This is a genomic window from Akkermansia sp. NBRC 115031, assembly GCF_030268505.1.
Classification (GTDB): Bacteria; Verrucomicrobiota; Verrucomicrobiia; order Verrucomicrobiales; family Akkermansiaceae; genus Akkermansia; species Akkermansia massiliensis.
On sequence record NZ_BSQU01000004.1, the window covers coordinates 1 to 230,686 of the forward strand.

General features: G+C 58.6%; 185 protein-coding genes and 1 pseudogene (1 of these 186 cut by a window edge). 96 read left to right on the plus strand and 90 right to left on the minus strand.

The window, feature by feature from the left end:
• From QSJ36_RS06315 to QSJ36_RS06330, 4 genes and pseudogenes are all read left to right on the plus strand, one after another.
• A pseudogene (locus QSJ36_RS06315) lies at positions 1 to 1,171 on the plus strand (sugar-binding protein); the annotation flags it as partial.
• A 99-nt stretch (positions 1,172 to 1,270) separates the two neighbouring features.
• Entirely contained in the window at positions 1,271 to 2,494 is a 1,224-nt protein-coding gene (locus QSJ36_RS06320) for a hypothetical protein (protein WP_285467735.1), read from the plus strand.
• Complete coding sequence (locus QSJ36_RS06325; RefSeq protein ID WP_285467736.1) at positions 2,491 to 4,275, plus strand: RHS repeat-associated core domain-containing protein; 1,785 nt, start codon at positions 2,491 to 2,493, stop codon at positions 4,273 to 4,275. The genes QSJ36_RS06320 and QSJ36_RS06325 overlap by 4 nt, the downstream gene beginning before the upstream one ends.
• On the plus strand, positions 4,256 to 4,774 hold the full coding sequence (locus tag QSJ36_RS06330; RefSeq protein ID WP_146018222.1) for a hypothetical protein: 519 nt from the start codon (positions 4,256 to 4,258) through the stop codon (positions 4,772 to 4,774). The genes QSJ36_RS06325 and QSJ36_RS06330 overlap by 20 nt, the downstream gene beginning before the upstream one ends.
• Positions 4,775 to 5,320: 546 nt before the next feature.
• Here QSJ36_RS06330 and QSJ36_RS06335 read toward each other — a convergent pair.
• A complete protein-coding gene (locus QSJ36_RS06335; RefSeq protein WP_285467738.1) occupies positions 5,321 to 5,893 on the minus strand; it encodes a SprT-like domain-containing protein in 573 nt (190 codons plus the stop codon).
• Between the two features lie 121 nt (positions 5,894 to 6,014).
• Here QSJ36_RS06335 and QSJ36_RS06340 point away from each other — a divergent pair, with 121 nt between their 5' ends.
• The 7 genes from QSJ36_RS06340 (at position 6,015) to QSJ36_RS06370 (ending at position 12,446) form a co-directional block, all read left to right on the plus strand.
• Complete coding sequence (locus QSJ36_RS06340; RefSeq protein WP_285467739.1) at positions 6,015 to 7,136, plus strand: DUF5009 domain-containing protein; 1,122 nt, start codon at positions 6,015 to 6,017, stop codon at positions 7,134 to 7,136.
• Between the two features lie 129 nt (positions 7,137 to 7,265).
• A complete protein-coding gene (gene rffA, locus QSJ36_RS06345) occupies positions 7,266 to 8,405 on the plus strand; it encodes a dTDP-4-amino-4,6-dideoxygalactose transaminase (protein ID WP_102722629.1) in 1,140 nt (379 codons plus the stop codon).
• Positions 8,402 to 8,902 carry a GNAT family N-acetyltransferase gene (locus QSJ36_RS06350; protein ID WP_285467741.1) on the plus strand — a complete coding sequence of 167 codons (501 nt, stop codon included), beginning with the start codon at positions 8,402 to 8,404 and terminating at the stop codon, positions 8,900 to 8,902. The genes rffA and QSJ36_RS06350 overlap by 4 nt, the downstream gene beginning before the upstream one ends.
• The gene (locus QSJ36_RS06355; protein WP_022396446.1) at positions 8,899 to 9,837 is read left to right on the plus strand and encodes a glycosyltransferase family 2 protein; all 939 of its coding nucleotides are present in this window, start codon (positions 8,899 to 8,901) and stop codon (positions 9,835 to 9,837) included. The genes QSJ36_RS06350 and QSJ36_RS06355 overlap by 4 nt, the downstream gene beginning before the upstream one ends.
• Before the next feature lie 23 nt (positions 9,838 to 9,860).
• Positions 9,861 to 10,202 (plus strand): EamA family transporter, encoded by a 342-nt coding sequence (locus QSJ36_RS06360; RefSeq protein ID WP_022396447.1) that lies wholly within the window; start codon positions 9,861 to 9,863, stop codon positions 10,200 to 10,202.
• Positions 10,195 to 10,539 (plus strand): hypothetical protein, encoded by a 345-nt coding sequence (locus QSJ36_RS06365; protein WP_022396448.1) that lies wholly within the window; start codon positions 10,195 to 10,197, stop codon positions 10,537 to 10,539. Before QSJ36_RS06360 ends, QSJ36_RS06365 begins: the two co-directional genes overlap by 8 nt.
• A gap of 128 nt (positions 10,540 to 10,667) precedes the next feature.
• Positions 10,668 to 12,446, plus strand: a complete 1,779-nt coding sequence (locus tag QSJ36_RS06370; RefSeq protein WP_253231965.1) for a hypothetical protein — start codon at positions 10,668 to 10,670, stop codon at positions 12,444 to 12,446.
• An 81-nt stretch (positions 12,447 to 12,527) separates the two neighbouring features.
• Here the strand turns inward: QSJ36_RS06370 and QSJ36_RS06375 are convergent, their stop codons facing one another.
• The 12 genes from QSJ36_RS06375 to rplU all read right to left on the minus strand — a co-directional run bounded on the left by QSJ36_RS06375 (position 12,528) and on the right by rplU (position 24,817).
• Positions 12,528 to 13,613, minus strand: a complete 1,086-nt coding sequence (locus QSJ36_RS06375) for a hypothetical protein (protein WP_022396450.1) — start codon at positions 13,611 to 13,613, stop codon at positions 12,528 to 12,530.
• A gap of 105 nt (positions 13,614 to 13,718) precedes the next feature.
• A complete protein-coding gene (bioA, locus tag QSJ36_RS06380; protein ID WP_102722633.1) occupies positions 13,719 to 15,068 on the minus strand; it encodes an adenosylmethionine--8-amino-7-oxononanoate transaminase in 1,350 nt (449 codons plus the stop codon).
• A gap of 30 nt (positions 15,069 to 15,098) precedes the next feature.
• Positions 15,099 to 16,064: a biotin synthase BioB gene (bioB, locus tag QSJ36_RS06385; RefSeq protein WP_285467744.1), complete on the minus strand. Its 966-nt coding sequence runs from the start codon at positions 16,062 to 16,064 to the stop codon at positions 15,099 to 15,101.
• Positions 16,065 to 16,148: 84 nt separating this feature from the next.
• Entirely contained in the window at positions 16,149 to 16,415 is a 267-nt protein-coding gene (locus QSJ36_RS06390) for a hypothetical protein (protein ID WP_285467745.1), read from the minus strand.
• Between the two features lie 58 nt (positions 16,416 to 16,473).
• Positions 16,474 to 18,729 carry a hypothetical protein gene (locus tag QSJ36_RS06395; protein ID WP_285467746.1) on the minus strand — a complete coding sequence of 752 codons (2,256 nt, stop codon included), beginning with the start codon at positions 18,727 to 18,729 and terminating at the stop codon, positions 16,474 to 16,476.
• Complete coding sequence (locus QSJ36_RS06400) at positions 18,716 to 19,678, minus strand: glycosyltransferase family 2 protein (RefSeq protein ID WP_022396455.1); 963 nt, start codon at positions 19,676 to 19,678, stop codon at positions 18,716 to 18,718. The genes QSJ36_RS06395 and QSJ36_RS06400 overlap by 14 nt, the downstream gene beginning before the upstream one ends.
• A gap of 435 nt (positions 19,679 to 20,113) precedes the next feature.
• On the minus strand, positions 20,114 to 21,370 hold the full coding sequence (locus tag QSJ36_RS06405) for a SufD family Fe-S cluster assembly protein (protein ID WP_102728731.1): 1,257 nt from the start codon (positions 21,368 to 21,370) through the stop codon (positions 20,114 to 20,116).
• 8 nt (positions 21,371 to 21,378) lie between these two features.
• Positions 21,379 to 22,815, minus strand: coding sequence for a Fe-S cluster assembly protein SufB (gene sufB / locus QSJ36_RS06410; RefSeq protein ID WP_022396457.1), 1,437 nt, complete (start codon positions 22,813 to 22,815; stop codon positions 21,379 to 21,381).
• Between the two features lie 23 nt (positions 22,816 to 22,838).
• On the minus strand, positions 22,839 to 23,597 hold the full coding sequence (sufC, locus tag QSJ36_RS06415; protein ID WP_022396458.1) for a Fe-S cluster assembly ATPase SufC: 759 nt from the start codon (positions 23,595 to 23,597) through the stop codon (positions 22,839 to 22,841).
• A gap of 15 nt (positions 23,598 to 23,612) precedes the next feature.
• Complete coding sequence (locus QSJ36_RS06420; RefSeq protein ID WP_022396459.1) at positions 23,613 to 24,053, minus strand: transcriptional repressor; 441 nt, start codon at positions 24,051 to 24,053, stop codon at positions 23,613 to 23,615.
• Positions 24,054 to 24,207: 154 nt separating this feature from the next.
• Complete coding sequence (rpmA, locus tag QSJ36_RS06425; protein WP_022396460.1) at positions 24,208 to 24,471, minus strand: 50S ribosomal protein L27; 264 nt, start codon at positions 24,469 to 24,471, stop codon at positions 24,208 to 24,210.
• A gap of 28 nt (positions 24,472 to 24,499) precedes the next feature.
• Complete coding sequence (gene rplU, locus QSJ36_RS06430; RefSeq protein WP_022396461.1) at positions 24,500 to 24,817, minus strand: 50S ribosomal protein L21; 318 nt, start codon at positions 24,815 to 24,817, stop codon at positions 24,500 to 24,502.
• 88 nt (positions 24,818 to 24,905) lie between these two features.
• Between rplU and tsaE the strand changes: the two genes are divergently transcribed.
• The gene (gene tsaE, locus QSJ36_RS06435; RefSeq protein ID WP_022396462.1) at positions 24,906 to 25,355 is read left to right on the plus strand and encodes a tRNA (adenosine(37)-N6)-threonylcarbamoyltransferase complex ATPase subunit type 1 TsaE; all 450 of its coding nucleotides are present in this window, start codon (positions 24,906 to 24,908) and stop codon (positions 25,353 to 25,355) included.
• Positions 25,356 to 25,361: 6 nt separating this feature from the next.
• Here the strand turns inward: tsaE and QSJ36_RS06440 are convergent, their stop codons facing one another.
• Positions 25,362 to 26,177, minus strand: a complete 816-nt coding sequence (locus tag QSJ36_RS06440; RefSeq protein WP_022396463.1) for an alpha/beta fold hydrolase — start codon at positions 26,175 to 26,177, stop codon at positions 25,362 to 25,364.
• Entirely contained in the window at positions 26,174 to 26,641 is a 468-nt protein-coding gene (locus QSJ36_RS06445) for a hypothetical protein (protein ID WP_285467754.1), read from the minus strand. The genes QSJ36_RS06440 and QSJ36_RS06445 overlap by 4 nt, the downstream gene beginning before the upstream one ends.
• Before the next feature lie 232 nt (positions 26,642 to 26,873).
• Here QSJ36_RS06445 and QSJ36_RS06450 point away from each other — a divergent pair, with 232 nt between their 5' ends.
• Both QSJ36_RS06450 and QSJ36_RS06455 read left to right on the plus strand, forming a co-directional pair.
• Positions 26,874 to 29,060, plus strand: a complete 2,187-nt coding sequence (locus QSJ36_RS06450; protein WP_180973678.1) for an NPCBM/NEW2 domain-containing protein — start codon at positions 26,874 to 26,876, stop codon at positions 29,058 to 29,060.
• 147 nt (positions 29,061 to 29,207) lie between these two features.
• Entirely contained in the window at positions 29,208 to 30,134 is a 927-nt protein-coding gene (locus QSJ36_RS06455; protein ID WP_102722674.1) for a polyphosphate kinase 2 family protein, read from the plus strand.
• A gap of 139 nt (positions 30,135 to 30,273) precedes the next feature.
• Here the strand turns inward: QSJ36_RS06455 and QSJ36_RS06460 are convergent, their stop codons facing one another.
• A complete protein-coding gene (locus tag QSJ36_RS06460) occupies positions 30,274 to 30,717 on the minus strand; it encodes a hypothetical protein (RefSeq protein WP_146017859.1) in 444 nt (147 codons plus the stop codon).
• A gap of 73 nt (positions 30,718 to 30,790) precedes the next feature.
• Here QSJ36_RS06460 and QSJ36_RS06465 point away from each other — a divergent pair, with 73 nt between their 5' ends.
• Genes QSJ36_RS06465 through QSJ36_RS06475 form a run of 3 tightly spaced genes read left to right on the plus strand, consistent with a single transcriptional unit; the run spans position 30,791 to position 33,451 of the window.
• Complete coding sequence (locus QSJ36_RS06465) at positions 30,791 to 31,552, plus strand: hypothetical protein (protein ID WP_146017860.1); 762 nt, start codon at positions 30,791 to 30,793, stop codon at positions 31,550 to 31,552.
• A 35-nt stretch (positions 31,553 to 31,587) separates the two neighbouring features.
• A complete protein-coding gene (locus QSJ36_RS06470) occupies positions 31,588 to 32,163 on the plus strand; it encodes an RsmD family RNA methyltransferase (RefSeq protein WP_102722644.1) in 576 nt (191 codons plus the stop codon).
• A 1-nt stretch (position 32,164) separates the two neighbouring features.
• Positions 32,165 to 33,451, plus strand: coding sequence for a glycosyltransferase N-terminal domain-containing protein (locus tag QSJ36_RS06475; RefSeq protein WP_102722645.1), 1,287 nt, complete (start codon positions 32,165 to 32,167; stop codon positions 33,449 to 33,451).
• Here QSJ36_RS06475 and QSJ36_RS06480 read toward each other — a convergent pair.
• The 3 genes from QSJ36_RS06480 to QSJ36_RS06490 all read right to left on the minus strand — a co-directional run bounded on the left by QSJ36_RS06480 (position 33,435) and on the right by QSJ36_RS06490 (position 36,336).
• Positions 33,435 to 34,406: a retropepsin-like aspartic protease gene (locus tag QSJ36_RS06480; protein WP_022396471.1), complete on the minus strand. Its 972-nt coding sequence runs from the start codon at positions 34,404 to 34,406 to the stop codon at positions 33,435 to 33,437. The two genes, QSJ36_RS06475 and QSJ36_RS06480, sit on opposite strands and share 17 nt — an antisense overlap.
• Before the next feature lie 52 nt (positions 34,407 to 34,458).
• A complete protein-coding gene (gene rsgA, locus QSJ36_RS06485) occupies positions 34,459 to 35,580 on the minus strand; it encodes a ribosome small subunit-dependent GTPase A (RefSeq protein WP_022396472.1) in 1,122 nt (373 codons plus the stop codon).
• Positions 35,581 to 35,661: 81 nt separating this feature from the next.
• Positions 35,662 to 36,336, minus strand: a complete 675-nt coding sequence (locus QSJ36_RS06490) for a phosphopantothenoylcysteine decarboxylase (protein ID WP_022396473.1) — start codon at positions 36,334 to 36,336, stop codon at positions 35,662 to 35,664.
• Positions 36,337 to 36,406: 70 nt separating this feature from the next.
• On the opposite strand from QSJ36_RS06490, the gene QSJ36_RS06495 reads away from it, so the two are divergent.
• Positions 36,407 to 37,609, plus strand: coding sequence for a cysteine desulfurase family protein (locus QSJ36_RS06495; RefSeq protein WP_180972886.1), 1,203 nt, complete (start codon positions 36,407 to 36,409; stop codon positions 37,607 to 37,609).
• Positions 37,610 to 37,766: 157 nt separating this feature from the next.
• Here QSJ36_RS06495 and QSJ36_RS06500 read toward each other — a convergent pair whose 3' ends face one another.
• Positions 37,767 to 41,258 carry an autotransporter outer membrane beta-barrel domain-containing protein gene (locus QSJ36_RS06500; protein ID WP_102726651.1) on the minus strand — a complete coding sequence of 1,164 codons (3,492 nt, stop codon included), beginning with the start codon at positions 41,256 to 41,258 and terminating at the stop codon, positions 37,767 to 37,769.
• 212 nt (positions 41,259 to 41,470) lie between these two features.
• Between QSJ36_RS06500 and QSJ36_RS06505 the strand changes: the two genes are divergently transcribed.
• Positions 41,471 to 41,758 (plus strand): GNAT family N-acetyltransferase, encoded by a 288-nt coding sequence (locus QSJ36_RS06505; RefSeq protein WP_285467764.1) that lies wholly within the window; start codon positions 41,471 to 41,473, stop codon positions 41,756 to 41,758.
• Between the two features lie 59 nt (positions 41,759 to 41,817).
• Here QSJ36_RS06505 and QSJ36_RS06510 read toward each other — a convergent pair whose 3' ends face one another.
• From QSJ36_RS06510 to QSJ36_RS06585, 16 genes are all read right to left on the minus strand, one after another.
• On the minus strand, positions 41,818 to 42,567 hold the full coding sequence (locus QSJ36_RS06510) for a DeoR/GlpR family DNA-binding transcription regulator (protein WP_022396477.1): 750 nt from the start codon (positions 42,565 to 42,567) through the stop codon (positions 41,818 to 41,820).
• 215 nt (positions 42,568 to 42,782) lie between these two features.
• Positions 42,783 to 44,126, minus strand: a complete 1,344-nt coding sequence (locus QSJ36_RS06515; RefSeq protein ID WP_180971043.1) for a PPK2 family polyphosphate kinase — start codon at positions 44,124 to 44,126, stop codon at positions 42,783 to 42,785.
• Between the two features lie 16 nt (positions 44,127 to 44,142).
• Positions 44,143 to 46,806: a tetratricopeptide repeat protein gene (locus QSJ36_RS06520; protein ID WP_285467767.1), complete on the minus strand. Its 2,664-nt coding sequence runs from the start codon at positions 46,804 to 46,806 to the stop codon at positions 44,143 to 44,145.
• Between the two features lie 7 nt (positions 46,807 to 46,813).
• Positions 46,814 to 47,857: a M23 family metallopeptidase gene (locus QSJ36_RS06525; RefSeq protein WP_180971602.1), complete on the minus strand. Its 1,044-nt coding sequence runs from the start codon at positions 47,855 to 47,857 to the stop codon at positions 46,814 to 46,816.
• A gap of 21 nt (positions 47,858 to 47,878) precedes the next feature.
• A complete protein-coding gene (locus QSJ36_RS06530) occupies positions 47,879 to 48,463 on the minus strand; it encodes a hypothetical protein (protein ID WP_022396481.1) in 585 nt (194 codons plus the stop codon).
• 64 nt (positions 48,464 to 48,527) lie between these two features.
• On the minus strand, positions 48,528 to 49,067 hold the full coding sequence (locus tag QSJ36_RS06535; protein ID WP_022396482.1) for a flavoprotein: 540 nt from the start codon (positions 49,065 to 49,067) through the stop codon (positions 48,528 to 48,530).
• Positions 49,068 to 49,080: 13 nt separating this feature from the next.
• Positions 49,081 to 49,449, minus strand: coding sequence for a hypothetical protein (locus QSJ36_RS06540; protein WP_022396483.1), 369 nt, complete (start codon positions 49,447 to 49,449; stop codon positions 49,081 to 49,083).
• Between the two features lie 112 nt (positions 49,450 to 49,561).
• Positions 49,562 to 50,371 carry a PDZ domain-containing protein gene (locus tag QSJ36_RS06545; protein WP_146019197.1) on the minus strand — a complete coding sequence of 270 codons (810 nt, stop codon included), beginning with the start codon at positions 50,369 to 50,371 and terminating at the stop codon, positions 49,562 to 49,564.
• A gap of 72 nt (positions 50,372 to 50,443) precedes the next feature.
• Positions 50,444 to 50,965: a hypothetical protein gene (locus QSJ36_RS06550; protein ID WP_102722652.1), complete on the minus strand. Its 522-nt coding sequence runs from the start codon at positions 50,963 to 50,965 to the stop codon at positions 50,444 to 50,446.
• 106 nt (positions 50,966 to 51,071) lie between these two features.
• Complete coding sequence (locus tag QSJ36_RS06555; protein ID WP_179218865.1) at positions 51,072 to 51,644, minus strand: sigma-70 family RNA polymerase sigma factor; 573 nt, start codon at positions 51,642 to 51,644, stop codon at positions 51,072 to 51,074.
• 60 nt (positions 51,645 to 51,704) lie between these two features.
• Positions 51,705 to 53,624 (minus strand): glutamine amidotransferase, encoded by a 1,920-nt coding sequence (locus QSJ36_RS06560; RefSeq protein ID WP_022396487.1) that lies wholly within the window; start codon positions 53,622 to 53,624, stop codon positions 51,705 to 51,707.
• 65 nt (positions 53,625 to 53,689) lie between these two features.
• Positions 53,690 to 54,691 carry a phosphoribosylformylglycinamidine cyclo-ligase gene (gene purM, locus QSJ36_RS06565; protein WP_022396488.1) on the minus strand — a complete coding sequence of 334 codons (1,002 nt, stop codon included), beginning with the start codon at positions 54,689 to 54,691 and terminating at the stop codon, positions 53,690 to 53,692.
• Between the two features lie 103 nt (positions 54,692 to 54,794).
• Positions 54,795 to 55,256, minus strand: coding sequence for a DoxX family protein (locus tag QSJ36_RS06570; protein ID WP_022396489.1), 462 nt, complete (start codon positions 55,254 to 55,256; stop codon positions 54,795 to 54,797).
• A 235-nt stretch (positions 55,257 to 55,491) separates the two neighbouring features.
• Complete coding sequence (locus QSJ36_RS06575) at positions 55,492 to 56,469, minus strand: GDSL-type esterase/lipase family protein (protein WP_285467773.1); 978 nt, start codon at positions 56,467 to 56,469, stop codon at positions 55,492 to 55,494.
• Between the two features lie 21 nt (positions 56,470 to 56,490).
• Positions 56,491 to 58,029, minus strand: coding sequence for a sialate O-acetylesterase (locus QSJ36_RS06580; RefSeq protein WP_022396491.1), 1,539 nt, complete (start codon positions 58,027 to 58,029; stop codon positions 56,491 to 56,493).
• Between the two features lie 11 nt (positions 58,030 to 58,040).
• On the minus strand, positions 58,041 to 58,817 hold the full coding sequence (locus QSJ36_RS06585; RefSeq protein WP_022396492.1) for a VC0807 family protein: 777 nt from the start codon (positions 58,815 to 58,817) through the stop codon (positions 58,041 to 58,043).
• A gap of 221 nt (positions 58,818 to 59,038) precedes the next feature.
• Here QSJ36_RS06585 and QSJ36_RS06590 point away from each other — a divergent pair, with 221 nt between their 5' ends.
• On the plus strand, positions 59,039 to 60,853 hold the full coding sequence (locus tag QSJ36_RS06590; RefSeq protein WP_102722656.1) for a DEAD/DEAH box helicase: 1,815 nt from the start codon (positions 59,039 to 59,041) through the stop codon (positions 60,851 to 60,853).
• A gap of 69 nt (positions 60,854 to 60,922) precedes the next feature.
• Here QSJ36_RS06590 and QSJ36_RS06595 read toward each other — a convergent pair whose 3' ends face one another.
• Positions 60,923 to 61,129 carry a hypothetical protein gene (locus QSJ36_RS06595; RefSeq protein WP_102722657.1) on the minus strand — a complete coding sequence of 69 codons (207 nt, stop codon included), beginning with the start codon at positions 61,127 to 61,129 and terminating at the stop codon, positions 60,923 to 60,925.
• A gap of 385 nt (positions 61,130 to 61,514) precedes the next feature.
• Here QSJ36_RS06595 and QSJ36_RS06600 point away from each other — a divergent pair, with 385 nt between their 5' ends.
• The 3 genes from QSJ36_RS06600 to QSJ36_RS06610 all read left to right on the plus strand — a co-directional run bounded on the left by QSJ36_RS06600 (position 61,515) and on the right by QSJ36_RS06610 (position 65,137).
• Entirely contained in the window at positions 61,515 to 63,674 is a 2,160-nt protein-coding gene (locus tag QSJ36_RS06600; RefSeq protein WP_102722659.1) for a sulfatase-like hydrolase/transferase, read from the plus strand.
• Positions 63,675 to 63,683: 9 nt separating this feature from the next.
• Positions 63,684 to 64,313: a DUF805 domain-containing protein gene (locus QSJ36_RS06605; RefSeq protein WP_215442435.1), complete on the plus strand. Its 630-nt coding sequence runs from the start codon at positions 63,684 to 63,686 to the stop codon at positions 64,311 to 64,313.
• Positions 64,314 to 64,405: 92 nt separating this feature from the next.
• The gene (locus tag QSJ36_RS06610) at positions 64,406 to 65,137 is read left to right on the plus strand and encodes an alpha/beta hydrolase (RefSeq protein ID WP_345783930.1); all 732 of its coding nucleotides are present in this window, start codon (positions 64,406 to 64,408) and stop codon (positions 65,135 to 65,137) included.
• A 137-nt stretch (positions 65,138 to 65,274) separates the two neighbouring features.
• On the opposite strand, the gene gcvP is transcribed toward QSJ36_RS06610, so the two are convergent.
• The 5 genes from gcvP to QSJ36_RS06635 form a co-directional block, all read right to left on the minus strand.
• Entirely contained in the window at positions 65,275 to 68,121 is a 2,847-nt protein-coding gene (gene gcvP / locus QSJ36_RS06615) for an aminomethyl-transferring glycine dehydrogenase (RefSeq protein ID WP_285467777.1), read from the minus strand.
• Positions 68,122 to 68,218: 97 nt separating this feature from the next.
• Positions 68,219 to 68,599, minus strand: a complete 381-nt coding sequence (gene gcvH / locus QSJ36_RS06620; RefSeq protein ID WP_012419500.1) for a glycine cleavage system protein GcvH — start codon at positions 68,597 to 68,599, stop codon at positions 68,219 to 68,221.
• A 70-nt stretch (positions 68,600 to 68,669) separates the two neighbouring features.
• A complete protein-coding gene (gene gcvT / locus QSJ36_RS06625; RefSeq protein WP_285467794.1) occupies positions 68,670 to 69,755 on the minus strand; it encodes a glycine cleavage system aminomethyltransferase GcvT in 1,086 nt (361 codons plus the stop codon).
• Positions 69,756 to 69,830: 75 nt separating this feature from the next.
• Complete coding sequence (ychF, locus tag QSJ36_RS06630; protein ID WP_022396500.1) at positions 69,831 to 70,952, minus strand: redox-regulated ATPase YchF; 1,122 nt, start codon at positions 70,950 to 70,952, stop codon at positions 69,831 to 69,833.
• Between the two features lie 58 nt (positions 70,953 to 71,010).
• Positions 71,011 to 71,934, minus strand: a complete 924-nt coding sequence (locus QSJ36_RS06635; RefSeq protein WP_022396501.1) for a D-alanyl-D-alanine carboxypeptidase family protein — start codon at positions 71,932 to 71,934, stop codon at positions 71,011 to 71,013.
• 568 nt (positions 71,935 to 72,502) lie between these two features.
• Between QSJ36_RS06635 and QSJ36_RS06640 the strand changes: the two genes are divergently transcribed.
• Entirely contained in the window at positions 72,503 to 73,117 is a 615-nt protein-coding gene (locus tag QSJ36_RS06640; protein WP_022396502.1) for a hypothetical protein, read from the plus strand.
• 100 nt (positions 73,118 to 73,217) lie between these two features.
• Here QSJ36_RS06640 and dprA read toward each other — a convergent pair whose 3' ends face one another.
• The 3 genes from dprA to QSJ36_RS06655 are packed head-to-tail and all read right to left on the minus strand — an operon-like array spanning position 73,218 to position 76,374.
• Positions 73,218 to 74,345, minus strand: coding sequence for a DNA-processing protein DprA (gene dprA, locus QSJ36_RS06645; protein WP_285467796.1), 1,128 nt, complete (start codon positions 74,343 to 74,345; stop codon positions 73,218 to 73,220).
• Positions 74,342 to 75,454, minus strand: coding sequence for a glycosyltransferase family 4 protein (locus QSJ36_RS06650; RefSeq protein WP_285467798.1), 1,113 nt, complete (start codon positions 75,452 to 75,454; stop codon positions 74,342 to 74,344). Before QSJ36_RS06650 ends, dprA begins: the two co-directional genes overlap by 4 nt.
• Positions 75,451 to 76,374 carry an ELM1/GtrOC1 family putative glycosyltransferase gene (locus QSJ36_RS06655; protein WP_253232413.1) on the minus strand — a complete coding sequence of 308 codons (924 nt, stop codon included), beginning with the start codon at positions 76,372 to 76,374 and terminating at the stop codon, positions 75,451 to 75,453. The genes QSJ36_RS06650 and QSJ36_RS06655 overlap by 4 nt, the downstream gene beginning before the upstream one ends.
• A 53-nt stretch (positions 76,375 to 76,427) precedes the next feature.
• On the opposite strand from QSJ36_RS06655, the gene queG reads away from it, so the two are divergent.
• The 6 genes from queG (at position 76,428) to QSJ36_RS06685 (ending at position 81,210) form a co-directional block, all read left to right on the plus strand.
• Positions 76,428 to 77,537, plus strand: a complete 1,110-nt coding sequence (queG, locus tag QSJ36_RS06660; protein ID WP_285467802.1) for a tRNA epoxyqueuosine(34) reductase QueG — start codon at positions 76,428 to 76,430, stop codon at positions 77,535 to 77,537.
• 118 nt (positions 77,538 to 77,655) lie between these two features.
• Positions 77,656 to 78,033 (plus strand): 30S ribosomal protein S13, encoded by a 378-nt coding sequence (gene rpsM / locus QSJ36_RS06665; protein WP_022396508.1) that lies wholly within the window; start codon positions 77,656 to 77,658, stop codon positions 78,031 to 78,033.
• 34 nt (positions 78,034 to 78,067) lie between these two features.
• Entirely contained in the window at positions 78,068 to 78,619 is a 552-nt protein-coding gene (rpsK, locus tag QSJ36_RS06670; protein ID WP_022396509.1) for a 30S ribosomal protein S11, read from the plus strand.
• A 32-nt stretch (positions 78,620 to 78,651) separates the two neighbouring features.
• A complete protein-coding gene (gene rpsD, locus QSJ36_RS06675) occupies positions 78,652 to 79,263 on the plus strand; it encodes a 30S ribosomal protein S4 (RefSeq protein ID WP_022396510.1) in 612 nt (203 codons plus the stop codon).
• 128 nt (positions 79,264 to 79,391) lie between these two features.
• On the plus strand, positions 79,392 to 80,159 hold the full coding sequence (locus QSJ36_RS06680; RefSeq protein ID WP_285467823.1) for an HAD family hydrolase: 768 nt from the start codon (positions 79,392 to 79,394) through the stop codon (positions 80,157 to 80,159).
• A 124-nt stretch (positions 80,160 to 80,283) separates the two neighbouring features.
• Complete coding sequence (locus tag QSJ36_RS06685; RefSeq protein WP_285467824.1) at positions 80,284 to 81,210, plus strand: hypothetical protein; 927 nt, start codon at positions 80,284 to 80,286, stop codon at positions 81,208 to 81,210.
• A gap of 150 nt (positions 81,211 to 81,360) precedes the next feature.
• Here QSJ36_RS06685 and QSJ36_RS06690 read toward each other — a convergent pair whose 3' ends face one another.
• A complete protein-coding gene (locus tag QSJ36_RS06690; protein ID WP_285467826.1) occupies positions 81,361 to 81,621 on the minus strand; it encodes a hypothetical protein in 261 nt (86 codons plus the stop codon).
• A 61-nt stretch (positions 81,622 to 81,682) separates the two neighbouring features.
• On the opposite strand from QSJ36_RS06690, the gene QSJ36_RS06695 reads away from it, so the two are divergent.
• The gene (locus QSJ36_RS06695; protein WP_146020103.1) at positions 81,683 to 82,393 is read left to right on the plus strand and encodes a hypothetical protein; all 711 of its coding nucleotides are present in this window, start codon (positions 81,683 to 81,685) and stop codon (positions 82,391 to 82,393) included.
• On the opposite strand, the gene QSJ36_RS06700 is transcribed toward QSJ36_RS06695, so the two are convergent.
• Positions 82,381 to 82,899 carry a GNAT family N-acetyltransferase gene (locus QSJ36_RS06700; RefSeq protein ID WP_285467828.1) on the minus strand — a complete coding sequence of 173 codons (519 nt, stop codon included), beginning with the start codon at positions 82,897 to 82,899 and terminating at the stop codon, positions 82,381 to 82,383. The two genes, QSJ36_RS06695 and QSJ36_RS06700, sit on opposite strands and share 13 nt — an antisense overlap.
• Positions 82,896 to 84,317 (minus strand): pyruvate kinase, encoded by a 1,422-nt coding sequence (pyk, locus tag QSJ36_RS06705; RefSeq protein WP_285467830.1) that lies wholly within the window; start codon positions 84,315 to 84,317, stop codon positions 82,896 to 82,898. The genes QSJ36_RS06700 and pyk overlap by 4 nt, the downstream gene beginning before the upstream one ends.
• 112 nt (positions 84,318 to 84,429) lie before the next feature.
• On the opposite strand from pyk, the gene QSJ36_RS06710 reads away from it, so the two are divergent.
• Entirely contained in the window at positions 84,430 to 85,674 is a 1,245-nt protein-coding gene (locus QSJ36_RS06710; RefSeq protein ID WP_180971838.1) for a competence/damage-inducible protein A, read from the plus strand.
• Here QSJ36_RS06710 and QSJ36_RS06715 read toward each other — a convergent pair.
• The 9 genes from QSJ36_RS06715 to QSJ36_RS06755 all read right to left on the minus strand — a co-directional run bounded on the left by QSJ36_RS06715 (position 85,664) and on the right by QSJ36_RS06755 (position 95,517).
• A complete protein-coding gene (locus QSJ36_RS06715) occupies positions 85,664 to 86,284 on the minus strand; it encodes an isoprenylcysteine carboxylmethyltransferase family protein (RefSeq protein ID WP_205597352.1) in 621 nt (206 codons plus the stop codon). The two genes, QSJ36_RS06710 and QSJ36_RS06715, sit on opposite strands and share 11 nt — an antisense overlap.
• Positions 86,285 to 86,437: 153 nt before the next feature.
• A complete protein-coding gene (locus tag QSJ36_RS06720) occupies positions 86,438 to 87,265 on the minus strand; it encodes a PEP-CTERM sorting domain-containing protein (RefSeq protein WP_285467834.1) in 828 nt (275 codons plus the stop codon).
• Between the two features lie 391 nt (positions 87,266 to 87,656).
• The gene (gene dnaB / locus QSJ36_RS06725) at positions 87,657 to 89,111 is read right to left on the minus strand and encodes a replicative DNA helicase (protein WP_285467836.1); all 1,455 of its coding nucleotides are present in this window, start codon (positions 89,109 to 89,111) and stop codon (positions 87,657 to 87,659) included.
• Positions 89,112 to 89,212: 101 nt separating this feature from the next.
• Positions 89,213 to 90,292, minus strand: coding sequence for a 23S rRNA (adenine(2503)-C(2))-methyltransferase RlmN (gene rlmN / locus QSJ36_RS06730; protein ID WP_285467838.1), 1,080 nt, complete (start codon positions 90,290 to 90,292; stop codon positions 89,213 to 89,215).
• 17 nt (positions 90,293 to 90,309) lie between these two features.
• Positions 90,310 to 91,158 (minus strand): signal recognition particle-docking protein FtsY, encoded by an 849-nt coding sequence (gene ftsY, locus QSJ36_RS06735; protein ID WP_285467839.1) that lies wholly within the window; start codon positions 91,156 to 91,158, stop codon positions 90,310 to 90,312.
• A gap of 15 nt (positions 91,159 to 91,173) precedes the next feature.
• On the minus strand, positions 91,174 to 92,067 hold the full coding sequence (gene nusB, locus QSJ36_RS06740; protein ID WP_102721948.1) for a transcription antitermination factor NusB: 894 nt from the start codon (positions 92,065 to 92,067) through the stop codon (positions 91,174 to 91,176).
• A gap of 31 nt (positions 92,068 to 92,098) precedes the next feature.
• Complete coding sequence (gene ribH / locus QSJ36_RS06745) at positions 92,099 to 92,587, minus strand: 6,7-dimethyl-8-ribityllumazine synthase (RefSeq protein ID WP_022396524.1); 489 nt, start codon at positions 92,585 to 92,587, stop codon at positions 92,099 to 92,101.
• 24 nt (positions 92,588 to 92,611) lie between these two features.
• Entirely contained in the window at positions 92,612 to 93,814 is a 1,203-nt protein-coding gene (locus QSJ36_RS06750) for a bifunctional 3,4-dihydroxy-2-butanone-4-phosphate synthase/GTP cyclohydrolase II (protein ID WP_285467842.1), read from the minus strand.
• A gap of 23 nt (positions 93,815 to 93,837) precedes the next feature.
• Positions 93,838 to 95,517 (minus strand): glutamine--tRNA ligase/YqeY domain fusion protein, encoded by a 1,680-nt coding sequence (locus QSJ36_RS06755; RefSeq protein ID WP_285467843.1) that lies wholly within the window; start codon positions 95,515 to 95,517, stop codon positions 93,838 to 93,840.
• A 523-nt stretch (positions 95,518 to 96,040) separates the two neighbouring features.
• Here QSJ36_RS06755 and QSJ36_RS06760 point away from each other — a divergent pair.
• From QSJ36_RS06760 to QSJ36_RS06770, 3 genes are all read left to right on the plus strand, one after another.
• The gene (locus QSJ36_RS06760; protein ID WP_285467845.1) at positions 96,041 to 97,564 is read left to right on the plus strand and encodes a hypothetical protein; all 1,524 of its coding nucleotides are present in this window, start codon (positions 96,041 to 96,043) and stop codon (positions 97,562 to 97,564) included.
• Positions 97,565 to 97,603: 39 nt separating this feature from the next.
• Positions 97,604 to 97,828 carry a hypothetical protein gene (locus QSJ36_RS06765; RefSeq protein WP_146021128.1) on the plus strand — a complete coding sequence of 75 codons (225 nt, stop codon included), beginning with the start codon at positions 97,604 to 97,606 and terminating at the stop codon, positions 97,826 to 97,828.
• A gap of 80 nt (positions 97,829 to 97,908) precedes the next feature.
• Positions 97,909 to 99,870, plus strand: a complete 1,962-nt coding sequence (locus QSJ36_RS06770; RefSeq protein ID WP_022396528.1) for an MFS transporter — start codon at positions 97,909 to 97,911, stop codon at positions 99,868 to 99,870.
• A gap of 317 nt (positions 99,871 to 100,187) precedes the next feature.
• On the opposite strand, the gene QSJ36_RS06775 is transcribed toward QSJ36_RS06770, so the two are convergent.
• The 3 genes from QSJ36_RS06775 to rpsU form a co-directional block, all read right to left on the minus strand.
• Positions 100,188 to 101,249, minus strand: a complete 1,062-nt coding sequence (locus QSJ36_RS06775) for a hypothetical protein (RefSeq protein ID WP_285467848.1) — start codon at positions 101,247 to 101,249, stop codon at positions 100,188 to 100,190.
• A 50-nt stretch (positions 101,250 to 101,299) separates the two neighbouring features.
• Positions 101,300 to 102,580, minus strand: a complete 1,281-nt coding sequence (gene hemL / locus QSJ36_RS06780) for a glutamate-1-semialdehyde 2,1-aminomutase (RefSeq protein ID WP_102728448.1) — start codon at positions 102,578 to 102,580, stop codon at positions 101,300 to 101,302.
• A gap of 82 nt (positions 102,581 to 102,662) precedes the next feature.
• Positions 102,663 to 102,914: a 30S ribosomal protein S21 gene (gene rpsU / locus QSJ36_RS06785; protein ID WP_022396531.1), complete on the minus strand. Its 252-nt coding sequence runs from the start codon at positions 102,912 to 102,914 to the stop codon at positions 102,663 to 102,665.
• A 229-nt stretch (positions 102,915 to 103,143) separates the two neighbouring features.
• Here rpsU and QSJ36_RS06790 point away from each other — a divergent pair, with 229 nt between their 5' ends.
• The 5 genes from QSJ36_RS06790 to QSJ36_RS06810 all read left to right on the plus strand — a co-directional run bounded on the left by QSJ36_RS06790 (position 103,144) and on the right by QSJ36_RS06810 (position 109,538).
• Positions 103,144 to 104,634, plus strand: coding sequence for a bifunctional heptose 7-phosphate kinase/heptose 1-phosphate adenyltransferase (locus QSJ36_RS06790; RefSeq protein ID WP_285467851.1), 1,491 nt, complete (start codon positions 103,144 to 103,146; stop codon positions 104,632 to 104,634).
• Positions 104,631 to 105,200 carry a D-sedoheptulose 7-phosphate isomerase gene (gmhA, locus tag QSJ36_RS06795; RefSeq protein WP_022396533.1) on the plus strand — a complete coding sequence of 190 codons (570 nt, stop codon included), beginning with the start codon at positions 104,631 to 104,633 and terminating at the stop codon, positions 105,198 to 105,200. Before QSJ36_RS06790 ends, gmhA begins: the two co-directional genes overlap by 4 nt.
• Positions 105,190 to 105,696: an HAD family hydrolase gene (locus QSJ36_RS06800; protein WP_285467855.1), complete on the plus strand. Its 507-nt coding sequence runs from the start codon at positions 105,190 to 105,192 to the stop codon at positions 105,694 to 105,696. Before gmhA ends, QSJ36_RS06800 begins: the two co-directional genes overlap by 11 nt.
• 133 nt (positions 105,697 to 105,829) lie before the next feature.
• A complete protein-coding gene (locus QSJ36_RS06805) occupies positions 105,830 to 106,198 on the plus strand; it encodes a hypothetical protein (RefSeq protein ID WP_022396535.1) in 369 nt (122 codons plus the stop codon).
• Between the two features lie 370 nt (positions 106,199 to 106,568).
• Positions 106,569 to 109,538 (plus strand): beta-N-acetylglucosaminidase domain-containing protein, encoded by a 2,970-nt coding sequence (locus tag QSJ36_RS06810; protein WP_285467857.1) that lies wholly within the window; start codon positions 106,569 to 106,571, stop codon positions 109,536 to 109,538.
• 103 nt (positions 109,539 to 109,641) lie between these two features.
• Here the strand turns inward: QSJ36_RS06810 and QSJ36_RS06815 are convergent, their stop codons facing one another.
• The gene (locus QSJ36_RS06815; RefSeq protein WP_285467859.1) at positions 109,642 to 110,301 is read right to left on the minus strand and encodes a hypothetical protein; all 660 of its coding nucleotides are present in this window, start codon (positions 110,299 to 110,301) and stop codon (positions 109,642 to 109,644) included.
• Between the two features lie 229 nt (positions 110,302 to 110,530).
• Here QSJ36_RS06815 and QSJ36_RS06820 point away from each other — a divergent pair, with 229 nt between their 5' ends.
• The 3 genes from QSJ36_RS06820 to QSJ36_RS06830 are packed head-to-tail and all read left to right on the plus strand — an operon-like array spanning position 110,531 to position 113,150.
• Complete coding sequence (locus QSJ36_RS06820) at positions 110,531 to 111,577, plus strand: ABC transporter substrate-binding protein (protein ID WP_285467861.1); 1,047 nt, start codon at positions 110,531 to 110,533, stop codon at positions 111,575 to 111,577.
• The gene (locus tag QSJ36_RS06825; RefSeq protein ID WP_022396539.1) at positions 111,574 to 112,362 is read left to right on the plus strand and encodes an ABC transporter ATP-binding protein; all 789 of its coding nucleotides are present in this window, start codon (positions 111,574 to 111,576) and stop codon (positions 112,360 to 112,362) included. Before QSJ36_RS06820 ends, QSJ36_RS06825 begins: the two co-directional genes overlap by 4 nt.
• Positions 112,359 to 113,150, plus strand: a complete 792-nt coding sequence (locus QSJ36_RS06830; protein WP_022396540.1) for an ABC transporter permease — start codon at positions 112,359 to 112,361, stop codon at positions 113,148 to 113,150. Before QSJ36_RS06825 ends, QSJ36_RS06830 begins: the two co-directional genes overlap by 4 nt.
• 56 nt (positions 113,151 to 113,206) lie before the next feature.
• Here the strand turns inward: QSJ36_RS06830 and lpxD are convergent, their stop codons facing one another.
• Entirely contained in the window at positions 113,207 to 114,244 is a 1,038-nt protein-coding gene (lpxD, locus tag QSJ36_RS06835; protein WP_102721935.1) for a UDP-3-O-(3-hydroxymyristoyl)glucosamine N-acyltransferase, read from the minus strand.
• A 39-nt stretch (positions 114,245 to 114,283) separates the two neighbouring features.
• The gene (locus QSJ36_RS06840) at positions 114,284 to 114,880 is read right to left on the minus strand and encodes an OmpH family outer membrane protein (protein WP_022396542.1); all 597 of its coding nucleotides are present in this window, start codon (positions 114,878 to 114,880) and stop codon (positions 114,284 to 114,286) included.
• Positions 114,881 to 115,029: 149 nt separating this feature from the next.
• Here QSJ36_RS06840 and panC point away from each other — a divergent pair, with 149 nt between their 5' ends.
• Complete coding sequence (gene panC, locus QSJ36_RS06845; RefSeq protein WP_102721933.1) at positions 115,030 to 115,875, plus strand: pantoate--beta-alanine ligase; 846 nt, start codon at positions 115,030 to 115,032, stop codon at positions 115,873 to 115,875.
• 29 nt (positions 115,876 to 115,904) lie between these two features.
• Positions 115,905 to 116,558, plus strand: a complete 654-nt coding sequence (locus QSJ36_RS06850; protein ID WP_022396544.1) for an ABC transporter ATP-binding protein — start codon at positions 115,905 to 115,907, stop codon at positions 116,556 to 116,558.
• A gap of 35 nt (positions 116,559 to 116,593) precedes the next feature.
• Here QSJ36_RS06850 and QSJ36_RS06855 read toward each other — a convergent pair whose 3' ends face one another.
• Both QSJ36_RS06855 and QSJ36_RS06860 read right to left on the minus strand, forming a co-directional pair.
• Positions 116,594 to 117,580, minus strand: a complete 987-nt coding sequence (locus QSJ36_RS06855; protein WP_285467866.1) for a M28 family peptidase — start codon at positions 117,578 to 117,580, stop codon at positions 116,594 to 116,596.
• A gap of 196 nt (positions 117,581 to 117,776) precedes the next feature.
• Positions 117,777 to 118,382, minus strand: a complete 606-nt coding sequence (locus tag QSJ36_RS06860) for a hypothetical protein (RefSeq protein ID WP_146018206.1) — start codon at positions 118,380 to 118,382, stop codon at positions 117,777 to 117,779.
• Between the two features lie 328 nt (positions 118,383 to 118,710).
• Here QSJ36_RS06860 and cdaA point away from each other — a divergent pair, with 328 nt between their 5' ends.
• The 4 genes from cdaA (at position 118,711) to QSJ36_RS06880 (ending at position 122,645) form a co-directional block, all read left to right on the plus strand.
• The gene (gene cdaA, locus QSJ36_RS06865; RefSeq protein WP_022396547.1) at positions 118,711 to 119,502 is read left to right on the plus strand and encodes a diadenylate cyclase CdaA; all 792 of its coding nucleotides are present in this window, start codon (positions 118,711 to 118,713) and stop codon (positions 119,500 to 119,502) included.
• Entirely contained in the window at positions 119,480 to 119,632 is a 153-nt protein-coding gene (locus QSJ36_RS06870; RefSeq protein WP_012419453.1) for a hypothetical protein, read from the plus strand. The genes cdaA and QSJ36_RS06870 overlap by 23 nt, the downstream gene beginning before the upstream one ends.
• Before the next feature lie 12 nt (positions 119,633 to 119,644).
• Positions 119,645 to 120,286: a dethiobiotin synthase gene (gene bioD, locus QSJ36_RS06875; protein ID WP_102721928.1), complete on the plus strand. Its 642-nt coding sequence runs from the start codon at positions 119,645 to 119,647 to the stop codon at positions 120,284 to 120,286.
• A gap of 190 nt (positions 120,287 to 120,476) precedes the next feature.
• Positions 120,477 to 122,645, plus strand: coding sequence for a family 20 glycosylhydrolase (locus QSJ36_RS06880; RefSeq protein ID WP_285467876.1), 2,169 nt, complete (start codon positions 120,477 to 120,479; stop codon positions 122,643 to 122,645).
• Positions 122,646 to 122,663: 18 nt separating this feature from the next.
• On the opposite strand, the gene QSJ36_RS06885 is transcribed toward QSJ36_RS06880, so the two are convergent.
• Positions 122,664 to 124,043: a nucleotide pyrophosphatase/phosphodiesterase family protein gene (locus tag QSJ36_RS06885; RefSeq protein ID WP_022396550.1), complete on the minus strand. Its 1,380-nt coding sequence runs from the start codon at positions 124,041 to 124,043 to the stop codon at positions 122,664 to 122,666.
• A 68-nt stretch (positions 124,044 to 124,111) separates the two neighbouring features.
• Here QSJ36_RS06885 and rph point away from each other — a divergent pair, with 68 nt between their 5' ends.
• The 3 genes from rph to QSJ36_RS06900 all read left to right on the plus strand — a co-directional run bounded on the left by rph (position 124,112) and on the right by QSJ36_RS06900 (position 127,063).
• Positions 124,112 to 124,915 carry a ribonuclease PH gene (gene rph / locus QSJ36_RS06890; RefSeq protein ID WP_022396551.1) on the plus strand — a complete coding sequence of 268 codons (804 nt, stop codon included), beginning with the start codon at positions 124,112 to 124,114 and terminating at the stop codon, positions 124,913 to 124,915.
• Between the two features lie 191 nt (positions 124,916 to 125,106).
• On the plus strand, positions 125,107 to 125,865 hold the full coding sequence (locus QSJ36_RS06895) for a type II secretion system protein (RefSeq protein ID WP_022396552.1): 759 nt from the start codon (positions 125,107 to 125,109) through the stop codon (positions 125,863 to 125,865).
• 349 nt (positions 125,866 to 126,214) lie between these two features.
• Positions 126,215 to 127,063 carry a PEP-CTERM sorting domain-containing protein gene (locus QSJ36_RS06900; RefSeq protein ID WP_102726618.1) on the plus strand — a complete coding sequence of 283 codons (849 nt, stop codon included), beginning with the start codon at positions 126,215 to 126,217 and terminating at the stop codon, positions 127,061 to 127,063.
• Positions 127,064 to 127,217: 154 nt separating this feature from the next.
• On the opposite strand, the gene QSJ36_RS06905 is transcribed toward QSJ36_RS06900, so the two are convergent.
• A complete protein-coding gene (locus QSJ36_RS06905) occupies positions 127,218 to 129,296 on the minus strand; it encodes an alpha-L-fucosidase (protein ID WP_102728454.1) in 2,079 nt (692 codons plus the stop codon).
• 190 nt (positions 129,297 to 129,486) lie between these two features.
• On the opposite strand from QSJ36_RS06905, the gene QSJ36_RS06910 reads away from it, so the two are divergent.
• Positions 129,487 to 130,164, plus strand: coding sequence for a M23 family metallopeptidase (locus tag QSJ36_RS06910; protein WP_022396555.1), 678 nt, complete (start codon positions 129,487 to 129,489; stop codon positions 130,162 to 130,164).
• A 21-nt stretch (positions 130,165 to 130,185) separates the two neighbouring features.
• Positions 130,186 to 130,761 carry a nicotinate (nicotinamide) nucleotide adenylyltransferase gene (gene nadD / locus QSJ36_RS06915; protein ID WP_102728455.1) on the plus strand — a complete coding sequence of 192 codons (576 nt, stop codon included), beginning with the start codon at positions 130,186 to 130,188 and terminating at the stop codon, positions 130,759 to 130,761.
• 24 nt (positions 130,762 to 130,785) lie between these two features.
• Here nadD and truA read toward each other — a convergent pair whose 3' ends face one another.
• On the minus strand, positions 130,786 to 131,577 hold the full coding sequence (truA, locus tag QSJ36_RS06920) for a tRNA pseudouridine(38-40) synthase TruA (RefSeq protein ID WP_102728456.1): 792 nt from the start codon (positions 131,575 to 131,577) through the stop codon (positions 130,786 to 130,788).
• Positions 131,578 to 131,692: 115 nt separating this feature from the next.
• On the opposite strand from truA, the gene QSJ36_RS06925 reads away from it, so the two are divergent.
• From QSJ36_RS06925 to QSJ36_RS06975, 11 genes are all read left to right on the plus strand, one after another.
• Entirely contained in the window at positions 131,693 to 132,997 is a 1,305-nt protein-coding gene (locus QSJ36_RS06925; protein WP_146018205.1) for a hypothetical protein, read from the plus strand.
• Complete coding sequence (locus QSJ36_RS06930; protein ID WP_285467883.1) at positions 132,997 to 138,180, plus strand: hypothetical protein; 5,184 nt, start codon at positions 132,997 to 132,999, stop codon at positions 138,178 to 138,180. Before QSJ36_RS06925 ends, QSJ36_RS06930 begins: the two co-directional genes overlap by 1 nt.
• A complete protein-coding gene (locus QSJ36_RS06935; RefSeq protein ID WP_102721919.1) occupies positions 138,167 to 139,798 on the plus strand; it encodes a hypothetical protein in 1,632 nt (543 codons plus the stop codon). The genes QSJ36_RS06930 and QSJ36_RS06935 overlap by 14 nt, the downstream gene beginning before the upstream one ends.
• 116 nt (positions 139,799 to 139,914) lie before the next feature.
• Positions 139,915 to 140,778: a L,D-transpeptidase family protein gene (locus tag QSJ36_RS06940; protein ID WP_180975187.1), complete on the plus strand. Its 864-nt coding sequence runs from the start codon at positions 139,915 to 139,917 to the stop codon at positions 140,776 to 140,778.
• Complete coding sequence (locus QSJ36_RS06945) at positions 140,756 to 141,397, plus strand: sugar O-acetyltransferase (protein WP_102721917.1); 642 nt, start codon at positions 140,756 to 140,758, stop codon at positions 141,395 to 141,397. Before QSJ36_RS06940 ends, QSJ36_RS06945 begins: the two co-directional genes overlap by 23 nt.
• 101 nt (positions 141,398 to 141,498) lie before the next feature.
• Positions 141,499 to 141,753 (plus strand): 30S ribosomal protein S15, encoded by a 255-nt coding sequence (gene rpsO, locus QSJ36_RS06950; RefSeq protein WP_022396563.1) that lies wholly within the window; start codon positions 141,499 to 141,501, stop codon positions 141,751 to 141,753.
• Positions 141,754 to 141,901: 148 nt separating this feature from the next.
• A complete protein-coding gene (locus QSJ36_RS06955) occupies positions 141,902 to 142,519 on the plus strand; it encodes a TetR/AcrR family transcriptional regulator (RefSeq protein ID WP_102728460.1) in 618 nt (205 codons plus the stop codon).
• Entirely contained in the window at positions 142,516 to 143,526 is a 1,011-nt protein-coding gene (locus QSJ36_RS06960) for an HlyD family secretion protein (RefSeq protein ID WP_180975188.1), read from the plus strand. Before QSJ36_RS06955 ends, QSJ36_RS06960 begins: the two co-directional genes overlap by 4 nt.
• 24 nt (positions 143,527 to 143,550) lie before the next feature.
• Complete coding sequence (locus QSJ36_RS06965) at positions 143,551 to 145,095, plus strand: MFS transporter (RefSeq protein ID WP_285467886.1); 1,545 nt, start codon at positions 143,551 to 143,553, stop codon at positions 145,093 to 145,095.
• Entirely contained in the window at positions 145,092 to 146,492 is a 1,401-nt protein-coding gene (locus tag QSJ36_RS06970) for an efflux transporter outer membrane subunit (protein ID WP_102728463.1), read from the plus strand. The genes QSJ36_RS06965 and QSJ36_RS06970 overlap by 4 nt, the downstream gene beginning before the upstream one ends.
• A gap of 453 nt (positions 146,493 to 146,945) precedes the next feature.
• Entirely contained in the window at positions 146,946 to 149,090 is a 2,145-nt protein-coding gene (locus QSJ36_RS06975; RefSeq protein ID WP_022396568.1) for a polyribonucleotide nucleotidyltransferase, read from the plus strand.
• Between the two features lie 320 nt (positions 149,091 to 149,410).
• Here QSJ36_RS06975 and QSJ36_RS06980 read toward each other — a convergent pair whose 3' ends face one another.
• Complete coding sequence (locus QSJ36_RS06980; protein WP_285467888.1) at positions 149,411 to 150,595, minus strand: hypothetical protein; 1,185 nt, start codon at positions 150,593 to 150,595, stop codon at positions 149,411 to 149,413.
• Positions 150,596 to 150,751: 156 nt separating this feature from the next.
• Here QSJ36_RS06980 and QSJ36_RS06985 point away from each other — a divergent pair, with 156 nt between their 5' ends.
• The 5 genes from QSJ36_RS06985 to QSJ36_RS07005 all read left to right on the plus strand — a co-directional run bounded on the left by QSJ36_RS06985 (position 150,752) and on the right by QSJ36_RS07005 (position 157,247).
• A complete protein-coding gene (locus QSJ36_RS06985; RefSeq protein WP_022396570.1) occupies positions 150,752 to 152,086 on the plus strand; it encodes a hemolysin family protein in 1,335 nt (444 codons plus the stop codon).
• Complete coding sequence (locus QSJ36_RS06990; protein ID WP_102728465.1) at positions 152,083 to 153,408, plus strand: hemolysin family protein; 1,326 nt, start codon at positions 152,083 to 152,085, stop codon at positions 153,406 to 153,408. The genes QSJ36_RS06985 and QSJ36_RS06990 overlap by 4 nt, the downstream gene beginning before the upstream one ends.
• A gap of 95 nt (positions 153,409 to 153,503) precedes the next feature.
• On the plus strand, positions 153,504 to 155,783 hold the full coding sequence (locus QSJ36_RS06995) for a tetratricopeptide repeat protein (RefSeq protein ID WP_285467891.1): 2,280 nt from the start codon (positions 153,504 to 153,506) through the stop codon (positions 155,781 to 155,783).
• Positions 155,784 to 155,802: 19 nt separating this feature from the next.
• Entirely contained in the window at positions 155,803 to 156,543 is a 741-nt protein-coding gene (locus QSJ36_RS07000) for a thioredoxin-like domain-containing protein (protein ID WP_022396573.1), read from the plus strand.
• A 29-nt stretch (positions 156,544 to 156,572) separates the two neighbouring features.
• Positions 156,573 to 157,247: a TetR/AcrR family transcriptional regulator gene (locus tag QSJ36_RS07005; protein ID WP_022396574.1), complete on the plus strand. Its 675-nt coding sequence runs from the start codon at positions 156,573 to 156,575 to the stop codon at positions 157,245 to 157,247.
• A 42-nt stretch (positions 157,248 to 157,289) separates the two neighbouring features.
• Here QSJ36_RS07005 and thiE read toward each other — a convergent pair whose 3' ends face one another.
• Complete coding sequence (thiE, locus tag QSJ36_RS07010; RefSeq protein WP_102728467.1) at positions 157,290 to 157,934, minus strand: thiamine phosphate synthase; 645 nt, start codon at positions 157,932 to 157,934, stop codon at positions 157,290 to 157,292.
• A gap of 87 nt (positions 157,935 to 158,021) precedes the next feature.
• Here thiE and QSJ36_RS07015 point away from each other — a divergent pair, with 87 nt between their 5' ends.
• The 3 genes from QSJ36_RS07015 to QSJ36_RS07025 are packed head-to-tail and all read left to right on the plus strand — an operon-like array spanning position 158,022 to position 163,181.
• Positions 158,022 to 159,068 carry a quinone-dependent dihydroorotate dehydrogenase gene (locus tag QSJ36_RS07015; protein WP_102721907.1) on the plus strand — a complete coding sequence of 349 codons (1,047 nt, stop codon included), beginning with the start codon at positions 158,022 to 158,024 and terminating at the stop codon, positions 159,066 to 159,068.
• Positions 159,069 to 159,100: 32 nt separating this feature from the next.
• A complete protein-coding gene (gene dnaE / locus QSJ36_RS07020) occupies positions 159,101 to 162,625 on the plus strand; it encodes a DNA polymerase III subunit alpha (RefSeq protein WP_022396577.1) in 3,525 nt (1,174 codons plus the stop codon).
• Positions 162,626 to 162,629: 4 nt separating this feature from the next.
• Complete coding sequence (locus QSJ36_RS07025; protein ID WP_022396578.1) at positions 162,630 to 163,181, plus strand: GNAT family N-acetyltransferase; 552 nt, start codon at positions 162,630 to 162,632, stop codon at positions 163,179 to 163,181.
• 242 nt (positions 163,182 to 163,423) lie between these two features.
• Here QSJ36_RS07025 and QSJ36_RS07030 read toward each other — a convergent pair whose 3' ends face one another.
• On the minus strand, positions 163,424 to 167,077 hold the full coding sequence (locus tag QSJ36_RS07030) for an autotransporter domain-containing protein (RefSeq protein WP_285467898.1): 3,654 nt from the start codon (positions 167,075 to 167,077) through the stop codon (positions 163,424 to 163,426).
• A gap of 472 nt (positions 167,078 to 167,549) precedes the next feature.
• On the opposite strand from QSJ36_RS07030, the gene QSJ36_RS07035 reads away from it, so the two are divergent.
• Positions 167,550 to 168,950, plus strand: coding sequence for a glutamate decarboxylase (locus QSJ36_RS07035; RefSeq protein ID WP_102721963.1), 1,401 nt, complete (start codon positions 167,550 to 167,552; stop codon positions 168,948 to 168,950).
• Positions 168,951 to 169,731: 781 nt separating this feature from the next.
• On the opposite strand, the gene QSJ36_RS07040 is transcribed toward QSJ36_RS07035, so the two are convergent.
• The 9 genes from QSJ36_RS07040 to QSJ36_RS07080 form a co-directional block, all read right to left on the minus strand.
• Positions 169,732 to 170,463, minus strand: a complete 732-nt coding sequence (locus QSJ36_RS07040) for an N-acetylmuramoyl-L-alanine amidase (protein WP_022396581.1) — start codon at positions 170,461 to 170,463, stop codon at positions 169,732 to 169,734.
• 147 nt (positions 170,464 to 170,610) lie between these two features.
• On the minus strand, positions 170,611 to 171,555 hold the full coding sequence (locus QSJ36_RS07045) for a type I phosphomannose isomerase catalytic subunit (protein WP_285467901.1): 945 nt from the start codon (positions 171,553 to 171,555) through the stop codon (positions 170,611 to 170,613).
• Between the two features lie 75 nt (positions 171,556 to 171,630).
• Positions 171,631 to 172,878: a hypothetical protein gene (locus tag QSJ36_RS07050; RefSeq protein ID WP_022396583.1), complete on the minus strand. Its 1,248-nt coding sequence runs from the start codon at positions 172,876 to 172,878 to the stop codon at positions 171,631 to 171,633.
• A 110-nt stretch (positions 172,879 to 172,988) separates the two neighbouring features.
• Entirely contained in the window at positions 172,989 to 174,314 is a 1,326-nt protein-coding gene (locus QSJ36_RS07055) for a Na+/H+ antiporter NhaC family protein (RefSeq protein ID WP_022396584.1), read from the minus strand.
• A 33-nt stretch (positions 174,315 to 174,347) separates the two neighbouring features.
• Positions 174,348 to 175,436, minus strand: coding sequence for a GDP-L-fucose synthase (locus QSJ36_RS07060; protein WP_102736911.1), 1,089 nt, complete (start codon positions 175,434 to 175,436; stop codon positions 174,348 to 174,350).
• A 1-nt stretch (position 175,437) separates the two neighbouring features.
• The gene (gene gmd / locus QSJ36_RS07065; protein ID WP_102721901.1) at positions 175,438 to 176,505 is read right to left on the minus strand and encodes a GDP-mannose 4,6-dehydratase; all 1,068 of its coding nucleotides are present in this window, start codon (positions 176,503 to 176,505) and stop codon (positions 175,438 to 175,440) included.
• A 154-nt stretch (positions 176,506 to 176,659) separates the two neighbouring features.
• Complete coding sequence (gene carA, locus QSJ36_RS07070) at positions 176,660 to 177,778, minus strand: glutamine-hydrolyzing carbamoyl-phosphate synthase small subunit (RefSeq protein ID WP_102726599.1); 1,119 nt, start codon at positions 177,776 to 177,778, stop codon at positions 176,660 to 176,662.
• Between the two features lie 30 nt (positions 177,779 to 177,808).
• On the minus strand, positions 177,809 to 181,012 hold the full coding sequence (gene carB / locus QSJ36_RS07075; RefSeq protein ID WP_285467905.1) for a carbamoyl-phosphate synthase large subunit: 3,204 nt from the start codon (positions 181,010 to 181,012) through the stop codon (positions 177,809 to 177,811).
• A gap of 257 nt (positions 181,013 to 181,269) precedes the next feature.
• A complete protein-coding gene (locus QSJ36_RS07080; RefSeq protein WP_022396589.1) occupies positions 181,270 to 183,405 on the minus strand; it encodes a glutamine synthetase III in 2,136 nt (711 codons plus the stop codon).
• A gap of 398 nt (positions 183,406 to 183,803) precedes the next feature.
• On the opposite strand from QSJ36_RS07080, the gene gltB reads away from it, so the two are divergent.
• The 3 genes from gltB to QSJ36_RS07095 all read left to right on the plus strand — a co-directional run bounded on the left by gltB (position 183,804) and on the right by QSJ36_RS07095 (position 191,563).
• Positions 183,804 to 188,243, plus strand: coding sequence for a glutamate synthase large subunit (gene gltB, locus QSJ36_RS07085; protein WP_285467908.1), 4,440 nt, complete (start codon positions 183,804 to 183,806; stop codon positions 188,241 to 188,243).
• A 303-nt stretch (positions 188,244 to 188,546) separates the two neighbouring features.
• Entirely contained in the window at positions 188,547 to 191,060 is a 2,514-nt protein-coding gene (locus QSJ36_RS07090; RefSeq protein WP_285467910.1) for a two-component regulator propeller domain-containing protein, read from the plus strand.
• Positions 191,057 to 191,563 carry a hypothetical protein gene (locus QSJ36_RS07095; protein WP_022397198.1) on the plus strand — a complete coding sequence of 169 codons (507 nt, stop codon included), beginning with the start codon at positions 191,057 to 191,059 and terminating at the stop codon, positions 191,561 to 191,563. Before QSJ36_RS07090 ends, QSJ36_RS07095 begins: the two co-directional genes overlap by 4 nt.
• A gap of 186 nt (positions 191,564 to 191,749) precedes the next feature.
• On the opposite strand, the gene QSJ36_RS07100 is transcribed toward QSJ36_RS07095, so the two are convergent.
• On the minus strand, positions 191,750 to 194,212 hold the full coding sequence (locus QSJ36_RS07100) for an autotransporter-associated beta strand repeat-containing protein (RefSeq protein ID WP_180973637.1): 2,463 nt from the start codon (positions 194,210 to 194,212) through the stop codon (positions 191,750 to 191,752).
• Between the two features lie 622 nt (positions 194,213 to 194,834).
• Between QSJ36_RS07100 and QSJ36_RS07105 the strand changes: the two genes are divergently transcribed.
• The gene (locus QSJ36_RS07105) at positions 194,835 to 197,378 is read left to right on the plus strand and encodes a two-component regulator propeller domain-containing protein (protein ID WP_285467913.1); all 2,544 of its coding nucleotides are present in this window, start codon (positions 194,835 to 194,837) and stop codon (positions 197,376 to 197,378) included.
• Positions 197,375 to 197,902 carry a hypothetical protein gene (locus QSJ36_RS07110; protein ID WP_102726592.1) on the plus strand — a complete coding sequence of 176 codons (528 nt, stop codon included), beginning with the start codon at positions 197,375 to 197,377 and terminating at the stop codon, positions 197,900 to 197,902. Before QSJ36_RS07105 ends, QSJ36_RS07110 begins: the two co-directional genes overlap by 4 nt.
• 335 nt (positions 197,903 to 198,237) lie before the next feature.
• Here the strand turns inward: QSJ36_RS07110 and QSJ36_RS07115 are convergent, their stop codons facing one another.
• On the minus strand, positions 198,238 to 200,235 hold the full coding sequence (locus QSJ36_RS07115; RefSeq protein ID WP_285467915.1) for a beta-N-acetylhexosaminidase: 1,998 nt from the start codon (positions 200,233 to 200,235) through the stop codon (positions 198,238 to 198,240).
• A gap of 237 nt (positions 200,236 to 200,472) precedes the next feature.
• Between QSJ36_RS07115 and QSJ36_RS07120 the strand changes: the two genes are divergently transcribed.
• A complete protein-coding gene (locus QSJ36_RS07120) occupies positions 200,473 to 201,261 on the plus strand; it encodes a hypothetical protein (protein ID WP_146018241.1) in 789 nt (262 codons plus the stop codon).
• Positions 201,262 to 201,304: 43 nt separating this feature from the next.
• Here the strand turns inward: QSJ36_RS07120 and QSJ36_RS07125 are convergent, their stop codons facing one another.
• On the minus strand, positions 201,305 to 201,904 hold the full coding sequence (locus QSJ36_RS07125; protein ID WP_285467918.1) for a M15 family metallopeptidase: 600 nt from the start codon (positions 201,902 to 201,904) through the stop codon (positions 201,305 to 201,307).
• 201 nt (positions 201,905 to 202,105) lie between these two features.
• Between QSJ36_RS07125 and QSJ36_RS07130 the strand changes: the two genes are divergently transcribed.
• The 3 genes from QSJ36_RS07130 (at position 202,106) to QSJ36_RS07140 (ending at position 206,510) form a co-directional block, all read left to right on the plus strand.
• Positions 202,106 to 203,896, plus strand: coding sequence for a chloride channel protein (locus QSJ36_RS07130; protein ID WP_180971086.1), 1,791 nt, complete (start codon positions 202,106 to 202,108; stop codon positions 203,894 to 203,896).
• 197 nt (positions 203,897 to 204,093) lie between these two features.
• On the plus strand, positions 204,094 to 205,620 hold the full coding sequence (locus QSJ36_RS07135) for a sigma 54-interacting transcriptional regulator (RefSeq protein ID WP_102721960.1): 1,527 nt from the start codon (positions 204,094 to 204,096) through the stop codon (positions 205,618 to 205,620).
• Complete coding sequence (locus QSJ36_RS07140; RefSeq protein WP_285467921.1) at positions 205,617 to 206,510, plus strand: squalene/phytoene synthase family protein; 894 nt, start codon at positions 205,617 to 205,619, stop codon at positions 206,508 to 206,510. The genes QSJ36_RS07135 and QSJ36_RS07140 overlap by 4 nt, the downstream gene beginning before the upstream one ends.
• Position 206,511: 1 nt before the next feature.
• On the opposite strand, the gene QSJ36_RS07145 is transcribed toward QSJ36_RS07140, so the two are convergent.
• The 3 genes from QSJ36_RS07145 to QSJ36_RS07155 form a co-directional block, all read right to left on the minus strand.
• Positions 206,512 to 208,101 carry a glycoside hydrolase family 75 protein gene (locus QSJ36_RS07145; protein ID WP_285467923.1) on the minus strand — a complete coding sequence of 530 codons (1,590 nt, stop codon included), beginning with the start codon at positions 208,099 to 208,101 and terminating at the stop codon, positions 206,512 to 206,514.
• The gene (locus tag QSJ36_RS07150; protein WP_285467924.1) at positions 208,098 to 208,943 is read right to left on the minus strand and encodes an SDR family oxidoreductase; all 846 of its coding nucleotides are present in this window, start codon (positions 208,941 to 208,943) and stop codon (positions 208,098 to 208,100) included. The genes QSJ36_RS07145 and QSJ36_RS07150 overlap by 4 nt, the downstream gene beginning before the upstream one ends.
• Positions 208,944 to 209,382: 439 nt before the next feature.
• The gene (locus QSJ36_RS07155; RefSeq protein WP_022397736.1) at positions 209,383 to 209,805 is read right to left on the minus strand and encodes a hypothetical protein; all 423 of its coding nucleotides are present in this window, start codon (positions 209,803 to 209,805) and stop codon (positions 209,383 to 209,385) included.
• A 192-nt stretch (positions 209,806 to 209,997) separates the two neighbouring features.
• On the opposite strand from QSJ36_RS07155, the gene QSJ36_RS07160 reads away from it, so the two are divergent.
• The 5 genes from QSJ36_RS07160 to QSJ36_RS07180 all read left to right on the plus strand — a co-directional run bounded on the left by QSJ36_RS07160 (position 209,998) and on the right by QSJ36_RS07180 (position 217,207).
• Positions 209,998 to 213,534, plus strand: a complete 3,537-nt coding sequence (locus QSJ36_RS07160) for an ATP-binding cassette domain-containing protein (RefSeq protein WP_022397737.1) — start codon at positions 209,998 to 210,000, stop codon at positions 213,532 to 213,534.
• A 226-nt stretch (positions 213,535 to 213,760) separates the two neighbouring features.
• Complete coding sequence (locus tag QSJ36_RS07165; RefSeq protein ID WP_253232237.1) at positions 213,761 to 214,327, plus strand: hypothetical protein; 567 nt, start codon at positions 213,761 to 213,763, stop codon at positions 214,325 to 214,327.
• 264 nt (positions 214,328 to 214,591) lie between these two features.
• On the plus strand, positions 214,592 to 215,470 hold the full coding sequence (locus QSJ36_RS07170; protein WP_146019189.1) for a hypothetical protein: 879 nt from the start codon (positions 214,592 to 214,594) through the stop codon (positions 215,468 to 215,470).
• On the plus strand, positions 215,467 to 216,099 hold the full coding sequence (locus QSJ36_RS07175; RefSeq protein ID WP_022397740.1) for an ABC transporter ATP-binding protein: 633 nt from the start codon (positions 215,467 to 215,469) through the stop codon (positions 216,097 to 216,099). The genes QSJ36_RS07170 and QSJ36_RS07175 overlap by 4 nt, the downstream gene beginning before the upstream one ends.
• A complete protein-coding gene (locus QSJ36_RS07180; protein ID WP_022397741.1) occupies positions 216,062 to 217,207 on the plus strand; it encodes an FtsX-like permease family protein in 1,146 nt (381 codons plus the stop codon). Before QSJ36_RS07175 ends, QSJ36_RS07180 begins: the two co-directional genes overlap by 38 nt.
• Before the next feature lie 128 nt (positions 217,208 to 217,335).
• Here QSJ36_RS07180 and QSJ36_RS07185 read toward each other — a convergent pair whose 3' ends face one another.
• Both QSJ36_RS07185 and QSJ36_RS07190 read right to left on the minus strand, forming a co-directional pair.
• Positions 217,336 to 217,782 carry a hypothetical protein gene (locus tag QSJ36_RS07185; protein ID WP_022397742.1) on the minus strand — a complete coding sequence of 149 codons (447 nt, stop codon included), beginning with the start codon at positions 217,780 to 217,782 and terminating at the stop codon, positions 217,336 to 217,338.
• A gap of 68 nt (positions 217,783 to 217,850) precedes the next feature.
• Complete coding sequence (locus tag QSJ36_RS07190) at positions 217,851 to 218,333, minus strand: hypothetical protein (RefSeq protein WP_285467929.1); 483 nt, start codon at positions 218,331 to 218,333, stop codon at positions 217,851 to 217,853.
• A gap of 337 nt (positions 218,334 to 218,670) precedes the next feature.
• Between QSJ36_RS07190 and QSJ36_RS07195 the strand changes: the two genes are divergently transcribed.
• Positions 218,671 to 219,834, plus strand: coding sequence for a hypothetical protein (locus QSJ36_RS07195; RefSeq protein ID WP_102730104.1), 1,164 nt, complete (start codon positions 218,671 to 218,673; stop codon positions 219,832 to 219,834).
• A 79-nt stretch (positions 219,835 to 219,913) separates the two neighbouring features.
• Positions 219,914 to 220,870 carry a hypothetical protein gene (locus tag QSJ36_RS07200; protein WP_285467932.1) on the plus strand — a complete coding sequence of 319 codons (957 nt, stop codon included), beginning with the start codon at positions 219,914 to 219,916 and terminating at the stop codon, positions 220,868 to 220,870.
• Positions 220,871 to 220,945: 75 nt separating this feature from the next.
• Here the strand turns inward: QSJ36_RS07200 and QSJ36_RS07205 are convergent, their stop codons facing one another.
• Both QSJ36_RS07205 and menB read right to left on the minus strand, forming a co-directional pair.
• Positions 220,946 to 221,776 carry a hypothetical protein gene (locus tag QSJ36_RS07205; RefSeq protein WP_022397746.1) on the minus strand — a complete coding sequence of 277 codons (831 nt, stop codon included), beginning with the start codon at positions 221,774 to 221,776 and terminating at the stop codon, positions 220,946 to 220,948.
• A 12-nt stretch (positions 221,777 to 221,788) separates the two neighbouring features.
• Positions 221,789 to 222,613, minus strand: coding sequence for a 1,4-dihydroxy-2-naphthoyl-CoA synthase (gene menB / locus QSJ36_RS07210; protein ID WP_022397747.1), 825 nt, complete (start codon positions 222,611 to 222,613; stop codon positions 221,789 to 221,791).
• 281 nt (positions 222,614 to 222,894) lie between these two features.
• On the opposite strand from menB, the gene QSJ36_RS07215 reads away from it, so the two are divergent.
• From QSJ36_RS07215 to QSJ36_RS07240, 6 genes are all read left to right on the plus strand, one after another.
• On the plus strand, positions 222,895 to 223,971 hold the full coding sequence (locus QSJ36_RS07215; RefSeq protein WP_146019188.1) for an AAA family ATPase: 1,077 nt from the start codon (positions 222,895 to 222,897) through the stop codon (positions 223,969 to 223,971).
• Complete coding sequence (locus QSJ36_RS07220) at positions 223,961 to 224,758, plus strand: hypothetical protein (protein ID WP_022397749.1); 798 nt, start codon at positions 223,961 to 223,963, stop codon at positions 224,756 to 224,758. The genes QSJ36_RS07215 and QSJ36_RS07220 overlap by 11 nt, the downstream gene beginning before the upstream one ends.
• Before the next feature lie 178 nt (positions 224,759 to 224,936).
• The gene (gene ftsH / locus QSJ36_RS07225; RefSeq protein ID WP_257228324.1) at positions 224,937 to 227,369 is read left to right on the plus strand and encodes an ATP-dependent zinc metalloprotease FtsH; all 2,433 of its coding nucleotides are present in this window, start codon (positions 224,937 to 224,939) and stop codon (positions 227,367 to 227,369) included.
• A gap of 21 nt (positions 227,370 to 227,390) precedes the next feature.
• Positions 227,391 to 227,741: a ribosome silencing factor gene (rsfS, locus tag QSJ36_RS07230; protein ID WP_022397751.1), complete on the plus strand. Its 351-nt coding sequence runs from the start codon at positions 227,391 to 227,393 to the stop codon at positions 227,739 to 227,741.
• 325 nt (positions 227,742 to 228,066) lie between these two features.
• Complete coding sequence (gene mutS, locus QSJ36_RS07235) at positions 228,067 to 230,568, plus strand: DNA mismatch repair protein MutS (protein ID WP_285467936.1); 2,502 nt, start codon at positions 228,067 to 228,069, stop codon at positions 230,566 to 230,568.
• A 1-nt stretch (position 230,569) separates the two neighbouring features.
• On the plus strand, positions 230,570 to 230,686 hold the start of the coding sequence (locus QSJ36_RS07240; RefSeq protein ID WP_102726579.1) for a 3'-5' exonuclease. It continues 477 nt past the right edge of the window; only the first 117 of its 594 coding nucleotides appear in the window; it begins with the start codon at positions 230,570 to 230,572; the stop codon falls past the right edge of the window.

A 230,686-nucleotide genomic window follows, 5' to 3' on the forward strand; every position in this document is an offset into this window, starting at 1 on the left:
GGCCCAGACTACGCTTTACACCTACAACGACCAGTTCCGGGTGTCCCTGGAGATCAAGCCCGATGGAGGGTACACGCGCTACGAGTACGATGACCAGGGCAGAACCGTGCTTTCCGCTGCTCCCTGGACCGGAGGCGGGGAGAGAGGGACCCGAACCACTTACGCCGACCTGCGCTTTAACGACTTCAGGCCGGCCACGGAAACCGAGGTGGTCATTGCCGAGGATGGAACGGAAACGGAACTTCTCAAGCGCACTTACACGTATGAAGACAGTCCGCAGGTCAGCCGCACCACGGTGAAGGAAACGGCGTTGGGGTCGGAAAACACACATATCAGTATCTCTGAAACCTACGGCGAGGCGGCGGAGTATGCCTACGCCCGGGGCAGGCGGAAGATGAGCCAGGGCGTCAATGGCGTCCAGACGGTCTATTCCTATGAAGCAGCCGCGGAATACGGGGCCGTCCACAAGGTGACGGAGACCGTACAGGCCAACGGAAGCATCGTTCCCGGACAAAGTACCCGGAACATAGAGTACATCGCTGAAAACAGCGCCACCACCAGGAAAGAACAATACGTTCACACCGGGAAAGACTGGTCGCTGATTGCCTCGGAGGACTACGAGTACGACGACGAGCAAAGGCTCATCAAGACGACCAAGGGCAACGGGCGCACCAGCACGACGGAATGGATGTGCTGCGGCCCGTTGAGGGAAACCGACGAAGACGGCATTACCACCAGCTACGGCTACAACTCGGCCAAACAGCTGGTGGAAACCATCCGCTCGGTGACAGAAACCACGCCAGAAACGATTACCTCCTACACAAGGGATGCGGCGGGAAGAAAGGTTTCGACACGCCGCGACATAGGAGCCATGACCACGGTAGAAGGTACGCAGTACGACGATCTGGGACGAGTAGTTTCCTCTACGGATATACTTGGCAGAGTGACACGAACGGAATACAGAGAGGACTACCTTACAACAACCATCACTACTCCTTCGGGAGCCACACTACCTACCAAGAGGTACTATGACGGGACTGCCATCTTACAAGGCGGAACCGGCCAGCGAGAGATGGAGACCCGGCTGGAGCTGACAGAAGAAGGCATCCTGACCACCACTTTGTCCAAAGGAGCCATTCTCTCACGCAATCTGGAAAACGGTTTTGGCTAAACCGTCCGGCAGGAACAACCCAATACGAAGGGGGGATTCGTAACAACCAGGAATGCCTACAATGAGAAAGGACTGCTCGTACACACCCAAAAGGAAGATTTGGCACCCACGGTCACCACTTACAGTGAAATGGGGCAAGCCATAAGACGAACTGTTCTATTGGACACTCTCCATCCGGAGGATACTTCAAAAAACAGGATATCGGAAACCTCATCCTGCTTCCGGGTTCGGGAAGACGGCATCTACCAAGTGCACACTTCCACTACCTACAATGCCGACGGTTGCCCCCTCACTCAAACCACGGAGAATATGATTTCCAGGCTCAGTGCAATTCTGGAAAACAAATCCATCACCACAGACGTCTACGGGCAGCAGAGCGTACAATGGACGGAGTACACTGTTCCAACCAGGCGCACCCGGTTCAGCCAGATTCCGACTTCGGATATTATAGCCGAATCTGTCATCGTAGACGGCTTTATGGTAAGTCAAACGAATCACACCGGCATCCATGCCTCACAGCAGCGCTTCTATATCTCCACAGGCATGATTCTGGAAAAAACCGACGGCAGCGGCAACACTACTATTGAGGAAACGGATCTTGCAGGACGTACTGTCAAGATCACGGACGCATCCGGCACCATGACCACCACCAGCTACCTTCCCTGCTGCAATGCCGTGGCTTCCATCACCGACGGCCTGGGAGGCACTACCTGCTATTCCTACGACATCCGCGGCAGAAAGACGGCCGAGTACGGCACCTCTATCCAGCCGGCCTGTTTCGCCTACGACGAAGCCGATCACATGGTGGCGTTGACTACCTTCCGGGCGGATGAGAGAGACATCACTTCCGATCCTTCCGGCCGTACCGACGGGGACACCACCGCGTGGCTCCATGACGAGGCTACGGGGCTTGAACTCAAGAAGACCTATGCAGACGGGTCCTGTGTCTCCAAGACCTACGACGATCTCAACCGTCTGGAGACATTGACCAAGGCCAGAGGGATCGTCGCTAGCTATAGCTACGTGCCATTGACCGGAGAACTTGTCTCCATTTCTCACAGCGATCAAACCATACCCTGGCTCTATTCTTATAACCATTTAGGTCAAGTGGTCTCTATCTCCGATGCCTCCGGCATCAGGGAATTTTCCTACGATTCATACGGCCGCATGATCCAGGACACTTCCTTTGGAGGTGTGGAAAGCTGCATCCAGGAACAATACGATGCCTTGGGACGTTCTGAAGGCTACCGCCTGATGCTTGGAACCCGTACCGTGCAGCACTCCCATCTTGACTATGACCATCAGGGTGGATTATTAGGATGAATCTGGAAGGACTGGAGTCTCCTTTTACCTGGCAGTATGATCAAACCACCGGCTTCCTCCACCATCTCACCTACCCCAACGACATGGTCCGCAGCAATAGTTACCATCCCAGGCTCAACCTTGTAACCGCCATCGGTTACAGGAATGGCGCGGATGGCGAATTGGCAGCCGGCCACGAATACGACTACGACGCGCTGATGCGTCCCACTCAACGCCGGGACTCATGGGATGCTGCCACTCCTGCGACGATAAGAGATTTTACCTATAACAAACGCAGTGAACTGGTCAAAGATCAAATCCGGCAGGGTGGGAGCTTCAATTATCGGTACGATAACATCGGCAACCGCAAGACTGTTCGGGAACTGGAAGAGGAAGTCTCGTATGCGGCCAATAGCCTCAATCAGTACATGAACATGACCGTGAATGAAGTTTCATTCACTCCCACTTACGATGCAGATGGCAACCAGACCCGCATCAGGACCTCGACAGGTATCTGGGAAATCAGTTACGACGCCAACGACCGCCCCGTTGTCTTCACCAGCCAGGATGGCCGAACGGCCATCACTTGCGGCTACGACTACCAGGGAAGGCGCTTCGAGAAGAAAGTCACCGTCAATGGAACAATATCCAGCCATTGCTGGTACTTGTACCGAGGCTATTTGCAGGTAGCCGAGCTGGATTTGATGCATCCTGAACCTTTGCTGGTAAAAAGCTATTTGTGGGATCCGACGGAACCGACCGCTACACGCGTTCTGATGTTGACTAATTGGAAAAACGGTGGAACAACCATTGATCAGCATCTTTGCTTCATGCACGATGCATTGAAAAATGTCACTTCTATCTTTGATGATTACCAAACGCGAAGAGCTCGCTATGAGTATGCACCCTTTGGCAGACTTATTGTGGCAGAGAGAAACATGGCTCAGGAAAGTAGGTTCCGCTTTTCTTGCGAGTACATGGATGACGAACTGGGACTCGTTTACTACAATTACCGCCACCTCAATCCCACAGACGGAAGATGGATCAACAGGGATCCCATTCAGGAACAAGGAGGTTGGAATTTGTATGCATTTATTAGGAATAGAATTAACATAGAAGTGGATTTATTAGGTAAAATACCCCCCTACAATGGAGGTGCTTCTGGAATCGTTGAAGTTCCTATTTTTCCTCCTGCACCAACACCTCCTGCACCAACACCTCCTGCACCAACACCTCCGCAAGAAGGATGTTCAATCCAAATTTGTTGCAGGCCTGTAGCGGTCTTTAGCAGAGCCCATTGCGTGATCAGGTTTGTCTCTTCGTCAGGCCCCTCCAGAGGATGTAGAGGAGGTCCTACAGGAAGAGGAAAAAGTAGCGGTGCTGGTGGTAGTAGCGGTAGTAGCGGTAGTAGCGGTAGTGGCAACGGAAATGGACAAAGCTCTCATTGTAAGGGATGTTGTGGCTCATGGGGGAACGTCATTGGAGGATGTGGTTCGATTTCAAATGGAACGGATCCTCTCAGCGTAGGTATCACTGAAGATCTTAATGATGCCGAAAGCAATCCTGATCGTTGTGAGACTGTAGCTATCGTGAGTGAAAGAATGTGTTCAATAGCCTATAGTTGTATCCAAAAAGAAATGGAAAAAATAAATCAAGAATGTTATATCTATAAGCCTTTAGGCAATAACAGCAATACAACATGGAAAACTGCTTATAGGAATTGTATTGGCGGTGATTATGATCCTCCAGAATCTCAACCAGGAAATGATGAATTCGACGAAAATGAAAAATGTAAGAAATAAGATTCTAATTATTTTATTAATTTTAATTCCTTTTTCTTTAATGAATTTATTTGGAAAAGAGCAATTGGAAGTAACCATAAAAAATCAAGACGAGATACCTGTAAAGGCTTTCATCTCTCTTGAGAGAGATAATTCGTTTTTTCAAAAAATTATTAATCCTGTTGGTTCTTTTTATCATAATAAAAGCACTATCTATACGGAAGATATCAAGGGAAAGGGAAAATTGAAAAATATTCGAAATGGTGACCGATTGGTATTATTTACGAATAGGAGTATATTGCCGATTCAGTTGCAATTAAAAGGGAAGGATATTTATCAATTTACGTTGAATTCCACCGACTTGCCTCCGTTGCCAGAAGAAAATGGAATGAAACGTGATCCGGATTGTGTTCTTTTCACTTTTGAAATTCAAGATATGTCAATTAAATTGCTCCATATTGAATACGCTTGGTCAGCAGAAGGGAATCAACGATGTAAAGCTATGGAATTGACAAAATGATAGGTATGGTTCGTCCTGAAAAAGCGTTACAGGGTTAGACGTAAGATTTTAATATTTCCAAACCCTCCGGAAAGTTGCATTTTCCGGAGGGTTTGCTTTTGCTGATTTATAGCAGATAGCTTTGCTGGGTTGTATAGCCGTTTCGGTGTTTTTGAGGAATCTATATACTTGACTAATGAGACTATTTTACATCTTTTTATTATTTGAAGGTGAACAATTTTTGAATGATATACTTTGAAATTTATATCATTAAATTTTAATAATAATTCACAGTTTCTTTCCATTTTTTATTTATTGGATTTAATGAAAAGAGAGATGCCCGGTTTGGACGAATCAGATGACTATTTAAGGATGATTAGTCAAGTATGTAGGTTTCAAATATTCCTGTCGTTGTTTTGGATATTCTTCAAATGCCGCACCAGTTTAAAAGCCAGGCTTGGCGATTGTTACAATAGCTGTGGTGGACCGATCGAAAGTCAAACCAGGCAGAGAGGAAACTTTTGATATTAATGCGACAATATCAGAAATTTTGTATGCCACCCTTGGTCATTCTTTTTCATAAGGCGCCAGCTCCAACTGGCCCAGGGTGTCGGGGCGCCCTTTCAGAGCCATGCGTTTGAGGTGTTTGGCGAAGGCGGGGCGGCGGTGGTACTTTCCCACAACCTCTCCCGTCGTTTTCAGGCGCAGAAGGTACTTGTATGTGGTGACGCGGATGGCGTCCGGTTTGGCGGCGGCGCAGGGAACGGCCCCTATTTCCCGGCAGATTTGTTTCCACCGCGGGCCGTGGGTGCGCTCTCCGTGGCGTGTCCAGGCCAGGGCGTGGGCGATTTCATGCAGGATGGTGTCACGGATTTCATGGGGGGCTTCCAGATTGGCGCGGACAAAGTGGACGGAGATGGAGATGCTTTTTTCCAGAAGGCGGCACACGCCCAGCCGCCTGCGGGCGCGGTCCCAGCCGAATTTCCAGTCCGGGAGGCCCAGTTCATCCATTTTCAGGCGGGCGTAGATTTCAATGTCCCGGAAGCTGTCGCGGTTGCCGGATTGGAGGTCCCCGATGGTCATACTGCGGGAAGAGCATAGCACGGAACGCGGGGAAGGAAATACGGAGAAGATCATCATGACGGAGTTGCCGCGGGGGGCGTCTTTTTTATGGAAACAGCAGTTTTTCTTTGCAGGATCGCGGAAAAAGAAAGCATGCGGAAAGGTTGAAGGGAAGGTCTCCGTAATAGGGAATATCACTATGAGTTCAGCTTCCGGTACCAAGCCGCAGAGGATTGCGGCCATTGACGCCCTGCGAGGGTTTGACATGTTTTTTCTGACCGGAGGCTTGGCGCTGGCCGTGGCCGGCATCAATCTTTTTTATGACCAGAGCCCCGCATGGCTGGTGAAGCACAGCGCGCACGTGAACTGGGAGGGGTTTGCGGCCTGGGACCTGGTGATGCCCCTTTTTCTGTTCATTGTGGGGACAGCCATGCCGTTTTCCTTTTCCAGGCGCATCGGCACGGTACCCATGTGGAAGATTTACCTGAAGGTGGCCAAGCGGGTGGTGGTGCTTTTTTTGCTGGGGATGGTGGTGCAGGGGAACCTGCTGAGTTTTGAACCGTCCAAGATGTCCCTGTACTGCAATACGCTCCAGGCCATCGCCTCCGGCTACTTGATTGCGGCCATTTGCCTTCTTCATCTGTCCATCCGGTGGCAGGTAGTGGTAACAGGGCTGTTGCTGGTTGTGTACTGGCTGGTCATGAAGTTCATTCCTTTTTCCGACCCCGTAGTGGGTTCATGCCCGGCCGGCATGCTGGAGCCGGGAAGGAACCTGGCCCTGCTGCTGGACAAGTACCTGATGGGAGACTGGCAGGATGGAACGAATTACGCCTGGATTCTGGCCCAGTTCGGTTTTGGGGCCATGACCATGCTCGGGCTGCTGGGCGGCCAGGTTCTGAAACGGGTGCAGGGACACGGGAAGAAGCTGGCGTGGCTGCTTGGCGCAGGTGCGGGCTGCCTGATTTTGGGATATGTCTGGAGCCTGGATTTTCCGATCATCAAGCATTTGTTCACCAGCTCCATGGTATTGTGGGCGGCGGGATGGTGCTATTTCCTGCTGGCCCTGTTCTACCTGCTGACGGATGTGCTGAAACTGAACTGGCTGACGTTCTTTTTCTCCGTGATCGGGAGCAATGCCATTTTCGTGTACATGTGGGCGGAGCTGTGCCCCCCCACGCGCAATTTCTCCCGGGTGCTGTTCACCGGGTTCAGCGAGTGTTTCGGGGATGTGGATCGGTTTGTCTTTTATTTGTGCAATTACGCCCTGATTTGGGGCGTGCTGTATTACATGTACAAAAACCGGACCTTCATCAAGGTCTAGGCTTGTTTTCAGCCCTCCGTTCATAGTAGGGTCTTCCGCGTGCGGGCGGCGCTGCCGCGTGGAGCGTTTTCCGCGGGGACCGGCATGCCCGTGCCGGGCGTTCGTCATGAGCCGGTCCTTTCTGGAGCCATGGAGATTCCTTTCAACCAACCTCACAAACACGGTCCCGAACTGGATTACATCCGGGACGCCATCCAGCGTGCCCATTTATGCGGGGACGGCTATTATACGAAGAAATGCCATGAGCTGCTCATGGAGCGCACCGGGGCCGGGAAGGCCCTGCTGGTCCATTCCGGAACCGCGGCTTTGGAAATGGCGGCCCTGCTGATCGATTGCCGCCCGGGGGACGAGATTATCATGCCTTCCTATACGTTCGTCTCCACGGCGAACGCGTTTGTTCTGCGCGGCGGCGTTCCGGTGTTCGTAGACATCAGGCCGGATACGCAGAATATTGACGAGACGCTGATTGAAGCGGCCATCACGGACCGCACCCGCGCCATCTGCGTAGTTCATTATGCGGGCGTGGCGTGCGAGATGGATGCGATTATGGAGATTGCCCGGCGGCACCATTTGTACGTGATTGAAGACGCCGCCCAGGGCGTAGGCTCCTGTTACAGGGGGCGCAGACTCGGTTCCATCGGCCATTTGGGGTGCTACAGCTTCCATGAGACCAAGAACGTCATTTCCGGAGAGGGCGGCGCCCTGCTGGTGAATGATCCGGAGCTGATGGAGCGCGCGGAGATTATCCGGGAAAAAGGAACCAACCGGGCCAAGTTTTTCCGCGGCCAGGTAGACAAGTATACCTGGGTGGACGTAGGCTCATCCTACCTGCCCGGAGAGATGACAGCCGCCTATTTGTACGCCCAGCTTGAACACGGGCAGGAGATCAACGGGGAAAGACTGAAGTGGTGGAATATGTACCACCGCGCGCTGGAACCCTTGGAAAAACAGGGCGTCCTGCGGCGTCCGTGCGTTCCGGAACACTGCGCGCACAACGCGCACATGTATTACATCCTGCTCAATTCTCTGGAGGAGCGCACCAGCCTGATTGGCAAACTGGCGGAATGCGGAATCAAGGCCGTGTTCCATTACATCCCCCTGCATTCCTCCCCCGCCGGGGTGAGGTTTGGGCGTTGTGCCGGCCCCATGCCGCATACGGACCGCACCAGTGAAACGCTGCTGAGGCTTCCCCTGTATTATGACCTGGGGGAAGAGGGCTGCCGGGAAGTGCTGCGGGCCGGGTTCGGCCTGGAAGAGTTTGAAGAATGATGAAGATTCACCTGGTCAACGTGTCCGATGTGGACGAGTCCATGCGCATGCAGCTCCGCATATGGCGCAATTCCGACGCGGTCAGCCCTTTTTTTCTGCTGGACCAGGTGACGGAGGACCAGCACCGGGCATGGCTGGAAAGGAATATCCGCGGGGAGGACGCTATTGCCTGCGTGATTTACGCGGACCAGGTTCCGCTGGGGCTGGTTTATCTGCCCTGGTTTGACCGGAAGACGCGCCGCGGCGAGATAGGCATTTATCTTTACGACAGGGGATTCAGGGAACTGCGTCCGGCCTCTGCCGCGTATGCCGGGATGATGGAACTGGCTGTAACAGAGCTGGAGCTGGAACGGCTGTACGCCCGGATTCTGGAGAATAACGCTGCTTCCATCCGTTTTCATGAACGCATGGGATTTTCCCATGCCCCGGAAGAGGACGGGGAGTGCGAGAAGAACGGGGAAAGAAAGCGCGTTCTGATGTATGTAAAAACGTTATGACTGATCCACAGGTTCAACTGTCCATTGTGGCTACCGTGTACTGCACGGGTGGCTATCTGGCGGAGTTCTGTTCCCGCAGTTTTGCCGCCGCGCTTGAGGCGGGTTATGACCCCTCCCGCACGGAGGTGGTGCTGGTGAATGACGGCTGCCCCAGGGGAGGGCTGGAACAGGCCCTGAAGGAACGGGAAAAGGACAGCCGGGTGCGCGTGGTGGATTTGTCCCGCAATTTCGGCCACCATCTGGCCATGTACGTGGCCTGCGAGGAAGCCCGCGGAGAGCGCGTGTTCCTGATTGACAGTGATCTGGAGGAAGCCCCCGAATGGCTGGCGGATTTTTCCCGGGAGATGGCCTCCACCGGGGCGGACGTGGTGTACGGCGTGCAGGAGAAGAGAAAGGGCGGCCTGTTTGAAGCCGTTTCCGGAGAGTTGTTTTACACGCTGTTCAACCTGCTTTCCGACCAGCAGATTACCAGGAACATGGTCACGGCGCGGCTGATGAGCGCGCGTTTCCTGCGGGAGATGTTGAAATTCCAGGACCGGGAACCCTTTTTCTTCGGCCTGTGCGTTTCCGCCGGCTTCCGGCAGGTGCCGTGCACGGTGAAGAAGGCGTCCTCTTCCCCCACCACCTACACCTTCCGCAAGAAGATGGCGCTGGCGATGAATTCCGTGGTTTCCTACAGCGCCAGGCCGCTGGTGTACATTTCCTACTTCGGACTGGGGGTCACCCTGATTGCCATGCTGTACGTCATCTGGGTGGTTGTGCGCCAGCTTTTGTACAATGTGGCGCCTCCCGGCTGGGCCTCCTCCGTGGCCTCCATCTGGCTGGTCGGCGGTCTGATTCTGATGAGCCTGGGGGTCATCGGCATTTACATTTCCAAGATTTACAAGGAGACCAAGCACAGGCCCGCCGTAGTGGTGGCGCGCCGGTATGAGTGAGTTCCTCCGCTCTTTTTTCTCTCATGATCAACTACCTTATTCTGCACCTGCTGTTCATCGTTTACGCCCTGAATACCGTTCTGGGGCGGATGGCGGCTCCCTATAGCTGGACGGACTGGCACCGGTTCGCCCTGCTGGCCGGCGTGCTGTTCCTGCTGGGCATTTATGCGGCAGGGTGGCAGGTGATGCTGAAAAAGTTCAATCTGGGCGTGGCTTATGCCAACCGTTCCGCCGTGGTCATCTGGGGAATCCTGCTGGCGTGGCTCTGCCTGGGGGAGACCCTTTCCTGGACGCTGGCGGCAGGGGCGGTGTTGATTATCAGCGGCATTATTCTTGTTTCCACGGAGGAGGACGCGCATGAATGAGGAATTCTACATCGGCCTGAACCTGTTTTCCGTTTTCCTGGCCTCCTGCACGCAGGTGATTCTGAAAAAGTCCGCCATGAACGAACGGCTGTCCGGCCTTTCCTATTTCGTGAATCCGGCCACCGTGACGGCGTATTCCATTTTCCTGGGCTGCTGCCTGCTCACGTTTTACTGCCTGTCCCATTTGCCGATGATTACAGTGAATGTGCTGGAATGCTCCGCATACGTGTACATCCTTTTCTTCGACCGGATTTTTTTCGGCAAGCCCATTACCATGCGCAAGGTGGGCGGCAACCTGATGATTATTGCGGGCATTATCATCTGCCTGAACCGCTGAGGCGGCGGCCATGGCCTTTTGGTCCTTCCGGGCTTTGCGCCGGGATAGGCTCTTGACTTTCATTTTATCCGTTTCTAGTATGCGGGCCCGGGCAGGGAGAACAGCCCGCAAAGTCAGGGAATTTGCTTATGTTGAAACAGGTTTGGAGATGGGTATCGCTTTTTCCGCTGCTCCATCCCGTATGGTTCAACCTGCTGTTGCTGGTTTTGGCCTGGAGCATTGTGGGCGTGGCGTACCAATCCAATGACGATCTGGTGATTGCGTCCGTGCTTGACGGCTGGGGCGACCCCTCCTACGCGGACGCTCACGTCATTTTCGTCAATCCCCTGCTGACCGGGCTGCTGCTGAAAGCGGCTCCCGTTCTGGGCGGCCTGTCCGTCTGGCCCGTGTTCCTGGCGCTTGCCACGCTGTCCAGCGGAGCGGCCATTTTCACGATGCTGACGGCGCACGCCCGCAAGGCGCGCAGATATGATTTCAATACGCTGGTCCTGCTGCTGGTGTGGCTTTTAATCATGCCGGGCTTTTATGCCGCCCTGCAATTCAGCCATGCCGCCTTCCTGACGGGGTTCACCGGAGTGCTGGTATGCCTGAAGTACGGTTCCTCCTCCTGGAAGGGACTGTGCACGGGGGGATTCCTGTGCGTGCTGGGCAGCATGATCCGGCTGGACGCCGCCCTGGTGTGCGATGCTTTCTGGGGGGCCATCCTGCTGGCTGGCAGTTTGGACGGGTTTAAACCGTCCCGGGAAAAGATGCGTGCCCGCGGCCGTCTCTGGCTGGCCCTGGCCGGCGTACTGGCAGTCTCCTTCGGTCTGAATGAGTATAACAAGCACGCCCACCGGAATGTGCTGGAGGGCTGTGACGTGGCGGCGTGGAACCAGGCCCGCGCCCTCCTTTCGGACACATGCCCCATCAGGCCGGAGGGCGCCTACCAGTGCGAGGAGTACGGCGTGTTCGCCAACGATATCAAGATGGTCCGGATGTTCACCAATTGCGATATGGACGCTTTCAACACGGATTATCTGGAAAGGCTTCTGCTAGCGCGGGACGGGGGCGAGTTCTGGCCCAGGGCCTGGGTCCGCGGGGAGAAGGCCCTTCATCTGTTTTCCTGGGATTCCGTCATGGACCTTCTGCCGTGCTGGATTTTATTCGGCCTGGCCTGCCGCGTGTCTTTCCGGCGGGGGGATTCCCCGGCTCTGGTATTCTGCGTGGGCGCCCTGCTGGTGCTGATTCTGCTGTACATGTCCAGCATAGACCGCCTGTATTTCCGCGTGGTGTATCCCACGTTCCTGATTGCCGGGCTGTGCCTGCTGTGGTCGGATAAATACCGCCCCATTCGTTTCAAATGGACCGGAAAGGGCGCCCTGACAGGCGGCGTGCCCATGTTCTGCGCGTTCGCCGTTTCTTTGTCACAGGCGTGCGCCGCCGTGTGGGAGGCCAATCTGGAGTCTTTTTCCCCGGATGCCGGCCGCCTGCTGTGCGAACGGGTGGACCGTGAACCGGATTCCCTGTTCTGCGTCCAGATGTCCGGCGGCACCATTGACGACCTGGCTCCGGGACAGTCCGTTTTCCGCAAGGCATGGAGCTGTTCCCGGAAGAATGTCGTGACGCTGGGCGGCTGGAATTTTCCGTTGAAGCCCGTGCAGCGGAAGCTGAAGGAGATGGGTTGGGAGGGGCAGTCCTCCCTGAACCTGTGCAGGGATAACGTATATATTGTCTGCCTGACTCCGCAGGGGGACGTTTCCGACATGGACAGCAAGTTCATGGGGATGCTCAGCCGCCATATATGGGAGCGGCACGGCGTACGCACGGCCTGGCATCTGGATGAGAATATTGAGGGCGTGCGCATTTACCGCCTGCGCAAGACATGGTTCCAGCCCGGGAAGCAGGAACTGCCTCCGTCCCGGTGATGCGCCGCGCCGGAAAGTAAAATCCCCCGATGCACGCTGCGCACCGGGGGATGAAAGGGGAATTGGAGCTGTCGACGGTTGTTAAAAGCGCGGGCCGCCGCCGGGCATGCGCCTGTTTGTGCGCTCTTCACGGAGTTTTGCCTGTTCCGCCGGGGTAAGAAGCAGGAATTCCAGGTCGCGGATGGCGCGCTGTTTTTCAGCGGGATCCTTGATGCCGGAAATCAGGCTTTTCATTTTTTCAAGGGCGGCCACCTGGTCGCCGAGCTCAAAGCATGCCTTTTCTCGTTCCCACTGTCTTTTGACCAGGAAGCTGGCTTTTTCCACTTCCGCCGTTTTTTTGTCGCTGGCGGAATTATTTTGCAGCAGGGTCGCTTCCAGTCCGATGCGTTTATTCCAGAGTTTCCGGAAGTTTTCCACATCCTTTTTTTCCTTGTAGGGAGCCAGCAGCACGCGGTCGAAGATGGTGTTGAGGTCCATCAGGTTGTCCGGCAGGGTATCCGAACGGTAGTCGCTGATGTTCAGGTAGGAGCGGATTACTTCACTGGCTCCGCCCACCATGGGGAGCTGTTCGCCCACATCCTTGGCGTTGGCGGCCACTTCATCCAGCATGGACAAGACGCTGGAGGAAACGTTGAGTTCGCGCTCGTTCTTCTCGGCATCCGCCTTTCTCAGGCACAGCAGCATCCATTTGCACTGGATTTGAAGGGCTTTTTTGAAGCCTGGGGCCACGTTGTTCCCCGTATTCTGCTTGCGCCAGTTGGAAAAGGCGGTGCTGGGGCTGTCCGGCTTGCTGCTGTTGCCGTTGCTGCCTCCTCTTCCTCCGGAGCCCGGCATGCGCATCATCCGGAATCCTCCCCCTCCGCCCCGGTTCAGCATGCGGGACATCATGCTGGTCGGGTTCAGAAAGCGGTCTTTCATGGCGTCTACATAAAGTTTCATGGCGGCGTTTTCCGTGCTGGTGGCCGCGGTGAGGGCGGTCACAGCCTTCTGGATACGGGCGGAGCTGGTGTTCAGGTAGCCGGATTTGACTTCCTTAAGCCACTCGGTGGCTTCCTTCCTTGCGGAATCGGTAAGCATTTCCTGAGCCTGGCAGAAACCGGAGCCCAGGATGAGAAGCATCAGCGCGGAAAGCGCCGGACGTTTGCGGAGCGGGGTGAAGTGTATCATGACGGTATGAGGTTACAGGGTATTTTTACAAACCCCTCCCCTGAAGAAAAGTTGCAGCTTTTCTTCAAAAAAAGAACAGCACATATTGTTACGGAGGAAAAATGTTTACCCCAGCACCTTGCGGACGCAGGCGGAGCAGACGGCTACGGCCTCCTCCATTTCCTCCGGGGAAATGATGAGGGGCGGGTTGAAGTACAGGACGTCTCCCAGCGGCCGAAGCAGCAGACCCTGTTTAAGCGCTTCCTTGTAAATCTGGTATCCCAGCCGCCGTTCGGACGGGAAGCTCTTCTTGGTTTCCCTGTCCTCCACCAGTTCAATGGCGTTCACCAGGCCCAGGCTGCGGATTTCCCCCACGTGCGGATGGTTCCCCAGCGCATCGGCGATCATCCGGTGGAAGAGGGGGGCCTTTTCCTGCGCCCGGGAAATAATTTGTTCCTCGTCCAGAATCTTCAGCACCGCCAGGGCGGCGGAACAGCCCAGGGGGTTGCCGGAGTAGGTATGGCTGTGCATGAAGGCCTTTCCTTCCCGGTAGTCCGCATAAAAGGCATCGTAAATCTTCTGCGTGGTGATGGTGATGGACATGGGCATGTAGCCGCCCGTGAGCCCCTTGGAGACGCACATGATATCCGGGGAGATGCCGGCCTGGTCGCAGGCGAACATGCTGCCCGTGCGGCCGAAGCCGGTGGCGATTTCATCCGCAATGAGGTGCACGTTATAGGCGTCGCACAGGGCGCGCAGCTTCGCCAGGTAGGCGGGGGGATACATCCGCATGCCTGCGGAACCCTGGAGCAGGGGTTCCACCAGCAGGGCGGCGCATTCATCCCCATGGCGTGCAAAGGCCTCCTGCGCCGCGTCAATGCATTCCGCCTGGCAGCAACCGCGTTTTTTTCCCCTGGGGCAGCGGTAGCAGTCCGGAGCGGGTATACGCACGATGTCCAGCAGCAGGGGCTTGTAGAGTTCCGAGTAAAGGTCCAGGCCGCCTGCGGAGAGGGCTCCCAGGGTTTCTCCGTGATAGCCGTCACTCAGGGACATGAAGCGCACTTTCTGGCGGTTTCCGGTCTGGTAGTGGTACTGGAAACTCATTTTCATGGCGGATTCGATGGACGCCGAACCGTTGTCGGAAAAATTGAACTTGCAGAGTCCCTGCGGGATTTTTTTCATCAGCTCCTCGCACAGGGTGATGGCCGGCTTGTGCGAGAAGTTGGCGAAGATGACGTGCTCCAGGGAATCAAGCTGGTTCTTGATGGCCTGGTTGATTTTAGGGTGGGAGTGCCCGAGCAGGTTGCACCACCAGGAGCTGACCACGTCCAGATAGCGCTTCCCGTCCACGTCGTACAGGTGGATTCCCTGCCCGCGTTCGATCACGATGGGGGGCAGCGTTTCATAGTCTTTCATCTGGGAACAGGGATGCCAGATGTATTCCAGATCTTTTTTTGACCAGTCGGAGTGATTCATGGGGAAAGGAGCGGGAAAACGGGACAGTCCTTATTTCATGCGGACTTCATAGCCCAGCTCCGCCAGCATGGCCAGGTCTTCCCGGATGGTGACGCCGGAGGTGGTGAGCATGTCCCCGGAGATGGCGGCATTCGCCCCGGACATGAAGATTTTCCTGCCGTGGTCCTTCATGGTGTTCCTTCCGGCGGCGATGCGGACGAAGCCATCCGGCATGATGAAGCGCACCAGCGCCACGATGCGGAGCTGGTCTTCCTCCCCAAGCGGGGTCATGTTCGCGTACGGCGTACCGGGGATGGGCGTCAGGAAGTTGATGGGCGCGGACTTGATGCCCAGTGCGGCGATGTCCATGTACATATCTATCCGGTCCTCCAGGGTTTCCCCCAGCCCCATGATGCCGCCGCTGCACACTTCCAGCCCGGCTTCCATAGCCCACTTGATGGTTTGCAGCTTGTCGTCGTACGTGTGCGTGGTGCAGACATTCGGGAAGTTGCGGCGGGAGGTTTCCAGGTTGTTGTGGTAACGGGAGACGCCCGCGGCCTTCAATTGTTCGCAGTGCTTTTTGGAGATGAGGCCGTGGGAGGCGCAGAGGGAGATGCCGCAGCGTTCGGCGATGTGCCTGTAGCTGGCGCAGAGCCGGTCCACGTCCGCATCCGTCAGCCTCTTGCCGGAGGTGACGATGGAATAGCGCAGGATGCCCCGTTCGTCATTGTACCTGGCGCCCGCCAGCAGGGCTTCATCACTTAAGAGGGGGTATTCCTCCACCGCGGTGGAGTAATGGGCGGACTGGGCGCAGTACTTGCAGTTTTCCGAACATTTGCCGCTGCGCCCGTTGATGATGGTGCAGAGGTCGAAGACGTTTCCGCAGAAGTGCTCCCGGATGGCGTTGGCCGCCTGGCACAGCTCCTCCAGCGGTTCCCGGCTGAGGGCTATCAGTTCTTCTCTGGTGCAGGAACCGTCCTGGAGCACCCTGGAGAGGAGGGAAGAGGTCAGACTCATGCGTCAAAGACTACCCCCGGCGCGGTTCACGTCAAGGGCAGAATGCCGGGGGTTACGTATCGTGGGGAATCCTTCCCTTTTTCCTTATTTGGCCGGCTGTTCCGGGGCCTTGTAGCGCAGGGCCTGGAATCCGGGCGCGGGCTTGTATTCCTTGTCCAGGATGGCGATGGCCCTGTCAATAAGGTCACGGTTTTCCGCGGCGATGTCGTTTTTCTCCGCGGGGTCTTTTACGATGTCGTACACTTCCCGGTTGCCGGGTTTTTTGCCAGGGAACAGGTTGAGGCGGATGACTTTCTTTGCGTCAAAGCGCACGGCCACCTGGCCGCCGTAGCCGCCTCCCGCCCAAACCACGGGTTTCCTGTCTTTCAGGGCGGATTTTTTACCCAGCAGGACGGGAGAGAGGTCTATCTTAATGGGGAGAGGAAGGCCGTTTTTTTACATGCCGCCAGAGACAGGCGGCACAAATCAGGAGAAGGGTGGCGAGGATGATGCAGTAATAGGTGTTCTGGCGGTGGTCCCTGTATTGGAGGAGGACATGCGCGGGCGTGTCGGAAACGGGAAGGGGAACGATGATGCCGTAGTTTTCCGAGCATTCCACGGGAACGGGCACCCCTCCGTTGATGCGTGCCGTCCAGCCTTCGGAATAGCTTTCCAGAATATCCAGTGAGGAGGCCCCCGGCGGGACGGTGAAGTCCATTTTATTGTACGTGAGCCAGTTGGGGTGCACGACGGCGCTTTCTTCCGTAGCAGGGCCGTTTGCAAAGTATCTGCCCCTGTAATGCGGGTTGGCAAAGAGGACGTACCGGGAAGTGTTTTCCACCAGGTTCCAGCCTTTGGTTTCCGGGAGCTGCTGGCGCGGGTTAACGAGAAGGTGGGAAATGCCTGCCTTGGCGGCGGCTTCCGGATGGGTCAGGATGTCCTGAAGGGCATGGAGACGTTTGGGCCTGACGGTTTCATAGCCTTCCGCCTGTTTGATGCCGAAGCTGGAAAGGTGGTTGTCGTGGAAATAGTCCTTGTCCCTGTGTGAAGTGTAGCACAGGACGGAACCGTCCCCCACCTGCTGTTTCAGGTGCGGCAGCCATTCGGGTTCCCTGTACAGGCCTGCGGATTCGGGCTTGTCCGCATAGTGGACCCAGGTGGCCTGAACGAGAAGCTGTTCCCCCAGGGAGCACAGAATGACCGCGGAGGCCAGCAGCAGCTTGTGCCGTGCGCGGACATGGATGCGGGAGGCGGCCCACAGGCCTCCCCACAGCAGTGCAAGCAGGGCCAGCGTGCGGGGATACCAGATGCACGTTTGTTCCAGCAGGCGTTCCGTCCTCAGCATGTACCAGGCTTCCCTGCCCGTTTCAGCGGGTGAGAGGCGGGAAACAAGGTTTCTCTGGAGGGTGGAGAGAATGTCCTGGTGGAAGATTTGAATCAGGATGGAGCACAGAAGCCATCCCAGCGTCAGGATGCCCAGCGCGATGAAGATTTTCTTCCAGACCGTTCTTGCGGGTTCCTGAGTAAAGGCATGGAGCTGCCACGCGGCCAGCCAGGAGGCACCCAGGGCATAGACCGTGGTGGAACGGGAATAAAAATAGGTGATGAGGGGGGTGAAGGCCAGAATCAGGCTGATGACCATCAGGAATTTTGCCGTCAGGGGGGCTTTTCTGTTAAAGAGGCCCAGCACGGCAAGGACGAAGATGACGCCTCCGGTGAATTTCAGGTCAAACAGGTCCTGGCCCATGAGTTTGAACAGGTCAATCGTTTCCGGAACGCCCAGGAGCGTGGGGAACAGGACGGTGACCAGGGAGGGAAGATGAGTGATTCCGGTCAGGAAGGGAATGGGCCTGCAACCTTCCATCAGGGGTGGAATGGTCTGGGCCAGCACGTCTATGGAGAGAAGGCCCCCGGCGATGCCGGACACCAGGTAGGGCAGGGAGACGCGCCAGAGGGTTTTAAACTTCCAGCGTGAGGGGGACGTCCACCAGTCCGCCAGCCAAACGCACCCCGTGAGCAGTACGATGAACAGGCACGCCTGAAGGTGGCCGCCCCGGAACCCGAGGGCGATGAAGAGGATGGAAGGAAGGTCGATGATTCTTTTTTCCCTGTTGCGCATCAGCGCCCATAATATCCACGGGGCCCAGCACATGGTTCCCAGCACCCACCGGTGGTAAATCCACAGGACGAATTGGGAGTAGAAGCCGTAGCCTATCGCCCCCAGCAGGCAGTAGGGAGCCGGAACCTGGCGGCTCCGCAGGAAGACGATCATGCCCAGACCCGCAAGGAAGAATTGCAGGATGATGCCCGTGTCCCAGGCCGTCCAGAAGGGCAGGAAGAAGTAGAGGACGTGGTGCCAGTCACCGGGGCACAGCATCGTGTTTTCCGCAATGGCCGTTCCGTTGTGGGTGTACGGATTCCAGCCCATGTAACCGTCCTGCCGGAAGCTTTGCGCTACGGAGTAGTTGTAGGGCAGGTATTGGGAGATGGCGTCCACGGTAAAGTGGTTGTGGACGTTTTCCATGGGCTGCGTGGCATACGGGGAGATGAGGCAGTCCATGATGTCCATGGGCGCCAGCACTTTGCCCCCGAAGATGGCCGGGGCAAAGCAGGCCCCAACGAGGACGGCCCAGAGGAGGCAGCAGAGCCAGAAAGAGCGCCGGGAGAGGGAGTCAGTGTTTTTCATGCTTAAGATTGCGTTCCTCCCAATGCATGAGGGAGAGGACATGGTCGTACCGCTGGGCGGACCGGAGGCCGTGAAGTATGAAGGCGATGGTCAGCGCGAGGGCCGATACGGTGAAAAGGCCCATGGACAGGACGGCCAGCGGAAGGTGGAAGACATAGTCGTACCGGAAGTAGTCCAGAACGGCAGGGATGCCGGCCAGAATGGCGAGGATGAGCAGAACCGCGCTGATGATGGAGAAGAAGAACAGGGGGCGGTGGTTCATCAGGACGGCGAAGATGGTTTTGATGACCTTCACCCCGTCAGATACGGTAGAGAGCTTGGATACGGAGCCTTCCGGGCGGTCCATGTAATTAGTGGGGATTTCCACGACGGAATAGCCGTTGTCCAGGGCGTGGATGCTGATTTCCGTTTCCAGTTCAAAGCCCGTGGAGAGAATGGGGAAGTTTTTGACGAACCGCTTGGAAAAGACGCGGTAGCCCGTCAGGATGTCATGCAGGTTGCCCTGGAACAGTTTGTTGATGAGCATGCGGACGGCCTTGTTTCCCGTATTATGCATGGGGCGCTTGTTTTCCCGGCTGTAAATGCCGGCGTCATGGCGGTCTCCGCATACCATGTCCGCATCTCCCTGGAGAACCGGTTCCAGCAGGCGGGGGAGGTCGGCGGCGGGATAGGTCAGGTCTGCATCCACCATTACGTAAACGTCCGCATCTATTTCCCGGAACGCCTTTTTAATGGCCATGGCCTTACCCTTCCGTTTTTCTTGAAGCAGCGTGCCGGAACAGCCTAATTCTTCATAAGTTTTCCTGGCTATTTCCGCAGTTTTATCGGAAGAATTATTATCAACTACATAAATGGCCGCTTCCGGGCAGTGGGAATGAAAATCCTGCATCACTTCCCGAATGGTCAATTCTTCATTGTAGGCGGGGATAATGATGGCGATGGAAATCATGTGATGACCTTTTGAAAATTGAGTATCTTGCCAGAGATTACGGATTGCGAATTCGAAGTCAACATGTTTTTCTGAAACCGAATTAGTTAATAGAAAAGACCGGTTGTTGGAAAAGAAATTTTTCTTTAATTTGAAGGTGTGGATTCCTGATAAAATTCTGCCTTGCAAAAGATTTCAGGTTTGCATCAACCGCCGTTCTTTTGGCCGGATTCGCAATCCGCTGGTTTTTCCATTATGAATGAAGATGGTCCCTGTCAATCGCGGGACCGTTTCTCCGGGAGAATGCCTCCCGGCAATTAAAACCGTGCTTCATTCCGGAGGCTTTTATCAAGGAAGCGAAAGGAGGAGGAAAGGGCAAGCCGCATTTTTCTCCGTTTTCCCTCCGCAGGCGAAGGAAAAGGAAAGGGACACGGTTTCCCCCGGATGAAGAACGGTTCAGGAGAGGACGATTTCCTCTACAGCGGCGCGGAGGGTTTCATCACTGAATTGGTCCAGCGCATGTTTCAGAAAGCCCTGGGCGATCATCCTGCGCGCCGTGTGCTCCGGAATGCCGCGTGAAAGCAGGTAGAAGATTTCTTCCGGAGAGATGGAGGAGGTGGCGGAACCGTGCGAGCACTGCACCCTGTCCGCCAGGATTTCCAGGCCGGGAATGGAGTTTGCTTCCGCCCGGGGGCTGAGGATGAGGTTGCGGTTGCTCTGGTAGGCGCTGGTATCGTGAGCACCTTCCGCCACCAGGATCATGCCGCTGAAAATGCTGCTGGCCTCGTCATCCAGCACATTGACGTAAAGCAGGTTGCTGGAGGCTCCGCGATAGAGGTGCTTTTGGTAGGTTCTCTGGTCCAGCTCCTTGTTTTCCTTCAGGTGGCTGGCGGAAAGCAGGCGTACGTTGGCGCTGTCTCCGTTCAGGAGGCAGACCGTCTCCTGCCTGGCCCATGCCGCGCCGGGATGGCTGACGAGGTGCTCCATTTCCGCGGAATCGTCCGCCATAATGTGGCAGAGCTCCACGGCCCGGGAACGGCTGTTGAGCTCCTGGACCAAAGCGTATTTGACGGAGGAAGCGGAGGAAAGATGGTGCTGCTGGAGCGCTCCGCAGAATTGGCTGCCGTGGTCCGCGCTGACGTGGCGTTCCAGGATGTGCAGGCGGCTTCCGGTCTCCGCAATGACCAGCGTGGCGGGGAAGACGGCCACGTTGTCCCCGGAGATGAAGTGGAAGATTTCCAGGGGGCAGGAGATTTCCCGGTCCGCCATGATGACCAGACCGTTGTGCTGGAGAGCCGTGTTCAGGGCGGCCAGTTTTTCGGAACCGAGCGTTTCCGGCGCTGTTTCCAGGTGTTTCCGGGCCGCGTCCGGGTATTGGAGCACAAAGTCTTCCAGATCCATCACGGCGAGGCCTTCCGGCAGTTCTTCCGGGATGGAGACGGGGAGGCCGTTGGCGTAAACGATGCGGATGGCGTCTGGCATGGAGGCATGCTCCCTGATGATGGAGGCCAGGGCTTCCGGTGCCACGGGAGGGGCGGCTTCAAAGTTTTCCAGGGATTCGTTGCCGGGAGTTCCGAAACGCCAGGATTCCATGCGGCGGGAGGGTTCCGGAAGCTGGCCCGCCTGTTCCAGGGCCTGGCGGTGCCTGGCTTCAAACCATGCGGGAAGGAAGCCTGCGGGGAATTGTTCTTCGTTGAGCAAGTGGTTCATCATTTCCCTCCTTATCCGATGCTGTCTTCCATTTCCAGGTCAATGAGCCTGCGCAGTTCCACGGAATATTCCATGGGGAATTCCTGAACGAGGTCGTTAATGAATCCGTTGACGGCCAGGGACATGGCCGCCGCCTTCGGGATGCCCCGCTGCTGCATGTAAAAGAGCATTTCTTCAGAGACCTGGGAGACGGAAGCTTCATGCTGCACCGTGTTCCTGTCCCCCTTCACCGTGATGGCGGGGTAGGTGTCCGTGCGGCTGTTGGCCGCCAGCAGGAGGGCGTCGCATTCCGTGTTGTTCTTGCAGCCCTTGAGGCCTTTGCCCATGACCACCTGGCCCCGGTAGCTGGCGCGCCCTTCACCGATGCTGATGGATTTGGAAACGATGTTGGACGTGGTGTCGTCTGCCGCGTGGATCATTTTGGCACCCGTGTCCTGGTGCTGGCCCGTATTCGCCAGGGCGATGGAGATGACTTCCCCGCGTGCACGCCTGCCCTTGAGCACCACAGCCGGGTATTTCATGGTGAGTCCGGAGCCTATGTTGCAGTCTATCCAGCGGATTTCCGCGTCTTCCATGGCCAGTCCGCGCTTGGTGACCATGTTGAAGACGTTGGAGGACCAGTTCTGCACAGTGACGTACTGGATTTTCGCTCCTTTGAGGGCCACCAGCTCCACGACGGCGGAGTGGAGGGTGGTGGTTTCAAACTGGGGGGCCGTGCACCCTTCCATGTACATGAGCTCCGCCCCTTCATCTGCAATGATGAGGGTGCGTTCAAACTGCCCGAAGTTTTCCGAATTGATGCGGAAGTACGCCTGGAGCGGGTGCTTGAGCTTCACGCCCTTGGGCACGTAAATGAAGGAACCGCCGGAAAATACCGCGCTGTTCAGGGCGGAGAATTTGTTGTCTCCCGTGGGGATGACTTTGCCGAACCAGGGGCGGAAGACGTCTTCATGGTATTTCAGGCCTTCCGTGGAGTTGACGAAGATGACGCCCTGGCTGCGGAGTTCCTCCTTCATGTTGGAGTAGGCGGACTCGGAGTCATACTGGGCTTCCACGCCCGCCAGGAACTGGCGTTCCTGTTCAGGGACGCCCAGGCGTTCAAAGGTGCGCTTTACGTCTTCCGGCACGTCGTCCCAGCTTCGCTTGGGCCGTTCGCCGTCGGAAAGATAGTAGCGGATCTGGGAGAAGTCTATTTTTTCAATGTCCGGGGACGCCCAGTGGGTGGGCATGGGCTTGCTTTCAAAGACGGCAAGCGCATTTTTGCGGAACTGGCGCACCCATTCCGGATCGTCCTTGACGTCGCAGATGTAGTCGATGGTGGCCTCCGTCAGGCCGTAGCCGGCGTTGAATTTATGGCGTTCCGGGAAGGAGAAGTTCCCCTTGCTCCGGTCGAAGTCAAACAGGTTCTGTTTGTTCCCGTCCTCTGACATGTCAGGTGTGTCGCTCATGATTGACTGCCGGATTGGCGGCGTTACGCCTTTTCCGCTCCTTCCGCCTCTTTCAGGAATTCATATCCCCTGCTTTCCAGTTCGTCCACCAGCTCTCCGCCGCCGGTACGGACAATCCGTCCGTCGGCCAGCACGTGAACCACGTCCGGCTTGATGTAATCCAGCAGGCGCTTGTAGTGGGTGATGACGAGGAAGCTGCGGAAGGGGGAGCGCATGGAGTTGACTCCTTCCGAAACGATGCGGAGGGCGTCTATGTCCAGGCCGGAGTCCGTTTCGTCCAGAATGGCGTAAAGGGGATCCAGAAGAAGCATCTGCAGCACTTCATTGCGCTTCTTTTCACCGCCGGAAAAGCCTTCGTTGACGGCGCGGGCGGTGAATTTGCGGGACATGCCGAGCTGGTCCATTTTTGCATACAGCGTCTTGTAGAAGGTAACCGCATCCAGTTCCTCCCCCTGGGGCATGCGGGCCTGCATGGCGGCGCGCAGGAAGTTGGCGTTGGACACGCCGGGAACTTCCATGGGATACTGGAACGCCAGGAAGAGGCCCGCGCGGCTGCGCTCGTCAATGCTCATGTCCAGCAGGTTCTGTCCGTCCAGCCAGACTTCCCCTTCCGTCACCTCATAGTCCGGGTGGCCGCAGAGGACTTTGGAGAGGGTGCTTTTTCCGGAACCGTTGGGTCCCATGATCGCGTGCACTTCTCCCTTGGGAATTTCAAGATTGATGCCTTTAAGTATTTCCGTGCCTTGCACTTTGGCGTGCAAATTTTTAATGACCAGACTCATGATGATGAAAGGGATTTAGCCCTGCGGCGTGATGATGGAGCCCCTGAGGGTGATCTGGGCTTCTTCTATGCACACGTCGTCGGGCAGGTTGATGAATTCCTTCAGATCCACGCCCTCCTTGATGGTGATGTCGTAAATGCAGCCGGTCCGGGTGTCCTGGAAGTGCCCATGATCAACGAGATTGGGACAGAAGCGGGAAGAGCTGCGTTCAAAGTTGACCTGATTGACCAGGCCGTGATTCACCAGGGCTTCCAGGCAGTTGTAAACGGTGGCCAGGGAGATGCTGGGGAGCTTTTTGCGCACCCGCTGGTAAACTTCATTCGCGGTGGGATGGTCTCTCTGTTCCAGGAGAACCTGGTAGACTTCCTGTCGCTGCTTGGTGAGTCTCAAACCGGAAATAACCGGGAGGGTAGAGGCGGTGCGGGCGGCTTGTTTGGAATCTGTTTTGGGATTCATATCTTATTTTTCATGCTCTGCGTGGATAGTGGGGGAGGGTCAATTGTTTTGCAAGAACAATTCCTGTTATTTATTCGGGCGCGGGGAGGGGTAAAAAAGGGGCGGTCATCCCTGTGGATGGCCGCCCCTGCAGGGAGATAGAGTTATCTGTAATTTAGTTGGCAGCCTCGGAGCTTTCCGGGGCCACATTGACGCGGCGGCCTTCGCGGTCAAAGAACACGCGGCCGTCCACGAGGGAGAAAATGGTGTAGTCACGGCCCATGCCCACGCCCTTGCCGGGGTGCCACTTGGTGCCGCGCTGGCGGATGATGATGTTGCCCGCGATCACTTCCTGCCCGCCGAATTTTTTAACGCCGAGGCGCTTGCTGCGGGAGTCGCGACCGTTCTTGACAGAACCTTGACCTTTCTTGTGAGCCATAAGATTAGGATAAAATTAAGGGTTGAAATTAGGCGTTGATACCGGTGATTTCCAGCTTCGTCATGGCGCGGCGGGAACCTTTTTTCTTGTGGAAGCCCTTGCGGCGCTTGAATTTGAAGGCGATGATCTTCTTGTCGCGGAACTGGCTGACGACCTTGGCGGAGACCGTAGCTCCTGCCACCGTCGGGGTGCCGAGGGTCACGTTTCCGTCATTTTCCACCATAAGCACCTGATCGAAGCTTGCTTCAGCACCCTCTTCAAGGGTATTGATGCACTCAACGTCGATCACGTCGCCCGCCTGAACGCGGTACTGCTTGCCACCTGTTTTGAAAATTGCGTATGCCATTGCTATCACTGTTAAGGTTCACCCGCGGATGCGGGAGCCGCAATAAACCATATCACCTTCTTTTAGACAAGCAAAATTTCATGAAAAAATGAACGAATGGTATAAAATTTTTAAAAACGGCCCCGTTTTAACTCATTCTCCGGAGGAAATGAGGGAGCTGGGATGGCAAATAGGTAAAATTTTAATGCCCGGTGAAGTGTTGGGCGTGGTGGGGGAGCTGGGCGCCGGAAAGACGCACCTGACTCAAGGGATTATGGAAGGGCTGGGGAGTTCCGATGCGGCGGCCAGCCCGACGTTTTCCCTGGTGCACGAGCATGCGGACGGGCGCCTGCGGGCGTGCCATTTTGATTTTTACCGGCTGAAGGATGAGTCCGAATTGCTCGGCATAGGCTGGGACGAGTATCTGGACGGGGACGCGGTGCTCATTGTGGAATGGGCCAACCTGTTTCCGGACGCGCTGCCGGAGGGAACTTCCTGGCTGCTGCTGGAGCACGAGGGGGAATGCCTGCGCCGGGTGTCTCTGGCCCCTGTGGAATGAAGCGGTTCAGTAGCTGATGCTCCTGGAGAACGCCTTGTCAAAGCCGGGGCTGAGCCAGATGGTGTTATGCATGGCGCCGGGGAATTCCTGGTAGTTGACCGGCGTGGAGAAGCAGTCCCGGAGCCGTTTGGCGTGGTCAGGCGGGATGACTTCGTCCGATCCCGCCGCCAGGATGCTGACGGGGCAGGCTACTTTGGGCGCTGCCAGGTCCGACCGGAAGTGGTCCGGCAGGAGAAGCTTGACGGGAAGGTAGGGGAAGAGGCCGCGGGCGGTTTCCAGAAGACTGTCAAAGGGAACCAGCAGGACCAGCTTTTTCACGTTCCTGACGGAGGCTATCTGCGTGGCGACTCCGGAGCCGAGGCTTTGCCCGACCAGGATGACGTCGTCCGGCGTTCTTCCGGTTTCCTTCAGCACGGAGTCGAGAATCGCCAGGGAATCCCCCATGATGTTCTGCTCCGTGGGCGTGCCGGTGCTGAGACCGTATCCCCGGTAGTTGACCAGGAGCTTGGCATGGGGGAACCGATCCAGGTAGGGAAGCATCATGGAGATGTCCATGGCATTCCCTCCATAATACACCAGCAGGGGCTGTCCCTTCTTTTCAATAAGCCAGCCGCTGAGCTGGGCCCCGTTATGGTGGAAAGTGCGCCGGTGGGGCTCCCAGGCGGCGCGTTTTTCCAGATACACGGTTTTGTCCTTGGGCTGGGGCGGCAGGTACACCAGGGAACGGACGGAACACTGGACGCACGCCAGGGCCAGCGCTCCGGCCAGCAGGGCGCTCAGGATTTTCCATTTTCCCGGTTTCAGCATCCGCATGAGGTTCATTGTCCAGAATTTTCCGTGGTCATGGTCCCGGCCGTGCCGGTGCGGGGTAGGGCTGTCCCCCGTTCCTGGCAGCTCCAGCCGGTCAGGGAGGACGTTTTGCCTTCCGCGTCCAGGCGGCACACCCCGCTGAGGAGTATTTCCCGGGAGGAGGTCTTAAAGTGCAGGACGGCGGGTGATGTTCCCTGCCGGTACGTAACCGTTGCCGTTTCCGGAAGCGCTCCGTTGACTCCCAGGGTGCCTCTGCCGTCACCCAGGGAGTTGTATAAGAGAGTCATGCCGGAGTTTGCGCGCTGGATTTCCCGTGCTGGGGCAGGTTCCGTTTCACCATCCAGGACAATGGCCGTGCGGCTCCCGTTGGGGAACCATTCCGCCTGGACGTTATCCGTTTCAAGCGTGGCGCCGCCGCGCCCGCAGGCGCAAAGCGTCAGCAGCATGCCGGGCAGGAGGAGGAAAGCTGGTCGCATGGAAAGAGTGTCCCCGAATTTGAGGAGGAAGGCAATCTCTCTTTTCTCTCCATGGGCGGCTTTTGCAGGAATTGGAATTTTTCTGATAGAAGAAAACCGGGGAAAAGGTATAATAAAGGATATGTTTAACCGGATGTTTTCATGGAGTTTTGTGGCCGCAGCGTGCGTTGCGGGATCATTCCCGGCACTATCCCGGGGGCAGGAAGGCGCGGCGCAATCCGGGTCCGCAGCCGTGAAAGTGCCTGCCGCCAGTCTGCTGATGGCCCGCCAGGAGGTGGGGGAAACGCGGTTGGACCGGTCTTTCAAGAATGGTGAATTGAGCATCGGGGGTAAAAAATACGCTGCGGGCATCGGCACTCACGCTACATCCATGATTCCGCTCCCTGTGCCGGAGGGCAGCGGCTCAAGAGTGTGGAAGCTGGAAGGGGCCTGCGGCATTGACGACGGTACGGACGGAGACGGCAGCGTGGAATTCCGTGTAATGAGCGGTTCCGAAGTTTTATGGAGTTCCGGCGTGATGAAGAGGGGAATGCCTGCGAAAAAGTTTTCCGTTCCGGTAGCGGAAAACGGCATACGGCATCTTTACCTGGTGGCTGACCGGGTGGAAAATAATTCCTATGACCACGCAGACTGGGTGGACCTAGTCTGGAAAACGGGCGGTGAGCCGCAGAGCATGAAGGGAGCCGTGGTGAATGCCGCCAAATTCGGCATGGTTCCCGGCGTCAGGAAAGATCAGGGTCCGGCCCTGCGGGCCGCGATTTCCGCCCTGCGGAAGCAGGGAGGGGGCGTGCTGAACATCCCCAGGGGAGTCTATCATTTTTATCCGGAGGGAGCCTTGAACATGAGCTTCAATATCTCCAACCATGACCAGCCCCTGGTTCATCCGGTGTGCGTGACCCTGACTGATTTGCGGAATGTCCGCGTAGAGGGCAACGGCTCCCTGTTCCTGTTTCACGGCAAGGTGGTTCCCCTGCTGGTCATGGACAGCGAAAACATCAGCATCAACCGTCTGTCCGTGGATTATGAACGGTCCTATTGTACGGAAGCGCGTGTCTTGAATGCGGACGACAGGTCCACGGAGGTGGAAATAGACAAAAAAGCCTACCCCTATGAAATCAGGAACAACAGGTTCGTTTTCCTGGGCGAAGGCTGGGAGGAAGGAATGGGGAGCTGCATGGCCTTTGAGAAGGGGACCGGGCACATCATTGCCAATACGTCGGACATGGGCTGGAACGGCCGGGTGGAACCCCTCGGAGGGAACCGCCTCCGGCTGGACTGGAACCTCAAGCAGAAGGGAATCAAGCCGGGGGATACGCTGGTGCTGCGGAATTATAACCGCCCCCATCCGGGATGCGTGGTTTACCGGGCGCGGAAGACGGTCCTGAATGATGTGGCTCTGCACCAGAGCACGGGCATGGCTTTGCTGGTCCAGCGGTCGGAGGATTTCCACATGAAGGGTGGCGGCGTCATGGTCAGGAAAGGGACGGGGCGCGTGCACACCGCCGGGGCGGACGCCACCCATTTTTCCAACACCCGGGGCGAGATCGTGGTGGAGAAAGCCTTGTTCGAGGGAATGATGGATGACGCCATCAACGTTCATTCCACCTGCCTGGGCGTGACGGAGGTAGTGGACGGCCATACGCTGAAATGCAAGTACATGCACCGCCAGGCGGTGGGGTTTGAAGTGTTCCTGCCCGGTGAAAAAATCCGTTTTATCAACGGGCCTACGCTTGAACCGGGAAGCACCGCTACCGTAAAAACCGCCGTGAAGAAGAGTTCTACGGAACTGGTGATCACGCTGGAAGAACCGCTGCCTCCGTCCGTCAAGGCCGGGGACGCCGTGGAAAATGCGGATTTTTACCCTTCCGTAGTATTCCGCAACAACATCGTCCGCAACAACCGCGCCCGCGGTTCTCTTTTCACGACGCCTGAGAAGGTTCTGGTGGAGGGCAATTTGTTTGACCATTCCTCCGGCGCGGCCATTCTGCTGGCCGGGGACGCCCAGGGCTGGTATGAAAGCGGCGCCTGCCATGAAGTGGTGATCCGCAGGAATACCTTCATCAACAACCTGACCTCCCGCTACCAGTTCACGAACGCCATCATTTCCATTTACCCGGAAGTCAAGCAGTTGAACAAGCAGAAGGATTATTATCACCGCAATGTCCTGATAGAAAACAATGTGTTCAAGACGTTCGACGTGCCGCTACTGTTTGCCATTTCCACGGATAACCTTAAATTCGTCAACAACAAAATCATTTACAACAATGATTTCAGGGGCTGGGGGCAGAAGCCCTTCCAGTTCAGGAGGTGCGCCAACATCCTGATTAAAAATAACAAGGTTCAGCCTCCCCGCACATGGTCCATTGAGGACTGCAAGCTGGAAAATACTCCCGCGGACCAGGTGCGCATAGAGAATTGACGTTTCCCTGCGCCATTCCGCCTTTGCTGCGGAAAGCCGGCTTTTGCGGATTTTTCATGCTGCAGGGGCCGGACGGCCGTCCGGGAGGAAGGCGGAGTTTTTTACGGTTATTTCAACGTCTTGACGCAGAACGGTGTCATTACCGGAATGATAGATATTCCTTCCCGTCTGGTCAAACGCTGCAAAAAGTTCATTGAGCCGTACCGGGTGACGGACGGCAAGGGGTTCAAGTTATCCCACTATGATCCGGGCGATCTGGGCAAGCTGGACAAGGACAGCAAGAAGGAAGCCGTGGACAAGCTGGAGAAGGGCATTGAGCTGCTGGAACAGCTTCAGGAAGTGCTTTATGCCAGCGAATCCTATGCGCTGCTGGTGGTGCTGCAGGCGATGGACAGTGCGGGCAAGGACGGCATTGTGAAGCATGTGATGGGCGGAGTCAATCCGCAGGGGTGCGTGGTCAGCAGCTTCAAGCCGCCCTCCACGCTGGAACGGAGCCATGATTTCCTGTGGCGGTGCGTGGCCCGTCTTCCCCGGCGGGGAATGATCGGCATTTTCAACCGTTCCTACTATGAAGAAGTGCTGAGCGTGCGCGTGCATCCGGAATTTCTGGCGGGGGAGGGGTTTGATCCCGCCCATGCCAAGGGAGCCTTCTGGAAGGAGAGGTACAGATCCATCAATAATCTGGAACGCCATCTGCTCGCCAACAAGACGCGCATCGTGAAGATATTCCTTAACCTTTCCAGTGAGGAACAGAGAAAGCGCCTTCTGGCGCGGCTGGACACCCCGCACAAGAACTGGAAGTTTTCAGAGGGGGACATCCACGAACGCGAGTTCTGGGACCAGTACCAGAAGGCGTATGAGGAAATGATACGTCATACTTCTTCCCGGGACGCGCCGTGGTATGTGGTGCCGGCGGACAACAAGTGGTATTCCAGGCTTGTCTGCATGTGCGCCATTGTGGAGGCACTGGCGGAAATGAAACTGGAATACCCTAAGGTGTCCGGGGAATTGAAGGCGTTCTTCCCTGAATTCCGGGAGGAACTGGAACGCCCCCTGTCCGGGGACAGGGATTGAACGAAGAGTCCGGGAACGGAAGGGAAAGAAAAAAGGCCGCGAAAGAATGGCAAAAAGAAAAACGGCGCATCATGCGGAAGCTTCCCTCCGTCTGCTGCGCCGCCGCATTCCATCCCGTGCGGGCCTGCCGGTTCTTTAATCAGCGCCTGCGTTCCCAGGATTTCACCTTGCCGTTGATGAACAGCACGTAGCCGGTATCCACCGGGACGTAGGTGACGTCATTGTAATACGGGTAATAGGGACGGTAGAACCCCGGTCCCCAATAGGGGCCTCCCCAGTAGGGCCCGGCCCAGAAGGAGGGCGGCGGGGTGTAAACCGGCTGGAGGGAAGAGTAAATCCAGCGGGTGGCGGATTTTCCGTTAAGGTTGCCTTCCGCGACGGCGGAGGGGTCTCCCCAGGCCAGGAAGACGGCGGGCGGCGACATGCCTTCCGCAATCTGTCCGGCTTCCACCAGCGTTTTCTGGCTGGGCGGAAGGGAATTGAAAAGGGCTGGGTTTTTCTGGATGCGGGATGCCGGGGTGGACACGCAGGAAGCAAGGCTCAGAGCGGCGGCCAGGGTAGTGAAAAGTAACTTCCAGTTCATGATGTACATACGGATAACACTCACTTTGACTCTTGCCAAGGGTGTTTTGTTGAGTAAAATGTACGAACACGTTATGAAAGCGCTCCGCAATCTGGCTTTAACACTGATGGTCCCCGTTCTGGTTTCTTCCCTGTCCGCAGCAGAAAAGCCGGAAATAATCGATGAATATCTCCCGGTCGGCAAAATGGCGGAAGCTTCCGCCGTCAGCGTTGTGCTTGATGAAAGCCTTCAGCCATTCATGGAAAAGATTGACGGCGTTTTTGCCTCCCTGCCCGACAAGGACAAGAAGGAACTCGTCAGCCAGATCGTTCCCGGTCAGCCCGTTCCGTATGACGAACGTCTGGGCTGGACCAAGGATGAGTATGCCAAGTATCTGGAATGCTGGAAGCTGAAGCAGGTGCAGGAAGTGGCCCCCGTAGCTGTGGGCATTTTCGCCTCCGGGGAACGCGGCATCTGGACTCTGGCCGCGGTGGCCCAGCAGGGACCGCTGCCGATGAGCACCCTGAAGTATGACTCCAATACCAAATCCTGGATTTCCCCCAACGGCGCCCTGGCCCTGAAAGGGGACGTTTCCTATGACGATCTGAACGTGTACGGCGCATGGAGCGGCAAGGAATGGACCATGGAAAAGAAGACCATTCTTTCCACCCTGACGGAGACCATTATCGCGGGCAAGACCAAGGACGGCAAATATACCTATTTCGTTTACAACATGTCCGAGAAGAATCCGGATAATATTGCCATTGCCAACCAGTCCATCGTGCTGCGCATCCCCATCACCCGCATTACGGGAGATCCCCTGCTGGAAAAGGCCAAGGCCAAGGCGCGCCAGTAGGGACAACAAGACGTTCCTTTCATTCCGGTAAAAACATGCGTATCATCAGCGGAAAGGCCGGCGGCATAGCACTGTCTGTTCCCAAAGGGGAAGTGCGGCCCACGACCGACCGGGTCAGGGAGGCCCTTTTTTCCATCCTGAACCCGCTGATTGGCCATGCCGACGTGCTGGATTTGTTCACCGGCTCCGGAGCCTTCGGCCTGGAAGCCCTCAGCCGCGGGGCAGGGAGCTCCCGCATGGTGGATTTTTCCCGGCTTTCCTGCGCGACGGCCAAGGCCAATCTTGCCAAAACCGGCCTGGAGGGCGGCGCCGTCATCCAGGGAGACGCCGTGCAGTTTGTGAAAAGGGAGCTGCTGGCCGGCAGGAAGTACGACATTGTTTTTGCAGATCCCCCCTACTGCAAGGGCCCGGCGGACCGGGATTTTATTGTGGAGCTGGCGGAGGCCGGAATTGCCGGACTGCTGAAGGACGGCGGCGTGTTTATTGCGGAAGTGCAGGAAGGCTGGGGAACCGGCATGGAAGGCGCCGCGGAGTTTGACGGCCTGGACCTGGTGGATACCCGCCGGTACGGGAAAAATATGCTGTTGTTCTATCGATTGCCTGAGAAGTAAGATGAAAGCCTTCCTGTTCTCTTTCTGTTACAATGTCCTGTACACCCTCGGGTGGCTGGTGACGCTGCCTTCCTACCTGCTCAAGCAGAAGAGGCGCGGCGGCTTCGGCACGGGGTTGATGGAGCGCTTCGGCCTGTACCGGGTTTCCTACAACCGGGAGCCGAAGGGGGTGCTGTACGTGCATGCCGTGAGTGTGGGTGAAGTGGTGCTGGCCCTCAAATTTCTCCGGGCGTGGCTCCGGGAGCGCGGCGGTTCCGCGGTGCTGGCCACCAGCACGGCTACGGGGCATGATACGGCGGTGAATGCCCAGGTGCCCGGCGTGCGCGTAATTTATGCCCCCTTTGACCTGCTGGGCCTGCCGGGGAGGTGCTTTGACCGTTTTGAACCGGAAGCCATTGTGCTGGTAGAGGCGGAATTATGGCCGAACTTTGCCCGCGCCGCCAAGGTGCGGGGCATTCCCATGGCGATGATCAATGCCCGCATGTCCGCCAGGTCCGAGAGCCGCTACCGCGCTTTTAAATGGGTGTCACGGTATTATTTTTCCACGCTGGACGCCATGGGCGTGCAGGACAAGGGAGACGTCCGGAGGTTTGAATCCGTGGGGGTGCGCCCCTCCATCATTCATGTGACGGGCAGCATCAAGTTTGACCAGCAGATGGCGGAGCGCAAGGAAACCAATGCGGAGTTTGCCGCCATTCTGGACAAGCTGAAGCGCGGCAAGCCCGTGGTGCTGGCCGCCAGCACGCATGACGGGGAGGAAGTGCTGATTGCGGAGGCCGTGCGCAAGGCGGGAGGCTTCCCCTTGATAGTTCCCCGGCATGCGGAACGCCGCCATACGGTGGTGCGTGAGTTGGAGGCCCGCGGCTGGCAGTGCGTGCTGCGGACGGATGGCGAGCTTCCGGAAACCCTGAAGGACAATGTCTGCTACATTGCGGATACGACCGGAGAATTGAGGGATTGGACCGCGCTGGCGGATGTGGCCGTGATCGGCAAGAGCTTTCTGGCGGACGGCGGCCAGAATCCGGCGGAGGCCGTTGCCTGCGGCGTGCCCGTGCTGACGGGGCCGCACATGGAGAATTTCGATGCGCTGGTCCAGCTGCTTGAGGGCGTGGACGGCATTACCCGGTGCGATGAGGAGCGTCTGGCGGACGTGCTCAAGGAGATGCTGGACAATCCGCTGCTGGCCCATGCCCAGTCCTCCCGCGCGCAGGTGGCGTTGAAAGCCCATTTCGGCGCTACGGCCCGCACCATCCGCATGATCTGCATCATGCTCAAGATTCCCGTTTAACGGCGGGAGCCTTTTGTCCGCGGGCCTCCGGCTTGGAATGGAGCGGCAGGGCGAAGACTTCCCCCTGCGGCGCGTCAATGATGATGTCAAAGTGCTGGAGGGTGTCCACGCCTATCTGGCATCTGCCGCCTGTTCCCGTCACGGCGAAGGAAAGGCCGTCCATCTGGAAGTCCGGCCCCATGCGGAGGGTGGAGGGTATGCCCAGCTTCATGACGTTGCGGTCCCCGCTGTGTCCGTTGATGTCGGAGGCCTTGGCCGTGAGCTGGTTTCCATTTGGGTCCGCGGGCCACTGTTCCAGCGGGGCCAGGGAAAGGGAAGAACCGGAATCAAGGGCCAGCAGGAAGGCGTCTCCTCCCCGGGAGCAGCGGACATAGAAAATTCCGGATGGGTGGCGTTCCACTTCCAGCGGCTTCATGTTCTGGGAGGGAAAGCGGGAGCGTTCCAGAAATTGGAGGGAAGCATCCCTGACGGACAGCAGGAACGGGGAGAAGCCCAGGTAGTTGATTCCCAGAATGCCGTCCACCCTGACCTGCATATCTTTTTGAAGGGGGGTGAGGTCCATGGCGAGGCCGAAGAAGTTTTTAATGTGAAGCCCTCCGATGGAGAAGGTCTTCATGGCGAAAAGCTGGGGAACGGTGTTGACGTTGGAGCCGGGGGCGATCTGCGCGTTTTCAAGCGGCAGGCCGGGGAAATTCTTCTTGATGAATTTGATGTCAAACGTGGTGTGGGAGGCCGCCGTGTCCACAATGAGATTGCATGGAACGCCGTTAATGGTGCATTGCGCCACAAGAAGTTTGCTGTGGGCGTCTCTCGTCAGCCGGACGGGGTTCAGGTCCGTGATGGAAACGACGGGCCTGGCCTGGGCGGGGTCCGGCTGTTCCGCTGCGGAGAGAGGAAGCGCGCCCAATGCCAGAAGGGCCGCGGAAGCGCGGAAAAGGCTGCATGGGAAGAGCATCCCTTACTGGTAAGCGCGCCTCTGCGGTTTGACAAGCCAATTTGACGGAGAATCAGTCATGGCTGCGGTGGTTGGGCTTGTGGCGGCGTTCCAGTTCCACGCGGTCCTCATAATTCCGGGCCTGTACCTTCCGGTCTCTCTTCCCGGCCCGTTCCACGTTCATTTGCCTTTTTTTCTGACGTTTGGCAAGCCGGGCGATTTCATTTTCCAAATTCAGGAAATTCAAGTACCGCTCCCTGTCCAACGTTCCTTCCTCCACGGCTTTCCTGATGGCGCAGCCGGAATCCGTGCCGTGGCTGCAATCCGCAAATTTGCATTCCTGGGCCAGCTCCGTCAAATCCGCAAAGCTTTCCCGCAGGGTATGTTCATCCGTCCACATCTGGATTTCACGGATTCCGGGATTGTCAATCAGCAGGCCGCCGTGTTTGAGGAGCACCAGTTCGCGCGCCACGGTCGTATGGCGTCCCTTGCCGGTCACCTCATTCACTTCCCCCGTCCAGAGCCATTCGTCCCCCAGCAGGGTATTGACCAGCGTGGATTTTCCCACTCCGGAGGAACCGACGATGCAGATGGTTTTTCCCCTGGAAAGGCATTTGCGGAATTCCTTGATTCCCTTGTTGTGCAGGGCACTGATGCCGATGATGGAGCATTCCGGGGAGAGTTCCCGCAGGGCCTGCACGGCTTCGTCCACTTCCTCCCTGGAGAAAAGGTCCGTTTTATTGAGCAGGATGAGAGGTGCGGCGCCGCTGCGGCGGATGAGCGTAAAGTAGCGCTCCATGCGCCTGGGGTTGAAGTCCGTTCCCGGCTCCGTCACCACGGCTACGGTGTCCACATTGGTTCCCAGAACCTGTTCCGCGCTGCTTTTTCCCGGAGCTTTGCGGGAAAAACAGGTCTGGCGGGGGAGAATGGCGCGTATGACGGCTTCGTCTCCCGCTTCCCCCGGGTCAATCGCCACCCAGTCTCCTACGGCGGGCAGTTCCGCATCCGTGGCGGCGTCATGCCAGAGCTTGCCGCTGACGACCGCGTCCACGTCTTCCCCGCCGTCCAGCAGGGCGGTGAAGTTGATTTTCGTTTCCCGGATGAGGCGTCCCGGAACCCAGCCGGGTTTGGCGACGGCGTTGAAAGCGCGTTGAAAGTGGTCGTTCCAGCCTAAATCCTGAAGAGTGACGGGCATGAAAATGGAAAATGTAGTTTTGGGAAAGGCCGCCGGCATTTACATGCCGACATCGGATCGTGGGGCAAACCTTCTTCCGGTTCAAGCGTGGAACGGGTCTGCCGTGCGCCATGACGGAGCTTTTCCCTGTGCGAGACGGCATGCGCGCTCAATGATTTGAAAGGCAATTTGCGTTTTAGGCGCTTTTTCCAAAAGCTCCGTCCGGTCCGGGTAAACGAGCAGCACTTCATTTTCAGAGGAGTTAAAACCAATGTCACTGCGGGAAACGTCGTTGGCCACAATCATGTCGCACCGCTTGCGTTCCAGTTTGCCGCGCGCGTAATTTTCCACGTCATGGGTTTCCGCCGCGAAGCCTACCAGAATGCCTCTGAAGCCGAATTCCGCGCGCATGGAGCCAAGAATATCCGCAGTACGTTCCAGTTCCAAAATCATGCGCTCCCCCGTTTTCTTGATTTTGCGGTCCGGAACGGAAACGGGGCGATAATCCGCTACGGCGGCGCTGAGGATGGCGGCGTCGGCGTAGGGAGCCTGGTTTTTGACAGCATCATACATTTCCCGTGCACATTCAACCGGCAGGAAGTCCACGCCGTGCGGGATGTCCAGGGAAGTGGGGCCGGAGATGAGAAGGACGCTGTGGCCTTCGTGAACAGCCGCTTCCGCCAGGCAATACCCCATTTTTCCGGAGGAGTGGTTGGTGAGGTATCTGACGGGGTCAATAGCTTCTCTGGTGGGGCCTGCCGTGATAAGAAAACGCATGAGAGGCATTATGCGGAATCACGGGTAAAAGTGAAGAGTGATCTTGTGCAGCTGCGCATTATGTTCCGGCTTGACTCCTTCCCGCGATTGGGGGAGTTATGAAGGCGTGATTTATTGGGATAATAACGCTACCACACCGCTGGCCCCGGAGGTTTACGAGGCCATGGAGCCGTTTTTAAAAGAACGGTTTTTCAACCCGTCCGCCGGTTACGGCTGCGCCAGGAGCGTGCGCGAGGCGGTGGAGGAAGCCCGTGCGGCCGTTGCCGCCCTGTTGGGCGCATTTCCTTCGGAAATTGTATTTACTTCCGGCGGAACGGAGGCGTCTAATATGGCTTTCCGCCAGATGGCCGGGGAGCGGGAGGGAGGGATAGGCGTTTTGTCCACGGACCATGACGCCTCCTTGAAGACGGCCCTGGCCCTGGGCAGCGGCTGTGTCTGCCCCGTGGACAGGGAAGGGCGAGCGGTTCCGGAAAAATGGGAGTCCATGTGCGCAGGGGGCGTGTCCGGCGTTTCTTTTGCCTGGGCCAATAATGAGACAGGCGCATTGCAGGATGCGGCGGTTTTGTGTTCCTCCGCCGGGAAACATGGAGTTCCCGTGCATTTGGATATAGTGCAGTGCGCCGGAAAAATTCCCGTGGATTTGCATGGAATGGAAGTGGATTATGCTTCCGTATCCGCACACAAATTCCATGGCCCCAAAGGGATTGGATGTCTGTACAGGAGAGCGGGGGCTCCTTTTTCCCCTTTGCTGTTCGGGGGGGGGCAGGAGTACGGTTTGAGGTCCGGCACGGAGAATGTTCCGGGAATCATTGGTTTTGGTGCGGCGGCGCGGGCGGCATTGAGGCACTTGGAGGAGGACGCCGGACGGCTGTCCCGGATGCGGGATTCTTTTGAGTCTCTCCTGCGGGCACAGGTGGGCGGCGTGACGGTGCATTCCGGCGGAACGGAACGTATTCCCAATACTTCCAATCTGGCGTTTGACGGATGTACGGCGGAAGCGCTGATGCTGTTGCTGGAACCTGCCGGCCTGCTGTGTTCGGCTGGGTCTGCCTGCCATACGCTGCAGCCGATGCCTTCCCACGTGCTGACGGCCATGGGATTGTCTGATGAGGCGGTACGTTCCTCCCTGCGTTTTTCCCTGTCTTTCATGACGACGCAGGAGGAGGTGGAACAGGCTGCCGCCCTGGTGGGCTCCGCCGTTCGGAAGGTGCGCGGCGTTCAGTCTTCGCGTACCGGCCCGGTGCTCGTGTACAGGCCAGAATGGAAGGGCTGAGAGGCTGGGGCGCTTTTACAGAAAGCCGTTTGTGTTCCATGACACCGGAGCTCAGTAACAGCGGCTCCCTCCCTATCAATGCTTTTACAGATGTTTATGAGGCGATTCTATTGCGGCAGAAATATATTGCAGATTTTTTGCTCATTCGCGAATCGACTTAAAATTTAAACGTGACGCCCATATTGACGTTGTGGCGCACTTTGTCCGAAACGTCCGCGGCATAGTCGGCATAGACGCTCCACTGTTCCGTGATGCTGTATCCGATGCCTGCGCCGAATACGCCAGCGTCCCTGTCCATTTTCCAGCCCCTTACCCTTATGAAGGAAGAGCCGAGCATGGCATTTACTCCGTAGCGGTCGTCGCAAAATTCGTGCGTGTAGAACATTCTGCCCGTAAAGTAGAAGCCGTTTGAAAACGCGTAAGTGCCCTCAATTCCCACAAGCGACTTCACGCTTGTATAGTTTTCTGATTCCGCGCTCATGCGTTCTTCCCCGCTTTTTTCCGTGAACGACGGGTTCATCAGGAAGTCCGCGTTTACGCCGATTGTGGGTTTCAGGTAAAATCCGGTGTCGGCAAAAGGCTTCCACGCGTATCGAACGCCCGTGAAGACACCGATGAGGTTTGAATTCCAATCGGCTTTGCTTTTGTTCAGGATGTTCATCCTTTCGGCTTTGTTCATGCCGAAAGCATAGGTTGCACCGAAGTACCAGTCAAAGTTGCCGAAGAACCGCCAGTCGGTGTAGGCGTTGACCGCAAGGCTTTGGGTTTCCGCCTTGCCGCAGTTGCCCTTGCCTGACGATTTTGCCTGAAAACCGCCGAAGCCGAAGCCCGCAAGAAACGTGTTACCCGCCGTGTATTCAAAATTCACCAAGCCGCCCGAAATATAGTCGCTCGACCCATCCATGTTTTCATCGCCGCCGTAGGTGGCAAACCTGTTTATGTTGCGGACGGTAATGCCTGAAAAACGCCCCCCCGAAACTTCCGTGCCGCTGCTTTTTGCGCCGAGGCCGTCGATTGCCGCGCTCGTGCGGTTGAGCGTGTCGAGGTGGATTATGTCGGCAAGATCCATGTTCATGCGCACGCTGTGCACTACCGACTGCGGAAGTATCGCACCCAGTGTGCCGCTTTTTACCATTGCGGCGAAATTACGTTTTTTGGTAACTGCCGCCTCGTTCGCCGCGTCGTCGCCGTCGATGTATTCAAGATCGTCGTAGGTTTTTGCCAACGCCTTTTCGAATTCGTTTGTCGCAACTGCTTCGGCAAGATAGGTGTTCTTCTTGATTTCGTAGCCGACATTGCTGCCGACGTTGACGTACTTCACGGTGATGTAGGTGTTTTCAAAAGGATCCAAGTCGCCGTCGATCATGCCCGAAATGTTGTTCGAGACGACGTCGTGCGTGCCTTTCAAGGCGGTTGCGGCGGTGAGGCTTCCCGAAGAGTCGTCGGTTGCGGAGAAACCGAAGATGTTGTCGTAGTGGTTGTTGATGGTGCCGCGCAAGCCCGCGCCCCCGAGTGTCCCCGCGCTGATTACGGTCGCGGCTGAAGAGTTTATGCCGAAGACACTGTTTATCGTAAGTCTGTTCCCGCCCGCCGAAACTGAACCCGTGAGTGTTGCCGAACCTTCGTTTGACAGTATGAGGTCTGTCGTCGAAACGATGTCGCCGCTCACAGTTTTGCCGTCAAGCACATTGACATTCGTACCGCTTACGCGGATGTTGCCGACATCGCCGACGTTCAGTCCGTTAGTGACATTTGTTGCTGAGATGTCGCCAACGGCGTTGTTTACCGTCGCCGAATTAACCGAGTTGAACGAGACGTTGCCGTTTGCGTTTTCGATTGTCACCAAAACGGCGTTTGAAATGTTTGCTGATGTCTCGACTGTGTTGACTTTAATATACCCCGAATCCTCGCCCGACGTACCGATTTCGAGCGAACCCACTGATGCGGTAATGTTCAGGCCGGCAACCGAGTCGAATTTCATTTTGCCTGAAACCGTGCCGATTGTTGATTCTGCGGCAAGATGTTTACCCTCGATATTGCCGTTGACGACTACATTGCCTCCGTTGTTTAGCTCCATGCCGGCGTCCGCCATGAGGTCGCCATTTATCGTCGCGCTGCCGTCGAATGTCAGATAGAGGTTTTTCGAGCGGATTGCCTGGGCGCTGGAGTTTTCGTTTGCAGCGATTGCCGAGATTTCCGAACCATCGAGCATTTTTAAGAAAAGGTCGTTTTCCGTCCAAATTCCGTAGGCGTTGGAGTTTTCGCTTGAGGATAGGATTTTGCCGCCGAGGGTGATGTCAGCGTTGTCGGCGAAAATACCGTTTGCCAATCCGTTTTCAGACGAAACCGTAATGTTGCCTATGATGTTTTCATTTTGGCCCGATTTTGTAATGGAGTTTGCAAAGATACCCGTGGCATCTGCGCCGCCTGAAACCTCCAAATTATCTATCCTGATGTTTTCGAGGTTTCCGGCTGTGGAAACAGGGTTATCTCTGCCTGGCGCGGCGATTATGCCTGCTGCGTTGCCGCTGATTCCCGCGCTTACTTGCATATCGGATATGGTGAGGTTGCGGCCGCCTTCCGTCAGATGGATACCGGTTGCATTGGTGTACCCCTTTACTGTGATTGCATTTGCTGTCAAATCGCGCTTGACGCTTTTTGCGTATATACCCGTTGCTTCACCCTGCGTGCTGCCCGAAGTGATTGTGCTTTCGATGTCGAGTTCGCCCACGGAAAGCGAGTAGATGTCGCCCGCAGCAGAGGGGTCCTTGGCCGCGTTTTTACCAACTTTTACACCGAAGGCGTCTTTTGCTGTCACGTAAATTTGGCCCGAATAGTTATTTTTGAGCGAAACGTCGTCGCTGCCGAGCTGGTTGGCCAGTATACCTATCCCCGTGCCTTGTTTTGCATTGATTGTAAGTGAACCCGAAATCGTCATCGCCTGCCCGTCAGAACTGCTCGACGTGTTCACACCCACGATGTAGGAGTCGTCGTCGATTGTTTTTGCGGAATTCCCGTCCACAGTGTAAATTCCCGAAATTTCGAGGTCTGTAATTTGACCGCTGGTCTTGATGAGTCCGAAATCTTTATTAGTCTCGATAGAGGAAACGTTCCCGAAGCTATAATATCCACTTCCGCCCAGAACGCCTGAAGAACCTGTGGTTGTCTTGTTGTCCCACAAATACGAGCTTGCACTTACAGTGCCGTTTGTGCATCTTATGTTGCCTTGGTTTTCGATTCTGATTGTGTTGGTGAGCCGGTTCCCGTATAGTTCAAGACTGGATTGGGAATCCAAAATAAGGATTAACCCCGTGCCGCCTTTATCAAAGTCCCCCGATGCGCCCAAACGCGAATTTTCTAATTTCAGCGTCGTGTTGTTTCCCTCAGAAGTCGGCTCCACATATTTAATGCGGATCGAATCGGGAGATGTCCAAACGTCTTTTAAGATAATTTCTTTTGTGTCTCCGAATATTTCCGAAGTCCCAGGGACTGTGCTCCCGGGGGTTATTGGTCCTTCCAGAGTAATGCGGTCGGCAACCGTATTGCCCTTGCCTGTTATCACAAGCGTTTCAGAGGAGGAATCGTAGTTGTATGTTTGGGCGCAGGCAATACCAGCTGTCGCCAACAGGGAAGCAGCAATCTTTTCCATGTTTATTGCAGAAAATCTATGGTGTTTTTCGTTTATTTATACAATTCTGAAACAAGCCTACCTTTACTCATTTCCAAATACTAAATAAGCGATTTTTCTTTTCAGATAAATTCAGGGGATGGTCAAGTATAAACTGTTATCAGCTCAAAAATGGTGTGACCGGCCATAAATCACGGTAAGGGTGCATCCCTAAGTAATCGTAAGGGTCATGGATGTGCAGGGACGGCGGCCGTGTTGTCGGGTTTGCCTGCCTGGTGGGGGAAGGGGAAAAAGCCGCTCTGTTTGTGGCGCCGGAGCGTCAGTGCGAGGGAATAGGCACGGCTCTGCTGGACTGGGTGAAGGAGCACAGCAAGGGGATGCTGACGGTGGGCGTTTACGAGGAGAACGCCCGTGCCCGCGCGTTCTACAGGCGTGGAGGATTTGAGGAGATCGGCTCCAGGGATGACGAGCTGACAGGAAGCCGGGAGTACTGGACGGAATGGAAAGGAGAGAGTATATGATCATCATAAAAAAGGCGGAAGTTCCGAAGAACTTCCGCCCCCTGTAAAGCAGGCCGGCGTCAGGCGAGCTCCACCTTGACGCCGCTCTTTTCAATCTGGTCAGCCATTTCAGGAGAAAGGGCTTCATCAGTGATGAGCATGGAGATCTGTGAGGGCGCAACGGTATAGAATGCCGGGTTGTTCGCTACGCTGGTGGAAGGCATGGCGATGATCACCTTGGCATCCGGGGGAATGACGCTCTTGATGAATTCGGATTGAAGCATGTTCTTGTATCCGGCGCCATGCTTGGGGGAGTAGCAGTCCGGCGTCAGTACAACCATGTCAATGCTCAGGGAACCTGCGGCCTTGGCGGCTTCCTGTCCCACATAGACCAGGGCTTCGCGGTCGAAGCGTCCGCCCGTGCAGTAGAAGCTCAGGTTCGGAATGCCTTCAAGCCGGGTCAGCAGCGTGGGGTTGTTGGAAACCACGTGCGTATCCCTGGAATTAATGTGGTTGCAGATCTGGTAGCCCATGGTGCTGCTGTCAATGAACATGACCACGGAAGCGGGGATGTTCTGGACGGCTTTTTTTGCAATCCTTATGGAAACATCGTCTTGAGTGACAATGTCTTCATGGAGGGATTTATGGGTAAGGGCCAGAGCGCCGCCGTGGACGCGCTTGAGAAAGCCGCGTTTCTCAAGGTTAATCAAATCATTACGGACCGTTTCATCCGTGACCTTCATCTGTTTGGCCAGAGCAATGGTTCTTGCGGCTCCATGTTCGGCCAGCGTTTTCAGAATGAACTCTTTACGTTGGGATGCTAAATACATTGGGTTCTGTTTTTCTATATAGAATGTTTACACGTTCTAGGTGTTAAGTTGTTTTCTAACAATTTTTCACTGTCCCAGTCAAGCGTTAGAAATTCTAAGTTTTGATTGTTATTGTGAATAATGCAGATTTTGTAATAATGGGACAATTGAATACCGAGAAATGTACAAAAATAATTTTATGATGCACAAACTAGTTATCGGTATGACAGAGTTTATCAATCTGGAATGATAATGGACGCCGGATCGAAGTTGGGAGTGGGGAACGTGAGCTGGAGATGGCGCAGTTTTTCCACCATCAGGCGGGCGACGACGAGGTTCCTGTACCATTTCCGGTCTGCCGGAATGATGTACCAGGGAGCATCCGGAGTGGACGTTTTTTCAATGAGATCCTGATAGGCCGTCTGGAATTCGTCCCAGCGGTTCCGGTCATCCAGGTCGTCCATGCAGAACTTCCAAAGTTTGTCCGGATCCTGGAGCCTGGATTCCAGCCGTCTTTTCTGTTCCGCCTTGGAAATATTCAGGAACAGCTTGATGATGACGGTGCCTTCTTCCGCAAGCATGGATTCAAAATCCAGAACGTGCTTGTAACGTCGCTTCCAGACGGGGTCCGGGAAGATTTTTTTCACGCGGACGGCGATGATGTCCTCGTAATGGGAACGGTTGAAGATGGCGATCTGCCCCTTGGCGGGCACTTCCTTGTGTACGCGCCACAGGAAGTCGTGGTCCAGTTCTTCAATAGTAGGTTTTTTAAAGGGAACCACGTGCAGCCCCTGCGGGTCCACCCGGGAAAAGACGTGCTTGACGCATCCGTCCTTGCCGCCTGCGTCCATGGCCTGCAGAATGACGAGAACCCTGTGCTTGTGCTGGGCGAAGAGTTTTTTCTGCAGTTCCTGCAGTTCTTCCCTCAGCTTGTCGAATTCAACCAGGGATTCTTCCTTGGTTCCGGAGAAGAGAGATTTGTCATCCGGAGAGTAATCCTTTAAACGCAGTTTTTTGCCCGGAGGCACCAGGTAACGGTTCATTGTATGCGAAGTTAACGTTGAAGAAGCGGGAGAGGAGGTGGAAGAGGTTTTCATGGCGGCGGGTTTGGCCGGAAAATCCGGCCCGAAGAATTGCTGAAGGGCGTCCTTGATGACTTTCCTTTTGAATTTGGGGAACATCTCCAGCTTGAGGTCCTGGAGGGGTATCCATTTCGTTTTTGAAAATTCAGGGCTGCGGTGCAGGTCCGTCTTGGGGCGCCTGGCCTTGCAGCGCACCAGGAAGTAGGTTTGCTCCTGGCCTATCCAGCGCGTGACTTTGCGGTTGCCGGAGGGGTATTTGTACCGCAGGCCGGGGAGGCGGCTGACAATGGTGTATTCCGTGGGACGCAGGCCCACTTCCTCCCATACCTCCCGCGCGAGCGCCCGTTCAATGCTTTCATTTTTAATGACGCCTCCCTGCGGGAAGTGCCAGTACGGGTTGCGGCCGTTGTCCTTGCCCAGCAGCACGTAGCCGTCGGCGTCCATGATGACGGCTGCTGCGTTGAGTCTCCAGTTTTTGGCTGTAGATGGAGTGTCCATGACGGGAGGGGGCGGCTTAACTGGCGGTTTGAGCCGGCGTTTCCGGCTTTCCGGTTTCCGGAGCGGCATTTTCCGGTTCATCCTGCCAGATGAAGTGTTCCAGCTGGATGCGGCGCGCGTAGGCCGCCGCTTCCCTGGCTCTGGGACCGGAGGTCTGCGCCAGTTTTTTAGCCAGCGCCAGGGCGCCGTCCCAGTCCTGGAGCTGGCCCAGCAGGCGGATGGAGGCGAAACCGGCATTGTAGAACCAGTGCCAGTCCCGGCGCTTGTTGGCGGAACTGCCGCTGGGCGTATGGGCCAGGATGGAGGCGTAGTCATCCAGCGCCTTTTTCTGGTCGTTCATCCGTTCGTAGAATTGGGCCCGCTGGGTGAGGGCCTTGAATTTCCAGGCCAGGCCCAGGTTGGGGGTGTCCAGAATTTCCGTGCACAGGTTGATGGCCTTGCGGAGGGTGTCCGAATGGGTGTCTTCCTTCGTCACCCAGGCGTCCGCCTGGATGGAGAGGGCCAGCAGGCGCATGTAGCGCGGAAGGGGGGAGGAAAGGAGGTTTTCCAGAGCGGCGATGCATTGGTCCGCTTCTCCCATGCGCAGCAGGACGGAGGCTTCTTCTATCCTGGCGGGCTGCGCAAAGGGGGTGTCCCCCGCGCCCAGGGTTTTGAAGATGTTCAGGGCGGCTTTCAGCGTATTGCCGGTGTTGCTTTGCTGGGCGGCTTTTCCGGCCAGGAAGAGGGCCGCCGCCTGGAGGGGGCTGCCAGGGTATTTGGAGGGGAAGGGCTGGAGGACAAGCTGCGCTTCATGGAAATCCCCGTTCTTGTACAGGAGTTCCCCCAGCTTGAGATAGAGCATGTCCGCCTGTTTGCCTTCCGAATCCAGGGCGATGGCCTGGCGGCAGGCCTGGATGGCGCTGGGCCATTCCTGCCGGCTTTCCGCCTCCAGGATGTTCAGCCGCGCAAGCTGCATGGTCTGTTCCGGAGTCAGCTGTTCTTTTTCCAGCGGCGGAAGAACGGCCTGCACGGTTTCAAGGTCCGGCGGGTTGAGGTTCAGGGCTACTTCCGCCTGGTCCAGCCGGGCCTGGGTTTTCAGGGCCGGGTCTGTCGCCAGGGCCACGAAGGACGCCAGCAGTTCGGGAGCCTGGGGGTTCATTCTTTTGGCGGCGTAATGGGCCTGTTCAAAGAGGATGTGTTCCCGGAGCTGGGCAGAGCCGGCGGCTTCCTTGACCAGGGCGGCGGCTCCAGCGGCGTCATTGGCGTTCAGCGCAGCCAGATTTTCATTGAACAGGGCGCTTTCCGCCGTTTTTTCAGAGGCGCGCCGGGCTGCTTCCCGGAAGAGGCTCTGCGCCAGAGGGTAGTCTCCCTTGCGGAAGGCCAGGGCTCCCTGCTGGAAGACGAGGCCGGGGGACGTTCCGGGATATTTGGAGATAAGGCGTTCCGCGTCTTCCACGCGGTTTTTGTCCAGCAGGGCGGTGATGGTATTCAGGGAAAGGGTCTGGACGGGAAGGCTCTGAGGATATTTGGAGAGGCCGTCCTCCGCCATTTTGACAGCTCCCGCCAGGTCGTCCTTTGCCAGAAGCAGGCTTCCCATGGCATACATGGCTGCCGGCTGGCGTGCCGCATCCCTGGCATTCACCCAGCCGGTGAGTTTTTCCAGCGCCTGGGGATTGGTGCGGAAGATGTCCTCCTCCAGCAGGATGTTGAAGGCGTCCATCAGCAGGGAGGATTCCGATTTGCCGCCAATGAACGCCAGCAGGCGTTCTTCCGCCGTTCCGGCAGTGTGTGGGGCTTCCTCTTCCTGAGGCTGGGCGCGCGTTTCCTCTTCCGCCTGTTCCGGGTTGTTTTTCTCCCGGACGATTTCCGCCCTGGCGAGGGCCAGACGGCCCAGATCCCGGATTTTCCCCGGATAGGCCTTGTTGTCCATGACGGCGGCGAAGATTTTTATGGCCTGGTCCAGGTTCCCCTGTTTGTCGGCCAGTTTGCCTTCCACGAGTTCGGCATAAGAGCGCATGGGCAGGTCCCTGGCCGTGCCGTCGTCCATTCCCGTCTTGAATTGTTCAAGAATGGCGGCGGCCTCCGCATAGCGCCCCAGGTTCACCAGAACGTCAGCCAGAAGGACGTGCGCGGTCCGGGAGATGGCGGGGGATTCCGCCTGCCCCAGCCTGGTGAGGGCATCCAGTAAAAGCTGCCGGTCCTGAAGCTGGCGCGCGAGCTGGGCTTTCAGCTGGAAGCCGTAGAGGGAGAGCGGGTCCGTTTCAGGAATGGAGGAGAGTTTTTCCAGGGCCCTGGTAAAGGAGCCTTTATTAAAGAGGCCCGCCGCCATCCAGTATGATTTCATGGAGGAGTCCGGAAGTTGTTCCCAGGCAGTCAGTCCTTCTTCCGTTTTTCTGGCGCGGATCAGGGCTTCCGCCAGGAAGGGGCGGATGATGGCTTTCTGGGATTCCGGAAGATTTTTGGAGTTCAGGCATTCCTGAAAATGCTTGCTGGCTTCCAGGGGCAGGCGGTCTTCCAGGGCTTTCAGACCCTGCTGGTATTTTTTATTTTTCAGGAGGGCCTGCCTGTCCTGCGAGAGGGGAGCCTCCGGAGGAGGTGTTGCCGCGGCTGAAGGGGAAGTGCCCCCCATGGTGAGCAGAAAAGCCGCGCAGGACGTAAGAACGGCAAGGGAAAAACGGGGACTGAAGAAGGTGTGCATCATCGTAGGATTATGATTCAGGCCCCATGAAGATGAGCCGGATGTAGCGTTTGCCGGAGGCGGTCAGCTTCGGATCCTTGCTGGAGCCGGAAACGCGGTTGCAGGTCCTGTACAGTTGGGAGAAGGGATGGGGAACAGCCCGGATGACGGAGGGTTCCGTGCAGGGCTGGTCGGAGGGAGTCACGGAAACGGGAACTCCCGTTCCCGTAAAGCTGATTTCCCAGGACTTGGGATTGGCCGGTCCCGGTTTCAGCAGGAAGGGGTAGCGTTTGACAAGATTGGGCAGGCTTCCGGTAGATGGAGCGCGTACGACGTACTGAACGGGCAGGGAGGAGATATGGCGGGAGAGGGAGAATTCCGCGCCGTCCTTGCACTGCATGAGGGCGGGAGCCGGGTCAAAACCGGCCAGGTTCAGGCCGTTGTAGGCGCCATGGCGGTTGGGGGTACCCAGTTTCAGGCTGGAATACCAGTTTTCAAAGTCGTCCTGGAGCTTGAGGCAAAGTTCCAGATGCACATGGGCGCGTGTTTTGTTCAGGCCCACTCCGGAGTAGCCCAGTTTTCCGATGACGTTTCCGGTGCCTACCCGGTCCCCCTCCTTGCAGGAGACGGAAGCCAGATGGGCGTACAGGCTGTAAAGCGGGCCGTCCGCCAATTGGTGTTCGATGACCACATAGCGGCCGTAGTTGCTGTGGGTGGGGTTGGCGGAAGCGTGGACCACGGTGCCTCCGGCTACGGGATGCACGTCGTCCAGCGGAGTGCCGGAGGCGTCGCGCCTGAGCGGCTTGATATCGATTCCTTCATGGAATTTGACGGCTACGGGGCCTGCCTGGGTTCTGACGAGGGTCCGGGTAAAGCCGTAGGCTCCCGCCTCCCAGGGCTGGGATTTCTTCCCTTCAAAGTTCCGGTCCACGTACATGTAGAAGTCCTGCGGACGGTTGTCCAGCAGGGCCGTGTTTTCCGTGGGGAAGCGCACGACAATATCCGCCATCAGGAATGGCATGCTCCAGAAGAACAAGAGGATGCCGATCAGGGAAGGGAAGAACTTGCCGTGCATGCTCATACAAGGGGTGCTGGATCAGATCCGCCCCCGGCGGGTGCTGACCACGGTGCGGTCCTTATGTTCTTCGGGCTCCTTGGCTTCCTTCTTTTCCTGGGTGGGGTCCTTGATGGGAAGAAGGGGCTTGGTGACGGCGGCCAGCTTGTTGATGGGCTCTTCCCTCTTGGGGTCCGCCGGAGGAATGAATTCCGCCATGGCGGCAAGGTCCGCCGGGGAGAAGCCGCCCATGACGGCCAGTTTGCCGGAGGTAACGGGTTTGTTGTAAAGGCGCAGAGGCTGCATGGCATGACCGTTGACGACCGGCAGTATCTGCTTGCCGAGGTTGGCGGCGGTTACTCCTTCCACCCGGCTGTCCAGGCCTTTTCTGACATTGACTACAATGCCGTAGGTATTGTCCTCTGCCGGGAAGGAGTAGTAGGATTCAATGTCCTTCTGGGAAATGAAGGGAGCCTTGCTGTAGTAATGCCCGTCCCGCTCAAAGGCGAATTTTTTGCTGTCCGTCGCTCCCGTCTCCATGTGGAAGCTGACGGGATACTTGTCCGGGCCGCAGGAGCAGAGCATGAGGGAGCCAAGGAAGAACAGGAGCATTTTCATAATGTCCATGATAAAAGATTTAGTTCTCCCTGGGCAAACCAATAAACAGGCATGGAGTAATTTTATGCCGCCGTTACGGCAGGAGGGAGAGCGTTTTTTGAACAATCAGGTCCACTGGCATCAGTTTTCCCGCTCCTTCCGCTCCGCAGGCCAGCACGCCGGATTCACAGGGCCCCAGAATGCAGTGGCCCTTTCTTTGTTTCAGGACGGCCGCATTTTGCTGCGTGGCCGTGTGTTCCCACATGTGGACGTTCATGGCCGGACAGATGAGCACCGGGGCCTGGCAGGCCAGATAGAGGGAGCTGAGCATGTCCGGGGCGAAGCCGTGGGCGAAGTTGGCCATGGTGTTGGCCGTGGCGGGGGCCACGAGCAGAAGGTCCGCCCGCTGGGCCAGTTGGATGTGCGGGGGAACCCAGTCCGCCTTTTCATCCTCAAAGGAGGAGAAGACGGGATTGCGGGAGATCGTGTGCAGGGTGAGGGCTGTAACGAATTCTAGGGCCTTGGCCGTGCAGACGCAGTGCACCTCATGCCCGCTTTTGACGAGGGCGGAAGCGATGTCCGCCGCCTTGTACGCGGCAATGGAGCCCGTGATGCCCAGAATGATGCAGGCCATGGGTGGGGAGGGGTCAGGCTTTGGAGGCTTTTTTGCCTTCGTCAATGAGTTTCCAGAAGTGTTTGGACTGGCTCAGGATTTCATCTTCCCCTGCGGTCGGGGAGATGTTGGTGCGGAACAGAAAGTCGTTCAGGCTGTTGGCGTGCAGAACGCGATGGACGACCACCTTGCCTTCAATGACTTCAAAGTAGATGCGGTAGTCCCTGGCTACGTAGCGGTAAAGAATTTTGCCATCCTTTTCCATCTTGCCGAAGCGGGCGTCATCAAGGGTTTGGAGGGTGGATTCAGAGACCTGGAAGTCCCCGAGCAGGTCCAGTTGTTCCAGGGTGGGGATGCTGGATACTTCCGCAGCGCTGATTTTATTGAAGACGATTTGAAGCACGCCCTTTTTTAAGTGCGCCGGCGGGTTAGTTCAAGCCTGAAACAAGGCACGGGCCGATTTTGAGAAGGACCGTTCCGAACCCCGGCATTCCCTTGGGAGCCGGGGTTCCGGATTAACGGGAGTCCTGCGTGGGGATGATGCCCCTGCTTTTTACCACCTGGGTGCCGCGAATGACTTCAACGGTCAGAGGCTTTTCCCCCGTGAGGTAATAGGTGGCATCCAGCATGTCCCCGTAGTTGTTAATGGTCGTGCCGTTGATGCTGATGAGGATGTCTCCTGTCTGGATGCCTCCCCGCGCGAGAGGGCCTCCGTTAATGAGGCCTTCAATGACGGGAGTGGAGGCGTTGATATCCAGCAGGCATCCCAGGCGCACCCTCTTGGCTTCCGGATGGGCTGCCAGGAAGGAGATGGCCTGGGCGGGGAGCAGGTGGCAGGTTCCCTTGCGAGAAACTCCCAGCACGATGCCGACCAGACGGTTTTCAGCGTCATAGCACGGCTGGCCGATGGGCGGCGCAGCCAGTTTGGGGAATTGGGCGCGGACAAGACGCAGCGGGAAGCTGGTGTCTCCTATGGAGTGCTCCATGCCCACGTAAATTCCCAGGGTGGTTTCATTCCGGCTGCTGGCAAAGGCCAGCTTGTCGCCGCGCTTGAGAAGGCCGGAGGGCGTCACAACCGCCTGCCCGTCGTGTATGCGGGCAGCGTCCACCTTGAAAATCGTCAGGCCCGTGAGCTTTTCCTGGGCCCATACCTGAAGGGGAGGGGTGTCCTTGTCCCCAAGGTAGTAGGTCACACCGCCGTTTTTAAAGACCCGGTAGGGAATCAGGGAGGCGAGCATGTCTTTTCCGACCTGCGCCGCCATGGCCGTGTACGGCTCTCCTTCCGCCTGGTGGGGAATGGCTTCTACCTTAAAAGGGGCAGGCACGGCCGCCGCTTGATAAATCAAGCCTGCAACGGCTATGCCCGCCAATATCGGAGCCAGGTTCATCATGGATTGTTACATCTCGATGAGAACTCGGGATACCGGTTTTTTATCGGTATTGGAATCAGTTTTCAGCTGATTGTCGTTGGCCGATGTTTCATATGAAGGCGCTCCCGTGGTGAATTCGGGTTTTTCCGCAGGGGCGACTTCGGTTGAGGGTTGTTCAATAGTTTCCTTACTTACGGGAACCGCTTTTTCCTTCAGGAGAATCTCTTCCTTATCCTTGGTGGAGGATGCGTAAGAGTCGGAAGGATCATCCATGTTCCCGGATGCGATAATAACGCCTACCGCAGCCAATGTCACGATGGACATGGAAGCATAGACCCACTGCCAGCCACGAAAGTTCTGCAGATAGTTGTCCAGGCGTTCGAGTAACAATTTCCAAGCAGAGTGGGTAGCCGGATCGGTTTCCTTTCTAAGATGAAAATTGCGGAGGAAATCTTCTTCAAAGTTGTCATGGTAACAAGCTTCCTTACGGAAAGATGCCAGCATGGCAACCAGAGTTTCCTCGTTATGTTCTGTGGATTGTTTATCCATCGTCGTTGATGTTAAGTGTAATAAAGGTTAGGGTGTTTTAGTCCCGAATCTGGGACTATGCGTTTGACAGGGCGGAGGGAACCGATGTTCAATATTTTTTCCACCGTTAACTCAGATATTCCGCCAGCAGGCCTTGCAGCTCCTTGTGGGCATAATGCAGACGTGATCTGAGCGTTCCTTCAGAGATGCCCAGAAGGGCGGATATTTCCGTGTGGTTGAGTCCTTTTACATCATGAAGCACAACGACTTCCCTGTGCTTGGTGGATAGTTTTTTCAATGCTTCATTAATCTTGAGCTGAAGTTCGTTCAGATGGGTGCGTCGTTCAGGGTCCGCTCCGTCCGTTTCGTCAGCCATGTTCATGTCCTTTTCCGTATGGTCGCCGTACTCGTCGTCGTCCAGGCTGTAGGTCATCCTGCGGTTGCGTTTTTTCAGGAAGTTTCTGGCATGATTGACGGCAATGGAGTGCAGCCATGTATAAAAGGCGCTTTGTCCGTTGAAGTAGCGCAAGGCCCGGTAGGCTTTGGAGAACGCTTCCTGGGCGATGTCATAGGCATCGTCGTAGTTGTCCGTCATCTGGTACAGGGTGGCATGGAGCTTGCGGCTGTGGCGAATGACAAGTTCGTCAAAAGCTCGCGAATCTCCCTCCCGCGCCCTGGCGACCAGTTCAGTGTCTTCCAAGGTCGTATATGCAATGGGTCCCGACATATTAGCAGCAGAATACCCAAAAATAGGGACCCGCTACAAGGGCAAATCGTATGCACGCCCCCCTTTACCCTCAAACCAGCGCATGTATGCCACATTAACTGTGGTATATCCGCCCGGAGTCGGGTAGTCTCCGGTGAAATACCAGTCGCCGCAGGGGCCTTCTATGGATTCATGCAGGTTTTCGATGGTCTGGAAGATGACTTCCACGGGGCACGGGGCGTCGTGCGGAGTGACCAGGCGGGTGATTTCACGGGAGATTTCAGCGTCCGTCAAGCCTTCGTAAATGGCCTTGACGCAGTTGCGCCGTTCTTCTCTGGGCTTGGTCAGTTCCTCCTTGCATGCCTTGTATACTTCTTCCAGCAACCGGGCCTGCCCGTGCTGCTTGATCAGGGAGACTGCCGCCTGGAAGGCGATGAAGTTCCCCAGTTCGGACATGTCAATGCCGTAGCAGTCCGGATACCGGATTTGCGGAGCGGTGGAGGCGACGACGATTTTTCGCGGATTGGTGCGGCCCAGGATGCGGAGGATGGACCTTCTCAGCGTGGTGCCGCGGACGATGGAGTCGTCAATGGCGACGAGCACGTCTTCCGGTCCCACAGCCCCGTAGGTGAGGTCATATACGTGGGAGACAAGCTGCGCGCGGCTCTTTTCCTGCGTGATGAAGGTGCGCATCTTGATGTCCTTGTGGGCGATTTTTTCACCGCGCGGCCACCGTTTCAGGATGGCGCTGTCCAGCATGTTTTCATCCAGGGTCCCGTTTCTCAGGGCTTCCAGTAGCTGGGCGTGCACGCGCTTGCGGCGGTAGACGCGCAGGCCTTCCAGCAGGCCGTAGTAGGCGGTTTCCGCCGTGTTGGGAATGTAGGTGATGGCAGATTTGTCAAAGCGGTCTTCCAGGGAGTCCACGATCTGCGGGGTCAGCGCCGCGCCCAGGGCCTTGCGTTCCCGGTACACGATGGGGTCGTTCCCGCGGGAGAAGTATATCTTTTCAAAGGAACACGGCGTGGGTTTCAGGGGCGTGGTGAATTCCGTGATGACGTGCGTGCCGTCCGCCTTGATGGAAAGCATGTTGGCCGGCGGCAGTTCCTGCACCTGTTCGCTTTCCACTTCAAAGACGGTCATCAGCGGGACGCGTTCAGAGGCCACGGCAATGAATTCATCCGTAATCAGGTAGTGGCAGGGGCGGATGCCGTGCGGGTCCCGCAGGCAGAAGTAGTCCCCGTTGCCGATGGCGCCCATGATGGCGTAGCCGCCGTCCCACTGCCTGGCTGAGTTGTGAATGATTTCCTGGATGTTGAGCCGGGAGGAGATGGCATGGGGGATTTCCGGGCCGGGCATGCCGCTGTCCCGCAGGGCGCGGTAAAGGTCCGTATGGGCTTCATCCAGATGGTAGCCGATTTCTTCAAGGACGGTCTGCGTGTCCGTGCCGAAGACGGGATGCTGGCCGCGCTCAATCATGCGCTGGTTCAGTTCCGGCGTGTTGGTCATGTTGAAGTTGCCCAGCACCATCAGGGTGCGCGTCGGCCAGTTGGTGCGGCGCAGGTAGGGATGGCAGGAGCCTTCGTCAAAGAGGCCGGAGGTGCCGTAGCGGAGGTGCCCCATCAGGATTTCCCCGCCGTAGTCAAAGTTGTTTTTAATGTCTTCAGCGTCTTTCAGGTTGACCTGGCCGCGGCGGACTTTTTTGTTAAGCTTCTTGATTTGCCCGTTGAAGATGGTGGTGAGGGCGTCCTTGCTGGCGTCCCGGGTGCGGAACAGGTAGGGCTGGCCGAGGGGCATGTTCAGTTTCACGCAGCCGATGCCCGCTCCATCCTGGCCGCGGTTGTACTGCTTTTCCATCAGGATGAGCAGCTTGTTGAACGCCCAGAGGGTGGAGCCGTATTTATCCTGAAAATAAGAGAGAGGCTTAAGCAGACGAATGGCGGCTACGCCGCACTCGTGTTTAAGAAAATCGCTCATGGGATTGTGATGAAAAGATTGTCCTGTAAGTGTGGTGTATCCGCTGCAAGGAGATGGTGCCTTCTCTATTCGCCCTGTACCTTGACATGAATGCCGCGGCCTTCTCTCAACGTGCCGATGACCGTGCCGCCGGGGCCTGCCTTCAGCGCGGCTTCCACGTCCTCCGGCTTCACGATGGCTACCCAGCCGATGCCCATGTTAAAGGTGTTGAAGCGGTCCTGCGGGTCCACATGCTTCAGGATTTTCTGGGCTGCGGTGTTGTCCCAGCAGGGAATGGTGAGGTCCGCGCCGTAGTCGCCCAGGAAGCGTTCCAGGTTTTCCGGAAGGCCGCCCCCCGTGATGTGGGCGTATGCCTTCGGGATGACATTGAAGCGGCGCATGTCCGCCACCACGTCATGGTACAGGCGGGTGGGCTGCAGCAGGGAACGGAGTTCCTCTTCATCAACCACGTCCGGGTTTTCCTCCAGAATGCGGCGGATGAGGCTCCAGCCGTTGGCATGGAAGCTGTCGGATTTGTAGCCGATGAATACGTCTCCGGGGCGAACGGTCTTGGGGTCGATCAGCTTGCTTTTTTCACAGCATCCGATGCAGAAGCCGGAGAGTTCCACGATGGATTCCGGAACCACGCCGGGCATTTCCGCCGTTTCTCCGCCGGCCAGGATGCAGTTGCAGGATTCCAGATAGTCGCACATGCCGGCCACCAGGCGGGTGATGCGGGTACGTTCCTGTTCCAGATTGGAGATGCCCAGGTAGTCCAGGAAAAGAAGAGGGTCTCCGCCCGTGGTAAGGATGTCGTTGACGTTCATGGCCACCAGGTCTTTCCCGGCGGTTTCCACCATGTCCAGTTCGAAAAGGATTTCCGTCTTGGTGCCTACGCCGTCGCATCCGGTGACGATGACCGGTTCCTTGTAGGAGCTCAGGTCATAGGCGGCGGCAAAAAGACCGAAGGCCTGGTGCAGGGATCTCTGCTTTTGCGTTCTTTTAACGTGAGAGCTGATGTCGGATACGAAAGCGGCTGCTTCTTTGGTATCGACCCCCGATTGCTTGTAGGTTAGTTTGCCGGACATTGAACGGATGGACTGGGTGTGCCAGCATCCTAAAGGAAGGCTCCTGCCGCGGCGAGTGAAAAAAGAAGTATTTTTGCCATAGGCCGCGCAGGAGGAAGCCTTTTTATTCCACTTCTATCTTGCAGTCGCGCCAGAGCCACCAGGCATCCAGCGAGAATTTGCCCGGTCCCGTGTAGAAGAGGGTCAGGTAAATCAGCAGATAGATGGCGGCGAGCTCCTGTGCGCCCCAGCCGGAGAGGCCCAGGACGAGGAAGAGAGCCACGCACATGTTGATGATCAGGAGAAGGGAGGCCAGGCGGGTGAAGAGCCCCAGGAAGATGAGGATGGAACATCCGAATTCCGCGCCTACGCACAGCAGCAGGGACAGGAAGTTGCCGATTCCCAGCGGGTCCTGGAAAGCCGCCCAGTTTCCGCTGATGAGCATTCCCAGTTTGGGGATGCCGTGCACAAGCATCATCGCGCCTACGCCCAGGCGCAGCAATAGGACGCCGAAGTCCATGCTGGTGTTGGTGGAGAAAGAGCCCAGCAGGCAGCACGCGGATGATTTGCATTTATTCTGTTCCATGCACTGTAGACCGTTCGTGCGGCAGAAATGCTCAAATAAAATAGGATGAAATGAAATATCCGGAACCAGGAGGAAGCGGCCTGCTGCGCGGACGTTCCGTTTGAGGAGAAGCCGGGCACTTTCCGCAGTTTCCGGCCTGCCAGCAGATACTGCCGCGCGCGGGTGGAGAAGGAGATAATGTTTCTTATTGAAGAGGCTGGCAGACAGCCTCTTCAATAGGTTTTTCAAGGGGTGTTCAATGCTTTTTTGCGGGAATCAGGCGGAAGGCGGAGGGGGATTTGGCGGATTTGATTTCCAGGGGCTTGGTCGGGTCCTTTTGAGTTTCCGCGCCTATGGTGATGATAAGCCTGTCTTTGGGGTGGATGACGGTGGCGTTTTCAAAGACGAGCGTATTGGAGCCGTCCGTCAGCTTCCAGCCGTCCAGCAGGATGCCGGAGTCTCCGGGATTGTTGATAATCACGTTGCCGGTGCCAGGTTCCAGCTTGGGGGCGGCCTGCTTGAGCTTCATGCTTTTTGCCAGCTTGGCGAAGGTGATTTCAGCAATGCGCCGCGCGCCCGGCTCCGTGGGGTGCAGGCCGTCCACATACCATTCCGGATGATCGGAAAGGGGGTGCAGCGCGTCAAAGAGGCCGACCTTGTGCTTGCGCGCCACGGTGGCGATCAGTTTTTCCGCTTCCGGACGGTTGGCCGCGGAGCCGTTGTCTGAGCCTGCGTATTTGCGCACATCCGGGTAGCAGTTGCCGGGGAACGCCTTTTTGTTGAGCGGGCCGCGGTAGTCCGGACCCAGCAGGCCCCAGGCGAAGAATCTGGCCTTGGGATTGGCGGATTTCCAGGCATTGAACAGGTCGTCATAACCCTTGGCGAACAGCTTGGGGTCCCACCAGCGACCCGTATCGTTGATGCCCAGGTTGCAGATGTAAACGTCCGCCTTGAATTCCAGGGATTGCTTGTGTTCCTTGGTGCTGCCGTACCAGCGGCCCACTTGGCCCGGATAGTCGCCCGCCGTTTTTCCGGGGTTGCCGAATCCCCGGACGTCAAAGTCCGGACCCATCAGCGTGCCGAGCACCTGCGGATACCGGGCATCTCCGGGTTTGAGGCCGGAGCCGAAGGTGATGCTGTCCCCCACGCAGGCTACTTTGGTGGGGACGGCCTGTGCCGCGGTGCCCAGGGAAAGGGCCGCGGCCAGGGAAGCGAAGAGAAGATGAAGGTTCATGGTATGGTGGAGTGAGAAGGGTTATTTTTTAGGAGTGGGCGCATCCGTGCGGAAGGGGCGGGCGGGGAGCTGGTCGCCGTTGACCAGGTTGGGGGTCACGAAGCGGTTCCAGCAGTACCGTGCGTGTTTGGGGGATTTGACTTCCGGGGAGGTGAGGCGGATGACAGCGGTGCTGCCTTTCCTGTTCGTGATTTCCGCCGTGGCGGGATGGTAAGCGCCGTCCGCCCCGGCAATTTCAAACTGGGCCGGTTCCTTGCCGTCCGTCGTGGTCAGGTCTTTGGCGTGTTCCAGTTGGATCAGAAGGGCACTGCCGGAGGGTTTGAAGGCTTTGAAGGAGGGGCCTTCACAGGGAACCTTTTTGCCGTAAACCTTGTTGAGTGCCGTGTTCCCCGCGCGTTCTCCCACGGGACGCTTGAAGGGGGGGTGGACATCGGCGTTGGTGGAACCCAGGTCAATGGTGTTGACGCTGTAGACCTGCGGGACGGTTTTGGCTACCGTGTCCTGCATTTCCCGGAATTCCGGCCAGCCGGCACGGATTTTTGACGGATCGTTGATGCGGGGGAGCTGAATCATGACGAAGGGCATTTCCGGATTGCGGAAGGCTTTTCTCCAGGAGGAGATCATGGTTTTCAGCAGCATGCCGTTCTGTTCGTTGTCAATGATTTCAGCGTCGGATTCGCCCTGGTACCAGATGACGCCCGTGATGGGGAGGGCTGTCATCCACGCGATGCCGGATTCATAAAGGAACGCCGGTTTGTAGGGATGGTCCGGAGACCCTTGGTCCAGACGCGGGGAGATGTTTTTTCTGGCGCGTCCCCTTACCCAGTCGGAGATGAGGGGTGAGTCCAGCCAGTGGTTGCCGCGCAGGGTGCGGAAGCTGCTGTTGGCATTGATGACCTGCCGGGGAATCCACGCCGCTATTTCCGAGCCGCCCAGGGAGGAATGGATGATGCCTACCGGAATGCCGAGCCCTTCACGGAGTTTTTTGCCGAAGTAGTAGCCGACGGCCGCCATCGGGCCCGAGGCGGCGGGGGAACTGACGGCCCACTGCCCCTTATAGAATTTGTCCGTAGTGACGGCGTCAAAATCCTTGTCGGAATAGGGGGCGTTGTTCGTGTGGGCCTGTGGGACGTTGTTGAACAAGCGGAGCTGCTCGTCCGCGGAGGCGGCTATGTCTTCCTTGGCCGTGGAGGTCTGGTTCAGGCGGAACAGCATGTTGGACTGCCCGGAGGCCAGCCACACTTCTCCCACCAGCACGTCGTCCAGCTTGGAAGAGTCTCCGTTCTGGGTGGCCGTCAGCGTTTGTCCCTCTGCGCTGGGTTTCATGGGGGGCAGGGTGACGCTCCATTTTCCCTTGGAATCCGCCTTTGTTTTCAGGGAGGAGCTTCCGAAGGTGACGGTCACTTCCTTGTTGGGATCAGCCGTGCCGGAGACGGGCACGTTTTTCCCGTGGGGAAGGACCATGTGGGAACCGAATACCCGGTCGAATTGGGGAGCGGCCGCCCAAGCCGCATTCAGGGCGATGGCGGCAGCCAGGATGCATGGAGTATGGAGATGCATGATTTAACAGGTTATTTGAGAAGGAGTTCGTCCCGTGTGAGGCCGGTCAGCCGTCCGAGCCGTTTGATCAGGCGCGTCATGATGAAGACGAGGGCGACCAGGATGGGCACCCCGATGATCAGGAAGCCCCACCAGGTGATGCTGCCGATGGCCACGTTGTAGGCCACCTGCTGTTCCGCCTCAGGCTGGCGCATGACGGAGGACATGAAAGAGAGGCTCAGGAAGAAGTTGCCGATGGAGGAGGCAACCAGCGTGCCCGCCAGAATCCAGGACGAGTTTGCCAGCAGGCGCTGGTAGGTCTGTTCCTCGCCGTTGGCGGCCACCGCCTGTTCTATCCTGCGCACGTCAAACAGCTCCGGCGTGTAAATGAACATGTTGAGAAGGGGGGAGCCGGTGGAGCGGGAGACGACGACCGCCGCCGCCAGGATGAGGGGAATCAGGGCCTCCTTTCCGGCAAACAGCCAGGGAGTGGCGCTGTGGATGCGCCCCTCCGGCCCGATGACGAAGATGCTGATGACGCCCGTCAGCAGCACGCCGGCCATGCCTACGCCGGACATCAGGTCAAATTTCCTGGTGACGACCAGGGAACGGATTCCATAGACCAGGGGAAGGGAAAGGGCGAAAACGAGCGCCCATACCGGGCCGATGTGCCAGAAGCTTTCCCCTGCCGGACGTTCCAGGGGATTGGCGGGGCCCGCGCTGCAGTAGTCCAGAATCAATACCGGGAGCAGGATGTTGATGAAAATTCCCAGCAGGGAGGAACGTGAGTTGTTTTGCGTTTTATCCATGAATTCGGAGGCAGGTACTTGTATCATACGCAGATGCGTCCCCGCAAGTTGCAACCCCGTGTGTGAATGTAAAGACCAGAAGCGGGGGGAGGCGGTTTTTCCCTCCGCAGGCGGCCCCGCGGAAATCGTGGCATCTGACGGCATCTTCCGTTCTTTTGGCTGGACACAGGTGTGAATAATGTTCAGCTTCTCCCGTGACTCTGACAGATCATTTTTCCCCCATGACTCAAACATCTTCTTTTTCGACGCTTGGCATTTCGCCGGAGATTCTGGAAGCCATTGAAGTGCTCGGCTTCGATACTCCTTCCGCCATTCAGGAGCAGGCGATTCCCGCTGCGATCGGAGGGTCCGATATCGTGGGGCTGTCCCATACGGGTTCCGGAAAGACGCTTGCCTTTGCCATTCCGGCCCTGGAGTGCATTGATCCCGAGGAGCGGAATGTCCAGGTGCTGGCCCTTTGCCCCACGCGGGAACTGGCCGTCCAGATTTGCCGGGAGGTGGACAAGCTGGCCCTGTTCATGGACGGCGTTTCCGCCGTTCCCATTTATGGCGGTTCCTCCTTCCGCCCGCAATTGGACGCCCTGCGGCGCGGGGTCCAGTTCGTGGTGGGAACGCCCGGCCGCGTCATGGACCTGATGGAGTCCGGTGCGCTGAAGCTGGACAATCTCCGCATGCTGATTCTGGATGAAGCGGACGAGATGCTGGACATGGGCTTTCTGGAAGATATTGAACGTATTGCGGAGTTCATGCCGGAAACGAAGCAGACTCTGTTTTTCTCCGCCACCATGTCTCCGGAAATCAACCGGCTGGTGAACCGGTTCATGAAGGACCCCGTCCAGATCACCATTGAGCGGCCCACGCTGACGGTGCCCACCATTGAACAGTCTTATTATGAGGTGGTGTTTTCTTCCCGGATTGAGGTGCTCAGCCGCTTGCTGGACACAGGGAAGATCAAGATGGGCCTGGTTTTTGCCAATACCAAGAAAGTGGTGGACGACATCGTGGACGGCCTGACGGCCCGGGGTTATCCCGTGGACCGTCTCCACGGGGACATGCCCCAGATCATGCGGGAGCGCGTGATGGATTCCTTCCGCAAGGGGAGCCTGCGTCTGCTGGTGGCTACGGATATTGCCGCCCGCGGCCTGGATGTGGACGATGTGGATGCCGTGGTGAATTTTGAACTGCCGCGTGATCCGGAGGATTACGTGCACCGCATCGGCCGCACGGCGCGCGCCGGGCGCAAGGGGAAGGCCATCACTTTTATGGGGCGCCGTGATTTTTCCCTGATGAGCCGCATTGAACGCTTCATCGGCGTCAAGCTGACTCCGGAACCCGTGCTGACCGCCGTTCAGGTGGACCAGCTCCGGACGGAATCCCTGGTGGATGACATTCTGGAACGCCTCAAGCCGGATGCCGTTCTGCCGGAGGAATTGAAGGAAGTGGAAGCCGCTCCGGAAGCCATGGCCGCCGCCCTGTTTGATTTGCTCCGGGAGCGCACGCACCGGGAAGTACAGCCCATTCCGGAGGACAAGCCCGCCCGCAGGACGCGCCATGTATCCCAGCCCGGAGAAGAGGCGGAGAGCCCGCAAAAGGGAGATTCCTGGCAGCACAAGGGGGATACGGTCACGCTGTTCATGAACGGCGGCAAGATGATCGGCCTGCGGCCCAAGGACATCGCCGGATTGTTTTACAATACGGTGGAAATGGAGAAGGGCGCCGTGGGCGATATCCGGATTTTCCCCAAGCATTCCCTGATTGAGGTGGACGCTTCCGTAGCTCCCCAGCTCCTGGACGCCCTGGCTACGGCCACCGTCTGCGGGTATGAGGTCAACGTCCGCGAGGACAAGGGCACGCCGGAATATTCCGACGGGCCGCGTCCGCCCCGCCGCAGCGGAGGTTTCCGCGGCGGCTACCGCGGAGACCGGGACCGGAGCGACCGCGGCGGATTCAGGGGAAACCGCGGAGGCTTCCGCAGTGACCGTGGTGAACGCTGGGGCGACCGCCCCCGCAGGGACGACAGGAAGAAGCGGTTCTGACGCTTCCGCGGTTCCGGACACGTTACTTGCGTCCTTCCGGAAACGGTTTTTTCCACGGGAGCGGCTGCTTTACTGGAGTTTCAGTTCCATGGGCACGGGGTCCGGATTCAGGAGGATGCCTTTCCGGTAGGCGGTCCCCGCCTCCTCGGCGCCGTTTTTGTACTGCTTCCACAGCCTATGCAGCGTATCCCGGTTGCCTGGGATGCGCAGGAAATCGGTGTGGGCCTTGTTGGCGTGTTTGCTCCATGGAGCCATGCCCCTGGCGGATTTCAGCATTTCCAGTCCGGCAGACAGTTCCTTTTTTTAAATGGCGCCCTGCCATGCAGATTTGGAAGATCTGCCGTTCCGGCACGCCGTATGCCTCCGGATTCCAGGCGCCCCCCTGTAAACGATGAACAGGTCCTTATTCTCTTTTTCGGCTTGTGCGGCGGCTTTTTCCAGGTCAGCCATTCACACGTCCAGCCCGCAGAGCGTACCGGAGGGAAGCAGAAGGGCGGATGCAATCAATAGAGTATGGGGCAGTTTCATAGTTTTTTCACTATAGGCCTGATACAGCAATCATCAATTCCCTTTCCGTTTAATTATCTTGAGAGATGGGAGAATTCATGTAAGATCGCGCTCTGTTTTAACGTTTCCCCTAGAGTCTATTTTCATCTGAATTATGAAGCTGGTATCTTTCCTATCCGTTCTTCTGACTGCCCTGGTTCCGTGCATGAGCGCTTCCGGGCAGGCTGCGAAGCCCGCAGCCCGGGCCGTCAAGAATTCAAAACCCAATGTTATTTTTATTCTGGTAGACGATATGGGCTGGGGCGATCTGGATTCCAACTGGAGCCAGCAGAAGCTGAACGGGCGGACGGTGGACAGGAAGAACGAGTTCAAGACCCCGGCTTTGTCCGCGCTGGCCCGGGAGGGGATTCAACTGCGCCGGCATTATTCTGCCGCTCCGGTCTGCGCTCCGGCGCGCGCCTCCCTGCTGCTGGGGGTGCACCAGGGGAATTCCCGCGTGGTGAGGAACAACCGCTTTGACCATCCCATTGAAGATTCCCATACGCTGGGCACCGTGATGCGTGACGCCGGTTATGATACCGCCGCCATCGGCAAGTGGGGCGTGGGCGGCGGCGGCGAAAGCCATGGTCCGGTGACGGGCGGTCCCCACCAGCGCGGCTTCAATTATTTTTACGGCATCCTGGACCATCTGGCCGGGCATTTCCATTATCCTTCCGAATCCCGCGACATTTTCGAGTACAACGGTTACGCCTCCAATCCCGAATGGAAGAATATCAAGGACAAGGTTCCCCAGACCGCCTATTCCACGGATTTGTTTGCCGCCCGCGCCAAGCAATGGATTGTGGACCAGCGCAAGTCCGCCCGCAAGACCGGCAAGCCGTTTTTCCTGTACCTGGCTTTTCCGGCCCCTCACGGCAACCTGGTGGTTCCCGGAACGCCCTATCCTTCCGGCGGCGGTTTGAAAGGCGGCCTGCAGTGGGTGAAGAAGAACGGCACGGAATCCGTAAATACGGCTTTTGACGCCAAGGCGGAAAAAGACAAGGACACGTACATTTATCCGGACAATGCCCGCTTCCCGAATGAGGTGGCCAAACGGCATTCCACGATGATCCGCCGCGTGGATGATGCCGTGGCGGATTTGATTCATCTGCTGAAGGATTTGAAGATCGACAACGATACGATGATTGTCTTTACCTCCGACAATGGCCCCCACAATGAAGGCGGCGCCGACCCCAAGCACAGGCATGGGGCGCAGAATCCGCAGTTTTTCAAGAGTTACGGCATGATGGACGGCATCAAGCGCGACTGTTGGGAAGGCGGAATGCGCGTTCCCACGCTGGTACGCTGGCCCGCCCGCATTCCCAAGGGCCAGATCAGCCTCCAGCCCGGACAGTTCCATGACTGGCTGGCTACGCTGGCGGATGCCGCCGGAGTGCCGGTTCCCGCCCGCAGCGACGGCGTTTCCCTGCTGCCGACGCTGACAGGCCATGCGGACCAGCAGAAGCCCGGCATTATTTATTCCGAATATAACGTCGGCGGCAAGACGCCCGGCTACAAGGATTTCCTGGGCGAACACAAGGGAGCGGAACGGGGCCAGCAGCAGATCGTCTTTGTGGACGGCCTGAAAGGCCTGCGCATGGGGGTGAAGGACGCGGACAAGGATTTCATGATTTTCGATACCCTGAATGATCCGCAGGAAAGCAAGGACCTTGCTTCCTCCAAGCCGGAGCTTCAGGCCCGCATGAAGGCCGCTGCCCTGTCCAATCGGCGTGCCTCCCTTCCTTCCAAGACGGTGTTTGATACGGCGCTGGTCCCGGCAGTGGAGACAAAAGGGGCTGCCTCCCCCGGCTTGAAGTGGTCCCTCTATGAAGGGGAGTTCCCCTGGGTTCCGGATTTCCGTCAGCTCAAGAAGCAGGCTGCCGCGCATGGCGTGGCCCCGTCTCCGTCCGTCAAGATGAACGGTCCCCGGAAGCGCGGGGTGGAATTGACGGGGTTTGTGAAGGTGCCCGCTGACGGGGAGTATACGTTTTACCTGTCCACGGACGCGAACAAGGGGAGCAAGGCCTTTGTCCGCCTGCACGGCATGGAGTTGATTGACGCGGATAAGACTTACGAACCGGGCTCCGAAGTTTCCTCCGATTTGGGCGACCGAAAGAATCCCGTTTATTTAAAGGCCGGGTTGCATCCCATCCGCATCGGCTATGTGGGCAATGCCGGTCCCGCCTCCAAGCTGGTCTTGAAGTGGGAAGGCCCCGGCTTGTCCAAGCAGGAGATTCCCGCGTCCGCGTTCAGCCATGACGGCGGGGCCGAATAAGAACCTCCGATGAGCGACCTTTACGAGTACCAGGCGATTGACGGTTCCTCCAAGGGACCCATCTCCCTGGTGCTTCTGATTCAAGCCCGCAACCATGGGCGGCTGTCCAACCGTACCCTGGTGAGGAAGCTTCCCGACGGGGGCTGGCAGCCGCTGTCTTCCTTCATTCCCTCCATGACCGTCATGGATGCCGATATGGAGGAATCAGCCATGCCGGAGCCCGAAACCGGGGGAGAGCCCGCCCTTCCCGCCTGGACGCGGAAGAAGTATTGGACGCGCATCATTAAGGGATGGTGCAGTTTTGAAGGACGCGCCGGAAAACAGGAGATGCGCGAGGTTTATTCCACCATGGGCATCGCGTGGCTGGTCGTGGCAGGGGTTCCGTCCATCATGAAAAGCGGTTTTTTTTCCGTGTCCCCCCTGTTGGAGCTGCTTTTTCCCCTGGCTTATGTGGTGCTTCCCGTGTTGTTTCTCCCCTTGGCGGCTACGATGGTGCGGCGCCTGCATGATGTGGGGAAAAGCGGCCTTTTCCTGATATGGCTGGCCGTGCCCGTAGTGGGCTGGCTGCTGTTGCTGTATTTGTGTTATGGGGAGAGCCTGCCGGGAGAGAACAAGTACGGTGATCCGCCCTGGAGTTGAAGAATGAAGCCGGAAGCTGGACGCATTGAAGGAGAACAGGCCGGGATGGAACGTCCGGTTAGGGGAATTTCTGCATGATTGCAGCATTGAAAATGAACAGGTTTTTTGTTATACTGGTTATTTTGGTTCAAAGCGCTGCTCATGGCTTCTCCCAGATGGAATTCACCATTGGCCTTTTTGATGGCGGCAGGAACAGAGTGGTTCCGGTAACCGTTTATCAGCCGGAGAGGGAAAGCTCCGAGACAAAGGTAATCATTTTCAATCATGGCTATGACGGAAACAGGAACGTCAAATCCAGCCAGACATATTCCTATTTGAACCGTTTTCTTGCAGGAAAGGGGTATTATGTAATCAGCGTACAGCATGAATTGCCCCAGGATCCGCTTCTGGCAATGGACGGGAATTTGATGGAGGCCCGCATGCCGAATTGGGAAAGGGGAGTGGAAAATATCCTGTTTGCCATTCAGGAGTTCAGGAAGCTGAAACCGGGATTGGATTGGGGAAAGCTTATTCTCATAGGGCACTCAAACGGAGGGGACATGGTCATGCTTTTTGCGGCCAGGCATCCCCTTTTGGCCGATAAGGCCATTTCCCTGGATCACCGCAGGATGAAGATGCCGAGAATCCGGAAACCGCGGCTGTATACCTTGAGGGGATGTGATTATGAGGCGGACGAGGGAGTGCTGCCCGGTATAAAGGAGCAGGAGGAGTTTCATATGAGGGTGGTGAAGCTGGAGGGAGTTACGCATAGCGGCATGGGAGGGGGCGGAACGGAGAAACAGCACGAGCTGGTCAATCGGTTTGTACTTGAGTTTATCAAGTGAGGTCCGGATTGCCCGTTGGTGGCGCGATGCCCAGGGAAGAGATTTTCCTCGAAGGAGCGGTCTTGTTCTGCGGAAATAGAAAGGGCCGTCCCCAATAAATGGAACAGCCCCTTCCAGGTTAAAAGTTATATTTGGCGTTACGCTTCCACGGCTTTGGAGAATTCCTCCACCGTGTCACAGGTGCAGACCAGGTTCCGGTCCCCGTAGACGTTGTCCACCCGGCCCACGTACGGCCAGAATTTGTGGATGCGCAGGCCGGCTACCGGATAGGCCGCCTCACTGCGGGAGTAGGGGTGCCGCCATTCGTCGGCGGAGACCATTTCCGCGGTATGGGGGGAGTTTTTCAGGACGTTGTCTTCCTTGTCCGCCGTGCCGTTGATGACGGCCATGATTTCCGCATGAATGCGTTCCATGGCTTCGATGAAGCGGTCCAGTTCCTCCTTGGGTTCAGATTCCGTGGGTTCCACCATCAGGGTTCCCGGAACAGGGAAGGACATGGTGGGGCCGTGGAAGCCGTAGTCCATGAGCCGCTTGGCGATGTCATCCACGGTGAGTCCGGCGTCATGGGTGAGCTGGCGCGGATCCAGGATGCATTCATGGGCCACCAGTCCCTTGTTTCCGGAGTAGAGGACCGGGAAGAGGGGTCCGAGTTTTTTAGCGATGTAGTTGGCGTTCAGGATGGCCATTTCCGTGGCTTCCTTGAGGCCTTCCGGTCCCATCATGGACAGGTACATCCAGCAGATGGCGGCAATGGAGGCGCTTCCCCATGCTGCGGAGGCCACAGCTCCTTCCTCATGGCCCAGCGTGAGGTGGCCGGGCAGGAAGGGAACGAGGTGTTCCGCCACGCCGATGGGTCCGATGCCGGGACCGCCGCCGCCGTGCGGCATCGCGAAGGTTTTATGCAGGTTCAGGTGGCAGACGTCCGCGCCGATGCAACCGGGGCAGGTCAGCCCCACCTGGGCGTTCATGTTGGCGCCGTCCATGTACACCTGGCCGCCGTTGGCGTGGACGATGTCGCAGAGTTCCCTGATGGTCTGTTCATACACTCCGTGCGTGGAGGGGTAGGTGACCATGATGCAGGAGAGGTTGTCCCGGTGGGTTTCCGCCTGGGCTTTCAGGTCCTCCATGTCGATGTTGCCGCCTTCGTCGCATTTGACGGGCACCACCTTGAGGCCCGCCATGGCGGAGGAAGCGGGGTTCGTTCCATGGGCGGAGGTCGGGATGAGGCAGACGTCGCGGTGGCCTTCCCCGGCGTGCTTCTGGTAGCGGCGGATGGCCAGCAGGCCGGCGTATTCCCCCGCCGCGCCCGCGTTGGGCTGGAGGGAGACGGCGGCAAAGCCCGTGATTTTCGCCAGGCGGTCGGACAGGACGGAGAGCATTTCCCGGATGCCTTCCGACTGGTCCGCCGGAACAAAGGGATGCAGGGAGCTGGTTTCCGGCCACGTGATGGGGATCATCTCGGAAGCGGCGTTCAGCTTCATCGTGCAGGAGCCCAGAGGGATCATGGCTTCGTTCAGGGCCAGGTCCCGTGATTCCAGACGGCGGATGTAGCGCATCATTTCCGTTTCGGAATGGTAGGAGTTGAAGGCCGTTTCCGTGCAGAAGGGCGTCTGGCGCGTATGGACTGGGGCCCAGGCGGGAGTCTCGCAGCAGCAGGGGGCGGAGGTTTCCGCGCCCGCAAGGGCGGAGGCCAGCGCCTCTACGTCTGCGCAGGTAGCGGTTTCATCCAGGGAAATGGTGACGTGGCCGGCATCCACCTTGCGGATGTTGTAACCCGCTTCCAGGGCTTTCCGGACCATGGCGTCCGCCTGGCCGGGAACGGTCAGTAGCAGGGTATCAAAGAAGTCCTTGTTTTCAATGGTGATGCCGGCGTTCGTGAGCGCCTTGTACAGGCTTTTGGTTTTCCGGTGGATTTCCGTGCCGATGCGCTTGAGGCCTTCCTGCCCGTGGTATACGGCGTAGAAAGCGGCCAGCACGGCCAGAAGCACCTGGGCGGTGCAGATGTTGGAGGTGGCCTTGTCGCGGCGGATGTGCTGTTCCCGCGTTTGCAGGGCCAGGCGGTAGGCCGGGCGGCCCTGGGTGTCTATGGACATGCCGATGAGGCGGCCGGGCATGCGGCGCTTCAGGGCGTCCGTGCAGGACATGTAGGCGGCGTGGGGGCCGCCGAAGCCCATCGGAACGCCGAAACGCTGCGTGTTGCCAATGCAGATGTCAGCCCCGAAGGCGCCGGGTTCCCGGATGACGGTGAGGGCCATCAGGTCCGCCGCCACGACGCAGAGCGCGCCCGTGGCATGCACGCGGGAGAAGAAGTCCATGTAGTCGCAGATGCGGCCGAGCGTGTCCGGATACTGGACGAGTGCCCCGGCCAGGTCCGCGCCAACGGAGGCGGGGTCAAAGGAGGTCCAGTCCCCCACCAGGATGTTAACGCCCTGGAAGGCGGCGCGGGTGCGGATGACGCTGATGGTCTGGGGGTGGCAGGTGTCCGCCACAAAGAAGGTGTTTGCCTTGGGGCGCGCGTTCCGGCACATGGTGACGGCTTCCGCGGCAGCGGTGCCTTCATCCAGCAGGGAGGCGTTCGCCACCGGCAGGCCCGTCAGGGAGGAGACCATGGTCTGGAAGTTCATGAGCATTTCCAGGCGTCCCTGGGCGATTTCCGGCTGATAGGGCGTGTAGGCCGTATACCAGCCGGGATTTTCCAGTACGTTGCGCAGGATGACGGAGGGCGTGATGGTGCCGTAGTAGCCCTGGCCGATGAAGGTTTTCAGAAGCTTGTTTTTCCGGAGGATGGAACGGAGTTCCTCCAGGGCTTCCGTTTCCGATTTGGCTGCGGGCAGGTCCAGGGGATCCTGCATCCGGATGTCTGCGGGAACGATGTCCGCAATGAGTTCATCAAGAGTTTGGTAGCCGAGGCTGTCAAGCATCTCCCGGCGTTCTTCCCCCTGGGGGCCGATGTGCCGTCTGGCAAAGTCTGAGTGGGTATTCATGTGGTATCTGGCAGGTAATGGAACCCGGCCGCGGGGGCCGGGTTAAATTCAAAATGCCCCGGGATGGAATCACCGGGGCGGGGGAGGGAGGAACGGGTCAGGAACAGTATTCCTCGTAGTCCGTGGCGTTCATCATGTCTTCCGTTTCCGTGGGAACGTCCAGGCGGATTTTGTACAGCCAGCCTGCTCCGTAAGGATCGGAGTTGATGAGGGAGGGATCATTGGAAAGTTCTTCATTCACTTCCAGGATTTCACCGGAAACCGGGGTGTACACGTCACTGGCGGCCTTGACGGATTCCACGACGGCGACGGGGTCGCCGGCGGCAACGGTGGCGCCTACTTCGGGAAGGTCTACAAAGACTACATCGGAGAGTTCGGCCTGTGCATGGTCTGAGATGCCGATGGTGCCGATGTCCCCGTCAATTTCAATCCATTCGTGATCCTTGGAATACAGCAGATTTTCTGGTACGTCGTGCATAAGATGTAATTGTTTGAGGTGAGAGTGTAGTAAAATGCAGTGTTTGTCAGTTTATTTTTGCGCCGTAGTGTCAACCTTTCTTATAAAAGGGTTTTTTAACTACCACGGCAGGGAATTTCCTTCCCCTTACGTCAATTTCCAGCTCGGTGCCGACCTTGGCATGGGCGACAGGCAGGTAGGCCAGGGCAATGCCCTCCATCAGTGAAGGAGAGAGCACGCCGCTGGTAAGTTCTCCGATGGCTTCTCCTCCGGGAACGTGAACGGCATAGTGGGCGCGGGGAGGAGCTCCCTTGCCGGTGTATTCAATAGCCACCAGGCGCTGGGTGAGGCCGTTGGCTTTCTGTTCACGAAGAATGTCGGCGCCGGTGAAGTCCGTATCCAGCGCGCAGAAGAAGCCGAGCCCGGCTTCCAGAGGCGTTTTGTCCGGAGCGAGATCGGAACCGTTCAGAGGATAGCACATTTCCAGGCGCAGGCTGTCGCGCGCGCCCAGGCCGCAGGGCTTGGCGCCTGCGTCAAGGAAGGCTTCAAACCATTTGACGCCTTCCCGGGCCGGACAGAAGAATTCAAAGCCGTCTTCCCCTGTATAGCCGGTGCGGCAGACGAGGAGGTCCGTTCCGTCCACCGTGATGCGGGAGATGCCGTTGCGGGGGGGGAGCTCCACGCCGGGAATGACGCGGACGAAGATTTCTCCGCATTTGGGGCCCTGGACGGCCAGGCCCACATATTCGTCGGAATGGTTTTCCAGGACCACGTCCGCGGGCTTGTGGGCGGAGAGCCACGCGAAGTCTTCGTCAATCTTGGAGGCGTTCACCACCACGAAGAAGGTTTCCGGCTCCATCCGGTACAGGATGAGGTCATCAATGACTCCGGCCCGGTCATTGAGCATGATGGAGTATTGCCCCTGGCCGATGTCCAGTTTATTGATGTCATTGGTCAGCATGGAGTTCAGCCATGCAGCCGCTGCGGCGCCGGCCACCGTGAACTGGCCCATGTGGGAGATGTCAAAGATGCCGCAGGCTTCGCGCACGGCTTTGTGTTCGTCCAGGATGCCGGTGTACTGCACCGGCATGTTCCAGCCGGCGAAGGGAACCATTCTGGCTCCCAGTTCAACGTGCTTGGCTGCCAAAGGGGTGGATTTGACGTCGGGATCAGTCATGAGGCGATGTGAAGGTTATGAGCAATCTGCTCTCTGCATCAGGAAAAGTCAATGGAATTCCGGTAAAGCTTTGGGCTAAACATTGAAGCGGAATTCGACCACGTCTCCGTCCTTGACGACATATTCCTTTCCTTCAATGCGCAGCTTGCCGTGCTCCCGCGCTCCGGCCTTGCCGCCGCAGGATACCAGGTCGTCGTAATGCACCACTTCCGCAGCGATGAAGCCGCGTTCAAAATCCGTGTGGATGACGCCCGCCGCCTGGGGGGCCTTGGCCCCGGCCGGGATGGTCCAGGCCCGCGTTTCCTTGACTCCGGTGGTGAGGTAGGTGCGCAGGCCCAGAAGGTGGTACACGGCGCGGATGAGGTCGGAAACGCCGGAATCCTGCACGCCCAGGGATTCCAGGAATTCGCGGGCTTCTTCATCCGAAACATCGATGAGTTCTTCTTCAATCCGGGCGGAGATGACAATTGCCTCCGCGTTGTGGTGTTCCGCCACGTATTTTTTCACCTGGGAGACGTAGGGGTGCGCGTCCGGATTGTTGATGGCGTCTGCCAGTTCGTCTTCATTGACGTTGCAGGCAAAGATGCTTTTTTTGTCCGAAAGGAGCTGGAAGGAATGGAGCAGCTTGCGTTCGTCGTCATCCAGTTGCGATTCAAAGGTGAGGGCCGGATTGCCCTCATTCAGGTGGGGCAGCAGCTTGGTGATGAGGGCCACCTCCGCCTTGGCTTCCTTGTCTCCGCTGCGGGCTTTGCGCTCCCGGGAGGAAAGCCTTTTGTCCATGGTGGCGATGTCCGCCAGAATGAGCTCCGAATTGATGATTTCAATGTCGCGCAGGGGGTCCACGGAACCAAGCTCGTGGATGATGTCGTCATTGTCAAAGCAGCGCACCACCTGCACGATGGCGTCCACTTCACGGATATTCGCCAGGAACTGGTTGCCCAGTCCGGCTCCTTCCGAGGCGCCCTTGACCAAGCCGGCAATGTCCACGAATTCAATGAGCGTGGGGATGATTTTTTCAGAGCCGGACATGTCGGAAAGCACTTGCAGGCGGGAGTCCGGCACCGTGACCATGCCCACGTTCGGATCAATGGTGCAGAAGGGATAATTGGCCGCCTGGGCCTTGCGGGTTCTGGTGACCGCGTTGAAGAGGGTGGACTTGCCGACGTTGGGGAGACCTACAATACCTGCCTGTAACATAGGCAGGACTGATAGCGGCTCACGCCGTGAAAGTCAAATACCAATTGCCGCCGTGCATTTATGCGGCGTCACCCAGGGCCCATTTGAGCAGGTTTTCAGATTCCGCCCAGATGCGGGACGGATGGCAGCCGAGAACGACGACGATGACATGGCGGCCGTTGAAGCCGGCGGAGGAAACCAGGCAGCGGCCGGCGGCGTTCGTGTAGCCGGTTTTCATGCCGGTGACCCACGGGTGCTGGGTGAGCAGCTTGTTGGTGTTTCTCAGCAGAAGCGTCTTGCCGTTGGCGCGGGTGAAGGCGTACTGGCGTTTGCAGATGATGTTGCGCAGTTCCGGATTGCGGTAGACGTAATAGGCGCAGCGGGCCATGTCAATGGCGGTGGAGTACTGGTCCGCGGGGAGACCGTTGGGGTTGACGAAGCGGGAGTTGTACATGCCCATCTGGCGCGCCTTGGCGTTCATCAACTGGGCGAAACGGGGAACGGACCCCGCCGTGTCGCGGGCCAGGGCCACGGCTACGTCATTGAAGCTGCGGATCATCAGGGCATTGAGCAGTTCCCGGCGGGAATAGACTTCTCCGGCGCGGAAGCCCAGCTTGGTGGGATCCGCCTTGGTGTCGGAAGGCTGGATAACCACCTTCCTGTCCAGGCTGCCGTGTTCAAGGACGACCATGGCCGTCACGAGTTTCTGCGTGCTGGCTACCTGGCGGTGCTGGAGTCCGTTGTGGGAGAAAAGCACTTTTCCGGTGAGGGCGTCCATGACGCAGGCGCTGGCACAGCGGGGCGTGCGGGGGGCGCTCGGCGGAATGGCTACCGGACGCGTGGGAAAGTTGGCGGGGCGGGGAAGGGCGTTGGCTACCGGCTGGGAAAGCTGCGGGGGAACAGGCGTTGCCAGGGGGATGTAATCACTTGAATCCCCATACGATTGGCAGCTCGTGGAGCTCAGGCAAAGGGTGAATCCTGCGAGAAGGGCGAACAAACGCATGTCTTGTTGCTACAGTAAGAAGTTTCATTCATCAAGCCCAAACTCCGCATTTGAAAGGGAGTTGGACAAAAAAAGGCCGCGGGTTGTTTGATCCGCGGCCTTTTCTCTCTATTAACTACCTATGGAACCAAAAACCACCCTGGACGGATTTTGAGTTACTTTTCCCACCCGTCGGATAGATCTTGTGAAGGGTGAGACTTTATCCCGCAAAAAGATGTTCAAAATATGTCCGTAAACGGTTATTTTTTTAAGAAATATTTCTGCATGTTTTTATGTTTGCATTAATATAAACACGTTATGGGGTTTTGGCCCTGCATGTACTGTCTGTTGCAGGCATGAGAGTTCTTCCGCAGGCCTTGAAGCGCGAGGGATCTTCCCTTGTTGACATATTTAATTTCTGGAATAATAACTGTTAGGAGGTAGCTTGACGGCTGTTTTAGATGTTTGAGGGTATTTGTTTTGCATCATGAGAAGAAAGTTTTTTTTGCCGGAAGCAGCCCGGAAGCAAAGAAAAAAGTCATTGCGGAGCATAGACGATTATGGTTCCTTACCATAAATTTGAATCATCATGAAAGTTTCCGTCCTGTTTTTGTCACTGGTAGCCTCCTGCATGGCCTGCGCCGAAGTTCTTCCGTTCAAGACGCCCTCTTTTGATACCAAGAGATGCGCTGACAGCGCCAAGTCCTCCGTGTCCATGGAGCAGAAGGAAACGTGCGTTGAAGTGAAGCTGCTGGACGGGGAGAACAGCATGGAGGCAATGATTCCCTTCCGGGACAAGAACGATTACAGTAACCTGGCCGTTTTTGAAAAGGCATTTGCCAAGGAGAATATTTCAAAGAAGCTTGATATTTTGAAGAAGGTGGAACCGAGGCTGGTCAAGACCATTATCCGGGGCAAGGAGGTGAAATGCCCGGTGGTGCCGCTCGTTTCTCCGATCAAGGGAGAGGACGGCTTGATGCTGGCGCTTTTCCTGGCGTCCTATGAAAAGATAGATTTCAAGGCCCAGCAGGAAGGCCGCTTTCAGAAGAAAAGAAACCCGGACGACATCAAGTTTGTATATGGAGTGATTTTTGAAGTTTCCGATCCCGTGTCCAAGAAGAAGCTGGCCGCCCCAGTCAAGTGGGAGCAGGCGGAGACGATTTCCGCCTGGATTGATGCCGTGCGCAAGGAGGTTAAGCAGTAGGAGCTTTTTTCTGTTCCTTTAACCGTGCTGACGCGGGCTGCCGCCGTCCGGGGGCGCCCTGCCTGCTGTTGAGACATTTCCGGAAAGGGAGGAGAACTGTTTAGTGTCCCTTGTGGTTGATGGAAAAGTATCCGCCTGCATCCGGCGTGATTTGCCCTACAATTTGCATTCTGGACAGAAGCGGCGTAATGGCGCATGCCGGTTTCCCCAGTGAGGCGCAGAGGGTGTCAATGGTATTGAAGCCCATCCTGACGGCATGGAGGATTTCCTTTTCCTCCGCAGTGGGAGGCAGCGGAGGTGCAGCGGCGGAAAGGGAGGATGGGGAAAAAAGGGGCAGACCCTGTTCCGGGGCGGTCCATTTCATGTCATGCAGGATGTCGGAGGCTCCGGCGGCCAGCGTGGCTCCGTCCCGGATGAGGGTGTGGCAGCCGTCGGAGGAATGCCGGTCAACCGGGCCGGGAATGCAGAAGACCTCCCGTCCCTGTTCCCCTGCCGTCCGCGCCGTGATCAGGGCTCCGCTGCGTCCGGAGGCTTCCACCACCAGCGTCGCGCGGCTCCAGCCGCTCACGATGCGGTTGCGCATGGGAAAGGTGGTGCGGGAGGGGGGTAGCTCCATCGGGAATTCGGAGACTACCGCTCCATGGCCGTCCGCAATGCGCTGCGCCAGGTTTCTGTTTTCCCATGGATACAGTTTGCTGAGGCCCGCTCCGATGACGGCGACGGTGCGTCCCCCCGCATCCAGGGCTCCCGTATGGGCCTCCGTATCTACGCCGCGCGCCAGTCCGGAAATGACGGTTACCCCGGCTTCCGCCAAGTCATGAGAGACGGTTCTGGCGCATAGCCTGCCGTAGTGGGTGGCCATGCGTGAACCGACGACGGCGATGGAGCGTTCGGAATCCCCCGCGGTCCAGGATCCCCAGGAATAAAGGACGATGGGCGCGTCCGTCAGCTCGCGCAGGGCGGCGGGATAGGAGGCGTCAAAGACCGTGGTGACCGTGGCCCCCGCCTTATCCGCCAGTTCCAGCTCCCGGTACGGATTGACGATGCTCCGCCAGGATGAGATGTGGCGAGCCAGCTGTGCCCCGATGCCGGGAATATCCGTCAGCATGGAGGCCGGAGCTTCCAGAACCAGTTCCGGAGAGGCGAATACCTGCATGAGGCGCATGACCCTGACAGGGCCCAGCCCCGGTATCAGGTTCAGGGTTATGGCGGCTTCCCGGGGCGTCATGAATAAGGGGTCAGTTCCTGGTAAACGTCCAGATGGGCCTGAATCATATCCTCCATCTTGTAAGGAGAGGGTATGTGACGGGGCAGGGGAGGGGGCTGGGCGTACCAGCGGGAAAGCAGGTCAGCCATGGAGGAAGCGTCCCCCACGGCGATGTTTCCTTCCGGCAGGAAGGCGTCCAGTTGTTCCTTGACTCCGCCGTGGGCGTACCCGGCAACGGGTCTGCCCAGGGCGAGCGCCTCAAGGGTTGATTTGCCGAAGGCCTCCGGGCTTTTGGTCAGGGAAAGAGTGACGGAACAAGTGGAAATGATGTCCCGCAGGTCCTGGCGGTGGCCGGTCCAGGTGAAGGCGTGGGAGACGCCGGCCCGCTCAATTTCCCGGAGGACTTCGTTTTTATATTCTTCCTTTCCCTTTTTGGTCTCTCCCACGATGACGGCGTGGGCCGGAATTCCCCGTTCCAGAAGCTGTCTTACAATGGGAATCAGGTCCAGCTGCCCTTTCAGGCGCGTGATGCGGCCTGGCAGGCACAGGGTGAATTTTCCCTTGAGCTCGGGATAGGACATATGCCAGCCCGTGAGCCATTCCCGGGAAGGGGAGTAGTCCGGGTGGTGCTGGTCTGGGGAAATGGCATTGGGAATGATTCTGATATGGTCCTCGGGAGTGGACGGATAATGGGTGAGGATGTAGTCCCGGATGCAGTTGGAAACGGCAATCACCCCTTCCCCCCGGCTCATGATGGCGGAGTACCGGTTGACGGAGTAGAAGCCGTGCACGCTGGTGACGAGGCCGGGCCTGTCTTCCGGCGGCAGTTTTTTCCATGCCAGGTAGCCTACCCAGGCGGGAACGCGGGAATGAAGATGCAGGATGTCCGGCCTGACGGCCTGGAGCAGGGCGCGGAGGGCGCCGATGCGGAAGAAGGTGGCGAGGCTTTTTTTGCCGATCGGCATCAGGATGTGGCGGGAGCCTTCCTTTTCCAGCCGGGGAACCAGGCGTCCGCCGCCGGAGACGACGATGTTTTCCACGCCCCGGGCGGAAAGGCCGCTGCCCAGTTCCATGACGACTTGTTCCACGCCTCCGGATTCCATGGAGGGGACGAGATGTACTATTTTCATAAGGCGTGGAGTTGGGGAAAGAATCTGGTGAGGATGTAGTCTGCGGCGCGGTCCGCCTCCAGAAGGGGGGCTCCGGGCGCTGCCAGGCGGAAGCCCTGCTTTTTCCAGTCCCGGTATCCGGTGACCAAGCCTTCCTTTTCCAGCATTTCCAGGCCGGACAGGATGCGGGATTTACGGTTGCCGTGGCGGCGGGGGACAGCCAGGACGCCTACGGGCGCGCCCGCGCCCAGCGCTTCATATACCATGGAGACGCTGTCCTGGCTGACCCAGGTGGCGGAGGCGTGCGCCAGATGCCGCGCTACCCACCCCGGCTGCGTTTCCTCCACTGGAACGACGGTGATCTCCGGAACGGCCGTCTGGATTTTCTCTGCAAAGCCCGTCGGCGTCCGGCGCGAGGTGGTCAGCACGATGTTGCCGGGGGTGTTGATGCTGATGTCCGAGAGCTGGTTGAGCATGGCTTCGTCATCCCAGTCAAAATCCTTGCTGGGACCTCCGATGAGGATCAGGGTGATGTCCTTCGGGATGGAGGGGTCAGGCCTCATGGGGTGAAGCGCTCCATGGGTGGGAAAGATGCCTGTATCCGTATAGTCGCGTCCGGGGCGCAAGTCATGGCGGGGAATGAGGCAGAGGTCAAAAAAGGTGCAGGGAAGCGTGGGCTTCATGCAGAGGACGGCCCGGGTCTTGAAATGATGGCGGGCGCAGATGAGCGGGATGTGCGTGGCGTGTCCGGCGGAGATGAACAGGTCCGGCCGCGGCGTGTCGCTGCCGGAGACGACCTTCCGGATTTTCCCCAGAAGGGAAAGTCCCTGCAGGTCCACCGTTTCCACGGCGCCCCCTGCTTTGGCAATCAGAGCCTGCGCCAGTCCCAGGGACTGGTTGAGATGGCCCTGTTTCCCATCGCTCAGAATCCGGATGTTCATATAGGTCTATTATGAAGCGGCGGCAGGGTGCAGGCAATCCAATTTCCACCGGATTGAAGAAAATTCTTGGTGGAAGGGGCGCTCTTGTTCATGATGCGGGCGTGCTGACGCCGGATCCCGATGTTATTAAAGATTCCCTGTGCGCCGTGTCCCGGCAGCTTGGGTTTTCCGGCTGCCGGGTGGCCCGTGCGGGAAGGAGCCCGCATGCGGAAAAATTGTTCCAATGGCTGGAACGGGGCTGGCACGCCGGGATGGAATGGATGGCGCGTTCTCCGGAGCGGAGGGCGGACCCTGCGGAGGTGCTTTCCGGCTGCCGTTCCGTCATCTGCCTGTCCTATGACTATGACAGCCCCGCCATGCGTCCGGAGGGGGAGGGAAGCATCTGCCTTTACGCCCACGGAAGGGACTACCACGGAATTCTGGAAGAGAAGCTGGCGGATTTGCAGGAACTGCTTTCCATTTACGGCGGCGAGCAAAAGGGATATGTGGACGCCGGACCCGTCATGGAACGGGACCACGCGGAAGCGTGCGGCCTGGGATGGCGCGGAAGAAGCGGCCTGATCGTTCGCAGGAAGGGAGGCTCGCGCTTTTTCATCGCCACCCTGCTGACCACGCTGGAGCTGGAGCCGGACGCTCCGGTCTCCCACGGGTGCGGAAGTTGCCGGCGCTGTGCGGACCTGTGCCCGACGGGCGCAATCATGGAAAACGGCCAGGTGGATGCCGGACGCTGCCTTTCCTACTGGACGATTGAACACCGGGGCTCCATTCCGGAGGAAATACGCCCCCTGGTAGGGACACGGCTGTACGGGTGCGACACCTGCGTGACGGTCTGCCCCTGGAACGGGAAGCCCCTGCCGGAGGCGGATGAGCGGTTCCGCATGTCCCGCCTGCTGGCCTCCATTCCGCTGCGCGATCTGCTTGCCCTGGATGCCGGCGGCTTTGCGGACCTGTTCCGGAATTCCCCCCTGAAAAGAATCAAGAGGGAGGGGCTGCTGCGCAACGGCTGCATTGTGCTGGGGAATGCGGGAACTCCGGATGACATTGATTTTCTGAAGGCGCTTTCCGGAGAGTCCCCCCTCGTGGCGGAGCATGCTTCCTGGGCGGTGGAACGCATCCTGCGCCGCCACGGGCGGCATGCATGTTCAAGCGGCGCAAGAGATTAAAAATAGAAAAAATGACGTTTTGCTCTTGTCAAAACCTCAATTTATGGTATCCATCTTGCCCCAAGCAATAGCTCTGCGCGAGGCAGAGAAAAATAACAGCTAGCAAATCCAATCCATTATGGCACGCCTTTTCGGTACAGAAATACCCAACGAGAAGCGCATCGAGGCTTCCCTTCCGTATATTTACGGAATCGGGCACTCGACTTCTAAGAGAATCCTGGAACAAGCAGGCATCAATCCCGACATCCGTACGGGACAGCTTACCGACGAACAACTCACGAAGATTGTTCAAGTGATCACCACTGACGGAATCCTGATTGAAGGTGACCTTCGTCGTGAAAAGCAATCCATTCTCAAGCGTCTGACCTCCATCAACTGCTATCGCGGTCAGCGCCACCGCCGTGGCCTTCCGGTCCGTGGCCAGCGTACCCGCACGAATGCCCGCACCCGTAAAGGCAAGAAGAAGACCGTTGGCGCGCAGGCCAAGAAGAAGTAATCCGCCAACCTGAATTTTACTATATAGCTTTACTATGGCTAGCGAAGAAATCACCAACGAAACCGCCGAAAAGCCCGTGGAAGCGGCAGCTCCCGCTCCCGCTGCTGAAACTCCGGCCGCCGCTGTTTCCGCTCCTGAAGAAGTCAAGAAGCCCGAACCCCGCAAGGACATTTTTGCGGAACTCGGTCTGGGCGGCGATGATGACAAGCCCAAAATCCTGAAGGCCAAGGGCAGCAAGAACGTTTCCTCCGGCGTGGTTCATGTTTCCTCCACGTTCAACAACACCGTCGTGACCGTCACCGACCAGCGCGGCAACGTGATCGGCTGGTCCTCCGCCGGCAAGATGGGCTTCAAGGGCTCCCGCAAGAGCACGGCTTACGCCGGCCAGGTGGTTTGCCAGGACGCCTGCCGCCAGGCCATGGGCCACGGTCTGCGTGAAGTGGAAGTGCGTGTGAAGGGACCGGGTTCCGGTCGTGAATCCGCCGTGCGTGCCGTGCAGACGATCGGTATTGAAATCACCTCCATCAAGGACGTGACCCCCATTCCCCACAACGGCTGCCGTCCCCCGAAGGCCCGCCGCGTCTAATTGAATCCTTTTACCTATAGATCAAATATATCATGGCTCGTTATACCGGTCCCCGCGATAAAGTGTCCCGCCGTTTTGGCGTTGCTCTTTTCGGTTCCACCAAGGCTCTTGAAAAGCGCCCCTTCCCCCCCGGCCAGCATGGCATGCGCGCCGGCCGCAAGAAGAAGTCCGACTATGGCGTGATGCTTGCTGAAAAGCAGAAGCTGCGTTTCCAGTACGGTGTGCTTGAAGGCCAGTTCCGCAAGTATTATGCAGAAGCCGCCCGCCGCCGCGGCATTACCGGCGACATCCTGCTTCAGCTCCTTGAACTCCGTCTGGACAATGTTGTGTACCGTCTCGGTTTCAGCAACACCCGCGCCGGCGCCCGTCAGCTCGTTTCCCACGGCCATATCACCGTGAACGGCAAAAAGACGAACGTTGCTTCCTACTCCTGCCGCCCTGGCGATGTGATCGCCGTCGGTGGAAAGGCCTCCTCCCAGCAGCTGGCTACCCGTTTCCTTGACCTGACCCAGGCCACCGTGGTTCCGGATTGGCTGGAATGCGACCGTGACAAGCTCACGGGCAAGATTGCTCGCGTACCTTCCAAGGAAGAGATTGCTCCCATCGTCAACGAGCAGCTCATCGTGGAATTCTACTCCCGTTAATCTTATTTCCTTCTGGATTTGCTTCAAAACCCCGGTTGCCTTTTGGCGGCCGGGGTTTTGGGCGTTTAAGGGAAGAGGATGGAGAGTTGAGGGTTGAGAGTTGAGGGTTGAGAGTATAGGATGGGGGTATGACGGATGATTTGAGCGGAAGGGGAGTGGCCCTTTTTGATATGGATGGAACGCTGCTGCCCTGGGATACGCAATACGTTTTTTCCTGTTTTGTGCTGAGGCTCCATCCATGGCGGCGCCTGCTGGTGCTTCTTTTCCTGGCCTGCATTCCTCTTTATGTTCTGAGGATATGGGATGAAAACCGGATGAAGAGGGCCTATCTCATTTATTTGTGGGGACTCCCCGCAGAAACGGTGCGGGAGTATGGAAGGAAATTCGGCTCTCTGGCACAGGAATGGATTTATCCGGAACTGAAGGAACGGCTGGAGGAGCACCGGAAGAAGGGGGATCTGTGCCTCATGGTTTCCGCCTCCCCAACCTTTTACGCGGAACCTCTGGGTGAGCTGCTGGGATTTGACGGCGTTCTGGGAACGGACGTGCTTCTGGACGGCCGCATGCCGGCGATGCCGGAATTGCCGAACGGCAACAACAAGGGACAGATGAAGGTGGAGCGCCTGCGCGAGCGGAAGGTGCTGCCGGAGCACGGCGTTCTGGATAACGCCGTCGCCTACAGCGACAGTGGCGCGGATATGCCCATGCTGCTTTCCTGCGGGCGAAGGGTCCTGGTGAATCCTTCTCCTTCCCTGAAGGAAGACGAACGCCTGGCCGGGGCGGAATGCCTGTATCCTGCCCGGCCATGGAGAGGAAAGCTTGGCAAGATCTGGAAGATTGCTCTTTTTGTCATGGGGATGGTAAATATAAATGTTAGAAAATCAATGATTAGCTAACTGTGGGGGAGAAAAGGCTTTACATTTGTGACGGAAATGTTTCACTTTCCTTAACAAGGGGGAAAAGATACTTTTCTTTCCTTGTTAGCAAATCAACAATTAATACCCTAACCAAGTAATAGTCATGCAAACCAAGAACATCATCAGTGTTGCGGCAGCTGTGGCATCCTTTGCCGGCGTTGCTCTTGCGGGCACTCCCGTCAAGATTGTTGCTCCGACTCCGGTTCCCACTCCCGTGGCGACTGTCAGCCCGCTGTCCGGCGATATCTACGCCGGTTATGCCTCCAATTACACCAGCCGCGGCATCGTGGCTTCCCACGCCTTGGTGGGAGGGGATAGCGTTATCCCTGCCGGTGTAAATCTGAATTACAAGCTGAGCGACGCCAACTCCATTGTGGGTGCCGCTTCCTACACCTCCCTGACCTCCGGTCACGAGCTGCTTGGCATGAAAGATATTGCTTTCCACAATGAAACCAATTTCAACCTTGGCTGGAAGAACCAGGACGGTTTGCTGAAGAACCTGTCCACCACCCTCGGCTGGAATCTGATTCATGGCGGTCTGCTCGGCAACTTTGCCAAGTATGATTACAGCAACCTCCTTGCAAACGGCGTCGTTGGCCAGCGTCATGCCCACTCCGTGGCTCAGGAATTCTATCTGAACCTGAACTATGACCTGTGCAGCAACTGGTTCGCCGGTGTGACCACTAGCTATGGCTTCCAGGGAATGACCGGATGGTGGTTCCAGCCGTATGTGGGCTGGAAGGCTTCCATCTGCCCCGCCACGGACATCGTGATAACGGGCGGCATGTCTGCCACTGCCGGCTACTTCGACAGCAAGTCCGCTTTCATGTCCAACGGCGCGCAAGCCTGGTGGGTGAAGGCTGAACTGCCTGTCAAGCTGGGCGTGAAGAATCTGGCCGTGGTTCCCTTCGTCAGCTTCAACTGGGCCGGCAACGGCGCCTTGAAGGCTAACAAGGGCGTGGACGCAGGTTCCAAGCCTTACAAGAACTTCGGCGTGGTGGCTGGCGCCAACCTCGTCTATTCCTTCTAAGCCGTCCGGCTTACGATTGAATCATGTTTCAAGAGCGGCGGAGTAATCCGCCGCTCTTTTTCTTTCATGTTCCGGATGGAGGAAGGAGAAATTGCCGATTAAAGCGGGGACTAAGATCCGGCCATTGTTCCTGTTCCGGCCGGTGATGGCTTAGGAAAAGCCGTCACGGATATGGCTGCTGTTGCACTGGCTGGAAAATTTGGGGCAGCGGCAGGGCCGGATTTTTTTATTCCTTGCAGGATGAGCGGCTTGCGGAGGAATTGACTTTCCGGGGTAAAGGAGAATTGCTCCGCTCCTTTTTTGCTTGTTGCCAGAGGCAGTATTTTTATTCAGAATGCCGCGGAACAGGAGTTCCAAGTTTATGAGTTTTTCCTTTTTTTCTGCTCTTGGGGCGGTTCTGGCCGTTTCCATTTCAATTTCCCTGGCGGAGTCACGCATTCCGGATGTTCCTTCCGATCCGCCTCTGAGACCCGTGAGCGGCAGCTTGAAGGCGGGCTATTCCACGAATTACGAATTCCGCGGCCTGATTCCCGGCGGCTGTAATCCCACGGCTCCCTTGCGTCTGGACTGGAGAAGCGACCTGAATGACCGGTATTCCCTGATTCTGGCGTTGAAGGAGGAGATTTTCCTGGGGCATCCGGCGGTTGACATGGAGAATGAGACAATGGCTGATCTTGGGCTTCAAAGGAAGTTCGGGAAGGCCACTTACGCCGCATTATCCTTCCGTGCGAATGACGGCGGTTTGGCGGGGTTTGCCTCCGAACATTTGTTCGGCAACGGTGGGACAACGTATGAAACGGCGCTGATTCTGCGCCATGATCTGGGCTTCCTGCCCGGTTTTTATGCGCAGGGAAGCGCCGCTTATTCCTTTTACGGCATTACGGGCTGGTGGTTTGACATGTGCACCGGGTCGGATTTCCGGATGACGGAGAACCTTTACATGGGTTTCAAGTTCGGCGCGGTGCTGAGTTCCTCCTACTGGCCTTCCGGCAGCAACGGCTGGCAGTCCCTGTACGTTAGGGTGACGGCGAATTACCGTTTGTTCGGGAATATTTTTGTGGAGCCGTTTGTGGGGCTGCACTGGCTCGGCAGGGGAGCCCACGGGGTGAACCGGGTGTATGGGAGAACGCTGGTGAAGGGCAATAGCTGGGTGACGGGCGTCAGCCTGGTTTATAGCTTCTGACCAGTTGGAGGTGTTTCCCCCTCCTGCGGGGAGAGGTCCGCACGCATGCGGATCATGTCAATGCACTGCACGCCGTTGTCCCAGACGGGTTCCGGGTAGTTGTCCGTAAAGTGGTTTTTGACGACGCCTGAAATCCGGAAGCCACAGCTTTCATACAGGGCCATTGGGCCCGGGGAGGCATCGCACGTTCCCAGTTCCGCATATCTTGCCCCCTTGTTCCTGATGATGTGCAGGGCGTGCAGCACCAGAGCGGTTCCGCAACCGTGCCTTCTGTATTCAGGGGCTACGGAACAGTTCATGATTTCCCATGTGTCTTCCCCCGTTTGCCGGATGACGATAGCTCCGGCGGCAGCTCCGCGGCTCCGTGCGACGTAAAGTTCGCCGTGGGCCAGATGGTCCGCTACCTGCCGTTCGTCCGGATCGGCATCCAGCAGAAGTTCCCTGAGGGGAGGGGGCGGAGGCCACACGGCTGTTTCCTGCGCCACATGGAAGGCAGGGGTCATCATTCCGCGCGCATGAAGATGATGGAGTCCGCCAGCAGTTCCCCTTGCAGGCTGTCCCCCTGGATGACGACGGGCTGGCCGGAGGTGATAAGCCCTTTTTCCTTCAGCAGGTTCAGAGCGGTGGAGATCATGCGGGCCGGGTCTTTCAGGAAGGGGGATTCAAAGGCGGTCACGTCGCGTGCCAGCGCGAGCTGCCGGACGACAACGGGGTCATTGCTGAAGGCGAAGATGGGAGCCCGTTCCGGCCTGAGGACGGCTGCCTGCGTGGCGGCCAGGCCGCGGCGGGTGAAGATGACCATGCAGGCGTTTTCCACGGAGTCCGCCAGGGAGATGGCTGCCTTGGTGGCCTTCTGCCTGTCTCCGTTCAGGATGGCGGAGGCGGCAAAGTTAAGGTTGCCGGAGCGCTCCATGCGGTGCGCGATGGAGTCCAGGACCTCCACGCAGCGCACGGGATAATGGCCTACGGAGGTTTCTCCGGAGAGCATGACGGCGTCCGCCTGTTCAAAGATGGCGTTGGAAACGTCCGTGACTTCCGCACGGGTGGGGGTGGGCTGCGTGATCATGGATTCCAGCATGTGCGTGGCGACGATGCAGCGGCGCCCCAGCCTGTGGCAGTGGCGAATAATGCGGCGCTGGATGATGGGAAGTTCCTCAATGCTGACTTCGATGCCCAGATCGCCGCGCGCGACCATGATGACGTCTGCGGCCAGGATGATGTCGTCAATGTGGCGGATGGCCTGCTGGTCCTCGATTTTGGCGACAATCTGGGCCCTTCCTCCAAGGTTGTCGATATGCTCCCGGAGCTGGGCGATGTGGGCGGCGTCCCGGACGAAGGACATGGCTACGTAGTCCGTCTCGCATTCCACGGCTACGGTCAGGTCCGCCAGGTCTTTTTCCGTCAGGGCGGGGAGCCGCAGGGCCACGCCGGGGAGGTTGATGTGGCGGCGGGAGCCGAATACTCCTTCCGTGAGCACCTTGCAGATGAGCCTGTCCGGGCGCACTTCCTCAATGCGCATGAGAATGCCTCCGTTGTCCACCACCATCGTATGGCCTACCTGGACGTCCTGCAGGAGCCCGTCATAGTTCACCGTGGTGGAGAAGGGGAGTTCCGGCTTGGCCGTGCTCAGGCGGATTTCCAGCGTGTCCCCTTTTTTCAGATGGTAGGGTTCGGGCAGGTCCCCGGTGCGGATGGATGGCCCCTGGAGGTCAAAGAGAATGGCTATGTTCGCCTGCAGCTCCGCGGCTTTCCGGCGGATGCGGAAGACGACTTCCCGGACCCAGTCGTGTTTGGAGTGGCTCATGTTGAGCCGGAAAACGTTGGCTCCGGCTTCAATAAGCTGGCCCAGCATGTCGGAAGTGTCTGTTGCTGGTCCAATGGTGCAGATGATTTTGGTGGCGCGGGGCCGGGAAGGTGTGCTCATGGTCTTTGTCAGTGCCCATACTGTATCCTACGGGACGTTCAAATGAAGTTTTTTGTGGTACATGGCAGGATTGTTGCATGTCACGGAGCGGATGCGGGAGCATACTGGCGGCATGAAGCAGATCAGGGTTGAATTGATCAACACCGGGACGGAAATTTTACTGGGGAGCATTGTGAATACGAATGCCGCGTGGCTGGGCAACAGGCTGTTTGAGGCCGGATTCCGTGTGGAGAGGGAGACCGTGGTTCCCGACGGCTATGCCATTAACGAGGCCATGAGGGAGAGCGCCCGGCGGGCGGATATCGTGATTGTGAGCGGAGGCCTGGGACCGACGAGCGACGATGTGACCAGAGAAGCCCTGTGCGACGTGTGCGGCGTGGACATGCACCGTGACGAGCAGGTGGCGGAGAGGTTGAAGAGCTATTTTGAACGCAGGGGAATTTCCATTGCGGAATGCAATTTCAAACAGGCCATGGTTCCGGACGGTGCCGCGGTGCTGGAGAATTCCAACGGCACGGCGCCCGGCCTGGTGATGCCTGCCAGCGGTTCCCTTCCCATGTTCATCCTGCTGCCCGGACCTCCGTCGGAGTTGAAGCCGATGGTGGAGCAGTCAGTGATGCCGCTTCTGGAAGATCTGGCGGATGAGGATATTCCGCATCTGCGCGTTTTCCGGCTGGTAGGAATCGGGGAGAGCGACCTTCAGGAGCTGGTGGATGATTCCCTGCACCAGGTGGAGGGACTGGAGGTGGCGTATTGCGCGCGCATCGGAGAGGTGGATGTGCGCCTGGTGGGCAGTGAAGTGGCGCTGAAACAGGGGGAGGCGCGCCTGCGCATCCTGGCAGGAGCGTATGTGCTGACTCCCGCGGGAGTATCCCTGGAGAAGGCGGTGGTGCTCCATCTGGCGGAACAGGGGTTGAAGGTGGCGACGGCGGAGAGCTGCACCGGCGGCCTGATTGCCAAGAGGATTACGGATGTGCCGGGTTCCTCCGGCGTTTTTGAGTTCGGCTGGGTGACTTACGCTGACCGGGCAAAGACGAAGATGCTGGGGGTGCCGGAGGATATCCTGAAGCTTCACGGAGCGGTAAGCGAACCCGTGGTGAAAGCGATGGCGGAGGGGGCCCTGGACCGTTCCGGTGCCGATGTGGCGGTTGCCGTCAGCGGCATTGCGGGGCCGGGAGGCGGCACGCCGGAAAAACCTGTGGGTACCGTATGGCTCGCCTGGGCTTTCCGGGGGGGAGAGACGCGGACGGAGATGATGCTTTATCCGAGGGACCGAGGGTCTTTCCGGCAGATGGTTTCCCAGAAGGCCCTGGCGGGGCTTCTGGACGCCAGAAGAAGGGAGCAGGTTACGGAATGAGGAACCATACGGGGAGCACTCTGGCTTCATGTAGCCCGCTGATGAATTCAAAGATGCCGATGAACCAGATGAACCACAGCGCGTCCACGATGTTGTGCGTGAAGGTGGCAGGATTGACGGAGTAGGTTGCGGGCGGCGGCTTCAGCCGCGATAGGGAGGGAATGAAGGAGGGGACGCTCCGGCAGTAGTTCCGGTAGGCGTCTCCGAAGAGGGAGATGAGCCGTTCCTGTTCCTTCCTGATGACGGACGGGTAGTAAATGCCGAAGGCCAATGCCGTCAGCAGGGGGATCGTGAAGGTTTCCGTGGCGCACGCTACGCCTATGCCGCCGATGAAGCTGAAAAAGTAAAGCGGGTTGCGGCACATGGAGTACGGCCCTTCAATGACAAGGACGTTGTTTTTATAACCAGCAATGTAGAGGGAGCACCAGATGCGCCCGAAGGCGCCTATGCCGGCCATGAAACAGGCCAGGAGCATGAGGCTTTCTTCTATGAGCGGGGACATTTCCCACCGGGATTCCCCAAAGAGCAGGGCGCAGCCGATAGCCAGGCCGAAGAGGAGTGAGATGAGTGTGCGGAAGCGCTCGTTGAGTGATTTTGCGTGGGCTTGCATAATGCTGAATAAAGGGTAATGGAAAGATGTTACGGCCTCCGGCAATGGCGTGAAGATGTTTTCCGTGACGTTTCCGTCACCCGCCCGGCGAATGCAAAAGAGGCTGTACGCATTAGCGTACAGCCTCTTGAAGAAAAAATGGGATTCCGGAAATCAGGCGCGCCTGCGGCGCAGCATCAGAGCTGCCAGCCCCAGCAGGCTGAGGGTAGCCGTGGCGGGTTCCGGCACGGCGCCCGCTACTACGTATTGCACCTTGACGTCTCCGTTTTCCGTGTAGAGGTAGTATTGGCCCTGATAGTCCGCTACATTTCCTTCCATGAGGCCGGAGGCCTTGGTCAGCGCGCTGCCGTCTTCAGCGGTAAAGTCCCCCAGGGAGATGGAACCGCCGTCAAAACCGGCGGAGGTGACCAGCGTGCGGGTAACGAACTGGAATTCTCCCACACTCAGGTCCGTGGATGTGGTGGCCAGCAGTCCGGAGACGGAGAAGCTGGACGCGCCCCATATTTTCTGGTTGACGTTCATGATGCCTCCAATACCGAAGACAAGCCGTGCGCCATTGCCGCCGGGATCAATGCCGCAGACGGTGAGGTTGAGGGTTCCGTCAAGGGTGATGTCACTGCTTTTGAAGTCCACTTGCCCGAGGTTGAGAGTGGAACCGGAGCCGACCGTTACATTCCCCGTATAGCGGGTGCCGCCGACGGTAACGTTGCTGTTGCCCGTAACGGTGATGCCGCCGCCGTCGGAGGTGTCCACCATGGCGCCGTTGACGTTGACGGTTCCGGCATTGTTGAAGATGACATCCGGGCCCTGGCCGTTGCCGCGGCTGGGAATGCCGTTGCTCCAGTTGCCCGCGTTGCCCAGTTCATAGGTGTTGCCTTCCGTAGGGCCGGCCCCACCGGTCCATTCCGTGACCATGCTGGCGGCATTGGCGCAAACGCACAATCCGCAGAGCATGGCGGCGATAGATAAGGTTTTTTTCATATTAAAACAGAAATGACTTGATAAATAAGCCCAGAAGAGACGCTGGCGCTGCAATGAGGCTACCGGATTTACAATCCGTCACGGTCTGAAACCGGAGAAATGTCTATCTCCTTACAGGGAGTACCGCATACCTTGCGGCAATTGAAATACGTGTGCCCGTCAGGACGTACCGGCTTCCAGGAAAGAGAGTTCGCTAACGCTCCCTTTCAAATTCAAATGCCGCAGAAGCCTGCGGCATTCCTCGCCCCAGTCCGACAGCTCCCGACGGGTCCCCATCTCATATAAACAGCTCCTCATAGGCGGAGGGGCGTCATCGCAAGTTCTTTTCCCTTAGAATCACAGCTTGACTCCGGATTGTAAATCCGCAGAAATTTGAAGCTCGGAAGGGATTTTATTCGTTTTCCTGGTCGTGTTCATCCGCTTCACGGGTGGAGAAGCGCATGAGTTCCGCTTCAAAGTGGAGCGGCACGTCCCCGGTGGGGCCGTTGCGGTTTTTAGCCAGGTGCAGGTTGGCTCGTCCGGCCATCTGCTGGCGTTTTTCCTCATCTTCCGCATAGTAGGCGGAGCGGTAGAGCAGCCCGATCATGTCGGCATCCTGTTCGATGGAGCCGGATTCACGCAGGTCGGAGATGCGGGGCACGCCCAGGCTGGCGCCCGTACGGCTTTCCGGTCCGCGGTTGAGCTGGGCCAGGACGATGACGGGCACTTTGAGTTCCTTCGCCAGGGCCTTGAGGCCGGCGGAGATTTCCGCCACTTCTCGTTCGCGGCTGTTGGCGGCCTGCTTGGAGTGGGAGCGCATGAGCTGGAGGTAGTCCACGCCGATGGCGGCCAGGCCGCCCTGGTCCCGCATGACGCGGCGCGCCTTGGCCCGGAGTTCGTTGATGGAGATGGCAGCCGTGTCGTCAATGACAAGCTGGGAGGCACCCACTTCCTTAACCGCCTGCTTGAAGTGCTTCATTTCAAGCTGGGTGAGGTTGCCCCTCTTGATGATTTCCCGGCTGCGGACCCCGGAGCGGGCGAAGAGAAGGCGTTCCACGATCTGGACCGCGGGCATTTCACAGGAGAAGAGCAGGGTGGGCTTTTTTTCATTCAGCGCAATGTGCTCGACGATGTTGAGCAGGAAGGAGGTTTTACCCATGGAGGGACGGGCGGCGATGATGAACATGTCCCCAGGCTTGAGGCCGTTGCTTTTTTTGTCCAGTTCTTCAAAACCCGTGGTCAGCCCCTGAATCTGTCCCTTGCTGGCAATGAATTTTTCAAAGTTGGTGACGGCCTGCTTGAGGATGCTTGCTAGGCTTTGTTCGTCCTTGGTGCTGTTGTAGCGTTCCCGTATCTGGAAGATGTGGGTTTCCACGGAGTCCAGCAGTTCCGCCACGTCGTCCGGATTGTCAAAGGCCTGGGTGGTGGACCGGGTGGCGATGTCAATGATGGAGCGGAGAATGAATTTGTCCTTCAGGACGTTGAGGTAGTGCTCAAAGTAGGCTCCGGTGGTGGTGAAGGTGTAGATTTCCGCCAGGCCCGCGCTTCCGCCCACCGCTTCCAATTGGTGCATGTCTTCCAGGGCCTGGGTGATGGAAACGATGTCGATGGGCTCGTTTTTATTGTAACGGGTCTGGAAGAGGCGCCAGAGCAGTTTATGCGCGGGCAGGTAGAAGTAGTCCTCCGTCATGCCGATGGTCACGCACTGGCCCACGTAAGTAGCGGGGTCCATGGCCATGAGGGCCAGCACGCCTTTTTCCGGGCCAGGAGCCTGCGGAATGTCCCTGAGGTCCAGGGCCGGGGCTTTGCGGGGAGCCTTGGTCAGTTCCAGCGGGGAGGCGGCGGTGATGGTTTCCGTAGTTTCCATGATGCGGCGGCGGGATGGGTGGCATCCGGCTGGAAAGGAATAGCACAACGAAGGGCGGCGGGCAATAGGCAACGTCGTAAATTCAGAAAAGCCTCCTTCCGTCAGAGGGACGTTCCACCGTTGTTTTCCCGTTCCTTCCTCAGTCTCAACTGGCCGCAGGCGGCGTTGATGTCATGGCCTTTTTCATACCGCATGGTAACGGGGATGCGCGCCTTGTGGACGGCGTCCCGGAAGGCGCGGCAGCGGCTCTCCGCAGGGCGTTCCCATGGGAGCCCCTCCACAGTGTTGTATGGAATGAGGTTGACCTTGGCGTGCAGGCGCTTGGCGATCCGGACGAGATGGGATGCGTCGTTCAGGGAGTCGTTCACGTCCCGGATGAGGATGTATTCCAGCGTGGGCATCTGGTTCCGGTCCTTCCCCCATTCCTCCAACGCGGGAATGAGCTGGGAGAGGGGCCATTTTTTGTTGACCGGCATGATCTGGTCGCGCACCTCGTCCGTGGCTCCGTGCAGGGAGACGGCCAGACGGATTTGCCTGGGATAGGCGGCCAGTTTTTTCAGGCCGGGAACGAAGCCTGACGTGGAGATGGTGATGTGGCGCGCGCCTATTTCCAGCCCGCGGTGGGAGGTGATGATTTCCAGGGCGTCCTCCAGGTTGTCGAAGTTGGAGAGCGGTTCCCCCATGCCCATGAAGACGAGGTTGTTGACCCGTTTTCCGGCGATGGTTTCCGCAGAGAGGATTTGCCCGATGATTTCCCCGGTCGTGAGGTTGCGTTTGAGGCCCAGCAGGCCGGAGGCGCAGAATTTGCAGCCGAAGGCGCAGCCCACCTGGGAGGAAACGCAGAGGGTGATGCGGTCCGCCTGTTCCCCGTTTTCCGCAGCGGCGGCGGGAATGATGACGGATTCCACCAGACTGCCGTCTTCCATTCTGGTCAGGAATTTCCGTGTGGTGTCCGCAGAGCCGTGGATTTCCACGATTTCCGGTGTGTGGAAACGGAAGTTTTCCGAAAGCAGGTTTCTGAGCGCCGGGGGAAGGTTGGTCATCGCGTCAAAGGAGGTGACGCGTTTGCGCCATATCCAGTCCAGGACCTGCTGGGCACGGAATTTGGTGTGGCCGCGTTCCGTCAGGAAGGCGAGCAGCTTTTCCTCCGTCTGGGCAGTAATGAGGGGAAGAGAGGGCATGGGGTTGAACGGACCCGTTACAGCAGGGAATCCACGTAGCGGTCCCGGTTGAAGGGTTCAAAGTCTTCAGCTCCTTCCCCGGTTCCCAGAAAGGCAGGGGAGATGTGCATTTCATCCATGATGGCTACGGCCACGCCGCCTTTTCCGGAGCCATCCATCTTGGTGATGATGACGGAGTCCAGGGGAGTGGCCTTGTGGAATTCCCTGGCCTGGGCCAGGGCGTTCGCGCCCGTGGTGGCGTCCACCACCAGCAGGGTGCGGTGGGGGGCCGCTGCATCCTGCTTGGCGAGGGTGCGGCGGATTTTGGAGAGTTCCTCCATAAGGTTATGGCGCGTGTGCAGGCGCCCCGCGGTATCGCAGATAAGGTATTGGAAGCTTTCCCGGATGGCCTGAGTGTGAGCCTCATAGCAAACGGAGGCCGGGTCCTGGTTGGGCGCTCCCTTGTAGATGGGAATTCCCAGCTTGTCCGCCCAGCTCTGGAGCTGTTCCACGGCGGCGGCACGGAAGGTGTCCGCCGCGGCCAGGAGAACGCGGGAGCCCTGTTTTTGCAGCAGGTGGCCCAGTTTGGCGGCGGAGGTGGTTTTTCCCGTGCCGTTGACGCCTACGACCAGAATGACCAGCGGCTTTCCCTCAGGAGGAGCGGGCAGGGACGGAGCGGTAGCAGGAAAGGCCTGGCGGAGGACTTCACGGGTGGCTTCCACCAGGTTTTCCGCATCCAGTCCCTTGCTTTCCCTCAGTTGGTCCGCAATGTTCATGGCGCGCCGGATGCCGATGTCCGCAGTAACCAGGTCCGCTTCCAGTTCATCCCAATCTATCCGGGGACCGCGGGAGAATTTGGTGAAGAGTTTTTTAAAGAATCCAGCCATGGTACAGGGTAGTGGTTACGCCGGGCGTTCCGTTTTTGAGATGCCGGCCAGCACGCCGTTGACGAAGCGGGGGGATTCCGCGGAGGAGAAGCGTTCCGCCAGGCGGATGGCTTCCGAGATGACGATGGGGGCGGCCAGGTCTTTGCGGTGAAGGAGTTCGTAGGCGCCCAGGCGCAGGATGGCGCGGTCAATGGCGCTGACGCGTTCCGGAGAGTAGTTTTCCAGGGTGCCGTTGATGGCGGCGTCCAGTTCGTCCCGGCGGCGCAGAATGTCTTCCCCCAGGGCTTTGGCTTCACGGTAGAGTTCATCCGCATCCTTTCCGGCTTCCACCACTTTTTTCATTTCCGCCAGGGAGGGGCGGCCGTCCGGGTGGATGAGGCAGTTGATGCGGTCGTTGATTTCCTGGAGCTTGTTGCAGGAGGAAACAAGGGGAGCCCAGATGCCGTTGTAGGCAGGGAAGTCCTTGAGGGCATCCAGCAGGCGGCGGCGCATCTGCATCAGGGTGGTGTTGAGTTCCTGCGCGGCGTCACAGGCGGCGGAAAGCGCGCCTTTGTCATTGGAGGGGTCTTCGTACAGGGTTTTTTTCAGTTGGAGCAGGGAGGCGTTGAATTCCCCTTCCTTGACCAGCAGGTCCTGGAGCAGGTCGCGGACGGGCAGGGTGAGGGGGTCGTGCTGAAGCTTGTCCGCCGTTTCCCGCGCACGGGTGACGAAGAGGCGCAGCTTGTCCGGATAGTCCCGGGTCAGGTGGCCGGAGACGGCCTTGGCCCTGAGCTTGCAGTAGTCCCCGCGGAAGGGTTCCATCAGGATGTCCCAGATGCCTTCGTCCTGTTCCTGCTCCGCTTCCGGAGTCTGGGAGGTGGCGTAGAGGTATTGGAGGGCTGCTTGTCTGATTTGGTTGCGTGAGAGCATGGCGGTAGAGAAGAGAGAGGGAGGATGTGCCTTATTGCCGGGAGAGGGAGTTGAGGAAGAGTTCCGCCATGCGGGCTGCGGTGCGGGCCGCTTCCCGGCCGCGGTTGAGCTGGGAGGCGATGCAGCGGGCAAAGGCCTGCTTTTCATCGTTCAGGAGCAGGACTTCATGAATGACGGGCGTGGTGAATTCCAGCGCGAGCCGCATCAGGGCCTGCGTGATAGTGGACCCGATGAGGTCCGCGTGGTCCGTGCTGCCGCGCAGGATGACTCCCAGGGCCACCACGGCGTCCGGGCGTTTTTCCGGAGAGCGGGAGAGGACGGATTTGATGGTGACCGGGATTTCAAAGGCTCCCGGTACGCGGATGATTTCCAGCCGGACTGCGGGGAGCACGGCTTCCAGTTCTTCCGAGCAGTTGTCTACCAGGGCCTGGGTGTATTGCTCATTGTATTCCGAGGCGACGATGCAGATTTTGGCGCGCGTGCCCGTGGCGCGCTGGCGGCGTGGAAGTTCCGTGGACATGGAGGGATGGGATGGAGTGGGAGTTTACAGGATGTGGCCCAGCTTGCATTTTTTGGTAGCCAGGTATTTGCTGTTTTGTTCGTTGGGGGGGATGACGAGGGGAACCTGTTCCGTGATTTTAATGCCGAAGCCTTCCAGCCCCACGATTTTCCGGGGGTTGTTGGTGAGCAGGCGCAATTGGTCCGCTCCCAGATCATGCAGAATCTGGGCGCCGATGCCGTAGTCGCGAAGGTCGTCCGGGTAGCCGAGCTTGAGGTTGGCTTCCACAGTGTCCAGCCCCTGTTCCTGGAGCTTGTAGGCCTTGAGTTTTGCCGCCAGGCCGATGCCGCGGCCTTCCTGGCGCAGGTAGAGGAGCACGCCGCCTTCCTGCGCAATGCGGCGCATGGCGGTGTGGAGCTGGCTGCCGCAGTCGCACCGGCGGGAGCCGAAGACGTCCCCCGTAAGGCATTCGCTGTGCACGCGCACCAGCGTAGGCTTGTCCGGGGAGATTTCCCCGTGCACCAGGGCCAGGTGAAGGGCTCCGTCCAGATGGGATTCATAGAGGTGGCAAATGAAGTCTCCGTAGTCCGTGGGCATCTTGACGGTTTCCACCAGGCGTATCTGCTTTTCCTCGGCCCGGCGGTATTCGATAAGCTGGGCCACGGTGCAGGCTTTCAGGCCATGTTTTTTCTGGAAGCCGCCCAGGTCGCCGGTGCGGGCCATGGTGCCGTCTTCCTTCATGATTTCACAGCAGACGCCGGCAGGCTGGAGGCCCGCCATGCGCACGAGGTCGATGGTGGCTTCCGTATGGCCGGCGCGGCGCAGCACCCCGCCGGGAACGGCTCGGAGAGGGAAGGTATGGCCTGGCTGCACAAAGTCATTGACGGTGGCCTTGGGGTCCGCCAGCGTGCGGATGGTCAGGGCGCGTTCCGCGGCGCTGATGCCCGTGGTGATGTCATGGGCCGCATCCACGGAGACGGTGAAGGCGGTGGACATGTTTTCCCGGTTGACGGAGGTCATGAGCGGGAGCTGGAGGGCGTCCGCCCGTTCCGGGGAAAGCGGGGCGCAGACGAGGCCCCTGGCGTGGGTGACCATGAAGTTGATGGCTTCCGTCGTAGCGAATTCGGCGGCAATGATGAGGTCAGCCTCGTTTTCACGGCCGGGGTCGTCCGTAACGATGATCATCCGTCCCTGCCGTATTTCTTCCACGGCTTCGTCAACGGTGCAGAATTGAAGTTGGTTGTCCATAAAGGGGGTGAAAGGAGAGGAGGTTATTTTTGCTTTTTGGCCCAGGAGTCCTTAAGGGCCACGGTGCGGTTGAAGACGGCGCGCTTGCCCGGTACATGGTCCCTGCGGTCCGCCACAAAGTAGCCGAGGCGTTCAAACTGGCAGCGGAATTCAGGTTCCGCTTCAGCCAGGGATGGTTCCAGCTTGGCGTTCGTGATGACGGTCAGGGAGCCGGGATTCATGACGGAGAGGAAGCCTTCTTCCGCGGCATCCGGGTTTTCTTCCGTGAAGAGGCGGTCGTAGATGCGGATTTCACCGTCCACGGCGTCCCTGGTGCTTACCCAGTGGATGGCCGCCCGGCACTGGATTCCTTCCGGAGGGTTGGAGCCGATGGTGCCGGGGATATGCTCGCAGAAGATTTCCGTGATGTTTCCGTCCGCATCCTGCCGGTAGTCCGTACAGGTGATGCAGTAGCCGCCGCGGAGGCGCACTGTGCGGCCGGGAGCCAGTCGGAAGTATTTCTTGGGCGGGTCCAGCATGAAGTCGTCCCGTTCAATCCAGACTTCCCGGGTGATGGGAAGACGGCGGGTTCCTTCCTCCGGTTTTTCCGGATTGTTCAGCACTTCCGCCATTTCCTCCGCGCCTTCCGGCAGAGTAGTGATGGTTACCTTGAGGGGATTGAGCACGGCCATGCGGCGCGGAGCGTTGGCGTTCAGGTCTTCCCTTACGCTGTATTCCAGCAGGGCCACGTCCGTGAAGCCGTTGAATTTGGTGATGCCTATGGTCTGGCAGAAGTTGCGGATGGCGGCGGGCGTGTAGCCGCGGCGGCGCATGCCGGAGACGGTGGGCATCCGGGGATCGTCCCAGCCGCTGACGTGCCCTTCCTGCACCAGCTGGAGCAGCTTGCGCTTGCTCATGACGGTGTAGGTGAGGTTGAGGCGGGCGAATTCCGTCTGGCGCGGGCGTGCCGGCACGGGGCAGTTTTCAATCACCCAGTCGTACAGGGGACGGTGGTTTTCAAATTCCAGCGTGCAGAGGGAGTGGGTGATGTGCTCGTAGGCATCCTCCAGCGGGTGGGCGAAGTCGTACATGGGATAGATGCACCATGTGCCGCCCGTGTTGTGGTGTTCCGCGAACATGATGCGGTACAGCACGGGGTCCCGCATGTTCATGTTGCTGGAGGCCATGTCCATTTTGGCGCGCAGAATGGCTTTTCCTTCCGGGATTTCCCCGTTTTTCATGGCCTGAAAGCGTGCCAGGTTTTCTTCCACGGAACGGTTCCGGTAGGGGGATTCCTGGCCGGGCACGTTCACGTTGCCGCGCTGGGCGCGTATTTCCTCCACCGTCTGTTCGTCTACGTAGGCCAGTCCCTTGTTGATGAGGGCGACGGCGCATTCGTAAAAGAAATCGAACATGTTGCTGGCAAAAAAGAGATTGTCCCCCCAGTCGAAGCCCAGCCAGCGGATGTCTTCCTGGATGCTGTCCACATATTCCTGGTCTTCCTTGCTGGGGTTGGTGTCGTCAAAGCGCAGGTGGCAGCGCGCGCCCGGAAATTCCTGGGCGATACCGAAATTGAGGCAGATGGATTTGGCATGTCCGATATGGAGGTAACCATTGGGTTCCGGAGGAAAGCGGGTTACCGGTGCCTGATGCTTGCCGGAGGCAAGGTCATCAGAAATCATATCGCGGATGAAATCTCGGCGTTCGGCAGGCTGCAATGACATGGCGAAAATTCTACTACCAAATTTCCTTCTCTGCAAGCGTGTTCACTCGGAATGACATGGGGAGGAATACGGCGGATAAAGAGAGTTTTTTATCTTTTCCCGGAAGGCACCGGTTATAAAATTTAAATAATTTATATATAGGAATGTTTGGGAATGTGGATTTCTGATGAAGGTTGGCTAAAAAATCCCCAGTCTTTTACTAGGAAAAAATGTTGTCGGCCGCTTCGCCTTGTGTTCAAGGTTCTGAGGAATGGTTGTCAGTTATAGAATATTTTAAATGTAAGATACCTAGGTTAAATTTAAAGTTCAGGAAAAAAGAGGTGGAACAGGATGGTTCGGGAAAGCGGCTGAGCTGGAGTTCAATGGGACATCCTTGAAAATTTATGCAGAATAACCGGCGAAAGGAAAGTTTGAAAGACAGGTATTGCAAAAGAATCAAAAACGTGCATATTGAACTCCGGTGAATCTGAATTGTCCACAGTGCAAACGACATATCAATGTTCCTTCCGCTGCGGAGGGTTCCATGGTGAATTGCAGCAAATGCGGCCATGAGTTTCTTTGCGACAGGGAAAAGCTGATCCCCAAGAAGCCTTTTGCCAGGGCGAAGAAGGCCGTTACCGTGCATACCTCCAAAGACCGCCGGGAGGCCATTCAGAGCGCCTTGATGGAAACGGGGCTGATTCAACTGATGTGCCTTTGCGCCTCCCTGGTCATCGCCGCCGGCTGCGTCTGGCTTTTTTACAATGCCTCTTCCGAGATGGACGGGACCTTTTTCCTTTCCATGCTGCAGCAGCCCCAGCAAAAGGCGTTCGCCCTGTTTTTCGCCTGTCTTGCGGGGGGCTTGATGGCCTGCGCCGGACGCAGGCACAAGATTGTTTTCATTTTGCTGGGCTTTCTGGTGGCGGGGGGCATTGCCTCCCTGCCTTTCGTGTATCCGGTCAAAATGAATCCCTCCCTGCTCGGCGGGAAGGAAGCGGTCGCCCAGGCTGAGGAGGAGGAAGGCGTCTCCGGCTTTACCAGCATGAGCCTGGAACAACTGGCCGAACAGAACGCTTCCGTTCAGAATTACGGGGAAGGGGATTTGAAGCCCCTGTTTGCCGCCATTGACCGGAAAGAGGCCCAGGGTGTTCTGGGCGTGTGGGTGGTCGGGGTGAATGCGGCCAACCGGGACATGGTGAAGGCGTATTTGAAGAGGATGGCCCAGTCTGAAGACGAGCCGATTTTTTATGACCGCAAAGGCACGGGCGGCGGCTTGTTCGTTATTACTCCTACTCCCATCACGTTTAAGGAGTTTGTGGACGTGGTAGCCAAGATGGGGAACGTGACTTTGCAGGACAAGGAGCATTTCTTTGTGGAAGTGGTTCTGAACCGGGACAAGTTTGAAGCGCGCCCGGCTTCCGCCGCGTTGCAGGATGAACGCCACCAGTATTTCGTACTGGCCAATTTGAAGGAATTGTCCTGTCTGGACATCCGGCGCGTGATTGCCGCGGCAAAGCGTCTGGCTTCCGTGAAGCCGGACAAGATGCGCCATGAAGTTTCCGCCAAGCTGGTGGAGCTTCTCCGGGAGCCGTGGGGGCGTGATGCGGAGTATGTGACCGCTTTGGCTTCCGCCCTCGTCGTGTGGGCGGAGCCGGATAACGCGGAGGCGCAGCGCGTGGTTTACTATGTGGCTACGGAGTTGAAGAAGGCGGACTGCGAGATTCCTGCCTCTCTGGTCAGGTTTTTGCTGCACGGTCCGGAGAAGAAGAGCTTTGCGCTGCTTCTGGATGAATGGAAAAAGGATCCCCAGAAGTGGGAGGACGAGTGCAAGGCCGTCGGTCCCACCGGGGAAGCCGACATTATCCGGCTGATGAACGAGTCGGACGATTTTGTGCTGAAACGTTCCGCCGCCCGTATTCTTGGGGAAATCGGTTCGGAGGCTTCCCTGTCCGCGCTAAAGGCTTTCACCCATGACGCCGACAACGAATTGCGCCTGTGCGCGGAGCTGTCCGTAAACCTGATTGAAAAGCGGCTGGGGATAGATTCTTCCGCGAAGAACCCCCAGTAGGGACGGCATCCGTTTCCGGAAGAGGGCGGGAGGTTTTTTATGCCCGGTCTGATTGGGACGCGTCGCACCGCTCTTTTTTCAGCTGAATGGTTCACGGGGCCGGAGGGAAGGCGGCCGCGTTTTTTTCTTTTGCGGCTGTTTTTTCATGAAGATGCGGGGAAAATGGCAAGAGGTGTTTTTGGAGTCATTTTAAACGATCTTCCTTTCCTGTACGGCTTCCTAGTTGTTTCTTTTGTGATATTTTTACCATTTGGGCGCATTTGAGGGGAGGAAAGTTGTTTTTGTCCCGGAAGCGTCTCTTTTTTGGTTGCGGAGAAAAGCCAATTTACTAGAATGCAACGACCATGACAGACCAAGAAAACATGAAGGCCGCCGTTCCGGATGCGGCCAGGCGATACATGCGCTACCTCCTCATCATGGCCGGTTTGGGCGGCCTGCTCTACGGTGTGGACGTCGGCGTGATTGCTGCGGCGCTCCCCTACATTGAGCAGACGGCTGGTTTCAATCCCTCCCAGCTTTCCCAGGTGGTGGCGGCCGTGCTGTTCGGCAGCGTGCTTTCTTCCCTGTTTGCCGGGTATCTGGCGGACAAGTTGGGACGCAAGGCGCTGATTACCGTAGCCGCCGCCCTGTTCACGGTGAGTATTCCCGTGATCTGCCTGTCCCAGGAAGTGTTCGGCATCATGCTGCTGGGCCGTATTCTCCAGGGCGCCAGCGCTGGTATTGTAGGCGTGGTGGTTCCCCTGTACCTGGCTGAGTGTTTGAGCGCGGAATCCCGTGGCAAAGGGACGGGGATGTTCCAGTTCCTGCTGACGGTGGGCCTGGTGTTCGCCGCCGTAGTCGGTCTGCTTGCCGCCAGTTATGTGGGCGGCGTGGAAAATTCCGGCGCGAGCGAGGAAACGCTGACTTCCGCCAAGATTTTTGCGTGGCAGGCCATTTTCTGGGTTTGCGCCGTTCCCGGCCTTTTCCTGTTTTTCGGTTCCTTCCGTTTGAGTGAATCCCCCCGCTACCTGTTCCGCCGCGGCCGCAAGGATGAAGCCATGGCCGTGCTGGTGCGCAGTTATGGAGATGTGCGCGCCAAGGAGGTGTTTGATGAAATGGTCCACATTGAAGAGGAAGAGAAGCAGAAGGCTGAAGAGCTCAAGAAGCAGAGTTCTTCCGGTGAATCCCTTCTTCAGCGCAAGTATGTGTATCCCTTTGTTCTGGCGGTCCTCGTCCTGGCGTTTACGCAGGCCACGGGTATCAACTCCGTGCTGAATTACTCCGTGAAGGTGTTCCAGCAGGCCGGCCTGGAAGGCACCACCGCCAACTGGGCGGACTTCACCATCAAGGTGGTGAACTGCTTGATGACCATCGTCGCCATGATCCTGGTGGACCGCAAGGGCCGCAAGTTCCTGCTCAAGATCGGCACTGCCGGCATTGTGGTGGGTCTGCTCGGCACCGGGTTCCTGTTCAATAATGTGGAAAAAGCCCGCAAGGACGTGACCACGGACGTGGCCGCCCTGCTGGCCGCCCAGAGCCCTTCCGTCCAGAAGGAGTTTGACCAGGGCAAGGACGTAGGCTCCATCCGCACGCTGCAGCTGGAACGCACGCCCGATTCCCCCTTCGTCAAGAACCTGCTTGCCAAGAACGGCATGGGCGACAAGGACATCAACAGGATGCAGCTCATCATCACCTATGACCAGCCGGAAGCCAATCCCGCCTGGTACCAGTTCCTGATGGGTTCTTCCACCCAGCTTTCCGTGGTGGAATTTTCCGAGCTGACCAAGGATGCCAAGGATATCAAGAAGGAAGAGGACAAGGCTTCCCTGGCCGTGATCAAGGCCGTTCCGGATTCCACCAATAAGATGGTGGTGAACGGCAAGGACGGCTATGCCATGAAGCCCGTTTCCATCCTGAAGGCGGAACTGGGCGAGAAGCCGGATACCTCCATGGGCTGGGGCGTGACCGCCTTCTTCATCATCTTCATCGCGTTTTATGCCACCGGCCCCGGCGTGTGCGTCTGGCTGGCCCTGTCCGAACTGATGCCCGCCCGCATCCGTTCCAACGGCATGGCGATTGCGCTGCTGATCAACCAGCTTGTTTCCACGATCATTGCCGGTTCCTTCCTTCCGTGGGTGGGAAGCTGCGGCTATTCCGGCGTGTTCTTTACGCTGGGCGGCATTACGGTGCTGTACTTCATTACGGTGACCTTCTTCCTGCCTGAAACCAAGGGCCGTTCCCTGGAGGAAATCGAAGGCTATTTCACAACAGGCAAGATGCCGGAAGATCTCAAGATGATCGGTGAAGGCATTGAAGCGGAAGAATAATCTTCCCTCCTGTGGTTTTCAAAGCCGCCTCCCCGTCCGGGGGGCGGCTTTTTCATGTTCCGCCAGAGGAAAATGTTTGCTCCATGGCTTCGGAAACCTGGCTGTTCCGGGCTTCCGGCGTTTCCGGAAGGAGCATGCCGGGCGTGTTTAAAGACCGGAAGAGGCGGCTTGCGTAAGGTCTCTTTTGTACCGGAGAGGTCCGGGGATGAATCCTGGAACGGGCAGGCCAAGGCTCTGCTGCGGCTCGCTTGAAAGACCCGTGGCGGACGGGAACGGGCAGATCCCTTTTTCCGCTTTCACTGGAAAGGAAGATGGCGTTACTCGGTACGCGGTGCTTTTTTCTGTTTGGCCTGCCAGTCTTTAATGGCTTCCGCAATGGGGGGATACCCGTTTTTCATGTGGAAGTCATAGGCGGTTTGGCCGTCATCGTTGCGAAGGGCGGGATTGGCGCCGTTGTCCATGAGGCAAACGGCTATCTCCGGAGAGTTGCAGGCCATCAGCGGCGTCAGGCCGTCCACGTCCGGCTGGTTGGGGTCCGCTCCCGCCTTGATGAGAAGTTCAATGAGGGGGATGAGGCGTTCCGCCGGTTTTTCCTTGGTGCAGATCAGATGCAGGGGGGACTGCTTGCTTTCAAAGAAGCGTTCGTTGACGTCGCAGCCTGCCTTGATGAGCCGTTCGTAAATGGCAGGGGAAAGGCTGAGGAAGCCGACTCCGCGCGCCTGGGCGTTTAACCTGCGCTTGAGGTCCGGAGAACCGGCGTCCAGCAGGGCCAGGGCTATTTTTTCCTGTCCCGGATCAGAGTCATTGAGGGCGGCGGAGTACATGAACGGGGTGACGCCCCACGGTCCCGGCTGGTCCGGGTCGGCCCCGTGCTTGAGCAGGGACTGCACCAGCGGCAGCCTGTCTTCCGCCGTGGAGTTCATGTAAAGGCCCGAGAGGCAGGCCCAGGTGAGGGGGGTGTCTCCCGGTTCCTTAGTGCCGTCATGCATGAAGATGGATTGGGCGTTGACGGGAGCGCCCGCTTCTATCATCCGGATGGCCAGTTGATTCAATCCCAGGGCAATGCAGAGGTGCAGGGGCGTGTTGCGGTCCGGAGCCTGAAGCATGAGGTTGCCAGTCTCCCGGAATTGCTCCAGCATCCGGTAGCACTGGAGGATGGAGTGGAATTCCTGTTGAGCCTCTCCGGCGAACATGATTTCCAGGGGCCAGGAGTCGTGCAGGAAGCGGAGGGTAAGTCCCAGCAGCTTTTCATTTGCCGCTTGGATTTCCTGTTTTTCCGCTTCCGTGAGCTGGATCGTCCTTTCCTCCGCATCCGCCAGGGGGGCGGCTGCGACGGCTGCTGCGGACAGAAGCAGCATGGACCCTGTCATTTGTCTCATGGCATCCTTATAGGGGAAGGAAAGTGGCCTGTCACTTCAAATAAGGGGCATTATCCCAGTTTGGAGAGGCTGACATGGACTGCTTCCACCGTACGGTCAATGTCTTCTTCCGTATGGGCCGTAGAGATGAAGCCCGTTTCATACGGGGAGGGGGCAAAGTAGACGCCCTGTTCCAGCATGTTCCAGAAGAAGGGTTTGAAGAGTTCCTTGGAGGCTTTTTGCGCGGAGTCCAGGTCATAGACTTCCTGCTCCGTGAAGAAGAGGCAGAACATGGAGCCTGCGCGGTGGAAGGTGTAGTTCCTGCCGTGCTTCCGGATGGCCTCGCGGATGCCTTCTTCCAGACGCGCGCCGAGCTGTTCCAGGCGGTCGTAGGCGTTTCCGTCCAGGAGCTCCCGGAGCTGGGCAAGGCCCGCCGCCATGGCGACGGGGTTGCCGGAGAGGGTGCCCGCCTGGTACACGGGGCCGATCGGGGAGAGGCAGTCCATGATTTCCGCACGGCCTCCAAAGGCCCCCACGGGGAGGCCGCCGCCGATGACCTTTCCCATGCAGGTGAGGTCCGGAGTGATGCCGTGAAGCTGCTGCACGCCGCCGGGCGCGACGCGGAAGCCCGTCATGACTTCGTCAAAGATGAGCAGGGAATCGTGCCGGAGCGTGATTTCCCGCAGAAAATGGAGAAAATCGTTCTGCGGGAAGTAAAGCCCTGCGTTGGCCGGGAAGGGCTCCAGGATGACGGCGGCGATGTCGCTCCCATGGAGTTCAAAAGCTTTTTTCACCGCTTCCCGGTCGTTGTAGGGCACCGTAATGGTGAGCTGGGTCATTTCCCTGGGTACGCCTGCGCTGTCCGGTTCTCCGAAGGTGAGCGCCCCGGAGCCCGCCGCCACCAGCAGGGAGTCCACATGGCCGTGGTAGCAGCCGATGAATTTGATGATTTTGCGGCGTCCGGTGTAGCCGCGCGCCAGCCTGATGGCGGACATGGTCGCTTCCGTTCCGGAGTTGACCATGCGCACTTTTTCCACGGAGGGCACCATGCCCGTAATCATTTCCGCCATGTCCACCTCCGCCGGCGCGGGGATGCCGTAGCCCAGCCCCCTGTCCACGGCGGCATGGACGGCGTTCAGAACGGTCTGCGGAGCGTGGCCCAGAATGGCCGGGCCCCAGGTGCCGATGTAGTCAATGAGCTGGCGTCCGTCCGCGTCAGTGATGTAGGCTCCCTTGGCGGATTGGACAAAGAAAGGGTCGCCGTCCACGTTGCGGAAGGCTCTGACGGGGGAGTTGACGCCGCCGGGGATGACGGCGCGCGCGCGGGAGAAGAGCTGGGCGGATTGATTCATGTGCTGAGGGAAGCAAAAAGGGCAAACCTTGAGAAAGGGTTGCCCTCATTGAAATGGGTTCTATTCCCGAACCAATACTGATTTAAGCTTCAGGAGCGGAAGCGGGAGCTTCAGCGGTTTCGGGAGCGGCTTCTTCGCTCTTGTTGCTGTAACGCCATTTTACCTTGTTGCGCTTGCTGGCGGAACGGGCCTTGCGGCGGCGTTCGTCCATCGGGGTTTCAAAGGCGCGGCGGCGGCGCATTTCATCCAGAATGCCTTCAACATCCAGTTTTGTTTTGAGGCGCTTAAGAGCGCGGTCGATAGGTTCACCTTTTCTTACGGTAACTTCACGCATGATTTGTTTTCCTTTTTCTATTCGTCCGGGAACGGGAGACAATACGTAGTGCTTTCCTGCTTACAGGTCAAGATTTTTATCATGGCTGACCTATTTTTTGCCCTTGAAAGAAGGGTTCCGGCGTTCGCAGCGGGTGCGAACGCCTGCATGATGCGGTTTTCCCGCTCCGGAACGGGCTTCAACTGTCCTTGCCTTACAGTGGGGGGCGTGATAGAAAGGAACGTCTCCCATGAACCGGCTGCATACATTGATTGACGGATTTCCCCGCGTGCGGATTCTCTGCATCGGGGACGTAATGCTGGACAAGTTCCTGTACGGGAGCGTCAGCCGGATTTCCCCGGAGGCTCCGGTTCCCATCATGAAGATGGACCGGGAGACGCGCATGCTGGGCGGCGCGGGCAACGTGGTGACCAATCTGTGCGCGCTGGGATGCCGCACCACCTTCGTCAGCGTGGTGGGGAATGACGGCCATGGACGGCAGGTAAGGCGTTTTCTGGAAGAGACGTGCTGCGTTCCGGAGCTGGTGGAGTGCGAAGGGTATGAGACGACCGTGAAGGTCCGTTTTGTGGCGGGGAAGCACCATTTGCTGAGGGCGGACCAGGAACAGCCGCTGCGGATGGTTCCGGAGCTGGTCTCCCGTTTTCTGGAACGGGTGGACGCCTGCCTGCCGGAGGCCGACCTTGTTCTTTTGTCCGATTACGGGAAAGGGCTGTTTGACGGGCAGACAACCCCTGACGTGATCGCCCGGTGCCGTGCGGCGGGCAAGTCCGTGATTGTGGATCCGAAGGGTTCGGATTACTCCCGTTACAAGGGGGCCACGCTGGTGAAGCCCAATATGAAGGAGTTCCAGGAGGCGACCGGGGTGACGCTGAATCCTTCCGCGACAGGGTGGGAAAGGGATGCCATCGCAGGGGCTCAACGGCTGTTTTCCGAGTTCGGCATTGAGAATTTGCTCGTCACCCTGAGCGAGCACGGCATGATTTTCATTCCTTCCTCCAATCCTTCCGATTTTGTCTGCATTCCCACGGAGGCCCGTGAGGTTTTTGACGTGTCCGGAGCGGGGGATACCTCCCTCGCCAGCCTGGGCGCGGCGCTGGCGGCCGGAGCTACGGTGCCGGAGGCCCTGGTGGTGTCCAACGTGGCCGCCGGAATCGTGGTGGGCAAGTTCGGGACGGCCAGCGTGACCGGAGCGGAGCTGAAGAAGGCGCTGGAGGAGAAGGCCCTCAAGGCGTCCTCCTGGCATCACCGGAACAATATTCTGACGCCGGAAGCCGCGGCGGAGCTGGCGGAGCGTTTCCGACGGGAGAAGAAGGTGGTGGGGTTTACGAACGGTTGTTTTGACCTGCTGCACCTGGGGCATCTGCATTCCTTCATGAAGGCGCGGGAAGCGTGCGACGTGCTTTTCGTGGGGCTGAATACGGACGCCTCCATCAAGCGGTTGAAGGGAGAGGACAGGCCGATCAATAATGAGGAGATGCGTTCCCTGCTGCTGGCCTCCCTGGATTTTATCGATTACGTGGTGCCGTTTGACGAGGATACGGCACTGCCGTTGATTGAGAAGTTGCGCCCGGACGTGATCGCCAAGGAGGGCTATCCTCTGGAACGCTGGCCGGAAGGGCAGTACGTCACATCTTACGGGGGACAGGCTCTTGAGCTGCCCCGCCTGGAGGGCTTTTCCTCCACCAATATCATCAACCGCATGAAGAACAGTCCGGAATGAGCGAGTACATCAGGAATCAGATTTTAGGAATAGCGGATAATTTCAAGGCTCTGGCCGCCATGGCCGGAGAGATTGAACAAGTCGCCCGCGTCTGCGCGGATACCCTCAAGGCCGGGAACAAGATCATGTTCTGCGGCAACGGAGGCTCCGCCGCGGATTCCCAGCACCTGGCCGCCGAGCTGGTGGGCCGCTACAAGCTGAACCGTCCCGCCATGAATGCGCTGGCCCTGACGGTGGATACCTCCATCCTGACCGCCGTAGGGAATGATTACGGGTATGAAACGGTCTTTTCCAGGCAATTGCAGGGATTAGGCCGTTCCGGTGACCTGTTGGTGGGGCTTTCCACGAGCGGCAATAGCCAGAACATCGTCCTGGCGATGGAGCTGGCGCGCCGCATGGGCGTCAGGACCGTGGCCCTGACGGGCCAGGGCGGCGGGGAGATGAGGGACTGTGCGGATTTCTGCATTGCCGTCCCCTCCCATGCCACGAACAATATCCAGGAGATGCACATTGCCGTGGGCCATCTGGTCTGCGAGCTGGTTGAGCAGGAAATGTATGGCAGCTAAGGCTCTGTTTCTGGACCGGGACGGCGTGGTCAATGTGGACGGCGGCTACGTGCACCGCATTGAGGATTTTCAGCTGGTTCCCGGTATTCTGGACCTTTGCCGCCGGGCGAAGGAGAAGGGGTATCTGGTGCTGGTGGTGACCAACCAGTCCGGCATAGGCCGCGGCATGTTTACGGAAGGGGATTTCACCCGGCTGACGGAGCATATGAAAGGCGCGTTCAGCGCCGCCGGAGCGGAGATAGCGGATGTGTTCCACTGTCCCAGCGTGGATGACGGCCATCCTGACCGGAAGCCGAATCCCGGCCTGTTTTTGAAAGCCGCCGCCGCCCATGGACTGGATATGGCGGCTTGCGTGTCCGTGGGTGACCGGGAGCGAGACATTCGCGCTGCGCTTGCCGCCGGAGTGGGGCGGAATTTCCTTTTTTCCGCGGAAGATGTCCCGACTCTCGCCACAGCCCGTGTGGAGGCGTTGGAAGAAGTAGTGGCGTGGCTGTAAGCTTGGGAGTGATTGCTCAGGACTGCCCTGTCAGCCCTCCCCGTGTTCCGGCCGCCGGGATGTAATGATGGATGTTCCTGCTTCAAAAAGAAAGCTTTACAAGGGAATGAATATTTCTTATCTATCCAATAGGATGAAACCCTTGCTACCCCTGTTATTGATTGCGTTGTTTCCTGGCCTGTGCGCCGCTGCCAAAACCGCAGAGCCGGCCATGCCCGAGCGGCTGGAAAAAAGAGAAGCGGCCACCCGCATTACCTATCAGGGCGGAGACGGCTCCAGCTTTGAGAAGGCCGTCGTGATTGCCGGAGCGAAAAGTTCGATGGATGGCGTTCCTGCCGAACGGAAATGGCTCAAGAAGAAGTACGGAAATTACGAAAAGCTCAAGCAGGCGCTCGTCAAGGAAGGAGGCAAGTATTATGACCTGGTCACGATCAGGACGAAAAAAGGCAAGGAGCTGGTCGTCTATTTCGATATTTCCGGATTCTTCAATCGTGAAGAATAGGGGAGGCCGTTCTTTTGCAACTCTTGATGGCGTGCCGTCCCCGGCTGTCTGCCCGGTCGTTCCCGTGTTTTAGCACATTCCCGCTTTTCCCGTCCCGGGAGCTGCTCCTCCAGCGGCGGCCGTCGCGATGTGGAACCGGGCATGAAGGAGGGAAACGGAGAGCCGGGTTGGGAATTCGGCGGTGTTTGCGGGAACAACCGGATTCCTGAATGACTTATCCCCGGAAGAGGCAACTTCCCGAATGGGGCGAAGTAATTTGACATACGGGGAGCGCCCTGTTAGAAGTGGGGCGATTGGTCCGTAGTTTCGTGGACTTGTCCTGTACAGGCTTTTTACTTTTGCACATATGAACTTGATTTCCTTCCGATCCATGATGGCGGTTACGGCGCTGGGAGCCGGCCTTGCCCTTCCGGTGTTCGCCCAGTCCTCTTCTCCGGCCTCTTCCTCCGCGCCTGCGGCCTCCCGCGCCAAAAAAACGGCCAAGATGCCGGTGTATCCCATCCCGCAGAAGATGACCAGGAGCGGCGGTTCCGTGACGGTTCCGGCCCTGAAGCTGTCGGGAGCGCGGGACGAACCTACCGTGAATGCGCTGAAGAGCATGTTTTCCATCGCTCCGAACGGGCTGCCCGTGCAGATGTCCATCATCAAGGGAAGCAAAAAGGCCGCCGGGAATGTTCCGCAGAAGGCCGGGGCTTATTCCCTGAGCGTCACGCAGCAGGGCATCCGGATGACGGGCTATGACGACGAAGGCCTGTTTTACGCGGCCCAGACGCTGCTTCAACTGGCGGAGAAGACTCCTTCCGGCGTAACGGTGCCTGTGGTGGAGGTTCTGGACTGGCCGGACGTTCCCTTCCGCGGCACCATTGAAGGCTTTTACGGCCTGCCCTGGGGGCAGGAAGGACGCATCAGCCAGTTCAAGTTTTACGGGAAGTACAAGATGAATACTTACATCTACGGCCCGAAGGACGACGTGTTCCACGGTTTTTCCAAGCGTTGGCGCGAGCCGTATCCCGCGGACATGGCGAAGGACCTGAAAGAGCTGGTGAAGGTCGCGAAGCAGAACAAGGTGAATTTTGTCTGGGCGGTGCACCCCGGAGCGGACATTCACTGGGGGGAGGCGGACCGGAAAGCCGCCGTGAAGAAGTTTGAGATGATGTATGACCTGGGGTTCCGCTCCTTTGCCGTGTTTTTTGACGACATCGGCGGGGAGGGCGCCAAACCGGAAGGCCAGGTGGAGTTCCTGAATTACCTGAACAAGGAGTTTATCCACAAGAAGCCAGACGTGACTCCGCTGATCGTGTGCCCCACGGCGTATTCCGGCGGAGGTGGCCGCTACCACGAGGTGATGGGGGAACATCTGGACAAGGACATCGGCATCATGTGGACCGGGTCCAGCATCGTGAGCGATATCCGGACCCCGGCCTTGAAGGGGATCAACAAGTATTTGCAGCGGCCGGCGTTCATCTGGTGGAATTTCCCGGTGACGGATTACGTGCGCCACGCCCTGTTCCTGGGGCGCACCTATGGCGTGGATGCGGACGCGATGCCGTTCATGCAGGGGTTTGCTTCCAATCCGATGGACAAGCCGGAGGCCTCCAAGATTTCCCTGTTCAGCGTGGCTAACATGACCTGGAATGCCAAGGCCTATGATTCCGACAAGACATGGAAGGACAGCATCCGGATTTTGTTCCCCGGCTGTGCCTCCGCCATGCAGACGTTTGCCGACCATAACAGCGACGGGGGGCCCAGCGGGCACAATTACCGCAAGGAGGAGTCCGTAGAGATTGCCCCCGTGGTGGAGCAGGTGCTGGAATTGTGCCGCCGCGGCGCCAAGGTGTCTGAAAGCAAGGCGTTTGACCGCCTGAAGGCCGAGTTTGCGAAGATGGCCCAGGCTCCGGACATGATCCGGGCGAAATCGAACAATCCCGCTTTCGTCGCAGAGGTAGAGCCGTGGCTCATCCAGTTCGAGTCCCTGGGCAAAGCTGGAATGAACAGCATGCAGATGATTGAGGCCACGGAGGCGGGAAATGCCTCCGGAGCGCTGAATTACGCCATGGAGGCCGCCTGCCTGCTTGCCGAGATGCAGCGTTACAGCAAGGAGATCAGCAAGGCCATCAACAAGCACGTGACGGAGGTGACCAAGAAAAATTCCCCGTGGCAGACCGCCGTCAAGCCGTCCGAACTGGTGATGGCCCCTGCCGTGCGGGAGCTGCTGGACATGGGGTCCACCCCCGTGCTTTCCCGTGTGAGCGGACAGGCCGTTGGCCGTGTGAAGCCTTATGTTTCCACCAAGTCCAAGGGAGGGATCGAGAAGATGCTGGATGACGATCCCGAGTCCTTCTATTATTGCAAGGAGGTCCAGAAGAAGGGCGACTTTTTCGGCGTGGACCTGGGCGCTCCGCGGGAGATACGCACCGTTTCCATCGTGATGGGCCGCAATGATTCCGATACGGATGCCGTGAACAAGGGCCAGCTTGAGGTATCCATGGACGGGCAGTCCTGGTCGCCCCTGATGCCGGAGTCCAGCGGGCTTCGCGTGGAGTACCAGGGAAATGGCAAGAAGGGCCGTTTTGTACGCTACCGTGCTACGGCGCAGGGTGTTCCGGGCGGGAAGTCCGACGTGTGGACGGCCATCCGGGATTTCAAGGTGAATGCCCCCGCCGCTCCTTCCGTGCTGACGGACGCTCCGGCGTTCAAGACTGCTGTGGTTGAAGCCGGGGACAAGGATATTTCCCTGAAGCGCATCATGGAGGTGCATCCCCTGCCGCCGAAGAAGTCCCTGGGGCTTCAAATTCCGGCGGGAGCATCCGTGGAGTCCGCCTCCGTCAATTTGAAGACGCCGGACATGAAGTGGGCCAAATTGTACATTTCCATGGACGGAAAGTCCTGGACGGAGGTTCCGTTGAAGGCGGACGGTTCTGCGGAGATTGGCGGCGTGATCAAAGGCATCAGGCTGTTGAACGCCGGATCCTCCCCGCAGGAGGTGACCCTGGAAGAGTTCAAACTGAATCTTGCCAACAAGGGAGGAAAGTCTGCCGACAACGGAGCCGCCGGGGATTTCAACCTGGCTACGTTCCTCCCGGTGGAGCTGTCTCCGGAGAAGGTGGAGATTCCCTGTGCTTCCCCCCGTGCGAATTCCGCCATTGTCCTGTCCGACGGTAAGGAAGCTTCCGTGCTGGCCTGCGGGGCCGACGGACGGTGGGTTCCCGTGGGCAATCTGGCCAAGGGCAGGAAGGTGAATACGTTCAGCCTGAAGTCCGTCAAGAAGCCGGTGAAGGCCCTCGGCCTGACCGGGAAGAAGGGAAGCTCCGTGAATATTTTTGAAGTGATCTGGAAGTAACGGGTTCCGCCGGGGGCTGCCGCATGCGGCAGTCTTCCGCGGGGCGATGCCCGTTGACCCTGGGGCGGCTGTTTCCTCCATGGAATGGCCGCCCCGGCTTTTTTCAGTTCCTGGTTTGCCGGGAGGCGCGTTTTTCCGCCAGGTGCATGCAGCCGAGGACGAGGGCGATGATGACCAGCGGACCCAGGATGTCCGCATACCCCACCATGCCCGTGTTCACAGGGGCCACGCAGAGCAGAAACCACCAGCCCAGGGCCAGCAGGCGGAGCAGGGGCGGAGCTCCGTTGCCGGAGAGGAAGACGTAGATGACGAGGGCCCATAGCTGCGGGAAACGGGGCAGCGTGACCAGCCATTCCCGGTGGTCCCCGCCGGGCCAGACAAGCGTGCCGTAGGGGCCGGCTGCGGGGAGGTCGCCCCACATGGCTCCCGCGGGAAGCGCCAGGTTCATCAGCAGGTTCAGGAGCAGTCCCGCATAAACGGCGATCATCAGGGCCCTCCATTGGGCGCCCGTACGCACCGCCAGGAACAGGAAAGCGGGCACCAGCAGGAAAGGCGTCAGTTCCAGCGCTCCCATCCAGGCGGGGAGGACGGTGCCTATTTCAGCGTAGCGGTCCGCGCCCTGCGGAACGGCGGAAAGAAGAGCCCAGTACAGGAGCATCAGGAGAATGCAGCGGTACCTGGTGCCCTGGCCCACCGGGCGTTCCTCATCCGGAGGAAGGCCCAGCCATGCTCCGGAATGGGGCTGGTTGGAGGGGTACTGCATGGCGGGTTGGGAATGGAGCCTTTTGTAACGGGAATAGGCGGCTTTGTCAATAAAGCCCGGTTCAGGTCCGGAACCGGGATTGTTTTTCAACAAAATGGGCATTCCTGCTGTCCACATTGTGACAAAGTTGTTGCCATCGGATTCTTGCCGCGGGCGGCTTCTTCTGCTAGTCGGTGCCTGAAAGGGCGCGGAAAAATGGCTGTGCCCCAGTAACTCATTCCTTTTGATTATGTCCCATTCCAGATTCCTGACGATTTTACCGGCCCTGTTTTTCTGTCTGCTGGCTGTTTCCTGCGGAAAGAAGGAGAAGGACGATCCGAACGTCATTGAATTGAACTTCGGCCATTTTCCCAACGTGACGCATGTGCAGGGCCTGGTGGCACACCATTTTTCCCGGCAGGGGAAGGGGTGGTTTGAGGAACGGCTCAAGGAGGCCACCGGAAAGGACGTCAGGATCAACTGGTACGTGTACAATGCGGGGCCCAGCGCCATGGAGGCCGTGTTTGCCCGCTCCATTGAACTGGCTTACGTGGGACCAAGCCCGGCCATCAATGCGTTTGTGCGTTCCCGCGGGGATGATATCAGGATGATTGCCGGGGCCGTGGAAGGAGGCGCCGCCCTGGTGGTTCCGGAGGATTCCACCCTGAAGGAGCCTGCTGATTTCCGCGGCAAAGTGATCGCCACTCCCCAGCTGGGGAATACGCAGGATGTTTCCGCCCGTGCCTGGTTTTCCCGCGGCGGCCTGCACGTGACGCAGCGCGGCGGGGACGTGACGATTCTGCCCACCCCCAATCCGGAGCAGCTCAGCCTGTTCCGGCAGGGCAAGCTGGACGGCGTGTGGACGGTGGAGCCGTGGGTGAGCCGTCTGGTGATGACGGCGGGGGGAAAGGTGCTGGTGGACGAGAAGGAGTCCATCGCCACCGTGCTGGTATGCGGAGCGGATTTCCTCAAGGAGAAGCCGGAGGTGGCGAAGGCCCTGGTGCAGGCGCATGAAGAGCTGAATGAATGGATCAGGCAGCATCCGGAGGAGGCCCGGGCGATCGTGGTCAAGGAACTGGAGGAGCTGACCCATTCCAGGATAGACCCGGCGTTGATTGCGGAGGCCTGGAAGAGCATCGTCATGAAGGACAGGATTTCCATTCCCAAGCTCCAGCAGTTTGTGCGGGACGCCCATGAGGCCGGTTTCATGAAAGAGGTTCCGGACGTGGGCGGCCTGGTGGTGCCGGAGGAGGCGGCGGAACAGTTGACCATGGTGAAGGAGGCTGCCGGAAGATGATTGTGGGTGAAGAACATTGCGGCCCCGGAGGGTGCAAGCTCCGCATTGCCGGCGTGAGCAAGGTGTTTGACGGGCGGCGCGGAAAGGTGGTGGCGCTGGAGGGCATCAATTTGAATATCAGGAGCGGCGAGTTCGTCTGCCTGGTGGGGGCCAGCGGCTGCGGAAAGACTTCCCTGCTGAATATCATCGCCGGGCTGGAGTTTCCCACTTCCGGGGTGGTTGAGCTGGACGGGGTTCCCGTGACGGGGCCCGGACGGGACCGCACCGTGATGTTCCAGGAGTCCGCCCTGTTTCCGTGGCTGGACGTGATGGGGAACGTAATGTTCGGCCTGAAGCTGACGCCCGGCCTGACGCGGGGGGACCGGCTCGCCATTGCGGAGAAGAATCTGGAGCTGGTAGGGCTGAAGGAATGCGCGCATTCCCATATTCATGAACTTTCCGGCGGGATGAAGCAGCGCGTGGCGCTTGCCCGCGCCCTGGCTACCAGCCCCCGCATCCTGCTGATGGACGAGCCTTTTGCCGCCCTGGACGCCATGACCCGCGAACAGCTTTACCAGGATATTCAGGATATCCATTTCCGTTGCGGCATGACGATCATTTTCGTCACGCACAATATGCGCGAGGCCGTGTGCCTGGGGGACCGCGTGGTGCTGTTTACTCCGCATCCGGGCCGGGTCTGTGAGGAGTATTTCGTGGACCTCCCCCATCCCAGGGACATCAACAGCCGCGATCTGGCGCAATTGTCATCCCGCATCACCCGTGATTTGAAAGGAGCCATGGCATGAACAGGAACAAATGGTCCAAGTGGGGCGCCCATGCCTGCTCGCTCGTGTTTTTCATTCTCGTGATCTGGTTGTGGCAGTATTTGAGCGACCAGAAGGTCTGGAAGCCCTATTTGTTTCCCTCTCCGCTGGAGGTGTGGGAGTATTTATGCTCCTCCTTCCTGGACGGATCTCTGGAGGAAGCTTCATGGATTACTGTGAAGAGGCTGGTGATGGGGTATGGAATAGGCCTGGTGATGGGGATTCCCCTGGGCATGCTGTGTTCCCGCTTCCAGCTCATGCAGAATACCCTGGGCCTCGTTTCCCTGGGGTTCCAGGCCCTCCCGAGCGTATGCTGGGTTCCGCTGGCTACCCTGTGGTTCGGCCAGACGGAGGGGGCCATGCTGTTCGTGGTGATCATGGGGACGCTGTGGTCCGTGATTCTGGCGACGGCCAACGGCATGAGGAACGTTCCGCCCATTTATGCCCGCGCAGCGCGCACCATGGGCGCTGGCCCCATTTATTGCCTGATTCACGTGACGCTGCCTGCCTCCGCCCCGTTTGTGGTGAGCGGGATGAAGCAGGGCTGGGCCTTTGCGTGGCGTTCCCTGATGGCGGCGGAAATTTTCGTTCCCATCCTGACCGGCTTCGGCCTGGGGCAGCTTCTGCACTTCGGCCGGGAGTTGAACGCGATGAACCAGGTGGTGGGCATCATGTTCGTGATCGTGGTGATCGGCCTGCTGTCTGACAAGATTCTGTTTTCCCCGCTGGAACGGTTCCTGCACCGCCGCTGGGGGACGGGGCAGGCCTGAGGGCTGCGCCTTGCAGACACAGATGAGCTGGTTGCGTCCGGCGAGGGGAAAGCCCGTTACTTGCCGGGGGATTCCAGGTTCCTTTTAAGAGCGTGGACTTCCTTGATGAGGGCCGGGAGCTTTTTGAGCGCGGCATACTGGCGGCTGGCGTCCTTGAACGGAGATGCCGGGAAACCCCAGTAGGCGACGTTTTCCGGGATGTCCGAGATGACTCCCGTTTTGGCTCCCAGAACGGATTTCGAACCGATTTTAAGGTGTCCGGAGATGCCGACCTGGGCGGCGATGGTTGCATAGTCGCCGACTTGGGTGCTGCCGGCGATTCCGGATTGGGCGACAATCACGCAATGCTTGCCGACGACGACGTTGTGGCCGAGCTGGATAAGGTTGTCTATCTTGGTGCCTTCCCCCACGATGGTGCGGCCGAACCTGGCACGGTCAATGGTGGTGTTGGCTCCTACGTCCACGTCGTCCCCCAGCTCCACGATGCCCACCTGGTCAATGCCCACGTAACGGCCGTTGTCTCCCATCAGGAAGCCGAAGCCGTCGGAACCGATGACGGCCCCCGGCTGGATGGTCACCCGGCTGCCGAGCTTGCAGCGTTCCCGGATGATGACATGGGCGTGCAGGCGGCAGTTTTCCCCTATCGTGACGCCGTCCCCGATGTCGCAGCCGTTGCCGATGTCCGTGCCGTCGCCAATTACGCAATGGGCGCCGATGCAGGTATAGGCGCCCACATGGATTTTGTCCGGATTGAAGGTGGCCGTGGGGTCGATAATAGCTGTGGGATGGATGCCGGGCGTGAACCGGTAGGCGGAAGCCATGAAGTATTTCACCAGGGCGTTGAATGCCATGGAAGGATTGTCCACTTCCACAAAGGCGACGTTTTCCGGGTACGCGGGCAGGGCCGGAGGCACCAGGACGATTCCGGCGGAGGTGTGAAGAAAGTCTTCGAAGTATTTCTCGTTGCCGAGGAAGGAGGCTTCCTCATGAGATGCGTCGAGAAGAGAAGCGACCCCGAACACAGTCAGTTCGGGGTCGCCAGAAAGGATTTTCCCCCCGGTGAGGGCGGCCACGGCTTCAAGTGTAAGCTTCATGGGAGTATGATTCCGCCTTCCCGGGGGTAATGTCAAGGGTTAGTTGGCCGGGGCCGCGGGAGCGGCAGGAACGGCCGGGGTCTTTTTCTTGGTGGGGTCAAAGCCCTTGGGAGCGTCCTTGTTGAGTTCCTTCATCACGGAGGGGGTGATGTCCATGCTGGGCTTCGTGTACACGAAGACCTGGTTGGAACGGAGAGCCTGGGCGCTCTTATCCAGAATGAGGTCATAGTTGCCCTTGGTGGCGATGCCTTCCGTGATCTTGGTGATTTCACCCATGATCTTGGTGGAGCGCACCTTCATCTGTTCCTGAAGGGACTTGAGCTGGCGTTCCACGAAGCCGCGGCGTTCCTGTTCCAGCGCGATGACTTCCTGACGCTTGATCTGGGCTTTCTGTTCCAGCTCCTTCTTGTCCTTTTCATTCAGCATGGGATCCTGAAGCTGTTTGACCATGTCGTTGAAGTCGGCTTCCATCTTCTTGATGGTTTCCGCGCGGGTGTTGTTGGTTTCCTGTACGGTCTGGGCAGCCTTGTCTACTTCTGCCTGGGCTTCATGGGTCTTATAGTAGTCGGCGAAGAGTTTCTGCACGTCCACCGTTGCTACTTTAAGTTCGGCGTTGGCAGTGGCGCTTAATGCCATTGCAGCTGATACACATAATGCTGTTTTGAAGAATCTCATAATTTTTAGCGTCTTCTGACTTTGCCAGTTTACATGTGGAACGGCATGCGTCAACCTTCTAGCTATATTTCAGGATTGAACTTTTGTCATCATGGGGCCACTTTAGGCGCATGCAAACATTTTCCACCAAGGCCCAGTTGAAGGCGGCCCTTCTCAAGCATCACCGCAAGCATGACCACGTGGTTCTCGTTCCCACGATGGGAGCGCTTCACGACGGGCACCGCGCCCTGCTGGAACAGGCCCGCAAGCTGGCCGGGGAGGACGGCGTGGTGGTGGCCAGCATTTTCGTCAATCCCATCCAGTTCAACAATTCCTCCGACCTCCAGACCTATCCCCGCACCCCTGAAAAGGATTTGGAGGTGTGCGAGGGAGCGGGCGTGGATTACGTGTTTTCTCCCTCCCCGGAGGAGATGTATTCCGGGGAGCGCAGCATTACCGTGGAGGAGAGCTTTTTATCCGCTACGCTGTGCGGGGCGTCCCGCCCCGGACATTTTTCCGGCGTCTGCACGGTGCTTGCCAAGTTGTTCAACCTGGTGCAGCCCACGGACGCCATTTTCGGCAAGAAGGATTACCAGCAGCTGGCGATTATCCGCCGCATGGTGCGTGACCTGGATTTCCCGGTGCACATCCACGGGGCGGAGATTGTGAGGCACGGGAACGGCCTGGCCTATTCCTCCCGGAACGCCCGTCTGACGGCGGAACAGAAAGAGCAGGCCGTGGTGATACGGAAGGCCATGCTTCAGGCCAGGGACGAGTTCCGGGCCGGAACGGATGTCCGGACGGTGAAGGAACATGCCGCTGCCATGATTGGGGCCGTGCCCGGCACGCGCATCGATTATCTGGAGATTGTGGATGCGGAGACGATGCAGCCGCTGGAGGAGAACCGGAATCCGGCCCTGATGGCCGCCGCCGTCTATTTTGGCGACGTGCGTCTTATTGACAATATAGAACTTTAATCCGGCACGGATTCCCTTATACTGCGCCCGTGATTACCGCCGCCAACCTCCACCGCAGCTATTCCATCGGCAAGAAATCCATTGAGATCCTGCACGGGGTGGACCTGCACATTGCCGCTGGGGAGAAGGTGTTCCTGTGCGGTCCCAGCGGAGCCGGCAAGACCACGCTGATGTACACGCTGGCCGGGCTGGAGACGCCCCAGGAGGGAAAGGTGACGATTGACGGCACGGATATTTACGCCTTGTCCGCCACGGCGCGGTCCGTGTTCCGGAACCGGAACATGGGATTCATTTTCCAGAATTACCTGCTGATGCCGGAGCTGACGGCGCTGGAAAACGCGTGCCTGGCTTCCTCCATCGGCAGGAGGCCGCGCGTGGAGTACGTGACGGAGCTGATGGCGCGCGTGGGCCTGTCCCACCGCCTGAACCATCTGCCCAGCGAGCTGAGCGGCGGGGAGCAGCAGCGCGTGGCGATCGCCCGCGCCCTGGCGAATGACGCCCCGATTATTTTTGCAGATGAACCTACCGGGAACCTGGACCGGAAGAACGGCGCGGAGGTGCTGGACCTTTTGTTCGGCCTGGCGGACGAATCCCGCAAGACGCTGGTAATCGTGACGCATGACGAACACCTGGCCCGCCGGGGGGACCGCATCATCACGATCATGGACGGGCAGGCGGTCTGAGGCCGTCCGGTCCTGCAAGTTTTTTATCTCTCCTTTTATTTGCCGTCCGCCGCCAAATGCAGGACGGCCTGGTGCACGCCCCGGACCACCTGGGCCATGCGGCGGTAGTCCAGCGTTTCCGGCAGGTCTCCGGACTGATGGTAGTTCGGGTTCCGGAAGAAGGAGGTGTCCGTAATCATGACGGCGGGCAGGTCTTTGGCCCAGAAGTTGCGGTGGTCGGAGAAGTTCATGCACATGCCCTTGATTTCCGGCAGGTTCAGGCGGACGGTAGGCAGGAAGGACTGCATGTTTTTCTGGACTGTCCGCGCCAGCCTGACGCTGTCCCAGTTGCCGACGATGGCGATGAAGTCCCCCTTGTCCGGGTACAGGTCGCCCATGCCCGCGGCGGGGTAGGACTGGCTGTTTTCCTTGTCCGAGAAGTAGCCGATCATTTCCAGGCAGATCATGGCTTTCACGCCTATCTGTTCCGTATAAAGTTTTTGGGCGTGCTGCGCGCTGCCCATCTGTTCCGTGCCGAAGTAGGGCGGTTCCTCGTTGGCATACGCGATGAGTTCAATGGTGTCATGGGGGGAGATGCCCTTGAGCATGCGCCCCAGGGCCAGCAGTCCGGCTACGCCGCTGGCGTTGTCGTCCGCTCCGGGGGTGCTTCCGCAGGTGTCGTAATGAGCGCCGACGATGACCCTTTTGGCGGATTTGCCGGGGAAAACGGCGCTGACGTTGACGAAGGTGCGCTTGTCCGCCGTGAAAGGCTGGTACGTGACCGCGGCTCCCGATTCCGACAGGGACCGGGCGATGTATTGGACCGCCTTGGCCTGGTTCTTTTCATAACCCGCCGGGCGAGGGTAGCAGGTTTTGGCCAGATAGAGGACGTCCTTTTTCAGTTCCTGCTCCAGCCCCGGGCGGACGGCCGCGGCGGGAGCGCCGCCGGCCGCGGGGGTGGTGCAGTGGGAAATGATGCAGCCCGTGGAGACGGTGAGGATGGCCAGGGCGGAAAACAGAGAGAGATAAACCCGGAGCTTCATGCTCCCTTTATATCAATCTATGTCTGGCGTGACAATTTCAATGTGAGAGGTCTAATATGGAGTATTCCTGCATGTTTTTCTCAGCAAATCATAAATCGCCGTTTTTTACCGGTGAGGCGGCAAGAGGGATAACACCGGACCCCTGAATACAGCCTGTATTTTATATGGGAAAGGGAGCAATCTACTCTTTTTAGGATTAGGAAAGAGTTGCTGAATGTCCGGCGAAACTGAAGTTTACTGGAGCGGTGAGATTAACGGGCCTCACTAGGATGGTCATTTGAACGTTCCGGTTGAATTGACAATGTTGTTGTTCACTGAAGGAATAACCTTGGGAAAATCGATCGTCATCACTTCCATAAGCATCAATCTTATTTTCCGGATCAAAGATAAGATGTTTGCCTTGTTTATTCTTTGTCAGGAGAACGGCATGCCGTTCATCGCCACTTGCGTTGGAGGCGGTAACGATCACACTTGGGTAACCTAACTGAGCCCAAAGAATATGCAGTAAAATGCACCGTTCCCTGCAAAAGGCGATTCTGCGTTCAAACAAAGTCATCAAAGGGACAATAGGGTTTATTCGATAATATTCCGTTCGTTCCTGTTGCTTGGATTCTACCTCTTCTCCCTGGAGAGGTCGTCCGAAGGTGGTGACGAAATTCCAGATGTCCGCAAAGTCTTCGGAGAGTGCCTGAATACGTGGATAATTTTCCAGTTTCGTATTTTGAAGAATTCCGTTAATGAGCGCTGTTTCACTTCCATTAGTGTATTCATTATTAAGGAACTGTACGTTTTGTAAATTCATTGTTTTGATTATGTAATGTTTACTGTTTTTATGATTTGGATTTTCTGCTGCATAGGTATCTTCCCAGAGCAGTTTTCCGGTGTTCCGGGTTCGCGCAGAATGGCACACCTGAATTTCCACTATAGGTTTTCGCGCTGATATTGCCTTCTTGCTTTTCCCGAGAGTGCATTACTTTTGCCGAAAGCATCAGACTTCAATCGGAACTTCTCATCTAGAGGGAATCGTCCGATTTTCAGGTTTTCCGTTCGTGGTTGCTTCATCCGGCACAAAAACTGAAGGGAAAGGATCGGTATTGCAATCATGCGGGTTGTTGTGTAGCTTGTTGCGCATGTGGGACTGGATTATGATCAAGGATGCGCTCCGGGCGATCGTTGAAATTTTCATCCTGTGGGTATTCCTGTACCAGATTTACCGCGCTTTCCATGCAACGCGCGGCGCGCGCATCATGGTGGGGCTGTTCGCCTGTTTCCTGGCCTTGGTGGTGCTGGCCTTTTTCTTCCAGTTGAACGTGATTTCATGGATCCTGACGCGCATTTTCGCCCCCGGCCTGGCGCTGGCGCTGGTGGTGATTTTCCAGCCGGAGCTGCGTGTGGGGCTGGCGAAGCTGGGCAGCCATCCGTTCTTCTCCTCCTTCGCCAAGCTTCAGCGGGTTGACTTTCTGGACAATTTCTGCAAGGCGGTGAGCAAGCTTTCCAACCAGCGGTTCGGCGCCCTGTTCGCTTTTGAGCGTAGCATCAGCATGAAGCCCATTGAGGATTCCGGCGTGAAGCTGGACGCCATTTTTTCTCCGGAACTGGCTCTGACGATTTTCCATACCAAGACCGCCCTGCACGACGGAGGCGTGGTGATTTCCGGCGACCGCATTTCCGCGGCGGCCTGCGTGTTCCCGGTTTCCCAGAAGGAGATGAGCGACCGTACCCTGGGGCTGCGCCACCGGGCGGGCGTGGGCATGTCCGAGGAGAGCGACTGCGTGGTGGTGGTGGTGTCCGAGGAAACGGGGGCGATTGCCCTGGCCGTGGGGGGCAAGCTGGAACGCAACCTGACGCCGGAACAGTTGAAGGGCCGCCTTGAAGAGCTATTGAATATTTCTCCTTCCAATGAAAAAACTGCTATTGCTTAACTGGCCGGCCAAGCTGTTCTGCCTGGTGCTGGCTGTGATCATCTGGTCTTTTATCAATCACTGGGTGACCACGAACGACGGCGTGCCCTCCCGTGGGCAGCTTGAGGAGATTAGAAGATCCCATCCCTGAAGATTTACCGTTATGAGGAATTTCATTGTTACCGGAACCGATACGGAAGTCGGTAAGACTTATGTGAGCTGCCTGATCGTCAAGGCCCTGAGAGAAGCGGGCATCAATGCCGCCGGGTTCAAGCCCGTGGCCTGCGGAGACAGGCAGGATGCCCGTCTTCTGCGCGAGGCAGGACCGGCGGGGCTGACGCTGGACGAGCTGAATCCCGTTTTCCTGAAGAACGCCACCTGCCCTTATGTGGCGGCCCGGCTGGAGAATACGCAGGTGGATGAAGGAGCCATCCGCCGCGCCTATGACGCCCTGGCCGCCGCGCATGAATGCGTGCTGGTGGAAGGTGTGGGGGGATGGGAAGTCCCGATAGGCCCCGGCCGGAATTTCAGCGACGTGGCCGCGGATTTCAAGCTGCCCGTGCTGCTGGTAATCGGCAACAAGCTGGGGGCCATCAATCATGCCCTGCTGACGCTGAATGCGGTCAAGGCGCGCGGCCTGGAATGCCTGGGCATTGTGTTTAATAACGTGAAGGATGAATGGGATACGGCCTGCGTGACGAACAGGAGCATGGTGGAGGAGTTTTCCGACGCGCCCATTCTCGGCGAGCTGATCCATGGGCAGGATTCCATGGACATTGACGCCTTGATGGAACGCCTGCGCTGAGCACGGTAGCAGTTTGACGGATGGAAGAAGATGGGGGAAGAAGCTCTTTCCTCCCCGTTCGTTTCAGGGTGTGAACTGGCGGCGTAGAGGAACCGGCATGTAGTGTTAAAAGACCAGGGGAGAGGGACAGGTTTTCAGCTCCGGAAGTCCTGTTTTGACAGGAATTGAGACGGGAGGGCGTAAATAAGGAATGTTTTTGTCCAGAGTTTTCAGCATTCCTGTACGGTTTTTTATTGCCCTGCTGGTTTGTTTCCCGTGGGAGCTGCTGGCAGGGGAGGTGGTAACTGCGCCTGTGCCGGAGTTTTCCTCCCCTGCGCTGATTCCCTATCCTTCCAAAGTAGTCAGGGGTAAGGGCGGGGCGCGTTTTAAAAGCGTTCATGTACATTTGGGCCGGGATGTTCCCCGCAGAGATGACTTGGTGAGGGAAATGAAGGATGTATTCAGGATGTCCGGCATTCCGGCTGCCGTGAGCAAGGATGTTTTTGAGGAAGGTTCCCTGACATGGGAGTTAAGCCTGGACGCCGGAATTGAGGGAGAAGCGTATGTCCTGTCCGTCACGCCGGAAAAGACAACTGTCAGGGCAGGGGGCTTTGGCGGTTTTTTCAATGCCCTGCAAACGCTGCGGCAGCTGGTTTCCAAAGAGAAGGAAGGTTTTTTCATGCCGTCCGTGCAGATCAGTGACGAACCCGCCTTCGCCCTGCGGGGTATGATGCTGGACGTGGGGCGCTATTACATGTCTCCCGCGTTTATCAAGGAGCTGATGCGCCGGGTTTCCCGCTACAAGATCAATACGCTGCATCTGCATTTGACGGATGATCCCGCGTGGAGGCTGGAGGTGAAGAAGTATCCGGCTTTGACAGACCGCGCCTTTCACTGGAAGTCACGGTTGCCGGGCAAATTTTATACGCAGGAACAGTTGAAGGACCTGACGGATTATTGCGCCCGGCTGAATATCCAGGTGATTCCGGAGATCGACATGCCGGGGCACAGCCAGCCGTTCGCCAAGGCCATGAAGACCGGCATGCAGACGGAGAAGGGCATTTCCATATTGAAGGATGTCGTGGACGAGACCGTTGCCCTGTTTCCAGGAAGGTTTTTTCACATGGGGTCCGACGAGGTGCACATTACGATGAAGGATTTTATTCCGCGCATGGCGGAGTATATCCGCGGGAAGGGCAAGGAGGTGATCGTGTGGTCGCCGGGTGGCCCGCACGATAAGGATTCCGTGCTGATGTGCTGGGGCGAGAGCGAGGCCGGAGCCCGGATGGACAAGGGAATGAAGCGCATTGACAGCAATGGCTTTTACATTGACTGGGCTGATTCCCAGTCCGGCGTATACCAGGTGTTTTTCCAGCAGCCCTGCGAGGTGCCGCAGGGGGATGAGAAGGCGTTGGGAGCCATCATGCCCGTGTGGTGCGACGGGAACCTGAGCAGTGAGAAGAGGGTGCTGGAACAGTATCCCCTTTACCCCTGCGTACTGACGTTTGCGGAGCGCGTCTGGCGCGGGAGCGCCACCAAGCGGAAGGATTACATGGCGCAGCTCCCTCCCAGGGGAACGGCCGGATGGGCGGAGTTCCGGGAGTTTGAACAACGGCTGGCTTCCCACCGTGACCGGTTTTTCCGGGACGTTCCCTTTGCGTACGTGAAGCAGGCGGATATGGCCTGGAGCCTGATAGGGCCATTCGACCACCGGGGTAAGAATGACACGTCCTTTGAACCGGAGCGCAAGATTGCGCCTTCCTACCGGGACGGGGACAGGACGCTGGAGTGGAAGAAGACGCCCGTTTACGGTGGAGCCGTGCATATCAGGCACCTTTTTGCGATGTTCAATATGCACCGGAACCAGTACCGGCTGGACCACTGGCCCACGCTGATGTCGGGGGACGTGGGAAAGGGCAGCGGAACCTGCTATGCGCTGACTTCCATCCGCAGCCCGAAGGATCAGGAAGTGTGGCTGATGGTTGGCCTGAACGGCATGTGGGGGCATTCAGGCGGGTACCGCAGTGCCCGTGCTCCGGAGCAGGGGAGCTGGGATTTTTCCGGCGGGGACGTGTGGCTGAACGGAAAGCGCGTGAATCCGCCCAGGTGGCCGTTCAGGAGCCTGCCCTGGACGGATTGGGGAAAAGGCCGCATTGAAGAAGCCCCCCTGACCTGGGAGGGGTATTTCTTCCGTCCCCCCGTGAAGGTGAAGCTCCGCAAGGGATTGAACCGCGTACTGATACGCAGCGTGTTCGGCCACTGGAAGGGGGACAACGGGCAGAGAAGCTGGTTTTTCTGCTGTATTCCCGTCCTGTGGGATGGTGTCCATTACCGGGAGGTTCCGGGCCTGGAATATGATCCCCGCCCGGACGCCCGCTGACAGGCAGGCTTCCTGCCGTCACTCTTTTTCAAAGGCGGAGAGGATGGCCTCATGCACGTCCTGCGCGGAACGGATTTCCGGCAGGGATGCCGGGCCGATGAATACGGGCTGCTGGTTTGCGGGTACCCGGTCCCTGCCATGGGAGCCTTTCACCTGGTCTCCGTTGAGGGGAATGATTTTCATCAGTGCGCGGAAGCCCAGCTTTTTTTTCAGCAGGAAGGCGGCGGCGTGGAACATGGGGAAGGAGAGGGTCGGGTCAAAGAACATTTCCGCCGGATCGTAGCCGGGCTTGCGATGGATGTCTACGCAGCGGGCGAAGTCCGGGGCCCTGGCGTCGTCCAGCCAGTAGTAGTAGGTGAACCACGCATCCGGGGCCGCGACGGCAGTGAAGTCCGGCAGGCGTTCCTGCGCCGCAGGATTCAGGCCGGAGAAGTCCGTTTCCCTGGTTTCCTCCACTCCGGGGGTGGCGGCGAGCAGCGTTTTCACCTCTTCCTTCACGGAAGGGTCGTTGATGTAAATATGGGCTGTCTGATGGTCCGCCACAGCAAAGGCCCGGGAGGCGCCGCAGTCCAGCATTTCCGTACCCATTTCCGGTTTGACGGCGATCCAGCCCCGTTCACGGAAGAGGCGGTTGAGGGCAATGCTGCGGGAGACGTCGGAAATGCCGTATTCACTGAGGATAACGGGGGTGACGCCTTCCTGTTCCAGAAAGTCGACCAGGTCGCAGAGCAAACCGTCCATGGCTTCCGCCGCCCGGGCCGCCTGCATTGAGGAAGGGCCGAATTTCTGAAGGTCATAGTCCAGGTAGGGCAGGTAGATGAGGTTGAGGGCAGGGCGGTGTTTCCGTTCCACCCACCGGGCGGAGTCCGCTATCCATCGGGAGGACTGGATGCCGGCCATGGGGCCCCAGAAGGTGGGGAAGGGGAATTCCCCCAGGTCTTTTTTAATGGTCTCCCGGAGTTCCATGGGCTGGGTGTAGATGTCGAAGACCTTGCGGCCGTCCGCCGGGTACATGGGGCGCGGCGTGATGGTCCAGTCCGCCGTGGAGTACATGTTGTACCACCAGAAGAGCTTGGCGCAGGTGAAGCCGGGTCCGTACCGTTCCCGCAGCTTTTCCCAGAGGCGCGGTCCCTGCACCAGTTTGTTGGATTGCTTCCAGAACTGGATTTCACTCATGTTCCGGTTGTACCATCCGTTGCCGGGGATGGCGTGCTCCCGCGGGGAAAGCCCCGTCACATAAGTACTCTGCGCGGAGCAGGTGAGGGCCGGAAAGGCAGGGGGGAAGGAGGAAACGCGCCTCCCCTCCGCCCAGGCGGAGAGTCGCGGCATGTGTTCCATCATCTGGCGGGAAAGGGCCACCACGTCAATGACGGCCACACGGGTGTGAGGGAGTTTCATGGAAGGGATATTAGCGGTTTGATGCGGGAATTCCATCTTTCCATTTGAAAAAAATGGCGGCATCCGTCATGATTCCCCGCATGGAACGTCAGGATAAACGACTTGTGGACCAGTTGCGCCCGATCAGCTTTGAAACGGGGATTGCCCCGAATGCCACGGCCTCCGTGCTGGTGGCCTTCGGCCGCACCAAGGTGATTTGCGCCGTTACGATTGAGGAGGATGTCCCCCGCTGGATGAAGGTTCAGCGTGTGGAGGGCGGCTGGCTGACGGCGGAGTATTCCATGCTCCCCTATTCCACGCTTGACCGCAAGCGGCGCGATATTACGGCAGGGAAGCTGGACGGACGTTCCAGCGAAATCCAGCGCCTGATAGGCCGCTCCCTGAGGGCTGCCGTGGACCTGGGCAAGATCGGGCAGCGCACGATCTGGGTGGACTGCGATGTTTTGCAGGCGGACGGGGGCACCCGGACCGCTTCCATCACCGGGGCTTCCGTGGCCCTGGCCATTGCCGTGAACAAGCTGGTGGCGCAAGGCAAGCTGGCGGAGTCTCCCATGAAGAGGCTGGTTTCCGCCGTTTCCGTGGGGATGCTGGGCGGGGAAGCCCTGCTGGACCTTTGCTATGTGGAGGACAAGGATGCGGAGGTGGATATGAACCTGGTGATGACGGACCGCGGTGAGTTTGTGGAAGTGCAGGGCTCCGGGGAGGAGGCCGTGTTTACGGCGGACCAGATGAGCCGGATGCTGGAACTGGGCCGCAAGGGCCTGGAAGAGATTGCCGGGCTTCAGCGCCAGGTGATCGCCGATGCGGACAAGCCGGACGCCGACGCGCTGGAAGGGCTGAGCGCCTTTTTCGGCAGCGGCAGGCAGGCATGAATTTCCCATGGCGCGGGATTGTTCCGGCTCCCGGCAAACGGGGGCCGCGGAGGAATCCCGGCGCCCTTCCAGGCCCAACATTTTTATGAGAATATGCTTGTCCTGACTGGGAAATCACGTTAATAGTAGAGACGAACATAGATAACCACGTACGGTTTTCTTAAACTGTAAACATTCCATCATATCCAACAATGAAAGTATCTTTTGCAACACGCCAGTTACGCAGGGGGTTCACCCTGATCGAACTTTTGGTTGTTATTGCCATTATCGCCCTGCTGGCTTCCGTGGCGTACGGTCCGATTCTGAACCAGATCAACAAGGGCGACCAGATGCAGGCCCTGACCAACATGAAGAACGTGGGTGTGGCGATGAACGAGTTCAAGTCCAACAGCAAGCTGGGCAACTTCCCCGATGACATCACCGCGGACCGCGTGGTGGCGCAGCACAATTACATGAGCGGCCTGGGCGCGCTCCAGGGGGATACCTCCAATGACTACTTCCGCCAGCTTCTGGGCAATGAGTCCGTTTCCGAAAGCAACTTCTACGCCAAGGTGCAGACTCCTTCCGGCGGTTCCACCGTTACTCCCGACGGTGAAATCTATGACGGCAAGGCCCTGACCCCCGGTGAAGTGGGCTTCTCCTACGTCATGCGCAAGGGTGACAATAACAAGAAGGTAGGCATTGGCAGCTCCGTGGGTGAATATCCCCTGATGGTTACTTCCGTGCTCCCCGGTGAAGACGGCAGCACCGTCGTGGCTGGCAACGCCGTCCGCTTTGACCCGGAAAGCTTCCGCGGCAAGGTTCTGATTTTCACGACCGCCCAGAGCGCCAAGACTCTGGAACTGGATGACAACGACAACCTTCAGGACACCTTCATTCCCAAGAGAAGGGGCAAGGATGTCAGTGACCAGTTCCTGATTCTCACGCCTGATTTCAGCGGCCAGGAATAAGTTTTTTCCGTTAGCATGATTTGCACAGGGCGCATCCTTAGGGATGCGTCCTTTTTCATGCCCCTTCACTGGAATCTGGAGCATTCCGAACCGCCGGTCCACACCGTATGACAGAAATGGCCGGCCCGGTAAAAAGAGGCAGCGGCCACGGTTGGTCCGGGAACAAGGAGTAAAAAACGTTGTTGGATTTCCCCATGTTTGTTTGGATTGCATTTGATTAGCTATTTTTTATATCTGCCGCCGGATAGCCGCATGATGGGGCAGCGGAAAGGCGCGGCCCGTGAGCTATTGTCATTTATGGGTCATCCGTTGTGCGCTACGGAGTGGTCATGGTTTCAATACACTTATCATGACCAAGATTGTGATTGCCCTGTTATCCTTAGCGGCGCCACTGGCATGCGCCGCCCTGCCTTCCGGTTCACCCTCCGGAGCCGCCGCCCCTGGTGAGGAGAAGGTGGTTCAAATGAAGGGCGTCATGTCCTTGTCTCCCGCTATGGTCAAGGAGATCAATGAAGGCGGAGCCCTGACTATTTCCTCCCCCTCTTTTCCTTCCGGTTATTATACCGTGTACCGTTTTGTTTCCTCCCGCGGGAATGTAGTGCAGGCTTTTTCCGTGTTGGAGAGAAACCAGCTCCAGGCCCTTGGGATGGCTCTTCCCGTGCAGGTAAAGGCCCGGGAAGAGCTGGATGAAGACGTATCCTGGAAGCTGGAACGGGAAGTGGTAGCCATGTTTTCCTATGGAAGATCCTATATGCCCCATTGTGAGGAAGTCCTGGTGCGGGAGGCCGTGTACGGCCCCTTGTCCGGCGCGATGGTTTCCCATGGCGGCGGCGGAGGATTTTACGGAGGGCCTCCCGGCAGGGGAAACGGGTTTGCCGCCAACCAGCTTAAACCAAGTCTTCCGGATAATGAGGCCAGCTCCAAGCCGTCAGACGACAAGGAGACGCCTGTTTCTCCGGACAGGAAGCCCGACGGAGGGACAGAGGCGGCCGGAGATGAGGCTGTGGCTGATTCCGGGAAGGAAGAGCTTTCTCTGGATTCCCTGCTTACTGAAAATACGGTGCCGACGTCTTCTCCCGATCCCAAGACGCTGCGTTTGCCGGCGTCTCTGAAGGCGGAGGCCGTTCCGGAACCGTCTTCCGCCATGCTGGGCATGTTCGGCATCGCCTGCCTGCTGATGCGGCGCAAGCGGAGTTGAACTCCGGTCCCGTTCTCCATTCCGGTTTTCCAGCCGGGAAGGAATGGCTTTTCTTTTCCACGCCGGAACATGGTTTGCAAACAGGCCGTGTCATGAGAAAGGCGTTCCGGCCTGAAAAAGCCGGAACGCCTTCATGCAGCTAAGTGAATGGATTTTATTTGCCTGCGGGCGTGCCGAAGACGTTGATTTCCGCAGCGGAAGCACTGTTGCCGTCCAGCGAGTTCGTGCCGGTGAAGCGGAAGTAGCGTACGGGTTCCTTGACGTTCTTGAGGTTGACGGATTGCTCGATGGGATTGGCGCGGAGGTTGGAGAATTCCCCTTCCGCCGCCTTCGTCCAGGTTTTTCCGTCCGGGCTCACTTCAAACTGGTATTTGTCCGTCATTCCGGAGGTTTTTCCATCCTGCCTGGGCAGGTAGGAGAAGCTGGAGACCTGGTAGGGTTTGCCCATATCCACCACAAAGGATTGGGGCGCCTCAGCCTTGGCGAACCAGGAGGTTTCCGGATTGTCGTCAATGGCCGCCGCAGCGTTTCCGGAAGTGGCGTTTTTCACCTTCCACCCGGTTTTGCTGATGCCGAATTTGGCCTGGCTGACGGGACCCAGCTTGCCGTTGGAGAATTGGCAGCGAGCCTTGACAGTGCCGCTTTCCGCAAATTTGGCGCCCTGTCTATAGACGGGGGAGCCTTCCTTGGGTTCGCTGCCGTCCGTCGTGTACAGGATTTTGTTCTTGCCGTCCGCAAGGATGATGAGGTTGTCTCCGCGGCGGAAGATGGAGGGCCGCACGGCGCCTGCCGGCTGGCGGAAGAGGGAGAATTCAGAGATGCAGGGCGTGGCCTGGCTGCCCGTGATGCGCAGGCGCAGCTTCTGGGCGGTGATGGGGCGGTTCAAACGCCGCATGACCTGGTTGCCGATGGTCTTTCCTTCATTGTCGATGCAGACCCATTTGCCGTTGATGAAGGCGTCAATGTTGAAGGAGTCCACACGCTGGCCCAGGCGGATCTGTTCGCGCAGCCGGATGACGTCGAAGGTGGCGGGTTTGGGCAGCGTAATGAAGGCGGTGGGCGTCAGGTTGTCGTCCTCCACGGCCCAGTAGGTTTCCATGTTGCCGTCCGTCATGTTGGAGGGGGCGAATTTTTTGTCATTGCCGCGCGTCTGGGTGGCCGTGACGGTGGCGCCCAGGGCATAGTCCCTGGCATACAGCTTGTCGCGCAGTTCCTTGAATTCCATCAGGGATTTGACGTCCGCAGGGTCCAGTTTGCCGGTTTTGTCCGCCGCCACGTTGAGGATGAGGTTGGCTCCGCGTCCCACGGAGTCAAACCATACCTGCATGAGTTCTTCCGGGGATTTGACGCGGGAAGCCTGCCCCTGGTGCCAGAACCAGCCGGAATGGTTGATGGTGGTGTCCCCTTCCGCCGGCACCCAGCGTTCTCCGCCGCGCTTGCCGGTTCCTCCGCCTCCGCCGTTCAGCCCCACGGTGCTCCAATGGGGGTAGTTGACGTGGCCCTTTTCAGAGCCGCCCCAGCGGGCGTCTCCGTAGTGGCCCGCGCCCCAGATGATGCAGTTGGGCTGGATTTTGCGGATCATCTCCACGATTTTTTCAAAGTTGTAGTACTTTTCCGCGTCGCCGATGTTGCGCTTTTCCTTGGCCCCTCCGTAGTAGCCGTCCCCCCCGTTGGCGCCGTCAAACCAGATTTCAAAGACGGGGCCGTAGTTGGTCAGCAGTTCGCGGATTTGCTTGTAGTAAACGTCCAGATAGCCTTCCTTGCCGTAGTCCGCATTGTTGCGGTCCCAGGGACTGAGGTAGGTGCCGAATTTAATGCCGTGCTTTTTGCAGGCCAGGGCGAATTCCTTGACCACGTCTCCCTTGCCGTTTTTCCACGGGCTTTTGGTGATGTTGTGGTCCGTGGACTTGGTGGGCCACGCGCAGAAGCCGTCGTGGTGCTTGGCCGTATAGATCATTCCTTTCATGCCGCCCTTCTTGAAGGTGGAAACGATGTCGGAGGCATTGAAGTCCGTAGGGTTGAAGATTTTCGGATTTTCGTCGCCATAGCCCCATTCCCTGCCCGTGAAGGTATTCAGGCCAAAGTGGATGAAGCCGTAGAATTCCATGCGCTGCCAGTTGACCTGGGAGGGGGTTGGCACCGCCCCGTAGGGCTTGGGAGGGTCTGCGGCCCAGCCGGGCAGCATTGAAGAAGAGAGAACCGTTCCGAGGAAGAGGGAGGCAAGCTTGTTCATGCAGAAAAAACGTGTGTTGAAAAATACGGGGAATGTTCCACCCTTCTTTCATACGGGGGCTTGGCTGTCAAGTTGAAAGGGAGGGTGGAAGGGGAACGAAGGGGGTTAGCAGGCTCTAACTTCGACATGCGGGGAATTCCGCTTGATACGGGACCGGGGTCCGTTTAGCATACAGAGGACTTTTGTTCCCATGTCCTATTTCCGTTTTTTACTGCTGGCGCTGGTTCTTCTGACCGGTTCCGCGTTTATCAGCGAGAGCGCTCCCGTTTACATGGCCCGGCGGGACAGCAAGTTCGCGCTCGTCCCTCTTTGCGACGGTTTTGATTTTCCGGTAGGCAAGCCTGACGGCAACGGCTATTACCGGTCCCGCGGCCTGCGCGTGAAAAGCCCCCGCCACATGGGCGAGGACTGGAACGGCAACAGCGGGGGCAATTCCGATCTGGGCGATCCCGTTTATTCCGTGGGCCACGGCGTGGTGACTTACGCGGCGGACGCCCGCGGCGCGTGGGGAAAGGTGGTGATTGTCCGCCATGCCTTCCGCGAGCCCAAGTCCGGAAAGGTTCTTTGCTGCCAGACGCTTTACGCCCATTTGAATGATATTAACGTCGTGCTGGGGCAGTTGGTGCTCCGCGGCACCCAGGTGGGCACCATCGGCACGAACCGCGGCATGTATCCGGCCCACCTTCATATTGAACTGCATTACAATCCGGACGTGAATTGCGGCCAGCAGGGTATTCCCAAGACGGAGCGCAATTACGGCCGCCTGACGGATTTCATCACCCGCTTCCGCCGCCTGCCTCTGGAAAAGAGGATGGTGCGCGTGCCCATCGGCGGGTTCCTGCCTTACAAGGGCACGGAAGGACTTTGATTTTTTGACGGATGACGGACGGTGAAGCTGTGCATTTTCGGCGGTTCGTTTGATCCCGTGCATGAAGGGCACGTTCGTGTGGCTGCGCATGCGCGTGAGTACTGCGGGCTGGACCGTGTGCTGTTCATGCCGTGCTCCCTGTCTCCGCTGAAGGAGCAGGCCCCCGCCGTGACGGATGACCAGCGTTGCCGGATGATTGATCTGGCGCTTCGGGGACTGGATTGGGCCGTGCTTGACCGGACGGATTTGAATCTTCCGCCGCCTTCGTGGTCTTGGAGAGTGGCGGAGTGCGTAGCGGACCGTTATCCCGGCGCGGAGCTGTTCTGGCTGATGGGCAAGGACCAGTGGGATTCCCTGGAACAGTGGGGCCGCTGGGAGCACCTGGCCGGGCTGGTGACGTTCATCGTGTACCACCGCGGCGGTGAACCGGCGCCCAGGGAAGGGGTGCGCGCCGTTTTCATTGAGGGGGATGAGCCCGCTTCTTCCACCCGTGTGCGGCATGATCTGCGTACGGGCGTATGCCCCGTGCCTCATTTGAATCCGGAGGTGGAGAGCCTGATCAGGCGGGAAGGCCTGTACGGCGCGGCGCGCAGCTAGGGGGGGAAGCAGCCTGTTTTTACCTCATTCCTGCTTGTTTCCGGGGGCTTCCTCCGCGTAGTGGACCTGCATCAGCGTGAGCCCGTCCGGCGGGGCGCAGAACGGGCTTTTATCATCCGGGCGTGGGTAGTTAATGAGGCGCGCCAGTTCGTCCAGCGTGATTTTTCCCCGCGCGGCTTCATGAGCGGCTCCTGCCATGAGGCGCACCATTTTATAGAGAAAGCCCGTTCCGGTGAGGGTGATGAAGACACGTTCCCCCTCCTGCACCACCTGCGCCTGCGTGATGGTGCGGAGGAAGTAGTCCGCCGGGATGGGGCGCGGTTCATTGCCGCGCAGGGCCGCAAAGGCCGTAAAGTCATGCGTTCCCAGAAAGAGCCGGACGGCTTGCTCCAGAATGTCCGTGCTCCAGGCCAGTGGACGGTGCCAGGCCAGCCCGGCGTCAAAAGGGCTGAGGACAGGCGCACGGGAGATACAGTAGCGGTAGGTTTTTCCCGCCGCGCTGAACCGGGCGTGAAAGCCTGGGGGAACGTATTCCGCATGGGTGATCCGTATGGTCCGGGGCAGGCGGGTATTGAGGGCGGTGGGCCATTTGTCCGCAGGAATGCGGTGGGTGTCCGGCGCATCCACATGGAAGACCTGGCCCAGCGCATGCACGCCGGCATCCGTCCTGCCGGAGCCGTGGATGCGGACGGCGGAGCCGAAGAGGGCGGAAAAGGCGCGTTCCAGGGCGTCCTGTACGGTGCGGCCTCCCGGCTGGCTCTGCCAGCCCAGGTAGGGGCGTCCATCGTACGCGGTGGTGAAACGGATGCGGGGCATGGGGCCGATTGTGTTGGAACGGTCCGGTTTTGGCAAGCGGCAAGTACCGTGCGGTGACGGTTTGGAATGGATGCCGTGCGTTCCGTCCGCTCCCTAGCTTGGAGGCCATAAAAAGATGGCTATACGAATACAGGATTTTGGAATGCTGCATGTGGCTCCGGATTTGTCCGGCGTGATTCCGTTGAACGCGTTTGAAGCGCAGGCCGCCGGAGTGCGGAACCTGGCTGCGGGCGCGATGGATTTGGCAGGAACGGCGGGTGCCGCGCTGAAGGAGATGCAGGAGGTGAGGGATGCCGGGCAGTGGGCGCAGGCCCGCGACGGCCTGTACCGCTTTGAACAGGACGTGATGCGGGAGCTGGAGGCCGGCGGGGAGCCGGACCGCCTTCAGGAGAAGTGGAAGAAGGCTTTGGCGGAACGGCTTCCCGCCTACCTGCCGGGCCGGATGTCCGCCCCGGTGAGGGAGCGCGTGGAGCTGGCGAGGGAGAACCTGGAGACTGCCGGAAGCATTTATTTGCAGAAGATGTCCCGGCTGGGCCAGTTGGAGGAGGCTCGGCGGTCCTGGGCCGGAGGGGTGGAGTCCGCCGTAGAGCAGGGGGAGGATTCCCTGGCCGAACGCAGGATTGAAGAAGGCCGCGGCGTGTTTGTGACCGGAGATGAAGCCTCCCGCATGGCGGAGGAAGCTCGTGCCCGTGTGGCGCTGAACCGGGCGGTGGAGGAGGTTCGCCGTGATCCGGCCGCGGCAGTGCGCCTCGTTTCCCGGGAGCGGGAAATGCCTCAGACCCCGGAGGAAAGAAGAGTGGCGCAAGAGGCTTCTGCGGCATATGGAGAGCTGAAGCGGCGTTATGCGGATGCTGTGGCGGCTACCGTATCCGGCGGCGGCCTGCTGCGGGATGACGGGCTGGCGAATGCGGAGAAGCACGGCTTGATCAGTTCCGAGCAGTTGAGGCGTTATACGGCTTCCAGGGACCGGAGGCAGGCGGCGGAGTTTTCCGGCGTCAGTATTCCGGGAGACGACATGCTGCTGTGCCGCATGGCCTCCCTGATTGATGAGGATTGCGGAGGAGAGGGGGATGCGGACGCCATGATTGAAGTGGCTACTTCCGGCCTGCCTGCGGCGCAGGTGGAAAGACTCCTCCGGCGGCGGGAGGTGATGATGAATGTTCCCCTGGAGCTGCGCCGCGCGGCTTCCCGCCGCCTGTCCTCCATGTTCCGGAACGGAGCCTGGGGACCGCCGGAGGACGCCCGTGCGGTGGAGGAATGGAAACGCGTCCAGATGGAGTTGGCGGAGGCCGTGCAGAGGTCTCCGGAACAGCCGGCGGAGGAGATGGAGAAAGTTTTTGAGAAGGAAAACCGCCTCCAGGATGCAGGCTGGGTAGGTTTTATGGATATGAATATGAATAACGGAAAGGAAGGCAAGTGATGATGGAAGATGAGAGGAACCAGGAACAGGACGGGACATTTTTGGTAGAAGAAGGCGTGCCGGAAAAGGCCTCCGCAACGATGGAGGAAAACCGGTTGCAGGAGGAGAACGCGGTATCCGCAGTCCCTTCCGGCGCGGGAGAATTCCCGGAGCAGGGGGCGGCGGCGAAGGAAGAGTACTGGAACAGCGTGCTGACGGGAGATGTGATGACCATTCCCCGGGAGGTCAGGCAGAAGGCGGAAGCGATGTATCCGGCGGGAACGGCTGACCGGGAAAGGATTGCCGCGTGCGTGATGCAGTCATGGGTGGCGGATTCGGGGGAAATCCCCCGCGAACGCATCCGGAGGGACTGGAAGAGTATCCGGGAAGAGGTGGCGCGGCAGTATGGAGCGTCCGGCAAATCTGATGACGAATTGTTTGTGGCCGTCTCCATGCACAACCAGGTGCGCCTTTCCCAGCGGGAGACCTTGTTTGAATTGTACCAGGAGGAGTATGACCGCACGCTGGCCGGGAGTGGAACGGCTCCGGACGAACGGAGGAAAGAGGCTGTTTCCGCGTGGCCGGAGGAGATGCAGGCCGTGGCGGACCAGTTGAAGAGCAGGGCCGTGTCCGACGCCCTGGATGACAGGAACCGTCTGGCGGACGCCGCCGGAATTATCCGCAGGGGGCTGGAAGGGCTGGTAGCCAGTGAGGCCCCGGCGCCGGAAGGTTTTTCCGCTGTGCAGGTGAACCGGAAGGCGGTTGCCGGAGTTCCGGACGTCATTCGCGCCGTGGATTGCCTGGCGTCCCTGGAGGACGGGGACCGGCGGAAGGTGTTCCGCATGATGGCCCCCTACCTGCGTTCCCGGCCCGCTTTCCGGGATGCCCTGGGGGGCGCGCTGAAACGCGGAGCAGCGGAAGCAGCGGAAAATGTGGCTCATCTGGCCGTGAACGGTGCGGCCTGGGCCCTCCCGGAAGGCCGGGAGAAGGAGGCGTTGGACAGGTATTCCCGGAGTTTTGAGGAACTGCGGAATTTTGCCAGGATGGAGTTTGCTCCCCTGCGCGGAGGAAAGGATGCCCCCTGGTTCCGGGAGATGCTGGTGGACATGGCCCAGCAGGGCGCATCCACGGCGCTGGCGTTCAGCGGCCCGGCCGGGCTGGGACTGCTGATGGCCGGGGAGACGGGCCGCCACATGGCGGATGCCCGGCGCATGAATCCGGACGGCGTGTTTGATGCCCAGATGGGTGGCGCGGTCGTGTCCGGGGGGATGAACACCCTGCTTTCCTTCGGGATGACGAAGCTGGGCCAGCGGATGCTGGGGCAGGGGATGCGCGCGTTCCGGGCCATGAGGTCCGCTTCCGGGAATGTGGGAGCGGTTCTTTCCGGAACGGGAGCCATGGCGGCGGATGCCGTGAAGATGGCGGCGGAGAACAAGCTGATGGAGCTGACGCCCATGGTGGCCCAGGAAGGCGTGGGAGCGTTGACGGACAGGGTGTCCGGCGTGGACTGGGAGGGATGGAAGGAGCGGCAGATGTCCGTGGACGACCAGTTGAGGGAGGCGGCCATGATGATGCCGTTCCTGCTGATCGGCGCGGGAAAGGCTTCCCTGCACCATTTCCGCCATGCCGGAACCTTGCTGGGGGACGGAGAACCTCTGAAGGTGTTTGGCATTCCGGATGAAGCGGTAACCCGCATCCTGCGGGAGAAGGACATGCGCCGTGCCGGGGAGCTGCTGCAGAAGTCCCTGCGTGATTCTCCCCTGTGGGGATCCCTGTACATTTCCAGAAAGGCGCTGGAATGGTCCCGCGCGCTGGATGAAGCCGGGGAGCCTTTTTTAAGGACGGAACAGGACGTGAGGGATTTTCTGGAACTGCCTTCTCCCGTGCGCACGAAGCCCTGGAAGATGAGGGATTTTCCGGAGTCGGAAGCAGTGTTGAAAAAACTTTTTCCCCATCCGGACCATGCGGCGGCCAGGACCAAGTGGCTGTTGCGGGCCGGGCTGCCCCGCGTGGGAGAGTCCGCCGCGGCGGACGGCCGCCGCGTTTATGAGGCGGAGCCGGCCCCCGGCATGGAGATGAAGAGAACCCGGGGCCGGAGTTCGGTAGAAGAGGCCCTTTCCTCCTGGTATGAAGCCCTGTGCCGTATGGAAGAGGAAGACCTGGGGCTGGCCAGGAACAGGAACGGGAGGGAAATTCCGTGGCGTTTGAGGAATGCGGCGGATTACGACGTGCAGGCGGACGCCCTGCGCCGCGCGTTTGTGGAAGACAGGCTGAAGAAGCGCGCCTACCGCCCGTACAGGATGCTGCTGCTGGCTTATCCGGAGGAAGCGGGGCGTAGCGGTTTTTCCGGCAGGGACTGGGACGCCGTCACCGTGGAAATGGAGCGCCGGACGCGCGCCAATGTTTACGAGGGAGTGATGGAACGGGTGCACGGCGCTTCCCATGAGGAGGTGTCCGGGCATGTGGCCCTTCGCCTGTGGGAGTCGTTTTGCCGTGATGAGGGTTCCTGTGCCAGGGCGCGCCGCTGGCTGGAGGAAGGGAGCTCCCTGCTGAACGCTCCGGATTTGCTGGCCGGGGCTTCCGGTCCGGACGGCCTGGCCGCCGCCCTGTCCAGGATGAGCGGCATGATGGCTTCCCTGGGGGACCGGGAACGCCACCGGGTAAGCCCGGAGCTGCGGGAGATGAACCGCATGGTATGGGGAACCCAGGCGGATGTGAACAGCTTGTACCAGGTGCTTCCCAATATGAAGGAGTTTGACGTGCATGTAGGGCGCGGCTACACGCCGGTGGAGAGTTACGGGCGGCTGCTGTCCCGTTTTCTGGAAGTGGAACCGGAACACGTGGCCCGTTATGCCACCGTGCTGGATGCGCCGCGGCTGCATGCCGGTCCGGAGCGGGCGGTTCCGCGCGTTTATCCGGGTACGCAGAAAGCGGTGGAAAATCTTTCCCGCCTGACTCCGCGCCTGTTCCAGTCCTCGCGTGGGAGCGGAGGCGGGGAAAGGCTGTGGCGGGTAAAATATCCCAATGGCAGGTGGTCGGCCTGGCATCCTTCGCAGGAGGCGGCGGGAACGGACCTGATGGCCAATGTCTCCATGATGTTTTCCCCCGCCTGCACGGCCAAGAGGGATTTGATCCGGAGCTGGGAATGGCACGCCCGCAGCGGGCATCCGGAATGGGATACCAATTATCTGCGGCTGACCGCAGGACTGGAAAACGTGCAGGGGGAAAGGCTTTCCTGCCTGTATGACAGCCTGACGGCCATGGCGGTGGCGGATATGCTGAAGGCCGGTTACGGCGTGCGGGGCGCCGTGGGTTCAGGGGACCGTCTGGAGGTGACGGGCAGGGGCCGCGTGGCCGCTGAAACGCTGATGAGCCATGACGCCCTGCGGGAACGCATGGATATCCACGGCAAGTACGTGGGGGACGTGCAGCGGCTGGGAGTGGATGCGGACAATCAGCCCGTTCCCTCGGCCAAGGGACTGGTGATGCACCGGCTGCGGCTCCATAATACGGAGAATCCCCTGGCCTTGATTGAGGACAAGGCGGAGGTCGTATGGGACCGGCTGATGCGCACGGACCAGCTTTCCCCGGAGGACGCGTGGGAGATGCTGAAACGTCTGGGCCGCGTGCCGCGCCGCAGGGCGCTTCCCGGAGAAACGGAATTGATTGAAGAGCTTTCCCAGCTCTCCAAGGAGTATTTTTTTGCCCATCTGGACCATGACGCCGTGCCGGAGACGGTAGCTTCCTGGGCGCGCTACGGGGCCGCAAGCCCGGACAAGGCCCTGGAACCTCTGGAGGAATTGGTGCGCCGCGCCGGGCTGCTGAAGAAAACGCTGAAGGAGGGGCCGGAAACCGCCGAATTCATGGGCATGCTCCGTGAAACGGTGGGAATGAATGACCGGATACGGGCTGAACGCGCCTGGGACGCAGGCGGTGAGGAGGTGCGCCTTCCCATGATGGAAAGGTACGCCCATAGCCTGATGACCGGCAGGCTGCTGTCCACCGCGCCGGACCACGTGAGGGAGGACCTGCTGCGTTCTCTGGCCGCGCTGGACGGATATGAGGGCGGGTCCGTCCGCAGGATGGAACGGCTGGCGGAACACCGCATGACGGAACTGGCACGGGCGCTTCAGGAGTTTCCCCAGTTGAATGCATGGCGTCCGGACCCGGAGCATCCCGGCCTGTACCTGCATTTGGTGAAGCGGCCGTTCAAGGCCGGGAAGGGAACCCTGCGCGCGAAGGATGTTTCTCTGGAAGCCATGGGAGAACTCCTGCCGGAACCTGTTCTGGAGGCCCCCCTGTATATGGAGGAGGATTTTTCCGTCAGGAGCGGCGTTCCTGCCCCTGCCGCATGGCGCAGCCGTCCGGAGGTAATCCGTGCGGTGGAAACGCTGGACGTGGTGAGGCGGGATTTTGCAGCCCGGCCGGAAGCCGCGGAGTCCGGCGTCATCTGGCAAGGAAGAACCTACCGGATTGATTCCTGGACGGCCCCCGAAGGGGTGGCAACGGCCTGGAGCCGGGAACTTCCCCTGGATGAAGCCGCCTCCCTGATTGATGTTCTGGACCGCAGGCAGGAGGAAATGAGAGGGGGCATGCTCCCCTTCCTGCCTGATCCGGAGGAGGCGCGCGCGATGTACGCCAACTGCGTGATTTACCGTGACCCGGACGATCCGGGGCATACCGTTCGCCTGATGCCGGGCATTCCGGAAAGCCCCGTACGGCAGGCGCGCGCTCCGTATGTGGTGCATGCGTGGAACGGCGTTTACCTGGACAGCCGGGGTCTGCCTGCGGCGTCCGAGCGGGATTCCTATATTCCGCTGGAGCGCTTCACAGGCGCGGGAGAGGAGCCTTCTCTGGAAACCGCTCGGGAGAGCCGCGCCCGGTCCCTGGGCCGGATTCTGGAAACGCTGGGGGATGCGGATGCGCAGGAACGCTGGTGGTGGAACAGGGAGCAGGCCGTTGGGTGCTTCATGGAAGACGTCGTCAGGCTGTATGAAGAGCTGGGGGTACGCTCAGGCTATCTGAGGGGGGAGCTTGACCTGCTTGATCCCGTGATGGTTCAGGCTCTGCGCTTCGTCTCCCACGTGCTGAACGATCCCCTGGCCTACCGCCTGCCCCTGGACAAGGGGACGGAGGCCCTGAAGGGAATGACCAGGGAGGGAGTCCTGCTGAAAGAACTAGTGGAGGAACATGGAAACTTCTAATCATCTGACGGAATCCTGGAGCCAGCCTTGGCAGTCTGTCCTGTCCAGCCAGCTCTGGAGGCTGGAGCACCTGTACTGGATAGAAAACAAGGCCGGGCAGCTCCAGCGCTTCTCCCTGAACAGGGCGCAGCGGCGGCTGCATGAGCGGCTGTGGTACAGGAACGACATCCTGAAGGCGCGCCAACTGGGCATTTCCACGTATGTGGCCATGCTGATGCTGGACATGAGCCTGTTCCGGTCCAATTTCCATTGCGGCATTATTGATAAGAGCCTGCCGGACGCCCAGCAGAAGCTTGCCAAGCTGCGTTTCGCCTGGGACCATCTGGATTACGTGCCGCCCGACCCTTCCGCGATGGATGTGGCCCTGGCCCGGCTGGGAGAGAGAATCAAGAGCCTGTCCGGCGTGGAGAAGAAGGGGGAATGGCGGCCCTGCACGTCTGCGCGCAACCGCCTGGCTTTCGCCAACGGGAGCGACGTGCGCGTGGGGACGAACCTGCGCGGGGGCACCATGCAGTTCCTGCACGTTTCCGAGCTGGCGCATGTTTCCGTGCACGCCCCGTGGCGTGCCAGGGAAATCCGCACGGGGGCGATCAATACGGTGCCCCCCGGCGGCTTTATCCTGAAGGAGAGCACCCATGAGGGCGGCCGGTACGGCGTGAATTACGAACTGACGCGCCAGGCCATGGAGAACATGGGCAAGAGCGAGCTTTCTCCCCTGGATTTCCGGTTCTTCTTCTTTAGCTGGTTTGACCAGGAGGAGTACACGTTGCCGGGGCGCGGCAGATGGAGCCGGGAACTGGACGAGTACTTCCTTTCCCTGGAACGGGAAACCGGGGTGGCGCTGGATGCGGGCCAGAAAAGGTGGTACGCCAGGATGGCCCGCGTGATGGGGGCGGCCATGAAGCAGGAGTACCCGGGAACGCCGCAGGAAGCTTTCTCCACCGGGGAGGAGGGGAGCATTTACGGCAGCCGCATCATGGCCCTGCGGGAACGCGGGCGCGTGGGGACGGAGTTTGCGGCGGACCCGGACGCCCCCACCTTCACGGCGTGGGACCTGGGGTTGAGCGATCATACGGCCATCTGGCTTGTGCAGGTGATGGGGGACAGCTTCCACTGGCTGGACCATTACGCCGCCAACCAGCAGCCCCTGGCCCATTATGTGGAAAAAATGAAGGAATGGGAGAAGGCGCACGGCGTGGCGGTAACGGCCCATCTGCTGCCCCACGACGCCGCGCGGAGGGATGCCCACGGCATTTCCTACGTGGAGAACATGTCACGTCTGGGATTGGCGAACGTGCGCGTCGTTCCCAGGACCACGGACGTCTGGCGCGGCATCAATACGCTGCGGGAACTGCTGGAGCGCAGCTTCTTCCATGCCCGCACCCAGGAAAGGGTGCGCGGCGTGCGCGGAGAGGAAGAGCCCGGCGGCGTGGAACATCTGGAATTGTACAGGTCCAGGCCGCCGGGTGCGGGCGGTTCCGTGGTGGAGAGCCCCGTGCATGACGGACATTCCCATACGGCGGATGCCGCGCGCACATTTGCAGAGGCGTGGTCCCATGGACTGCTCCACGGGCCCGGGAATGACCGGGGCCGCGGCAGGCGCGCACGGATGTGGTGATGGAAGGAAAACGGGGCCGGGAAGAGATTTTTTTGATTGATGGTTGACAGTTTTGTCAAAAAGCGGTTCCTTTTTCCGGCTTTCCGTTGTCTAACGCAGTGATGCGACTCCCCGAGATGAAGTTACCCCTTTTCCATCTGCTGGTTCCCTGCCTGTGCGTTCCGTTCCTGTTTTCCTCCTGCGGCACCACGGGTGGGGGCTCTTCCCCTTCTTCCTCTTCCAATGTTCCGGTGGAGGAAATGACCGGGTATTTTGAGGAAAGCGGAACCATTCCGGGACACCTGCTCAAATGGGAGGACGATCCGTCCCTGCCCGGAAAGCTCCTGGTCGTGGTGGACAAGAAGAAGCAGATGATGTACGTGTACCGCGGGACGCACCGCATCGCGTATGCGCCCATCAGTTCCGGAAGGAGTTCCGGCATGACGCCCTCCGGCTATTTCCGCATCGCCTCCAAGGATGCGGACCACCATTCCTATTACGGCGCGTTCATCAATGCCGCCGGGGAGCTGCGGGACGGGGATATACGGAAGGATGCCGCACGGCCCGGAGAAAGGTTTGAACCGGCCAAGATGCCCTATTTCATGAGGGTGAACGGGGCTGTAGGCATTCATGAGGGGTACCTGCCCGGCCGCCCGTCCTCCCACGGGTGCATCCGCATCCCCCATCTGGTGGCGAAGAACCTGTTTGAAGTGGCTCCCGTGGGAACCCGCGTGATTGTCAGAGACGGGGATTGGAATATTCACGAGCTTCAGAAAAAGCCGTCCGGTATTTTCAGAACGGTGCATAAGCCGTCCGCCCAGCGGGCTGGCGCAAATTCAGCTTCCTCCGGGAAGAAGGAGCTTGTAAAGTCAGAGGCGTCCGTAGAGAAGGATGCCGCTGCCATGCCGCCTGTTGGAGAACAGGAAAACGCGCCGCTGCCTTCTTCCGGCGCGGACGCCGTGACCCCCTCTTCATCCCATGGACTCGAAGGACTGGAATAACATGCTGGCCGGGCGTTTGTACCATGCCCAGGATTCCGAATTGACAGCCAGGCGCCTTCGGGCGCGCAAGCTCGTCTTCCGTTACAACCAGTCCGCCCCGGAGGAGGAAGAACTGCGCCGGGAATTGGCGCGGGAGCTCTTCGGCGGCATGGGGGAAAACTGCTATCTGGAACCTCCGCTGCGGTGTGACTATGGAACGAATATCCGGCTGGGGGATCGCGTATATGCCAACTTCAACCTGGTGGTGCTGGACTGTGCCGCCGTCACGATCGGCAGTGATGTGCTGATAGGCCCCAATGTGGGGATTTACACCGCCACGCACCCCGTGGACCCGGGGCTGAGGCGGGACGGTCTGGAATTTGCGCTTCCCGTCACCATTGAGGACGGGGTGTGGATAGGCGGCCATACGGCCATTGGCCCGGGCGTGCGCATCGGGCGCAATTCCGTGATAGGCGCGGGAAGCGTGGTGACGAAGGACATTCCCGCCAACGTGGTGGCTGTGGGAAACCCCTGCCGCGTGATGCGGCCCATTACGGAAAAGGACCGCGAGGCCTGGGGTGCGGTGGAAAATGGTGGGGAGGCCGCTACCGCAGGAACGGAGGCAAATTCTCCTGCATGATGAAATTTGAATTGCTTTTGGGGACGGATGGTGCATAGTTGGCGCCCTCACAGTGTCGATTAGCCGCTGCCACGAGCTAAATACATTCAAAGAAAACACTTATGAGTAACGAAATCAATTTGCAGGAATTCAAGATGCATGAAAAGGATTCCGGTAGCTCCAGCTACCAGATCGCCCACCTGACCCAGCGCATCGCCCACCTGACCGACCACCTGAGCACGAACAAGCACGATGTTTCTTCCCGCCGCGGGTTGTTGAAGATGGTGGCTCTGCGCCGCAAGCTTCTTGATTACGTCAAGCGTGAAGATCTGGCCCAGTATCAGAGCCTGATTCAGCGTCTTGGCCTTCGCCGCTAAACGGCGGAGCATATTCCCGTTTGATTCGGCCGTTGCGGTTTTCCGCAGCGGTCGTTTTTTTGCCGCGGGGGGAAGGGCGGTTCCCCGTATTTTTGTTCCGGAAGAGGCCTTGACCTTTAAAAAATGTCTGTTAGCCTGACAGACATCTATGGAACAAATGACACGGGTCCAGCAGAACACGCTGAGAAAAATCGTGGAGGCGGCCATTGAACTGATGAGTGAAAAAGGGTTCCACCGCGTCAGCGTTCAGGAAGTAGGGAAAAAGGCCGGTATTTGTGAAAAGACCGTCTTCCGCTACTTTGCCACCAAAAAGTCCCTGCTGGATGAAATCATCCGGTACCGGGAATATGCCAGCGAACTGAAAAAGGAATTCGAGAACAGGAAAACGTGGGACCTGGCGCATGACCTGAAACTGGCTGCGCGCCTGTACTTCCAGGCGACGAAGGCCAAAAGGAACGCCTTCCGGGCCTACTTGAGCGCGCTGGACTCCGTGGATACGAACGGAGATGATTTTTTGCGCGACCCGCGGGAGCTTCATTCCTTCCTGTGTGACTACATGGGCGCCATGCAGGAAAAAGGAAAGGTCAGGGAGGGGGATGTGGGGCTCATGGTGCGCGCCTTTGTCAATACCCTGCACGGCTACATGCTGATGTACTGCCTGAATGACGACAGCAAGGCATGGCAGGACAAGGTGGCCTCCATGAAGCTGACCATTGGCCTGTTCATTCAGGGATTTTCCCGGCAATGCACATCCTGCGGCGCATGAGCAAGCATTTGAAGGCTATATCACTGGGCAGCATGGCCCTGGCGGCCGTGGGAGCCATCGGCTGGGGAGTCTGGCATTTCCGGGAGAGCCGCACCATGAAAACGGACGACTGCCGCGTGGAGGCGAGCATCGTTTCCGTGGGATCAAAGCTGGCGGAGCGCGTCACCAGCGTGGATGTGGAGGAAGGGGAAACCGTCCGCCGCGGGCAGACGCTTGCCCATCTGGACAGCCGCACCATGCAGGCGCGCCTGATGGCCGCGCGTTCCCGCGTCAAGCTGATGCAGGCCAGGCATGACGAGATGCTGGCCGGCTTCCGCCCTCAGGAAATCGAGTCCCAGCGGGCCAGGACGGCCCAGGCCTCCGCCAGCCTGGAACATGCGCGGCGTGATTACGAGCGCGTTGAAAAGCTGGTGAGGGAGCAGGCAGGCATCAGCTCCGCGGACCGGGACGCCGTACGGGCCACCTACCTGGCGGCGCAGGCGCTGGAGAAGGCGGAGCAGGAGAATCTGGCCCTCAAGCTGGAAGGTTACCGCGAGGAGGAAAAAAGATCCGCCCAGGCCCAGCTGGAAGCCGCACGGGCGGAACTGGAGGAGTTGGAAGTGCTGTGCGGGGAATGCGTGGTTAAATCCCCCGTGGACGGCGTGGTGGCCCGCAAGCTGGTGAACGGCGGGGAGATGGTCAGTTCCGGCCAGAAGCTATTTTCTATTGTGGACGGCGGGGACGTCTGGCTCAACGTCCGCGTGGAGGAAACCAAGATAGGGCGCATCCGGCAGGGTCAGGACGTGCAGTTCACGCTGGACGGTTATGACGGCAGGGTTTTTCACGGCACGGTTTATGAAATAGGGGCGGCCACCTATGCGACATTCTCCCTGATTTCCACGGAGAACGTCAGCGGTTACTTCACCAAGGTCATGCAGCGCTTTCCCGTCAAGGTGAGCCTGCCGAAGCCGGAGGATGGCGTAGTATTCCGCCCGGGAATGCAGGGAAAGGTTTCCATTGATTTTTAAGGAAAAAGTATGAGCGGTCCGGTTATGCAAACAATGTTTCCGGCGTGGAAACGGCGCCTGCTGACGGGGATGGCCTGCGCGTGCACGATGCTGACGTTTCTGAATATGGGCTGCATCACGGCGGCCACACCGGATTTGTCAGGCACATTTGTGGTTGGCACCCTGGATGTTTCCTGGTCGGGTGCGGCGTGTCCGCTGGGAACTGCCCTTTCCTTTACCGTGGCGGCGTATCTGTGGGCGCGCATCGGGCTGAGAAGGTCCCTGCGCACGGCCCTGCTGATCATGCTGGCCGGAACCTTGCTGGGACTGGCGGCGGACCATTTCTTCCTCATGATTGCGGCCCGCTTCCTTCAGGGGGCCGGAGGCGGCCTGGCGCTGGTGTACGGAACGGGGCTGGTGAATGCCGCCCTGCCGCCGGAGCGCCGCGGCGTGGCGATGGGCGTGAAACTTTGTTCCATTGGCCTGGCTTCCTGCGCCAGCCCGGTAGTGGGGTGCCTGCTGGTGCAGTACTGGCACTGGCGGGGGCTGTTCGTCATCGTGGGTGCGGCCGCGGCCGTCCTGGCCGTGCTGACGACGCTGTACGTTCCCGACCAGAAGATTCCCAAGGGAGGGAAATTCGATTGGTTTTCCTTCCTGGCGGTGGGGATGGGATGCGTGTGCATGCTGATGGTGCTTATTTACGGGGAGACGGACGGCTGGACGGCGCCCGGCGTGCTGGCCTGGATGTACGGCGGATTTTGTTCCTTTGCCTTGGCCTTCATTTCCTGCATGACCCACCGCACCCCCCTGCTGGATGTCCGCGTGCTGGGCAACTGGCGGTTCCTGTGCGGCCTGCTGGCGTCCCTGTGCAACATCTTCTGCATTTGCTGGGTGCGGGTGGGGACGGTGCAGTTCATGCGCAATGTCATGAACTATGAACCGGTGGGCATTGCCTATGTGTTCATGGTTCTGGTGGCCGGATTTTGCGGCGGCGCGGCGCTGGTGCTCCCCCTGATGCAGAAGGGCAGGCTGGCCCTGCGGGTGGGCATGATGGCGGGGCTGCTGGCGCTGGGCGCCTCCGCCTTCTTCCTGTCCCGGCTGGACGCGGGCTGCTCCTGGCTGGACGTGGCGTGGCCCCTGGGGCTGTTCGGAATCGGTTATGCTTTCTGTTTGAATACGGCTACGCCGCTTGCCCTGAGAGGGGTGGAGGGGCGTTCCGCCGCCGCTTCCTCCCGGACGCTGAACACCGTGCGCTACATCTTTATTTCCCTGTACGTCAGCAGTGTGAGCACGGTATTGGCCCATATGAAAACGGGGTTCCGCTTCAGCATGGCGGAACAGGTAAGGGACGATTCCCCGGGAACGGCGCATACGCTTGACATGTGGCAGAGGCACTTTGCGGAAACCGGCGGCACGGCGCGGGAAATCCATGCATCCGTGGATGCGGTGCTGCAAAAGGCCGTGGCGCTCCAGAGCCAGGTGTTCTCCGTGGATACCTTTTATCTTTGCACCGTGATCGTGGGGGCGGCAGGTGTGCTGTTTGCCCTGTTCTGCCTGAAATCCGGCCAGGAAAGGAAGGCCGCTTCATGAAACGTCTGATGCTTCTTCTCATGGCCGCACTGCTGGCTTCCTGCGGCAGTCCCGCCGTATTTGAAAGGCCCGTCATGGAAATGCCGGAGGGAACGGCCCGGACTTCTCCCGTGGGGACCGGGTGGTGGCGCATCTTCAATGACCGTGCGCTGGACCGCCTGGAAGAAAAGGCCGTGGCTCATAACCGCGATCTTGTCCGCGCGGCCGCCTTGGTGGACCAGGCCTCCGCCCTGGCGGCGCAGGCGGGATCCGCCATGCTGCCCCGGGCGGAACTGGAAGCTGGAGCCAGCAGCGAGGAACTGTCCGAAGGTGAACGCTATATGAACAACCTGCCGGACCGGGCGAGGGATTTGTGGTCCATGTCCGGCGTGCTCTCCTATGAAGTGGACCTGTGGGGGAAGTTGCGGGCGCGCACGGAGGTCGCCCGGGCGGAACTGCTGGCTTCCGCCGCCGCTCGGGATGCGGTTTATCTGCGGCTGACGGCGGAAGTGGCCTCCGCCTACATCAATGTGCGCACGTGGGAGGAAAAATGCCTTATCATCCGCCGCGTCCATGCCTCTTATGAACAGACCTGCGCCATGTATGAAAAAAGGTTTGTGCAGGGGCAGTACCCGGAGCTTGCCCTGCGCCGCGTCCAGGCGGAGCGCTCCAAAACGCTGGCCCAGCTCAGGCTGTCGGAAAACGAACTGTCCCGTGCTGAAAGCGTGCTGTCCGTGCTGGTGGGGGACAGTCCCAGGCAGGTGATGAAGGGCGGAAGGCCCGGCGGGGGTAATGCCGCCCTGCTGGCTTCTCCTCCGGTCATTCCGGCGCGGCTCCCTGGTGACATGATCGAACGCCGTCCGGATATCTGGGAGCTGGAATCCCGGCTGAAAGCCGCCTTTTACGGAAGGGAGGCGGCGCGGAAGGACAGGTTCCCGTCCCTGGTGCTGACGGGGCAGCTGGGGCAGGTCAGCACCCAGTTGAACGAACTGCTGAACCAGTCTTCCAGAAATTATGAATTGGGAGCGGGCATTCTCCAGACCCTGTTTGACGGGGGGAGGAAGCGAGCCGTCGTGCGCGCCGTGGACGCCAAATGCGCCGCCGTCCAGGCCGCGTATGAGCAGGCTGTCCTGAACGCTTTCCGGGAAATCAGGGATGCCCTGGTGGAACGCCGCAAAAGCGCGGAGGTTTACGAGGCCACGCTTGATGAAGTGAACTGCCTGCGCCGCAGCTGGGACATTGCGTCCAGGCAGTATGAGGCCGGGTATGTGGGGCTGATGGATGCCCTGGATACGCACAGGAGCCTGCTGAGCGGGGAGCTGGACATGGCGGATGCCGCGCAGATGCGGCTGAATGCCGTCGTCAAATTCTGCAAGGCTCTCGGCGGCGGATGGCAGCGGCGCCCCGGTTCCTCATGAGGAACGGTTCTTGCCGCCGGGGATGCCCCCATCTGCTCCGGAGGAAGTTTTCCGGCAGGGAAGGGAGGGGATGTCCATTCCCGGCAGGTGGCGGGGAAAAGCACGGAACAGCGGGGCTATCAAACTATTTGCTTGCATTCTCCTTGACAGGGCTTATGCTGGCATCCGACGTTCGGGGACTCGTTTCCCGGTGCGTTTCTGTCGGGCATGCCTTGAGAAATTTTCGGATTTTCACAGGCTGTCAAGCCGGTAAGACTGGGCCGGAGCGTTTGATCCATCTGGGATGTGCGCCCTGCCGCGCGGACAGTGTTCCCCTTTATTTTTGGGAAAAGGCTGCTGCGGATAACACTCTTCCTGAGGCACTGCCCGTACCTGACGCCATTCAGGCTTCCCGCCCGGAGCCGGTCTGAATGGGCTGATGAGGCTGCGGGTGACTGAAAGACAAGAAATATAATGAGCATACATTCAGTTGAATGCAACGTTGGTACGAATCCCATCACGATTGAAACCGGAAAAATGGCCCGTCTGGCAGACGGCGCGGTTGTCGTCCGCAGCGGCGATACCGTCGTTCTCGTGACCGTGGTGAGCGCCACCAAAGTCAAGGAAGGCCAGACCTTCTTCCCCCTGTCCGTGGAATACAAGGAAAAGGCCGCTGCCGCGGGCATGTTCCCCGGCGGTTACTTCAAGCGTGAAGGCCGCCCCACGGAAAAGGAAATCCTGACGTGCCGCATGACGGACCGCCCCCTGCGCCCGATGTTCCCCAAGGGCTACTTCTATGATACGCAGGTGATCACCCTTCTGCTTTCCGCCGACGGTGAAAATGAACCGGACATTCTGAGCATCAACGGCGCTTCCGCCGCCTGCGTCGTTTCCGACCTCCCCTTTGCCGAACCCGTGGGCGCCGTCCGCGTGGGCCGCGTTGACGGCCAGTTCATCATCAACCCGACCAATTCCCAGCGTGAAAACAGCCAGCTTGACCTGGTGTTTGCCGGGACGAAGGACCAGGTGATCATGATTGAAGGTTCCGCCAACGAACTGCCGGAAGAAGACTTCATCGCCGCCCTGCGCCTGGCTCAGGAAAACGTGAAGGTTCTTTGCGAAAAGCAGGAAGAGCTCCGCGCCGTCTGCGGCAAGGAAAAGCGTTCCTACGAACTCTGCCTTGCCAAGCCGGAACTGCTGGAAATCGGCTATGAAATCGCCGGTGACCGCATTGAAGACGCCATCTATGCCGCCTCCAAGGTGGAACGCCAGAAGAAGGTGGGAGCCCTGCGCGACGAAGTGGAAGCCGCCATCAAGGAACGCCATCCGGAAGCTACCGATTTTGACGTGGAACAGGTCTTTGAATACATTCAGAAGAAGGCCTTCCGCATCTCCATCATGGACAAGGACAAGCGCGCCGACGGCCGCGCCCTCAAGGAACTGCGCCCCCTGACCGCGGAAATCAACGTGCTGCCCTCCGTGGTGCACGGCTCCGCGATGTTTGCCCGCGGTGAAACCATGTCCCTCTGCCTGGCGACGCTCGCTCCGATGGAAGAACGCCAGTACATGGACAACTACACGGGCAGCGTGAATGAAAAGCGCTTCATCCTGCACTACAACTTCCCGCCCTTCTCCGTGGGCGATACCGGTCGTTTCGGCGGTCAGAACCGTCGTGAAATCGGCCATGGCGCCCTGGCGGAACGTTCCATCGCTCCGGTTGTCCCGAGTGAACAGGAATTCCCGTACGCCATCCGCATTTCTTCTGAAATCATGGAATCCAACGGTTCCACCTCCATGGCTTCCGTCTGCGCGGGCACGATGTCCCTGCTGGCGGCCGGCGTGCCCCTCAAGCGCCCCGTGGCGGGCATTTCCGTGGGCCTGGTGACGGAACAGAATGACCAGCATGAAATCACCACGTACAAGACCCTTCTGGACATCATCGGTTCCGAAGACTTCTACGGTGACATGGACTTCAAGCTTTGCGGCACGTCTGAAGGCGTGACGGGCTACCAGCTGGACCTCAAGCTGCCCGGCATCCCCCTCTCCATTCTGGAAGAAGCCATCCACGTGGCGAAGGCCGGACGCACGGACGTGCTGAAAGTCATGAATGACGCCATTGCGGCTCCGGCCCAGATGAGCCCGAATGCTCCCCGCATTGAGACCACCAAGATTCCCGCCGACCGCATTGGCGAGCTGATTGGCCCCGGCGGCAAGAACATCAAGGCCATCCAGGCTGAATCCGGCGCCGACATCAACATTGAGGAAGACGGCACCGTGCACATCTACGCCTCCAAGCAGGAAGGCCTGGACCGTGCGCTGGAACTGGTCACCCGCATGTTCAAGACCATTGAAATCGGTGAACTGTACACCGGCAAGATTGTTTCCACGACCACCTTCGGCGCGTTCATGGAAGTGCTTCCCGGCAAGGACGGCCTGATTCACATCTCCGAGCTGGCCGAAGGCCGCACCGCCAAGACGGAAGACGTCGTTAGCGTGGGAGACGTGGTGACTGCCAAGTGCATCGGCATCGACGACAAGGGCCGTGTGAAGATGTCCGTGCGCGCCGCTCTGCGCGACGCCAAGGCAGCCGAAGCGGAAGCCGCCGGCATCACGGAATAACGGTTTTTCCATTGAGCCTTTAAACTTCCAGCCCCGTTTCCGGTTTGTTCCGGGAGCGGGGCTGTTTGATTGTTTAAGGGGGGGGGGTTGACTGTAAGAAGGGAAGGGCTGTTCGCGTGATCTTCCGGATGTTTTTTTGCTGTTTCAGGGAGGAGCCGGGAAAAATCAGGCAGCCAAGGAGAACAGGCTGCGGAAGAAACCGGAAGGCGGTTTTGTTTTTGCAGCGGTATGTTTCTGGACCGCGGGCTGGATTCGCGCCTGCGTTATTGCCGTTCCTTCCGTAAGAAGATTTTTTTGCCGTACGGCATTCCTGCGGGACGTCAGGGATGTTCCTTTTTCTGCACGGACGCCGTTTTCACTTCAGCAGAAGGAGGCGTGCACAGAAAGCGGCCCAGCAGATCCAGCGTGGCTTTCACGTCCTTCAGGTCCGCCAGCTCCCGGGGAGAATGCATGTAGCGGATGGGGGGGCCCAGAAAAGCGGCGTGGCCGCCGTAAAGCTTGACGGGGACGAAATTGGCCATGCCGGGCGGGAAAGCGGCGTCCTTCTGGAACGGAATCCCGTGTTCTTCCGCCAGTTGGAGCAGTTGGGCAGTGATAGGCTGGTAAAAAATTTTGTCATGAGTAAAAATGACGGGGCCTTCCCCCATGGCCTGGCGGCTCAATCGCTCGTTTTCTTCACGGGGCGGCAGGTCGTCCAGCTGGACGGTATCCAGCGTGCAGTCAATAACAATAGCTAGTTTGGGACGGTTCCTGCCGCAATACGCCGTGGCTCCTGCCAGCCCTGTTTCTTCCTGGGAGGAGGAAAGGAGCGTGACGTGGTATTTCAGGTCTTTTTTGTGCCGGGACAGGAAGGAGGCCAGCTCCATCAGCATGAAGGAATTGAGGCGGCAGTCCAGGCCGTGGGCCATCAGGCGCGTGCCGTGCAGCAATTCCGGCTTGGTGGAGGGAACGCCGCGCCGGCCGACGCTCAAGCCCATTTCCCGTGCTTCCTCCGCGCTGGATGCCCCTGCGTCAAACAGGATGTATTCCCCTCCTGCCGGAAGGGGCTCGCGGTTCAGCCACCAGCCGGGAACCGCCCCGGCAAAGGCGGTGACGGGGCCGTGTTCCCCGTCAAAACGGTAAGGGCAGGAAAGCATGGACTGGAAGTCCGGAAAGCCGACGGGCCTTACTTTCAGAAAGCCGGACGGAGTGATGCCTGCAATGACAACGCCCACTTCGTCGGCATGGGCGTCTATCAGCAATTCCGGTGCGTCCGGGTCCGGGCTGCGGAACGTAGCCCAGGCATTTTGATGCGCGTCCGTGCCGGAACTGTCCGCCAGGGGCGCCACGTGCTTGAGCCAGAATTGCTGGAGGGGGGCTTCCGCTCCGGAAGTGGAGGGGATGTCCAGCAGGGAAGCCAGACGTTCCATGGACTGGCCGCTGAAAGGCGGCTGCGTTTCCGGCATGGAGGCCACGCAAAGGTTGAAAAGAAGCAGTGGAAGCAGCAAAAAGCGGATAGAAGGCATTCCCCAGCCTATCATGGAAGAAGGGCGGGAAGCAATGCTGGAGGAATGAAGTGCGCGGTCCGCATGGCAGATTTTTTTGTTTCCCGTTCTTGACAGGATTTTTTTGGTTCCTATGATGCGGATGCCCGTTGCGTTTTACGGACACCCCCGCCATACATGATTCTTTTTATCATCTTCGTTATTCTTTTCCTGATTCTGGTCAACGCCTTTTACGTTGCCGCAGAATTCGCAGCGGTGAGCGTGCGCCGCAACATGATCCGGGAGATGGCGGAAGGCGGCAGCAAGGTGGCTGCCCATTTGCTGAGGATTTTGGAAAACACGAAGGAACTGGACCGCTACATTGCGGCCTGCCAGTTCGGCATTACCATTTCCAGCCTGATTCTGGGTGCGTACGGCCAGGTGGAACTGTCCGCCTACCTGCTCCCCCTGTTTGAACGGTTTGGCGGCATGGATTCCGTGATGGCCAATTCCGTAGCCGCCATTGTAGTGCTGGTCGTCCTGACGGTCCTGCAGGTGATTCTGGGGGAACTGATGCCCAAGTCCCTGGCGCTGCAGTTTCCTAAGCAGGCGGCCCTGTACACGTATTACCCCATGCGCTGGACGCTGACCTTCTTCGCATGGTTCATTGACTTCCTGAACGGAAGCGGTCTTCTGCTGCTTAAACTGTTCCGTCTGCCCCCCGGAGGCCACCAGCACATCCACTCCCAGCAGGAGATCAACATGCTGCTGGATGAAAGCCACCAGGGCGGCATGCTGGAGGAGGATGAACACGAACGGCTGCACAGCGCGCTTTCCCTGGCGGAACGTACGGTGGAGCAGATCATGATTCCCCGTTTCCAGCTCGTCTGCCTGGATGTGGACGCTACCCAGGAGGATATTCTGAACATGATTGCGGACAGGCCCCATACCCATATTCCGGTGTATGAAGGAAACCGGGAGGCCGTCATCGGCATGCTGCACATCAAGGACATGGTGGCCGCGTATGCGGAAAAGGGTGTTCTGCCCCCCCTGCGCTCCATGCTGCGGCAGGTGCCGTGCGTGATGGAGATGCAGACGGTGGAGATGCTGATGTCTCGTCTGCGGGAGGACAAGGCCAAGGAAGCCTTTGTGCTGGATGAGTACGGCAAGTTCGTGGGGCTGGTGACGCTGGAACGGCTGCTGGGTGAAATGGTGGGGGATATTGATGAGGAATTCATCCGCTCCGGGGAAAAGGTGGAATACCTGCCGGACGGTTCCGTGCGTATTCCCGGCATGATGCGCGCCCATAAGGCGGAATGCCTGGTGCCCTTCCTGATGAACGGCGCCACCACAGTGGGCGGCTGCGTGATCAAGCACATGTCCTGCATTCCGAAGGAGGGGGACCGCCTGATTATTGCGGGGCGCGTGCTGGTGGTGGAAAAGATGGACCACAACCGCGTTTCCTCCATCCTTCTGTTGCCTCCGGAGAAAAAGGAGGATGAACCTGCCATGGAAAGCGGGGTGGAATCATGATGACGATTTTTATTATTCTGCTGCTGATTGTACTGAACGGCCTGTTTGTGGCCGCGGAATTTGCGCTGCTTGGCGCGCCCCGCGCGGCTCTTGAGCAAATGGGGGCGTCCGGCAACATGGTGGCGCGCCGTGTTTCCCAGATATTGAAAACGCCCCGTTTGCAGGACCGCTACATTGCCACGGCCCAGCTCGGCATCACATTCGCCAGCCTGGGGCTGGGCATGTACGGGGAGCATGCCGTGGCCAGATGGCTCCACGAATGGCTGGCCCAGTACGGCTGGGCCTCCTGGCTGGTGGCGCATGGCGCAGCCAGCGTTCTGTCCGTAGCGGTGCTGACGTACCTGCACATCGTGCTCGGGGAAATGGTGCCCAAGGCTCTTTCCCTCCAGTACGCCACGAAGCTCTGCCTCATCATTACGATGCCCATGTACGTGATTCAGCTCTGCCTGTATCCGCTGGTGGTGGGCATGAACACCCTGGGCAACTTCTTCCTGAGGCTGCTGGGCGTGGACAGGAATGAATCCAAATCCCATTACCATTCTGCGGAAGAACTTCAGTACATCATTGAGGAAAGCCATGAAAACGGCGCCCTGCCGCAGGAATCCGGCCGCATCATGGACGGCCTGTTTGACCTGGAAGACCTGTATGTTCACCAGGTCATGACTCCGCGCGTCAGGATAGACGCCATTCCGGAAAGAGCTGGGCATGAGCAGATAAGGGAAATCGTGCGCCGCACCCGCCGTACCCGCTACCCTGTCTACCGCGGGGACCTGGACCACGTGGTGGGCATGGTGCATGCCCGTGACCTGTTCCGCATCATGCTGCGCGGGAAGGCCCTGACGTCCGAATACATCCACGCCATTCCCAAGGTGCCCAAGACGGTGAAGTTTGACAACGTGGTGGAGATCATGAGGAAGGACAATGTGCGCCTTGCCATCATTCTGGACGAGCATGGGGGAACCTCCGGCCTGCTGACCCTGACGGACGTGTTTTCCGAGGTGATGGGCTGGGACCGCGGCCGCATCAGAGTATTGACAGACCTGCCGCGGGACGCGGTGGGCTTCTCCTGCGACGTGTCCGGACTCGCCCGTATTGAGGAGCTGGGGGAAGCCATGGACATGGACTTGCAGAGTGAAGAAATCGATACTGTGGGCGGCCTGATTCTCAATCTGCTGGAAGCTCCGGCGGAGGAAGGGGACACTGTGGGCTACCGCGGCCTGGAATTCAAGGTGACCCGGACGGAGAACGGCGGTGTGGAACGCTGCACCGTAACCCGGATTACTCCACTGATGCGGGAGGAAGCTCTGGAAGAAGAGGAATAATCCGCGGGACTCAGGCGGGAATGCGCCGGAACCGCGTTGCTTTGTGCAAAAGTTCCTTGGTGGAGCGCGTATGATATGGCAGAATATTTTCCGTCATGTCCCAACCTGAGTCCGCCGATGCTTCCATGAAACGCCCCTCCATGAAAAAGTGGGTTGTTCTCCTTGTTGTTCTTGGGGCGCTGATCGGGGTAGGCACGATGATGAAGGCATGGATGGACCGGCGTTCCGGCGCGGAGGCCCAGCCCGCCGTTTTCTCAGGCGGCAGCGAGCACTGGGACCAGAATGAAGTTCCCATCTCCATGCAGTGCGGGGCTTGCCATGAAAAGGAATTCCGGCAGTGGGCCGGATCGGATCACGCCTGGGCGTTCCGCAAGCTGGGGGACCAGTGGGAATCTGAGGCGTTCCATAACATGAAGCTGAACGCCCACGGCAGCATTCTTCAATTCTCCACAAATGCAGAGGGGCGCATGGTGCATGACGGCCAGTCCTCAACCTCCTGGCGCGCGGACTGGGCCACGGGGAGAATCCCCCTGGTGCAGTACCTGGTTCCCGCCAAGGACGGTGGTTATCATACCCTGAGCGCCGCGTGGGACGTGAACCGCAAGGAATGGTTTGATATCTTTGGCAAGGATGCCCGGCAACCAGGGGACTGGGGGCACTGGACGGGCCGCGGCATGAACTGGAACACGCAGTGCGCGTGGTGCCACATGTCCCTGTTCCATAAAAATTATGATCCGGTCAAGGACCGCTATGCCTCCACCTGGACGGAACCCGGCGTGACTTGCATCCAGTGCCACGGCCCCTTGCTGGACAAGCCGGAGGAGGGGACGGGATGCATGATTTCCACCAGGGACAAGCTGACGCCGCCGCAGATTCACGACAACTGCGCTTCCTGCCACGCCCGGCGGGATGAATTCGATCACGATTTTGCCGTTGGCGACCGTTTTGACAACCATTTTCAGCTCGTGCTTCCCGTACAGCCCGGCGTTTTCTGGCCCAACGGCATGCAGAGGGATGAGGATTATTGCGAAACTGGGCTGCGCCTGAGCCGCATGGGCAAGGCGGGCGTCACCTGCCTGGATTGCCATGACCCGCATACGGGAACGCTGAAGCTTCCGCAGGAGGATAACACGCTCTGCCTGCGGTGCCACGGCACCGGGGAGGCGGTAAACGGCGTAAAAGCCCCCGTCATTGACATGGCCAGGCATACGCCGTGCCCGCAGTCCAGCATGGGCGCCCGCTGTGTGGAATGCCACATGCCGGAAAGCCTGTACATGGCCCGCGATCCGCGCAGGGACCATTCCTTCAATTCTCCCGATCCCCTCCTGAGCGTGGAGCTGGGCATTCCGAATGCCTGTACCATGTGCCACCGGGAAAAGAGTAATGAATGGGCCGCGCAAGCGGTGGAAAAATATTACGGGGCCAAGCCCAAGATGGCGCAGTACAGGGACCGCACCCGGGCCGTGCAGCGTGCCTATGAAGGGCGGGAGGATGTTCTGCCCCTCCTGATGGAATGCTTCAAGCGGGAGGAAGTGGGCGCATGGCGCGCGACGCTGCTGGATCTGATGGATGCCTGGGCGCATGAACCTGCCGTTCAGGAGCTGGCTGCAGCGGCGGTCAAGGATCCGGACTCCCTGACGCGCGCCGCCGCCGCCAAGGTGATGGGCCGTGCGGGCAATCCCGCCGCGGGCAAACTGCTCAATGATCCCTTCAAGGTAGTGCGCCTGCAGGCGGAGTGGGCCCTCCGGGATTCCCTGCCGCCGGACAGCCCCGGCATGAAGGAGCTGACCGCCGCCGCTCTGCACCAGGCGGACCAGCCGTCCGGGGCGATGAAGCTGGCCCAGATAGCCATCAGCCGCAAGGATGCGAAGGCGGCAGAACAGTGGTTTGCCAAGGCTTTGAAATGGGATGCCACCTCTTCCGTGGTGCACCGGGATTATGCCGTTTTCCTGGCCTCCCAGGGCCGCAGCGGGGAGGCGGTGGACCAGATGAGGGATGCCGTGCGGCTGGCTCCGAAGGATGCCAATCTGTGGTATCTGCTGGGCCTGGGCCAGATTGAAAACAACGATGAGCCGGGCGCGCTGGAATCCTTTAATGAAGCTCTGAAAATAGAACCCTCCTTCATCCGTGCCCTGTTCAACCGCGCCCTGCTGAATGAAAAGGTGGGACGGCTGGAACAGGCTCTTCAGGACCTGGAAAACTGTTCCTCCCTGGACAAGGAGAATGCGGATATTCCGTTCACGCTGGCGGTGATGCTTTACCGCAACGGACGGTACCGTGACGCCGCCGCCGCCGCCGCGGAAGCCCTGCGCCGCGATCCTGGGCACGCGCAGGCAAGGCAGATTTTGGAATCAGCTTCTCGACATGGAAGGTAAGAAGTAGTATATCAGCGTTATGCGCATGAAATTTTCCCCCTGGCGTATTCTGCTGGTGTCCGCATTCGTAGCGGGTTCCTCCTTCTGTTTTGCGGACGCTCCCGGAGCGTCGGAGGATCCGTCCCTCCGCATTTGGACGAATAAAAGCACGGGCAGTACGGTGGAGGCACGTCCTATTGCCTTGAACATGAAGACCGTCAAGCTGGTAACTACGGCCAAAAAGCCCATCACCATGCCGTTGGAAAAGCTTTCCGAGGAAGACCGCGCGTGGCTGGAGGAACACAAGGAAGTGATAGGCAAGCCTGTTGCGGAATGGTCCTCCGTGCCGTCCGGCCCCGTGGCGGAGGAAATGAAGGGGAAAACCTACATGCTGGAAAACGGCAAGCTTGAAAAGAAGGACGGGAAGCTGAATCCCGGGCATTTCATCCTGTATTTCAGCGCAAGCTGGTGCGGCCCGTGCTGCCGGAATGCGCCCCACAGCGTGGAGGCCTACAACAAGGCGGTGAAGGACAACCCGGATGTGGAAGTGATCATGTGCAATCTGGACCAGAACCTGGAAGCCGCCCAGAAATGGGCCGCCGCCAACAACATGCCCTGGCCCATCCTGCTGAGGCAGGATTTGACGGAGCTTGCCAAGAAGGTGGCTCCGCGCGGCATCCCTACGATGATTCTGGTGGATAAGGACGGCAAGCCCATCCAGTCTTCCCAGGACATGGAACAGTTGGTGAAAGCCGCTGGTTCAAGCCGTTCCTCCCGCTAAGCGGCAGCACCGTTTGATCTTTTGAAACGATGGCTTCCATCCGCAAATCCCAGTCGGACCGCTCTGCGGAAACCAGCGGTAAAATTCTCCGTGCCGCGCAGAAACTTTTTGCCCTCAGGGGATTTGACGGAGTGACCATGAGGGCGATTGCCTCTGAAGCAGGGGTGAATCTGGCCTCCATTGTTTACTACTTTGAAAACAAGGAAGGACTGTACCTGGCCGTTTTCAGGCAATATGCGGAACCCCTGATGGAGGAGCGCATGAAAATGCTGAAAGAAGCGGACCTTCATCCGTCCCTCAGGGCGTATGCCCGTGCCTTCATTGAGCCCGCTTTCCGTTTGCTGCTGGATAAAAATCTGGGCGGTCCGGATCACGCGCGCCTGCTGTGGCGGCTGCCCCAGGAACCGGAATACCTGGGAAGGAAGATTTACGATGAATTCTATGCTCCGCTCATCCGGGAGATGACGTTGAGGGTTCGCCGATTCTGCCCATGGGACGATGAGCTTTCCATATCCTGGCACATACATATCATGAGTTCCATTTTCCATGCCACGCTGGGGAAATACGTCACACGGCTGGAACTTCATGACAAGGAGCCGTGGATGAAGGATCAGGACCGCATCCTGCAAATGATTGTAGATACGGCGGTCCTGCTGATTTCCCGTCCGGCTCTTTCTCCGGAGGTAGAGGAAAGACAGGGGTAACCGCGGAAGTGGAATGCAATACCCGGGAAGGCGCGTCTTTCCTCACGCTTCTCCCAGTCTTTTTCTAAGCGCCGCGACCGTTTCCGTTATATCCGGGTGTGTAAGCAGCCAGGAAACGATGACGACCCTGCTTGCTCCCGCCTCCAGAACGGAGGGCAGCGTGTTTCCATTAATGCCTCCGATGCAGAAGACGGGAAACTCTTCCGGCAATTGCCGCCGCACGCCTGCAATGTCTTCCAGGCCGATCGCCGGCCTTCCCGGCTTGGTGCCCGTGGGAAACAAGGGGCCGAATCCGATGTAGTCCGCCCGCTCCCGGAACGCGCCCAGAGCCTGTTCCGGGCTGTGCGTGGAACGCCCGATGATGGCGTTCGCCCCCAGCATGGCCCGCACGGGAGCCAGTTCCCCGTCGTCCTGGCCCAGATGGACGCCGTCCGCCCCTGTGCCCAGGGCAATTTCAGGATAGTCGTTGATGATGAAAAGACAGCCGTATTCGCGGCACAGCGGGGCAAGCCGGCTACCCATGCGCGCGATATGTTCCGGATCATGGTTTTTCGCCCTGAGCTGGAGGATGCCCAGACCGCCCGCCAGCAATTTTTCCGTAACGGAGATTAATTGATGTTCAGCGGTATATCCCATATCCGCGATGCCGTATAGCCGGCAGGATGAGAGGCGTTCCTTCCTGTTCATGGCAGGGAATTGTACCGGATAAAATCATCCCGGCAAGACGCTTCCCATTCTTGACCCTAAAGGAGGGTGTGATACACTCCCCGCATCGTGTCACCCGCCTTATATTCCGCCGCTAAAAGTGTACTGTTCCAGATGAATCCGGAAACCGCCCACAAAGTGACCTTGTGGGGGCTGCGCCTGGCAGAAAAGATGCGCGTACTGCCCCTTCTGATGGGGGAGGTTCCTTCCGACCCCGTGGAAATCCTGGGGATGAAATTCCCCAACCGTGTGGGTCTCGCCGCCGGAATGGACAAGGAGGCGGATACGGTGAACGCCTTCGGCCAGGCCGGGTTCGGCTTTGTGGAAGTAGGCACGCTGACGCCGCGGCCGCAGCCGGGCAATGACAAACCCCGCCTGTTCCGCCTGATTCCCCAGCAGGCCATTATCAACCGGATGGGATTCAACAATGAAGGCATTGCCGCCGGAGTGGAGAACATCCGCTCCGCCACCCGTTTTCATGGCGTCCTGGGAGTTAACATCGGAAAAAACAAGGTGACGCCCAATGAAGATGCGGCCCAGGACTACCTGACCTGCCTGCGTGCGGCATGGCCCGTGGCGGATTACATTGCCATCAACTTCTCTTCTCCCAACACGCCCGGACTGCGCGACCTTCAGGCGGCCGAACCCGCCGCGCGCCTGCTGGCATCCCTGAAATCGGAGCAGTCCAACCTGGCTGTGGAAACCGGACGCAATGTGCCCATTTTCATGAAGGTGGCGCCGGATGTGACGGATGAGCAAATTGCGGAACTCAGCCGCGTTTTCCTGGATGAAGGTCTGGACGGCCTCATTGCCACGAACACCACGCTTTCCCGAGCCGGGGTGGAAGCCAGCCCGCGCCGTGAAGAAGCCGGCGGCCTGTCCGGCGCGCCGTTGACGGCGCGGTCTACGGAAGTCATTGGAGCGTTCGCCTCCGAATTGAAGGGGCGCATCCCGATCATTGGCGTAGGCGGCATCATGAGCGGCGCGGACGCCGTCGCGAAAATCAAGGCCGGGGCCAGCCTGGTGCAACTCTACACAGGGTTCATTTACCGCGGGCCGGACCTCATCCGGGAATGCGTGGAAGCCATGAAGGCTGAATGCCCCGTTAACTCCTGATTCTCCTTATTCACTGCCTACAGGTTTCATTCATGCCCGGTTCCTTCGTACATCTTCACAATCACACGGAATACTCTCTGCTGGACGGCGCAGTCCATATCAAGGACCTCATTGCCGAATGTTCCCGCATGGGAATGCCGGCCGTAGCCATCACGGACCACGGCAACCTCTTCGGAGCCATTGAGCTGGTCATGGAGGCGAACAGCCTTAACAAATCCGTGGCCGCCTGGAACAAGGAACATCCGGAAGGACCGCAGAAGCAGGAGGTGAAGCCCATCTTCGGCTGCGAGGTGTACCTTTCCCCCACGCCCATCGGCGTGAAAAAACAGCTTCCCGGGCGCCGCAAATATACGCACCTGCTTTTGCTGGCGGAAAATGAAACCGGCTGGCAGAACCTGGTCAAGCTGGTATCCCGGTCCCATCTGGAAGGTTTTTATTACAAGCCCCGCGTGGACATGGAAACCCTGCGGGAATTCCATGAAGGCCTTATTTGCTGTACGGCGTGCCTTGCCGGGCCGCTGAACGAATGGCTGCTCAATGACCAGCCTGAAAAGGCGGAGGAAGCTCTCCTGGCGCTGAAGGATATCTTCGGGGACGACAACATTTTTGTGGAGCTTCAGGACCATGGCATGGAGGAGCAGAAAAAATGCCTGCCGGAGCTGGTGCGCATCGCCCGCAAGACCAATACCCCCATTCTAGCTACCAATGACGTGCACTTCCTCCGGAAGGAGGACCACGACATGCACGACGTGCTGATCTGCATCGGCACCAACGAAAAGCTGGCTTCTCCCAAGCGCATGCGCTACTCCACGGAAGTCTACCTGAAATCCCCCGAGGAAATGAGGGAGGTGTTCAGGGACTATCCGGACGCCGTGGAAAACACGCTGAAAATCGCGGAACGGTGCAACGTCACCATCAAGCTGGACTCCGCCAGTACGGAAAAATACCCGGAATTCGGCACTCCGGACGGCTCCACGCGTGAGGATTACCTGCGCAAGGTATGCTATGAAGGACTGGAGGAGCGGTACGGCAAGGAACGCGTGGCTAAGGACAAGGAACTCCGCGACCGCCTGGATTATGAGCTGGGGATTATCAACCAGTTGAAATTCCCCTCCTACTTCCTGATTACGGCGGATTTCATCAACTGGGCGAAGGACCATGACATTCCCGTGGGGCCCGGCCGCGGTTCCGCCGCCGGTTCTCTGGTGGCGTATGCCATGAAGATCACGAACATCGACCCCCTGCGGTTCGGGCTGATCTTTGAACGTTTCCTGAACCCGGAGCGCGTCAGCCCTCCGGATATCGACATTGACTTCTGCCAGACGCGCCGTCCGGAGGTGATTGACTATGTGCGGCAGAAATACGGGGAGCGCGCCGTGTCCCACATCATCACGTACGGCACCATGGGCGCCAAGTCCGTGCTCAGGGACGTGGCCCGCGTGATGGACATGTCCTACGCGGATGGAGACCGCATTTCCAAGCTGATTGAACCCGGTCCCAAGGTAACCCTCCAGTCCAGCTACAAGAGCAGTGAGGAACTGCGGGAGCTGATCGCCTCCGATGAAGGATACGCGGAGCTCTGGGGTTATGCGACGCGCCTGGAAGGGCTGATCCGCAACGTGGGCGTGCACGCGGCGGGCGTCGTGATTGGTGACCGTCCGCTGGACGAGCATGTGGCGCTCACCCGTGACGACCTGTCTGATCCTCATGCAGCCGTCGTCGCCCAGTGCGACATGAGCGCGATTTATGAAGTGGGGCTCTTGAAAATGGACTTCCTGGGTTTGAAAACCCTGACCGTCATGCATGATGCGGAGGAATACGCCCGCTGGCGCGTGCCGGACTTCAAGCTGGATTCCGTGCCCCTGGATGACCGGGAAACGCTGGACCTGCTGAACAGGGGGGACACGATGGGCGTGTTCCAGCTGGAATCCGGCGGCATGGTGGATACCTGCCGGCGCTACGGCATCCAGAAGATTGAAGACATTATTGACTTGCTGGCCCTTTACCGTCCGGGAGCCATGCAGTTCATGGATGAAATGATCGAGGTCAAGAAGGGGCTGCGCCAGGTGGTGTATGAACACCCGCTGCTGGAACAGGTCAGCGGAGAGACCTACGGCGTGATGATTTACCAGGAACAGGTTCAGGCGGCGGCCAAGCTGCTGGCGGGCTACACGCTCGGCGGGGCCGACCTGCTGAGGCGCGCCATGGGCAAGAAGGACCCTGCAAAAATGGCCAAGGAAAAGGCCCACTTCGTGGAAGGGTGCTGGAAAACCAACCAAATTGATGAAAAGACGGCTACGGCCATCTTTGACAAGATTGAAAAATTCGCCGGGTACGGCTTTAACAAATCCCACTCCGCCTGTTACGGCCACATTTCCTACTGGACGGCCTACCTCAAGGCACACTTCCCGGTGGAATTCCTCTGCGGCCTGATGTCCAATGAAGCGAACAACGACAAGATCGGCGTGTTCATTCAGGAAGCCAACCGCATGGGCATTGAAATCCTGCCCCCCAACGTGAACAAATCCATGCTCAAATTCACTCCGGAGGAAACGCCTTCCGGGAAGCTGGCCGTGCGCTACGGACTGGCGGCCATCAAGAATGTGGGGGAAGGAGCCATGCAGATTCTTCTGGAGGAAAGGGAAAGAAACGGGGAATTCACCAGCATGGAGGACATCTGCAACAGGCTGGATTCCAAATCCGTCAACAAGAAGATTCTGGAATCCCTGATTCGCGCGGGAGCGCTGGACTGGACGCTGGAACCGCGCTGCGCCCTGTTTGAGCGGGTGGACCTGGCCCTCAGCGGCGCATCCCAGGTGCACAAGGACAAGGCCCTGGGGCAGGGCGCCCTGTTTGACATGACTTTTGAAGCTCCCAGGGTGAAGGATGAGCCTGCTGTTCTGGAATGGTCCAAGGAGCAGCGCATGGGGGATGAAAAGGACCTGTTGGGCGCCTACTTCTGCGGCCATCCGCTGGACTCCATGCGCGGCGTCATTGATGCGGAAAAATACACCCGCATCGGTCTCATTGACGCGCTGGAGTCGCACGAACTCAAGCAGAAGCACCAGATCGCCGGCATGGTGCGCTCCGTCATCCCCAAGATCAGCAAGGCAGGCAGGAAATTCGCCATCCTCACACTGGAAGACTTTACCGGCAGCATTGAAGTGCTGCTGTGGTCGGATGTCTATGAAAAGGCCCTGGAAATGGAAGGCGGCCTGGAACCGGGCGTCTTCGTCTCCGTGCGCGCCAACATCCGGGAGGATGACCGCACTTCCGCCAAGAGCGTGGCCGCGCAGAGCGTGGACCCGCTGGGAGGCAGGAGGCGCAAGTCCAAGGCCGGGGACCAGGGCCCTCTGAATATCATTGTCAGCCCCCTGCGCCACACGAGGAAAAATCTGGAGCAGATACGGGACATCCTGAAAAGGTACCCCGGTCGTTCCAAGGTCAATCTCACGATCAAGGACAGCCTGGGCCATAGTCAAATCCTGGAGCTGGACGAACGGTTCCGCGTGAACCGCTGTCCGGAGCTGGAAACGGAACTTTCCATGTACAACTAGCGCCATGCCGGGAGGAAAACTGCTCTTGCCGGAATCGGAACGGCTGGCATTCCGGGCGTGGGGGGAAAGGGACTGGCCCTTTTTTGCGGCCATGAACGCCAATCCCCGGGTGATGCGTTTCTTCCCCGCCGTCATGACGGAGGAGGAATCCCGCGCCATGTGGAACCGCCTGCGGGCGGAACTGGATGAAAAGGGTTACGGGGTGTACGCCGTAGAGCTGAAATCTTCCGGCTCCCTCATCGGCCTCCTTGGTTTTCATTGGGCGGATTTTAAAGCGGACTTCACGCCCTGTGTGGAAATAGGCTGGCGGCTTGTGCCGGAAGCCTGGGGGCATGGCTACGCCACGGAAGGGGCCAGGGCTTGTTTGGAGCACGGTTTTGCCAGGTTGGGCCTTGACCGGGTGTATTCCTTCACCGCCTGTGTGAATCTTCCTTCCCAGGCCGTGATGCAGCGTGCCGGAATGAGGAAGACGGCGGAATTCAACCATCCCAAAGTAGCTCCGGATTCCGTCCTGTATCCGCATGTGCTGTATGTAAGGGAAGCTTCCCACGCATGATTCCATGACGGGGTTTCCGGTGTAGCCTGCCGGAGGCCGGCCGGTCCATTTTTTTAATTGTTCTGCCTCCTGGAAAGCAACGGACGCGTGCATTTCCGGTGAAATGGCCAGTGCGTTCTTTACGCTTGTTGCTGCCGGTTTCCGGAAAAAATCGAACGGGCTGCAATCCCGGAGGAATGCAGCCCGTTGACTGGGCAGGGGGCGCAGGGCAGCGGAACGTGCCCGCTGCCGTCATGCGCGACTTAGAAGGCGTAGCTTACCCCGGCGTTGACCCGGTGGTAGGTTGACTTGCTCCTGCCTTCGAATTCATAGCCGGCGTAGGCCGTCCATTTGGGGTTGATGACGACGGTGCTGTTGTAATTGACGCGTACGGCGTTCCGGTCCGGGCGGGAACCCCTCGCGGTCCAGCTGAAATCGTTCAGCAGGCGCGTGGCCCTGGTTTCCGGGTTGTCACGCACCACGTCGGGCACGTAGCTTACGGACAGGCTGTTCACCCACAGCACGCCGTTGCTGAATTGCAGGGCCTTGCTGACGCCTACGCCCACGGGCAGGCTCAGGTTCTTCAGATTCCCGCGGTCGAAGTGCCGGGCGTCATATCCCGTTTCCGTGAAGGAATTCTGGTTGACCTGGGTGTACTCGATTCCCAGGAAGGGGGAGAGCGTCCAGCCCTTGTTCAGGCTGTGGTCCCACGTGGCCTGAAGGGTGGCGAAGCCCATTCTGTTCTGCCATTTGCCGTGGGAAGCCCCTCCGTCATAATAGGAGTCCAGCTTGTTGGTTGTCCATCCGAAGCCGGCTGTTCCGCTGATGGTCAGCATGTCCTTGGGGGCAAGCTGCTTTCTCCATGCTCCGTAAAGCAGGGCAACGTAGGAGGTCTGGTCCACTTCGCTGGGCCAGCTGCGGCTCTTGTTGGTGCCGTACAGGTTGCCGAAGGCGGCGCCCAGAATGGTGTTCGGGGTGAACCTGCGGTCCGCACCCACGGCATAGCCGCCACCGTTGTAGTCGTAGCCGTCAATGCCGTCGCGGGTGGCATGGTAGGTGAAGTCTCCCATTCCCTTGATCCAGAAGTTATTCTTCGGACCCATCAGGAACCGGGTGATGCCCACCTGGCCCAGAGCGGCATTGGAAACGGACTTCATGTTGGAAGCGGAGCTCCACATGGAGTTGCCGATGTCCGCCCCGTCCAGTTCCGGGAGAATCTCTTCAATGCCGGCGGTGGGGTTCCAGACGGCGTACAGATGGTCGTTGATTCCGTCTCCGTCCAGGTCTTCCCATTCCTTGGTCCAGTACCCTTCGTAGGTATAGGGGGAGTTGACCGTATTGGTTCCGGTGGCTGTGGAATAGATGTCGTCAAAATCCCCGGAAGTTCCGGGAATGGCCGCTTCCCCGATGGCCATGGCCAGGAAGCGCTGCTTCTCGGCCCATCTCTTGTGGGCGTAATCCTCCAGGGAATCCGCTACTCCCATGGAGCCGCCCATGGTGTGGCTGTTGGCTTGCTCGATGCTGAGGCCGGAGCTGTAATCGTCCATGAAGGGGCGGAAGTCAAAGATGACGCCCTTGCTGATGTCGATCGTGTCCGCATGGAAGGCGGCGCCCCTTCCGGTTCTCAGGGTCACGCCGGATTCAATGGTGATGTTCCTGCTGTTCACGGAACTGTTTCCCGTGATTTCCAGAACGCCCTTGTTCACAGTGAAGGATGAGTCTTTGGTGAGGTCCTTGTTGCCGTATGTCACACCGTCTTCCAGAATCAGGGTACCATCGTACAAGGTGGTTTTTCCGCTGACATTGAAGTACTTGGACTCCGCCAGCCGGTTTTGCCAGTCGGCTTCCGTTTCTCCGGCGGCCTGGGTGATCAGCTTGTCCGCCTCCGCTCCGGAAAAGCGGATGGTTCCGGTGAATTCCGGAGCCGTTCCGTTGTAAGGAGTGGTATCCACTCCTTCGGACTTGTTGAAGTCATAGACAATGTTGTCATACTCCGCTCCGTCGCCTTCATTCCGGAAGGGATCGTAGAAGGTGACCGTCCTTCCTTCCTGCGCGCGGAGCACCACGCTGTCCATGGAAGCGCTTCCGTTGGTTCCAAACACCAGGGAGTTCAGAATAGGGTTGGCCCCGCCGCGTTTTTCCGTGTTGCCTTTCACGATGATGTCCCCCTGGTCAGCGGAAAAGACGGCATCCTTGTAATAGAGGAGCATGGCTCCCGCAACACCGTCCACAGAGTTGTTCTCAATGAGCACGCCGCCGCGGTTGTTGATGAACTCCAGGCCGTTGGCCCCCTGAAGTGCTCCAACGTCCCATTTGGCCGAGTTGCCGGAGATGGTGACCTTCCCCGTATTGACGAAGGATGTTTTCCCATCCACCAGGAGGGCGCCATAACCGTAGTCCGTGGATTTGTTGCCGGAAATGGAGATGTCTCCCGTGTTGGAAAAGGACAGGTTCCCGTGGAACTGCCCCACGCCGTAGTGCCAGCCCGCCGTATTATTGTCCATGGAGATGTTTCCGGTCCGGGTGAACGAGGTATTACCGGTCACCTCAATGGCGCCGTTGTACTGGTCCGCGCTGTTTCCGGAAAGGGAAATGTTCCCTGCATCCGTCACGCTGAACGTTCCGTAAAAGCGCAGGGCTCCGTTGGAACCCTTGGTGGAGTTTCCTTCCACGGTGATGTCCCCATTGTTGCTGAACGTGGTATTGCCGAAGACGGCTACACCTCCCATTTGATTGTCCGAGCTGTTTCCTGAAATGGTGATGTTTCCCGTATTGGTGACGTTCCAGTCCTTGCTGATCCAGCCTACGGCATACGTCTTGTCCGCGTGGTTGCCGATGAAGGTGATGGAGCCGATGTTATTGAGGTTGAAGTTTCCGCTGACGCCGAATGCCCCGGCGCTGTTGCTGGCCTGGTTGCCTTCAAAGCGCAGGTCTCCGCCGATGTTGGAGATGTCCAGGTCTTGGCCGCTGTATACTGCGCCGAAGTTGCCGTTCCAGTCGGAGGCCAGTTCCCCGGCGTCCGCCCGGTTGTTCCTGAAAATCACGTCTCCGGTGACGCCGGCTATCTTCATGCCGCCTCCGGTATTATCGTAGCCGTCTACGGCGCCTGCATAAGCGTAAATGGCGCCGGCTATCCATGCGGAATTGTTTTCAAAGGTCATGTTTCCGGTAACGTTCTGGAACGTCAGCGCATATTCCCCGGCGGGAATGTAAGCCTTGGTTGCCGTAGAAGTGGAATCATGCGCGCCTGCATAAATGGCGCCCCCGATGTTGGAGTGGGCGCTCGTGGGCGAGTGTCCGGTGGAGTTTCCGCTGAACAGGATGGACTTGGTATTTTCAAAGTCGATCTTTCCCCACGTGAACAGGGCCCCTCCGAGGGCTTGCCCCTGCTGGCTGTCGTCACCCAGCATGTTGTTGGTGAAGGAAATATTGCCCATGTGGGAGAAGGTGATGTCACCCCTTGCGTTCACGGCGCCCCCGGCATTCGTATCCGCATTCACGATGGATTTGCAGTTGTTGAAGGAAAGGTCGCCCATGTCCGTGAAGGTGAGCGTTTCTCCGCGGATGGCGCCTCCCCCTTCGTTGTCATTGACCCAGCGGTCGCTGTGGATGGAGGAACAATCGTCAAAGCTCATGGACATTCCCGTGCCGGTAAATGTCATGACGGACTCGCTGGCGGGCCGGGTGTGGTCTGCCAGCTGATTGAAGAAGACGCTGCCTGCGAAGACGGTGTCTTCCGTCCGGAATCCGGAAAAGCTCAGGTCCTCCTTCAAGGTGTAAGTGATGCTGTCCTGCGTCTCCTGGCGCGTGACAACGGTGCCCTGATAGAGGTCTTCAGCCTGTTGGGCTGTTCCCGTCTGCGCCAGGGAGGCTGTCATCAGGAGAAGGATGGCGGATACTGCAAATTTTGGTTTCATTAGTATGCGGTAAGGTTCTTTGTTAGGTACCAGACCTGAGCCGTTTTTTGCCCGGGCGCCCGGGTGGGGGCTTTTGCGCGCGCTGGCACCGGTGTCTGGAAACTATAAGAGTCTTTTGAGCGCGTTTTTTCTCAACGGATGTCATGCTGTACGCAAGGCTCTTCTAACATATTATTCCGCTTGGCCGTTGAAGCTGAAAATGTCCGGGCCCCTCATCTGTGAAAATATGGCCTGTGTCATACATAGGGTGTTTTATGAGTGTAGGTCAGGAAATATAACAAATTTTGTAATTTAATGATTTTTAGTAACGCATGGATAATAAAATAAAGCTTGTTCCTGTATTTTTGTAGAAAAGTTATGCGGGGGTGAATGACAATAGAAATATGAACACTTTTGTTCGTAGAAGCTTCTATCCTTCATGCGGGCGGTCTTTCACGGCTGGCCCGGAAATGATGAAACAATAGATACCGTCATGTTTGATCCAAATCAAAAACCCGATACAGCCCGGGCAGAAAATTCCATTTTCGGCTCTCCGGAAGCAGACAACCTACTGCCCAAGGATCAGTTCCCGGATTACGCCATGCGTGCGGAGGACGCCTTCCAGTTGGTGTCCGATGAATTGATGCTGGACGGCAATGCCCGCCAGAACCTTGCCACCTTCTGCCAGACGTGGGATGAAAAGCAGGTCAGGATGCTGATGAATATCAGCATTAACAAGAATATGATCGACAAGGATGAATATCCCCAGACAGCCGCTATTGAAATGCGCTGTGCTGCCATCATTGCCAACCTTTGGAACGCCAGCCAGGATGAAAAACCCATCGGCTGTTCCACCATCGGTTCCAGTGAAGCGTGCATGCTCGGGGGTATGGCCGCCCTGTGGCGCTGGAGAGCCCGCCAGAAAGCTGCCGGCAAACCCACTGACAAGCCCAACCTGGTATGCGGGCCCGTCCAGATCTGCTGGCACAAGTTCTGCCGCTACTGGGATATTGAAATGCGTGAAATCCCCATGTCACCCGGAAAATGGAAGATGGATGTGGACAGCATGCTGGAACAGATTGACGAAAACACCATCGTGGTGGTTCCCACGTTTGGCGTGACCTACACGGGCGCTTATGAACTGCCTGCGGAAATTGCCAAGGCCCTGGACGATTACGAAGACAGGACCGGCATCAGTGTGGACATCCACGTGGACGGCGCCAGCGGCGGTTTCCTGGCCCCGTTCTGCGCTCCGGACATTGTCTTTGACTTCCGCATTCCCCGCGTCAAGTCCATCAGCGCTTCCGGCCACAAATACGGCCTGGCTCCGCTCGGAGTGGGCTGGGTGGTATGGAGAGACATCGCCGACCTGCCTGAAGGGTTGATCTTCAACGTCAACTATCTTGGCGGTGAAATCCCCAACTTCGCCATTAACTTCTCACGGCCGGCCGGACAGATCATCTGCCAGTATTATGACTTCATCCGTCTGGGCAAGGAAGGGTATACCAACATCCATACCCAGGCCTATGAAGTGGCCAAGTACATTTCAGATGAGGTTTCCAAGCTCGGGCCGTACGAATTCATTTGCACGGGCGATCCGGAAAAGGGCATTCCCGCCGTCTGTTTCTTCATCAAGGACGGAGCCAAGACGAACTATACCCTCTTCGACCTCTCGGACAAGCTGAGAACCCGCGGCTGGCAGGTGCCCGCTTTCACCCTCCCTGCCAATTGCCAGGATACGGTGGTAATGCGCGTGATGGTCCGCCAGGGCTTCACCAAGGACTTGGCAGACCTGTTCCTGGAAGACTTCAAGCGCATGGTTGATTTCTTCGAGAAACACCCGGTCACTTCTCCGATGACTGCGGAAGAAGGCACGGCCTTCCACCACTCCTGATGGAAGCTCCGCAGAATAATTTTTGTTGGATGAATAAGTGTGTGTAAGCGCAGCTCCGCAGTTGTCAAGGTTTGTGCGTGGACCTGGCGGCTGCGGAGTTTTTTTATGCTCCGGCGGCTGCGCCGCGGATGGCGGAAGCGTGATGGAGGCTTCTGTTGCGGATGAACGCGGACTGCTCCGGAACTGTTTCCGAAAGGGGCTTTGTGAGACCTGGCGGACTTTTCCGTTCCCCCTCCGGAATTCGAGGAATGCCGTTTTTCCAAGTTTCTTCATGAAATCCTGCGCGTTCCCCGTCTTCTTATAAAAAGACCGGGGATTTTGTTATTCCTGCGTCTTCCGTTTCGTTTGGGAAAAGGCATGCTTCCGCAAGGTTCCTTGCATCATTCTTTCGGAAGGGTGGGGGGGTATAGCGCGGACTCCGGATAAATGCGGGGTCCACCTGTTTGAGGCGTCATCTTTACTTGGTGAAAGATTGCTGCGTTTCAAAGCCTGGCGCGTTGGGACAGGCGGGATTGATAAAAGCCGTCCTGTTTTTTCATGCCGCCGGGTTGCAGACCCTGCGGAGATTACCGGAAGGGGACGGCGCGGAGGCTGTTGATTCCCTGATCCGCTTACATGATGCCGCGTCGCGGACGCATTGCCGGCTGGCAGCGAATGATGGATTCAAAAAAGCTGTGCCCGCCGCTTTAACACGATCGGCAAAAAGCAAGGGAACAACCCCGGTCAGGAGTCTTCCATCCATCCTCAAATCCGGAATGCAGCGGGAGGCGTGGAATGGCGCTTAGCTGATGCAGCGGTAATAATAATCCACGCGGGAAATGAACCAGGACCATTTGAAACCGGGCTTGCCGTTGTCCAGCAGCAGGTGGGGGCAGCGTTTTCCGGTCCAGTAGTAATGCGGCACGACGTTCCGCAGGGGAATATCGTGGGCGTACATGTTGTAGGCGGCCAGCTTGGCGGCGCGGTCAAAGGTCTTGACGATGCTCTGTCCCCGCTTTTCGCACATTTCAATGCCGATGGAATACATGTCCCCGGGGCCGCCCCGGTCCGCATGCCGTCCCGTTTCATTCAGGGGGATATGCTGCATGGCTACATACGGATCCACCGTGTAGTGCCAGTTGCAGCGCAGGGCTCCGTTATTCAGCGCGCGCGCGTGCTGCATGGCGTCTGCGGAAGGGTTTTCCGTGTTGTGCATGGTGATGAAGCGCGGCTTCATCCGGGAAGAGCGCTGCCGGAGAGGGGAAGAGCGGGGCATGAACATAGGCCGGACGTTGCATTCCGCCAGCAGCTGCCGTGGAGAGCGCTTCACCACGGGGACACCGGAGGGCTTGAAGGAAATCATGGGCGCCATTCCGGCTTTACCGGAGGGTTCCGAACAACTGGTCAGGGCCAGCAGGGCGGCGGCTTCCAGCAGGAAGGTTCTGCGGTCCATGCCCTGGACTTTCTCCAGCATGGGCTGGAGCTGTCCGGAAACACGGGCAAGATAAGTGGCGATGGTGGAAATATTGCTCATACGGCGGCCGGGAGGTGGGGGATTTACAGCACGGATGCGGGAAAAGTTTAGTTCACGCTAAGATTCACCTTTCTTCTTTGCAACGAAAAAGTGTGAAAGCTTTAGCTTTGTGCCGAATTCTTCACGCTTTTTGTCATATTGGGCCGTTCAAACCGTTGTTGAGAGCAAAACGGTATCCGGTTCCGCGGCGGTGACGGCGTCCGCATTTGCCGGAGACAGGATGAATTCCCCCTGCCGCGCCGTTTTCCCGTCCCAGGACACGGAGCCGCGGAGAACTGTGAAGATGGCGAAGCGGGAGGCGTCCGGCTGGGTGAATCGTTCTCCCTGGTCCAGCCGATATTCCTCCGTGGTGAAATGCGGCATTTCCGTCAGGTAGCCGGGCTGCCGGCAGAGCTCCCGGAATTCCGCGATGGAATCCAGCGCCTGTTCCATGTGCAGTTCCCGTCCCTGTCCGGAAGCGTCTGTCCGGTTCCAGTCGTAAAGGCGGTAGGTGGTGTCGCTGTTCTGCTGGATCTCCGCAATGAGGTGCCCGGCGCCGATGGCGTGAACCAGGCCGGCGGGAATGTAAAGATGTTCCCCCTTTTCCAGATGGGTGGAGCGTATCAGTTGCTCCATTTGGCCCGTTTCCGCCGCCCGGCGGATGTCCGAGAGCGTAGCGGTTTCTTCCATTCCTCCGTAAATCAGGGCATCCGGGTCCGCGTGCAGCACGTACCATATCTCGTTTTTAACCTCTCCCCGCCGTGCTGCCGCCGTGCGTTCCGGGGGATGCACCTGGACGGAAAGATTCTCACGGGCGTCCAGAATTTTGCAGAGCAGGGGAAAACGCGGAAAACGTTCGTAGCCGGGCCCGAAGAGTTCTTCCCGCCGTTCTTCCCACAGCCGGTGCAGGGGAATTCCTTCCCATTCGCCTTCCCTCACCGTGCTCATGGCTTCCGGACGGTCGCTGATTTCCCAGGCTTCCCCGTAGGCCGTTTCCCGGTCGGGCAGTTCCCGGCCCAGCATGGTTCTCATGTGCTGGCCGCCCCAGATGCGCGGCTGATAAATGGAATGGAATCGAAAAGGCTGCATCGTAATAACGGGAGCGTAGGCCATCTTTTACGGCCGGGCAAGTAAAATGCCCGCAGGAGACCTGCGGGCATGAAGAGAGGGAAATCGGCAAGTTTCCGGTTATTTGATGGATTCCCATACGATGCCGATCTCATCAAACGGCACATATTCCTTGTTCTTGTCCGGTTTCGGCACACCGTAGTTGGTCCGGAACAGGGGCAGGATGGGCGCTCCCGTCTTGGGGTCCTTGCTCATGGGTGCCATTCCCACTTCCTCCAGCAGCAGGGTCATGCCGAATTCGCCGCCGGGACCTTCGCTGACCAGGATTTCAATGGGGTACACCTTGCCTTGCTCCACCGTGAACTGCTTGCCGGCGGCTACGCCGCGCATGGTGTTGTTCCAGTGGCCGGAGGGGCCGTATTTGTAGAACGTGACGGGGGGGACGTTGATGCCCGCGTCCTTGAGTTCCTTCTTCAGGTCGTCGTTGCCGGGCTTGCCTTCCATGGCATCAAGCCATTTGGCGTTGTTCGCCGTCATTTTCCCCAGGGAGGCGGATTCCCAGCCGTAGTCGAATACGTTCTGGTTGTTGAACCGCACTACCAGGTAGTCGTCTCCCAGCCCCACGAAGCGGAACGTGCCGGATTTGGGAGCGCGCACTTTGCCCCGGTAAATGGCAAGCCACTGGCTGGGTTTCACCTTGTCGTCGCATCCGTAGGCCTTGGGCGCGTCTTTGGCGGGAGTTCTGGGAATGTAGAACTGGGCGGCGTACAATTGTTGCGGCGCCTTGTAAAAACGATTCAGCTCCGACTCATTCCAGCCTTTGTTGACAAAGCGGGAAAGAAAGGCGCGGTACTGGTCCATCGTCATGTTGGTGGGCCGTCCGCCGGGCGTCTGCTTGGTATCATAAAAGGTGCCTACCAGCGTACTTCCGGAGGGCTGGGACGTGCCGAAGGCGGAGGTGGCGTCACCCAGGTCGGGGCCGAAGCCGTCCCCCATGCCCAGGGCGGTTCCTTCTTCCAGCATGACGGGTTCGTCCGGCGGGTCAATGTCGATCTTGGGGAGGCTGACCGGGGCCGCCGCCGCGGCTACCACGACTTTGACGGGAGTTTCCGCATGGGAGGAAGAGGAGGTTTCCCTCTGCACTTCCGGCGGCGGAGGCGTATCCGACGGAGGAGCTTCGTCCGGCGTGATGTAGCCGACGACCTTGGGTTCTTCCGGGGGGGCGATGATGATGGTCAGGGAGTAGAGAATGGCTCCCGCCAGGACGACGGAGAGAATGGATGTCGCCAATGCGGCAATGTAATTTTTCCGCCTTTCCTTGCGCAGGGTTTCCACTGCGTCTTCTGTGGGTTCTATATGAAGGCTCATGCATGTATGATAACATAGGAGCCCCATATGTTGAGTAACATGAGGATAACAAGGATAACATGTCGGTAACAAAAAGGGCGTCTTTGACGCCTCTTCTTCCTTATGGCTTCTCAGCTTTTCCTGCGCTTTCCCGTTTTTCCGGGAGCCAGTGCGATGGCAAGAATGGAACAGACGCCCAGAATCAGGGGGTAATACAGGTATTCCATGATCAGCAGGGGGGAAACCTGGGCGATTCCGGCGGCCATGAGCATCTGGGCCCCGTAGGGAATGACGCCCTGGACCAGGCAGGAAAAGGTGTCCAGAATACTGGCGCTGCGCCTGGGCGGGATATGGAATTTATCGCTGATCTCCTTCGCGATGGGACCCACCGTAATGATGGCGATCGTGTTGTTGGCGGTGCAGAGATTGGCCAGGGAGACCAGGCCGGCGATGCTGAATTCCGCGCCGCGCCTGCTCCGGATGTGGGCCGTGATTTTTCCGATGATGTACGCAATGCCGCCGTTGAAGCGGATCAACGCCAGCACGCCGCCGGCCAGCAGGGTGACGATGATCAGCTCCCCCATGCCGGTCATGCCGCTGCCCATGGCGCGGAACCAGGCCATGAAGGAAAAATACCCCATGCCTACTCCGACAAGTCCCGTGGCGAGCAGCCCCAGTGTCAGAACGGCCATCACGTGGACTCCGGCCAGCGCCGTCACCAGAACCAGCAGGTAGGGGAACACCTTCATCCATTCAATGGGAGCGTCCGCCATGGAGGGGGACTGCACGTTCCATCCGAGCAGGATGTAGCAGGCCAGGGCCAGCAGCGCGGCGGGAAGCACCACCTTCACGTTAGCCCGGAATTTGTCCCGCATGGCGCAGCCCTGCGTGCGGGTGGCGGCGATCGTGGTGTCTGAAATGAAGGAAAGATTGTCTCCAAAAAACGCTCCGCCCACCACAATGGCCGTCATCATGCCGGTGCTGACCTGCGTGGCGTGCGCCAGCCCCGTGGCTACGGGAGCAAGCGCCACAATGGTGCCCACGGAAGTGCCCACGGAAAGGGAGATGAAGCAGGATGCGATGAAGACGCTGGCAAGCAGCAGATTGTCCGGCAGGAGGCGCAGCGTGAGCTGCACGGTGGCGTCAATTGCCCCCATATCCCTGGCGGACTGGGCGAATGCGCCCGCCAGCACGAAAATCCAGATCATCATCAGGATATTCCGGTTGGCTACGCCGGAGGAAAACAGGTCCACCCGTTCCGCCATGCTTTTCCCGCGGGTGATGAGCACGGCCCAGACTGCCGCCGCCGTAAAGGCCACCGTCACCGGAACGGCGTAAAAATCCTGTACGGCTACGGAGATGACCAGGTAAAGCAGGAAGAAAACCAGCAGGGGGCTCAGCGCCCACAGGCTGGGTTTGACGGGCGCCGTATCCTGGCTGTCTGGAAAATGGGTCATGGGGAGTGCGTGCTGCCGGAGATGCTGGGCGGCTTAGTTTCCGGCGGCTTCCGCCTGGTCCAGATACCACCGGTAGATGCGCTCCACGCCTTCTTCCAGCTCCACCCGGTGTTTCCAGCCCAGGGAATGCAGCTTGGAAACGTCCGTCAGCTTGCGCATGGTGCCGTCCGGCTTGTCCGCGTTGAATACCAGTTCTCCCCGGTAGCCTTCCGTGGCGGCTATCAGGCGCGCCAGATCGCCGATGGAGATTTCCTTTCCGGTGCCGATGTTGATATGGCAGTTCCGCACCTCCCGGTCTTCCCCTTTCAGCTGGCTGAAATCCACCTGTTCCATCACGTGGACGCAGGCATCCGCCATGTCTTCGCTCCACAGGAATTCGCGCAGGGGCGTGCCCGTTCCCCACAGTTCCACGGAACCGGGGGTGATGCCGTATTTGGCCAGCGCGGCCAGGATGGCTTCTTCCGGCGCCGTTCCGTCCACCTGTTCCACAGGCCGCGCGTCCAGGTCTTTCCGCACGGCGTCCCAGTCCCCTTCCATCAGGCGCTTGGCCAGGTGAATCTTGCGCACCATGGCGGGCAGCACGTGGCTGTTCTCCAGGTGGAAGTTGTCATTGGGGCCGTACAGGTTCGTAGGCATCACGGCGATGTAGTTGGTGCCGTACTGGAGGTTGAAGCTCTCGCACATTTTCAGGCCTGCGATTTTGGCGATGGCGTAGGGCTCGTTGGTGTATTCCAGCGGGGAGGTGAGCAGGGCGCTCTCCTTCATGGGCTGGGGTGCCTCTCGCGGATAGATGCAGGTGCTCCCCAGGAAGAGGAGCTTGGATACGCCGTGCCGGAAACTTTCCCCGATGACGTTCTGCTGGATCTGGAGGTTGCGGAAGATAAAGTCCGCCCGGTACCGTGAGTTGGCGATAATGCCGCCCACGAACGCCGCCGCCAGAAAGACGTATTCCGGCTTTTCCCGGTCAAAGAATTCCCGCACGGCCGCCGGGTCCTCCAGGTCCAGTTCCCGGTGCGTCCGTCCGATCAGGTTGGAATAACCCCTGTCTTCCAGGGATTTCCAGATGGCGGAGCCCACGAGGCCGCGGTGTCCGGCCACGAATATTCTGCTGTTTTTTTCCATCTCAGGAATTGACGGGATTTTTGACGTATTCCATGTCATGGCGGACCATGATGCGCACGAGTTCCTCAAACGGGGTGGAGGTGGGGTTCCAGCCGAGGAGGGTTCTGGCCTTGGTGGGGTCTCCCAGCAGTTGTTCCACCTCGGAGGGGCGGAAGTACTTGGGATCCACTTCCACCAGGATATGGCCCGTCTTCTTGTCGCGCCCGCGTTCTTCCACGCCTTCGCCTTCCCATTCCAGCTCAATTCCGGCTTCACGGAAGGCCAGCGTGCAGAACTCCCGGACCGTATGCATCTCCCCGGTGGCGATGACGAAGTCTTCCGGCTTGTCGTGCTGGAGAATCAGCCACATGCATTCCACGTAATCCTTCGCGTAGCCCCAGTCGCGCAGGGCGTTCAGGTTGCCCAGGTAAAGCTTGTCCTGCATGCCCTGGGCGATGCGGGCCGCCGCCAGCGTGATCTTGCGGGTGACGAAGTTTTCCCCGCGGCGTTCGCTCTCGTGGTTGAACAGGATGCCGTTGACGGCGAACATGCCGTAGGATTCGCGGTAATTCTTGGTGATCCAGAAGCCGTATTGCTTGGCTACGCCGTAGGGGGAGCGGGGATAGAACGGCGTGGTTTCCTTCTGGGGAACTTCCTGCACCAGCCCGAAGAGTTCGGACGTGGAAGCTTGGTAAATGCGGCATTTCTTTTCCATGCCCAGGATGCGGACGGCCTCCAGCATGCGGAGGGTGCCCACGGCGTCCGTTTCCGCCGTGTATTCCGGCACGTCAAAGCTGACCTTCACATGGCTCTGGGCCGCCAGGTTGTAGATTTCATCCGGCTGCACGGTCTGGATGATGCGGATCAGGGAGCTGGAATCCGTCATGTCCCCATAGTGGAGGTTGATCAGCCGGTTTTTCTTCATGTCCCGCACCCACTCGTCCAGGTAAAGATGCTCGATGCGGCCCGTGTTGAAGGAAGAGGAGCGGCGCAGGATGCCGTGTACTTCATAGCCCTTGTCAATCAGGAACTCTGCGAGAAAAGAACCGTCCTGTCCCGTGATGCCGGAGATTAATGCGATTTTGCTCATGTGCTGTGTGTAGGTGGTTTGTTGGCGGAGGAGGTTGAAGAATAAATGGTGAAACCTCCAGCGGAGCCGCAGTTGATGCGCTCCGGGCATAAATAGCGCATTTTTCCCATGGTGACGAGGAAAATGCTCCGCCGCAGGAAGGGGGCCGTTTCCGTCAGCGGGCGGTTTGCCGTTTGCTGGCCGCAATCATCTGCTTGAAATCCCGGAACAGGTACTGGGGGTCTCTGGGGCCGGGGGCGGCTTCCGGGTGGTACTGCACGCTGAAAACGGGGAGCGTTTTGTGGGCGATGCCCTCCACGGTATTGTCATTCAGGTTCATCAGCGTGATTTCCACGTCGTCCGGCACGGTATCCGGATCCACGGCAAAACCGTGGTTCTGGGACGTGATGCTGATTTTACCCGTGCGGAGGTCCTTCACCGGATGGTTGGCGCCGCGGTGGCCGAACTTCAGCTTGAAGGTCTTCGCCCCCAGCGCGTGGGAAATGATCTGGTGCCCCAGGCAGATGCCGAACATGGGAACCTTCCCGATCAGGGCGGCTACTTCACGGTGGATGTCCGTCAGCGTGGCGGGGTCCCCCGGACCGTTGGAAAGAAAAACGCCGTCCGGCTTCATGCCAAGCACTTCCTCCGCCGTCGTGTGGGCGGGAACCACGGTCACACGGAAGCCGTTTTCCCTCAGTTGGCGCAGGATGTTGTACTTGATGCCGAAGTCGAAGGCCACGATGTCGTACTCCGTGGGGGGCAGTACACCTTCCGTCACCAGCGCGTCCACTTCCTCCGGGGTCATGGGATGGGAGCCGATCTTGTCCACGATGTTGCAGCCTTCCATGGAGGGGGCCTTTCTGGCGGCTTCCACGGCTTCCTCCGGCGTCAGCTCCGTGGTGAGGCAGGCGCGCATGGCTCCCGCGGAGCGCAGGTGCTTGGCGATCTTGCGGGTGTCCACCCCTTCAATGCCGATCACGCCCTGCTTTTCCAGCCACGGGCCCAGGGCTTCCGTGGCGCGCCAGTTGGAAGGAACCTTCGCCAGCTCCGCCACCACGAAGCCGCTGACCTGCGCCTTGCCGGACTCGTAATCTTCCGGGTTGACGCCGTAATTGCCGATCAGGGGGTAGGTCATCGTGACAATCTGGCCGCTGTAGGACGGGTCCGTCAGGACTTCCTGGTAGCCGGTCATGGACGTGTTGAAGCAGGCTTCCCCCACTTCCGTGCCCGTAGCTCCGAAGTGCGAACCGATGAAGACGCTTCCGTCTTCCAGTGCGAGAATGGCTCTCATGATGATATAAAAATGCTGTGTGGTATGGGGTTAAACGGTTTGGGCATGGTATTCCTGGATGGTGCACACCTGGAGGTTCCTGTTCTTCAGCGCCTCAATGGCGTTCACGCAGGCCTGCGCGGAGGCCAGGTTCGTGCAGTAGGAGGTTTTGGCGGCGATGGCGGAGGAGCGGATGATGATGTCGTCCGCCCGCGCGTCGTGAGAGCCGGGCGTGTTGATGATGAAATCGATGTCCCCGTTCTTGATGTGGTCCACGATGTTCGGGCGGCGCGCCTCGTTCACCTTGTACGCGCGTTCGCATTCGATGTCGTGCTGGAGCAAGTGGATCATCGTGCCGCGCGTGGCGCACAGCGTGAAGCCCATGTCCGCCAGCTGGCGGGCCATGTGGAGCACGCGCTCCTTGTCCCGGTCATTCACGGAGATGAAAACCTTGCCTTCCGTCGGCAGGGGATTGAATGCGCTGATCTGGGATTTGGCGAAGGCGATGTCCGGGTCCGGGTCGATGCCCATCACCTCCCCGGTGGATTTCATCTCCGGCCCCAGCACCACGTCGATGCCCGGGAAGCGGCCCCAGGGGAAGACGGCCTCCTTCACGCAGTGGTATTCCGGCGTGATTTCCCGGGTAAAGCCCAGCTCCTCCAGCGTCTTGCCGGTCATGACCTGCGCGGCCAGCTTGGCGAGGGGCCTGCCGATGGCCTTGGAGACGAACGGAACGGTGCGGGAGGCGCGCGGATTCACTTCAATGACGTAAAGCTGTTCGTCCTTCACGGCGAACTGGATGTTCATCAGCCCGCAGACGTTCAGCCGCCGTGCCAGCTCCTTGGAGGCGCGCGTGATTTCCTTGTGCATTTTCATGGAAATGCCCATGGCGGGAATCATGCTGGCGGAATCCCCGGAGTGGATGCCCGCGGGCTCCACGTGCTGCATGATGGCGCCGATGACGGCCCGCTCCCGGTCCGCGATGACGTCCACGTCAATCTCCACGGCGTTTTCCAGAAAGCGGTCGATCAGCACGGGGCGTTCCTCGGAGGCCTCCACGGCTTCGTTCATGTACCGGCGCAGCTCCTGCTCCTCGTACACGATGATCATGCCGCGGCCGCCCAGCACGAAGGAGGGGCGCAGCAGCACCGGATAGCCGATGCGGGCGGCAATGGCGGCGGCGTCCTCCACGTTGGTGGCCGTCCCCGCGTCCGCCTGCTTCAGCCCCAGCTCCCTCAGCAGGGCGGAGAAATGTTCGCGGTCCTCTGCCAGGTCAATGGCCTTCGGGCTGGTGCCGATGACGGGCACGCCGTGGGCTTCCAGGGCGTTGGCCAGGTTCAGCGGCGTCTGGCCGCCGAACTGGACGATGACGCCGTCCGGCTTCTCCTGCTCGCAGATGTGGAGCACGTCTTCCAGCGTCAGGGGTTCAAAGAAAAGCTTGTCGGAGGAATCGTAGTCCGTGGAGACGGTCTCAGGGTTGGAATTCACGATGATGGTTTCATACCCCATTTCCCGCAGGGCCATGGAGGCGTGCACGCAGCAGTAGTCGAATTCGATGCCCTGGCCGATGCGGTTCGGGCCGCCTCCCAGGATGAGGATCTTCTTCCGGCCCGTGTCGCGCGCCTCGTTTTCATCCCCGTACGTGGAATAAAAGTAAGGCGTGTATGCCTCAAACTCCGCGGCGCAGGTGTCCACCAGGCGGTAGCCGGGCACGATGCCCTGTTCGCGGCGTTCCTTCCGGATGCTTTCCTCCGTAGTTCCGCGTGCCAGGGCGATCTGCCTGTCGGAAAAGCCCAGTTTCTTGGCTTCCCGCAGGTCCAGCGCGTCCAGGCGGTCGCCCGCCTTCGCCAGGTCCCGCATCTGGGCCAGGAACCAGGGGTCAATCTGGGTGAGCTGGTGCACCTCGTCCAGGGAAAAGCCGCTGCTGAACGCCGTCTGAATCCAGAAAATGCGTTCCGCCGTGGGGACGGCCAGCTTCCGCGTGATTTCCTCCGCGGTGGGCTTCTGCGGCGCCTTCGCGTCGAAACCCCAGCCCCAGCGGCCCGTTTCCAGGGAGCGCAGGGCCTTTTGCAGGGATTCCTTGAACGTGCGGCCTATGGCCATGGCTTCCCCCACGGATTTCATGGAGGTGGTCAGGTGCTCGTCTGCCTGCTTGAACTTTTCAAACGTGAAGCGGGGGACCTTGGTCACCACGTAGTCAATGGTGGGCTCAAAGCAGGCGGGCGTTTCCCTCGTGATGTCGTTGCGCAGTTCGTCCAGCGTGTAGCCCACGGCCAGCTTGGCGGCCAGCTTGGCGATGGGGAACCCCGTGGCCTTGGAAGCCAGAGCGGAGGAACGTGAAACGCGGGGGTTCATCTCAATGACGATCATGCGGCCGTTGGCCGGATTGATGGCGAACTGGATGTTGGAACCGCCCGTTTCCACGCCGATCTCCCGGATGACGGCGAAGGAGGCGTCCCGCATGACCTGGTATTCCCTGTCCGTCAGGGTCTGGATGGGAGCCACGGTGATGGAATCCCCGGTATGCACGCCCATCGCGTCAATGTTCTCAATGGAGCAGATCACCACGCAATTGTCCGCGCGGTCTCTCATCACTTCCATTTCAAACTCCTTCCAGCCGATGAGGGATTCCTCAATCAGGATTTCGGAAACGGGGGAGAGGTCCAGCCCGCGGGCGCAGATTTCCTCAAACTCCGTCTTGTTGTACGCCACGCCGCCGCCCATGCCGCCCAGCGTGAAGGCGGGGCGGATAATCAGGGGAAAGGTGCCTATGTCCCCGGCTACCCGGCGCGCCTCCTCCATCGTGTGGGCGATGCCGGAGCGCGGCACGTCCAGGCCGATGCGGATCATGGCCTCCTTGAACAGGTTGCGGTCCTCCCCGCGGTCAATGGCGTCCGCATGGGCGCCGATCATGCGCACGTTCTCCCTCTCCAGCACGCCGCTGCGGTGGAGCTCCATGGCGCAGTTCAGGGCCGTCTGGCCGCCCAGGGTGGGGAGCAGGGCGTCCGGCTTTTCCCGGACGATGATTTTCTCCACGAACTCCGGGGTGATCGGTTCAATGTAGGTGCGCGGGGCGGTCTCCGGGTCCGTCATGATGGTGGCGGGATTGGAGTTTACCAGCACTACTTCATAACCTTCTTCCCGGAGGGCCTTGCAGGCCTGGGTGCCGGAGTAGTCGAATTCGCAGCCCTGGCCGATGACGATCGGGCCGGAGCCGATCACGAGAATCTTTTTGATGGAGGTATCTTTAGGCATAATGGCGATGGAAGAATCCTGTGGTTCTGGACCGTGGATTTCCGCCGGGGGGAATTAAGTGCCCGCAGGGCTCCGGAGGAAAGTTTTTTTACGGCCAATGACGCGGATTTTTCAGGGGTTGGTGGTCGGTGGAAAACAGTGGGAAAAAGGGCGGCCGGGACAGGGCGCGCCAAGGCCCCGGAGCCGTGCCTTTCCCTCTGCGGGCAGAGGCTTGCCCCGCAAGGGGCCGGCAAAGCTCCGGAGCTCGTCGGTGCACCCTAATAGATGAACAGCATTTCCCGGTACTTGGGGAGAGGCCAGGACCGGTCGTTCACCAGGGTTTCTGCGGCATCGACGCTGGTTCTCAATCGGGACATCGCGGCAAGGATGTCCTCATGGCAGCTCGTGAGCGCGGTTTCCAGGGTATCCAGGTCGGACACGACGGAATCCAGGGCGCCGCCCAGCTTGTCCGCCAGCTTTTGCAGGGCGGCGGTCCCGTTGGTCCGCTTGGCGTCCAGCGCCCTGGAGAGCGCGGAAACGGTTTGCTTGTATTCGTTGCGCAGGGCAGGGAGGATGATGGTGGCCGCCATTTCCCAGGACAGGCGCCCTTCAATGCGGATGCGCCTGTGGTATTCCTCCAGGAAAATCTCAAACCGGGATTCCAGTTCCCTGCGGGAGAACACCCCGTACTTCTCGAACAGGGCCACATTCTTCTCATTCACCAGGGTGTGGAGGGCGGTCATCGTGTTTTTCAGGTTGGGAAGGCCGCGGCGTTCCGCTTCCTTCACCCATTCCTCCGAATAATTGTCTCCGTTGAAGATGATTCTCTTGTGTTCGGAAATCCTGCGCTTGAGCGTCTCCTGGAGCTGGGCCAGGAAGGTCTCCGGAGCGAAGGAGGAAAGCTCCTCCGCCAGGGAATCGAAGGCCTCCGCCACAATGGTGTTCAGGGTCATCATGGGGCCCGCGCAGGACTGGGCGGAGCCGGGGGCGCGGAACTCGAACTTGTTGCCGGTGAAGGCGAACGGGCTGGTGCGGTTGCGGTCCGTCGCGTCCCGGGGAAGGACGGGCAGCGTATCCACGCCGATCTGGAGCGTGTCGTTGCGCCTGCCGCGGCCGGATTCCCCGTTGATGATATTCTCGATCACTTCATTGAGCTGGTCGCCCAGGAAAATGGAGATAATGGCGGGAGGGGCCTCGTTCGCGCCCAGGCGGTGGTCGTTCCCGGCGCTGGCTACGGAATTGCGCAGCAGGTCGCTGTGCTTGTCCACAGCCTCGATGATGGCGGCCAGCACGGTCAGGAAAATGGCGTTCTGCTGCGGGTCCGTGCCGGGATCCAGCAGATTCTTGTCCCCGTAGGAAATGGACCAGTTGTTGTGCTTGCCGGAGCCGTTGACGCCCACGAAGGGCTTCTCGTGGAGCAGGCACACCAGCCCGTGCCTGCTGGCCTGCTGGCGCAGGATTTCCATCACCAGCATATTGTGGTCGATCGCCAGGTTCACGTCCTCAAACAAGGGGGCCAGTTCAAACTGGGCCGGGGCCACTTCATTGTGGCGCGTCTTGGCCGGAATGCCCAGCCGCCAGAGTTCCTTTTCCACATCATTCATGAAATTGAGGATGCGCGGCTTGATGGAGCCGAAATAATGGTCTTCCAGCTGCTGGTGCTTGGCGGGCGGCGCGCCGAAAAGGGTGCGGCCCGTCTGGACCAGGTCCGGGCGGTTCAGATAGAAATTCTTGTCAATCAGGAAATACTCCTGTTCCGGCCCCAGCGTGATGGTCACGCGTTCGTCCGGCAGCCCGAAGCACTTCATCAGCCTCTTGACGGCGTTGCCCAATGCCTGCCGGGAGCGGAGCAGAGGGGTTTTCTTGTCCAGCGCGTCTCCCGTATAGGAACAATAGGCGGTGGGAATGCAGAGGGTGGCTCCGTTCCCGTGCCTCTTGATGAAGGCGGGGCTGGTGGGGTCCCACGCGGTGTAGCCGCGGGCCTCAAACGTGCAGCGCAGGCCGCCGGAGGGGAAGCTGGAAGCATCCGGCTCGCTCACGATCAGATTCTTGCCGGAAAAGCTCATGATCGGCTCCATGCCCTTGGGGTCCAGGAAGGAATCATGCTTCTCCGCCGTGGAACCCGTCATGGGCTGGAACCAGTGCGTGTAGTGAGTGGCTCCCCGTTCCAGAGCCCACTGCTTCATGGCGTGGGCTACGTCCGCGGCAATGTCCGCGTTCAGCGGCAGGCCGTCCTGGATGGTGGACAGGAGGGTTTTCGCCGTGTCCTTGGGCAGGTACTTCTTCATCACCTCTGTACTGAAAACGTCGGCGCCGTAATAATCAATGCGGACAGGAGCGCTCTCGCTCACCCCGCTCACGGGAAGGGAGGCGATGGCGCTGATGGCTTGTGTTCTTGTCGAGTCACTCATCATGGTTAACTGTTGTATCTTTTTCTTAGCAAGAACCGTGCCAGCTTTTTGAATCAACTTGTGCCGGAGTAGGTATGGTGTTTTAAGAAGTTGCCTATAAATATATTGCAGAAATTGTAAAAGGAAGCCGTGGAAAGAAGAGGGATGAAAAAGGTGAAAGCATTAATTACAAAAATGTAAAATCACGGTAAAAGGGTAATTACGAAAATGTAAAAATATCTGCTTGGGAGAGGGAATTGTCCTTTGCCGCCGTGGGTCCTCTGTCATGCCGGAAGGCCTGTCAAATCATGTAAAACCGGGGCGGCGGCGTTCGGAAAACGGGGAGAGTGGAAGGAGTGCATAATGTTGGCACGGTTTTTGCTATAAGAAAATCAGCTTAACTCAAATAAAACAGCAAACTGATGAATAGTGATCAATTCGAGACAGGCATTCCTGCGCCGCAGGGATTGTATGACTTTGAACAGGAGAGGGACGCCTGCGGCGTGGGGCTGGTGGCGGACCTGAAGAATGAACCGAGCCACAAAATCATTGAAATGGGTGTCACCGTTCTCAAGAGGCTGATGCACCGCGGCGCCGTGGGAAGCGATCCCGATACCGGGGACGGAGCGGGCATCCTGCTGGCCCTGCCGGATGAATTCTTCCGCCTGCTCCTTCCCAACAAACTCCCCGCCAGAGGAAAATACGGAGTCGCCATGATGTTCGGCGGCTGCGGCCATGAAGAGGAACTGGAGGCCGCCGTCACGGAAAACGGCGGCAGGGTGATTGCCTGGAGAGAGGTTCCCGTGGACCGGGACAGCATCGGCGAGAACGCCCGGCGCACCTGCCCCCTGATTCGCCAGCTCTTCATCGACGGCAGCGGCTTTGCGGACCAGGCGGCACTGGAACGCAAGCTCTTCGTAATGCGCCGGGAAATGGAGCGGCGCGTGGAAGGATGCTACGTGTGCAGTTGTTCCAGCCGCAGCATCGTGTATAAGGGATTGTTCCTCGGCACGCAAATTGACGGATTTTACGAAGACCTGCGCCATGAGCGTTTCAAATCTCCGCTGGCCCTCGTCCACCAGCGCTACAGCACGAACACCTTCCCCACGTGGAGCCTGGCCCATCCCTTCCGCTACCTGGCCCACAACGGGGAAATCAACACCCTGCGCGGAAACCTGAACCATCTGAGCGTGCGGGAGCCGCACCTGTCCTCCGCCCTGCTGGGGGATGACTTGCAGAAGCTCCTGCCCCTCATTCCTCCCGGCCAGAGCGATTCCGCCTGCCTGGACAACATGGTGGAACTGCTCGCCGCCGCCGGGCGCGACCTGCGCCACGCCATGCTCATGCTCATGCCGCAGGCCTGGGGCGTCAACTACCATCTGGGGCCGGACGTGCGCGGCTTCTTTGAATACCATTCCGCCCTGATGGAGCCGTGGGACGGCCCGACCGCCGTCGTCTTCTCCGACGGCGTCAACGCGGGCGCCATGCTGGACCGCAACGGCCTGCGCCCCGCCCGCTACACGCTGACCACGGACGATATTTTCATCCTGGCCTCGGAAACGGGCGTAGCGGACATTCCCGCGGAAAAAGTGGCCCGCAAGGGCCGCCTGCGCCCCGGAGAGATGATCTACTGCGACCTGGTGAACCACCGCCTGGTGTCCGATGCGGAAACCAAGAATGAAATGGCCCGGCGCATGCCCTACCGCCGCTGGGTGGAACAAAACAAGATTTCCGTCCGCTCCCTGTTCGACTCTGTCTCCGCCTCCGCGGAAATGCCGGACCTGGCGGTTCATCAGCGCCAGTTCGGCTTCACGCAGGAGGATGTGGAACTCATCCTCCGCCCGATGATGATGAAGGGCGCGGAACCCCTCGGCTCCATGGGGAACGACGCGCCGCTGGCCGTCCTCTCCGGAAAGGCGCCGCTCCTGTTCAACTACTTCAAGCAATTGTTCGCGCAGGTGACCAACCCGCCCATCGACCCCATCCGGGAGGAACTCGTCATGAGCCTGACCACGTACATCGGCAACCATCCCAACATTCTGGAGGAAACGCCGGAGCACGCCCGGCTCATCAAGATGGCGCGCCCCGTCATTACGGACGAGGAGCTCAACCGCCTCTGCAACATCCGGGAAGCCGGCTTCCCCTCCGCCAGGCTCCCCCTCCAGTTCCCGGAAGGCGGGGACGGAAAGGCTCTGCGGGAGACGCTGGACAGCCTGGCGGAATCCGCCGTGGGGCTGGTCAGGTCCGGCGTGCGCATCCTGGTGCTGACGGACCGCAACATAGGCCGCGGCTACCTTCCCGTTCCCAGCCTGCTGGCCTGCTCCGTGGTGCACCGCGCCCTGGCGGCCGCCGGACTGCGTTCCGACGTGGGCCTGATCCTGGAAACGGGGGAGGCGCGGGAAACGATGCACTTCGCCCTGTTGCTGGGTTTCGGGGCCACGGCGGTCAATCCGTACCTGGCTCTGGCGACGGTCACCTCCCTGGCCGCGCCGCAGGACTGCCCGCTGGACGTGGTGAAGGCCTCCGGCAACTATATCAACGCCATTGACAAGGGGCTGCTTAAAATCATGTCCAAGATGGGCATTTCCACCCTGCGCAGCTACCGCTCCTCCCAATTGTTCGAGGCCGTGGGGCTGAACCGGGAACTGATTGACGAATTCTTCCCCGGCACCGTCAGCCGCGTGGGCGGCATCGGGCTGGAGGAAATAGCTGCGGAATGCAACCAGCGCGCCGCGCAAAACGCCGGGAAGGAAGGCGGCCTGGATGCGGGCGGCCAGTACAAGTACAGGAAGGGCGGAGAAAACCACCTCTGGAACCCGCAGACGCTCCAGGCCTTCCGCGCCGCCGTTCGCGACAATGACGAACGGAAATACCGGGAATTTGCGGACTACAGCAACCATCAGGCGCAGCACCTCTGCACCCTGCGCGGCCTGTTTGAATTCGCTCCCGCGGACACCGTCCCGCTGGAGGAAGTGGAAAGCGCGGATTCCATCCTGCGCCGCTTCGTCTCCGGGGCCATGTCCCTGGGTTCCCTCAGCCCGGAGGCCCATGAAACCATCGCCATCGCGATGAATAAAATAGGAGCCAAAAGCAACTCCGGTGAAGGGGGCGAGGATGAAGCCCGCTACGAACCCAACGCCAGGGGCGAGGTGCGCTACAGCGCGATCAAGCAGGTGGCGAGCGGACGCTTCGGCGTGACCATCAACTATCTGCGCCACGCCTCCGAGCTCCAGATCAAGATGGCCCAGGGCGCCAAGCCCGGAGAGGGCGGCCAGCTCCCGGCGCACAAGGTGGACCCGTACATCGCCCGGCTGCGCCATTCCATGCCGAACGTCAGCCTCATCTCTCCCCCGCCGCACCATGACATCTACTCCATTGAAGACCTGGCCCAATTGATCTACGACCTGCGGAACTCCAACCCGGACGCCCGCGTCTCCGTCAAGCTCGTCTCCGAGGTGGGCATCGGCGCGGTGGCCGCCGGAGTGGTGAAGGCCCACGCGGACGTGGTTGTGGTCAGCGGCCACGACGGCGGTACGGGCGCCTCCCCGCTCACCAGCGTCAAGCACGCCGGACTGCCGTGGGAACTGGGTCTGGCGGAAACGCAGCAGACGCTTGTGCTCAACAAGCTCCGCTCCCGCGTCCGGCTCCAGGTGGACGGCCAGCTGCGCACCGGGAGGGACGTCGTCATGGCGGCCCTGCTGGGAGCGGAGGAATTCGGCTTCGGCACTGCCGTTCTGGTCGCCATCGGCTGCGCCATGCTCCGCAGGTGCCATGAAAACACGTGCCCGGTGGGCGTTGCCACGCAGGACCCGGCCCTGAGAGCCAAGTTCAGCGGCAAGCCGGAATACGTCATCAACTACCTTCGCTTCGTGGCGCAGGAAACGCGGGAAATCCTGGCTTCCCTGGGCCTCCGCTCCCTGGACGAAGCCGTCGGCAGGGCGGACCTGCTCTCCGTGAACCGCGCCATTGACTTCTACAAGGCTCAGCATCTGGACTTCTCCTCCATCCTGCATGCGGCGGAGGGGGACGGATGCAGGTTTGACCCCTCCTTTGAAAAGGAACCTCTGGACAACTACGACCGGCGCCGCCTGCTCCCGGACTTGAAGGGCCTGCTGGAAAAAGGGGAAAAGACCGAACTCTTCCGCGACGTCCGCAATGTGGACCGGACGGTGGGCACGGAGCTATCCGGAGAGCTGGTGATGAAATTCGGACCGCGCGGCCTGGCGGAGGATACGCTCACGGTGCACTTCACCGGATGCGCGGGGCAGAGCTTCGGGGCCTTTCTGGCGCCGGGCATCACCTTTGAACTCGCCGGGGAGGCGAACGACTTCGTAGGGAAGGGGCTTTCCGGGGGCAAAATCATCGTGAGGCCTCCGGAAAACATCTCCTACGCTCCGTCGGACAACGTCATTGCCGGCAACGTCATCGGCTACGGGGCCACGTCCGGCAGCATCTTCCTGCACGGGCAGGCCGGGGAGCGTTTCGCCATCCGCAACAGCGGAGCCAAGATGGTGGTGGAAGGCATAGGCGACCACGGCTGCGAATACATGACCGGGGGCCGTGTGGCGGTGCTCGGCAAGGTGGGCGTCAACTTCGCCGCGGGAATGACCGGCGGACTGGCCTACGTGTACGATGCGGACAACGACTTCGATCAGAAATGCAACCTGGGCAGCGTGGACCTGGAAACGGTCATGCCGCACTCCGCCGACGAGGCGGAACTGCTCCAGCTCATTTACGAGCACTACATGGCTACGAAAAGCCGCCGGGCCTGCGACCTGTTAAACAACTGGCCGGAGGAACGCGGCAAATTCATCAAGGTCTTCCCGGTGGAATACCGGCATGCTCTGGCCATGCATTCCTGAAAGAAGCATGCAGCAGTTTTCTGTTGTTTGGGTAAGCTGGGGGCCTCCGCGGATGCGGAGGCCCTTTTTTTATTCTTTGAAGTCTTATTGGTCTCATTGCCGGAGCGTCCGCTGACCTTTTCAAGGTAGCAGATTGGCCCTGAAAGCAGGAATGAAGTAAGTTTCTGAAATCCGATATTAAAAAATAACTTTCCATTTGGTTGACTTTGAATGATGCATCAATTATACAGAAAATATCATAAAAGGATAATGAGTGTCATATTCGGAAATTTATGCAGTGCTGTCGCTATGCTGCTGATTGTTATGGGGATGTGGACTGAGGGGGGAATTGCCTTTGTCCAAGTGCCGGAACAACTGCCGGAATGCCCGGTGCGCTTCATCCGCGGTACCCTGGTGGCGCAGGATGGAGCTATATGGGCCGTGGGGGAGAGGGAAAGCGTTTACCGCCTTCAAATCGGCGACAGGGCATACGAGAAGTCGTGGCTCAACATGGATTATTATTCCGGCTTTCCCAAAGGAAAGAATTTCACCTGCATTGCGGAGGACAGGCAGGGCCGCATCTGGGTGGGCACGGACGACAGCGGCGTGGCCGTTTTCAACGGGAGGGAGTGGAAGACGTATGACCGCGGCAATGCCCTGAACGGAGAGCATGTTTATGCGCTGGCCGTCTCTCCCGTTTCCGGAGAGGTGGCCGTTGCCACGTCCGGAGGCGTGTCCGTTTATGATCCCGGGAATGATTCATGGAAGGCGCTGGACCGGTCTACGGGACTGGTGGAAGACCAGGCGGCTTCCGCCGGCTTTGACGCCAGGGGGAATCTGTGGCTGGCCTATGCCTGCGGCGGCGTGTCCTGCTCGCCGCGCAAGTCGGGGTACATGCAGTGGAAGAACGTGCAGGCGCCGTGGTACTGGGACAGCAAGCAGTTTGCCCGGCAGCCGTACCAGCCGTATGGGGACGGGCTGCCTTCCAATATCTGCAATGTTCTGGCCTGTACGGAAAAAGACCAGGTGCTGGTAGGCACCTGGTCCGGCCTGGCGTACAGCAACGGCATCAGCTCCTGGCGTTTCTTGCGCGGCCGGGATTATGCCCGGAAGAATAGTAATCTGTATGGTTCCGCTGCGCGGAAGACGGCCGTTCCGGGTGAGGGAAATGCCAAAATGCTGTCGGAAGACTTCGTGTCTTCCATCCTCCGGCAGGGAAAGGATATTTTCATCGGCTACCGGACGCAGGGGGTGGACGTGCTGGATGCCGAAAGGATGACGGTGCGCCGGAGAATCAGGAAGGGACTGGAAAATACGGATGTCCCCTCCCTGCTGGCGCTGAAGGACGGAAGTGTCTGGGCGGCGACGTATGGGAAAGGGCTTGTCAGTCTGAAAAAGGGTTCCCTGTCTTATCAACTGGACAGGAAGCAGCGGGACGATGAAATCGTGTTCCCGTCCCCGGCCCGGATGGAGGATTCTGCCGCAGTCCTGAGGAGGCTGGAAAAGCTGGGTGCGGGCGCGCATGCGGGGAAGAGCATTGTGTTCCGCGGGGAGGACTGGTCCACGAAGGGGGACTGGTGCGGGAGGTACGGCCTGACGCGCGCCACGCTGTGCGCCATGAATGCCCCCATGAACAATTCCGAGTTTAAAGCCAAGCAATTACCTGTCCGCATGGAAACGAGCGCTGAAGACCCTAAATGGAAACGAGTGTATCCCTGTTATTGGATTCAGGGACTGATGGGGCTCAACCGCAATCAGGGAGATGGATTGCGCTGGTGGGTACAAAGCGCCAATGTGGCAGGAAACCGCAATGTTCTCTTTGACCCCAGTGATTCCACAAGAACAGAGGCGGAATGGGACGACCACGGGGAAGTATATCCGTCCTTTGTGGACGGTCCCGGTATATGGGTAGCTGTGGAAGTGCCGGAAGGGGTTCATGAAATAGCCCTGTATTTCTATAATCCCAACGGATATCTTCAACATGAATCCAGGCGGGATTATGTGGTAGAAGCCCGGAGGCATCCTTTTTCTTCTTCCATTCAAAGCCTGTTCGACAACAAAGCGGATATTGAAATTGGGAACCGCACTAAAAAAGGGAAGACGCTTGCCGCTTCTATGGAGCAGTGGCAGTCGTTCCCGGTGGAAGCGCGCACGCGCGTTTCCAGGTTTGCGGGGTCCGGAGTTTACAAGCGCTTCATGTGCAGGAAAGGCGGCGTATACTTGTTCCATGTTTGCAGGAACGGTTCCTTCAATACTATTTTAAATGGGGTATTCATCAATGCGCTTCTTCCTCTGGAAATGAGAACGCCTGATGAATTGCCTTATTATGTTGATGGATTATTTGCAGGCATTATTCCTTCCCCCGAGAGAGTTCATTCTTCTGTTGCCGGGCCGGAGGAGAAGGTTCTTCTCAATCAACTGCTCACTCTCCAGTATCAGCCACGGTATGTTACGCCCGCAGGATCTTCCTGCTTGAACAGGTACATTCTTTCCTCATTCCGTGAGGCGGTTGAAGGAAAGAAAAAGAGCAGGTGCTTGGAAGACTGGTTTCAATGGGAAGCCAGAATTTACTCTCCCGATGTACGTTCTTCTTTTGACCAGACCATGGCGGCTGCGTGGGACCAGTGTCAGATTTATTATCCGGATCTCAGATCCAGGGAATGTGTTCCGAATGCCCCGGGCACGATACCTTTTTCCGTAAATGAAGTTTATTTGATGGATAAGCTGGATATTGATTGGAGGCAATATCGAGATGATGCCGAACAACCTCCTGTGAAATCAGTTCAAGAGATGAAGAAACACCTTGAACATGAATCCCAAAAGAAAACGACAACATGAATAATAAAATGATATTGGCTGCGGGAATCAGTCTGTTGAGCATGAACGTGCTCAACGGAGAGATTACCGGGGAGCATACCATGTGGTCAGGAACTCATCTGAATTATGATGGGGTTTCCATTATTAATAAGCCGGCGCTTCCCCAAAAAGGAGTGGAAGCAAAAAAGGGTGTAAAAAATGCCTACAATATTATGCCGGGTAAAGTGACGGTGATCACAAGCCTCAATAAAAATCCTCAGGAAAAACAGGAATGGCTGTACAAAAAAATACATGAAGTACGGATATCCATGACTGGAAATATATATGTAGCGCTGATATTCGCCGATACGAAGAATGATGTCCCCTTCGCCTATGATCCCAATAAATTTGGAACATCGGGAACCCTTTATTCACAAGTCTATATCACGGCCCTGCACAAGGTGACTAAAATGGAGAATAAAAGTGATTTCGGGACCAGCGGAAAGGATGAAGACCCTACTTTTACTTTAGTTAAGAAAATATGACCGGCATTCCGGCAGTATGATGCGGAGGTTTTATTCCTTATCCGGAAAGGGATAAGACTTCAAACAAGGGTTTCCGTATGGCAGCGGCCCTTGTTTTTTAGAGTTGGATATATAGCAAACAGGGGCTGTTCCGCACCTTGCTGGCGGAACAGCCCCTGAATGGAGTCTTCTGTTAATTCAGGAAGCTCAGGCCTTCTTTCTGCGGCGCATCAGCAGGGCCGTGAGGCCCAGCAGGCTCAGGGTGGCCGTGCCGGGTTCCGGTACGGCCAGGCCGGTGAAGGTCAGGCTGCCGTTGTTGTAGGTAACGCCGTCCCAGATCAGGTTCTGGCCGTTCTGCGTAAGCGTCAGCAGGGAATCCCAGTCGATGTTGTCCGCCAGGGATGTGCCTTCGCCCACAGTGATCAGGTCGATCGTCAGGGAGGTAAGGTCAAGCGCCAGGGCGCTGTCCAGATTCAGCGTCAGGCCGCCGGTCAGGTTCAGGGTGGACGTTCCCTGCATGTCGATCAGAGCCGTGTTGAAGCTGGAGAGGTTCAGCGTGGCGTTGTTCAGCGTGGCTGAGGTAGTGCCGGAAAGCGTCAGCACCTGGCCTGTGGAAATCATGGGCGCGCCGGAAGCGTTGCCCAGGATTACCGTTGAGTTGTTGATGGCGGCGTTCCCCGTCAGGCTGACGGTGAGGTCCTTGGGAGCGGAAGCGCTGCCGAGGTTCTGGATGGTGCCCGTCTGGAGCGTAATGGCGTTGGCCAGGGCCTGGCTGTTGGCGTTGAGCGTTCCTCCCTGCACCAGAACGGAACCCTGGCCAAGTGCGGTTGCGGAGTTGGTCTGGAGCGTTCCCTGCACGATGGTGGTGCCGCCGGTGTACGTGTTGTTGCCGGAGAAAACGACTACGGAGCTGTTCTTGTTCACCTTCACGCTCATCTGGTGGGAGGCGTCCTTGTCGGAAATGACGGAGGAAATGGTGAAGTTGTTGCTTCCGCTGGAACCGTTGGTGACCAGCAGTTCTCCTTCGCCGGTGATCGTTCCGCCAAGGTTGGTGGCGTTTCCGTAAAGGGAGCCGGAGATGGTCACGCCGGCTCCGGCGGCGTCAACGGTAATGTTGGCGCTGATGGGGGTATCCGCGCCATACGCGCGGCAGTTGAGCATTTCAAATGTGGAGCCGGACTTCATCAGGATATCCGGCGTGCCGCCCAGTACGATGCCTACGCCATTCAGGCTCAGCTTGGAGTTCTGGCCGATGGTGATGGATTCAAACGTGTAGGCGGTGTCGCTGCCGGACAGGTTGACTGTGCCGGCGTCAATGATCAGGTGTGCGATGTCGGAGGCATGGTTGGCATTGATGGTGCCGGTGCCGTCCGTCACCTTGCGGACCGTCAGGGTGCTGTCTGCATGGGTGATGGGAATGAGCGTTCCCCCTTCAAAGGTGTATTCCACGTCTCCGGCTCCCGTCAGGGTGAGGGAGGAGGCGGTGTGCGCCCAGGAGTCGTTGGCATTGTAGTTGGCCGCCGCTATGGTCAGGGCTCCGGCGAAGGTCCAGTTGGGATTGGCTGCCGTGAGGGAGGCGTTTTCTCCCAGAGTCAGGGCTCCCGTATAGCGGGAGGCGGTATCTCCCGTGATGGAAATGGAGGCGTTGTCCCCCAGAGTCAGGGCTCCGGAACCGGCCAGGCCCGTCAGGGTGCTGGTTCTGTTCATGATGACGGTGCCGGCCCCGTCCAGAGTAGCCGTTCCGGACAGGCTGGAGGATACGGTGAGCGTGGTGCCTTCTGCCGCGCGGAGGATGCCGGGGCCCGACAGGCTCAGGGTGCCGCCGGAAATGGTGAGGTTTCCGCCGGTGAGTAGGATGGCGTCCGTATGGCGCGTTTCCCCGTCCGCAATAGTCAGGGCTCCCGGGCCGTTGGTGACGTTGATGGAAGCATAGGTGCCGGCTCCGTCAGCGGAGTCCGTCCATGCGGCATCCCCCAGTTGGGAGGAAGTCCACTCGGAGGAGGAGGCGCCATCCAGCGTAGCGGAAATTTTAACGCCCTCATAGGTATTGACGATCTGGATGCCTGCAATGCAGCCGCGGGTGCCTGAACCGCTGGTGTTGCTCGGAGCGGTGATGCTCAGGTTGGGTGAAGTCTGGCCTTCCACATACAGCGTATTGGTTCCTTCCACCGCCTGTCCAAAGGTTCCCGTTGCCCCCCACCCGGCAGAGCCTGCCACGGTGGAAGTTCCGTTCCAGGTGTAGGAAACGCCGTTGACGGTCTTGGCGGAGAAATTGCCGTTGGCGGTGTCCGTATTGCAATAAATGTAGACGCCGTAGGTCAGGAAATCAACGCCGCTGACATTGATGGTGATGCCGCTGCCGTCGTCCAGGTAGCCCTTCAGCATCTGGCCGTCCCCGGTGGAGGGGGTGTCGCCTCCGCGCCAGGTATTTTTACTGGACCAGGTGACGGTCGCTCCGGTGGCGTCTCCGTTGTTATCCTTCAGGTTCTGGGCCGTGGATTGGGAAGCTCCGCTGAATTGATTCCAGTTGGAGCCGGGAACGGCTTCAAGCCCGGCGCTGGAAGAATCGGAAATGGTGCCGTTTGGTTCGTTGGTACCAAAATTGATGCTGATGCTTTCTCCGGCAGCCTGGGATTGGGAGGCGAGAGTTCCGAAGAAGGCGGCTGCCATAAGCCACGCTGTTAGTTGATAAGGCAAATGAGGTTGCATGAAATTAATACTATAGTAATTTAAATTATTCCATTCAAAATTCAGGAGAGAAAGAAACCCCTGCGATACCCGGTTCTTATCGGATTCCGAATCCGAAGTCAACAGGAAAGTTTGGTTTAAAACATGTTAGAAGAATTTGGATTTGGAAAAATTGGAGAAATAGCAATTAATGAAAAAATGAATTAAATGATAACTATCTGACAGTCTTGATATTCATGTGTTCAAGGCATTGCAACGGATTCGGAATTCGATGTTGATGAATGTCCGGAAAGAGCATTTTTGAAAGAAGAAAAAGCGGTTGGTCGCCGCTTTTGAGTTAGTCTCCTGCATTTTTTCTGTCCGGGTACAGGAAGGGCGGTGTGTCTTGGGTTTTTCTAAACCTGAATAATTTTTATAACTAACATATATTGAATGACTTATATATTTGACTGTAAACTGATTGTGTGGTTTTTTGATTGGATAAAATTGAGAATAACTTGGAAATGGGGTTGACGTCAGCAAAATACGATAATATTCTCACATAATAATCAGGAAATAATTGGTTATGTTAATTAAATTCAAACATTTCATAGGAACACTCGCATTGGTTTTCCCCCTGCTGGGGGGATGGTCCGCAGGAGAAGTCAAATCTGTCCAGATCCCGGAACAACTGCCGGAATGCCCGGTGCGCTTCATCCGCGGTACTCTGGTGGCGCAGGATGGAGCTATATGGGCCGTGGGGGAGAGGGAAAGCATTTACCGCCTTCAAGTCGGCGACAGGGCATACGAGAAGTCGTGGCTCAACATGGATTATTATTCCGGCTTTCCCAAAGGGAAGAATTTCACCTGCATTGCGGAGGACAGGCAGGGCCGCATCTGGGTGGGCACGGACGACAGCGGCGTGGCCGTTTTCAACGGGAGGGAGTGGAAGACGTATGACCGCGGCAATGCTCTGAACGGAGAGCATGTTTATGCGCTGGCCGTCTCTCCCGTTTCCGGGGAAGTGGCCGTTGCCACGTCCGGAGGCGTGTCCGTTTATGATCCCGGGAATGATTCATGGAAGGCGCTGGACCGGTCCACGGGACTGGTGGAAGACCAGGCGGCTTCCGCCGGCTTTGACGCCAGGGGGAATCTGTGGCTGGCCTATGCCTGCGGCGGCGTGTCCTGCTCGCCGCGCAAGTCGGGGTACATGCAGTGGAAGAACGTGCAGGCGCCGTGGTACTGGGACAGCAAGCAGTTTGCCCGGCAGCCGTACCAGCCGTATGGGGACGGGCTGCCTTCCAATATCTGCAATGTTCTGGCCTGTACGGAAAAAGACCAGGTGCTGGTAGGCACCTGGTCCGGCCTGGCGTACAGCAACGGCATCAGCTCCTGGCGTTTCTTGCGCGGCCGGGATTATGCCCAGAAGAATAGTAATCTGTATGGTTCCGCTGCGCGGAAGACGGCCGTTCCGGGTGAGGGAAATGCCAAAATGCTGTCGGAAGACTTCGTGTCTTCCATCCTCCGGCAGGGAAAGGATATTTTCATCGGCTACCGGACGCAGGGAGTGGACGTGCTGGATGCCGAAAGGATGACGGTGCGCCGGAGAATCAGGAAGGGACTGGAAAATACGGATGTCCCCTCCCTGCTGGCGCTGAAGGACGGAAGTGTCTGGGCGGCGACGTATGGGAAAGGGCTTGTCAGTCTGAAAAAGGGTTCCCTGTCTTATCAACTGGACAGGAAGCAGCAGGACGATGAGATTCCGTTCCCGTCCCCGGCCCGGATGGAAGACCCTGCCGCAGTCCTGAAGAGGCTGGAAAAGCTGGGAGCGGATGCGCATGCGGGGAAGAGCATTGTGTTCCGCGGGGAGGACTGGTCCACGAAGGGGGACTGGTGCGGGAGGTACGGCCTGACGCGCGCCACGCTGTGCGCCACGAATGCCCCCATGAGCAATTCCGAGTTTAAGGCCAAGACCGTGTCGTTCCGAACCCTTTCCTCCGTTCCGGGTTATCCCGGATACCAGGGGGCCGTGTCTTCTTACTGGATCCAGGGATTGATGGGGCTCAACCGCAACAAGGGGGATGCCCTGCGCTGGTGGGTGCATAGCATCAAGGAGAATGATAACCGCAACATTCTTTTCGATCCCACGGATTCCGTGCGGACGGAGGCAGAGTGGGACGACCACGGGGAAGTGTATCCGGGCTTTGTGGACGGTCCCGACATTTGGACCGTTGTGGAAGTGCCGGAGGGCGTCCATGAAATAGCCCTGTATTTCTATAATCCCAACGGTTATCTTTCCAATGAATCCAGGCGGGATTACGTGGTGGAAGCCAGAAGGCATCCTTCCACCTCCTCCCTCGTCTTCCAGTTCAACAATGTGGGAGACCTCGCGATAGGGGAACAGAACAAATGGGGGAAAATTCTTACCGCCGCCATGGAGCAGTGGTATTCCTTCCCGGTGGAAGCGCGCACGCGCGTTTCCAGATTTGCGGGTTCCGGGGTTTATAAGAGGTTCATGTGCAGGAAGGGGGGAATCTACCTGTTCCGTGTTTGCCGCAACGGTTCCTTCAATACCATATTAAACGGCGTATTCGTGAATGAAAAGATTCCGTGGGAAATCCGCATGCCGGAGGAACTGCCCTATTATGTGGCCGGCCAGCTCGCGGGCATTGTTCCCACTCCAGAGAGAGTGAACGGAGCCACCCTGGGGCAGAGGGAGAAGGCCGTGTGCAAGCCCCTCTATGAGCTGCAATACACGCGCAAGTACCTGACGCCTGCGGCGTGCAGCCTTCAGAACAGGTATATTCTCTCCCTGTGGCGGCAGGCCCGGGAGAACCGGGCGGAGGGCGGCTGCCTGGCGGATTGCCTCCAGTGGGAAGCCAGAGTCAGTGACGACCGGGTAAGGGCTTCCTTTGATGAAACCATGAAGCGCTCATGGGACCAGAGCCAGATTTATTACATCGGCAACCGGTCCCGGGATTTCATGCCTAATGCCCCGGGCACCGTTCCTTTCTCCCCCAGGGAATTGCGCCTCATGGCCAAGCTGCGCATCGACTGGCGGCAGTACCGGGACGATGCGAAAAATCCTCCTGAAAAAACTGTTCAGGAAATGAAGGAATTCCTCAAAAAGGAATTATTAAAACAACAACAAACCAGAAAACAACAATGAACAAAATTGCCTGTGCAATTATGGTTTCTCTCTCAGGGACCTGCTTCCTGAAAGGGGAAATAGCTCCGCCGGAAACGGAATGGAAAGGGGCGCGCCTCATTTATGAAGGGGTCTCCATCCAGAACGAGGTGACTCTCCCTCAAAAGGGGGTCATGTACCATGATGAGGATAAATTATCCTTCAACATTACAAATGCCACCATCGAGATGACTACCAGCCTCTCCAAGAAGCCACAGTGCGGAAAGGAGTGGTGCTACAAGGGCATCAGCCACATCATTATCAAATATTGTGGTCCGATTGCCGAGCCTGACGACGGAGGGACCATCTACTTCGAACCGACCTACAATCATCACGTTTGGTTTGATAACGACAAGTATGGACAATGGGGAATTATGTTCTCCAAAGTTTATATCATCACCCGCATCAAAAATGCGAATATCGAGGATACCAAAGACTATGGCATCAGCGGGGAGGACGGAAGCATCTTTTTCCAATACGTGGAAAAGATGATGGCTGAAATGTGAGCTGCGCCCGGTTTCTGCGGATGAAGATTATCGTCCGCTGATTCCGGTCATTCAGGCGCCGGAGGTCTGCAAGTGAGGGCCTCCGGCGCCTTTTTAATGCAACCGGAACCCGGGTTGCGCAGCTCCGGGTGAAGGCGGCAGCAATTCCGCTCTGCTTGATGGAAGGTACGGGCTTCCTGTTCGTGAAAGGCACCCTGTGCCTGGGAAACCTGATGGGATTGAAAAAGAACAATGCCTGGGAAGGATAGTCCAAGCGGCAGTATCCCGGTTGCTGAAACAAAAGCCGGAGGGCATGAAGCCCCTCCGGTTTTTGTTGCGGGTTGATTCAGCAGTTTTTAGGGCGCTTCACAGTACACCGTTCCGTAGGAGTCGCTGCCTCCGGCCCCCTTGAATCTGGCCTTGACCGTGTAGGATGCCCCTTGCCTGGCTTCCGGAACGTTCAGGATGTACTGGATATTTTTCTGATCGGTACCGCTCCTGCCCGAATGAGCGTCCCGGGCAATTTCCTTCTCACCTTCATACAGGGCCACGGATTCGATTTCAATGGCGTGTGCCCCCTTGTCGTAGAGCAGGGTCACGGTGTATTTGCCGGGAACCTTGACCAGTTTGGTGACGTCGAACGAATGCTCCTGTCCGGACAGGTCGTCAGGCGTCCATGTGCCGATCTGCGGCGTGTTGAAAAAGTCGGACTTGTCTATCCGGTTGATCACATCCCCGGCGTACTTGATGCCCATCAGGTCCATGCGCCCGCTATATTCCTTCAAGCGCTTTTTAAAATCCGGGAAATCCTTTTTCCCGGCAGGTGTCCAGCCCACTTCCGCAAAGGCGCAGGCCCGGGGGAATGCCTGGTGGTGGAGGCGCTCCGTATTGGCAATCCATTCCGTCCATACCTGCGTCCCCAGCCCCTTGACCCTGGAATGGTACTGTTCCTCCAGGCCCGGGAAAATGGGCTCGAAGCCGTATGCCTTTTGCAGGGAAATTCTGCCGTAGCTGTAATCAAGGTAAGTGGAGCTGTGGAGGGAATTGATGACCTCATGCCCGTCCTTGATGGCGTTTTTAGCCAGGTCCGTATTCCCTTTCCAGAAGTGGATGACGGCGTTCGTGTCCAGTTTGGTTCCGGCTTTGCCTCCGCCGTCCCCGTTGACGTCATGGCCGTAAATCTCATTCCAGCCCATCATGCGGCGCCCTTTTTTGGCGACGATGCCGGACATGCGGTTGGTGAAGTACATCTGGACGTCCGCATAACTCTTCATGTTGTTCTTTTTCATGAACGCCTCAATTTCCGGAACGTCCTTCCATTGCTGGGCATAGCGCACTTCATCGCCGCCGATGTGAATGATCCTGCTGGGGAACAGCGCCACGACTTCGTCCAGCACGTCGGACAGGAAGGCATAGGTCTTTTCCGAGGTAGGGTCAAAGGCCGTGTTGACGATGAACGTGGTGGGCACTTCCCTGGGTGATTTCAAGCTCAGGAACGGGTATGCTACGGCAGCCGCGCTGGCGTGGCCCGGCATTTCAATTTCAGGGACGATGGTGATATTGCGCCGGGCCGCGTATTGAACGATGTCCCTGATCTGCTCCTGGGTATAAAAGCCTTCATGCGGCGTGCCGTCGGACTTGCCGCTGTTCCACGTACCGGTTTCGGATTCCCTGCGCCTGGAACCGATGGTGGTCAGACGGGGATACTTCTTGATTTCAATGCGCCATCCGACGTCGTCCGTCAGGTGCCAGTGCAGGATGTTCATTTTCAACAGGGCCATCTGGTCGATGATCTGCTTGATGGCTTTTTCACCGAAAAAGTGGCGCGCTTCATCAATCATCAGCGCACGCCAGGAGAACCGCGGGTAGTCCACCATGTTGAACGGAGCTCCGGAAATATTCCACTGGACGGCGGATTTGTCCGCCTTCCGGTCGTGGAAAATGACGGGCATCATCTGGATCAGGCTTTGCCCGGCGTAAAAAATGCCTTTGGCATGGGCGGCTGAAAGAATGATTCCCCTGGGGGAGGATTGGATGGAGTAGGCTTCCTCCCCCTTCGCGGCCAGGGCCGGGTCCTTTTTAATGATGATGCAGGCGGCATTCTCCGGCGCTTCTCCGGGCGTTTTAAGGGGGAGGGGCAGTCCGGTTCCTTCGCCGAGCATCTGCTGCAATTGCCTGGCGCGGTTCAGGAAAGCCTTGTCCTGCGTCGCGGTGATGATGGCGGACGCCGGCGTGAGCTGGGCAGGCTTCCCGTGGAACACCGTGATTTCCGCCGGTTTCGGGATAATTTGTTCTTGCGAAAATGCCGCGGGAAGGCAGGCGGACAGAACGAGCGCGGGAATAAGGAACTTCATGAATACGGTCTTAGGTACAAATCCTGCTGACACAATCTTTCAATGGAGGTTTGTTTTTTGGCTCTGGAGGCTGCATATTGTTTTTTCCATGGTGTCCCATTTTCAGAAGGCATTTTATCCGGCTGCGGGCGGAGTATCGGCTTGCAGTAAAAAACGGAGCGGGAGTACAACATGGAAGGATGCCGTCCTCGTCCGGATGCGCCGCCCCAGAAAACGCCTGTCCAACCATAAATGAATATGAAAACGAACACTGCAACTCAACTATTGCTGGCGGCCTGTGCGGGCGTGCTGTCATGCCCCGGCGCCTGGGGGTCCACGACGGTTTGCCAGGATCAGTCCTACTACCTGAAGACGGCCTGCCCCCATCCCCTTTCCCTGGCCGGCCCCACGGATGACCGGGTTTATCTGCGCTTCCAGACGGGATGGGCCAGCAAGTACGAGTGCGAGGGGCTTGACCTGTGGGACGGCTCCCTGTGCATGTTCGTTCCTGAAATACAGTACAAGGAATGGGTGGGGAAAATATGGTACGGCGTTTCCACGGACCACCGGAATCATGCGGAATTAAAGTACCGGCTGGATTACATCAAGGAGCTGGGGAACTGGACGGTGATGCCCTGGTATGAGCACAGCTTTGTTTTTCCGGGGGACAAGGGCATCCCGCGCCCCGGCCTGAAGACGACCTATCATTTTTCCGACCGCTGGTTCGGCGGCACGGACCTCTACTGGCAGTATAACAATCATACGTTCCGCGGCTATTACGCCGTGTTTGCGGGGCTGCACGAGGAGATCGCGGATTGCGTGAGGGTGGATGCCGTGGTGCGTTACGGCTACAACGGGGGGTACGTGGGCCCGGTGGTGCACCACGGATCCAACGCCCTGGATTACAACCTGAGTTTTACCTTCCGCGCTACTTCGCGCCTGACCGTGGAATTGTTCACCAACTACAGCCAGGCGCTGACCGTGGTGAAGCAGAGGGACCTGGGGGATGATTTTTATTACGGCATCAACCTGAAATATACGTTCTGACGCCCGGGCCGCTCCGGTGCCGCCTGGGGGCTTCCGCGCACTTTCACGGCCTGGCGAACTGGAAGTGCATCCAGTCGTAATTCCTCTCGCGTCCCAGGGAAAAGGCCCCCTCCTTTTCTACGATGGACCAGAAGGCATCGTATTCCGGTCCGGAAAAGACGGCTTCCGGCGCGCTCATGTACAGGGTATTGCGTTCGGGGTCCATGTCTATCGCAATGCCCCACGCGTGCAGGGACGGGCGGGAGCCTCCGCGGATGGGGCGGTTGTTGAAGCAGCCTCCGTAAACGTCCAGCCGCAGTTCGCGGATGCGCTCCATGCCGTAATGTTCCAGCGTGCGCTGGAAAATCCTGGTGAGCGGCACGGCGATGAAACGGTGGCAGGTAATGGACGCAAGCTCCGTGTCCGGGGACCAGGACGGCCTCAGCGGATAGGGCAGCGGAACCGTGACCAGGGAGGCCGGGTCCCCCGGCTGTCCGAAGATGGAATAGCCGGAAAGCACTTCCCGTTCCGTGGGCCAGACGGAGGCGGGATGTTTGAGGCCGTACAGCTGGCTGCCTGAAATGGCGCAGGCAATCAGCAGAAGCGCCTGCTTCCGGAGGCGCGGGGATAGCCGTGGCGGAGGTTGCGGCGTGCGGTCAGGCATGGGAAAAGGGGTTGGGGTTCTTCCGGTGTAGCAGGTTTCCGGCGCGGTGCAAGACCTTTGCCGGGCAGGCGCCTTCTCCGGAGGGAGCGGCCTTCCGCGTCTTGCGGCCCTTCACGGATGAAGCACTGCAGGTATTTTCTGCGGCATCGAACATCCGGAGGCGTTTTTTTGTCACAATGGAATAATATTGCCGCTTTGCCCATGAATTCTCCATCCCCCCAGCCCCAGCCGCCGCCGGATTCCGTCTGGTACGGGTGGATTTTAAGGCTGTTCCATCATTGGAAGGTGGGGGAAAGGCAGGTCACTTACGTGTGGGCCGTGATCGTGGGGGTGGTGGGCGCCAGCATGTCCCTGTTTTTTGAGTGGACGGTGGAAGTGATTCAATGGCTGCTCACGGGCATCTGGTCGGATTCCCGCGTAGGCACCTTTTCCCAGGTGGAGCCTGAGTGGCGCATGTTTATTCCGGTGGTGGGCGGCCTGGCGGCCGGCTGCATCCTGCTGTTCCTGAAAAAAAGGATGCCGGGACAGGCCACGGAATACATGGAGGCCATGTCCATCGGAAACGGGCTGATCAAATTCCGGGCGTCCGCCCTGAAGGTGTTTTCCGCGGCATGGAGCATTGCTTCCGGAGCGGCCATCGGCAAGGAAGGGCCTATCATCCAGTCCTCCGCCTTGATCGCGTCCGCGGTGGGGCAGCGGCTGCACGTATCCATTCCGCGGCTCCGGCTGCTGGTCGGCTGCGGGGCGGCGGCCGGGTTCACCACGGCGTTCCATGCCCCCTTTGCCGGGTGCCTGTTCGTGAGTGAAATCATCATCGGCACCGTGAGCATGGATATTCTGGCGCCTCTGCTGATTGCCTCCTGCACCGGGTTCGCCATGCTGCACCTGCTGGGGGATCCCGCCCCGCTGTACAGTTCGCCGTTTGAAAGCTTTACCGTCTTTTCCCAGTCCCTGTGGTGCATTGCGCTGGGAGTGGCGGCCGCCGTGGCGGCCAGGGGATGGGTCAGCCTGCTGGATGTAGCTACCAGGTATTTGAACGGCCGCCAGTCCCTCCTGCCGCTGCGCCTGATGGCCGCCGGACTGGTTGTGGGGGTGCTGGCGGTTTTTTATCCGGAGGTGGTGGGCAACGGGCAGGCCCTGATTACCGGGCTGGTGGATGAAGATTACAGCACGCAGCAGGCGTTTATCCTGCTTCTGGTGAAGGTGTCCGCCGTGGCGATCGTGTTCGGCTGCGGTACGGTGGGCGGAGCCATGACGCCCACGCTGTACGTGGGAAGCATGGTCGGGTTTATTTTCAGTACGGTCCTGACGTCTCTGGGCATGGAGGGCAACCATACGGTGGCGTATGCGATGGTGGGGATGGCGGCCTTTTTTGCCGTGGCGGCCCAGGCTCCCCTGACCGCGCTGGTGATGGTGGTGGAGTTCTCCATGAGCGGGGAAATGATTTACCCGCTCCTGATCGGCGTGGTGAGCGCTTATGGAACGGGGCGGCTGATTCGCGCGCGGTCCATGTATGCCGCCAGCCTGTCCGGCAGTCCGGAATCCGTGGTCAACCTGCCCATGGCGCAGGTCCATGTGCATGACCTGGCTCGCCATGTGGTGCCCCAGGTGGCGCCGGACGCTTCCCTGGACGACGTTTCCTCCCTGATGCTGCGGAATCCCGGAGACCTGATTTTTGTGGTGAAAAAGGACGGGACCTATGAGGGTGCCATTTATCCGGATGACTTTCTGGCTGTCCGCCGGCAGATGGAGGAGAAGGGGAAGAGCCCTCCTCCCACCGCCGGGGAGCTGATCCGCGCGGGCGCCCCCGTGCTGGATGCCGGCACCCATCTGACGGATGCCCTGAAATTGTTTGAACAGACCCATCTGCCCGCCTTTCCCGTGGTCTGGAAAAATACCGGGCGGCTGGATGGCGTCCTGTACCGCAACGCGCTGTTCCAGGTCATCACGGAAATGATGAAAAGGGAGTCCGGCGGAGACGTGGGCATGTGAAACGGGAGGAAAGAGGCGCCATGCATTACAATTTTGTAAACTTCTTTTCTCCTTCGTTCATAACATCATCAAAGTTAAGTACTAGAACGTTATCTGCATTTCCCGCGGCAGCTTTTTCCCCGGCTGCATGACGGTGGAAGAAAAAGTAGTTGGTCTGCCAGGACCGTACGGTTAATATTCGCCCAGCCCCGGACTTCATGAATGAAATAAACAAGTCACCGGATTTGGAAATGGTCGTGCTGCAGGAAATCAGCTCCGCCATTGTCAATGAACGCAACGGCACGGCGCTGCTCCGGCATATTCTGGACGTGCTCTACCGCCGCATGAAGATGCTGCGCGGCACCTTCACCATCCGCCGCGGGAATGATCTGATGATAGAAGCGTCCCACGGTCTGGACGAGCAGGAGATGAAGCGCGGCCATTACCATGTGGGGGAGGGCATTACGGGCCATGTGGCGGAAACGGGGAGGCCCCATGTGATTGAGGACATTTCCCGGGATTCCAGGTTCCTGAACCGTACCCGTACCCGCAAGAGCGGGGAAAAGGTGGCGTTCATCTGCGTGCCCATCATTCATTTGCAGCAGGTGATCGGCACCTTGAGCATTGACCGCCCCGTGGACAGGGAAACGGACCTGGAACGGGACCAGAAGCTGCTGGAGATTGTGGGCAACATCGTGGGGGATGCGCTGGCGGCCAGCCTGCAGGCGCATGAGGAACGGGCGGCCCTGATGGCGGAGAACGAGAAACTGCGCCAGCTTTTAACAACCAATCCGGGCGAACTGATCGGCAACTGCCGCCCCATGCTCCAGGTGTATGAACAGATACGCCAGGTGGCCCCCAGCGACGCCACGGTACTGATCCGGGGCAGTTCCGGAACGGGGAAGGAGCTGGTAGCGCGCGCCGTAGTGAACCTGAGCGGCAGGAAGGATAAGCCGCTGGTGACGCTGAACTGTGCGGCCATGCCGGAAAACCTGCTGGAAAGCGAGCTGTTCGGCCATGAAAAGGGCTCCTTCACCGGAGCCACCAGCCGCCGCATCGGCCGGGCGGAGGCGGCGGACGGAGGTACCCTGTTTCTGGATGAAATCGGGGATTTGAGCCTCCAGATGCAGGTGAAGCTGCTGCGCTTTCTTCAGGAAAAGACTTTTTCCCGCGTGGGGAGCAACAGGGAGCTTCATTCCGACGTGCGCTTCATTGCCGCCACCAGCCGCAATCTGGAGGAATTGATGGCGGAAAACAAATTCCGGGAGGACTTGTACTACCGGCTGAACATTTTCCCCATCGTCATGCCGGACCTCTCCAAGCGCAAGGGGGACATCATGCTGCTGGCGGAACACTTTCTTTCCAAGTTCAACCTGAAATACGGGAAAGATATCAAGCGGCTGTCCACGCCAGCCATCAACATGCTCATGGCCTACCACTGGCCCGGCAACGTGCGGGAGCTGGAAAACTGCATGGAGCGTGCAGTCATCACGGCGCAGGACGACTGCATTTACGGCTACAACCTGCCCGCCTCCCTCCAAATGCCCAGCCATGACGCCCCGTCTTCCCGTGACGGAGAGGACCATGCAGACTTGCCGACGATGGTGGATTCCTTTGAACGGGAATTGATTGTGGCCGCACTGAAACGCTCTCCGGGCAACATGTCCGCAGCGGCGCGGGAACTGGGCATTTCCCCACGGGTGCTCCATTATAAAATGCACAGGCTGGGCCTGCAAAAATCATGAAAGGACTTCGTCAGCTTCTGTCCGCCGTTTCCCGGTCCTTTTATTTGAGCATGCGCTTCCTGCCCCGGGAGATGCGCCCCGGCGTGGCCGTGGGCTATCTGCTGGCGCGCGCTACGGATACGGTGGCGGATACCGTGGACATGGATTGCCGGGAACGCCTGGCGCTGCTGAGGATGATGGGCGCGACGGTAGCCGGGGACGCCTCCCGGGAGGCCGCCGCCTCCTGTTTTGGCCGTCTGGGCATTCTTTCCACCGTCCAGACGCACCGGGGGGAGGCGGAGCTGCTGGCCCGTTTCCCCGAATGCCTGGCGCTGCTGGAAGCCCTTTCCCCCCGTGAGCAGATGCTCGTGAGGCAGGTGCTGTCCACCATTGTGGAGGGGCAGGCGTGGGATTTGGAATATTTTGAAGCCCGTTCCTCGGTTTCATGTCCCGAACAACTGGAGCATTATACCTACATGGTGGCCGGCTGCGTGGGAGAATTCTGGTCCAGGCTGGGCCTGCTGGCGCTGGGATCAGGCTTCAGCACGCAGCCGGAGGACCAGCTTTTACGCTGGGGCAGGCACTACGGCATGGGGCTGCAATTGGTGAACATTCTGCGCGACCGGGAGGAAGACCTCTCCCGTGGAAGAAGCTATTTGCCTACTCCCGATGTTCAGCCGTGGCTGGACCGGGCGGAACGCTGGCTGAAGGAAGGCGTGTTTTATGCGGAATCCCTCCGGAACGGGCGGCTGCGTTTTTCCACCGTGCTGCCCGCATGGCTGGGGCTGGATACGCTGGAACTGCTCCAACGGCAGGAACAGCCGGGGACAGGAAAGGTAAAAATCACGCGCGGGAACGTTTATTCCCGCATGTGGAAGGCCTTTCTCTTTTCCTGGAAGGAAGCCCTGTAGCCTACGCGGCGGTTTTGCCGGGTTCCGGAGCGGGCGGAGTGACAGGGGAGGCTGTCGGGGCCGCATTTTCCGCTGGCTTGTCCGCAGGGGCATCCGCCTTCTTCTGGCCGTTCGCAGGTGTTTCCGCAGCATTGCCGCTGCCTTGTTTGGGTGCGGGGGGAGCGGGCGGCGGCTTGGGCGCCAGCAGGTCCTCCCACTGGTGGAGCTTGAAATCCTTTCCCATGCCGCCGATGTCATGGAGCAGCTCCTGGCATTTGGCTGTAAGCTTCTCGTAGTCGGGCGGTCCGGCTTCCGGATCCGCGGAACCGGGGAAGATCAGGTAGCTGACTACCAGGTCGGAAACGGGGCGGCTGTAAGGCCCCGACTTGGGGTTGATTTCACGGCTCAGGCGCAGGGAGCCTTCCCCCGTCTTGTAGCGCGGTCCGGCGTCTCCCACCAGGGCCGGGTACAACTTGTCCCCCACGATGACGACGGCGTAATCCCCGAACTGCGGGGAAAAGGGAGAGGATTGGTTGACCACTCCCAGCGGGACCACGATGAACGGATCGTATTCCGAGATCAGGAAACTGTAGCGCTTCAATTCTTCAATGACCCGTTCCGCGTGGTCTATCTTGCGGCGCAGGGCCGGTTTTTCCGCGGCGGAGGCTTTTTCCAGCGTCTTCTTGTAGGAAGCCAGCCTCTGCTGCCAGGGCTTGAGGAGGGGATTGGGCTTGTCCGTGCGCTTCTTCCAGCGGTAGGAAGTGCTGGGCTGGTAGAAGGAGCTTTTCAGGATTTTATCCGGCATGGTGGACAAGCGGTCCCCGTCCGAACCGTCGGAAACAACGTCCATTTCACTCTGTAGCCAGAGGAGTTTTCTGCCCGTATCCGGATAGGTGGTTTCCAGAATCGTCTCCGTATCGTAGTAATTATGGCGGTTCAGGAGCTTGAGCAGGGAGGCCAGGTTCTTGCGGATTTCCGTCTGCTTGCGGACGTAAATCTGCCCGTAATAGGGGGAGACCCGCGCATGCTTGAATAGGGTGGACAGGCCGGGAAGCATGGTTCCCAGCTTGGGGTTGATGTTCAGGATGTCCTCCTTCTTTGTCAGGGCCTTGGGCTGCTTGACGTTCAGGGTGAGGGTCATCTGGTAATTGCTTTTAGTCTCCCTGTCCCTGGAAGCCAGGGTGCCGGGCTGGAAATTGACCTGCGTTTTCAGGTTCAGGCCGCGTGCCAGTTCGTAGATATTCGTCATGGCTCCCTCCGCGGGCTTCGTGGGGAGGACGGGCGGGAAGGGGGGATACTGCACCGGAGGGAGAGCAATCGTGCGCTCCGGCGTCCAAGGCGTGGTCAGCCGTGAATCTTCAGGTTCCTTTCCGGGAACGGATGGAGTAAGGGGGGGCGCAGGCTCTTCCTGCCCTGGCTGTTCCGCAGGGATGGATTCATGCGGCGGATAGGCCCCGGAATCCGGGGGCGCCTGTTCAGGTTCCCCTTTCAGGGCCCGGATAATCTGGGCCGGATACGGTGTGAACAGGGAGGCCGCCATGGCTGCCAGGCAGATGCAGACTGCAAGCTTGAACCAGGTGAGGCGGGGTATTCCGCGGCGGTGTACTTTCATGATGCTGAAGAAGGTGAATCGTTGGGGGCAGGAAGGACTTTCCGGGGACGCCTTCCCATGAAAAAGCGGATCAGTCCCAGCGGGGCAATGCTCAGCAACAGGGCCGCCAGCCGTATCTTCATGCCGGGGAAGGCACGTGCGCGCCCGCGGGACAGGGCGCGGAGGCTGTCTTTCACGACGGTTTCAACGGACGTGTCAAAGGCGTTGCGGCCCGGCATCATGTTTCCGGTAAAGCCGGGGCGCCGGGCCGCTTTTCCGAAGCCCGTGGAAACCGGGCCGGGGCAGACGGCCAGCACGCGGATGCCGTGTTCGCGCAGTTCCAGCCGCAGCGCTTCCGACAGGCTGGAAACATAAGCCTTGGTAGCCGCATAAACGGCAAAATCCGGAATGGGCAGGAGGGCTCCCAGGGAGCTGAGGTTGATGATGTCCCCGCCGTTCCGTTTCATGGAGGGGATCAGCGCATGGCACAGGCGGGTGAGGCTTTCCACGTTCAGGCGCAGCAGGGCGCGGATTTTTTCCCAGCGGCCGTCCGCGAATTCTCCGTAATCCCCGGCTCCCGCATTATTGATCAGCAGGGTTCTGCCCGGAGGAAGGCTGTCCAGATGTGAAACGAGCGTGTCCAGGGAAGCTTCATCCGCCAGGTCGCAGGGAAAGACGGAGGCGCGCAGGCCGGGGTGGCGTTTTTCCAGCGCGGCGGCAAGCTGGCGCAGGACGTCCCCGTTCCGGGCAATCAGCACCAGTTCCGCCGCATGAGGGGCCAGCGTTCCGGCAAAGGCTTCCCCGAATCCGGACGATGCGCCCGTGATGATAATCCTGTCGTACTGGAGGCGTGGGGTTTGCATGGCGGGTGGGAGCGGTTCGTATCATGGTCAATCCGGTGGGGAACCGCAATGAAAAAGGGGGCTGGAGAACGCAAAAAAGGCGCACCTCCTTTCTTTCCAAAGAGAAAAGAGGGCTGCGCCAACCATGGCGCTTCCCCACCCGGCGAAAGCCTGCCTGCGCTCTCCCGGGAAAGAGGGACTCCCGGCCCTCATAGCCATGTCCGGTTAGTAAAAGAGAAAAATGAGCCTAGGTTCCGCTTTGAAAAGCTTTTCAGTACGAAGGCCGGAAAGCCACCTCCGCTCCCGGGGGGAAGGCTTTGTGAGCGAACCGGCTTTCATGGGAACATGGAACCGGTGGTTTTCATCTCCCTCCTTCGGGCAGACGGGGGCTCCATGCACCCCAACAAAAAACCGCCTGCCGGGTGAACGGGAGGCGGTTTGATGAAAAAGAAGATTATTCTTAGGCCTGGGGAGCTTCTTCCTGCACCTGCACCACGCGGAAAGGCACGCGGGAGGCCAGTTCGCCGTCAACCGTCAGGTCGATGGAGTAGTTGCCGGGCTTTTCAAAGCGCAGGCCCTGGAAGTTCATAATCAGGTTGCGGGTGAAGAAGGAGGCGCCTTCCGGGAAAGCGGGCACCGGGAAGTTGATCTTGATGGGCATGCGTTCCTTGTCCAGCGGCGTGCCGTCGGCGTCAACGATGCTCAGGCCCAGTTCGTGGGTGCCTTCGTCTTCAGGAGTGAGGCAGATGCGCAGGGCAACGGCGCAGACGGGGTGCACGACGGGGAACTGACGGGCGACCAGGGAGTCAAAACCGCCCTGGATGCAAAGCTTGCCCTGGTAGTCGGCGGCGAAGTCACAAAGAGTAGAAACTAAAATATCCATGTTGTGATAATGTTGATGTATTTGGCTCGCTTTCGCATGGAAAGCATGAACATTGGACAGAACTATACTTCCTCCAGACCTATTGCAAGATAAAGCTGTAGAAAATATTGTCATTTCTCCGTGAAATTCCGGTTGCGCTTGAGGTAGGCCGGGAATCCCTGTACTACTGGTTCCGGCAACGCGTTCCCTGGCATGATCCGATGGTTTTTTGACATACCCTCCAAGCTGATTCACTGGAGGCTGAATCTGGTCAGGACGCTGGGCGCCTACGTGCCGTGGCTGCGCCGGGACGACGGTTCCATGAAAGTGCATGCCGGCACGCTGGTGGACCTGTTTGCTACCATTCTGAGCGGGCGCCGCCACTTGAGCGCGCGCGACGCGGATGCCGCGCTGGACATTCTGCGCTACACCTTCCCGGAAGTGGAGCACCGCTGGCTTTCCAACCGTTTCGAGCGTTCCATGCGGGCCAATCTGACGGTGGCGGATGTGCTGGCTTCCGCCGCCTCCGGCAGGGACGAGACGGAGCGTATGGCGATTGCGCTGGAAGTGCTTTCCCTGCTCATCAACACGGGAGACCCCCGCATGACCGGGGAGCTGTTTGACCAGGTGACGTACGGCCTGGAACTGCCGGGTACGGCAAACCACTTGAGGCAGCTTCTGATGACGCCGGACGTGGAGGCCCAGGAGCCGGCGTACAGCGTCGGTTTTTCCTCCGGCATTGGTGCGGAGGTATCCCTGCCGGAACAGGACAAGGGCATTTCCTTCCGCCTGATCCGGTGTTCGCGCCTGGTGCTGGTGGTGAATGACGGCTCCAGGCCTATTGTGGTGCGCGGCCGCCACCTGCCGCCCGGCGGGGTAATGCCGCTGACCAACGGGCAGGTGGTGCTGCTGCCGTCAGGTCCGCTAAGCTTTGAAGACTTCGCGTTCTTCCTGGATTGCAAGCGTTCCGGCAAGCAGGAAGTATGCTATATTTCCCTGGACAACGGCGCCCTGCAAATCAGCCGGGTGCGTTCACGGGCCAGCGAGGTGCGCGTGAACATGGGGTTGGCGTGCAGGGTGGAGGTTCTGAGGCCGGAAGTGGAATTCGTGGTGGACGGGCGGCGCCTGTACCCCGGTGAGAACGTGCGCATGGCCTACTATTCCTCCTTCACGCTGGACGGGGAGGGGCCTTTTTCCATGGGGGAGGTGCAGAACTCCATGTCGGACATCGGACGCCGCTTCCGCCTGGACCCCGGGACCCGCAAGCTGCGCGTAACCAACCTGCCGGAAAAGGCGCGCAAGGGGGACATGCTGCTGACGCCGGGTCTGGCCGCCGGAGTGGTGCTGGAGGTTTCCTTTTCCAGCGCCACCAATTCCGGCTGGCTGGAAGTGGTGGAGGCTTCCATGCCCCTGCTGCTCAATGGCAGGCCCGTGCGGGGAAGGGTTTCCTTGCGCGACGGGGACGTGGTGCACCTGAACGCCTATCACGCCTTGCGCTGCCGTTTTTCCGCCGGGGTGCTGGATGAAGAATACCACGCCATCAGAACCCTCAGCGTGGAGGGCGTGACCAAGGAATTCATGCGTTCCGGCCGTGTGCTGGACAACATTGACCTGACCGTGAAGCGCGGAGAGATGGTCTGCATCCTGGGCCCCAGCGGATCCGGAAAAAGCACGCTGCTCTCCATGCTGGCCGGGCAGCTTCCGCCCACGCGCGGCTGCATCCGTTACAACAACCAGCTTCTGTACAGCGCTCCGGACCTGATCCGGCCCTACATCGCCTTCATTCCGCGGGAGGACATTCTGGATGCGGCCATGAGCGTTTCCGAGCACATCGCCCAGGCCACCATCATCCGCCGTCCGCGCCTGACCCGGTCGGAGCGCGTCAGGCGGGTGAACGCCATTCTGAAATTCCTGGGACTGACGCACATCGCCTCCCGCCGCGTGGGGGAGATGAATGCGCGCACCATTTCCGACGGAGAGCGCACGCGCCTGAACCTGGGGCTTGACCTGGCGGGCATTGCGGACGTCTTCCTGCTGGACGAGCCCATCAGCGGCCTTTCCACCTCCGACGCCAAGCTGGTCATGCAGACCATGCTGAACATGAGCCGTGACAAGATGGTGATCGCCACCATGCACCGGCCCAGCACGGCCATCCTGAACCAGTTCCAGAAGGTGCTGGTGCTGGACCATGGCGGCCAGATGGCCTACTGGGGGGACGTGCCGGGCATGATGCGCTATTTCCGGAAGGCGGCCGTGGATATGGCCATTGACGTTTCCGAGGAGGCGCGGACGGCCGGCGGCGCGGACTACGTGTTTGAAGTGCTGGAAGCCCCCCTTTCCTGGCATGACCGCCGCAGGCGGCAGCACCCCCGGCTGTGGCAGGAGCGCTTTGAAGGCTACCGGTTCCGCAACGTAATGGGGCACCACCATGAAGGAGGGGCGCCCAGAACGTTGTATGAAGGCACGCTGGAATTCCCGCCTGCCCCCCGGCGCAGCGTGATGCAGCTCTGGCGGCTTTTCCGCATCTGGGCCGTGCGCACCTTCCTGGGCCGCGTGCGGAGCCGCATGGGGCTGTACACCATGCTGCTGGAAGGGCCGGTGCTGGCCCTGCTGATTTCCCTGACCCTGCGCGCCTCTTCCAGCCCGGAATACACGTTTGCCACCGCCCTTCACATACCTTCCTATTTGTTCCTGGCTACCATCGTGGCCATGTTCTTCGGCCTGACCGGGGCGGCCAGCGAAGTGCTCAAGGACCGCGCCCTGCTCAAGCGGGAGAGCAACGCCAAGGTGTTCGTGACCGGTTACGTGCTCGCCAAGGCGCTGGTGCTGACGGGGCTTTCCGCCGTGCAGTCCGCCCTCTTCCTGTGGGTGGGGAACGCCATCCTGGAAATCCATGAAATGTTCCTGATCTACCTGGGGACGATGACCCTGACGGCCTTCATCGGCGTAAGCCTGTCCCTGCTGGTCTCCGTCTTTGCCAAAACGGAGCGCGCGGCTCTCAATATGGTGCCCCTGCTGCTGATTCCCCAGATACTGATGGCCGGGGCCATTGTCCACTTTGATGAAATGAACCAGTTCATCCCGTGGTCCGCCCACCGCACGGATGAACACGGGCGCCTCAAGCCGGGCCGCGTGCCGCTGGTGGCGGAATTCTGCCCCCTGCGCTACTCCTTTGAAACGATGGTGGTGGACCAAGCCTCCAAAAACGTATGGGAAAGGGAGCGTGAAACCATTCAGGAGAAAGTGGACGAGCTCAAGGAGCAGCCCCAATTGGACAACAGGGAATTTGAGGAATTCAAGCTGCTCAAGATGGCGCTCCTGCACATAGCCGCCATCGGGGCGGACGATCCGGAACAGGCCAAGGCCGCGGTCCGGCGGGTACGTAGGGCGGCGGTCAACGGCTATGAGAAAAACTACAGGCAGGTGATTGCGGAACTGGAACAGCAGGGGAAGGGCAAGCCCTCCGTTAAATCCTTTTACGTCAATGACCGCATTGTGATGCTGGATGAATCCGCGGAAATTCAGCGCGTCAGCCGTGATACGCTGGACCGCCCGGAAATTTTCCTGGCGCGCCGCCAGCCCCTGCCGTGGGGCAACACGGGGAAGGCTCCGGACGATCCCGGCTACAGCGCGGACGAAGGAACGGTGCCTACCCCCTGGAAGGACTCCCTGCTGCTGTTCCTGATGGGGGCGGCCCCCCTCTTCATCACGGGGCGCGTGCTCAAGCGGCGTTTGGAAAAGGTCAGGTAGGTTGATCATAAGATGATGCTGCTTATGCATGAACTCTGCTGGAAGATGCGGAGAGGGGTTGCCGTATTTCGCGTGTTTTGATGTGCTGGGGAAGATAAACCAGGCCGTCCGTTCTTTTCCCCAGGGGCTTTGAGTCCGCGGAACAGCATGAAGATGTAGATCAATGCAGTTATTTTGTTGACGTTCTCCCAAGAATCACTATCTTGAAAAAAACTCATTTTCCATTATGTTTGCCCGTGTATTTAACAAGTATTCTCTCTCCTTTTTGTCTCTGGCGGCAGCGTCTGCCGGGCTCCTGTCCTGCGGAGGCAGCGGCGATAGTGGAGAAGGAACCTGTCTTCCCTCAGGCAGCAGGCTGAATATGGTAGTGCCGATTACGGATCAGGTGAACCCGGATAACGCCTCCTCTCTCATCATCCAGCTGGATGGCAATGATACCGACCTTCCTCTGGCGAAGATTCAGGGAGCCGCTGCCGGTACTTCTATTCCCGCCACGACTCACATGGTGTACAGAAGAACGACTGCGGAAAAAGCTTCTCTGGTGGGCAACTTCGTGATTGCTCAGGGCCAGGTCACTTTGCCTGGTCCGATTGTAGTGATTTTCTACGGCTCCGTTCAGGTGAACATGGACATCACATTCAATACCTCTTCAAAGTATGAAACGGCCGAGGGTACGTGTACGGGCAACGTTTCGTTCGTGAGCGGCATTCAGGACGGAGAAGGAGCTATTGTTGCCGGGAACCCCTGGGCGGGAACGGATGGCACGGTGTTCTATTATCCTACCGGTAATTGAGTGGCCCATGAGTCACAGTTTTTATATTCAAAGTGCGGTCGTTCGTGAAGGATGGCCGCGCTTTTTTTTGCAGGAAATATGTTGAAAAATTGGGGAAAATTATGCCTGGTGACATTTTCATGCATGCTGGCGTCTTTTTTGCCGCATGGCTTCGGAACGGAGACTGTTCCGAACGTTCAAGAAGAAGTTCCGGAAACAGCCAGGGACTGCTACATCAATGTATTCAGGGCCAAGGTCGTCCCTGAGAGGATACGTTCTTTTAGCATGCCGGCGGACGGCATCGTCAGCAACTGGATTCCGGCGGACGGCCGCGTCCGGCGGGATACCATCATTGCTACGGTCAATGAGGATGAAATTGAGATGGAGCGGAGGGAGCTGGAGGTCAAGATTTTAAAAGACCGTATCGCCAAGGAGGAGGAACTGTCCGAATTGGAGAAACAATTGGAAGAAATGAAATTTTATTCTTCCCTGTCCAGGGAGGAAAGGCAGTATGCCAGCAAACAGCCGGAAGGCGGCCAACGGGCGGAAAAATCCTTGAAGGACAAGATTGAACTGACCAAAAAGGAATTAGCCATGGTGGGGGACAAGGCCAGATTGGACTTCAGCAAGAAAGAGGAAAAATACATCCTTAAAATGCCCTTTGACGGCAAGCTGCAGTACCAGTTTTCCTTCCCGCGGGACAACAGCGTATCCCTGTATCTGGATGCGGCGGCAGCCATTGCTACCGTTTGTGATGATTCCGCCTATTATATTACCATTTCCATAGCGGATCCTGATTTGACCAGGCTGCCGCCGGAATCATTATATCTGGCTGTTCCCATGAGTGACGGTTCCATGCTGCGGGGGAACTTTGCTTTCAAGCGTGTAGAGAAAAACACTTCCAGCGGGGGGGATTTACTGGCTTATTTTTTCCGCCTGTCTCCAAAGGATCATGACCGGGCTCACGCCATGCTGGGTTCCAATTGCACGGCCAGGCTCTATTATTCTCCTTCCGGAGAGGTGATTCGTCTCAATAAGGTTTTGCTGGCCTCTAGTCCGGAAGGAAGGAAATGTTCCTCCTGGCAGGAACTGCTTGAAAAAACGCATCCGGATATGGAGCTGATCGTAAATGGAGAAACGGAATTGATTGTACGGAAAAAATGAAATTGGCATGTGAATCCGTTTATTTCAGCTACTCGGGAAAGCAATGGATTTTTGAAAACTACAGTAGGCTTTTTTCATCTGGAATCACTATTTTAAAAGGGTATTCCGGATGCGGAAAAACCACGCTGCTGAAACTTTTGGCCGGTTATCTGAAACCCCAGCGCGGAAAGGTTCTTGCTCCCGGCCGGCGTTCTCTCACTGATGCTCTTTATCGCAGGAAGGAAGTAAGTTACATGTTTCAGGGGATCAATCTGCTGCCTCTGGCTACGGTGGAGAGGAATCTTCAATTGTGTGCGGAGATGGCCATGCTGCCTAAAAAACAGTGGACACAAAGAGTGGACGACCTCGTGGAGCGTTTGGGATTGGAATCCCTGCGTCACAAGAAGGCGGGCAGCCTGTCCGGCGGACAGGCCCAGCGTGCGGCTCTGGCCCGTACGCTGATGAAGGATTCAGATATTCTGCTGCTGGACGAACCTACTTCCGGTCTGGATGACAGCAATACGGAGATCATCAAGAAATTGATCAGGGAATACCCGTCCGATAAGATATGCATTTTAAGCACGCATGATTCCCGGCTCTTTGACCTGACTCATGAAATCATTGATTTTAATCAGCCTGTATCTCTTTAAGGATACTCTGCACCGGTGGAGGGAAAGGCCCGCCAGCCCGCTTTCCCGGGTATTGGTAGCGTTTTTCCTCTCCCTGTGCGCCCTTTCGTTTCTTGCGAATTATGTTCTTTCTGCAAAGATGCTGCATGATGAGATCAAAAGAAACGGGGCTGATCTGATTGTAGTCCTTGATACCGTGCGCGACGGTGAACCTTCCAAAAGGAATTTGCTTCAGCATGAATTGCCTTCCTTGTATGGCTGCGACGTCCTGGCGTTAAAAGATGCTCCCGCGGGATTCGCCCGTGTGGGAAAGGCGGTTTTCCCCATTCTGGAATACAATATGGAGTCCTGCTTTTATCTTGCTGATCTGGGGCTGGAGGAAGTGCCTGTCGTCCTTTTGTTTCACCCGGACAGGAGTTCCCTGCATCCGGGGCCGTGCAGAGTTGTCATCGGGGATTTTGACTTTTCATTGAATGCATCCCCGTTGCCGGAGAACCACCTTTTAGGGAAATTATATCCTTCAGGAGTGGTGCTGGCTCCGGAAGGGGCTTTTAATACCGGGCAGGAGGCCCCTATAAGCAATGACCGGTATGTAATCAGGGTTCATGAGATGACGGCGGACAATATCCAGAATATTGAGGAAACGCTTAATAATATGGTGCGCTATGACGGGAGCATGACGATGGTTCAGACTCATGTGAGCATGTTGAAGAGGTTGGAAGTGCTGATGAGCAACCAGATGGAATGCCGGACCGGTTTTTCTATCGGCATTGCGGTTATTGTAGGAATTCTTCTGATTGCCCTGGCGTCTATGGAATTCCGGCAGAACGAGTATGTCTATACATTGATGAAAAGTTTTGGGGTGCGTCCGGCTCTGCTGGTGCTGACATTTATTGTGGAGAACATATTCCTGATAGGAATTTCTTATGCCGGAGCTGTATGGGCCTTCATGAAGACTCAAAAGATTGTCCTGGGAGAATTTTTCAAGCTGGGCGATGCGGTGTTGACGTATGCGGACATACGGCAGGATTTGTGGCTTTTGGGAGTTTCACTTTTGATCTGTGTGTTGCTTTCTTCCGTGCCGGTTGCCTTCTCTGCCTATCGCCCTATTGGGAAAGTGTTGAAGTAAGCAGTGCGCATGCCCCGTGCCGGGGGGTAAATAATTGTTCCTCCTTCGTTTGAAAATGCGGTTTTTTGATACAAAAAGGCCTGCGGAGGAAGTCCGCAGGCCTTTAAAAGTCAGAGAATGAATTCTGGTTATTTATTGAATTTCGTCAGAGTACCGGGCCGGTCGGTAACGGCAGGATCGGCAAAATAGGGATCAGACAGGGCGCATGTAGCGGTTCCTGTGCCTTTGGTTACATTTTTAACGTCGGTCATGATCAAGTAGCAGGGGAAGGCCTCTTCACCGGCTCTGTTGGTGTACCAGTAAAAAGCTATTTCAGCGGCGGTGTCATCAGCGGGAACATAGCCTCTGACGTGCATGGACGCGACACTGGGCTCCGCGCTCTCTCCGGAATAGATGTTGGCGTTGTGTGTGGAAACAACGTCAAAGGCAACCGTATATACCTGGTTGTTTTCCAGGGAGATTTCTACATTGCGAGCTGTTCCGACAGGAATATAGATTTCTTCCGTTTTACTGGAGCCCCCGCAACCTGTGAGCACGGACGTGCACAAAAAGGAGGGGAGGAGCAGAGATGCCATGATGCAAAAACGAGTATTCATATAGATGGAGGATATTGAAATTATATGAGTAAGACGGAAAGGGATGATTAGTTGCTGTAAGTAATGGTAACGTCTGCACTGACGTCATTGAGAGTTTGCATTTCTTGTCCTGCGGGCTGGCGTGAAAGCGTTCCTCCTTCGCCGCCTACGGATGCATGGGTGGATTGGTCAAATTCCAGAGCAGGGAGGTCCATGGAATATGCCGTAGTATTGTTTTTCCCTGCAATCCAGCGCAGGTTCAGAGTAGCTGCATTATTGCCCGTCTTGTGGTAAATCACGGTTGGAGAGCCATTCCATTCTTCAATATTCTGTCCACGGGTTTGAAGACTGGACTGTCCGTTGGTGGCGGTGATCAGTTCAAAAATATTCGGGAAATCCGATGCCGTTATTCCCAGCCTGATAGATAATACGGTACCGTTGAGGGTATCGGGGGCATTGCCGCCGCTACTGCTGCTTCCGCCGCATTGCGTCAAAAAGAGAAGTCCAAGGGAACAGCAGGCCAGGGAGATTTTCTGGGAAAGAGGGAGCATAACAAATAACTGTAGATAATGTTTATTGAAGGAGATTGTAGTATTTCCTATGATCTGTCAAGGAAGGAAATTTGGAAAATGGAACCCCTTTCAGAAAGGGGATGGAAGAGGATTTCGGCTTGCCATTGCTGATCTTCCCCCTTCCTCCTTTTCCCGGTTCTGCTGTGTTGGTACTTGACTTTTCAGAGGCAGAAGTTATGAAACGGGCACCAGTATGCTCCTTTTCTCCTCGGTTTGCAGCTTTTTCTGGAGTCCATTCAGGGTGGCTCGGTGGAGGACTCTGTTGGGTTTCTGTATTTGCGCCGTTGCATGTACTTCCTGTTCCGTGGATAAGCACATGGAAAGAAAAACGGTGGAGCTGATGGATAAAATGGCTGCCATCCCCAACTGGGACGAACTGCCCCGGAGGGAAATCTCATGGGATACGGCAATGGCCGTCATGATGGAGGGAAATTTGGATTTGAAGCGCTCGGAGCAGGCTCTCAGGGCTACGGAACGTTCTGTTATCAGCGTGTATACCCAGGTCATTCCGGGCGTGAACCTGGATTGGATGCTGACAAAAGAGCTGAGCGAGCTGACCCGTGTAACAGCGCAGGATGTAGAGTATAATACCAATATTCTGTTTAATATGCCGTCCCTGACGCAGATACCTTTTGATTATTATTCGGCCAAATCCGCCGTTTATACGGCCCGGAAAACCTTGGAGATGAAAAAAAGGGAGCTGGTGTCCAGGCTGTACCGGCAGGTACTTTCCTATCAGAATGCATGTATCAGCCATAAGAACCGGCTGGATGCCGTGCCCTATGACGATGATGGAGTTCAGAAGAAATTGATCCAGGATGACTGGGAGAAGAGAGTGAGTGAAATTTCCCAGGGATTTGCTGTCCTCATGGGGAATATGGATGCCCAGTGGCTCGTCAGGCCTGAAACGATGCCCAGGGTGGACTGGAGGAAATACAAGAGTGCTTCCCGCCATTTGGATTTGCTGGTGGTGACCATGGTAGCCATGGAATTGGAAGCTTCCAGGTTGCAGGTTTTAAATGCCAAGATGAAGTTTTTCCCGTCCGTGGATATTAATTTTTACAGCCCTACCTTGTTTTCCAGTACGGGCGGCACTTACCAGGGGTTCTTTGCAGGCGCCGGAGACATGCAGGTGAATATGAGCTTGCGTGAAGAATTGGACACCCGGCTGACCTCCTGGTTCCAATACAAGACGGCCAAGGAAAATCATGATCTGATGCAGAAAAAGGTTGTGATGGATTTGCAGCAGAGGCGCATCAAGGTGGCCGCGCTGATGGAGAGCAGGAAAAGGTTTGAAATCTGGAAGAAAGTCATTTTGAAGGAAATTGAGTTTAAAAAGTCCAGGATGGCTTTATCAGGCAAGGAATATCTGGCGCAAAGGAAGGATATTAAAACCATGCATGAGAATCTGGATGCGGAAGCCGCCAAGAATGCGGAAGTGGAAGCGGCGCTCATCATGGAGTACGGCTGGCTGAAATAAGGGGAAGGCGGAGCGGCCCTGTGTGACTGCGGTGCCTTCCTTTCTTGATGCCTTCAAAGGCTTGTGTTACGGTCCGGACATGCAAAAAGTTCGGCAGCCCGTAGGCATGGCGTTGATGATTCTGGCTTTTCCGGCCGCCATTTACGGGGCGTTCCCGTGGGGAATCGCCCTGGGGGCCTTTTTGTTCCTGCTGGGGGTGGGCGTGGCGGTCAGCCGTTTTTCCGCCATTGTCTGGTCATGGTGCCTGTTTTCCCTGGGGATTTATCTGGCCGCGCCTTTTATCTGGATGTGGAATCCGGACTATTTTTTCAGCCGCCCGTTTGACGTTCTGTTCGTGAGCGGCTGTTTGGTGGGCAGTCTGGTTCTGCTGACGATCCGGTTTGCGGTAGTTCCCGTGCTGTGGCCTAAAATCTTCCGCCATTTTGTAGAGGGAAGCCCCACGCTGGAGGACTTGGCTCCGGAGAAGGGAAGGACGGTGGCGGAACTGCGGAACGGCATTAAACGCAGGCAGGTGAATTTCCTGTTCGGGCATGCGGATGAGGAACTGGTGGAGAAATGGGGGAAAATAGCCCAGGGCATCGCGGCGCTTTCCAGGAGCCGTAAACGGCTGGCGGCTTGGGTAGTAGGTATTCTTCTGGTCTGGCCCGCAGCCGTGTTTTTCCTTTCCGGAGGCATGGGCGGCGCGCTGGACCGTGACATTGACCGCATGTGGGAAACCCGTCCGTTCCGCAACAGCATGGTAGTTTCCACCCCTGCGGCCATGAATGCGGCGCGGCGCGTTTTCAAGGATGCCCGCGCCCTGCGGGGAATGACGATGGAACAGGCGCGCACGTGGCTGAAAACGGACCGCAGGAATGCCGCCTTCAAGCTGGGCAAGCCCCGCTACGATTTTGAAAAGGATGAAACCGTGCTGGTGCTTTCGGACGGGCGGGATTCCATTCGCCTGGTGGCGGTCTTCAATGACGCCGGGCAGATTACCCATTCCTGGCCGGAAGAATACATGACCCTGATGGTCAGGGATTTGGAGAAAAACTAAATGCCGGAGACAAAGGTTTGAATAGGGCCTTTGAGCTTTGGTGTTTGGCCCTTGCGGAACCCCTGCGGATTTCCGCTACAGCGTGCGTTTTTGCGGAGGCGTCAGGTTCAGCCTGCCTTCACTGATGTGGATGCCCATGCCGCTTTCCTCAATCATGTGGATGAGCGGCAGATAGGCCTGGAGCAGGTTTTCAAATGCGGGAAGGAGAAAGATCATGTAGCCCTGGGGGACGGAAAGGCTGCCGATGGTGCCGCCCACGTGGATACCCCCCGGCAGAGTCTCGTCATTGTAGAATTCAAAGCGGGTCTGCACCGCCATGTAGTTGTGCGGGTCCATGGACTGGAAGGGCGTCAGGAACAGGGAAATCGTCTGGCGGGAGTCGATGCCCGTATAGCGTTCAATGATGATTTCCATGCAGCCTTCCCCGATGGCGCCGTCCGGCTGTTCCTTGCCGCCGTGCAACCGGATGCCTACCGCCGGATTGGTGGCGAAGATGGCCAGGGCTCCGTGCTGCTGCGGATGGACGGAGGAGGCCAGGTAGCGGTTGATGTCTTCTTCCGAGAAGGAAACGGAGGCGTCCCTGTTGATGGCCTGTTTCAGGATTTTGGGGATGTCCGGAGCGTTTTCCTTTTGGCGGAAGCCGGGCAGGTCAGCCGTGTTCTGCGGGCTCCAGGAGGAATAAATCAGCCAGGAAATAGCCGCCAGAATGGCTATGGTGAACAGGAAGATGAGGTTGCCGATCAGGGAGAAGGGCGTTTTTTCACGGACGGGTTTCTCCTGGCCGGCCTGTTCCTCCGGATCGTAGAAATGTTCCACGATGTTTTCATGTTCCGGCAGGTCGTGCAGGGATTCCCTGCCGGCGGAGCCGTTCCGGGTGGCGCCTTCGTTGTCGGAGTTGGGGGACATGGTGCGGAGGGGTTACGGGAGTCTGGGGAATTTGGAGAAGTCGGGTGCGCGTTTTTCGACGAAGGCGTTTTTGCCTTCCTTCGCTTCCTCGCTCATGTAGTAGAGCAGGGTGGCGTTTCCGGCCAGGTCCAGCAGGCCCATCTGTCCGTCGCAGTCAGCGTTCAGGGAGGCTTTCAGGCAGCGGAGGGCCAGGGGGCTGTGCCGGAGCATCTGGCGGCACCAGGAGAGCGTTTCCTCTTCCAGCTTTTCCAGAGGCACCACGGTATTGACCAGTCCCATGTCCAGCGCTTCCCGCGCGTCGTACTGCCTGCACAGGTACCAGATTTCCCGAGCCTTTTTCTGGCCCACGATGCGCGCCAGGTAGGAGGAGCCGAGACCGCCGTCAAAGGAGCCGACCTTGGGTCCCGTCTGGCCGAATTTGGCGTTGTCCGCGGCGATGGTGAGGTCGCAGACGACATGGAGGACGTGCCCACCGCCGATGGCGTAGCCGGCCACCATGGCGACGACGGGCTTGGGCATGGTGCGGATGGTGCGCTGCACATCCAGAATATTCAGGCGCGGCACGCCGTCTTCACCGATGTAGCCGGCATTTCCGCGCACTTTCTGGTCGCCGCCGGAGCAGAAGGCGTCAGGGCCTTCCCCGGTCAGGATGACCACGCCCACCTTGGGGTCTTCATGCGCGGCGTTGAGGGCGTTGAGCATTTCATGCACGGTCTGGGGACGGAACGCGTTGCGGACTTGGGGGCGGTTGATCGTGATTTTCGCGATGCTGCCGTCGTCCGTTGTTTCATACTTGATATCCGTATATTCCCTGGCGGTGGTCCATTGTGCGCTCATGCGGACTACTTTAATAAGGCGTCCGTCAATGGGAAGCTTAAAATGCGCCGCCTTCCGGGTGTATGCGGACTTGGGCGGGGGGAAAGGCGGCGGAGCGAGGGAGCAGGCGTTTTTTCTGCGTTTTCCGGGAGGCAGGCTCTGGAAAAGCGTGGACGGAGCCGGGCGGCAATCTTTTTCCTTCATCCCGGTTTTCCGCTGCTTTTCCGGAAGGCTTCCCGGTGACGGAAGCTGGCGGCATTTGTAATTTACGGCATGCGCTTCTGTGCTACATTGGGAACGGTATGATACATGACCTACTGGTGCGCGGCGTGACGGTGTTTCCCGGGAGCGAACATTTTGAGTTTGTCCCCGGAATCAATGTGGTGGTGGGCGGCAATGATTCCGGCAAGAGCCATCTGCTGAAATTGTGCTATACCGTAGCCAAGTGGAGCGCGGACGGGGGCAGGAAGTCCCTGCCGGAGAAATGGGCGGAGGAACAGCGGCTCCGGAAGGACCTGATGCGGGTGTTTGCGTCCCGCGGACTGGCCGGGCTGACGGCACGGAACCGCGGGAACGCCCATGCCCATGTGGAGGCCTCCATGGAGGGGGACGGGGTGCCGGAAGGCATGGGGAACCTGGTGTTTGATTTTCAGGCGGGGCATGAGGAGGAGGGGCTGAGCATTCAGGAGATGCCCAAACGCTTCCTGAACGTGCCGGTGGTGTTCCTGGCGGCGCGGGAGGTTCTGACCATTTACCCGAGCTTTGTACAGGTGGGGAGCAGGTTCCCCGAGTTCCTGGACGGGGGGAGCTGGGACCTCTGCCGTTACCTGGACGTGGATGCGGCAGCGGAACCTATCAGCACGGACGCCGGGCGCGTGGTCGCCAGGCTGGAGAAGATCATCGGCGGGGAGGTGGTGAAGCGCGACGGACGGTTCTTTTTGCAGCGTCCCGGACAGCAGCCGATCGAGATGAGCCTGGTGGCGGAGGGCTTCAAAAGGCTGGGCACGCTGAGCTACCTGATCCGGAACGGTTCCGTGAAAAGAGGGTCCGTGCTGTTCTGGGATGAGCCGGAAATGAACCTGAACGCCTCCCATCTGCCCGTGCTGGTGAAAACCCTGACGGGGCTTGCCAAGACGGGGGTGCAGGTGATTCTGTCCTCCCACAGCCTGTTCCTGCTGCGGGAGCTGATGATTCAGCTTTCCGAACCCCGCAATGCCATGGTGCAGAGGAAGTTTTTCGGGATGAGCGTGCCGCGGGGAGACCGCTCCGGGGTAAAGGTGACCTGGGGGGAATCCCTGGAGGATGTGGGGCCTATCGAATCTCTTGAAGCGGAAATCGAGCAGGCGGACAGGTATTTGAAGCTGAGCTATGAGTCATAAGCCGTCAGAAGCTCATTACGTGGAGGGAGTCCACCGTTTCTGGATCGATGAAGGCTACGTCGTGTGCCGCATTGAATGCTCGGACTATTATGCCCGGCAGGCGCAGAATTTCTGCGGAGGGTGCAAGGAGATGGACTTCCTGCTGTATCATCCGGAACGCCGGGATTTATGGCTGGTGGAGGTGAAGGACTACCGTTTTGACGCCCGTCCCAAGGTGGGGGAACTGGTCTGCGCCCTGAGCCGCAAGGTTCGGGATACGATGTTTCTTCTCCGGGCCGCTTCCGTGGCCGCCCCGCATGAAGAGCCGGCGGAGGGCATTTCCCTGAGGGATTTTTCCATTCTGGCCTCGGAGGCGGAAACGCTTCACCTGGCTTTTCTGCTGGAAATGGGCATGGGCGGCGTCTGGACGGACGGCGGCCTGCTGGCAAACGTCAAGAACCTGCTGGTGGGCTCCATGCGGTTTCTGGATGCGGAGCTGATCTGCGCGCCCATCACGTATCCCCACCGTATCGGCCCGTGGCGCGTGACCTCCGCCCACGGGGAGGTGAGCAAGCGGGTGGAAATCCGGCGCGCCAGGAAACTGGCGGAAATTCAGGAACAGCGGCGGCGGGAACGGCTGGAGGCGCAGGAGGAGATCGCCTGGCAGGAAAAGAGCCGGAAGGGGAGCGGCTTTCATCCGGCGGAAACGGCGGAAAAGATGCCCCAGTGGAAGCGCCGCCTCCAGCAGCGCATGAACGGGGAAAGCGCGAATCACGAGGGACGACGCAGAAAAAGGAAACGGGACTGAATCCCGCGCTGTCTATTGCCTCATTGCCGGAAGGCGCTTCCGGGCCCGGAACGGTCCGGTTCCATCCTGCGCCGGCTGTATGGCATGTCTCGGAAAAAAGTTTTATTTTACAAGGACTCGCGTATCATGCCGCCCGATTCATTAACTTCTGTGTGCTAACCACATTATGTCTGACAGAATGCCACCCAGTCCTCCTCGTCCTCCCAAATTTCCCGGCTCCGGAAAGCCCGAATCCCCCAACTGGGGCGTGTGGGTCATGGTTCTTCTCATTGCAGGCGTCCTCGCGTTCGGATTTTTCACCCCGGAATCCTTTGGACTGGGGCCCCGCAAGGAAAACCTGGAATCCTTTGAAGCCCAGTACAAGGCGGGCCGCGTGGTGCTGAACGATCCGAAGGCCCCCGTGGAAGTGGTGCTGAGCGAGAACGGCTCTGAAGGCGTCATCCATGCGCTGGTTTATAAAAAGGACATCCAGCCGAAGGTGGAAATGAAACCCTTCGTGCTGTCCTATTCCATGTCCCTGCCGGACCGCGACAAGCCCCTGCTGAACGAGCTTTCCGGCTACAGGATGGTGGAAAGCCCGTACCGGACGGAGGCGGGGAAAAATGTTTCCATTATTCCTGAAGAAGCGCAGAAGCTTTCCGTGCCCGAGTTCAACCGCCTGGCTCTGGAAGGCCGCATCGCGGGCGGAAATGAGGGCCTTCTCCTGGCGGAAGACGGGAACCAGAACGTGCTGGTCGGCCAGATTGTCACCCGCATCTGGCCTGCGGCCACGGGGGACGCCTCCGTGGACAAGCAGCGTTTTGAACGCGTGGAAGTGCCTTTTACCCTGGAATTCCAGGGAGACCGGGTCAAACAGTTGCTGGGACCGGATACGAAGTTCAAGCGCGAGTCCGGCTCCTGGGGCGGCATTCTGCTGAACCTGCTGCCTATCGTGCTCATTCTGGTAATCCTGTTCTTCATGTTCCGCGCGCAGAGCGGCGGGGCCAGGGGCGCCATGAGCTTCGGCAAGAGCCGGGCGCGCCTCATTGCGCCGGACAAGAACAAGGTGACGTTCAAGGACGTGGCCGGCATCAGCGAGGCGAAGGAGGAGGTATGGGAACTGGTGGAATTCCTGCGCAATCCGGAAAAGTTCCGTGACCTGGGCGCCACCATTCCCCGCGGCGTGCTGATGGTGGGCTCTCCCGGTACGGGCAAGACCCTGCTGGCACGCGCCATCGCCGGGGAATCCAATGCATCTTTTTATTCCATCAGTGGTTCGGACTTTGTGGAAATGTTCGTGGGCGTGGGCGCGAGCCGCGTGCGCGACATGTTTGAGCAGGCCAAGAGAACGGCCCCCAGCCTGATTTTCATTGATGAAATTGACGCCGTGGGCCGTCAGCGCGGCTACGGCATGGGCGGCGGCAATGACGAACGGGAGCAGACGCTGAACGCCCTGCTGGTGGAGATGGACGGTTTTGAAAACAACTCCAATGTGATCGTAATTGCGGCGACCAACCGTGCGGACATCCTGGATCCGGCGCTGCTCCGTCCGGGCCGTTTTGACCGGCAGGTGGTGGTGAACCTTCCGGACGTCCGGGGGCGCGAACAAATCCTCCAGGTGCACGCCAGAAAGGTGAAAATGGCTCCCGGAGTCGGTTTTGCGCGCATTGCCCGCGGCACGGCCGGCTTCTCCGGAGCCCAGTTGGCCAACCTGATCAATGAAGCCGCCCTGCTGGCCGCCCGCAAGGGATTGAAGGAGATTACGGAAGCGGAACTGGAAGAAGCCCGCGACAAGGTCAGTTGGGGCCGCGAACGCCGCAGCCTGGCGATCAATGAACGCGGGCGCCGCATTACCGCCGTGCATGAGGCGGGACACGCCATCTGCCTGTTGAAGACCCCGCACAGCGAACCTCTGCACCGGGTGACCATCGTTCCCCGCGGGGGAGCCCTGGGCATGACCATGTGGCTTCCTTCGGACGACAAGATGCACCAGCTCCGGTCGGAGATGCTCGACCAGCTCGTCGTGGCGATGGGCGGCCGCTGCGCTGAACAAATCGTCTTTGGCGACGTGACCAGCGGAGCTACCGGAGACATCAAGAGCGCCACCAGCCTGGCCCGCCGCATGGTGTGCGAATTCGGCATGAGCGAGAAACTGGGGCTGATCGAATACGGCGAACACCAGGGGGAAGTGTACATTGCCCGCGACCTGGGGACGCGATCCCGCAATTATTCCGAATCCACGGCGGAACTGATTGACTCGGAAGTCCGCTTCCTGGTGGACAGCGCCTATGAACGTGCCATGACCATCCTGACGGAGAACCGGGACAAGCTGGACATGCTGACGGAAGCCCTGATGGAATTTGAAACGCTGGAAGGCTCCCAGGTCATGGACATTCTGGAATACGGGGAAATGAAGAATCCTCCCGCCAAGGTGACCCCGCCTCCCATGCCTTCGGAGGTGGAAGAGCAGCCCGGGAAGGGTGATTCCGGTTCTTCCGTGAAGAAGGATGCCGAAGAGGACCGCACGGAGGACGCGGAGGAACGGAAGAAGGAGAGCGGCCAGACGGAGCAGGACCCCTTTTCCTACAATCCCGTGGAGGAGTACGGCAAGGACGGCGAAGAGAAGAAATAATCCAATAGAAACGAATCAATTATGGTAGCCAACGATGCGATGGAACTGGCCAGGATGTGCGCCCGCGCCGCGGATGACGCCAAGGCTGAAAATGTGCGGGTGTACGACCTGCGCGGCATGTCTTCCCTGACGGATTTCATGGTGGTGTGCACGGGCTTGTCCGTCCCCCACCTGCGCGCCGTCATCCGGGAGCTGGAAGAATCCGTCCGGGAAAAGACGGGCGCCCTCCCCACCTATGTGGAAGACACGCCCGTGGCGCTGTGGTCCGTGGTGGACTACATTGACGTGATGGTTCACATCATGGGGCAGGAAACGCGCGAATTCTACGGTATGGACACCCTGTGGAAGGATGCCCCCTTGGTGGAGTACTAACCCCCGGTGATCTGAATTTTCCGCCGTGCCTCTGTCTGACAGCGGCACGGCTTTTTTATCTTTCCGGAGGGGGGACGGCTTGTTGGCCGTCCGTCGGAGCAAAGGAATCGGTGACAGGATGTTTGCGCTCCTCCGCATGATGGGGGCCTGATCCGGCCCGGAAGAAAAAAGGGGCAATGATTGTTGCGTCAGCGCATTTTCTTTACCAGGGATTTGGGGGCTCTCTCCCCGGTTTTTCCTTGGAAAAGCGGCATGGCGGCCCGGTTCTAACAAGATTCCAATCTTGCCTTGCAGCCGCAATCAGATTACTCTTTCACCGTTATTTATGAGTAATTCCGGACCTACCTCCACCCCGATGATGGATCAGTACCTTCGCATGAAGAAGGGCTTGCCGGAGGACGTCCTGCTGTTTTTCCGGCTGGGGGATTTTTATGAGATGTTCTTTGAGGACGCCAAGGAGGCTTCCTCCATTCTGGGCCTGACGCTGACCAAGCGCCACGGCATTCCGATGTGCGGGGTGCCTCACCACAGCGCGGAAGGGTATATTGGCCGCCTGGTGAAGGGAGGGAAGCGCGTGGCGATTGCGGAGCAGACCACCATTCCGCAGCCGGGCAAGCTGGTGGAGCGGGAGCTGACCCGCGTGATTTCCGCCGGAACCCTGGCGGATATGAATCTGCTGGATTCCTCCCGCCACAATTACATCGTGGCTCTTTATAAGGATAAAAAGCATTTCGGCCTGGCATGCGTGGACCACACCACGGGGGAATTTTCCGTGGCCCAGTTTGAGCACATGGACCTGCTTCTGGACGAGCTGTCCCGCATCAATCCTTCCGAACTTCTGGTCAGCGACGAGCAGACGGACTGCTTCCCCGGCGCCTATCCCACGCTTTATTACGACGGGTATACGTTCCTGCCTTCCACGGCCATTCCCAATCTGCTGAGCCACTTCCGGGTGCATTCCCTGGACGGTTTCGGCTGCGGGGAGATGACCGCCGCTTTGGGGGCGTCTGGCGCGGTGCTTCATTACCTGGGCTACCAGCTCCGCCGCCCCACGGACCATTTGCGCCGTATTTCCGTGCGCGCCACGGAGAGCGCCGTGCTGATTGACCAGGCCAGCCAGAGGAACCTGGACCTGGTGGATTCCCGCGGCGGCGTGAAGCTTTCCCTGCTGGGCACCCTGGACAGGACGAGCACCCCGATGGGCGCGCGCAAGCTCCGGGACTGGCTGCTCCACCCCCTGTGCGACCTGGAAAAGCTCCAGGCGCGGCAGGAGATGATCTCCGTTCTTTTGCAGGAACCCTACCTGATGAGCAAGCTGCGGGAGAGCCTGAAAAACGTCCGGGACATGGAACGGCTGACGGGCCGCATTTCCCAGGGCGCGGGGAACGCCCGTGACCTCCAGGCGCTGGCTTCCTCCCTGGGGCGCATTCCCGCGCTCAGGGATGATCTGGAATCCCTGCCCGGAGGCGGGGAAATGCTGGAAAGCATCCGCTCCCGCATGGGCTGCTTTGACGAGCTGGTGGACCTGCTCCAGCGCGCCCTGGTGGATGAGCCGCCCGTGACGATCAAGGAGGGCGGCATCATCCGGGAAGGGTACCACGCCGGGCTGGATGAGTTGCGCCTGGCTTCCCGCGACGGGAAGGAGTGGCTGGCCCAGCTCCAGGAGAAGGAGCGCAGGCGGACGGGCATTGATTCCCTGAAAATCCGCTTCAACAACGTTTTCGGCTACTACATTGAAGTAACCAAGAGCCATTACGACAAGGTGCCTCCCGACTACCAGCGCAAGCAGACGCTGGTGAATGCGGAACGCTTCGTCACCCCGGAGCTCAAGCAGATGGAGAATACCATCCTGGGGGCGGACGAACGTTCCCGCCAGGTGGAGTATGAACAGTTCCTGCTGCTGCGGGAGGAAGTGGGGCGCCACATTGACGGCATCCAGATTACGGCGGACGCCATGGCGGACCTGGACGTGCTGCTGGGGCTGGCGGAGGGCGCGCAGCAGTACCAGTACTGCCGCCCCGTGCTGGACAATTCCATGACCCTGCGCATTGTCAACGGCCGCCATCCCGTTATCGAGCAGAATGTTTCCGGCGACGTGTTCGTGCCCAATGACGCCTTTCTGGAACCGGAGGAAAACCGCCTCATCCTGCTGACCGGGCCCAACATGGCGGGCAAGAGCACCTATATCCGCCAGGTGGCCCTGATTACGCTGATGGCCCAGATCGGGGCTTACGTTCCGGCGGAGTCCGCCCACATCGGCCTGGTGGACCGCATTTTCTGCCGCGTGGGGGCCAGCGACGACCTGGCGCGCGGGCAGTCCACCTTCATGGTGGAGATGAGTGAGACGTCTTTGATCCTGAACAACGCCACGGAGCGTTCCCTGATTATTCTGGATGAAATCGGGCGCGGGACCGCCACCTTTGACGGCCTTTCCATCGCGTGGGCCGTGGCGGAATACCTGCATGACGAGTTGAAGTCCCGCACCCTGTTCGCCACGCATTACCATGAACTGACGGACCTGGCCCGTTCCAGGGCCGGCGTGCAGAATTACAATGTGGCCGTGCGGGAATGGAAGGAGGAGATTGTGTTCCTGCGCAAGATCGTGCAGGGGGCGGCGGACAAGTCCTACGGCATCCAGGTGGCCCGCCTGGCGGGCATGCCTGCCGCCATCGTGGACCGCGCCAAGACCATCCTGTCCCATCTGGAAATGAATTCCACGCGGCCCCGGAAAAAGGAACGCGCCCGTCTGGCGGAACCCAGGGCCAAGAATACGGACATGGACGACGATATGCCCACCGGGGAGTACGCTCAGCTGGAGTTGTTCTGATATGCCTCTGCCCGCAGACATGATCGGCGCCCTGCGCTTCGCCGCCATTGATTTTGAATCCGCCGGGGCTGCCCGGGGGGAGACGGACCAGCCCGTTCAGATAGGCATTGCCGCCTGT

Excerpts from the sequence above, each read along its gene's own strand:
- QSJ36_RS06325 (WP_285467736.1), top strand. The coding sequence starts at position 2,491 with ATGAATCTGGAAGGACTGGAGTCTCCTTTTACCTGGCAGTATGATCAA.
- QSJ36_RS06330 (WP_146018222.1), top strand. The coding sequence starts at position 4,256 with ATGAAAAATGTAAGAAATAAGATTCTAATTATTTTATTAATTTTAATT.
- QSJ36_RS06335 (WP_285467738.1), bottom strand. The coding sequence starts at position 5,893 with ATGATGATCTTCTCCGTATTTCCTTCCCCGCGTTCCGTGCTATGCTCT.
- QSJ36_RS06340 (WP_285467739.1), top strand. The coding sequence starts at position 6,015 with ATGAGTTCAGCTTCCGGTACCAAGCCGCAGAGGATTGCGGCCATTGAC.
- rffA (WP_102722629.1), top strand. The coding sequence starts at position 7,266 with ATGGAGATTCCTTTCAACCAACCTCACAAACACGGTCCCGAACTGGAT.
- QSJ36_RS06350 (WP_285467741.1), top strand. The coding sequence starts at position 8,402 with ATGATGAAGATTCACCTGGTCAACGTGTCCGATGTGGACGAGTCCATG.
- QSJ36_RS06355 (WP_022396446.1), top strand. The coding sequence starts at position 8,899 with ATGACTGATCCACAGGTTCAACTGTCCATTGTGGCTACCGTGTACTGC.
- QSJ36_RS06360 (WP_022396447.1), top strand. The coding sequence starts at position 9,861 with ATGATCAACTACCTTATTCTGCACCTGCTGTTCATCGTTTACGCCCTG.
- QSJ36_RS06365 (WP_022396448.1), top strand. The coding sequence starts at position 10,195 with ATGAATGAGGAATTCTACATCGGCCTGAACCTGTTTTCCGTTTTCCTG.
- QSJ36_RS06370 (WP_253231965.1), top strand. The coding sequence starts at position 10,668 with ATGTTGAAACAGGTTTGGAGATGGGTATCGCTTTTTCCGCTGCTCCAT.
- QSJ36_RS06375 (WP_022396450.1), bottom strand. The coding sequence starts at position 13,613 with ATGATACACTTCACCCCGCTCCGCAAACGTCCGGCGCTTTCCGCGCTG.
- bioA (WP_102722633.1), bottom strand. The coding sequence starts at position 15,068 with ATGAATCACTCCGACTGGTCAAAAAAAGATCTGGAATACATCTGGCAT.
- bioB (WP_285467744.1), bottom strand. The coding sequence starts at position 16,064 with ATGAGTCTGACCTCTTCCCTCCTCTCCAGGGTGCTCCAGGACGGTTCC.
- QSJ36_RS06395 (WP_285467746.1), bottom strand. The coding sequence starts at position 18,729 with ATGAAAAACACTGACTCCCTCTCCCGGCGCTCTTTCTGGCTCTGCTGC.
- QSJ36_RS06400 (WP_022396455.1), bottom strand. The coding sequence starts at position 19,678 with ATGATTTCCATCGCCATCATTATCCCCGCCTACAATGAAGAATTGACC.
- QSJ36_RS06405 (WP_102728731.1), bottom strand. The coding sequence starts at position 21,370 with ATGATGAACCACTTGCTCAACGAAGAACAATTCCCCGCAGGCTTCCTT.
- sufB (WP_022396457.1), bottom strand. The coding sequence starts at position 22,815 with ATGAGCGACACACCTGACATGTCAGAGGACGGGAACAAACAGAACCTG.
- sufC (WP_022396458.1), bottom strand. The coding sequence starts at position 23,597 with ATGAGTCTGGTCATTAAAAATTTGCACGCCAAAGTGCAAGGCACGGAA.
- QSJ36_RS06420 (WP_022396459.1), bottom strand. The coding sequence starts at position 24,053 with ATGAATCCCAAAACAGATTCCAAACAAGCCGCCCGCACCGCCTCTACC.
- rpmA (WP_022396460.1), bottom strand. The coding sequence starts at position 24,471 with ATGGCTCACAAGAAAGGTCAAGGTTCTGTCAAGAACGGTCGCGACTCC.
- rplU (WP_022396461.1), bottom strand. The coding sequence starts at position 24,817 with ATGGCATACGCAATTTTCAAAACAGGTGGCAAGCAGTACCGCGTTCAG.
- tsaE (WP_022396462.1), top strand. The coding sequence starts at position 24,906 with ATGAACGAATGGTATAAAATTTTTAAAAACGGCCCCGTTTTAACTCAT.
- QSJ36_RS06440 (WP_022396463.1), bottom strand. The coding sequence starts at position 26,177 with ATGAACCTCATGCGGATGCTGAAACCGGGAAAATGGAAAATCCTGAGC.
- QSJ36_RS06445 (WP_285467754.1), bottom strand. The coding sequence starts at position 26,641 with ATGCGACCAGCTTTCCTCCTCCTGCCCGGCATGCTGCTGACGCTTTGC.
- QSJ36_RS06455 (WP_102722674.1), top strand. The coding sequence starts at position 29,208 with ATGATAGATATTCCTTCCCGTCTGGTCAAACGCTGCAAAAAGTTCATT.
- QSJ36_RS06460 (WP_146017859.1), bottom strand. The coding sequence starts at position 30,717 with ATGAACTGGAAGTTACTTTTCACTACCCTGGCCGCCGCTCTGAGCCTT.
- QSJ36_RS06465 (WP_146017860.1), top strand. The coding sequence starts at position 30,791 with ATGAAAGCGCTCCGCAATCTGGCTTTAACACTGATGGTCCCCGTTCTG.
- QSJ36_RS06470 (WP_102722644.1), top strand. The coding sequence starts at position 31,588 with ATGCGTATCATCAGCGGAAAGGCCGGCGGCATAGCACTGTCTGTTCCC.
- QSJ36_RS06475 (WP_102722645.1), top strand. The coding sequence starts at position 32,165 with ATGAAAGCCTTCCTGTTCTCTTTCTGTTACAATGTCCTGTACACCCTC.
- QSJ36_RS06480 (WP_022396471.1), bottom strand. The coding sequence starts at position 34,406 with ATGCTCTTCCCATGCAGCCTTTTCCGCGCTTCCGCGGCCCTTCTGGCA.
- rsgA (WP_022396472.1), bottom strand. The coding sequence starts at position 35,580 with ATGCCCGTCACTCTTCAGGATTTAGGCTGGAACGACCACTTTCAACGC.
- QSJ36_RS06490 (WP_022396473.1), bottom strand. The coding sequence starts at position 36,336 with ATGCGTTTTCTTATCACGGCAGGCCCCACCAGAGAAGCTATTGACCCC.
- QSJ36_RS06500 (WP_102726651.1), bottom strand. The coding sequence starts at position 41,258 with ATGGAAAAGATTGCTGCTTCCCTGTTGGCGACAGCTGGTATTGCCTGC.
- QSJ36_RS06505 (WP_285467764.1), top strand. The coding sequence starts at position 41,471 with ATGTGCAGGGACGGCGGCCGTGTTGTCGGGTTTGCCTGCCTGGTGGGG.
- QSJ36_RS06510 (WP_022396477.1), bottom strand. The coding sequence starts at position 42,567 with ATGTATTTAGCATCCCAACGTAAAGAGTTCATTCTGAAAACGCTGGCC.
- QSJ36_RS06515 (WP_180971043.1), bottom strand. The coding sequence starts at position 44,126 with ATGGACACTCCATCTACAGCCAAAAACTGGAGACTCAACGCAGCAGCC.
- QSJ36_RS06520 (WP_285467767.1), bottom strand. The coding sequence starts at position 46,806 with ATGATGCACACCTTCTTCAGTCCCCGTTTTTCCCTTGCCGTTCTTACG.
- QSJ36_RS06525 (WP_180971602.1), bottom strand. The coding sequence starts at position 47,857 with ATGCACGGCAAGTTCTTCCCTTCCCTGATCGGCATCCTCTTGTTCTTC.
- QSJ36_RS06530 (WP_022396481.1), bottom strand. The coding sequence starts at position 48,463 with ATGGACATTATGAAAATGCTCCTGTTCTTCCTTGGCTCCCTCATGCTC.
- QSJ36_RS06535 (WP_022396482.1), bottom strand. The coding sequence starts at position 49,067 with ATGGCCTGCATCATTCTGGGCATCACGGGCTCCATTGCCGCGTACAAG.
- QSJ36_RS06550 (WP_102722652.1), bottom strand. The coding sequence starts at position 50,965 with ATGGATAAACAATCCACAGAACATAACGAGGAAACTCTGGTTGCCATG.
- QSJ36_RS06560 (WP_022396487.1), bottom strand. The coding sequence starts at position 53,624 with ATGAGCGATTTTCTTAAACACGAGTGCGGCGTAGCCGCCATTCGTCTG.
- purM (WP_022396488.1), bottom strand. The coding sequence starts at position 54,691 with ATGTCCGGCAAACTAACCTACAAGCAATCGGGGGTCGATACCAAAGAA.
- QSJ36_RS06570 (WP_022396489.1), bottom strand. The coding sequence starts at position 55,256 with ATGGAACAGAATAAATGCAAATCATCCGCGTGCTGCCTGCTGGGCTCT.
- QSJ36_RS06575 (WP_285467773.1), bottom strand. The coding sequence starts at position 56,469 with ATGAACCTTCATCTTCTCTTCGCTTCCCTGGCCGCGGCCCTTTCCCTG.
- QSJ36_RS06580 (WP_022396491.1), bottom strand. The coding sequence starts at position 58,029 with ATGCATCTCCATACTCCATGCATCCTGGCTGCCGCCATCGCCCTGAAT.
- QSJ36_RS06585 (WP_022396492.1), bottom strand. The coding sequence starts at position 58,817 with ATGGATAAAACGCAAAACAACTCACGTTCCTCCCTGCTGGGAATTTTC.
- QSJ36_RS06590 (WP_102722656.1), top strand. The coding sequence starts at position 59,039 with ATGACTCAAACATCTTCTTTTTCGACGCTTGGCATTTCGCCGGAGATT.
- QSJ36_RS06595 (WP_102722657.1), bottom strand. The coding sequence starts at position 61,129 with ATGCTGAAATCCGCCAGGGGCATGGCTCCATGGAGCAAACACGCCAAC.
- QSJ36_RS06600 (WP_102722659.1), top strand. The coding sequence starts at position 61,515 with ATGAAGCTGGTATCTTTCCTATCCGTTCTTCTGACTGCCCTGGTTCCG.
- QSJ36_RS06605 (WP_215442435.1), top strand. The coding sequence starts at position 63,684 with ATGAGCGACCTTTACGAGTACCAGGCGATTGACGGTTCCTCCAAGGGA.
- QSJ36_RS06610 (WP_345783930.1), top strand. The coding sequence starts at position 64,406 with ATGAACAGGTTTTTTGTTATACTGGTTATTTTGGTTCAAAGCGCTGCT.
- gcvP (WP_285467777.1), bottom strand. The coding sequence starts at position 68,121 with ATGAATACCCACTCAGACTTTGCCAGACGGCACATCGGCCCCCAGGGG.
- gcvH (WP_012419500.1), bottom strand. The coding sequence starts at position 68,599 with ATGCACGACGTACCAGAAAATCTGCTGTATTCCAAGGATCACGAATGG.
- gcvT (WP_285467794.1), bottom strand. The coding sequence starts at position 69,755 with ATGACTGATCCCGACGTCAAATCCACCCCTTTGGCAGCCAAGCACGTT.
- ychF (WP_022396500.1), bottom strand. The coding sequence starts at position 70,952 with ATGTTACAGGCAGGTATTGTAGGTCTCCCCAACGTCGGCAAGTCCACC.
- QSJ36_RS06635 (WP_022396501.1), bottom strand. The coding sequence starts at position 71,934 with ATGCGTTTGTTCGCCCTTCTCGCAGGATTCACCCTTTGCCTGAGCTCC.
- QSJ36_RS06640 (WP_022396502.1), top strand. The coding sequence starts at position 72,503 with ATGAAAGTTTCCGTCCTGTTTTTGTCACTGGTAGCCTCCTGCATGGCC.
- dprA (WP_285467796.1), bottom strand. The coding sequence starts at position 74,345 with ATGACGCCCCGGGAAGCCGCCATAACCCTGAACCTGATACCGGGGCTG.
- QSJ36_RS06650 (WP_285467798.1), bottom strand. The coding sequence starts at position 75,454 with ATGAAAATAGTACATCTCGTCCCCTCCATGGAATCCGGAGGCGTGGAA.
- QSJ36_RS06655 (WP_253232413.1), bottom strand. The coding sequence starts at position 76,374 with ATGAACATCCGGATTCTGAGCGATGGGAAACAGGGCCATCTCAACCAG.
- rpsM (WP_022396508.1), top strand. The coding sequence starts at position 77,656 with ATGGCACGCCTTTTCGGTACAGAAATACCCAACGAGAAGCGCATCGAG.
- rpsK (WP_022396509.1), top strand. The coding sequence starts at position 78,068 with ATGGCTAGCGAAGAAATCACCAACGAAACCGCCGAAAAGCCCGTGGAA.
- rpsD (WP_022396510.1), top strand. The coding sequence starts at position 78,652 with ATGGCTCGTTATACCGGTCCCCGCGATAAAGTGTCCCGCCGTTTTGGC.
- QSJ36_RS06680 (WP_285467823.1), top strand. The coding sequence starts at position 79,392 with ATGACGGATGATTTGAGCGGAAGGGGAGTGGCCCTTTTTGATATGGAT.
- QSJ36_RS06685 (WP_285467824.1), top strand. The coding sequence starts at position 80,284 with ATGCAAACCAAGAACATCATCAGTGTTGCGGCAGCTGTGGCATCCTTT.
- QSJ36_RS06690 (WP_285467826.1), bottom strand. The coding sequence starts at position 81,621 with ATGGAAACGGCCAGAACCGCCCCAAGAGCAGAAAAAAAGGAAAAACTC.
- QSJ36_RS06700 (WP_285467828.1), bottom strand. The coding sequence starts at position 82,899 with ATGATGACCCCTGCCTTCCATGTGGCGCAGGAAACAGCCGTGTGGCCT.
- pyk (WP_285467830.1), bottom strand. The coding sequence starts at position 84,317 with ATGAGCACACCTTCCCGGCCCCGCGCCACCAAAATCATCTGCACCATT.
- QSJ36_RS06710 (WP_180971838.1), top strand. The coding sequence starts at position 84,430 with ATGAAGCAGATCAGGGTTGAATTGATCAACACCGGGACGGAAATTTTA.
- QSJ36_RS06715 (WP_205597352.1), bottom strand. The coding sequence starts at position 86,284 with ATGCAAGCCCACGCAAAATCACTCAACGAGCGCTTCCGCACACTCATC.
- QSJ36_RS06720 (WP_285467834.1), bottom strand. The coding sequence starts at position 87,265 with ATGAAAAAAACCTTATCTATCGCCGCCATGCTCTGCGGATTGTGCGTT.
- dnaB (WP_285467836.1), bottom strand. The coding sequence starts at position 89,111 with ATGGAAACTACGGAAACCATCACCGCCGCCTCCCCGCTGGAACTGACC.
- rlmN (WP_285467838.1), bottom strand. The coding sequence starts at position 90,292 with ATGCCCTCTCTTCCCCTCATTACTGCCCAGACGGAGGAAAAGCTGCTC.
- ftsY (WP_285467839.1), bottom strand. The coding sequence starts at position 91,158 with ATGGCTGGATTCTTTAAAAAACTCTTCACCAAATTCTCCCGCGGTCCC.
- nusB (WP_102721948.1), bottom strand. The coding sequence starts at position 92,067 with ATGCTCTCACGCAACCAAATCAGACAAGCAGCCCTCCAATACCTCTAC.
- ribH (WP_022396524.1), bottom strand. The coding sequence starts at position 92,587 with ATGTCCACGGAACTTCCACGCCGCCAGCGCGCCACGGGCACGCGCGCC.
- QSJ36_RS06750 (WP_285467842.1), bottom strand. The coding sequence starts at position 93,814 with ATGGACAACCAACTTCAATTCTGCACCGTTGACGAAGCCGTGGAAGAA.
- QSJ36_RS06755 (WP_285467843.1), bottom strand. The coding sequence starts at position 95,517 with ATGTCATTGCAGCCTGCCGAACGCCGAGATTTCATCCGCGATATGATT.
- QSJ36_RS06760 (WP_285467845.1), top strand. The coding sequence starts at position 96,041 with ATGGTGAATTGCAGCAAATGCGGCCATGAGTTTCTTTGCGACAGGGAA.
- QSJ36_RS06765 (WP_146021128.1), top strand. The coding sequence starts at position 97,604 with ATGCCCGGTCTGATTGGGACGCGTCGCACCGCTCTTTTTTCAGCTGAA.
- QSJ36_RS06770 (WP_022396528.1), top strand. The coding sequence starts at position 97,909 with ATGACAGACCAAGAAAACATGAAGGCCGCCGTTCCGGATGCGGCCAGG.
- QSJ36_RS06775 (WP_285467848.1), bottom strand. The coding sequence starts at position 101,249 with ATGAGACAAATGACAGGGTCCATGCTGCTTCTGTCCGCAGCAGCCGTC.
- hemL (WP_102728448.1), bottom strand. The coding sequence starts at position 102,580 with ATGAATCAATCCGCCCAGCTCTTCTCCCGCGCGCGCGCCGTCATCCCC.
- rpsU (WP_022396531.1), bottom strand. The coding sequence starts at position 102,914 with ATGCGTGAAGTTACCGTAAGAAAAGGTGAACCTATCGACCGCGCTCTT.
- QSJ36_RS06790 (WP_285467851.1), top strand. The coding sequence starts at position 103,144 with ATGAACCGGCTGCATACATTGATTGACGGATTTCCCCGCGTGCGGATT.
- gmhA (WP_022396533.1), top strand. The coding sequence starts at position 104,631 with ATGAGCGAGTACATCAGGAATCAGATTTTAGGAATAGCGGATAATTTC.
- QSJ36_RS06800 (WP_285467855.1), top strand. The coding sequence starts at position 105,190 with ATGGCAGCTAAGGCTCTGTTTCTGGACCGGGACGGCGTGGTCAATGTG.
- QSJ36_RS06805 (WP_022396535.1), top strand. The coding sequence starts at position 105,830 with ATGAAACCCTTGCTACCCCTGTTATTGATTGCGTTGTTTCCTGGCCTG.
- QSJ36_RS06810 (WP_285467857.1), top strand. The coding sequence starts at position 106,569 with ATGATGGCGGTTACGGCGCTGGGAGCCGGCCTTGCCCTTCCGGTGTTC.
- QSJ36_RS06815 (WP_285467859.1), bottom strand. The coding sequence starts at position 110,301 with ATGCAGTACCCCTCCAACCAGCCCCATTCCGGAGCATGGCTGGGCCTT.
- QSJ36_RS06820 (WP_285467861.1), top strand. The coding sequence starts at position 110,531 with ATGTCCCATTCCAGATTCCTGACGATTTTACCGGCCCTGTTTTTCTGT.
- QSJ36_RS06825 (WP_022396539.1), top strand. The coding sequence starts at position 111,574 with ATGATTGTGGGTGAAGAACATTGCGGCCCCGGAGGGTGCAAGCTCCGC.
- QSJ36_RS06830 (WP_022396540.1), top strand. The coding sequence starts at position 112,359 with ATGAACAGGAACAAATGGTCCAAGTGGGGCGCCCATGCCTGCTCGCTC.
- lpxD (WP_102721935.1), bottom strand. The coding sequence starts at position 114,244 with ATGAAGCTTACACTTGAAGCCGTGGCCGCCCTCACCGGGGGGAAAATC.
- QSJ36_RS06840 (WP_022396542.1), bottom strand. The coding sequence starts at position 114,880 with ATGGCATTAAGCGCCACTGCCAACGCCGAACTTAAAGTAGCAACGGTG.
- panC (WP_102721933.1), top strand. The coding sequence starts at position 115,030 with ATGCAAACATTTTCCACCAAGGCCCAGTTGAAGGCGGCCCTTCTCAAG.
- QSJ36_RS06855 (WP_285467866.1), bottom strand. The coding sequence starts at position 117,580 with ATGAAGCTCCGGGTTTATCTCTCTCTGTTTTCCGCCCTGGCCATCCTC.
- QSJ36_RS06860 (WP_146018206.1), bottom strand. The coding sequence starts at position 118,382 with ATGAATTTACAAAACGTACAGTTCCTTAATAATGAATACACTAATGGA.
- cdaA (WP_022396547.1), top strand. The coding sequence starts at position 118,711 with ATGTGGGACTGGATTATGATCAAGGATGCGCTCCGGGCGATCGTTGAA.
- QSJ36_RS06870 (WP_012419453.1), top strand. The coding sequence starts at position 119,480 with ATGAAAAAACTGCTATTGCTTAACTGGCCGGCCAAGCTGTTCTGCCTG.
- bioD (WP_102721928.1), top strand. The coding sequence starts at position 119,645 with ATGAGGAATTTCATTGTTACCGGAACCGATACGGAAGTCGGTAAGACT.
- QSJ36_RS06880 (WP_285467876.1), top strand. The coding sequence starts at position 120,477 with ATGTTTTTGTCCAGAGTTTTCAGCATTCCTGTACGGTTTTTTATTGCC.
- QSJ36_RS06885 (WP_022396550.1), bottom strand. The coding sequence starts at position 124,043 with ATGAAACTCCCTCACACCCGTGTGGCCGTCATTGACGTGGTGGCCCTT.
- rph (WP_022396551.1), top strand. The coding sequence starts at position 124,112 with ATGATTCCCCGCATGGAACGTCAGGATAAACGACTTGTGGACCAGTTG.
- QSJ36_RS06895 (WP_022396552.1), top strand. The coding sequence starts at position 125,107 with ATGAAAGTATCTTTTGCAACACGCCAGTTACGCAGGGGGTTCACCCTG.
- QSJ36_RS06900 (WP_102726618.1), top strand. The coding sequence starts at position 126,215 with ATGACCAAGATTGTGATTGCCCTGTTATCCTTAGCGGCGCCACTGGCA.
- QSJ36_RS06905 (WP_102728454.1), bottom strand. The coding sequence starts at position 129,296 with ATGAACAAGCTTGCCTCCCTCTTCCTCGGAACGGTTCTCTCTTCTTCA.
- QSJ36_RS06910 (WP_022396555.1), top strand. The coding sequence starts at position 129,487 with ATGTCCTATTTCCGTTTTTTACTGCTGGCGCTGGTTCTTCTGACCGGT.
- truA (WP_102728456.1), bottom strand. The coding sequence starts at position 131,577 with ATGCCCCGCATCCGTTTCACCACCGCGTACGATGGACGCCCCTACCTG.
- QSJ36_RS06925 (WP_146018205.1), top strand. The coding sequence starts at position 131,693 with ATGGCTATACGAATACAGGATTTTGGAATGCTGCATGTGGCTCCGGAT.
- QSJ36_RS06930 (WP_285467883.1), top strand. The coding sequence starts at position 132,997 with ATGATGGAAGATGAGAGGAACCAGGAACAGGACGGGACATTTTTGGTA.
- QSJ36_RS06935 (WP_102721919.1), top strand. The coding sequence starts at position 138,167 with ATGGAAACTTCTAATCATCTGACGGAATCCTGGAGCCAGCCTTGGCAG.
- QSJ36_RS06940 (WP_180975187.1), top strand. The coding sequence starts at position 139,915 with ATGAAGTTACCCCTTTTCCATCTGCTGGTTCCCTGCCTGTGCGTTCCG.
- QSJ36_RS06945 (WP_102721917.1), top strand. The coding sequence starts at position 140,756 with ATGGACTCGAAGGACTGGAATAACATGCTGGCCGGGCGTTTGTACCAT.
- rpsO (WP_022396563.1), top strand. The coding sequence starts at position 141,499 with ATGAGTAACGAAATCAATTTGCAGGAATTCAAGATGCATGAAAAGGAT.
- QSJ36_RS06955 (WP_102728460.1), top strand. The coding sequence starts at position 141,902 with ATGGAACAAATGACACGGGTCCAGCAGAACACGCTGAGAAAAATCGTG.
- QSJ36_RS06960 (WP_180975188.1), top strand. The coding sequence starts at position 142,516 with ATGAGCAAGCATTTGAAGGCTATATCACTGGGCAGCATGGCCCTGGCG.
- QSJ36_RS06965 (WP_285467886.1), top strand. The coding sequence starts at position 143,551 with ATGCAAACAATGTTTCCGGCGTGGAAACGGCGCCTGCTGACGGGGATG.
- QSJ36_RS06970 (WP_102728463.1), top strand. The coding sequence starts at position 145,092 with ATGAAACGTCTGATGCTTCTTCTCATGGCCGCACTGCTGGCTTCCTGC.
- QSJ36_RS06975 (WP_022396568.1), top strand. The coding sequence starts at position 146,946 with ATGAGCATACATTCAGTTGAATGCAACGTTGGTACGAATCCCATCACG.
- QSJ36_RS06980 (WP_285467888.1), bottom strand. The coding sequence starts at position 150,595 with ATGCCTTCTATCCGCTTTTTGCTGCTTCCACTGCTTCTTTTCAACCTT.
- QSJ36_RS06985 (WP_022396570.1), top strand. The coding sequence starts at position 150,752 with ATGATTCTTTTTATCATCTTCGTTATTCTTTTCCTGATTCTGGTCAAC.
- QSJ36_RS06990 (WP_102728465.1), top strand. The coding sequence starts at position 152,083 with ATGATGACGATTTTTATTATTCTGCTGCTGATTGTACTGAACGGCCTG.
- QSJ36_RS06995 (WP_285467891.1), top strand. The coding sequence starts at position 153,504 with ATGTCCCAACCTGAGTCCGCCGATGCTTCCATGAAACGCCCCTCCATG.
- QSJ36_RS07000 (WP_022396573.1), top strand. The coding sequence starts at position 155,803 with ATGCGCATGAAATTTTCCCCCTGGCGTATTCTGCTGGTGTCCGCATTC.
- QSJ36_RS07005 (WP_022396574.1), top strand. The coding sequence starts at position 156,573 with ATGGCTTCCATCCGCAAATCCCAGTCGGACCGCTCTGCGGAAACCAGC.
- thiE (WP_102728467.1), bottom strand. The coding sequence starts at position 157,934 with ATGAACAGGAAGGAACGCCTCTCATCCTGCCGGCTATACGGCATCGCG.
- dnaE (WP_022396577.1), top strand. The coding sequence starts at position 159,101 with ATGCCCGGTTCCTTCGTACATCTTCACAATCACACGGAATACTCTCTG.
- QSJ36_RS07025 (WP_022396578.1), top strand. The coding sequence starts at position 162,630 with ATGCCGGGAGGAAAACTGCTCTTGCCGGAATCGGAACGGCTGGCATTC.
- QSJ36_RS07030 (WP_285467898.1), bottom strand. The coding sequence starts at position 167,077 with ATGAAACCAAAATTTGCAGTATCCGCCATCCTTCTCCTGATGACAGCC.
- QSJ36_RS07035 (WP_102721963.1), top strand. The coding sequence starts at position 167,550 with ATGTTTGATCCAAATCAAAAACCCGATACAGCCCGGGCAGAAAATTCC.
- QSJ36_RS07040 (WP_022396581.1), bottom strand. The coding sequence starts at position 170,463 with ATGAGCAATATTTCCACCATCGCCACTTATCTTGCCCGTGTTTCCGGA.
- QSJ36_RS07045 (WP_285467901.1), bottom strand. The coding sequence starts at position 171,555 with ATGGCCTACGCTCCCGTTATTACGATGCAGCCTTTTCGATTCCATTCC.
- QSJ36_RS07050 (WP_022396583.1), bottom strand. The coding sequence starts at position 172,878 with ATGAGCCTTCATATAGAACCCACAGAAGACGCAGTGGAAACCCTGCGC.
- QSJ36_RS07055 (WP_022396584.1), bottom strand. The coding sequence starts at position 174,314 with ATGACCCATTTTCCAGACAGCCAGGATACGGCGCCCGTCAAACCCAGC.
- QSJ36_RS07060 (WP_102736911.1), bottom strand. The coding sequence starts at position 175,436 with ATGGAAAAAAACAGCAGAATATTCGTGGCCGGACACCGCGGCCTCGTG.
- gmd (WP_102721901.1), bottom strand. The coding sequence starts at position 176,505 with ATGAGCAAAATCGCATTAATCTCCGGCATCACGGGACAGGACGGTTCT.
- carA (WP_102726599.1), bottom strand. The coding sequence starts at position 177,778 with ATGAGAGCCATTCTCGCACTGGAAGACGGAAGCGTCTTCATCGGTTCG.
- carB (WP_285467905.1), bottom strand. The coding sequence starts at position 181,012 with ATGCCTAAAGATACCTCCATCAAAAAGATTCTCGTGATCGGCTCCGGC.
- QSJ36_RS07080 (WP_022396589.1), bottom strand. The coding sequence starts at position 183,405 with ATGATGAGTGACTCGACAAGAACACAAGCCATCAGCGCCATCGCCTCC.
- gltB (WP_285467908.1), top strand. The coding sequence starts at position 183,804 with ATGAATAGTGATCAATTCGAGACAGGCATTCCTGCGCCGCAGGGATTG.
- QSJ36_RS07090 (WP_285467910.1), top strand. The coding sequence starts at position 188,547 with ATGGGGATGTGGACTGAGGGGGGAATTGCCTTTGTCCAAGTGCCGGAA.
- QSJ36_RS07095 (WP_022397198.1), top strand. The coding sequence starts at position 191,057 with ATGAATAATAAAATGATATTGGCTGCGGGAATCAGTCTGTTGAGCATG.
- QSJ36_RS07100 (WP_180973637.1), bottom strand. The coding sequence starts at position 194,212 with ATGGCAGCCGCCTTCTTCGGAACTCTCGCCTCCCAATCCCAGGCTGCC.
- QSJ36_RS07110 (WP_102726592.1), top strand. The coding sequence starts at position 197,375 with ATGAACAAAATTGCCTGTGCAATTATGGTTTCTCTCTCAGGGACCTGC.
- QSJ36_RS07115 (WP_285467915.1), bottom strand. The coding sequence starts at position 200,235 with ATGAAGTTCCTTATTCCCGCGCTCGTTCTGTCCGCCTGCCTTCCCGCG.
- QSJ36_RS07120 (WP_146018241.1), top strand. The coding sequence starts at position 200,473 with ATGAAAACGAACACTGCAACTCAACTATTGCTGGCGGCCTGTGCGGGC.
- QSJ36_RS07125 (WP_285467918.1), bottom strand. The coding sequence starts at position 201,904 with ATGCCTGACCGCACGCCGCAACCTCCGCCACGGCTATCCCCGCGCCTC.
- QSJ36_RS07130 (WP_180971086.1), top strand. The coding sequence starts at position 202,106 with ATGAATTCTCCATCCCCCCAGCCCCAGCCGCCGCCGGATTCCGTCTGG.
- QSJ36_RS07135 (WP_102721960.1), top strand. The coding sequence starts at position 204,094 with ATGAATGAAATAAACAAGTCACCGGATTTGGAAATGGTCGTGCTGCAG.
- QSJ36_RS07140 (WP_285467921.1), top strand. The coding sequence starts at position 205,617 with ATGAAAGGACTTCGTCAGCTTCTGTCCGCCGTTTCCCGGTCCTTTTAT.
- QSJ36_RS07145 (WP_285467923.1), bottom strand. The coding sequence starts at position 208,101 with ATGAAAGTACACCGCCGCGGAATACCCCGCCTCACCTGGTTCAAGCTT.
- QSJ36_RS07150 (WP_285467924.1), bottom strand. The coding sequence starts at position 208,943 with ATGCAAACCCCACGCCTCCAGTACGACAGGATTATCATCACGGGCGCA.
- QSJ36_RS07155 (WP_022397736.1), bottom strand. The coding sequence starts at position 209,805 with ATGGATATTTTAGTTTCTACTCTTTGTGACTTCGCCGCCGACTACCAG.
- QSJ36_RS07160 (WP_022397737.1), top strand. The coding sequence starts at position 209,998 with ATGATCCGATGGTTTTTTGACATACCCTCCAAGCTGATTCACTGGAGG.
- QSJ36_RS07165 (WP_253232237.1), top strand. The coding sequence starts at position 213,761 with ATGTTTGCCCGTGTATTTAACAAGTATTCTCTCTCCTTTTTGTCTCTG.
- QSJ36_RS07170 (WP_146019189.1), top strand. The coding sequence starts at position 214,592 with ATGCCGGCGGACGGCATCGTCAGCAACTGGATTCCGGCGGACGGCCGC.
- QSJ36_RS07175 (WP_022397740.1), top strand. The coding sequence starts at position 215,467 with ATGAAATTGGCATGTGAATCCGTTTATTTCAGCTACTCGGGAAAGCAA.
- QSJ36_RS07180 (WP_022397741.1), top strand. The coding sequence starts at position 216,062 with ATGAAATCATTGATTTTAATCAGCCTGTATCTCTTTAAGGATACTCTG.
- QSJ36_RS07185 (WP_022397742.1), bottom strand. The coding sequence starts at position 217,782 with ATGGCATCTCTGCTCCTCCCCTCCTTTTTGTGCACGTCCGTGCTCACA.
- QSJ36_RS07190 (WP_285467929.1), bottom strand. The coding sequence starts at position 218,333 with ATGCTCCCTCTTTCCCAGAAAATCTCCCTGGCCTGCTGTTCCCTTGGA.
- QSJ36_RS07195 (WP_102730104.1), top strand. The coding sequence starts at position 218,671 with ATGGAAAGAAAAACGGTGGAGCTGATGGATAAAATGGCTGCCATCCCC.
- QSJ36_RS07200 (WP_285467932.1), top strand. The coding sequence starts at position 219,914 with ATGCAAAAAGTTCGGCAGCCCGTAGGCATGGCGTTGATGATTCTGGCT.
- QSJ36_RS07205 (WP_022397746.1), bottom strand. The coding sequence starts at position 221,776 with ATGTCCCCCAACTCCGACAACGAAGGCGCCACCCGGAACGGCTCCGCC.
- menB (WP_022397747.1), bottom strand. The coding sequence starts at position 222,613 with ATGAGCGCACAATGGACCACCGCCAGGGAATATACGGATATCAAGTAT.
- QSJ36_RS07215 (WP_146019188.1), top strand. The coding sequence starts at position 222,895 with ATGATACATGACCTACTGGTGCGCGGCGTGACGGTGTTTCCCGGGAGC.
- QSJ36_RS07220 (WP_022397749.1), top strand. The coding sequence starts at position 223,961 with ATGAGTCATAAGCCGTCAGAAGCTCATTACGTGGAGGGAGTCCACCGT.
- ftsH (WP_257228324.1), top strand. The coding sequence starts at position 224,937 with ATGCCACCCAGTCCTCCTCGTCCTCCCAAATTTCCCGGCTCCGGAAAG.
- rsfS (WP_022397751.1), top strand. The coding sequence starts at position 227,391 with ATGGTAGCCAACGATGCGATGGAACTGGCCAGGATGTGCGCCCGCGCC.
- mutS (WP_285467936.1), top strand. The coding sequence starts at position 228,067 with ATGAGTAATTCCGGACCTACCTCCACCCCGATGATGGATCAGTACCTT.